Annotated in this window: 192 protein-coding genes, 1 tRNA gene and 6 pseudogenes (2 of these 199 only partly in view); 132 read left to right on the forward strand and 67 right to left on the reverse strand. The window is 34.0% G+C overall.

What is annotated here, in order from left to right; all coding sequences use genetic code 11:
* On the forward strand, nucleotides 1-444 hold the 3' portion of the coding sequence (locus JMUB898_RS00470; RefSeq protein WP_037541770.1) for a thioesterase II family protein. It extends 333 nt beyond the left edge of the window; only the last 444 of its 777 coding nucleotides appear in the window; the start codon falls outside the window, past its left edge; it ends in the stop codon at nucleotides 442-444.
* Nucleotides 434-1,459 carry a methyltransferase gene (locus JMUB898_RS00475; protein WP_002444922.1) on the forward strand — a complete coding sequence of 342 codons (1,026 nt, stop codon included), beginning with the start codon at nucleotides 434-436 and terminating at the stop codon, nucleotides 1,457-1,459. The genes JMUB898_RS00470 and JMUB898_RS00475 overlap by 11 nt, the downstream gene beginning before the upstream one ends.
* Nucleotides 1,460-1,574: 115 nt before the next feature.
* Here JMUB898_RS00475 and JMUB898_RS00480 read toward each other — a convergent pair whose 3' ends face one another.
* Nucleotides 1,575-2,273 carry a response regulator transcription factor gene (locus tag JMUB898_RS00480; RefSeq protein ID WP_002444920.1) on the reverse strand — a complete coding sequence of 233 codons (699 nt, stop codon included), beginning with the start codon at nucleotides 2,271-2,273 and terminating at the stop codon, nucleotides 1,575-1,577.
* Nucleotides 2,274-2,277: 4 nt separating this feature from the next.
* On the reverse strand, nucleotides 2,278-4,923 hold the full coding sequence (locus JMUB898_RS00485) for a sensor histidine kinase (RefSeq protein WP_126501871.1): 2,646 nt from the start codon (nucleotides 4,921-4,923) through the stop codon (nucleotides 2,278-2,280).
* 165 nt (nucleotides 4,924-5,088) lie between these two features.
* On the opposite strand from JMUB898_RS00485, the gene JMUB898_RS00490 reads away from it, so the two are divergent.
* The 12 genes from JMUB898_RS00490 to JMUB898_RS00545 all read left to right on the forward strand — a co-directional run bounded on the left by JMUB898_RS00490 (nucleotide 5,089) and on the right by JMUB898_RS00545 (nucleotide 16,793).
* Nucleotides 5,089-5,169: a potassium-transporting ATPase subunit F gene (locus tag JMUB898_RS00490; RefSeq protein WP_037541769.1), complete on the forward strand. Its 81-nt coding sequence runs from the start codon at nucleotides 5,089-5,091 to the stop codon at nucleotides 5,167-5,169.
* 20 nt (nucleotides 5,170-5,189) lie between these two features.
* A complete protein-coding gene (kdpA, locus tag JMUB898_RS00495; RefSeq protein WP_002444916.1) occupies nucleotides 5,190-6,866 on the forward strand; it encodes a potassium-transporting ATPase subunit KdpA in 1,677 nt (558 codons plus the stop codon).
* Nucleotides 6,867-6,884: 18 nt separating this feature from the next.
* Nucleotides 6,885-8,906 carry a K(+)-transporting ATPase subunit B gene (locus JMUB898_RS00500; protein WP_002444914.1) on the forward strand — a complete coding sequence of 674 codons (2,022 nt, stop codon included), beginning with the start codon at nucleotides 6,885-6,887 and terminating at the stop codon, nucleotides 8,904-8,906.
* 18 nt (nucleotides 8,907-8,924) lie between these two features.
* Entirely contained in the window at nucleotides 8,925-9,485 is a 561-nt protein-coding gene (gene kdpC, locus JMUB898_RS00505) for a potassium-transporting ATPase subunit KdpC (protein ID WP_037541827.1), read from the forward strand.
* Nucleotides 9,486-9,645: 160 nt separating this feature from the next.
* A complete protein-coding gene (locus JMUB898_RS00510) occupies nucleotides 9,646-10,338 on the forward strand; it encodes a class I SAM-dependent methyltransferase (RefSeq protein WP_002444910.1) in 693 nt (230 codons plus the stop codon).
* Nucleotides 10,335-11,888 carry an ABC transporter substrate-binding protein gene (locus JMUB898_RS00515; RefSeq protein ID WP_002444908.1) on the forward strand — a complete coding sequence of 518 codons (1,554 nt, stop codon included), beginning with the start codon at nucleotides 10,335-10,337 and terminating at the stop codon, nucleotides 11,886-11,888. The genes JMUB898_RS00510 and JMUB898_RS00515 overlap by 4 nt, the downstream gene beginning before the upstream one ends.
* A 2-nt stretch (nucleotides 11,889-11,890) precedes the next feature.
* Nucleotides 11,891-12,841 carry an ABC transporter permease gene (locus JMUB898_RS00520; RefSeq protein ID WP_037541826.1) on the forward strand — a complete coding sequence of 317 codons (951 nt, stop codon included), beginning with the start codon at nucleotides 11,891-11,893 and terminating at the stop codon, nucleotides 12,839-12,841.
* Between the two features lies 1 nt (nucleotide 12,842).
* Nucleotides 12,843-13,613, forward strand: a complete 771-nt coding sequence (locus JMUB898_RS00525; RefSeq protein ID WP_002444903.1) for an ABC transporter permease — start codon at nucleotides 12,843-12,845, stop codon at nucleotides 13,611-13,613.
* Entirely contained in the window at nucleotides 13,580-14,347 is a 768-nt protein-coding gene (locus tag JMUB898_RS00530) for an ATP-binding cassette domain-containing protein (protein WP_050755037.1), read from the forward strand. The genes JMUB898_RS00525 and JMUB898_RS00530 overlap by 34 nt, the downstream gene beginning before the upstream one ends.
* Complete coding sequence (locus tag JMUB898_RS00535; protein WP_037541768.1) at nucleotides 14,340-14,969, forward strand: ATP-binding cassette domain-containing protein; 630 nt, start codon at nucleotides 14,340-14,342, stop codon at nucleotides 14,967-14,969. Before JMUB898_RS00530 ends, JMUB898_RS00535 begins: the two co-directional genes overlap by 8 nt.
* Nucleotides 14,970-15,177: 208 nt before the next feature.
* Nucleotides 15,178-15,870, forward strand: a complete 693-nt coding sequence (locus tag JMUB898_RS00540; protein WP_002444896.1) for an ABC-2 transporter permease — start codon at nucleotides 15,178-15,180, stop codon at nucleotides 15,868-15,870.
* Entirely contained in the window at nucleotides 15,870-16,793 is a 924-nt protein-coding gene (locus tag JMUB898_RS00545) for an ABC transporter ATP-binding protein (protein ID WP_002444893.1), read from the forward strand. The genes JMUB898_RS00540 and JMUB898_RS00545 overlap by 1 nt, the downstream gene beginning before the upstream one ends.
* A 603-nt stretch (nucleotides 16,794-17,396) precedes the next feature.
* Here the strand turns inward: JMUB898_RS00545 and JMUB898_RS00555 are convergent.
* On the reverse strand, nucleotides 17,397-17,963 hold the full coding sequence (locus JMUB898_RS00555) for a DUF5067 domain-containing protein (RefSeq protein WP_002444888.1): 567 nt from the start codon (nucleotides 17,961-17,963) through the stop codon (nucleotides 17,397-17,399).
* A 514-nt stretch (nucleotides 17,964-18,477) separates the two neighbouring features.
* Between JMUB898_RS00555 and cntK the strand changes: the two genes are divergently transcribed.
* The 10 genes from cntK (at nucleotide 18,478) to JMUB898_RS00605 (ending at nucleotide 29,214) form a co-directional block, all read left to right on the forward strand.
* The gene (cntK, locus tag JMUB898_RS00560; protein WP_002444887.1) at nucleotides 18,478-19,320 is read left to right on the forward strand and encodes a histidine racemase CntK; all 843 of its coding nucleotides are present in this window, start codon (nucleotides 18,478-18,480) and stop codon (nucleotides 19,318-19,320) included.
* Nucleotides 19,317-20,132 (forward strand): staphylopine biosynthesis enzyme CntL, encoded by an 816-nt coding sequence (cntL, locus tag JMUB898_RS00565; protein ID WP_002444886.1) that lies wholly within the window; start codon nucleotides 19,317-19,319, stop codon nucleotides 20,130-20,132. Before cntK ends, cntL begins: the two co-directional genes overlap by 4 nt.
* A complete protein-coding gene (cntM, locus tag JMUB898_RS00570) occupies nucleotides 20,125-21,420 on the forward strand; it encodes a staphylopine biosynthesis dehydrogenase (protein WP_002444885.1) in 1,296 nt (431 codons plus the stop codon). Before cntL ends, cntM begins: the two co-directional genes overlap by 8 nt.
* Nucleotides 21,421-21,505: 85 nt before the next feature.
* Nucleotides 21,506-23,104 carry a staphylopine-dependent metal ABC transporter substrate-binding lipoprotein CntA gene (cntA, locus tag JMUB898_RS00575; protein ID WP_002444884.1) on the forward strand — a complete coding sequence of 533 codons (1,599 nt, stop codon included), beginning with the start codon at nucleotides 21,506-21,508 and terminating at the stop codon, nucleotides 23,102-23,104.
* A gap of 12 nt (nucleotides 23,105-23,116) precedes the next feature.
* A complete protein-coding gene (gene opp1B / locus JMUB898_RS00580) occupies nucleotides 23,117-24,052 on the forward strand; it encodes a nickel/cobalt ABC transporter permease (protein ID WP_002444883.1) in 936 nt (311 codons plus the stop codon).
* Nucleotides 24,049-24,918, forward strand: a complete 870-nt coding sequence (gene cntC, locus JMUB898_RS00585; protein ID WP_002444882.1) for a staphylopine uptake ABC transporter permease subunit CntC — start codon at nucleotides 24,049-24,051, stop codon at nucleotides 24,916-24,918. The genes opp1B and cntC overlap by 4 nt, the downstream gene beginning before the upstream one ends.
* The gene (gene cntD / locus JMUB898_RS00590; RefSeq protein WP_002444881.1) at nucleotides 24,915-25,745 is read left to right on the forward strand and encodes a staphylopine uptake ABC transporter ATP-binding protein CntD; all 831 of its coding nucleotides are present in this window, start codon (nucleotides 24,915-24,917) and stop codon (nucleotides 25,743-25,745) included. The genes cntC and cntD overlap by 4 nt, the downstream gene beginning before the upstream one ends.
* Nucleotides 25,723-26,472 (forward strand): ABC transporter ATP-binding protein, encoded by a 750-nt coding sequence (locus tag JMUB898_RS00595; protein ID WP_002444879.1) that lies wholly within the window; start codon nucleotides 25,723-25,725, stop codon nucleotides 26,470-26,472. Before cntD ends, JMUB898_RS00595 begins: the two co-directional genes overlap by 23 nt.
* An 11-nt stretch (nucleotides 26,473-26,483) precedes the next feature.
* Nucleotides 26,484-27,668, forward strand: coding sequence for a staphylopine family metallophore export MFS transporter CntE (cntE, locus tag JMUB898_RS00600; protein ID WP_095323455.1), 1,185 nt, complete (start codon nucleotides 26,484-26,486; stop codon nucleotides 27,666-27,668).
* A 439-nt stretch (nucleotides 27,669-28,107) separates the two neighbouring features.
* Nucleotides 28,108-29,214: an NAD(P)-dependent alcohol dehydrogenase gene (locus JMUB898_RS00605; protein ID WP_002444876.1), complete on the forward strand. Its 1,107-nt coding sequence runs from the start codon at nucleotides 28,108-28,110 to the stop codon at nucleotides 29,212-29,214.
* A 74-nt stretch (nucleotides 29,215-29,288) separates the two neighbouring features.
* Here the strand turns inward: JMUB898_RS00605 and JMUB898_RS00610 are convergent, their stop codons facing one another.
* Nucleotides 29,289-29,843, reverse strand: coding sequence for a DUF4334 domain-containing protein (locus JMUB898_RS00610; protein ID WP_121909996.1), 555 nt, complete (start codon nucleotides 29,841-29,843; stop codon nucleotides 29,289-29,291).
* A 210-nt stretch (nucleotides 29,844-30,053) separates the two neighbouring features.
* Nucleotides 30,054-31,091, reverse strand: coding sequence for a PTS sugar transporter subunit IIC (locus tag JMUB898_RS00615; RefSeq protein WP_002444872.1), 1,038 nt, complete (start codon nucleotides 31,089-31,091; stop codon nucleotides 30,054-30,056).
* A gap of 259 nt (nucleotides 31,092-31,350) precedes the next feature.
* On the opposite strand from JMUB898_RS00615, the gene brnQ reads away from it, so the two are divergent.
* Nucleotides 31,351-32,712, forward strand: coding sequence for a branched-chain amino acid transport system II carrier protein (gene brnQ / locus JMUB898_RS00620; protein ID WP_002444871.1), 1,362 nt, complete (start codon nucleotides 31,351-31,353; stop codon nucleotides 32,710-32,712).
* Between the two features lie 148 nt (nucleotides 32,713-32,860).
* Nucleotides 32,861-33,724, forward strand: a complete 864-nt coding sequence (locus JMUB898_RS00625; RefSeq protein ID WP_037541766.1) for a patatin-like phospholipase family protein — start codon at nucleotides 32,861-32,863, stop codon at nucleotides 33,722-33,724.
* Nucleotides 33,725-33,829: 105 nt separating this feature from the next.
* On the opposite strand, the gene JMUB898_RS00630 is transcribed toward JMUB898_RS00625, so the two are convergent.
* The 3 genes from JMUB898_RS00630 to argF (JMUB898_RS00640) form a co-directional block, all read right to left on the reverse strand.
* Nucleotides 33,830-35,395 carry a YfcC family protein gene (locus tag JMUB898_RS00630; RefSeq protein WP_002444866.1) on the reverse strand — a complete coding sequence of 522 codons (1,566 nt, stop codon included), beginning with the start codon at nucleotides 35,393-35,395 and terminating at the stop codon, nucleotides 33,830-33,832.
* Nucleotides 35,396-35,586: 191 nt separating this feature from the next.
* A complete protein-coding gene (gene arcC, locus JMUB898_RS00635) occupies nucleotides 35,587-36,525 on the reverse strand; it encodes a carbamate kinase (RefSeq protein ID WP_002444864.1) in 939 nt (312 codons plus the stop codon).
* A gap of 21 nt (nucleotides 36,526-36,546) precedes the next feature.
* On the reverse strand, nucleotides 36,547-37,548 hold the full coding sequence (gene argF / locus JMUB898_RS00640; RefSeq protein WP_002444862.1) for an ornithine carbamoyltransferase: 1,002 nt from the start codon (nucleotides 37,546-37,548) through the stop codon (nucleotides 36,547-36,549).
* 501 nt (nucleotides 37,549-38,049) lie between these two features.
* Between argF (JMUB898_RS00640) and JMUB898_RS00645 the strand changes: the two genes are divergently transcribed.
* The 3 genes from JMUB898_RS00645 to fosB all read left to right on the forward strand — a co-directional run bounded on the left by JMUB898_RS00645 (nucleotide 38,050) and on the right by fosB (nucleotide 39,725).
* Nucleotides 38,050-38,274 carry a 30S ribosomal protein S17e gene (locus JMUB898_RS00645; RefSeq protein ID WP_002444860.1) on the forward strand — a complete coding sequence of 75 codons (225 nt, stop codon included), beginning with the start codon at nucleotides 38,050-38,052 and terminating at the stop codon, nucleotides 38,272-38,274.
* 23 nt (nucleotides 38,275-38,297) lie between these two features.
* The gene (locus JMUB898_RS00650) at nucleotides 38,298-38,969 is read left to right on the forward strand and encodes an MBL fold metallo-hydrolase (RefSeq protein ID WP_002444858.1); all 672 of its coding nucleotides are present in this window, start codon (nucleotides 38,298-38,300) and stop codon (nucleotides 38,967-38,969) included.
* 318 nt (nucleotides 38,970-39,287) lie between these two features.
* Nucleotides 39,288-39,725 (forward strand): FosB/FosD family fosfomycin resistance bacillithiol transferase, encoded by a 438-nt coding sequence (gene fosB / locus JMUB898_RS00655; protein WP_002444857.1) that lies wholly within the window; start codon nucleotides 39,288-39,290, stop codon nucleotides 39,723-39,725.
* A 630-nt stretch (nucleotides 39,726-40,355) separates the two neighbouring features.
* On the opposite strand, the gene JMUB898_RS00665 is transcribed toward fosB, so the two are convergent.
* Nucleotides 40,356-40,901 carry a hypothetical protein gene (locus JMUB898_RS00665; RefSeq protein ID WP_095323452.1) on the reverse strand — a complete coding sequence of 182 codons (546 nt, stop codon included), beginning with the start codon at nucleotides 40,899-40,901 and terminating at the stop codon, nucleotides 40,356-40,358.
* Nucleotides 40,902-41,090: 189 nt separating this feature from the next.
* Here JMUB898_RS00665 and JMUB898_RS00670 point away from each other — a divergent pair, with 189 nt between their 5' ends.
* The 5 genes from JMUB898_RS00670 to JMUB898_RS00690 all read left to right on the forward strand — a co-directional run bounded on the left by JMUB898_RS00670 (nucleotide 41,091) and on the right by JMUB898_RS00690 (nucleotide 54,352).
* A complete protein-coding gene (locus tag JMUB898_RS00670) occupies nucleotides 41,091-41,447 on the forward strand; it encodes a LysR family transcriptional regulator substrate-binding protein (RefSeq protein WP_002444849.1) in 357 nt (118 codons plus the stop codon).
* A 126-nt stretch (nucleotides 41,448-41,573) separates the two neighbouring features.
* A complete protein-coding gene (locus JMUB898_RS00675) occupies nucleotides 41,574-42,455 on the forward strand; it encodes a 5'-nucleotidase, lipoprotein e(P4) family (RefSeq protein ID WP_002444847.1) in 882 nt (293 codons plus the stop codon).
* A 187-nt stretch (nucleotides 42,456-42,642) separates the two neighbouring features.
* Entirely contained in the window at nucleotides 42,643-43,608 is a 966-nt protein-coding gene (gene bioB, locus JMUB898_RS00680) for a biotin synthase BioB (protein WP_002444845.1), read from the forward strand.
* 380 nt (nucleotides 43,609-43,988) lie between these two features.
* A complete protein-coding gene (locus tag JMUB898_RS00685; protein WP_126514774.1) occupies nucleotides 43,989-52,478 on the forward strand; it encodes a putative Ig domain-containing protein in 8,490 nt (2,829 codons plus the stop codon).
* Between the two features lie 287 nt (nucleotides 52,479-52,765).
* Nucleotides 52,766-54,352 carry a YSIRK-type signal peptide-containing protein gene (locus JMUB898_RS00690; RefSeq protein WP_095323498.1) on the forward strand — a complete coding sequence of 529 codons (1,587 nt, stop codon included), beginning with the start codon at nucleotides 52,766-52,768 and terminating at the stop codon, nucleotides 54,350-54,352.
* A 239-nt stretch (nucleotides 54,353-54,591) separates the two neighbouring features.
* Here JMUB898_RS00690 and JMUB898_RS00695 read toward each other — a convergent pair whose 3' ends face one another.
* Both JMUB898_RS00695 and JMUB898_RS00700 read right to left on the reverse strand, forming a co-directional pair.
* Nucleotides 54,592-55,194, reverse strand: a complete 603-nt coding sequence (locus JMUB898_RS00695) for an NDxxF motif lipoprotein (protein ID WP_002444837.1) — start codon at nucleotides 55,192-55,194, stop codon at nucleotides 54,592-54,594.
* Nucleotides 55,195-55,344: 150 nt separating this feature from the next.
* Entirely contained in the window at nucleotides 55,345-56,535 is a 1,191-nt protein-coding gene (locus JMUB898_RS00700) for an MFS transporter (protein WP_037541763.1), read from the reverse strand.
* A gap of 143 nt (nucleotides 56,536-56,678) precedes the next feature.
* Between JMUB898_RS00700 and JMUB898_RS00705 the strand changes: the two genes are divergently transcribed.
* The 3 genes from JMUB898_RS00705 (at nucleotide 56,679) to JMUB898_RS00715 (ending at nucleotide 58,902) form a co-directional block, all read left to right on the forward strand.
* The gene (locus JMUB898_RS00705; protein WP_044466675.1) at nucleotides 56,679-57,575 is read left to right on the forward strand and encodes a LysR family transcriptional regulator; all 897 of its coding nucleotides are present in this window, start codon (nucleotides 56,679-56,681) and stop codon (nucleotides 57,573-57,575) included.
* A gap of 78 nt (nucleotides 57,576-57,653) precedes the next feature.
* Entirely contained in the window at nucleotides 57,654-57,908 is a 255-nt protein-coding gene (locus JMUB898_RS00710) for a hypothetical protein (protein WP_002444831.1), read from the forward strand.
* Nucleotides 57,909-58,029: 121 nt separating this feature from the next.
* The gene (locus JMUB898_RS00715; RefSeq protein WP_002444820.1) at nucleotides 58,030-58,902 is read left to right on the forward strand and encodes a hypothetical protein; all 873 of its coding nucleotides are present in this window, start codon (nucleotides 58,030-58,032) and stop codon (nucleotides 58,900-58,902) included.
* A 325-nt stretch (nucleotides 58,903-59,227) separates the two neighbouring features.
* Here the strand turns inward: JMUB898_RS00715 and JMUB898_RS00720 are convergent, their stop codons facing one another.
* Nucleotides 59,228-59,440: a hypothetical protein gene (locus JMUB898_RS00720; protein ID WP_002444818.1), complete on the reverse strand. Its 213-nt coding sequence runs from the start codon at nucleotides 59,438-59,440 to the stop codon at nucleotides 59,228-59,230.
* Between the two features lie 383 nt (nucleotides 59,441-59,823).
* On the opposite strand from JMUB898_RS00720, the gene JMUB898_RS00725 reads away from it, so the two are divergent.
* The 6 genes and pseudogenes from JMUB898_RS00725 (at nucleotide 59,824) to JMUB898_RS00750 (ending at nucleotide 74,925) form a co-directional block, all read left to right on the forward strand.
* The gene (locus tag JMUB898_RS00725; protein ID WP_002444816.1) at nucleotides 59,824-61,077 is read left to right on the forward strand and encodes an MDR family MFS transporter; all 1,254 of its coding nucleotides are present in this window, start codon (nucleotides 59,824-59,826) and stop codon (nucleotides 61,075-61,077) included.
* Nucleotides 61,078-61,271: 194 nt separating this feature from the next.
* Nucleotides 61,272-68,432 carry an aureusimine non-ribosomal peptide synthetase AusA gene (gene ausA / locus JMUB898_RS00730; RefSeq protein ID WP_126514775.1) on the forward strand — a complete coding sequence of 2,387 codons (7,161 nt, stop codon included), beginning with the start codon at nucleotides 61,272-61,274 and terminating at the stop codon, nucleotides 68,430-68,432.
* The gene (gene ausB / locus JMUB898_RS00735) at nucleotides 68,429-69,058 is read left to right on the forward strand and encodes an aureusimine biosynthesis 4'-phosphopantetheinyl transferase AusB (protein WP_002444813.1); all 630 of its coding nucleotides are present in this window, start codon (nucleotides 68,429-68,431) and stop codon (nucleotides 69,056-69,058) included. The genes ausA and ausB overlap by 4 nt, the downstream gene beginning before the upstream one ends.
* Nucleotides 69,059-69,327: 269 nt before the next feature.
* Nucleotides 69,328-71,511, forward strand: a pseudogene (gene lip / locus JMUB898_RS00740) (YSIRK-targeted triacylglycerol lipase).
* Between the two features lie 198 nt (nucleotides 71,512-71,709).
* Nucleotides 71,710-73,050, forward strand: coding sequence for a glucose transporter GlcP (gene glcP, locus JMUB898_RS00745; RefSeq protein ID WP_002444810.1), 1,341 nt, complete (start codon nucleotides 71,710-71,712; stop codon nucleotides 73,048-73,050).
* Nucleotides 73,051-73,218: 168 nt separating this feature from the next.
* Nucleotides 73,219-74,925, forward strand: coding sequence for an ABC-ATPase domain-containing protein (locus JMUB898_RS00750; RefSeq protein WP_002444808.1), 1,707 nt, complete (start codon nucleotides 73,219-73,221; stop codon nucleotides 74,923-74,925).
* A gap of 84 nt (nucleotides 74,926-75,009) precedes the next feature.
* On the opposite strand, the gene JMUB898_RS00755 is transcribed toward JMUB898_RS00750, so the two are convergent.
* Entirely contained in the window at nucleotides 75,010-75,420 is a 411-nt protein-coding gene (locus tag JMUB898_RS00755) for a hypothetical protein (protein ID WP_002444806.1), read from the reverse strand.
* 143 nt (nucleotides 75,421-75,563) lie between these two features.
* Nucleotides 75,564-77,222: an FAD-binding dehydrogenase gene (locus tag JMUB898_RS00760; RefSeq protein WP_002444804.1), complete on the reverse strand. Its 1,659-nt coding sequence runs from the start codon at nucleotides 77,220-77,222 to the stop codon at nucleotides 75,564-75,566.
* A 227-nt stretch (nucleotides 77,223-77,449) separates the two neighbouring features.
* Between JMUB898_RS00760 and JMUB898_RS00765 the strand changes: the two genes are divergently transcribed.
* From JMUB898_RS00765 to JMUB898_RS00775, 3 genes are all read left to right on the forward strand, one after another.
* Nucleotides 77,450-77,872: a MarR family winged helix-turn-helix transcriptional regulator gene (locus JMUB898_RS00765; protein ID WP_002444802.1), complete on the forward strand. Its 423-nt coding sequence runs from the start codon at nucleotides 77,450-77,452 to the stop codon at nucleotides 77,870-77,872.
* Nucleotides 77,873-77,941: 69 nt separating this feature from the next.
* Nucleotides 77,942-79,324, forward strand: a complete 1,383-nt coding sequence (locus JMUB898_RS00770) for an NAD-dependent succinate-semialdehyde dehydrogenase (RefSeq protein ID WP_002444800.1) — start codon at nucleotides 77,942-77,944, stop codon at nucleotides 79,322-79,324.
* A 35-nt stretch (nucleotides 79,325-79,359) separates the two neighbouring features.
* Nucleotides 79,360-79,869 carry a YfiT family bacillithiol transferase gene (locus JMUB898_RS00775; RefSeq protein ID WP_037541761.1) on the forward strand — a complete coding sequence of 170 codons (510 nt, stop codon included), beginning with the start codon at nucleotides 79,360-79,362 and terminating at the stop codon, nucleotides 79,867-79,869.
* A gap of 142 nt (nucleotides 79,870-80,011) precedes the next feature.
* Here the strand turns inward: JMUB898_RS00775 and JMUB898_RS00780 are convergent, their stop codons facing one another.
* Complete coding sequence (locus JMUB898_RS00780) at nucleotides 80,012-80,869, reverse strand: SDR family oxidoreductase (RefSeq protein WP_002444797.1); 858 nt, start codon at nucleotides 80,867-80,869, stop codon at nucleotides 80,012-80,014.
* A gap of 154 nt (nucleotides 80,870-81,023) precedes the next feature.
* Complete coding sequence (locus tag JMUB898_RS00785; protein ID WP_002444795.1) at nucleotides 81,024-82,037, reverse strand: HoxN/HupN/NixA family nickel/cobalt transporter; 1,014 nt, start codon at nucleotides 82,035-82,037, stop codon at nucleotides 81,024-81,026.
* 179 nt (nucleotides 82,038-82,216) lie between these two features.
* Here JMUB898_RS00785 and JMUB898_RS00790 point away from each other — a divergent pair, with 179 nt between their 5' ends.
* Together JMUB898_RS00790 and rarD are read left to right on the forward strand one after the other, a co-directional pair.
* The gene (locus JMUB898_RS00790) at nucleotides 82,217-82,426 is read left to right on the forward strand and encodes a zinc ribbon domain-containing protein (RefSeq protein WP_002444793.1); all 210 of its coding nucleotides are present in this window, start codon (nucleotides 82,217-82,219) and stop codon (nucleotides 82,424-82,426) included.
* A 180-nt stretch (nucleotides 82,427-82,606) separates the two neighbouring features.
* Nucleotides 82,607-83,509 carry an EamA family transporter RarD gene (gene rarD / locus JMUB898_RS00795; RefSeq protein WP_002444791.1) on the forward strand — a complete coding sequence of 301 codons (903 nt, stop codon included), beginning with the start codon at nucleotides 82,607-82,609 and terminating at the stop codon, nucleotides 83,507-83,509.
* A gap of 230 nt (nucleotides 83,510-83,739) precedes the next feature.
* On the opposite strand, the gene JMUB898_RS00800 is transcribed toward rarD, so the two are convergent.
* A complete protein-coding gene (locus JMUB898_RS00800) occupies nucleotides 83,740-86,217 on the reverse strand; it encodes an MMPL family transporter (RefSeq protein ID WP_126501873.1) in 2,478 nt (825 codons plus the stop codon).
* Nucleotides 86,218-86,229: 12 nt separating this feature from the next.
* Nucleotides 86,230-87,309: an amidohydrolase family protein gene (locus tag JMUB898_RS00805; protein ID WP_002444785.1), complete on the reverse strand. Its 1,080-nt coding sequence runs from the start codon at nucleotides 87,307-87,309 to the stop codon at nucleotides 86,230-86,232.
* A 203-nt stretch (nucleotides 87,310-87,512) separates the two neighbouring features.
* Here JMUB898_RS00805 and JMUB898_RS00810 point away from each other — a divergent pair, with 203 nt between their 5' ends.
* A complete protein-coding gene (locus tag JMUB898_RS00810; RefSeq protein WP_002444784.1) occupies nucleotides 87,513-88,103 on the forward strand; it encodes a TetR/AcrR family transcriptional regulator in 591 nt (196 codons plus the stop codon).
* 32 nt (nucleotides 88,104-88,135) lie between these two features.
* On the opposite strand, the gene JMUB898_RS00815 is transcribed toward JMUB898_RS00810, so the two are convergent.
* Both JMUB898_RS00815 and JMUB898_RS00820 read right to left on the reverse strand, forming a co-directional pair.
* Nucleotides 88,136-89,554 carry an anion permease gene (locus JMUB898_RS00815; RefSeq protein ID WP_002444782.1) on the reverse strand — a complete coding sequence of 473 codons (1,419 nt, stop codon included), beginning with the start codon at nucleotides 89,552-89,554 and terminating at the stop codon, nucleotides 88,136-88,138.
* Between the two features lie 179 nt (nucleotides 89,555-89,733).
* The gene (locus tag JMUB898_RS00820) at nucleotides 89,734-90,198 is read right to left on the reverse strand and encodes a DinB family protein (RefSeq protein ID WP_002444781.1); all 465 of its coding nucleotides are present in this window, start codon (nucleotides 90,196-90,198) and stop codon (nucleotides 89,734-89,736) included.
* Nucleotides 90,199-90,355: 157 nt separating this feature from the next.
* Between JMUB898_RS00820 and JMUB898_RS00825 the strand changes: the two genes are divergently transcribed.
* Both JMUB898_RS00825 and JMUB898_RS00830 read left to right on the forward strand, forming a co-directional pair.
* Nucleotides 90,356-90,925: a tubby C-terminal domain-like protein gene (locus JMUB898_RS00825; protein ID WP_126501874.1), complete on the forward strand. Its 570-nt coding sequence runs from the start codon at nucleotides 90,356-90,358 to the stop codon at nucleotides 90,923-90,925.
* Nucleotides 90,926-91,011: 86 nt separating this feature from the next.
* The gene (locus JMUB898_RS00830) at nucleotides 91,012-92,001 is read left to right on the forward strand and encodes a ketoacyl-ACP synthase III (RefSeq protein ID WP_095323437.1); all 990 of its coding nucleotides are present in this window, start codon (nucleotides 91,012-91,014) and stop codon (nucleotides 91,999-92,001) included.
* A gap of 80 nt (nucleotides 92,002-92,081) precedes the next feature.
* On the opposite strand, the gene pcp is transcribed toward JMUB898_RS00830, so the two are convergent.
* The 4 genes from pcp to trhO all read right to left on the reverse strand — a co-directional run bounded on the left by pcp (nucleotide 92,082) and on the right by trhO (nucleotide 95,683).
* The gene (gene pcp / locus JMUB898_RS00835) at nucleotides 92,082-92,720 is read right to left on the reverse strand and encodes a pyroglutamyl-peptidase I (RefSeq protein WP_002444775.1); all 639 of its coding nucleotides are present in this window, start codon (nucleotides 92,718-92,720) and stop codon (nucleotides 92,082-92,084) included.
* 22 nt (nucleotides 92,721-92,742) lie between these two features.
* Nucleotides 92,743-93,669 carry a DUF979 domain-containing protein gene (locus JMUB898_RS00840; protein WP_002444773.1) on the reverse strand — a complete coding sequence of 309 codons (927 nt, stop codon included), beginning with the start codon at nucleotides 93,667-93,669 and terminating at the stop codon, nucleotides 92,743-92,745.
* On the reverse strand, nucleotides 93,662-94,366 hold the full coding sequence (locus JMUB898_RS00845; protein WP_002444771.1) for a DUF969 domain-containing protein: 705 nt from the start codon (nucleotides 94,364-94,366) through the stop codon (nucleotides 93,662-93,664). The genes JMUB898_RS00840 and JMUB898_RS00845 overlap by 8 nt, the downstream gene beginning before the upstream one ends.
* 354 nt (nucleotides 94,367-94,720) lie before the next feature.
* Nucleotides 94,721-95,683, reverse strand: a complete 963-nt coding sequence (gene trhO / locus JMUB898_RS00850) for an oxygen-dependent tRNA uridine(34) hydroxylase TrhO (protein ID WP_002444769.1) — start codon at nucleotides 95,681-95,683, stop codon at nucleotides 94,721-94,723.
* Nucleotides 95,684-95,998: 315 nt separating this feature from the next.
* On the opposite strand from trhO, the gene JMUB898_RS00855 reads away from it, so the two are divergent.
* Together JMUB898_RS00855 and JMUB898_RS12730 are read left to right on the forward strand one after the other, a co-directional pair.
* Nucleotides 95,999-96,976, forward strand: coding sequence for an SMP-30/gluconolactonase/LRE family protein (locus JMUB898_RS00855; protein ID WP_002444767.1), 978 nt, complete (start codon nucleotides 95,999-96,001; stop codon nucleotides 96,974-96,976).
* A 62-nt stretch (nucleotides 96,977-97,038) separates the two neighbouring features.
* On the forward strand, nucleotides 97,039-97,095 hold the full coding sequence (locus JMUB898_RS12730; RefSeq protein ID WP_259336301.1) for a type I toxin-antitoxin system Fst family toxin: 57 nt from the start codon (nucleotides 97,039-97,041) through the stop codon (nucleotides 97,093-97,095).
* A 148-nt stretch (nucleotides 97,096-97,243) separates the two neighbouring features.
* Here the strand turns inward: JMUB898_RS12730 and JMUB898_RS00865 are convergent, their stop codons facing one another.
* Nucleotides 97,244-97,759 carry a YceI family protein gene (locus tag JMUB898_RS00865; RefSeq protein WP_037541759.1) on the reverse strand — a complete coding sequence of 172 codons (516 nt, stop codon included), beginning with the start codon at nucleotides 97,757-97,759 and terminating at the stop codon, nucleotides 97,244-97,246.
* A 261-nt stretch (nucleotides 97,760-98,020) separates the two neighbouring features.
* On the opposite strand from JMUB898_RS00865, the gene JMUB898_RS00870 reads away from it, so the two are divergent.
* Nucleotides 98,021-98,545, forward strand: a complete 525-nt coding sequence (locus tag JMUB898_RS00870) for a VOC family protein (RefSeq protein WP_037541758.1) — start codon at nucleotides 98,021-98,023, stop codon at nucleotides 98,543-98,545.
* 987 nt (nucleotides 98,546-99,532) lie between these two features.
* Here JMUB898_RS00870 and lqo read toward each other — a convergent pair.
* Nucleotides 99,533-101,026: an L-lactate dehydrogenase (quinone) gene (gene lqo / locus JMUB898_RS00875; protein ID WP_002444761.1), complete on the reverse strand. Its 1,494-nt coding sequence runs from the start codon at nucleotides 101,024-101,026 to the stop codon at nucleotides 99,533-99,535.
* A 192-nt stretch (nucleotides 101,027-101,218) separates the two neighbouring features.
* Entirely contained in the window at nucleotides 101,219-101,713 is a 495-nt protein-coding gene (locus JMUB898_RS00880) for a tubby C-terminal domain-like protein (RefSeq protein ID WP_232019002.1), read from the reverse strand.
* 312 nt (nucleotides 101,714-102,025) lie between these two features.
* Here JMUB898_RS00880 and pbp4 point away from each other — a divergent pair, with 312 nt between their 5' ends.
* The 3 genes from pbp4 (at nucleotide 102,026) to JMUB898_RS00895 (ending at nucleotide 104,799) form a co-directional block, all read left to right on the forward strand.
* Entirely contained in the window at nucleotides 102,026-103,204 is a 1,179-nt protein-coding gene (gene pbp4, locus JMUB898_RS00885) for a penicillin-binding protein PBP4 (protein ID WP_037541757.1), read from the forward strand.
* Nucleotides 103,205-103,339: 135 nt separating this feature from the next.
* Nucleotides 103,340-104,533, forward strand: a complete 1,194-nt coding sequence (gene fmdA, locus JMUB898_RS00890; protein WP_126501875.1) for a formamidase — start codon at nucleotides 103,340-103,342, stop codon at nucleotides 104,531-104,533.
* Nucleotides 104,533-104,799, forward strand: a complete 267-nt coding sequence (locus tag JMUB898_RS00895) for an FmdB family zinc ribbon protein (RefSeq protein WP_002444755.1) — start codon at nucleotides 104,533-104,535, stop codon at nucleotides 104,797-104,799. The genes fmdA and JMUB898_RS00895 overlap by 1 nt, the downstream gene beginning before the upstream one ends.
* 85 nt (nucleotides 104,800-104,884) lie before the next feature.
* Here JMUB898_RS00895 and JMUB898_RS00900 read toward each other — a convergent pair whose 3' ends face one another.
* Together JMUB898_RS00900 and JMUB898_RS00905 are read right to left on the reverse strand one after the other, a co-directional pair.
* Entirely contained in the window at nucleotides 104,885-105,472 is a 588-nt protein-coding gene (locus JMUB898_RS00900) for a TetR/AcrR family transcriptional regulator (protein ID WP_002444754.1), read from the reverse strand.
* Nucleotides 105,473-105,684: 212 nt separating this feature from the next.
* On the reverse strand, nucleotides 105,685-106,269 hold the full coding sequence (locus JMUB898_RS00905) for a TetR/AcrR family transcriptional regulator (protein ID WP_037541756.1): 585 nt from the start codon (nucleotides 106,267-106,269) through the stop codon (nucleotides 105,685-105,687).
* A gap of 660 nt (nucleotides 106,270-106,929) precedes the next feature.
* Between JMUB898_RS00905 and JMUB898_RS00910 the strand changes: the two genes are divergently transcribed.
* The 8 genes and pseudogenes from JMUB898_RS00910 to hisF all read left to right on the forward strand — a co-directional run bounded on the left by JMUB898_RS00910 (nucleotide 106,930) and on the right by hisF (nucleotide 113,852).
* A complete protein-coding gene (locus JMUB898_RS00910; protein WP_002444752.1) occupies nucleotides 106,930-107,745 on the forward strand; it encodes an ATP phosphoribosyltransferase regulatory subunit in 816 nt (271 codons plus the stop codon).
* Between the two features lie 28 nt (nucleotides 107,746-107,773).
* Nucleotides 107,774-108,388, forward strand: coding sequence for an ATP phosphoribosyltransferase (hisG, locus tag JMUB898_RS00915; protein WP_002444751.1), 615 nt, complete (start codon nucleotides 107,774-107,776; stop codon nucleotides 108,386-108,388).
* Nucleotides 108,381-109,625 carry a histidinol dehydrogenase gene (hisD, locus tag JMUB898_RS00920; RefSeq protein WP_095323436.1) on the forward strand — a complete coding sequence of 415 codons (1,245 nt, stop codon included), beginning with the start codon at nucleotides 108,381-108,383 and terminating at the stop codon, nucleotides 109,623-109,625. The genes hisG and hisD overlap by 8 nt, the downstream gene beginning before the upstream one ends.
* A 13-nt stretch (nucleotides 109,626-109,638) precedes the next feature.
* Nucleotides 109,639-110,643 carry a pyridoxal phosphate-dependent aminotransferase gene (locus tag JMUB898_RS00925; RefSeq protein WP_037541755.1) on the forward strand — a complete coding sequence of 335 codons (1,005 nt, stop codon included), beginning with the start codon at nucleotides 109,639-109,641 and terminating at the stop codon, nucleotides 110,641-110,643.
* Nucleotides 110,621-111,199, forward strand: a complete 579-nt coding sequence (gene hisB / locus JMUB898_RS00930) for an imidazoleglycerol-phosphate dehydratase HisB (protein ID WP_002444744.1) — start codon at nucleotides 110,621-110,623, stop codon at nucleotides 111,197-111,199. Before JMUB898_RS00925 ends, hisB begins: the two co-directional genes overlap by 23 nt.
* Nucleotides 111,196-111,774: an imidazole glycerol phosphate synthase subunit HisH gene (gene hisH, locus JMUB898_RS00935; RefSeq protein WP_002444742.1), complete on the forward strand. Its 579-nt coding sequence runs from the start codon at nucleotides 111,196-111,198 to the stop codon at nucleotides 111,772-111,774. Before hisB ends, hisH begins: the two co-directional genes overlap by 4 nt.
* Nucleotides 111,767-112,471 (forward strand): 1-(5-phosphoribosyl)-5-((5-phosphoribosylamino)methylideneamino)imidazole-4-carboxamide isomerase, encoded by a 705-nt coding sequence (gene hisA / locus JMUB898_RS00940; protein WP_002444740.1) that lies wholly within the window; start codon nucleotides 111,767-111,769, stop codon nucleotides 112,469-112,471. Before hisH ends, hisA begins: the two co-directional genes overlap by 8 nt.
* A pseudogene (hisF, locus tag JMUB898_RS12735) lies at nucleotides 112,468-113,852 on the forward strand (imidazole glycerol phosphate synthase subunit HisF). The gene hisA and the pseudogene hisF overlap by 4 nt, the downstream one beginning before the upstream one ends.
* Before the next feature lie 91 nt (nucleotides 113,853-113,943).
* On the opposite strand, the gene JMUB898_RS00955 reads toward hisF, so the two are convergent.
* Both JMUB898_RS00955 and JMUB898_RS00960 read right to left on the reverse strand, forming a co-directional pair.
* Nucleotides 113,944-116,202 (reverse strand): ATP-binding cassette domain-containing protein, encoded by a 2,259-nt coding sequence (locus JMUB898_RS00955; RefSeq protein ID WP_002444735.1) that lies wholly within the window; start codon nucleotides 116,200-116,202, stop codon nucleotides 113,944-113,946.
* A 49-nt stretch (nucleotides 116,203-116,251) separates the two neighbouring features.
* Complete coding sequence (locus JMUB898_RS00960) at nucleotides 116,252-117,037, reverse strand: arylamine N-acetyltransferase family protein (protein ID WP_172594628.1); 786 nt, start codon at nucleotides 117,035-117,037, stop codon at nucleotides 116,252-116,254.
* 404 nt (nucleotides 117,038-117,441) lie between these two features.
* On the opposite strand from JMUB898_RS00960, the gene lip (JMUB898_RS00965) reads away from it, so the two are divergent.
* A complete protein-coding gene (lip, locus tag JMUB898_RS00965; protein ID WP_002444731.1) occupies nucleotides 117,442-119,664 on the forward strand; it encodes a YSIRK-targeted triacylglycerol lipase in 2,223 nt (740 codons plus the stop codon).
* Nucleotides 119,665-119,868: 204 nt separating this feature from the next.
* Here lip (JMUB898_RS00965) and icaC read toward each other — a convergent pair whose 3' ends face one another.
* Genes icaC through icaA form a run of 4 tightly spaced genes read right to left on the reverse strand, consistent with a single transcriptional unit; the run spans nucleotide 119,869 to nucleotide 123,299 of the window.
* Nucleotides 119,869-120,942: a polysaccharide intercellular adhesin biosynthesis/export protein IcaC gene (gene icaC, locus JMUB898_RS00970; protein WP_002444727.1), complete on the reverse strand. Its 1,074-nt coding sequence runs from the start codon at nucleotides 120,940-120,942 to the stop codon at nucleotides 119,869-119,871.
* The gene (icaB, locus tag JMUB898_RS00975) at nucleotides 120,929-121,798 is read right to left on the reverse strand and encodes an intercellular adhesin biosynthesis polysaccharide N-deacetylase (RefSeq protein ID WP_002444725.1); all 870 of its coding nucleotides are present in this window, start codon (nucleotides 121,796-121,798) and stop codon (nucleotides 120,929-120,931) included. Before icaB ends, icaC begins: the two co-directional genes overlap by 14 nt.
* On the reverse strand, nucleotides 121,795-122,100 hold the full coding sequence (gene icaD, locus JMUB898_RS00980) for an intracellular adhesion protein IcaD (protein ID WP_037541753.1): 306 nt from the start codon (nucleotides 122,098-122,100) through the stop codon (nucleotides 121,795-121,797). The genes icaB and icaD overlap by 4 nt, the downstream gene beginning before the upstream one ends.
* Entirely contained in the window at nucleotides 122,064-123,299 is a 1,236-nt protein-coding gene (gene icaA / locus JMUB898_RS00985; RefSeq protein WP_037541752.1) for a poly-beta-1,6 N-acetyl-D-glucosamine synthase IcaA, read from the reverse strand. The genes icaD and icaA overlap by 37 nt, the downstream gene beginning before the upstream one ends.
* A gap of 165 nt (nucleotides 123,300-123,464) precedes the next feature.
* Between icaA and JMUB898_RS00990 the strand changes: the two genes are divergently transcribed.
* A complete protein-coding gene (locus JMUB898_RS00990; RefSeq protein ID WP_002444719.1) occupies nucleotides 123,465-124,037 on the forward strand; it encodes a TetR/AcrR family transcriptional regulator in 573 nt (190 codons plus the stop codon).
* Nucleotides 124,038-124,559: 522 nt separating this feature from the next.
* Nucleotides 124,560-125,204, forward strand: coding sequence for a hypothetical protein (locus JMUB898_RS00995; RefSeq protein WP_002444715.1), 645 nt, complete (start codon nucleotides 124,560-124,562; stop codon nucleotides 125,202-125,204).
* A gap of 257 nt (nucleotides 125,205-125,461) precedes the next feature.
* Here JMUB898_RS00995 and JMUB898_RS01000 read toward each other — a convergent pair.
* A tRNA-Thr gene (locus JMUB898_RS01000) sits at nucleotides 125,462-125,550 on the reverse strand.
* A 598-nt stretch (nucleotides 125,551-126,148) separates the two neighbouring features.
* Here JMUB898_RS01000 and JMUB898_RS01005 point away from each other — a divergent pair.
* The 4 genes and pseudogenes from JMUB898_RS01005 to JMUB898_RS01025 all read left to right on the forward strand — a co-directional run.
* Nucleotides 126,149-126,985, forward strand: a pseudogene (locus JMUB898_RS01005) (MFS transporter); the annotation flags it as partial.
* Nucleotides 126,986-127,086: 101 nt separating this feature from the next.
* Nucleotides 127,087-128,259, forward strand: a complete 1,173-nt coding sequence (locus JMUB898_RS01015) for an IS256-like element IS256 family transposase (RefSeq protein ID WP_000195429.1) — start codon at nucleotides 127,087-127,089, stop codon at nucleotides 128,257-128,259.
* A gap of 44 nt (nucleotides 128,260-128,303) precedes the next feature.
* Nucleotides 128,304-128,708: a GNAT family N-acetyltransferase gene (locus tag JMUB898_RS01020; protein WP_000134308.1), complete on the forward strand. Its 405-nt coding sequence runs from the start codon at nucleotides 128,304-128,306 to the stop codon at nucleotides 128,706-128,708.
* Nucleotides 128,709-130,148 carry a bifunctional aminoglycoside N-acetyltransferase AAC(6')-Ie/aminoglycoside O-phosphotransferase APH(2'')-Ia gene (locus JMUB898_RS01025; RefSeq protein WP_001028144.1) on the forward strand — a complete coding sequence of 480 codons (1,440 nt, stop codon included), beginning with the start codon at nucleotides 128,709-128,711 and terminating at the stop codon, nucleotides 130,146-130,148. It begins immediately after the preceding gene.
* 129 nt (nucleotides 130,149-130,277) lie between these two features.
* On the opposite strand, the gene JMUB898_RS01030 is transcribed toward JMUB898_RS01025, so the two are convergent.
* Nucleotides 130,278-131,450, reverse strand: coding sequence for an IS256-like element IS256 family transposase (locus JMUB898_RS01030; RefSeq protein WP_000195429.1), 1,173 nt, complete (start codon nucleotides 131,448-131,450; stop codon nucleotides 130,278-130,280).
* Nucleotides 131,451-131,544: 94 nt separating this feature from the next.
* On the opposite strand from JMUB898_RS01030, the pseudogene JMUB898_RS01040 reads away from it, so the two are divergent.
* Nucleotides 131,545-131,892 (forward strand): annotated as a pseudogene (locus JMUB898_RS01040) (MFS transporter); the annotation flags it as partial.
* A 174-nt stretch (nucleotides 131,893-132,066) separates the two neighbouring features.
* On the opposite strand, the gene JMUB898_RS01045 reads toward JMUB898_RS01040, so the two are convergent.
* The 3 genes from JMUB898_RS01045 to JMUB898_RS01055 all read right to left on the reverse strand — a co-directional run bounded on the left by JMUB898_RS01045 (nucleotide 132,067) and on the right by JMUB898_RS01055 (nucleotide 135,616).
* The gene (locus JMUB898_RS01045; RefSeq protein WP_002444709.1) at nucleotides 132,067-132,444 is read right to left on the reverse strand and encodes an iron chaperone; all 378 of its coding nucleotides are present in this window, start codon (nucleotides 132,442-132,444) and stop codon (nucleotides 132,067-132,069) included.
* A gap of 10 nt (nucleotides 132,445-132,454) precedes the next feature.
* Nucleotides 132,455-133,990 (reverse strand): bifunctional metallophosphatase/5'-nucleotidase, encoded by a 1,536-nt coding sequence (locus JMUB898_RS01050; RefSeq protein ID WP_037541751.1) that lies wholly within the window; start codon nucleotides 133,988-133,990, stop codon nucleotides 132,455-132,457.
* Nucleotides 133,991-134,062: 72 nt separating this feature from the next.
* Nucleotides 134,063-135,616 carry a Gldg family protein gene (locus JMUB898_RS01055; protein WP_037541750.1) on the reverse strand — a complete coding sequence of 518 codons (1,554 nt, stop codon included), beginning with the start codon at nucleotides 135,614-135,616 and terminating at the stop codon, nucleotides 134,063-134,065.
* A gap of 233 nt (nucleotides 135,617-135,849) precedes the next feature.
* Here JMUB898_RS01055 and JMUB898_RS01060 point away from each other — a divergent pair, with 233 nt between their 5' ends.
* The 10 genes and pseudogenes from JMUB898_RS01060 (at nucleotide 135,850) to JMUB898_RS01110 (ending at nucleotide 145,373) form a co-directional block, all read left to right on the forward strand.
* Nucleotides 135,850-136,803 (forward strand): phosphate/phosphite/phosphonate ABC transporter substrate-binding protein, encoded by a 954-nt coding sequence (locus JMUB898_RS01060; protein ID WP_037541749.1) that lies wholly within the window; start codon nucleotides 135,850-135,852, stop codon nucleotides 136,801-136,803.
* A gap of 121 nt (nucleotides 136,804-136,924) precedes the next feature.
* On the forward strand, nucleotides 136,925-137,698 hold the full coding sequence (phnC, locus tag JMUB898_RS01065; RefSeq protein WP_002444702.1) for a phosphonate ABC transporter ATP-binding protein: 774 nt from the start codon (nucleotides 136,925-136,927) through the stop codon (nucleotides 137,696-137,698).
* 1 nt (nucleotide 137,699) lies between these two features.
* Nucleotides 137,700-138,506 (forward strand): phosphonate ABC transporter, permease protein PhnE, encoded by an 807-nt coding sequence (gene phnE, locus JMUB898_RS01070; RefSeq protein WP_002444699.1) that lies wholly within the window; start codon nucleotides 137,700-137,702, stop codon nucleotides 138,504-138,506.
* On the forward strand, nucleotides 138,503-139,312 hold the full coding sequence (phnE, locus tag JMUB898_RS01075; protein ID WP_002444697.1) for a phosphonate ABC transporter, permease protein PhnE: 810 nt from the start codon (nucleotides 138,503-138,505) through the stop codon (nucleotides 139,310-139,312). Before phnE (JMUB898_RS01070) ends, phnE (JMUB898_RS01075) begins: the two co-directional genes overlap by 4 nt.
* Nucleotides 139,313-139,578: 266 nt before the next feature.
* Nucleotides 139,579-140,055: pseudogene (locus JMUB898_RS01080) on the forward strand (NAD(P)H-binding protein); the annotation flags it as partial.
* Nucleotides 140,056-140,889: 834 nt separating this feature from the next.
* Nucleotides 140,890-141,804: a hypothetical protein gene (locus tag JMUB898_RS12740; protein ID WP_232019003.1), complete on the forward strand. Its 915-nt coding sequence runs from the start codon at nucleotides 140,890-140,892 to the stop codon at nucleotides 141,802-141,804.
* Between the two features lie 78 nt (nucleotides 141,805-141,882).
* A pseudogene (locus JMUB898_RS01095) lies at nucleotides 141,883-142,014 on the forward strand (hypothetical protein); the annotation flags it as partial.
* Nucleotides 142,015-142,089: 75 nt separating this feature from the next.
* Nucleotides 142,090-143,598 carry an accessory Sec system glycosyltransferase GtfA gene (gene gtfA, locus JMUB898_RS01100; protein ID WP_002444691.1) on the forward strand — a complete coding sequence of 503 codons (1,509 nt, stop codon included), beginning with the start codon at nucleotides 142,090-142,092 and terminating at the stop codon, nucleotides 143,596-143,598.
* A complete protein-coding gene (gtfB, locus tag JMUB898_RS01105) occupies nucleotides 143,591-144,928 on the forward strand; it encodes an accessory Sec system glycosylation chaperone GtfB (protein ID WP_002444689.1) in 1,338 nt (445 codons plus the stop codon). Before gtfA ends, gtfB begins: the two co-directional genes overlap by 8 nt.
* Before the next feature lie 97 nt (nucleotides 144,929-145,025).
* Nucleotides 145,026-145,373 (forward strand): membrane protein, encoded by a 348-nt coding sequence (locus JMUB898_RS01110; protein ID WP_037541747.1) that lies wholly within the window; start codon nucleotides 145,026-145,028, stop codon nucleotides 145,371-145,373.
* A gap of 145 nt (nucleotides 145,374-145,518) precedes the next feature.
* On the opposite strand, the gene JMUB898_RS01115 is transcribed toward JMUB898_RS01110, so the two are convergent.
* Nucleotides 145,519-145,893, reverse strand: a complete 375-nt coding sequence (locus tag JMUB898_RS01115; RefSeq protein ID WP_037541746.1) for an LPXTG cell wall anchor domain-containing protein — start codon at nucleotides 145,891-145,893, stop codon at nucleotides 145,519-145,521.
* 317 nt (nucleotides 145,894-146,210) lie between these two features.
* Between JMUB898_RS01115 and JMUB898_RS01120 the strand changes: the two genes are divergently transcribed.
* On the forward strand, nucleotides 146,211-146,690 hold the full coding sequence (locus JMUB898_RS01120; protein WP_095323434.1) for a peptide-methionine (S)-S-oxide reductase: 480 nt from the start codon (nucleotides 146,211-146,213) through the stop codon (nucleotides 146,688-146,690).
* A gap of 128 nt (nucleotides 146,691-146,818) precedes the next feature.
* Here the strand turns inward: JMUB898_RS01120 and JMUB898_RS01125 are convergent, their stop codons facing one another.
* Nucleotides 146,819-147,175, reverse strand: a complete 357-nt coding sequence (locus tag JMUB898_RS01125) for a hypothetical protein (RefSeq protein ID WP_002444682.1) — start codon at nucleotides 147,173-147,175, stop codon at nucleotides 146,819-146,821.
* A gap of 13 nt (nucleotides 147,176-147,188) precedes the next feature.
* Entirely contained in the window at nucleotides 147,189-148,241 is a 1,053-nt protein-coding gene (locus JMUB898_RS01130; protein ID WP_002444680.1) for an LLM class flavin-dependent oxidoreductase, read from the reverse strand.
* 407 nt (nucleotides 148,242-148,648) lie between these two features.
* On the opposite strand from JMUB898_RS01130, the gene JMUB898_RS01135 reads away from it, so the two are divergent.
* Together JMUB898_RS01135 and JMUB898_RS01140 are read left to right on the forward strand one after the other, a co-directional pair.
* Nucleotides 148,649-149,650, forward strand: coding sequence for an NADP-dependent oxidoreductase (locus tag JMUB898_RS01135; protein ID WP_172594639.1), 1,002 nt, complete (start codon nucleotides 148,649-148,651; stop codon nucleotides 149,648-149,650).
* Between the two features lie 17 nt (nucleotides 149,651-149,667).
* Nucleotides 149,668-150,351, forward strand: a complete 684-nt coding sequence (locus tag JMUB898_RS01140; protein WP_002444674.1) for a type 1 glutamine amidotransferase domain-containing protein — start codon at nucleotides 149,668-149,670, stop codon at nucleotides 150,349-150,351.
* Nucleotides 150,352-150,422: 71 nt separating this feature from the next.
* Here the strand turns inward: JMUB898_RS01140 and JMUB898_RS01145 are convergent, their stop codons facing one another.
* The 4 genes from JMUB898_RS01145 to JMUB898_RS12625 all read right to left on the reverse strand — a co-directional run bounded on the left by JMUB898_RS01145 (nucleotide 150,423) and on the right by JMUB898_RS12625 (nucleotide 155,398).
* Nucleotides 150,423-150,998 carry a TetR/AcrR family transcriptional regulator gene (locus JMUB898_RS01145; RefSeq protein ID WP_126501878.1) on the reverse strand — a complete coding sequence of 192 codons (576 nt, stop codon included), beginning with the start codon at nucleotides 150,996-150,998 and terminating at the stop codon, nucleotides 150,423-150,425.
* A gap of 289 nt (nucleotides 150,999-151,287) precedes the next feature.
* Nucleotides 151,288-152,226, reverse strand: a complete 939-nt coding sequence (locus JMUB898_RS01150; RefSeq protein WP_002444670.1) for a glycine betaine ABC transporter substrate-binding protein — start codon at nucleotides 152,224-152,226, stop codon at nucleotides 151,288-151,290.
* A 23-nt stretch (nucleotides 152,227-152,249) separates the two neighbouring features.
* The gene (locus JMUB898_RS01155) at nucleotides 152,250-155,006 is read right to left on the reverse strand and encodes an MMPL family transporter (protein WP_095323432.1); all 2,757 of its coding nucleotides are present in this window, start codon (nucleotides 155,004-155,006) and stop codon (nucleotides 152,250-152,252) included.
* A gap of 215 nt (nucleotides 155,007-155,221) precedes the next feature.
* On the reverse strand, nucleotides 155,222-155,398 hold the full coding sequence (locus JMUB898_RS12625; protein WP_002444666.1) for a hypothetical protein: 177 nt from the start codon (nucleotides 155,396-155,398) through the stop codon (nucleotides 155,222-155,224).
* A 372-nt stretch (nucleotides 155,399-155,770) separates the two neighbouring features.
* Here JMUB898_RS12625 and JMUB898_RS01160 point away from each other — a divergent pair, with 372 nt between their 5' ends.
* The gene (locus JMUB898_RS01160) at nucleotides 155,771-156,568 is read left to right on the forward strand and encodes a hypothetical protein (RefSeq protein WP_002444664.1); all 798 of its coding nucleotides are present in this window, start codon (nucleotides 155,771-155,773) and stop codon (nucleotides 156,566-156,568) included.
* Between the two features lie 187 nt (nucleotides 156,569-156,755).
* Here the strand turns inward: JMUB898_RS01160 and JMUB898_RS01165 are convergent, their stop codons facing one another.
* A complete protein-coding gene (locus JMUB898_RS01165) occupies nucleotides 156,756-157,649 on the reverse strand; it encodes a LysR family transcriptional regulator (RefSeq protein ID WP_095323431.1) in 894 nt (297 codons plus the stop codon).
* Between the two features lie 138 nt (nucleotides 157,650-157,787).
* Between JMUB898_RS01165 and JMUB898_RS01170 the strand changes: the two genes are divergently transcribed.
* The 4 genes from JMUB898_RS01170 to JMUB898_RS01185 are packed head-to-tail and all read left to right on the forward strand — an operon-like array spanning nucleotide 157,788 to nucleotide 162,180.
* On the forward strand, nucleotides 157,788-158,852 hold the full coding sequence (locus tag JMUB898_RS01170) for an ABC transporter ATP-binding protein (RefSeq protein WP_002444660.1): 1,065 nt from the start codon (nucleotides 157,788-157,790) through the stop codon (nucleotides 158,850-158,852).
* Nucleotides 158,836-159,876 carry an extracellular solute-binding protein gene (locus JMUB898_RS01175; RefSeq protein WP_070833299.1) on the forward strand — a complete coding sequence of 347 codons (1,041 nt, stop codon included), beginning with the start codon at nucleotides 158,836-158,838 and terminating at the stop codon, nucleotides 159,874-159,876. Before JMUB898_RS01170 ends, JMUB898_RS01175 begins: the two co-directional genes overlap by 17 nt.
* A 1-nt stretch (nucleotide 159,877) precedes the next feature.
* Nucleotides 159,878-161,527 (forward strand): ABC transporter permease, encoded by a 1,650-nt coding sequence (locus tag JMUB898_RS01180; RefSeq protein WP_002444654.1) that lies wholly within the window; start codon nucleotides 159,878-159,880, stop codon nucleotides 161,525-161,527.
* Nucleotides 161,528-161,562: 35 nt separating this feature from the next.
* Nucleotides 161,563-162,180, forward strand: a complete 618-nt coding sequence (locus tag JMUB898_RS01185; protein WP_002444652.1) for a metallophosphoesterase — start codon at nucleotides 161,563-161,565, stop codon at nucleotides 162,178-162,180.
* Nucleotides 162,181-162,309: 129 nt separating this feature from the next.
* Here the strand turns inward: JMUB898_RS01185 and JMUB898_RS01190 are convergent, their stop codons facing one another.
* Together JMUB898_RS01190 and JMUB898_RS01195 are read right to left on the reverse strand one after the other, a co-directional pair.
* Nucleotides 162,310-162,411, reverse strand: coding sequence for a type I toxin-antitoxin system Fst family toxin (locus tag JMUB898_RS01190; RefSeq protein ID WP_115177447.1), 102 nt, complete (start codon nucleotides 162,409-162,411; stop codon nucleotides 162,310-162,312).
* 239 nt (nucleotides 162,412-162,650) lie between these two features.
* Entirely contained in the window at nucleotides 162,651-163,079 is a 429-nt protein-coding gene (locus tag JMUB898_RS01195) for an organic hydroperoxide resistance protein (RefSeq protein WP_037541743.1), read from the reverse strand.
* Between the two features lie 257 nt (nucleotides 163,080-163,336).
* Between JMUB898_RS01195 and JMUB898_RS01200 the strand changes: the two genes are divergently transcribed.
* The 3 genes from JMUB898_RS01200 (at nucleotide 163,337) to JMUB898_RS01210 (ending at nucleotide 166,645) form a co-directional block, all read left to right on the forward strand.
* Nucleotides 163,337-165,343 (forward strand): hypothetical protein, encoded by a 2,007-nt coding sequence (locus tag JMUB898_RS01200; RefSeq protein ID WP_037541742.1) that lies wholly within the window; start codon nucleotides 163,337-163,339, stop codon nucleotides 165,341-165,343.
* A gap of 141 nt (nucleotides 165,344-165,484) precedes the next feature.
* A complete protein-coding gene (locus tag JMUB898_RS01205; RefSeq protein ID WP_037541741.1) occupies nucleotides 165,485-166,045 on the forward strand; it encodes a cysteine hydrolase family protein in 561 nt (186 codons plus the stop codon).
* Between the two features lie 168 nt (nucleotides 166,046-166,213).
* The gene (locus JMUB898_RS01210; protein WP_037541740.1) at nucleotides 166,214-166,645 is read left to right on the forward strand and encodes a GNAT family N-acetyltransferase; all 432 of its coding nucleotides are present in this window, start codon (nucleotides 166,214-166,216) and stop codon (nucleotides 166,643-166,645) included.
* 236 nt (nucleotides 166,646-166,881) lie between these two features.
* Here the strand turns inward: JMUB898_RS01210 and JMUB898_RS01220 are convergent, their stop codons facing one another.
* The 3 genes from JMUB898_RS01220 to JMUB898_RS01230 all read right to left on the reverse strand — a co-directional run bounded on the left by JMUB898_RS01220 (nucleotide 166,882) and on the right by JMUB898_RS01230 (nucleotide 170,057).
* Entirely contained in the window at nucleotides 166,882-167,301 is a 420-nt protein-coding gene (locus JMUB898_RS01220) for a hypothetical protein (RefSeq protein WP_002444647.1), read from the reverse strand.
* Nucleotides 167,302-167,439: 138 nt separating this feature from the next.
* Nucleotides 167,440-167,868, reverse strand: coding sequence for a GNAT family N-acetyltransferase (locus JMUB898_RS01225; RefSeq protein WP_002444646.1), 429 nt, complete (start codon nucleotides 167,866-167,868; stop codon nucleotides 167,440-167,442).
* Nucleotides 167,869-168,005: 137 nt separating this feature from the next.
* Complete coding sequence (locus JMUB898_RS01230) at nucleotides 168,006-170,057, reverse strand: amidase domain-containing protein (RefSeq protein ID WP_037541738.1); 2,052 nt, start codon at nucleotides 170,055-170,057, stop codon at nucleotides 168,006-168,008.
* 306 nt (nucleotides 170,058-170,363) lie between these two features.
* Between JMUB898_RS01230 and JMUB898_RS01235 the strand changes: the two genes are divergently transcribed.
* Nucleotides 170,364-173,219, forward strand: a complete 2,856-nt coding sequence (locus JMUB898_RS01235; RefSeq protein ID WP_002444644.1) for a YhgE/Pip domain-containing protein — start codon at nucleotides 170,364-170,366, stop codon at nucleotides 173,217-173,219.
* Nucleotides 173,220-173,466: 247 nt separating this feature from the next.
* On the opposite strand, the gene manA is transcribed toward JMUB898_RS01235, so the two are convergent.
* From manA to JMUB898_RS01250, 3 genes are all read right to left on the reverse strand, one after another.
* Nucleotides 173,467-174,402 carry a mannose-6-phosphate isomerase, class I gene (manA, locus tag JMUB898_RS01240; RefSeq protein WP_002444643.1) on the reverse strand — a complete coding sequence of 312 codons (936 nt, stop codon included), beginning with the start codon at nucleotides 174,400-174,402 and terminating at the stop codon, nucleotides 173,467-173,469.
* A 13-nt stretch (nucleotides 174,403-174,415) separates the two neighbouring features.
* Nucleotides 174,416-176,395, reverse strand: coding sequence for a PTS fructose transporter subunit IIABC (locus JMUB898_RS01245; RefSeq protein ID WP_095323429.1), 1,980 nt, complete (start codon nucleotides 176,393-176,395; stop codon nucleotides 174,416-174,418).
* A 78-nt stretch (nucleotides 176,396-176,473) separates the two neighbouring features.
* On the reverse strand, nucleotides 176,474-178,351 hold the full coding sequence (locus JMUB898_RS01250; RefSeq protein WP_002444641.1) for a BglG family transcription antiterminator: 1,878 nt from the start codon (nucleotides 178,349-178,351) through the stop codon (nucleotides 176,474-176,476).
* 437 nt (nucleotides 178,352-178,788) lie between these two features.
* Between JMUB898_RS01250 and JMUB898_RS01255 the strand changes: the two genes are divergently transcribed.
* The 4 genes from JMUB898_RS01255 (at nucleotide 178,789) to JMUB898_RS01270 (ending at nucleotide 185,875) form a co-directional block, all read left to right on the forward strand.
* Complete coding sequence (locus JMUB898_RS01255) at nucleotides 178,789-179,706, forward strand: trypsin-like serine peptidase (protein ID WP_002444640.1); 918 nt, start codon at nucleotides 178,789-178,791, stop codon at nucleotides 179,704-179,706.
* 386 nt (nucleotides 179,707-180,092) lie between these two features.
* Nucleotides 180,093-182,885 (forward strand): type I restriction endonuclease subunit R, encoded by a 2,793-nt coding sequence (locus tag JMUB898_RS01260; RefSeq protein ID WP_002444639.1) that lies wholly within the window; start codon nucleotides 180,093-180,095, stop codon nucleotides 182,883-182,885.
* Nucleotides 182,886-183,072: 187 nt separating this feature from the next.
* Nucleotides 183,073-184,629, forward strand: a complete 1,557-nt coding sequence (locus tag JMUB898_RS01265; protein ID WP_002444638.1) for a type I restriction-modification system subunit M — start codon at nucleotides 183,073-183,075, stop codon at nucleotides 184,627-184,629.
* Nucleotides 184,622-185,875 carry a restriction endonuclease subunit S gene (locus tag JMUB898_RS01270; protein ID WP_002444637.1) on the forward strand — a complete coding sequence of 418 codons (1,254 nt, stop codon included), beginning with the start codon at nucleotides 184,622-184,624 and terminating at the stop codon, nucleotides 185,873-185,875. Before JMUB898_RS01265 ends, JMUB898_RS01270 begins: the two co-directional genes overlap by 8 nt.
* 95 nt (nucleotides 185,876-185,970) lie before the next feature.
* Here JMUB898_RS01270 and JMUB898_RS01275 read toward each other — a convergent pair whose 3' ends face one another.
* Nucleotides 185,971-186,270 (reverse strand): DUF3139 domain-containing protein, encoded by a 300-nt coding sequence (locus JMUB898_RS01275; protein ID WP_002444636.1) that lies wholly within the window; start codon nucleotides 186,268-186,270, stop codon nucleotides 185,971-185,973.
* Between the two features lie 177 nt (nucleotides 186,271-186,447).
* On the opposite strand from JMUB898_RS01275, the gene JMUB898_RS01280 reads away from it, so the two are divergent.
* A complete protein-coding gene (locus tag JMUB898_RS01280; protein WP_002444635.1) occupies nucleotides 186,448-186,630 on the forward strand; it encodes a hypothetical protein in 183 nt (60 codons plus the stop codon).
* A 125-nt stretch (nucleotides 186,631-186,755) separates the two neighbouring features.
* Here the strand turns inward: JMUB898_RS01280 and JMUB898_RS01285 are convergent, their stop codons facing one another.
* Complete coding sequence (locus JMUB898_RS01285; protein WP_002444634.1) at nucleotides 186,756-187,115, reverse strand: hypothetical protein; 360 nt, start codon at nucleotides 187,113-187,115, stop codon at nucleotides 186,756-186,758.
* A 112-nt stretch (nucleotides 187,116-187,227) separates the two neighbouring features.
* Between JMUB898_RS01285 and JMUB898_RS01290 the strand changes: the two genes are divergently transcribed.
* Together JMUB898_RS01290 and JMUB898_RS01295 are read left to right on the forward strand one after the other, a co-directional pair.
* Nucleotides 187,228-188,013: a tandem-type lipoprotein gene (locus tag JMUB898_RS01290; protein ID WP_037541819.1), complete on the forward strand. Its 786-nt coding sequence runs from the start codon at nucleotides 187,228-187,230 to the stop codon at nucleotides 188,011-188,013.
* A gap of 170 nt (nucleotides 188,014-188,183) precedes the next feature.
* A complete protein-coding gene (locus JMUB898_RS01295) occupies nucleotides 188,184-188,963 on the forward strand; it encodes a (S)-acetoin forming diacetyl reductase (RefSeq protein ID WP_044466588.1) in 780 nt (259 codons plus the stop codon).
* A 112-nt stretch (nucleotides 188,964-189,075) separates the two neighbouring features.
* Here JMUB898_RS01295 and JMUB898_RS01300 read toward each other — a convergent pair whose 3' ends face one another.
* Nucleotides 189,076-189,987, reverse strand: coding sequence for a DUF1672 domain-containing protein (locus tag JMUB898_RS01300; RefSeq protein WP_172594855.1), 912 nt, complete (start codon nucleotides 189,985-189,987; stop codon nucleotides 189,076-189,078).
* Nucleotides 189,988-190,272: 285 nt separating this feature from the next.
* Between JMUB898_RS01300 and JMUB898_RS01305 the strand changes: the two genes are divergently transcribed.
* Nucleotides 190,273-191,043 carry a tandem-type lipoprotein gene (locus JMUB898_RS01305; RefSeq protein WP_037541736.1) on the forward strand — a complete coding sequence of 257 codons (771 nt, stop codon included), beginning with the start codon at nucleotides 190,273-190,275 and terminating at the stop codon, nucleotides 191,041-191,043.
* 127 nt (nucleotides 191,044-191,170) lie between these two features.
* A complete protein-coding gene (locus tag JMUB898_RS01310) occupies nucleotides 191,171-191,941 on the forward strand; it encodes a tandem-type lipoprotein (RefSeq protein WP_002444630.1) in 771 nt (256 codons plus the stop codon).
* A gap of 269 nt (nucleotides 191,942-192,210) precedes the next feature.
* Here JMUB898_RS01310 and JMUB898_RS01315 read toward each other — a convergent pair whose 3' ends face one another.
* A complete protein-coding gene (locus JMUB898_RS01315) occupies nucleotides 192,211-193,128 on the reverse strand; it encodes a DUF1672 domain-containing protein (RefSeq protein ID WP_126514777.1) in 918 nt (305 codons plus the stop codon).
* 290 nt (nucleotides 193,129-193,418) lie between these two features.
* On the opposite strand from JMUB898_RS01315, the gene JMUB898_RS01320 reads away from it, so the two are divergent.
* Nucleotides 193,419-194,195, forward strand: coding sequence for a tandem-type lipoprotein (locus JMUB898_RS01320; RefSeq protein ID WP_002444625.1), 777 nt, complete (start codon nucleotides 193,419-193,421; stop codon nucleotides 194,193-194,195).
* Nucleotides 194,196-194,264: 69 nt separating this feature from the next.
* Here the strand turns inward: JMUB898_RS01320 and JMUB898_RS01325 are convergent, their stop codons facing one another.
* Entirely contained in the window at nucleotides 194,265-194,789 is a 525-nt protein-coding gene (locus JMUB898_RS01325) for a hypothetical protein (RefSeq protein WP_095323333.1), read from the reverse strand.
* 269 nt (nucleotides 194,790-195,058) lie between these two features.
* On the opposite strand from JMUB898_RS01325, the gene isaB (JMUB898_RS01330) reads away from it, so the two are divergent.
* The 14 genes from isaB (JMUB898_RS01330) (at nucleotide 195,059) to JMUB898_RS01395 (ending at nucleotide 213,322) form a co-directional block, all read left to right on the forward strand.
* A complete protein-coding gene (gene isaB, locus JMUB898_RS01330; protein WP_002444623.1) occupies nucleotides 195,059-195,583 on the forward strand; it encodes an immunodominant staphylococcal antigen IsaB family protein in 525 nt (174 codons plus the stop codon).
* A gap of 94 nt (nucleotides 195,584-195,677) precedes the next feature.
* Nucleotides 195,678-196,199, forward strand: coding sequence for an immunodominant staphylococcal antigen IsaB family protein (gene isaB / locus JMUB898_RS01335; protein WP_002444622.1), 522 nt, complete (start codon nucleotides 195,678-195,680; stop codon nucleotides 196,197-196,199).
* 423 nt (nucleotides 196,200-196,622) lie between these two features.
* Nucleotides 196,623-197,861 carry an ArgE/DapE family deacylase gene (locus JMUB898_RS01340; RefSeq protein WP_002444620.1) on the forward strand — a complete coding sequence of 413 codons (1,239 nt, stop codon included), beginning with the start codon at nucleotides 196,623-196,625 and terminating at the stop codon, nucleotides 197,859-197,861.
* A 396-nt stretch (nucleotides 197,862-198,257) separates the two neighbouring features.
* A complete protein-coding gene (isaB, locus tag JMUB898_RS01345; RefSeq protein WP_037541731.1) occupies nucleotides 198,258-198,818 on the forward strand; it encodes an immunodominant staphylococcal antigen IsaB family protein in 561 nt (186 codons plus the stop codon).
* A gap of 127 nt (nucleotides 198,819-198,945) precedes the next feature.
* On the forward strand, nucleotides 198,946-199,782 hold the full coding sequence (locus JMUB898_RS01350) for a M23 family metallopeptidase (protein WP_037541730.1): 837 nt from the start codon (nucleotides 198,946-198,948) through the stop codon (nucleotides 199,780-199,782).
* Between the two features lie 334 nt (nucleotides 199,783-200,116).
* Complete coding sequence (locus JMUB898_RS01355; protein ID WP_002444617.1) at nucleotides 200,117-201,637, forward strand: M4 family metallopeptidase; 1,521 nt, start codon at nucleotides 200,117-200,119, stop codon at nucleotides 201,635-201,637.
* 488 nt (nucleotides 201,638-202,125) lie between these two features.
* On the forward strand, nucleotides 202,126-202,587 hold the full coding sequence (locus JMUB898_RS01360; RefSeq protein WP_002444616.1) for an arginine repressor: 462 nt from the start codon (nucleotides 202,126-202,128) through the stop codon (nucleotides 202,585-202,587).
* A gap of 338 nt (nucleotides 202,588-202,925) precedes the next feature.
* Entirely contained in the window at nucleotides 202,926-204,161 is a 1,236-nt protein-coding gene (arcA, locus tag JMUB898_RS01365) for an arginine deiminase (RefSeq protein ID WP_037541728.1), read from the forward strand.
* Nucleotides 204,162-204,278: 117 nt separating this feature from the next.
* Nucleotides 204,279-205,286, forward strand: coding sequence for an ornithine carbamoyltransferase (gene argF / locus JMUB898_RS01370; protein WP_037541727.1), 1,008 nt, complete (start codon nucleotides 204,279-204,281; stop codon nucleotides 205,284-205,286).
* A 122-nt stretch (nucleotides 205,287-205,408) separates the two neighbouring features.
* Nucleotides 205,409-206,839: an arginine-ornithine antiporter gene (arcD, locus tag JMUB898_RS01375; protein WP_037541725.1), complete on the forward strand. Its 1,431-nt coding sequence runs from the start codon at nucleotides 205,409-205,411 to the stop codon at nucleotides 206,837-206,839.
* A gap of 18 nt (nucleotides 206,840-206,857) precedes the next feature.
* Nucleotides 206,858-207,802, forward strand: coding sequence for a carbamate kinase (gene arcC / locus JMUB898_RS01380; RefSeq protein ID WP_002444612.1), 945 nt, complete (start codon nucleotides 206,858-206,860; stop codon nucleotides 207,800-207,802).
* Nucleotides 207,803-207,969: 167 nt separating this feature from the next.
* A complete protein-coding gene (locus JMUB898_RS01385; protein WP_002444611.1) occupies nucleotides 207,970-208,656 on the forward strand; it encodes a Crp/Fnr family transcriptional regulator in 687 nt (228 codons plus the stop codon).
* A gap of 373 nt (nucleotides 208,657-209,029) precedes the next feature.
* Entirely contained in the window at nucleotides 209,030-212,464 is a 3,435-nt protein-coding gene (locus JMUB898_RS01390) for a fibrinogen-binding adhesin SdrG C-terminal domain-containing protein (RefSeq protein WP_232019010.1), read from the forward strand.
* 99 nt (nucleotides 212,465-212,563) lie between these two features.
* Entirely contained in the window at nucleotides 212,564-213,322 is a 759-nt protein-coding gene (locus JMUB898_RS01395; RefSeq protein ID WP_002444608.1) for an alpha/beta hydrolase, read from the forward strand.
* An 81-nt stretch (nucleotides 213,323-213,403) separates the two neighbouring features.
* Here the strand turns inward: JMUB898_RS01395 and JMUB898_RS01400 are convergent, their stop codons facing one another.
* Nucleotides 213,404-213,715, reverse strand: a complete 312-nt coding sequence (locus JMUB898_RS01400; RefSeq protein ID WP_002444606.1) for an SdpI family protein — start codon at nucleotides 213,713-213,715, stop codon at nucleotides 213,404-213,406.
* A gap of 237 nt (nucleotides 213,716-213,952) precedes the next feature.
* Here JMUB898_RS01400 and JMUB898_RS01405 point away from each other — a divergent pair, with 237 nt between their 5' ends.
* Nucleotides 213,953-215,092, forward strand: coding sequence for a CapA family protein (locus JMUB898_RS01405; RefSeq protein ID WP_095323335.1), 1,140 nt, complete (start codon nucleotides 213,953-213,955; stop codon nucleotides 215,090-215,092).
* Between the two features lie 50 nt (nucleotides 215,093-215,142).
* On the opposite strand, the gene JMUB898_RS01410 is transcribed toward JMUB898_RS01405, so the two are convergent.
* From JMUB898_RS01410 to JMUB898_RS01420, 3 genes are all read right to left on the reverse strand, one after another.
* Complete coding sequence (locus tag JMUB898_RS01410; RefSeq protein WP_037541723.1) at nucleotides 215,143-215,508, reverse strand: DUF4870 domain-containing protein; 366 nt, start codon at nucleotides 215,506-215,508, stop codon at nucleotides 215,143-215,145.
* A 144-nt stretch (nucleotides 215,509-215,652) separates the two neighbouring features.
* Nucleotides 215,653-215,922 (reverse strand): Txe/YoeB family addiction module toxin, encoded by a 270-nt coding sequence (locus JMUB898_RS01415; protein ID WP_037541722.1) that lies wholly within the window; start codon nucleotides 215,920-215,922, stop codon nucleotides 215,653-215,655.
* The gene (locus JMUB898_RS01420; protein ID WP_037541721.1) at nucleotides 215,915-216,172 is read right to left on the reverse strand and encodes a type II toxin-antitoxin system Phd/YefM family antitoxin; all 258 of its coding nucleotides are present in this window, start codon (nucleotides 216,170-216,172) and stop codon (nucleotides 215,915-215,917) included. Before JMUB898_RS01420 ends, JMUB898_RS01415 begins: the two co-directional genes overlap by 8 nt.
* 189 nt (nucleotides 216,173-216,361) lie before the next feature.
* Between JMUB898_RS01420 and JMUB898_RS01425 the strand changes: the two genes are divergently transcribed.
* Nucleotides 216,362-217,219 (forward strand): ABC transporter substrate-binding protein, encoded by an 858-nt coding sequence (locus JMUB898_RS01425; RefSeq protein ID WP_002444596.1) that lies wholly within the window; start codon nucleotides 216,362-216,364, stop codon nucleotides 217,217-217,219.
* A gap of 113 nt (nucleotides 217,220-217,332) precedes the next feature.
* On the opposite strand, the gene JMUB898_RS01430 is transcribed toward JMUB898_RS01425, so the two are convergent.
* Nucleotides 217,333-218,973: an alpha-keto acid decarboxylase family protein gene (locus JMUB898_RS01430; RefSeq protein ID WP_126501885.1), complete on the reverse strand. Its 1,641-nt coding sequence runs from the start codon at nucleotides 218,971-218,973 to the stop codon at nucleotides 217,333-217,335.
* Between the two features lie 171 nt (nucleotides 218,974-219,144).
* Here JMUB898_RS01430 and JMUB898_RS01435 point away from each other — a divergent pair, with 171 nt between their 5' ends.
* From JMUB898_RS01435 to JMUB898_RS01445, 3 genes are all read left to right on the forward strand, one after another.
* Nucleotides 219,145-219,591 (forward strand): MarR family winged helix-turn-helix transcriptional regulator, encoded by a 447-nt coding sequence (locus JMUB898_RS01435; RefSeq protein ID WP_002444594.1) that lies wholly within the window; start codon nucleotides 219,145-219,147, stop codon nucleotides 219,589-219,591.
* A 444-nt stretch (nucleotides 219,592-220,035) separates the two neighbouring features.
* Nucleotides 220,036-221,610, forward strand: a complete 1,575-nt coding sequence (locus JMUB898_RS01440) for a poly-gamma-glutamate hydrolase family protein (protein WP_002444593.1) — start codon at nucleotides 220,036-220,038, stop codon at nucleotides 221,608-221,610.
* A 191-nt stretch (nucleotides 221,611-221,801) separates the two neighbouring features.
* Entirely contained in the window at nucleotides 221,802-222,683 is an 882-nt protein-coding gene (locus tag JMUB898_RS01445) for a poly-gamma-glutamate hydrolase family protein (RefSeq protein ID WP_232019004.1), read from the forward strand.
* Nucleotides 222,684-222,757: 74 nt separating this feature from the next.
* Here the strand turns inward: JMUB898_RS01445 and JMUB898_RS01450 are convergent, their stop codons facing one another.
* Nucleotides 222,758-223,384 (reverse strand): FMN-dependent NADH-azoreductase, encoded by a 627-nt coding sequence (locus JMUB898_RS01450; RefSeq protein ID WP_095323336.1) that lies wholly within the window; start codon nucleotides 223,382-223,384, stop codon nucleotides 222,758-222,760.
* Nucleotides 223,385-223,655: 271 nt separating this feature from the next.
* On the opposite strand from JMUB898_RS01450, the gene JMUB898_RS01455 reads away from it, so the two are divergent.
* The 8 genes from JMUB898_RS01455 to wzx form a co-directional block, all read left to right on the forward strand.
* Nucleotides 223,656-223,757: an SE2200 family small protein gene (locus JMUB898_RS01455; protein WP_002444590.1), complete on the forward strand. Its 102-nt coding sequence runs from the start codon at nucleotides 223,656-223,658 to the stop codon at nucleotides 223,755-223,757.
* 160 nt (nucleotides 223,758-223,917) lie between these two features.
* Nucleotides 223,918-224,043, forward strand: a complete 126-nt coding sequence (locus tag JMUB898_RS12825) for a hypothetical protein (RefSeq protein ID WP_002444589.1) — start codon at nucleotides 223,918-223,920, stop codon at nucleotides 224,041-224,043.
* 387 nt (nucleotides 224,044-224,430) lie between these two features.
* Nucleotides 224,431-225,093: a Wzz/FepE/Etk N-terminal domain-containing protein gene (locus JMUB898_RS01465; RefSeq protein WP_002444587.1), complete on the forward strand. Its 663-nt coding sequence runs from the start codon at nucleotides 224,431-224,433 to the stop codon at nucleotides 225,091-225,093.
* A gap of 8 nt (nucleotides 225,094-225,101) precedes the next feature.
* Complete coding sequence (locus JMUB898_RS01470) at nucleotides 225,102-225,797, forward strand: polysaccharide biosynthesis tyrosine autokinase (RefSeq protein WP_002444585.1); 696 nt, start codon at nucleotides 225,102-225,104, stop codon at nucleotides 225,795-225,797.
* A 2-nt stretch (nucleotides 225,798-225,799) separates the two neighbouring features.
* Nucleotides 225,800-226,567, forward strand: coding sequence for a tyrosine-protein phosphatase (locus JMUB898_RS01475; RefSeq protein ID WP_002444583.1), 768 nt, complete (start codon nucleotides 225,800-225,802; stop codon nucleotides 226,565-226,567).
* 30 nt (nucleotides 226,568-226,597) lie between these two features.
* The gene (locus JMUB898_RS01480; RefSeq protein ID WP_095323337.1) at nucleotides 226,598-228,409 is read left to right on the forward strand and encodes a polysaccharide biosynthesis protein; all 1,812 of its coding nucleotides are present in this window, start codon (nucleotides 226,598-226,600) and stop codon (nucleotides 228,407-228,409) included.
* 1 nt (nucleotide 228,410) lies between these two features.
* On the forward strand, nucleotides 228,411-229,784 hold the full coding sequence (locus tag JMUB898_RS01485) for a hypothetical protein (protein ID WP_002444580.1): 1,374 nt from the start codon (nucleotides 228,411-228,413) through the stop codon (nucleotides 229,782-229,784).
* Nucleotides 229,785-229,787: 3 nt separating this feature from the next.
* Nucleotides 229,788-230,686, forward strand: partial view of an O-unit flippase-like protein gene (wzx, locus tag JMUB898_RS01490; RefSeq protein ID WP_002444578.1) — the 5' portion only. Its footprint extends 469 nt past the window's final position; only the first 899 of its 1,368 coding nucleotides appear in the window; its start codon is at nucleotides 229,788-229,790; its stop codon lies beyond the right edge, outside the window.

The following is a 230,686-nucleotide window of genomic DNA, read 5'->3' on the forward strand; positions in this document are numbered from 1 at the left end:
TATGGTATTGAGATTGCAAAATTGATTGTGGCAGCTCGGCAAAGTGTTAATGTAGATAAAAAAGAATCTTACAATACAACTATGGGAGATGAAGAGTTAATAAAAGAATTGGAAGAATACGGAGGCACTCCAGAACTATTTTGGCAATCTAGAGAGTTACAAAAAATATATTTACCTATAATTAAAAGTGATTATAAATTAAATGAGCAACATGTTTATCATGATGAACACATAAATGCGAGTATATTAGCACATATTGGTAATCAAGATAGAGATATAACAATAGCAGATATTAAGTGCTGGAATGATGTTACAAAAGGAAATTTTGAATACGAAGTATTTGAAGGTAATCATTTTTTCCCTTTTAAAACTTCTTCATCGTACTATTTGTCATTAGAAACTAAATTATATAGTGCGGAAGGAGGTACGAAGGGTGAACACTAATCAAATAACTATTATGAAAATGATACAGGGCTTTTCTTTGTCAGCTTTATTATATAATGCATGTAAACTTCATCTATTTGATGAAATAAACCTTAAACGGCATACTAGAAGTACATTAGCAAAGCAATTAAATATTAGTAAGAATAGGATTAATTTGATTCTAATACCACTTATTGCCAAGCATTTTATAGTTGAAAAGAAAGAAATTTTAATGTTGACACCTTTAGGTGAGGAGCTAATTGGTAATGATAAAAAGAACACGCTTTATTCTTATATTATGTTCTCTGGACAAATTTCGATGCCCACATGGTTAGAATTAAGTGAAGGATTACAAAAAGATATACCTCCATTTGAATTGAAAAATGATAGTAAGTTTTTTGAAAAGATAGAAGAAGAACATCACTTACAAATGTTATTTAGAACAATGATGGGGAATTACACTAATTCTTATAATATACAAAATTGGTTAGAAAAATTTGATTATGAATTTCCTTATAACTTCGTCGATATTGGCGGTGGTACGGGTGAATTCTCAAATAAATTACTAAGCTATTTCGTAAGTTCTAAAAGTTTAATTCTAGATTTGAATAGTGTAAATAATAATTTAAATTTGAGGAAAAGCAAAAGTTTCTATGACAGGATAAACTTCAAAGTTCAAAATTTCTTTGAGCCCTATAAGGTAAGAGGAGATATATTTATATTGGCAAAGGTTTTGCATGATTGGAATGATAAGCAAGCAATAAAAATTTTAAATAATGTCATTTCTAATATGTCTATTTCAAGCCATATTTGGATAATAGAAACAATCTTACCAAATGGTTCCATTGAAGATAATTATGATGAATACATGAACGCTTTGAACATATGGGCATTATGTGGAGGGAAGGAAAGAAATTATAACGAATTTGAAGAGCTTCTAAGTCAATTGAATCTTCAGATTGTTGAACTTTATCATATTCAAAATAACGAGTATTTGATTGATGTTACTCTGAATGTGACTGAAGGTGAAATATAAAGTGATAGTAAAAGCTTATCGATAAAGTAAAATTAATTCATTGACAGATTTTGCTTTCAATACATTAAAAATACCGGACTTATAAGAATTATTCTTTTAAGTCCGGTTTTTAATATCACCCTAAATGTTGCATTTGATATCCGATTCTCGGATGGGTGATGATCAGTTTCTTATCCATACCATCAATGTTTTCACTATAATTTAATTTCTTACGTAACGACGCCATGTGCACACGTAATGAAGCCATTTCGCACTTATTGACGTATCCGAACAATGATTTTAATAAAATCTGATATGTTAACACTTTCCCAACGTGACGACTTAAGATTTCCAACAATTGAAATTCATTAGGGGTCAAATGAATAGACTGTCCCATGATATAAACAGACTTGCCGTTGAAATCAATCGTCAACGGACCATTTTCAAAGTTATTCTGCTCTGTATCAATCTTTCTCGAGACGCGTAGCGCAACTCTAATACGTGCTTGTAATTCATCAATATTAAAGGGCTTAGTCATATAATCATTTGCACCACAATCTAATGCTTTCACAATGGTTTCTTCTTCTGTGCGTGCACTAATGACAATAATAGGCGTATCAACGCATTCTCTAAGCTGCTGAATTAAGGATAATCCATCGATGTCAGGTAAGCCGAGATCAAGTAAAATAATATCTGGATGCTCTGTTCTGATGCGGAATTCCGCTTCTCTGCCATTTTTAGCTTTAATGACTTTATAATAATTCATTGTTAATGCAACATCGATTAAATGTAAAATCGCTTCATCATCTTCAACGACTAAAAGTGTAGATTTCATAACCTCACCCTTCCATTTCTATTTTCTCTATATCTAAATAAAAATAAAATATACTACCCTGCGGATGATTCGGTCGGTATTCCAATTGACTGTGATGTTGTTTCAATATTAATTGTACTAAGTATAATCCTAACCCTAAACTGTCTTTTTTATTATCTTTAAAATAATCTCCTGAATAATAAGGATTAAAGATTAAACGTCGTTCTTCTTCGGGAACACCCTTTCCACAATCAACCATTTCAAATCGTACTTTCGAACGTTGTTCATGTACACGTAGCGTAATGTCTGAACGTGATTCAGCATGCTTTAAAGCATTATCGACCAAGTTAAATAATACTTGTAGAATCAATTTACTGTCGATATGGACCAACGCCAAAGTACCGTCATCTTCAATATTTACTTTTTGGTTTTGATGTCTACGCACAAGTCCTTCCTTAAATTCTTCTAATAATTCTTCTATCAAATAGGAAGTACGTTTGATTTGAATATCTGAGCGCTCTAACTTAGTTAAAGATAAGATGTTAGTGACGAGTGTATACAGATATTGGGCTTCCTCGTAAGAAGCGGTTAACAAATGTGCGTGTTCTTTTTTATCTAAGCCTTCTCCATGATATTTCAATACATCTAAATTTCCGATAATAGATGTTAAAGGTGTTCTAATATCATGCGAAATAGAATGTAAGAAGTTAGAACGTGTGGCCTCCCTTTCCGCTAATAGCATTGATTGTCTTGTTTGTTTCAGTAGGTCTACATTTTCCACAGCGAGCGTAATATCATTCAACATTGAATCTAAGATAGAACTGTCGTACGTATCGATGAAATCTTCATCCGTAAACTGAATTGAAATGATGCCCTTAACCGGCTTGGTACCAATTGGAATACATAGATATTTACTACCGGGGAAGGTATCGGTAAGTCTTCCCGCACGGCTTTCATTCTCAATGACCCAACTTAATGTCTCAGCATCATCAGTCCCATGGTTATTCGAGATGGTTCTATTGCCAAATGAAGAGGATTTAATCACCTTCTTAGACTCCACGAGGAAGACGGTAACATCTTGATTTAACAGTTGATGAATCTGTTCACCGGCAATTGTCAGTAACCTCATGATAGAATAAGATTCCTTAATCGACTGGTTGAATTGCAACATAATATCCGTACGATATAACTGCCGTTCCGTTAATGAATGTTGATATTTTAAATTTTTCAATATGGCACTCGTGAAAATGCTGGCAAAAATACTTGTCACAAACGTAATTGGATATTCGAAACGATACATTTCAAGCGTAAACCTTGGCACAGTAAAGAAATAGTTAAAGACAAAGACATTCAGAATCGACGCAAAGAATCCGATGAGATACGATTGCGTCCAAATAGATAGCACAATAATGCCGATAAAGAATATGAGTAAGATAATCGCACTCGATTCGTTCTTATCCATTTTATAAATCCAGATTCCAAGGAGTACACATAAAGATTGAATAATTAACATTTTGACAATATCTACAGATAACGTAAGTTGATAAGGTCGTTTATCCATCTTTTGCTTACGGTCTTGTTTGTCTGAATAGATTTTATGGATCGGAACAATCTCTAATTTGAAATGGTGCGGGGTATGATTGATTTGTTCGATAAGCGACTTCTTAAAATACTCTTTCCATCGTGGCCGTTCTGACTGCCCGAGTACTAACTTGGTAACAAAAGCCTTGTCACACCAATGGATTAAGGTTTTCGCGATATCCTGTGCATACAGTACTTTGATTTCAGCACCTAGTGATTTTGCGAGCATGAGATTTTTATGGACATAGTGGTCTTGAAGTCTACTCTCAGAACGTGTTTCAAATGTGTCGATATACACCGCTGTAAATTTCGCATGTTCTTTATAAGCTGAACGTCTTGCTTCACGAATCACACGTTCATTATAAATGCTACCACTCACTGCTACTGCAATATGAGGCGTGATATCCGTATGTTTCGTTTTATACTGTTGCTCTTTTTGACTCATGATATCCGCCACAGTTCTTAGCGTAAGTTCACGTAACTCAGTCAGATTCTCATATGTGAAAAAGTTGGAAAAAGCAGTATCTAAACGTTCCTTTTTATAAACTTTTCCGGCTTTCAACCGTTGAATCAACATATTCGGTGAAATATCCACGACTTCGTACGCATCTGCAGACATAATAAATTGATCTGGTACACGCTCTGTGACTTGAATACCTGTCATTAAAGCAATTTGGCCACTTAAACTTTCAATATGTTGAATATTAAGCGTTGTCCAAACATCAATGCCATGAGATAAAATTTCTTCAATATCCATATAACGCTTCAAATGACGTTTCTTAGAAATGTTGGTATGTGCCAATTCATCAATAAGGACGACATCAGGATGTACTTCTACAATCTGCTCAACATCTATATAGTGAAATTGATGACTGCCAAATCTTCGACTAGATGGCTCAATTTCTGGCAATTGTTTCGCAAGTGCATCTGTCTCGGGACGTTGATGGGGTTCAATATACCCAATCTTAATATCTGCCCCTTCTTTATAAAGATCAATGCCGTTCGACAACATTTCATATGTCTTACCGACCCCGGGGCTATAGCCTAAATAAATGGTGAGTTTGCCTCTTTTTTTATATGAACTTTCCATCTGCCAACACCTCTTAACTACATCTTAATTAAGATTATTATAATTATCCATTTTTATTTTAATTTTATACCTCATCTTTATATTTTCTTAATAACTTTGTTCAAATGTTAATACTTTGATTATATCGCTCTTGCTAAGATGACCATGAAAGTGAGGAGGAGCACAATGATTACATTATTAGCCTTCGTGGTCATCGGATTAATTCTATTCCTATTTTATGCATTACTTTGGAGTGAAAAATTCTAATAGCGAAAGAGGGAAGCATCATGAGTATTGTTCTATTCTTAATTACATTTATCGTTCTTGCATATTTTGTGAGTCGATATTTATATACAGTAGCGCTCACTGTTCCGACGAAGATAGATATCTTATTTCATCCTATTGAAAAGTTAATTTACAAATTGATCGGTACACAATTAGAGCATATGTCAGGTAAAACATATTTGAAACACTTTTTATGGTTTAACGGTTTAACGGGCGTATTTGCCTTCATCTTACTACTCACACAGCAATGGCTATGGTTGAACCCGAACCACAACTTAAATCAGTCGGTGTCGCTAGCGTTTAATACGGTAGCGTCATTTCTAACGAATACCAATTTACAACATTATGCGGGAGAAACAGGTTTAACCTATTTCACACAAATGGGCGTGATTACATGTTTAATGTTCACCTCAGCTGCTTCAGGTTACGCAGTATGTATCGCAATGTTGAGAAGATTAACTGGCGTGACAGACGTCATTGGAAATTTCTATCAAGACATGACGCGCTTTATTGTGCGTGTCTTAATTCCATTTGCGTTTATTATTAGTTTATTTCTAATTAGCCAAGGCACACCACAAACATTGAAAGGTAACTTAGTTGTAGAAACGATGTCAGGCGTTAAACAAACTATTGCTTACGGACCGATTGCGTCACTTGAAGCAATTAAACATCTTGGAACCAATGGTGGAGGTTTCCTAGGTGCGAACTCATCTACACCTTTTGAGAATCCAACATACTGGTCTAATTTCGCAGAGGCTTTAAGTATGATGCTTATTCCGGGTTCATTAGTATTCTTGTTCGGTAGAATGCTGAAAACGAAAAAACAAATTCATCCGCATGCACTGATGATATTTATAGCCATGTTCACATTATTTATTGCGTTTTTACTCGTTTGCCTACACTTTGAATTTGCAGGTAATCCCGTATTACATCATTTAGGTATCGACGGTGGCAATATGGAAGGTAAAGAAACACGCTTTGGCATTGGTCAGTCGGCACTATTTACAACAATTACGACAGCTTTCACAACAGGAACGGTCAATAATATGCACGACAGTCTAACGCCGTTAGGTGGCATGGTGCCAATGATATTAATGATGTTAAACGCAGTCTTCGGCGGTGAAGGCGTAGGCCTGATGAACATGTTGATTTATGTCATGTTAACCGTCTTTATATGCAGTTTAATGATTGGTAAGACCCCAAGTTATTTAGGGATGAAGATTGAAGCTAAAGAGATGAAATGGATTGCTTTGACATTTTTAGTACATCCATTATTGATTTTAATATTTTCAGCATTGGCATTTATCGTTCCTGGTGCTAAAGAGGCGATAACGAATCCACAATTCCACGGTATATCGCAAGTGTTATATGAATTTACTTCTTCATCTGCTAACAATGGTTCAGGCTTTGAAGGGTTAAAAGATAATACGGTATTCTGGAATATTTCAACTGGTGTCGTCATGTTAATCGCACGGTATGTGCCAATCGTTTTACAATTATTGATTGTCTCAAGTCTGGTCAACAAGAAAACGTATCAACATCACACCCAAGATGTACCTATTAATAATGTATTCTTTAGCACTGTATTAATCATCTTCATCATTTTGCTCAGTGGCTTAACCTTCTTACCAGATTTAATGCTTGGACCTATAGGAGAACAGCTATTGATGCATTCTTGATGAAAGGAGTATTTGAAAATGATGGAAACCACAAAAATATTTGAATCCAGCTTGGTTAAACAAGCATTAAAAGAAAGTATTCTAAAATTAAATCCTAAATATATGGTTAAAAACCCGATTATGTTTGTTGTAGAAGTAGGTATGCTACTTTCATTGGTTTTAACATTCTTTCCCAATTTATTTATTCAAGAAAATGTATCACGCACGTATGTGTTAAGTATCTTTATCATACTATTATTAACTTTAATCTTTGCAAATTTCTCAGAAGCGTTGGCAGAAGGTCGCGGGAAAGCTCAAGCCAATGCTTTACGTCAAACACAAACAGAAATGACAGCACGGCTGATTAAAGATGACGGTAGTTATGAAATCATCGATGCCAGTAAATTGAAAAAAGGCGACATCGTCCGTGTTGAAACAGGTGAACAAATTCCAAATGATGGTCAAGTCATTAAAGGATTAGCAACAGTAGATGAGTCCGCAATTACAGGTGAATCGGCACCTGTGATTAAAGAGAGTGGTGGAGATTTCAATAATGTCATTGGTGGTACATCTATCGCATCTGACTGGCTAGAAATAGAAATTACATCTGAACCAGGACAATCATTTCTTGATAAAATGATTCATCTCGTTGAAGGCGCGACAAGAAAGAAAACACCAAATGAAATTGCGCTTTTCACACTTCTAATGACATTAACTATTATCTTTTTAGTCGTGATTTTAACCATGTATCCGTTAGCCAAGTTTCTACACTTTGATTTATCCATCGTGATGTTGATTGCTTTAACCGTGTGTTTGATACCTACAACCATTGGTGGTTTGCTTTCAGCTATTGGTATCGCTGGGATGGATCGTGTGACTCAGTTTAATATTTTAGCTAAAAGTGGTCGTTCAGTAGAAACATGTGGCGATGTGAATGTATTAATTTTAGATAAAACTGGAACAATTACGTATGGAAATCGTATGGCAAACGCATTTATACCTGTTGCATCTTCAACATATGAAAGATTAGTTAAAGCCGCATATGAAAGTTCTGTAGAAGATGACACGCCCGAGGGTAGCAGTATTGTCGAACTCGCTAAAGGACAGAATATTGATTTACCGCATGAAACAGGTGAATATTATCCATTTACTGCTGAAACACGTATGAGTGGCGTGAAGTTTGCCAACCGTGAAGTCTATAAAGGGGCGCCTAACAGTATGGTTAAACGTGTGAAAGAAGCGGGCGGACACATACCTGAAGATTTAGACGTCCAGGTCACCGAGGTGTCTAAAAAAGGTGGCACACCGCTTGTCGTGATTGAAGATAATGAAATCTTAGGTGTGATTTATTTAAAAGATGTGATTAAAGACGGACTCGTTGAACGATTTCAAGAATTACGTGAGATGGGCATCGAAACCGTTATGTGCACAGGCGATAACGCACTTACCGCTGCAACAATAGCTAAAGAAGCGGGGGTAGATCGATTTATAGCCGAATGTAAACCTGAAGATAAAATTAAGGTCATTAGAGAAGAACAAGCAAAAGGGCACATTGTTGCAATGACAGGTGATGGTACGAATGACGCTCCTGCTTTAGCTGAAGCCAATGTAGGATTAGCTATGAACTCAGGTACTACGAGCGCCAAAGAGGCTGCCAATTTAATCGATTTAGATTCTAATCCTACGAAATTAATGGAGGTTGTCTTAATAGGCAAACAATTATTGATGACACGAGGATCTTTAACCACATTTAGTATTGCCAACGATATTGCGAAATACTTTGCGATATTACCAGCCATGTTCATGTCTGCTATGCCAGCAATGAATCATCTAAACATTATGCACCTTTATTCACCCGAATCTGCAGTGCTCTCAGCATTAATATTCAATGCCTTGATTATTGTGTTGTTGATTCCAATTGCGATGAAAGGTGTACAATTTAAAGGCGCTTCAACACAAACGATATTAATGAAAAATATGATCGTCTATGGACTAGGTGGCATGATTGTTCCATTTATCGGTATCAAATTGATTGATTTAGTGATTCGATACGTCGTTTAGAGGAGGAGGAGAAAAATGATACAAACGATACGAAAAAGTGCTGGCCTTATGATTGTCATGTTTGTGTTATGTGGATTGTTATTTCCACTCACAGTGACAGCGATAGGCCAAATCACATTTCCCCACCAAGCGAATGGGAGTTTAATCAAACAAGACGGTAAAGTAATCGGTTCAGAATTGATTGGTCAACAATGGCATAGTCCTAAATATTTTCATGGTCGTATAAGTGCAGTGAATTATAATATGGATGCACAACAAGTTAAAGATAACGGAGGACCTGCATCAGGAGGCTCAAACCTTGCCAATTCTAATCCTCAACTTAAACAACGCGTTGAAGAGACGATTCACAAAGAGGGGAATTATCTTACTAACGATGCCGTTAGTGCTTCAGGTTCGGGATTAGATCCAGATATCACTGTGACTAACGCTAAAGCTCAAGTGAAAAGAATTGCTAAAGCACGAGGTATCAATCAAGTCACAATTGAGCGAATCATCCAACACAACAAGCAAACCTCACCCATGACCGAAGACTACGTGAATGTGTTAAAAATGAATATTGAATTAGATAAAGTAAAATAGATATATTTTTAGGAATCCCCTTGCTCAATGAATAGCGAGGGGATTTTTGTTGTATCTCAATTTCTAGTTCTACGCTCAAATTCTTATTGTGTAATCTTAAATACTGTAGTATGATGTTAAAACGTAATAATTACGATTTATAAACATTAAGGAGAATGAAATGACTAAGAGTTATGAAGTTTGGTGGCAAAAAGAGCAAGAAACTGATGATGATATGGCTCGTGACCACCAAGAAGCATGGGAAAGAACGATACAAATGTTAGATATAACTGATATTAAGAATAAAACGATTTTAGATTTTGGGTGTAATCAAGGAGGATTTTTGCGGAAATTATACGATGCAACACCTTTTAAAGAGGGCGTTGGTATCGATTTAGCACGTCTTTCACTTGAAAAGGCTGAAGCGTATAAAGGCAATAGACCAATTACATATTTTTTAACTGATCGGCCACAAGAAACTGGTAAAACCTATGATACTGCTATCAGTACATCCGTACTTTATTTAATAGAAGATGTTCCTCAACATGCTAGAGATTTAAAAGCAGTACTGAAACCCAATGGGGTATATTATGCAACGTTTGCAGATTTAACGAACAATCCAAGTCGCCAATATATGGATGACACGATTAATCAATATGGTGCCACGCCTTCTCAAAATCATTCGCTCAAGTACATTGTTGATAGTTTTATTGAAGCGGGATTTGAAGTTGCTGTAATGAAAGAAGCTGTGCCTGATGTGATTGATTTAACGCATTACAGCGACTTTTTCTTAACACCTAATGATTATTTACGCACGCTTTATGAGGAATCATTTTTAATCAAAGCGACTTTGAAAGAAGGCATTAATGAATGAAAAAGAGACTATTAATGACATTAACTGCAAGTGCAACATTGTTATTAGCAGGTTGTGGGCATTCATCAAAAGACGGGAAACAAGTGACGGTCTCATTACCTACAGAAGCAAAGGCAGATCAATTAGACGCACAAGGTTATGATGCTGCCATGCCAGTGTATAGTGCAGTTTACGAACCATTAGTCAAATATGATAAGCATAAAGGAGTTAAAGCAGGATTAGCCGAGAAGTGGTCTGTTGATCATTCCGGTAAAGTGTATGAATTCCATTTGAAGAAAAATATTAAATTCTCTGACGGGTCGCCACTCAATGCCAAAGCAGTGAAATTCTCAATTGATCGCGCAAAGGCGATGAACAAGAATACGACTGTTGAAACTTTACAAAAATTAGACAAAGTAGTAGTAAAAAATGACAACGTTGTTCAAATCAAATTAAAATCTCCATCTAATCAAGTTCTCAATGAATTAACACAAGTGCGACCTTTACGTATTATGAGTCCACATTCTGTTGAAGGGAATAAAGTCACTGGCAAGTTTAAAAAAGCGATTGGCACAGGAGCGTTTGTCGTCGATCATAGTGGCAAGGAAAAAACGACATTAAAGCCTAATCAACATTTCGATCAAAATCATCCTGTCCATTATAAATTAGCATTTCAAACTATTGAAGACGGGGACTCAAGGAATTCAGCGATTCAAAGTGGCTCAGTAGACATATCCGGTGGTGCATTAGGTATGCTCTCAGAACAACAGATTCAACAAGATAAGAAGAATAAGAATTTAAAAGTAGAAGAGGCTTCAAGTACTGTGAGTCATTTCATGGCTTTCAATCCTAATAACCCGGTATTAAAGAAACGTGCGATTCGTGAAGCAATCAGTAAAAGTATTGACACTAAGCATTTGTCTGATAAGCAAATGAAAGGCATTTTCCAGAATAGCGTGCAATACGTGAATAAAGATAATCAAGAAGACCACGTATACAATGTACAAGAAGCTAAGAAGTTACTTCAGAGTAAAGGTTATAAGAAGAATAAAGATGGTTATTTTGAGAAGGATGGAAAAACACTCAAGTTGAACTTAGCTATTCAAACAGCAGAATTTCCAAATTGGAAAGACCAAGCAGAGAAAGTACAGCGTCATTTGAAACAAGCTGGAATTCAATTGAATATTAAAACGTTAGATGCTCAAACCTATTACGATACATTATGGACTAAGAAAGATTATGACCTTATCTTTTATAGAACATACTCAGATGCTTTAATGCCATATAATTTCATGAATTCAGTCTTTAAGAATGCCGGCGGGAAACCAGGTGTTCTGGCTAATGACTCAACGTTAACGAAACAACTAGATAATTTTCCAACTCAAACATCTAAAGCTGCGCAACAACGTGCCTTTAATGATATATTCAAACACTTTAATCAACAATATTATGGTGTTCCCATTGCTTATCCAAACGAGACATTTGTGGTGAGTGATAAAGTGAAATCATTTAAATTTTCAGGTCTAACAGACGCACCTATAGACTATAAGACGTTGAAAGTTAATGAATAATGATGCTTAAACGCACATTTAGATTACTACTTTATTTGGTAGTAAGTTCTTTCATTATCTTTGTCTTAGTTGAAAAGACCTCTGGCAATCCAGCAATTCTCTATTTACAACGACATGGTTACACATCTATTACTGAAGAAAATATTGAATTAGCTCAACGTCATCTTGGACTCGGTCATCATATGTTGTTGAGATACCTCGATTGGCTGGGCCATGCACTTACCGGTAATTTAGGCTACAGTTTTAGTACACATGAACCAGTGACTTCTATGATATTGGAGTCTTTAGCACCAACGCTAACGTTAATTATGGTTTCTGCAAGTATTCTTCTGCCATTTGGATTTTTGATTGGATATTACATTGGTATACATCCACTTAGTCGGTTGTCACGTGTAGTACGAGGCTTTGCTCAGGTGATGACATCCATGCCTGAATATTGGATTGCGATACTTTTAATTTATTATTTAGGTGTTCAATGGCACCTTGTACCTTTTGTAGGAAGTGATTCATGGCGACATTTTCTACTTCCAATTATTACGATTGTCATGATAGACGGATGTCATATTCTTCTAATGACGTCACATCTTATCGAAGAAACGTTGGATAAGGATGCATATCAACTTGCACTATTAAGAAGATTTAAGTTAAAAGCACGTATGTTCATACAAATTAAAGACATATTTGCACCATTGATGACCATTTCAATTAATAGTGTTTTACATTTATTTGGTAAAGCAGTGATTTTAGAAGTCATTTTCAGTATGTCTGGAATAGGTAAATTATTAATAACTGCGATAAACCAGCGTGATTATCCCGTCATTCAAGGCATAGTTGTTATCGTCATCGTTACCATAATGATGACGAATTATATCGGGGACCTAATTATTTTTCACAATGAACCCAGACTTCAAAAACGGCAAAATGACCATAGAAAGATAGGAAGAGGCGCGTAGTATGACACAGCACTTAAAAAGATATTTAGCAATGACTTTAATAGGATGTGTCATGGTAAGTTTATGCATAATTGTGAATACAGAAGGGACAGATAGCACTCATGCATTACAGGCGCCTAATCTTAAACACGTATTAGGTACAGATCAACTTGGGAGAGACCTTCTTACAAGATTGCTTATTGGTAGTGGCGTGACGCTAGGTTTAACAGCTATCGTTATGGTTCTAAGTATTTTAATCGGTTTAACATTAGGACTTGTAGCTGGTATTGAAAGGAAATGGATAGATAAAGGATGTATGTTTATTGCTGATATGTTACTAGCCATTCCTTCTTTCATCATCGCCTTAGTTATACTCAGTTTAATGAGTAATTCAATGATGGGACTGATCTTTGCGCTGACCTTAGGCTGGGTCGGCCGATATTTACGTTATTTTAGAAATTTAACTCGTGATATTCAGAAAAGACCGTTTATTACTTATGCAGTATTAAGTGGAAATTCCATATTTAAAACAACGATGACACATACAATTCCGCATTTAGTCAGTAATATATTGGCTTTAGTCACTGCCGATTTTGGAAAAATTATGTTAAGTATTTCAGGACTTGCCTTTTTAGGTCTCGGCATTCAACCACCTACACCTGAATTAGGTACAATTTTGTTTGATGGCAAAAGCTATTTCAATGGTGCCCCGTGGCTCTTTTTCTTTCCTGGCTTACTTTTAGGAGGTTATGCCTTATTATTCCAAATCATCAACAAAAAGATAATGAAATAATTCATATATTAAAAGTTAAAGAATTAAATATTTATCATCGCGAACAACCTTTGATTAAATCAGTAGCTTTAGATGTAGGCCGTGGTGATTTTCACTGTATTATTGGAGAAAGTGGGAGCGGTAAATCTTTATTAACACGTACCATTCTTGGTATGGAAAAGGCGTCTTTAACATACGAAGGACATGTCGAAATTAATTTAGATAAAACAGATGCCATGTTTCAAGATGTACATAGTAATTTGTTTCAAAACATGACATTGGAGAAGCATTTTCAATATTTATATGAAGCAACACAATCTAATTTATCACAACAACAACGCAACGCTGAAGTCGTACAGATGCTACAAATGCTTGGGTTCGACAATGGCGAGGAATTACTGAACTATTATCCGTTTGAATTAAGTGGGGGTATGGCGCAAAGAGTTGCCTTCATCATGTCATTAATAAGACAACCCGAGTGCTTAGTGGTGGACGAACCAACGAGTGCATTAGATAAGGAGAACAGCGATAAATTTATGCGTTATTTAATTGATGCTGTTAATCGCTACAATATGACCATCATTTTTGTGACACATGATTTAAACTTAGTTCGCACGTATGCCACGCATATCAGTATAATGCAACACGGTGAAATCATTGAATCTGGAAAAGCTACCACAATTTTAGAAAATCCGAAGCATGATTATACTAAAAAATTAATTTCTATTGCGCAACGGAGACGAAATGATGCTTAAAGTTAACCAATTATCCAAATATATTAATCATAAAGTAATTTTAGAATGTATTTCTTTTAATATGACAGGGCAGTATTTATTAATTTGTGGAAAATGCGGAAGCGGTAAATCTACATTGGCAAAAATAATTGCTGGGTTAGACTCAGATTATTCTGGATACATGTCTTTTAATGGAACAGCTAAAGAGGATTTTACAGATAAAGCATGGATGAAAGACATACAGTATGTCCCTCAATATCAACGTGATACGTTAAATGGGCGAAAGACCGTAGAATACACATTAAAAGAGCCATTAATCAATTACAAATTTGATAAAGCAAGTTATCAAGATCGAATCGCTACAGTTATTGAAAAGTGCATGTTACCTAAAGAGATTTTAAAGCAACGTATTGAAACATTAAGCGGGGGACAATTTCAAAGAGTTTGGATAGCTAAAGCACTTATCGTTGAACCTCAAGTATTGATTCTAGATGAAGCAACAACTAATTTAGATGTGATAAGTGAAGAGATGATATTAGACATGTTAAAGTCACTCAACAATACAAAGTTAATCATCATCTCACATGATTCCTATGTGTTAAATACCTTTAAAGGCGACATGTTAGAACTAGATAAAACATGATTCATGAGTATTCAAATAGGTTGGATGTAGATTAGTGTGCTGGCTTTGAAAGGTAAACAAAATTTTAGAACAGGAAGATGAAATCCTTCATTAAGGATAGGATATCTGTCCTGTTCTTTTTTTGAACTTTTAATCAATAATGATAATATATAAATACAATTGAAAAGTAATTGATTTTTAAAAACTTTTAGTTTTTGGAGGAAAATGTATGCTTTCTATAGCAAGAAAAGAGTTTGTTGCTCTATTTAAAAGTATAAAGTCTATCTTAATCATTTTGATTATGATTGCTATCAGTTTAGGCATAGCAAAATTATTAAGTCTGTTTGGAAGTCAAATTAATAGTGTGACAGGATTAGAGAAAACACCATTCCAATTAGCATTATTGCTAACTGTGTTGCTCACAAGTCCTTTATTTGTTTTTACACTTTCTCATAACATTATAAATGAGGAAGTCAAAAGTAGAACGATCCGATTTATCGCTACTAAAATAAATAGAAGCCATATCTTATTAGGTAAGTTTATTGGCGCTTTACTATTTTGGTTAACTTGTCTATTTATTACAACGCTCTTATTAATTTTTTACTCTCATGAATTTTATTTATTAGAGTTATTACAATGTCTCGTGTTTGTGAGTTATTTCTTAGCGTTGGCGACACTGTTGTCAGTTCTCATTGATAATACGATATTAACTAACTTTTTAGGTATAGCACTTTCGTTGATCATGACTATATTAGGTTTATGGAGTATGAATTCTGATAAAATTTGGTTGAAATTATTCAGCTATATCACGCCTTACTTTTATTACCTTAAAGATAACCCTGCGATGCCTTTTATTGTAGTTATCTTTCCAGTAGTCTTTCTGATAATAAGTGTATATGTATTTAGAAAGAGGGATTTATAATGAATGCAATTCAAACCAATAATTTAACAAAAATTTATGAAGATAGAGAAGTTGTGAATCATATCAATTTAAATGTTAGTGAAGGAACGATATTTGGTTTTTTAGGTCATAATGGCGCCGGTAAATCAACTTTTATAAATATGTTAACAGGATTATGCCAGCCCTCTGACGGCACATTCACTTTAAATGTTGATAGTAAACGCGAGATTGGCGTATTACCAGACTATTCTTCTTTTTACAATCATATGACTGGAAAAGAACATATAAAATACTTTTGTAATATATTAAAGTATGATGTTTCTCAAAGCGAAATAGAAGATCTTTTCAAATCAATTGGCTTAGAAAATGGTTTGAATTTAAAGGTTAAAAAGTACTCTTTTGGGATGAAAAAGAAACTAGGGATTATACAAGCTGTAGTTAATAAACCTAAATTACTTTTCCTAGATGAGCCTACATCAGGCGTCGATGCGAATTCAATTTTATCAATACATCAATTGATTAAGAATATTGCTCAGTCTGGGACAACTATTTTCTTAACTTCACATAATTTAGATGAAATTCAAAAGTTATGTGATGAAATGGCTATTATGAGCCAAGGTAATATTGAAGTACAGGGGAATTTAGCACAACTAAGAGAAACTTATGAAGAAAGTCTGTCTTTAAAAATTGAGCATATGGCTTTAAATGAAGATCAAATGAATTTATTAAAAGAAAGATTGAATCATTTAAATCAAGAGATTAAAGATATAGACATCAATAGCGGTTTTACCAACCTTAAAATTAAAGAGAAAAACACGATCCCATCAATAGTGAAATTATATGTTACTTTGGATATAGATATCTTCAAAGTTGATTTAGAAGAATTGTCATTAGAAGATATATTCTTAAGAAGTAGCAAGCATGAAAAGAAAGATCAAAACTAATCGAAGTAGATATTATTAATAGAGGCAGATTTGGGAGAGCATTAAAAAGATTGAAGTAAGCCTTCGGTTTGTCTGCAGTAACTATTCGAGCAGTCTAAATGCTTATAGATTTAAAAGAAAAGCATTATTCTTAAAATATAAACGAAGTATTGAATATAAAAGTAGCAGTAAGAAGATTCTAACTAAAATCCTCCTACTGCTATTATTTTTGGTAAATGGTGTCCCGAACTGTTTTGGACTAAGAACAATGTCTTATTTTATAGTTAATGATTTTTTCGTTTGCCTAATCTATAAAATCCATAAGCGATAACCATCGCTATTGTGAATAAATCGAAAGAATGAACAAGTGCACTTTTAAAAGTCATTTGTAGCCAAAAATACCGAATAATAAACAGTATTATAGATTGAACTATAGGAGCTATTACCACAATTGAAAATGACTTATTAAATATAATACTATACATGATTAAAAAAACCGTTAATAGAGTAATAACCAACATCAAAATATTAGGTAACAATAAAATAGCCTCCGTTTAACTTATATTCTAATCTAGGATATTATTATATTTTTTAAACGGTATATCTTTCTATCGCTATAGTGAATTATTTAAGTTTAATTTCTTTTTCGCCTAATTTTTTATGAAGTCCGTCTGGATCTTTAACCTCAAGTGTGACTGGTGTTTTAGTATCTTTTAATTTATACATTTTAACGCCTTTTACTGTACCACCTTTGTTAATTTCATTATCTTGATTTTCTCTATATTTTTCATATAATTCACTGTCGTAAGCGTCGCCTGAATATAAATGTCTTTTAACATTTTTAGAATCTTGATACCCTTCGAAGCTTTCTAAAAATGCTCCGTTTGCTGTAATATCTTTTTTACCAGTTTTGTTTTTCACTTCATATACTACAGCTAAGTTTGGCTTTTCATCGTCCGAATATTTTGATGCTTTAAGAATTTTTGCATCTTTCAATTCAACATCATAGTTTTTAGTAGTTAATTTATCATTTTTGAATTTTGAGTCAGTTTTTTCTGAATCATCACTTTTATCAACGGAAACACTATCGGAAGATTTATTGCTTGAATCACTTTCAGATGAATCTTTGTGACCTCCACAAGCCCCTAGAATAAGTGTTGACGCAAATAAGAGTCCTAATAATTTCTTCATAATCAATATCCTCCTGTATGTATTTAATGGAATGAGTATGTAAAATAAAAATATCCAACTATTAATTTTAAAAATATATTAAAACAATGAATATTTTCATTAATAAGTATATCATTTGTGTTGCATAATAGTAATGCTTTTATTTAAATTTAAAATTCGAAAAAAACGCAAATAAGTAGGTTTAACTATAATTATTAATTAGTAATATTAAGTTATAACATTTAGTATGTCTGCATTTATATAGTATTAAAATACGCCAACCACTCTCATTTTCCTTCTAGTATAAGTCTTCTCATAACTCCTCAATTCTCGTTCAATCCACATTCCTCTCTTCACTAATTGAAATTTATTATCAATTATATTGACAATATGGTCCTACTCGTATACTATAATCTTCAAATCGTAACAATTACGATTTATTTTGTACAACTATTTTAAAGTTACTGATAGTTATAGGTACAACTATTTGTGACAGTAGCTTTAAAAGAGAATCCACAACACAAAGGAGTGTCATATGCATCGTCAGGTGATTGAATTTTCAAAGTATAATCCGTCGGGGAATATGACTATTCTTGTTCACTCAAAACATCATCCAAATGAATACGCAACAATTGCTAATCAATTAATGGCAACGACACATGTTTGTTGTGAACAAGTTGGTTTTATAGAATCTACGAATCACAATAATTGGGAAACATATCATTTAGTGATGAGTGGGAATGAATTTTGCGGGAATGCTACGATGTCATACATTCATTATTTGCAAGAACATCAACTGTTACAACATTCGCAATGTCAGTTGAAAGTATCCGGATATTCTCAGCTCGTACCTTGTAAGGTTCATAACCACCGATGTTACGAAGTGGGAATGCCTCAAGTACAACAAATCACACCAAGACAATTAGTCATTGCTGGGCAACTATATCACGTACTTGAACTAACTTATGAATCTTACATACATTTTGTCGTTCCAACGCAAGATATTTCGGTGTCTTTTAAAAAACAAGTAGAACAATTTGTGAGGACACAACGTTGGAACGTTAATTATAAAACCATTGGTGTCATGTTATTTGACACGCAGCAGCAGTTTTTACAACCACTCATTTATATACCTGAGGTGCAAAGTTTAATTTGGGAAAATAGCTGTGGCTCAGGGGCAGCTTCGATTGGTGTGTTTCAACAGTATCGAACAAATCAAGCGAGCAATGATTTCAAGGTGAACCAACCTGGTGGAAGCATTCTAGTTTCATCAACATTTAATGAACAAATGGGTTATTTAACATCTATTAAAGGTCAAGTTTCAACTGTCGCAACAGGACAAGCATATATAGAACAGGAGACGAAGACATACTTATGAACTTAAAGCATGATATACAGCATCGATTACAAACATACTTAAGCCAATTTGAAACATTATATAAACAAGTGCGAAAAGATGAGCAATACATTGATGATCTAGAAACATTGGTTGATCGATATAGTCAATTGATATTAAGCCCAATTGCGCAACATCAATTCGATTCATGGAACGATAAGGAAGCGAAAGTAAGATTAACGCAACAACTTCAAGATATTACTGCACAGTGCGTCAAACAAGTAGAAGTGATACGCGCTAAGCGATTGTTAGACGGAAGGGCGTCTACCTCTGGTTATTTCGATAATATTGAGCATTGTATTAACGAGGAATTTGGGCAATGTCGTATTAAGAAAGAAGATAAATTATTGCTTATAGGTTCAGGCGCTTATCCAATGACGCTCATCCAAGTAGCTAAAGAAACAGGAGCGTCAGTGATTGGAATCGATATCGATCCTCAAGCTTTAGATTTAGGACAACGTATCGTGAAGGTGCTTGCGCCAAATGAAGATATTGAAATCACGCATCAAACGGTCGATCAATTGGAAGATACACATGATATTACGCACATTATTTTCAGCTCAACCATTCCGATTAAATATGACATCTTAGACCAATTATATGAATTGACGAATGACAATGTTGTAGTCGCCATGCGTTATGGAAATGGAATCAAATCATTATTTAATTATCCATCTCAGAAAACGGATGACAAACATTGGTATTGTGTCTCTCAACAAACAAGACCTGATCAAATATTTGATATTGCCCTCTATCGCAAAGCTTCTGTTAAAGAGGGGGCTGCAAATGTCTAATACATTAATTGTAGGGAGTGGCCCTGTAGCCATTCAACTTGCACAAATATGCCATCAAGTGACGGATGGCAACATTGATATTGTGAGTCGCGCAAAGACGTCTATTAAGTCGCAACGTGTGTATGATGCGTATCAAAGCGATGGATATTTCCAAGTTTCCACTCAAAATGACGCGCATCATCAACTTTCAGGGCAATTTAAAGTTCATCAATTTTTTAAAGATATTAAAGATGTGGACCAAGAATACAATACGTTAATCATGGCGTGTACTGCAGATGCGTATCGTTCAATACTTGAACAACTCGCAACGTCTACATTACAAAGGGTGAAACACATCATCTTGGTCTCTCCAACTTTGGGATCGCACATGTTGATTGAACAAATCATATTAGAAGTGAACCCAGACGTAGAGGTGATTTCATTTTCAACATATTTAGGAGATACACGAATAATAGACGCCGAACAACCGCATAAGGTGCTTACGACAGGGGTCAAATCCAAGCTGTATGTAGGTTCTAATCACGCACACTCTAATTTGATTGAGCGCATTAAAACGTGCTTTGAACAATTAAAAATTCAACTCACAGTAATGGACACACCATTACAAGCTGAGATACATAATAGCTCACTCTATGTGCACCCCGCACTGTTTATGAATGACTTTTCATTACATGCAATATTTGAAGGCACCTCAGTACCTGTATATGTTTATAAACTATTTCCTGAAGGGCCAATTACGATGACATTAATCCGTGAAATGCGTCAAATGTGGCAGGAAATGATGACCATTTTAGACAAATTAAGTGTGCCGTCAGTCAATCTTTTGAAATTTATGGTGAAGGAAAATTATCCAGTACGAGCGGAAACAATGACTGAATGGGAGATTGACCATTTTGAACAGTTACCCTCTATACATCAAGAATATCTATTATACGTTCGCTATACCGCCATTTTAATTGATCCATTTTCGCAACCTGATGAAAAGGGGAACTATTTTGATTTTTCAGCGGTTCCATATAAACAAATTGAGGTTGATGAACGAGATACGATGCATATTCCAAGAATGCCAAGTGAAGACAGCTACCGAACATCGATCATTCAGGCAATCGGAAGGACGCTCGGTGTACAAACACCAATGATTGATCAATTCTTAGCTCGATATCGTGCATATTGCGAAAGTTATCAAACACAACATCCACATCAACGTGTATCGGCACAATTTGATCCACATGCGTATGACAAAGATATTGCCTTAGTGAATCAATTTTTAAAGGAAAAGCATTCTTAAATATAAAGTCATACGCCTTATTGATACTACAAAGACACACGATACGTCATACGTAAACATCTTCAACATAGAAAGAGGAAATGATATGAACAAAATAACAAGAATGAGTACAGTTTTACTGATATCAGGGTTGATATTAACAGGTTGTGGTGGCAATAAAGAACTAGAAGAAAAGAAAGAACATAAGACGTTGTCATATACCACAGTGAAAGATATTGGCGATATGAATCCACATGTCTATGGTGGTTCAATGTCAGCAGAGAGTATGATTTATGAACCACTCGTAAGAAATACAAAGGAAGGTATCAAACCACTACTAGCTAAGAAATGGGATATTTCGGATGATGGTCAAACGTATACATTCCATTTAAGAAATGATGTGACGTTTCATGATGGTACAAAATTTGATGCTGAAGCAGTAAAGAAAAATATAGATGCTGTTCAACAAAATAAGAAGTTACATTCATGGCTGAAGATATCAACGCTCATCGACAACGTTAAAGTGAAAGACAAATATACGGTGCAACTTCATTTGAAGGAAGCGTATCAACCAGCATTAGCAGAACTTGCGATGCCTCGTCCATATGTCTTTGTATCTCCTAAAGATTTTAAACATGGAACAACGAAAGACGGTGTGAAATCATTCGATGGTACAGGACCATTTAAAATGGGACAGCACAAAAAGGATGAGTACGCAGAATTTAATAAAAACAAAGAATATTGGGGTGAAAAATCTAAATTAAATAAAGTCGAAGCAAAAGTTAAGCCTGCCGGGGAGACTGCCTTCTTATCAATGAAGAAAGGTGAAACGAACTTTACGTTCACTGATGATAGAGGAACAGACAGTTTAGACAAAGACGGCTTAAATCAATTGAAAGAAACAGGACAATACCAAGTTAAACGAAGTCAGCCGATGAACACGAAAATGATTGTGGCCAATTCAGGTAAAAAAGACAGTGCTGTAAGTGATAAAACAGTACGCCAAGCATTAGGCCATATGGTAAATCGAAATAAAATTTCTAAAGACATCTTGGACGGCCAAGAAAAGCCAGCAACGCAATTATTCGCGAAAAATGTGACAGACATTAACTTCAATATGCCAACACGCGAATATGATACGAAAAAAGCTGAGAAGCTACTGGATCAAGCGGATTGGAAATTGTCTAAAGATAACAATGTACGACAAAAGGATGGAAAAGCACTCACGCTCTCAATGTATTACGATAAAGGTTCTTCTGAACAAAAAGAGCAGGCAGAATTTTTACAAGCTGAATTTAAAAAGTTAGGCATCAAGTTAAACATTAATGGAGAAACATCTGATAAAGTCGCAGAAAGACGAACATCAGGAGATTACGATTTAATGTTTAATCAAACGTGGGGATTACTCTATGATCCGCAAAGTACACTTGCAGCATTTAAAACTAAAACAGGTTATGAAAGTGCGACATCAGGCATTAAGAATAAAGCAGATTTATATAAAGATATCGATGAAGCTTTCAAAATACAAAATGCTAAAGAACGTTCTAAAGCGTACCAAAAAATCTTAAAACGTATCGATGATGAGGGCGTCTTTATTCCTGTTTCTTATGGCAGAATGACGGTGGTTGCGCCAAAAGATTTAGATCATGTGTCATTTACTCAGTCGCAATACGAACTCCCATTTAATGAGATGCAGTATAAATAAGGGAGCATCTAGATGGCCAAGTTAATAATCAAACGTCTTGTCCTCATGCTCCCGCTATTGATTGTAGTGAGTTTTATGACATTTATGATGACGTATCTAACTAAAGGAGATCCAGCTGTCACGATTTTACATGCACAAGGAACGCCTAACATTACGCCACAGTTAATTGCTGAAACTAATGAAAAGTATGGCTTAAACGCACCGATATTCATTCAATATAAAAATTGGCTTATTCAAGCGATACAATTTAAATTTGGTACGAGCTATATTACAGGAGATCCAGTATCAGAACGTATAGGGCCTGCCTTTTTCAATACTTTAAAACTCACACTGATTTCAAGTATTTCAGTTATTATTACATCTATTGTATTAGGAGTTATCAGTGCTTTAACAAGAGGAAAGTTGACTGATCGTGTGATACGTTCAGTCGCGTTCTTCTTAACTGCACTACCTTCTTATTGGATAGCATCGATGCTCATTATCTATATATCAGTAAAGTTAAATCTCTTACCTACGTCTGGTTTAACAGGGCCTGAAAGCTATATCTTACCTGTCTTTGTAATTACGATGACGTATGCAGGTATTTATTTCAGAAATGTGAGACGCTCGATGATTGAACAACTGAATGAAGATTATGTGTTGTATTTAAATGCCAGTGGTGTACATACAATAACATTGCTCTTACACGTTTTACGTAATGCACTACAAGTTGCCGTCTCGCTCTTCTGTATGTCAGTACCTATGATTATGGGCGGGCTTGTCGTTATTGAAAATGTCTTCGCATGGCCTGGGTTAGGACAATTAAGTCTCAAAGCTATTGTCGAACATGATTTACCAGTTATTCAGGCCTATGTACTCATTGTCGCTGTATTATTCATTGTGTTTAACACGATAGCAGATATGATTAACGCAATGTTAAATCCTAAATTAAGGGAGGCGACAAGATGATCATTTTAAAGCGTTTAATGCAAGATAGAGGTGCAGTGATTGCGATGAGCATCATTTTACTGTATGTCGTGCTCGGTTTATTCGCGCCTATCGTTACATATTATGAACCTAATCACATTAACACCTCAGATAAATTTGCTGGCATCAGTTGGTCGCATTGGTTAGGCACTGATCACTTAGGACGTGATGTGTTAACGCGAATGATTTACGGCATCAGACCGAGTTTATTATATGTGTTTATCGCGTTATTTGTGTCCGTAGTGATTGGCGCAATTCTCGGATTGATAGCTGGATATTTCCGAGGTTATATTGATGCTTTAATAATGCGTTGTTGTGATGTCATGTTGGCATTTCCAAGTTATGTTGTGACCTTAGCATTGATTACAGTATTTGGTATGGGTGTAGAGAATATTATTTTGGCATTTATACTCACGCGTTGGGCATGGTTTTGTCGTATTATTCGTACGAGCGTAATGCAATATACTGAAGCGGATCATGTGAAATTTGCTAGAACGATTGGTATGAGCCATTCATCTATTATTCTAAAGCATATCTTGCCTTTAACACTCGCTGATATCGCTATTATTTCGAGTAGTTCAATGTGTTCAATGATATTGCAAATGTCTGGGTTTTCATTTTTAGGGTTAGGCGTAAAAGCCCCGACAGCTGAATGGGGAATGATGTTAAATGAAGCACGCAAAGTGATGTTCACACATCCTGAAATGATGTTAACTACAGGAATAGCCATCGTCATTATTGTTATGGCCTTTAACTTCCTATCGGATGCCTTACAAATTGCGATTGATCCACGAATTACTTCTAAGGAAAAGCGACGTGCTATGAAGAAGGGTGTGATGTCTATATGACATTATTATCTGTCGAGAACTTGCGAATTATGGATGTTTGGACTCATACCACACTTGTAGAAGAAGTGAACTTTAAAGTAACACAAGGCGAGACGCTCGGGATGATTGGAGAGAGCGGTAGCGGTAAATCTATTACGTGTAAAGCTTTACTAGGTTTAAATCCTGAACGATTTCGTGTGTCAGGGGATATTTATTTTGAAAATGAAAATTTAATGCATTTATCTCAAAAGGACTTACGTAGTCAACGAGGTAAGCATATTGCAATGGTGATGCAACACGGGGCACGTGCATTTGACCCATCGGCAAAAGTAGGTAAGCAAATGATGGAAACAATGCGAGCGCATACGACATTAACGAAGACGGAAGTGAAACAAACGCTTGTGAAATATATGACGTATATCAATTTAAAACAACCTGAAATCATCTTGGATGCATATCCTCATATGTTGTCAGGTGGGATGTTGCAACGACTGATGATTGCGTTGGCTTTAGCATTGAAACCGAAGCTTATTATCGCGGATGAACCCACGACAGCATTAGATACGATTACGCAGTACGATGTGCTTGAAGCATTTCAAGATATTAAACGACACTTTGATTGTGCCATGATTTTTATATCACATGATTTGACTGTAATTAATCAACTTGCAGATCGTGTCATTGTAATGAAAGAAGGTCGCCTCGTTGAGAGTGGTCCTACAGAAGACGTCTTACATCATCCACGTCATGCTTATACGAAATATTTATTATCCACTAAAAAGAAAGTGAGCGATCATTTTCAAAGGGTGATGAGAGGTGAAGTCAATGCTCAAAATCACACATGTTGAGAAGTCATACGGTAAAAAATCATGGTTCCATCCTGCGCCTCACTGCATCGTCAAAGATGTAACATTTGAATGTCCAGTCGGGGAAAGTATCGCTATTATAGGAGAAAGTGGAAGCGGGAAGTCTACCCTCAGTCGAATGATTCTTGGTATTGAAAGGCCTGATAAAGGAAGCGTTACGCTTAATGATCAACCGATGTATCGCGCGAAAGTAAGGCGTCATCAAATCAGTGCAGTCTTTCAAGATTACACGTCATCGCTACATCCATTTCAAACGGTTAGAAATATCATGTTCGAAGTGATGTGTCGATGTGACAAGAAACATCAAGAAGAGATGGAAATCGATGCGATTAAATTATTGGAAGAAGTAGGACTAACGAAAGCGTATTTAGATAAATATCCCAACATGTTATCCGGTGGTGAAGCGCAACGTGTGGCCATTGCTCGTGCTATATGCATGAATCCTCAATATATTTTATTTGATGAGGCGATTAGTTCATTAGATATGTCTATTCAGACGCAAATATTAGACTTGTTAAAGAAATTAAGACAAACGCGACAACTAAGCTATATTTTTATTACACACGACATTCAAGCAGCTACCTATTTGTGTGATCAGTTAATCATTTTTAAAAATGGTCAAATTGAGGAGCACATAGAAACATGCGATTTACATTCAAGTCGTAATCCTTATACAACAGCATTGATTAATAAACAACTAACATTTTAAGGAGTGAGGCAATGAAAGGAGCCATGGCTTGGCCATTTCTAAGATTATACATATTAACCTTAATGTTTTTTAGCGCAAACGCAATTTTAAATGTATTTATTCCTTTAAGAGGGCATAGTTTAGGTGCAACAAACTCTGTTATCGGTATTGTCATGGGTGCCTATATGCTCACAGCGATGGTATTTCGCCCATGGGCAGGTCAAATTATTGCACGTGTGGGCCCAATTAAAGTATTACGTATCATTCTTTTTATCAATGCTTGTGCGTTGATATTGTACGGCTTCACAGGATTAGAAGGTTATTTTGTGGCACGTGTCATGCAAGGTGTGTGTACAGCTTTCTTCTCCATGTCACTTCAACTTGGCATCATTGATGCGTTGCCAGAAGAACATCGTTCAGAAGGGGTATCTTTGTATTCGTTATTTTCTACCATACCTAATTTAATTGGACCACTTGTAGCAGTTGGAATATGGAATTACGGACATATCTCTGTGTTCGCCATGGTCATGATTGGTATTGCTACGATAACGACGTTCTTTGGATACCGTGTGACATTTGCTGAACAAGAACCCGACACTCGTAATAAGATTGAGCCATTACAATTTAACGCCATCACAGTGTTTGCCCAATTTTTTAAAAATAAGGAACTCTTCAATAGCGGATGTATTATGATTATTGTATCTATCGTCTTCGGTGCAGTGAGTACGTTTGTACCATTATATACAGTGAAGTATGAATTCGCGAATGCAGGTATATTCCTAACTATTCAGGCGATAGCAGTCGTATTGGCACGTATATATTTACGTAAACATATCCCATCAGACGGATTATGGCATCCATTATATATGGTCAATATGCTGATGCTACTTACTATGGCTTCGATGCTAGTAGCTATAGGACCACATCTTCATGTCGTCATCTTTTACGTGAGTGCGATGATGATCGGTATCACGCAAGCATTAGTCTATCCAACATTAACGTCATATTTAAGCTTCGCATTGCCTAAATCGGGACGGAATATGCTACTAGGATTATTTATCGCTTGTGCAGATTTAGGTGTTTCATTAGGTGGCAGTTTGATGGGACCGATTTCGGATTTAATCGGCTATAGCTGGATGTATCTAGTATGTGGTTTACTCGTAATATGCGCGATAATGATGAGCTTGATAAAAAAACAAAATGTCAGCCGAGGATGAGAGAATAAAATATTTTGAGTTAGTTTGGAGGGAGTGGGACATCATTAATTGTCTCAGCCTTCTTTCCTACGATTAATCAAGTACTTATCTTATTTAAAAAGTCATAATGAAATAAACCGTTCAATTTCAAATTTTTGAATAAGGTGTTAAAATAAACTTGATTATATGATTGGCTAATGTGGGGACATTTAATAATCAAATTATCGATGATTCATTATTAAATAGTGAATCGTTTTTAATAGTCGATTGATACAAGCGACTACAGCGGTCTTATGAGCTTTCTCATGAGGCTGCTCTTTTTTTATGACAATCATTATTTATAGTTAGGTATTGATCCTACTAAAAATGTTTAGAAAATTTCGAAGATATTGATGAAAGTTTAATAAAAAAGGGTAAATTTACAGTAAGGCGTTAAATATATATTTAGGAGGTTTTGCAAATGAAAACAAATGCTTTTGTCACTACTGAAGAGAACCCTTTTAGTTACCAAACGATTGTATTAGACGAACCAAATGCGGATGAAGTGTTAGTCAAAGTTATCGCAACAGGTGTTTGTCATACAGATTCTGCAGTCATCGGAAATGTTATGCCGACGCCTAAACCTGCTGTATTAGGGCATGAAGGTGCAGGTATTGTTGAAAAAGTGGGCGAACATGTGACACATGTTAAAGAAGGAGATCACGTTGTTTTAGGGTTTACTTATTGTGGTGAATGCAAAAATTGTTTAGATGGCAATGCTGGAGCTTGTGAAAATTTTGTAGCATTAAACTTACTTGGTAGAAATCAAAAGAACGAAACACCACTGCATACTGAAGATGGCGAAGATATTTCTCAATTCTTTGGACAATCTTCATTCAGTAATTATGTTACTGCAAATGAAAAGAATATTGTCAAAGTAGATGACAAGGTAGATTTAAGATATCTAGGCCCTCTAGGTTGTGGATTTATGACAGGGAGTGGTGCAGTTTTCAACTCACTTCAACCTAAACCAGGTTCAAGTTTTATTGTATTTGGTGTAGGGACAGTTGGATTGAGTGCGATTATGGCTGCGAAACTTTCTAATTGTTATCCTATTATCGCCGTAGATATCTTTGATAGTCGTTTAGATTTAGCAATGGAGTTAGGCGCTACGCATACCATTAATAGTAAAGAACATGATGTAGTAGAGAAAGTACATGAAATAAACGGTGCCGGTGTAAATTATGCATTTGAAACGACTGGAGTTCCAGATGTAATCTTATCAGCTTTAAGAAGCTTAGCTGTTAAAGGAGAATGTGCCACAGTAGCCGTCAATGATAAAGAAGTATCATTAAATGTTACAAATGATATTATGAGAAATGCGTTAACACTCAAAGGTGTGCTTGAAGGTGATGCAATGCCACAGTTATTAATTCCAGAATTAGTTAAATTCTTTAAACGTGGACAATACCCAATGGATAAAATGGTTAAATTCTATCAACCTGATGAAATCGGACAAGCTTTTGAAGATTCTAGAACCGGAAATACTATTAAGCCAATTGTTGTTTTTGATGCGTCATTTCAATAAGTAAATATAAAATAGATCATCCAAGCTTATATTTAATATGCATTAAGCTTGGATGATATTTTAATACAAATCATTTATTGAATTTCTTGTTTCTGAACTCTTTTAAGATAGAAGAAATAAGATTTTTCAGATGGGAAATTTTTAATATCCATTACGCCTAACATAGTATCTTCATCTATTTTACGGAAGATATCTATAATAGGTTTTTGGTCATATATCATAGAGGCACTTGCTTTACCTCTATAATCCACAAGACGTAATCGCGCTCTACTTTTTTTAGTAATAATGAATGGGCGTGCCAGTTTCATAAATAAAGATACATACGTTTTTGGTAATTTAGAAAGTATTGGGTCAAGTGATACACGACCAGGATTGCCTGCGAATAAAAAGCCATCTTCTTTCTGGAATACTAATGGATGCACATGTTCATTATCGATAAATTTTTTACCGTACCAGGAAGAAGCAGTGAGTAAACCTTCCATAGGATGACCTGTTTTGAGCTCTTCACCTTTCCATAATCCATAAGTGTCTTCTAAATTTACAGTGTCTAGTGAATCAAAGAATTCGAACGCTTCCTCTTGAGAAATGCGTTTTTTAGCCAATTCTTTTAATTTATCTAATTGAGCCATTGATTTCATCTCCATCATTTTTATTATTTAATTTATATTGATGATGATAGGTCACATATTTGAATTTACCCGTAAAAGTTAAATACGACACTTTAAAGTCGATATTCTACTCAAACCATTGGAAAATTTATGATTACTTCTAAATTTGTAATAAAAAACATCTACCCTGGTTGCGTTATCATCTGGCAACGGGTAGATGTTTCTTCTATATTATGAATGACTTTTACCTTTATTCCATGGCATTGGAATATGCAAGTGTAATAAGTCGAATTTTTTAATTAATGAGCCAATAATAAATGCTAAGATAGTTCCTGTCACTGCAACAGCTGCAATCGTAATAATTGATTTAATAGGACTATTGAAACCGAATAATACAATCGCACCTGCCATTGGTGTGGCCATGCCAGTAACACCAATTTTTAGACCGCTGAACGCGATAATACATGCGTTGACCATACCTATAATCGCATTTGTACCATATAAGACGGGTGCGTATTTCACGATTAAATCGATTTGTGTGAGTGGTTCGATAAATACGGCAAATCGATTTGGTTTTTGACCAATTTTTAAAAGGTTAAATAATGTAAAGTTAACAAATGATGCACCTGTACATACGATTGCACCGATCGCCATAGGTAAGCCAGTAAGTCCTAAGATACTTGCAAGGACCATTGAACTTAATGGTGTCATACTTGTTACTGGAATGATGAGTCCTAGAATAATCGCGAGTGCGTATGGACTGCTATCTCCAACTGAATTAACGGCATTCGCAATTTGATTTAATACTGCTGTGACGCCTGGGTTAATCAATGTTGCTAATCCATAGACAAGCGCTGGTGCGATAAGGATAACGACGATTAAGTCTAAGCCTTCTGGAACTTTCTTTTCAATAAATTTAATCACAAATGCAGTTATATATGCTGCTATAAATGCAGGTAATAAACTAAAGTCTTTTAATACTAATCCTACAATCACTGCAAAGACTGGTGAAACACCTAAGTTGATGCATGCGAGAATTCCGACCGCAATGCCACCAAGACTCCCTGCAAGGTCACCAATCTCTTGTAGGAATTTAATATGGAAAATGCCACCAATAGCATAACTTAAGAAGGCCTGTGGTAGAAATGTTGCACAAGCTGCCCCTGATAGCGCTTGTAGACCTTCTTTACCATATGGCGCAAATTTTAAGAACAATGTCATAATAACTAATACTATGACTAATGTCCCAACTCCTAATATGATATTCATCTCTTATAACCCCTTTAGTGTAAATCTATATGTTTCCCAAAACATTTCTCAATTGTAACACAATTAATTGGAGGAAATTTAATTGTGTTTTGAGTGTTAATGCGAATTTAATATTTTTGAAAATTCAAAAGTGCAACAATTCTATAAAAATTAACGATATTAAAGTAAAAAAATGACACACTTTTTTCTGAAAACTTGAATTAATTTGTAGCGAATTTAATGTATAATAGCTAATAACATAGACATAGGAGATACATTAATGATAAAAAACAAACTTACAATTAAAGAAAATATTTTTATTGGATCGATGTTGTTTGGTCTCTTCTTTGGCGCAGGAAACTTAATTTTCCCAATACATCTTGGTCAAACAGCTGGTTCTAACGTATTTACAGCTAATTTAGGTTTCTTAATCACAGCTATTGGTTTACCATTTTTAGGAATTATTGCCATTGGTGTGTCGAAGACAAATGGTATTTTTGAAATTTCTTCAAGAGTGAGTAAAATCTATGCGTATTTATTTACTATTGGATTATATCTTGTGATTGGGCCATTTTTCGCATTACCGAGATTGGCAACGACGTCATATGAAATTGCGTTTTCGCCATTTATTTCACCAGGCCAAGGAAAAATTGTGTTACCGATATTTAGTATTCTATTTTTCCTAGCAGCTTGGTTCTTTGCTAGAAAGCCATCAAAAATCTTAGATTATATAGGTAAATTTTTAAATCCTGTATTTTTAATTTTACTTGGTATCGTAGTTTTACTTGCATTTATTCATCCGATGGGTGGCGTGAGCCATGCGCCGGTGAGTCCACAATACAAAGATGGTGCGTTGCTCAAAGGATTTATCGATGGTTATAACACTTTAGATGCACTGGCATCTTTAGCATTCGGTATCATTATCGTGACGACGATTAAGAAATTGGGTGTGACGAACCCGAATACGATTGCTAAAGAAACATTCAAATCAGGAACAATTAGTATCGTCGGTATGGGGCTCATTTATAGCTTACTTGCAATCATGGGTACGATGAGTTTAGGTAATTTTAAAGTCAGTGAAAATGGGGGCATCGCACTCGCGCAAATAGCTCAACATTACCTTGGAGATTACGGCATCATCGTGCTGTCACTCATTATCATTGTGGCATGTTTAAAAACAGCAATCGGATTAATTACAGCATTTTCAGAGACATTTACAGAGCTCTTTCCTAAACAAAAATATCTTATGTTTGCGACAGTGGTAAGTGTGTTGGCGTGTATCTTCGCCAATGTGGGTTTAACAAAAATTATTATGTACTCAACGCCAGTATTAATGTTTATCTATCCACTCGCAATTACGTTAATTCTCTTAACTTTAGCAAGTCCATTATTCAATCATTCTAAAGTAGTGTATCGATTTACAACATTCTTTACTATGATTGCTGCATTTATCGATGGTGTGAAAGCAAGTCCTGAATTCTTCGCCAAAACGAGTTTCGCCCGTTTCATTATTTCTTTAGGTGAAAAGTATTTACCATTCTTTACTATAGGAATGGGTTGGATAATACCAGCGTTAGTTGGGTTCATTATCGGATTCGTTGTATATAAAATACGAGGAAACAAACAACCTCAAACATATTAATGTAATTAAAAAATTTTAAAAAGCTATGTATACCGTGAGTGATAAGGTATGCATAGCTTATTTTTTGGATTAAAGTTTTAAAATTTGATTCTATGAAAAGGGTAATTATGATAATGAAGAGTCATCACTCATTAAAGGTGGAATGAAAATGGTAAATCATAAAGAGAATTTAAACCATGCTCTAGTATTAGGCGGAGGCGGTTCGCTTGCCATTGGTTGGCAATTAGGATATATTTCAGCTCTTGATCAAGCTGGAATAGATGTTAGACATTCAGATTTAGTCATCGGTACGTCTGGTGGGGCACAAGCGGCAACGGGTATTACCTCAAATAAAAGTTGGGAAGATATTTTCGAAGAACAAATTGCCCTTAAATCCAACGAAGAACCGCCAAGCCAGGACATGTCTGGGGTGTTCGCCCGTTATAATGAAATAGAGAAAAACGCTAACACGCCAAAAGAATGGATTGAAAATTATAGTGAATATGCGCTAGAGGATAACAAATTTGATGAAAATGAACACATCAATAGATTAAAACACAGAATTAAAATGGATGAATGGCCTCAAAATTTAATGATTACAGCTGTTAACGCGCAAAAAGCAGAGCGAGTCGCATTCACATCCGAATCTGAAGTGGATTTATATCGCGCGATGGCTTCAAGTGGCTCACTACCCGGTGTATGGCCTGCTACAACAGTTAATGGTCAGAAACATTTTGATGGTGGTTGCCATTCGATGGAAAATGCAGATTTAGCAAAAGGTGCTAAAAAAGTATTGATTCTATCAACAAACCTTCCTATTTCTACACCTTATCGATTAGATGACGCTATTAAAGAACTAGAAGATAACAGTGCAGAGGTTAAATTAGTTACACCAAGTCAAGATGTATTCAATAAGTTAAATGAATTGGGTGGTAATACAGTGGATCCATCCATTCGACCAGAGATCGCAAAACTAGGCGAAGCACAAGGTCGCAAAGATGCAGAAATGATTAAGCAATTTTGGAATGAATAAAGATAAAATTTAGCGAGGTTAGGATTTCGACCTAACCTCGCTTTTATATGGCATCTTATAAAATCTGTGCTATCTCGGAACTTCATTTTCCGAAATTAAATATATCTAAGAATAAATCAATACTTGCGCGATGAGTAAACCGCCACCGAAGACGAGTACAAAGGCGACGACCGGCCAGACGAATCTCAACCAGTGGGAGTAGCGCATGTTGAGCATCTGTAAGGTTGCCATGACGAGTCCTGTTGGTGCAAGGAATAACATCGCATATTGACCAAATTGATAAGTTGTGACGATGACGAATCGAGGTATCCCAACTGTATCAGCTAATGGCGCAAAGATAGGCATAGATAACACTGCCAATCCAGATGATGATGGTACGATAAAACCTAAGAAGAAGAAAATCACTAATAAGACTATGATAAATAAAGGACCACTCATATGTTGCACGATGGAAGATGAGAAGTGCAAGATTGTGTCTGAAATTAATCCTTTATTTAATACTAAGTTGATACCACGCGCCAAACCAATAATTAATGATACGCCGACAAGGCTTGATGCACCATTCACAAATGCATCGACTGTGTCTTTTTCGCCAAGACCATATTTACCCATTCCTGCTATAAACATAATGATAATCGTAAATATAAGGAATGCTGATGCCATAATTGGGAACCACCAGCCTTGTGTCATTACGCCCCAAACCATGATAGGGAATGGCAATACGAATAAGGTAAGTATGATTTTTTTACGTAAAGTGAATGTTGAAGAGCTATTCTGATCCATTACTGACCATTGCTTTTCAAATTCTGTTTTATCTTCATAAGCATAAGAAGCTTTTGGTTCTTTTTTAATTTTTTTGCAGTACCAATAAAGGTAACTTACTACAAATATAGCTCCGACGATACATGCTCCAATTCTCCAGTACAATCCATCTGTAAAGGTTGTTCCTGCAGCGTTAGAGGCGATGACCACTGAGAACGGATTAATCGTTGAAAATGTACTACCGATGGAACTCGCTAAAAAGATGGCGCCGACAGAAACGATGGAATCATATCCCAATGCGATGAATATTGGGACGAGTACTGGATAAAAGGCGACGGCCTCTTCTTCAATACCGCATAATGTTCCGCCAAGTACCATTAAAATTGCTACAAAAGCGATGAGCATAAACTCGTGGCCTTTTGTCTTCTGAGTTAAGGCCAGTAGACCTGACTCGAATGAGCCACTCGCCTGAACGACACCTATGAGTCCACCTAGAACGAGGATGAAGACCATGATATCGACAGCTTCAATGGTACCCTTTACCATGCTGCTTGTAATTTGATCTAGACCAGCAGGATGTTGTTTAAGTCGTTCATAAGTATTTGGTATCGATACGGGTTTATTAATAGCTCCCGATTTGAATTGTTCAATTTTAATTTTAACACCCATTTTATCAAGTTCTTTTTGTGTTCCTGGAACTTTTTTAACTTGATTATGAGGGTTTACGATTTTTAATTCTTGTGAAGCGGGTTCATATGATAATTTAGAATAAGCACCAGCGGGTATTAGCCATGTTGCTATTACGGCAACCACTGTGAGTAAGAATAAAATCATGAATGCACCGGGCATCCGTAATTTAAATCGCTTCTTCTTTTTATTTGAATCGATAGCATGTTCCAATATTTTCATCTCCTTTTTATCTATATCATTCGAGAATCATGAAATTCATGCATATCTATAAATATTTTTGTATTTTTTCAATATAGAAGTGCACCCTGTATAGTTTTGGAGTAGATGGAAGAACAGGGTGCACAACTATGTCAGTATGAATAAAATGATTTGCAATTGATAGCACTCAATGTTCGTTCAATTAAAAGTCATTAAAATGATTTTTTAATTAAAGTACCAACTTTACCTTCGAGTGCGTTGTCTAATTGGTCTAAGGAAGTGATTAATACACTACCTTCAGGATTGTTCTCAATAAATGAGATTGCTGATTCTATTTTTGGAAGCATACTACCTTTAGCAAATTGATCTTCTTTAACGTATGCATCTAATTCTTCAGGTGTGACAGTTTTAAGTGCTTTTTGATTTTCAGTGTTGTAATTAACGTACACGTAATCAATGGCTGTTAAGATAATAAGTTGATCACATTGAATATCTGCACCTAGTAATGCACTTGTTTTATCTTTGTCGATAACTGCATCAACACCTTTAAAGCTATCGTGTTGTTCGCGGATAACTGGGACGCCACCGCCACCAGCTGCAATCACAAGCACATCATTTTCAATTAAAGTTTTGATACTTGCGAGTTCGACAATTGATTTCGGCTGAGGTGAAGGAACAACACGACGATAGCCACGTCCTGCATCTTCAACAAAGCTATAGTTTTTCTCTTTTTCAATGCTTTCAGCTGTTTCTTTATCATAGAAGAGACCAATAGGTTTAGAAGGATGACTAAACGCTGTATCATCGGGATCTACTTCAACTTGAGTTACTAATGTGACAACTTGTTTGTCTATACCAAGTGCGTGTAATTCATTTTGTAAGCTTTCTTGTAGTTGATAACCAATATACGCTTGGCTCATTGCACCACATTCAGCGAATGGAAAGGCAGGGCCTTGACCGTGTTCTGCAGCATAATTCAAACCTAAATTAATGCTACCTACTTGAGGGCCATTACCATGACTAATTACAATTTCGTGTCCTTTTGTAATTAGCCCCACAAGTGATTTAGCTGTATTCTTAACGAGTTCTAGTTGTTCTTGAGGTGATTTACCTAATGCGTTACCACCTAATGCCACTACGATTTTTGCCACTTGAATTACCTCCTGTCTGTACTAGAATTCACCTAAAGTAGCCACCATGACTGCTTTAATAGTATGCATTCTGTTTTCTGCTTCTTGGAATACTACTGAAGCGTCACTTTCGAATACTTCATCAGTGACTTCCATTTCAGTTACGCCATATTTTTCATAAATTTCTTTACCGATTTTAGTGTCAGTGTTATGGAATGATGGTAAGCAATGTTCAAATATTACATTTGGATTGCCTGTTTTTTCCATTAATTCTTTATTAACACGGTAAGGTTCTAATAATTTAAGACGTTCTTGCCATACTTCGTCAGGTTCACCCATTGATACCCATACATCTGTATAGATTACGTCAGAGTCTTTAACACCTTTATCGATATCGTCTGTGATAAGGATGTTGCCTCCATTTTCAGAAGCAATGCGTTCACAGCGGCTAAGCAATTCGTCAGTAGGATTTAATTCTTTAGGACAAACGAGGTGGAAATTCATGCCCATGATAGCGGCACCTTGCATTAATGCGTTAGCAACATTATTACGGCCATCACCAACATATGTGAAGTTAATTTCGGAGTAATCTTTCTTCAATACTTCTTTAGCAGTTAAGAAATCTGCGAGTACTTGTGTAGGATGATCTTCATCAGTTAAGCCATTCCATACTGGCACCCCTGAAAATTCAGCCAACGTTTCAACTGTACGTTGAGAGAAACCACGATATTCAATGCCGTCATACATACCACCTAAAACTCTTGCAGTATCTTTAGCAGTTTCTTTTTTACCCATTTGTGAGCCTGTAGGACCTAAGTACGTTACATTTGCACCTTGGTCATGTGCAGCGACTTCAAATGAACAACGAGTTCTTGTAGAGTCTTTTTCAAAAAGAAGAGCAATATTTTTATTTTTAAGCATAGGCTTTTCAGTGCCTATGTATTTAGCACGTTTTAAATCTTCAGAGAGATTTAATAAAAATTCTACCTCTTTCTGTGAAAAATCTAATAAAGTTAGAAAACTTCTATTGCGTAAATTCTTCATTCTTTACAACTCCTTAAATTTGATTTCAAGGTCATTGTAAGCGTTAACTTATAATAATCAATAAAATTAAAAAGTTGTCATTTTTTATTAATAAATAATTGAAAACTTTTTTAAGATTTTAAGGAAATTGTGAAAAATTCACAAAAAAGGAGTATGGTGAAATTATATGTAATTTTAAAGTTGTGTATAATTGTATGAAATATTGTGTTAATTTCAGCGATTAGAAGGGTTTAAATCGCTGAAAAGTTTTAACGGTGAAATGATTAAAATATAAGTAATAAAATAGGAAAATTAAATATGATATTTATGAGACAAGCATAGAACATGTCATTATAACGATACGTTCAAGCTTGTCTCTTTTCTTCTATTAGAAATAACGTATGACGTATTTATGTGGGAATGGGACGTTTGATTTTTCGAAAAGAAGGGGATAATAAAATATTGACAGGACTATATTTAACACGAAAATGGGCATTTAAAATATAAAAGGCGGGGGTTCATATGAAGATTTTCAGATTAGACTATCAACACAATAAAGACATTGTTGACGAAAATATTTTAACTGTTTTTGTAGTGGCAAAAAACAAGGGGGAAGTTGACGCTTTCGCAAAAAAGTTAGGATATTCAATTGAAAAGATTACAAAATTAACGCATAAAGAATTTGATGAAGAAAAATCTAAAATCGAACACTATAGACTAGAACATGCTGATCAATATTTAGACTAATGTCTTAAAGGTGGGGGGGGTATATGGCTAAAAATGAAAACAATTTCGAAACATTAGATAAAGTAGCAAATGGTCTGTATGCAACGCCAACAACAGAACTACCATTTGATAAACGCTTTCGTTTCAAATCTTTCGTTCTTGAACGTTCAGAAGGGAATATTGTGATTTTCCATTCTGGTAGAATTGACGAAGCAGCAGATGATATTCGAGCACTAGGTGGCGCAGATCGCGTACTTATGAATCATGAACATGAATCGTTAGGTGGTCAAATGCATTTCGATGCACCTTATTATATTCACCAAGATGATAAAGAAGCTGTGACTGATACGCTTCAAATTGCTGGAACGTTTAAAGACCGTGAACAATTATATGACGATTTAGAGGTGATTCCTGCGCCGGGGCATACGCCTGGAACAACATTATATTTATGGGATAACGGCGAACATCGTTATTTATTTACAGGTGATTTCCTCTGTTATGAAGGAGATGAGTGGCGCACAGTCGTCCTACCTTCAAGTGATAGAGAACAATCCATAAAGAGTCTTGAAATGATTCGAGATCTTGATTTTGATGCACTCGTACCGTGGGTTTCAATTGAAGGCGAATCACCGGTCTTCTTTATTAATGATGAGGATGATAAACAACAACGTGTACAGAAAATCATAGATCGTGTTCGAAATGGAGAAAATACTTAAACCATAATATCAATCGTTAAGGTATATCCGGCTTAATGTTGGGTATACCTTTTTTAAATGAATCTCTAAAGATAAAATAACAATGTTTCATGCCCTTTCTATAGAGATATACATATGTTGAGGTGAAGCATCTTGCAAAATTCTAACCATCAAAATCGTAAAGTAAACTGGGGATTTTTAATATTAAACGTTTTTACATAGATAATATAAATAAATCAGGTACTTATGCTATCAATAATAGAATTGAAGTTATAGTCGACAAAGTAATGGAGCATGTCAGATAAATGAATCAGTATATACAAATCGGATGGTGTTTTTATGGAAATTAAAGGTATTAATCATGTTTGCTTTTCTGTTAGTAATTTAGTTGTTTCAATAGAGTTTTATAAAAATGTTTTGAAAGGTGATTTATTAGTTAGTGGTAAGTCTACTGCGTATTTCAATATTGGTGGTTTATGGGTTGCTTTAAATGAAGAAGTTAATGTACCTAGAACAGAAATTAAATATTCTTATACACATATGGCATTTTCAATTAATGATAATGAATTTGAAGAATGGTACAAATGGCTCCAAAAACATAATGTGAATATCCTAGAAGGACGAGAACGTCATATTAAAGACAAAAAGTCTATTTATTTTACTGACCCAGATGGGCATAAATTAGAATTACATACGGGAAATCTAAATGATAGGTTAACTTATTATAAAGATGAAAAACCACATATGACTTTTTATAATGATGTATTAATTAACTAAATATGGATTTTTTAAATTTAAAAAAAGAAGCAGCAACGTATAGGAGTCACTGCCTCAAGACACACTTTGTATATATGTGTACTAAATAACCTTTCAATTATGAAGTATTAGGATAAGCGTTAAATGTCCTAATATAAATAAAGTAATCACAATAAATATCCAGCTAATAATTGTTATAAATATTTTTCTTTCTTTACTAAAATCAGGGATTTTATAAAGAGAAAAATAGAAAAATAAAAGAATACCAACAAACATGCCAAATATCGATAATAAGAAATTCCAAGTTATAGACATTTCTCCGATTATCATCAAAAAATAAGTAATTAGGATAACGAAAAATACTAATATTTCATATATTATAATTATCATTTGTATACCTCCAAGAGGAAAATCTATATTTATATTATTCCCTCTCAAAAGCCAATATAGATTTTGTTCGATATTACGAAATTTGTTAGTTTTTCTTGTCAGAGGTTAAAACAAAAGCCACAAAGAAAAATAAAGGAACTAGAGCAAATAACCGTATTGGTAAAGTATTTTGATTAAAAATTACAGGTAAAAAAATGTAGATAATAAAAGTTACTATTAAGCATATTAAATAAAATTTCTTTTGGTTTTTCATCATTAAACCTAGAGCAATAGAGCAATAAGTGCTCTTGCAACTACGTATCCTACGTTTTTATTTAAACCGGTATATTTATTTAATGTCTTAGCAATAGCATCACTTAAATTACCTTCGAAGCCTGTTAAAATATCACAAAATTTATTAATACCTTGATAGTGAAGCATAACTAACTTTCTACCAGACATACTTTCTATTTTTTTTACATATTTATTCCAAGCTTTTTCACCAATTCTATGTACAGTAGCTCTAAGTGCTTTAGCACCTGCTTTAGCAGCTATAGTTGCTTTTCCTCGATTAGCTACTCCGTTTTTATAATTTGTAACTTGACCTTTTAATTGAGCAGTAGCTTTAGGGTCGTTTATGTCCCCTTTAGTCTCTTCAATAGCTTTTAATAAGTCATTACCAAGTTTTTTACGCTGTTGCGTCTCTTTATCAACTTCTTGCATAGTTTCAGCATTAGCTTTATGGGACTCTAAAGTAAAATATACAGGACCAGAAACGATGGCTGTGGCTACGGTAGCAGTAACTAACTTTTGCAAATGTTTTTTCATTTTAAAAATCTCCTTATAAATTTATTTCCCAATGAAAAACATTCCCAGCGAATAGGATATCATAATAAAAAATAATTTCTATAATATCATTGTAAAAATTTGATTAATTTTTCATTTTAAAAAATCAGTAACTACAATAAAACTACAATGATAATGAATAAAAATTAGAGACTAATACAAAAGAATGATATGATCCTTAAAAAAAGACAATTAAATAATGAGAACTTTATTTTGTTGAAAGGTAATATGACGTTACGCACAATTACGGATAAGTTTTTTAATGACTTTAATATAGTACCGAAACCAGTGATGGAAACAATTAATATAGATAATGCACTCTATTTAACAAACGCGGGTATTGGCCTTACGATTGTACCCGAAAGTGTGAAGAATAAGGCCGCTCATAAAAATATACAATATTTCAAACTTGATGAAACGCAATATAAAAATAATGTGGTGATTGCTTACAATAAAAATCGCGATATTTCAAAAGCAGCGAGTGTTTTTTTAAATCTCGCGAAGATGCGATTTAAAGAGCATATTTAAGATGTTTTATATACTTTTAGCTTAGCTAAAATATATCTAATATTAATATTCTGATGTTTCTAATTTAATTGTAAATACTATATACTTTAATTAGTATTTTTTATTAATTTTCAATGAGGTGAATATATGAATAAACTATCAAAGTATATAGCGACGGCGACGTTAGCAACAGCGTTTACAATTTCTGCACCACTTAATACATATGCGAGTGATTCACATGCAAAACAAGATGAGAATTATCAAACCACACAACAACAACAAAAGAATCCTAATCTTGGTTCGGAAAATATTATGGCCGTGTCTTGGTATCAAAATTCAGCAGAAGCGAAAGCACTATATTTACAAGGCTATAATAGTGCGAAAGTTCAACTAGACAAAGAGATTAAAAAGAATAAAGGTAAGAAAAAGCTCGCTATTGCACTCGATTTAGATGAAACAGTTTTAGATAATTCGCCATATCAGGGCTATGCAGCGCTTAATGATGCACCCCATCCACAAGGCTGGCATGAATGGGTCGCAGCAGCGAAGGCGAAACCAGTATATGGTGCGAAATCTTTCTTAAATTATGCTAATAAAAAAGGTATAGATATTTATTACATTTCTGATCGAGATAAAGAGAAAGATTTTAAAGGTACGAAACAGAATTTAAAAAATATAGGGTTACCTCAAGCTACAGACAGTCATATTTTATTAAAAGGTAAAAGTGACAAAAGCAAGGAAACACGTCGTGAGAAAGTTCGAAAACATCATAAATTAGTCATGTTATTTGGTGATAACTTATTAGACTTCGCTGATCCTAAACAACCTACTGCTCAATCTCGCGATGAATTAATTCAAAAACATAAAGATGATTTTGGTAAAAAATACATTATTTTCCCAAATCCTATGTATGGTAGTTGGGAATCAACCATTTATAACAACAATTATCAAATAAGTAAACTGCAAAAAGACCAATTGAGAAAGCAGTCTATTAAACAATTTAATCCTAAAACAGGCGACGTTAAATAACTTTTATAGTTTAAATAGGAATTTTATAGCTATGTCGGTGAATGATCTCATCGGCGTAGCTTTTTATTTTTGAAAGTGAGGTTTCAATCATGAAAGTATTAATGTAAACTTAACTATATAAAAAGTTTACATTAAAAAGAGCGTACATGTTGAACTTTAATTTTTCAGAAGTAAGGGGTTAAAAAGAATGAGTTTAAACTTAGCAGAACGCGTGCTTTATCACGATGGGTTATCTCAAGATGAATGTTTGAAAATATATGAAGATCCCAATATTGATACCTTTGAATTACTCAATGAAGCTTACATTGTTAGAAAGCATTATTATGGTAAAAAAGTAAAATTAAACATGATTCTCAATGCGAAAAGTGGTATTTGTTCTGAGGATTGCGGGTACTGTGGACAATCTGTAAAGATGAAACAGAAGCAACGTTATGCATTAGTTGACCAAGATCAGATTAAAGCAGGGGCACAAGTGGCTACAAATAATCAAATAGGGACATACTGCATTGTTATGAGTGGTCGCGGCCCAACAAATAAAGAAGTGAATCATATTTGCGAAACAGTAGAAGATATTAAGAAAATGCATCCACAATTGAAAATTTGTGCATGTTTAGGTCTAACGAAAGAAGAACAAGCAGAAAAACTTAAAGAAGCGGGTGTAGACCGATATAATCATAATTTAAATACGAGTGAACGTTATCATGATGAAGTAGTAACGACACATACATATGAAGACCGTGTACATACTGTTGAAATGATGAAGGCCAATAATATTTCTCCGTGTTCAGGTGTCATCTGTGGAATGGGTGAAACGAACGAAGATGTGATTAACATGGCATTTGCATTGAAAGAAATTAATGCGGATAGTATCCCAATCAACTTTTTACATCCGATTAAGGGAACAAAATTCGGTGGATTAGATTTACTGTCACCAATGAAATGTTTGCGAATTATAGCAATGTTTCGTTTAATTAATCCAACGAAAGAAATTCGAATAGCAGGTGGTCGTGAAGTCAATCTTCGGTCACTTCAAGCCATTGCTTTAAAAGCAGCTAACTCAATTTTTGTTGGAGATTATTTAATTACCGGAGGCCAACCTAACGAAGAAGATTATCGTATGATTGAAGATTTAGGATTTGAAATCGATAGTTAAGAAATTAATATAGATATTATCTTACCTAGGGCATGTTAACCATGTCCTATTTTTTATTGAAAATAAAGTAAATTTGATGCCTATACACTGAATAGTAATTTATTTGAGTCTCTAGCTTTATCTCAATTTTTAAAATTACTCATGTTTAAACTTAAAAATTCAAATCATAATCAAGTGCGTGGCCAAATATAAAAAATATATTTATTACTAATACCAATTATGATTGAGGACAAAATGTAATTACAAAGGAATAAATATTTTTTCAATATAAAACATATAAATATGTAGTTGCTAGATATTTGTAAAGTTATAATAAATTCATTATAATACTTGAATACATCATTAGTATTGTATGAAATGTTTTTAGGGGTGGTTTTGAAATGAAAAATAAACAAGGATTTTTGCCCAATGTACTTAACAAGTATGCAATTAGAAAGTTCACTGTTGGTACAGCTTCCTTATTAATCGGCGCAACATTAGTATTTGGTGTTGGCGGCGTAGCAAGAGCAGATGAGATAGACAATGCAACCTCTCAAAATGGAAATAGTACCAAAGACAAGAGTGAGCCAGTCGATGTAGAAGAATTAAGTAATAGTGATAATACGACGAATCAATCAGTGAAAGAGACATCAGATCAAACAACAAATCAAGTAAATGAAAATCAATCTTTAGATCAAGAAACGAACACAACAGAATCGAAGACGAATGAAACACAAAGTAGCGAATCAGTCACTAATGAAAATGCATCAGAAGAAAGTAAATCAGATGTAAGTGATAACAAAACAACAACAAATGATAACAATAAAGCAAATGACACAGTAAAAGGTAGTCAACAACAACCTAAAGAAGAAACAAACGAAAGTACAAAAGCAACTGAAAATAATAAAGATACGACTGAAAGAAAAGATAACATATCAGAAGAATCGGTGAATACTGATTCAACTAAAGAGAGCACCTCAGAGAAATCCATAGTTAATAACAAAAGTTCAAATCAAACAACAGAACAATCTAAAGACACAGATTCAACTTCTTCTAGTAAAACCACAGATAAATCTACAGATACAGATATTACTTCTAGTAAAACTTCAGAACAGAATTCAAACATAGACTCAACTTCAAGTAAATCAAATACTTCAAATGAAACAACAGAAACAAATACAGTAGGAAGTAGCACAAATGCCACAACCCCTATCGAAGATACGACTAAAATTGAAAGTAAAAAAGAAAGTTCAATTCCACTGAGTGATAATAAAACAAGCTTAACGAATCAAGTCACTGCAACGACAACGACAAGAAATAATAATAAAAGATTTAGAGTACTTGTAGCCACTAAAGACACAAAGGCTAAAACATATACGAAACCATCAAATCCCAATTATGCATACTTACTTAACGATTTAGGATATGATGCAACAACTATTAAAGATAACAGTGGATTACGTTATGCAGGAGTTTCTCAACTTCAAAATGACACTGGCAATGTGATTAAACTCAATTTAACGAATTGGATAGAAAATAATGATTTGATAGACGGAGGAAAAGTAAATTTTTCTTTTTCACAAAGTGATTTTTATAGTCAAATCCAAAACATAACAATTAATGGCGTTTACATGACTACTACTAATAATGGTCAAAACTGGACTGCACCAATCAATGGTAAAACGGTGGAGGGAACGGAAGGAATAGTAACAAATAATGAGGTTTTAATTACTTTAAAGAATTCTCAAACAATAGCAAGCTTAGGGTATTCTAATAGTAAACCCGTATATTTGACACATACGTGGACTACAAATACTGGAGCTATTGCGGGAGAAAGTGTTCAAGTTACTACGATTGCACCAAATATTTATAGTAAAGCGCCTCAAACGACTCAGTCTTCTGGGTTTACCTCAGGTAAAGTTGTAAACAGAATTAGATATGATAGCTCAGATAACTCAATCAAATCTATTCATGCATTTAAGCCAGATGAAAACTTTTTACAAACTGACTATAATTGGGTGTTATATATTAAAGAACAAGTTAATAAAGACTTAATACCGTATATAGATCCTAGTTCTGTAAAAATTTACGTTTCTGATGTAAAGGGTGACCCGATTAGTTCAAGTAGGTTTGTAAATGGTACTTTAAGTAGCGATGGTATGTTTGATAGTAGTACAATTGATGAAATATCTATTAAAAACACAAATACACTTATGCATCTTAATGATGCTAGAGGAAGTTTAGATAGAAATATATTCTATGGAGCATTAGGCCAATCAAGAAATTATACAATTCAATATAAATTGAAGAGTGGTTATACTTTGGAAAGTATTGCCTCACAAATAAGTGATAGAGAAACATTTCAATCATGGATAGAAACGGATTATTTAGATACAGCTGATAATGGATCAGCTAATAAACGTTTATTGGGGTCTTATGCAACTTCTTACATAGATATGATAGACAGAATTGCCCCCGTAGCGCCTAAAGCTAGTAATATTACTACTCAAGACACTGCGATTAAGGGTACAGCTGAGGCTAATACAACAATTACATTAAACTTTAGTGACGGTAGAACGTTATCTGGTACGGCAGATAGTACTGGGAATTTCTCAGTGTCTGTACCTAGTGGTTTTGTTTTAACAGGAAAAGAAACTATATCAATAACTTCAACCGATAAAGGGTCAAATGTATCACCAGCAATAACAATTACAGTTACAGATACAACACCTCCAACGGTTACTGCAATTAATGACAAAACACAAGAAGTCAACTCAGTACTGAATAACATTAATATTAATGCATCAGACAATAGTGGAGACACAGTAATTAATACTGTTAGTGGATTACCGAGCGGAGTAACATTCAACGCTTCAACAAATACAATTAGTGGCACACCAACGAAAGTGGGAAGCTATCCAATTACGGTGACTTCTAAAGATACGAACGGTAATACAACAACTACTACATTTACTATCAAAGTAGTAGATACAACGCCACCTGTAGTTAAAACAATTGTAGATCAAACAAAAGAAGTAAATACATCAATTGATTCAATCAAGATTGAAGCGACAGACAATAGTGGATTGGCAGTGGGCAATACTGTTAGTGGGTTACCAAACGGAGTAAGTTTCGACAGTAATACAAACACAATTAGCGGGACGCCAACAAAAGTAGGCAGCTACCCAATCACAGTGACGACCACAGATGCATCAGGAAATGGAACGACAACGAGCTTCACGATTAAAGTTGTGGATACAACAAAACCGACGGTTACATCAATTAAAGATCAAACCAAAGAAGTGAATACAGCTATCGATTCAATCAAGATTGAAGCAACAGATAATAGTGGCCAAGCTGTGACAAACAAAGTAAGTGGCTTACCAGAAGGCGTAAGTTTCGACAGTGCCACAAATACCATCAGTGGTATGCCAACAAAAGTAGGAAGTTATCCAATCACAGTAACCACAACAGATGCATCAGGAAATAAAACAGAAACGAAATTTACAATCGAAGTTGTAGATAAAACAGCGCCGACGGTTACAGCTATCGAAAATCAAACCAAAGAGGTCAACACAGCTATCGATTCAATCAAAATCGAAGCGACAGACAACAGTGGCCAAGCTGTGACAAATAAAGTAAGCGGTCTACCGGAAGGCGTAAGTTTTGATAGTGAGACGAACACAATTAGCGGAACACCAACAAAAGTAGGTAGCTATCCAATTGTGGTAACAACAACAGACGCATCAGGTAATAAAACGGAAACGAAATTTACAATCGAAGTTGTGGATGAGACAGCCCCAACGGTTACAGCTATCAAAGGTCAAAGCAAAGAAGTAAATACACCAATCGATAAGATAACGATTGAAGCAACAGATAATAGTGGCCAAGCCGTGACAAACAAGGTAAATGGTCTGCCGTCTGGCGTCACATTTGATAGTGAGACGAACACAATTAGCGGAACTCCGACGAAGGTCGGCAGCTATCCGATCACAGTGACAACAACAGACGCATCAGGCAATGAAACGACAACAAACTTTACAATTAAAGTCGTGGACACAACATTACCTGTAGTAACTTCTATTACGAACCAAAGCAAAGAAGTAAATACACCAATCGATAAGATAGCGATTGAAGCAACAGACAATAGTGGTCAGTCAGTGATAAATAAAGTCAGTGGCTTACCGACTGGCGTCACATTTGATAGTGAGACAAATACGATTAGCGGTACGCCGACGAAAGTAGGAAGCTACCCAATTGTGGTAACAACAACAGACGCATCAGGAAATAAAACAGAAACGAAATTTACAATCGAAGTTGTAGATAAAACAGCGCCGACGGTGACAGCTATCGAAAATCAAAGCAAAGAAGTAAATACACCAATTGATAAGATAGCGATTGAAGCAACAGACAATAGTGGTCAGGTTGTAACCAACAAAGTAAGTGGTCTACCTGACGGAGTAAGTTTCAATAGTGATACAAACACAATTAGTGGAACGCCAACGAAAGTGGGCAACTATCCAATCACAGTAACGACGACTGACGCATCAGGGAATAAGACAGAAACAAAATTCACAATCGAAGTTGTAGATAAAACAGCGCCGACGGTGACAGCTATCAAAGATCAAATCCAAGAAGTGAATACGCCGATTGATTCAATAACAGTTGAAGCAACAGATAATAGTGGCCAAGCTGTGACAAACAAAGTAAGTGGTCTACCTGACGGAGTAAGTTTCGATAGTGAGACAAATACGATTAGTGGTACACCAACAAAAGTAGGTAGCTATCCAATTACGGTAACAACAACAGATGCAGAAGGTAACGTAACAACAACGAACTTCACAATTAAAGTTGTAGACACGACAAAACCAATGGTGACATCAATTAAAGATCAAACAAAAGAAGTGAATACGGCTATCGATTCAATAACAATTGAAGCAACAGATAATAGTGGTCAAGCCGTAACCAACAAAGTAAGCGGACTACCAGAAGGTGTAAGTTTCGATAGTGAGACAAATACGATTAGTGGAACGCCAACAAAAGTAGGCAACTATCCAATCACAGTAACGACGACAGACGCATCAGGGAATAAGACAGAAACAAAATTCACAATCAAAGTTGTAGACGAGATTGCCCCAACGGTTAAAGCTATCGCAAACCAAACAAAAGAGGTTAATACATCAATTGACACAATCAAGATCGAAGCATCGGATAACAGTGGCCAACCTGTAACCAACAAAGTAAGTGGTTTACCGACTGGCGTCACATTTGATAGTGAGACAAATACGATTAGTGGCACGCCAACGAAGTTCGGAAGTTATCCAATCACGGTAACCACAACAGATGCATCAGGAAATGAAACGGAAACGAAATTTACAATTAAAGTTGTAGACACAACAAAACCAATGGTTACTTCTATCGCAAACCAAACAAAAGAGGTTAATACATCAATTGACTCAATCAAGATCGAAGCCTCAGACAATAGTGGTCAAGTCGTAACCAACAAAGTAAGTGGCTTACCAGATGGAGTAAGTTTTGATAATGAGACAAATACTATTAGTGGTACACCAACGAAAGTCGGAAGTTACCCAATTACAGTGACAACAACGGATGCATCAGGAAATGAAACAACAACAAGCTTCACAATTCAAGTGGTAGATAAAACAGCACCGATGGTGACAGCTATCAATAATCAAAGCAAAGAAGTAAATACACCAATCGATAAGATAACGATTGAAGCGACAGACAATAATGGTCAGGCTGTAACCAACAAAGTGAGTGGCTTACCGACTGGCGTCACATTTGATAGTGCCACAAACACAATTACTGGTACGCCAACAAAAGTGGGAAGTTACCCAATTACAGTGACAACAACAGACGCCGAGGGTAACGCAACGACAACGAACTTTACGATTAAAGTCGTGGATACGACAAAACCAACGGTGACAGCAATCAAAGACCAAACCAAAGAGATTAACACAGCTATTGATTCAATCAAGATTGAAGCGAGAGATAATAGTGGTCAAGCCGTGACCAACAAAGTAAGCGGACTACCAGAAGGCGTAAGTTTCGATAGTGCCACAAATACGATCAGTGGAACACCAACGAAGGTAGGAAGTTACCTAATCACAGTGACGACAACAGATGCGGAAGGTAACGCAACGACAACGAACTTTACGATTAAAGTCGTGGATACGACACCACCAGTAGTGAAATCAATAGCGAATCAAACTATAGAAGTGAATACAGCTATGGATACAATTACGATTGAGGCTTCTGATAATAGCGGCCAAGCTGTAACGAACAAAGTAAGTGGTTTACCTGATGGTGTTATTTATAATAGCCAAACAAACGCGATTAGTTTTGCACCTAGAATGCATAGCAGTAACCTTGTTAAAATGAAAGCAATGTCTATTGCTAATAATAAAACAGGCACAATAAGCGGCATACCGACTAAAATCGGTACCTATCCAATTACTGTAACGACGACAGATGCTGAAGGTAATGAAACAATTACGCAATTTATTATTAAAGTCGTAGATACAACAGCGCCAGTAGTAACACCTATCAAAAATCAAACAAAAGAAATTAATACAATTTTAGATCCAATTAAAGTTGAAGCAACAGATAACAGTGGACAGTCTGTAACAAATAAAATAAGTGGACTACCGGACGGAGTAAGTTTCGATAGTGCCACAAACACAATTACTGGAACGCCAACAAAAGTTGGAAGTTACCCAATTACCGTGACAACAACGGATGCATCAGGCAATGAAACGACATCGAACTTTACGATTAAAATCGTGGATACAACAAAACCAACGGTTACTTCTATCGCAAACCAAACAAAAGAAGTGAATACACCGATTGATTCAATCAAGATAGAAGCGAAAGATAATAGCGGTCAGAAGGTAACAAATAAAGTAAGTGGACTACCGGAAGGCGTAAGTTTTGATAGTGAGACAAACACAATTAGTGGAACGCCAACAAAAGTAGGCAGCTACCCAATTACGGTAACAACAACAGATGCGGAAGGTAACGAAACCACAACAAAATTCACAGTTGAAGTTGTGGATACAACAAAACCGACGGTTACCTCTATCGCAAACCAAACAAAAGAAGTGAATACACCGATTGATTCAATCAAGATAGAAGCGAAAGATAATAGCGGTCAGAAGGTAACAAATAAAGTAAGTGGACTACCGGAAGGCGTAAGTTTTGATAGTGAGACAAACACAATTAGTGGAACGCCAACAAAAGTAGGCAGCTTCCCAATTACGGTAACAACAACAGATGCGGAAGGTAACGAAACCACAACAAAATTCACAGTTGAAGTTGTGGATACAACAAAACCGACGGTTACCTCTATCGCAAACCAAACAAAAGAGGTCAACACAGCTATTAATTCAATCAAGATAGAAGCGACAGACAATAGCGGTCAGAAGGTAACAAATAAAGTAAGTGGACTACCGGAAGGCGTAAGTTTTGATAGTGAGACAAACACAATTAGTGGAACGCCAACAAAAGTAGGCAACTACCCAATCACAGTGATAACAACAGATGCGGAAGGTAACGAAACCACAACAAACTTTATAATTAAAGTTGTAGACACAACAGCGCCACCAGCACCAGCGATTAATCCAATTAAAGAAGGTGCGAAAGAAATCAGTGGCAAAGCAGAACCGGGTTCAACAGTAGTCATCACATTCCCAGATGGCCAAACAGCAGAGGGGAAAGCAGACACCGATGGCAACTATCATATCGAAGTGCCAACCGATGAACACCTAAAAGGTGGAGATCACATCAGTGTGACGTCAACAGATACATCAGGTAACACATCTAAAGCAACAATAATTACCGTGATAGACACAACAGCGCCACCAGCACCAACGATTAATCCAATTAAAGAAGGTGCGAAAGAAATCAGTGGCAAAGCAGAACCGGGTTCAACAGTAGTCATCACATTCCCAGACGGCCAAACAGCAGAGGGACAGGTAGATTCAGATGGCAACTATCATATTGTAGTCCCAACAAATGAACACCTAAAAGGTGGAGATCACATCAGTGTGACGTCAACAGATACATCAGGTAACACATCTAAAGCAACAATAATTACCGTGATAGACACAACAGCGCCACCAGCACCAACGATTAATCCAATTAAAGAAGGTGCGAAAGAAATCAGTGGCAAAGCAGAACCGGGTTCAACAGTAGTCATCACATTCCCAGATGGTCAAACAGCAGAGGGGAAAGCAGACTCAGATGGCAACTATCACATCGAAGTGCCAACCGATGAACATCTAAAAGGTGGAGATCACATCAGCGTGACAGCAACGGACACATCAGGTAACATATCAAAACCATCTGATGCCATAGTTGAAGGTATTCATAAACATGGAAAAGGCGATAAACCTGATGATTCAAATCATCACAACGGCAATAATGCTAAACCTGATAATCCAAACCATCATGATGGAGTGAATCCAGAACCAAACAAGCATAACAATTCTAAAGGTTCAAACAATCATCATGTAGAGAAACCTAGTCATAATGAGCATGTAAATCATCCAGATAAATCACAGTCAAACAATGATGATAATCAAACAAACGGAAATCAATCCAAACCTAGTTATACTCATCACAATGAACATCAAAAGATAAACGGTGCTACAAATACTTCTAACAACCAAGAAGAACAACCTATTCAATCGCAACGTGATCATAGTAAAGCAAACTATGGTAAAAACAATAGTGAAACGGATTTACCAGAAACTGGTGAAGAGAAAGGAAGTAAAGGGATTCTATTTGGTTCTCTATTTGCAGGTCTAGGTGCATTATTACTACTATTTAAACGTCGTAGAAAAGATGAAGACAACAATGAAAAAGAGTAATTTACTCAAAATGCTTTTAAAACTGAATAGGTAAAAATAGGAGGGTGAAACGATCTTGTTTCATCCTCTTTATTTATCTTATCTATTACATCGCATGCAAATTTAATTACATAGCAAATCAAATTCTTATAATCGTGACCTTGAAGTTCTGGAGATTAATTTTCAAGTGAATAAAAGATAAATATTTCCAGTTACTTAAAAATTATATTGAATATACATGTAACGTAAAGTAATATTAAATAAACGGAAATTTATACTGTAAATTTATTATATAATTGGAGACTAACATGATAAAACAACACAAATTTAGTATTAGAAAATTTGCAGTGGGGGCAAGTTCAATCGTTATCGGAGGCATTATCTTTTTAAGTGGGCATGAGGATGTTTCCGCAGCAGAGCAACATTCTCAAACTGAAGGGGTACACGCGACTACGTCATCGGGCAATGATGAAACACAAGTGTCAGATAAAGAATCAGAAATCAACTCGATTAACGGGAAAGATGTTTCAACGGTATCGACAAAGAAACCTCCTAAACTTTCGTCGCAACGAAGTTCATCGAAACTAGCAACAACGGTACCACATTCACTAAATCAAAGTGAGCCAAATCAAGGTTCATCTGATCATGATACTATAGCACCACAAATTATAGATGTAGATATAGATAAGCATACATATGCGCCAGGTGAGACAGTGAAAGCACGTGTAACAATTAAAGAAGCAGGTCAACTCAGTGACGTATCAATCGGATTTTCCAACGACACACGTGTGGGAACGTCTTCAATCAATGAAATTGCAAAGCCTGAAAATATGCATAAAGGTCAAGATGGACTATGGACTGTAGATATAAATCTTAAGATTCCTGATAAAATTGGAGATACATCATTTAGTTTTGCAGCAGTTGTCGCTGATGATGCAAGTGGCAATGGAGATACTGTGGCGCCAGGTTTAGCTCCATCATCAATGAATACAGATCATCTTAAATTTAACATTAAGAATAAAGAAGCAGTGGATACAGAAGCACCACAAATTCTTGGCGTAACGGTTGATAAGAAGCAATATTACCCAGGTAATACAATACATGCACGTGTTCACATTAAAGATGCGAGTCAACTTAAAGAAGTTTCATTAGGATTCGTTAATGCACCTTACATAGGTTTAGATGGTATTAATAAATTTGCATATGCTAAAGATATGACACGTTTACCAGATGGTACGTGGATGGCCGATATTGCACTACAGATTCCTAAGAATATTGCTGCATCGACTTACAAATTTTCACATGTTAGTGCAGAAGATGAGTATGGTAATATTACTGCAGTCGTTGATGAATTGTCAGAACCTACAAATTACACTAATTTATCATTTAAAATTCTTCCTATGAATGAGTCTACTCAAGATCATCTTTCATCGACTCAACCCAATTTAGGCGCTTCTTCTGAAAATGATTATTCAAACACTGACATTAATAATAAAGATGATAGGAAAATTGAAAGTTCAAAACATGAAAGTAAAGATGACAGTACTTCAAATGAACTAGAATATCAACCATTAAAGAGTAATAAAAACTCAGAGTCATTTAAGGGAGTTAAATTAGCGACAACAACTAGAGAAAATCCTCAAGTGAATAAAAAAGTGAGAGATGATTCAGAAACACCGCAATCACATCAAGACGACACCAAAACGTCAATTTCGGCACCCCATGAAAAAGCTAAATATGAATACAAAGAAGAGAGTAAAACTGAAAAACAAGATCAAAACCTACCACAAGCAGGTAAAACTACTAAAAGTATCATTAGCTTTATTGCAGCTATACTATTAATCATAGGTAGCATATTTATATTAAGAAGAGAAAAACGACGTACAATAAAATAACCTAAGATAAAGTCATTAAACATGCATTTATTGAAGTTTATCAAACAAATAAACTACATAAGAAAGCCAATAAAATAGTTGAGGCAATACTCGCTTCCCTATAAATTGATAATACTGATGAATCATCGATGTATTTTACATATATGTTTCACGTAAAACAATAATAAGAATAAAAAAGCGCTCAAAGTAACAGGATTCTGTCTTTGAGCGCCTTTAAATAGTATCAACAATCAACTCATTTATTTATCATAAGCAATGGTTTTTATATTTTCCTCTTTTAAGAAATCTTCAATCTGTTTCTGCTCTTTACCATTAACATTTTTATCTGTATCAGCTAACTTACTTGCTTTTTTAACACTGCTCCCTTCCTTCGCAATGTTCAGTTCTTTTTTATAAAGTTGATCAACATGAGCTGTATAATCATTTATTTTTTTAGTATATAGTTCATATTTATGATTAGGTAATGAATTATTATTAATATATTCATCAAATCTATGATTATTTTTGTGTTGTAAATCGACAATATGTTTAAATTTATTCAATTGTTTCTTCGATAACTTTTTCTCAGAGCTTATTTTATCTTGATATGGTTCTAAAGCATCGGTTAGTTTTCTATCACTATCCAAATAAAGTTTAATATCTTTTTTCATCGTTGGCTTAGAAATGTCTTTATCTTTATCAGTTTTGCTAAATATCTTTTTTGGAATTTTAGTATTATGTATTGAGTGATGTTTATTATCAGAGTGATGCTTTGATTTGTGACTATCACTTGATTGATCTGAGCAGCCGACAAGACCTAATGAAATAATGGCTATTGCTAATAGAATAGTTATCTTTTTCATAACAAAACTCCTTTATATCATTTTTAATATTATTATCTATATTTCATTTAACCTATTTTTCAGATACTAATCGTAAATTATTTTATAAAAAAACGGCTAACAATTTCATGACGAAACTGCTAACCGTATTATTTTCAAAAAACAAAGTGGCTATTCATTTTCTCTAGTTTTAAATGGTTTTGTGTGATGTCTACCATGAACAAAGAAGTAAATGATAATAGCAATAATAACTACGACTCCCATTAGAATATATAGGTTTCTGTAACCTAAGAATGGAATAATCATTCCAAGAATAAATGGTCCCATGCCTGCACCGAAGTCTGTAAAAATATAGAAAGTAGATGTAGCAAGTCCCATTTTATTAGGCGGTGATTGTTGAATCGCAATAGCTTGAGCAGTTGGCACGATGGTACCGTAACCGAAACCAATAAATGCTGCCGCAATTAATAATACTAAGCTAGAATGTGTGCAACCTAAGATAACGAGTCCTATCATAAAACTGAATAATACAGGGTACATGACTTTGTTTTCACCATAATTGTCATAAATTTTACCTGTAAACGGACGTGTAACAAATGTGACTATTGCAAAAACAACGAAAAAGAAACTTGATGCAGTAACTAAATTGATTTTTTCAGCATAAATAGATAAGAATGAAAGGACGCTGGCATATGCGACACCAACGAGTACAATTACCATAGAAATAGGTAAAGCTTCTTTTTGTAAATAGGCATGAATACCTTTAGGTCGTTCTTCGTTTTCTGTTGTATTACCTAAGACAGGCAATTTTTTAATAAAGAACGTTAATATAAGTGCAACAACGATACTGATTAAACTAATTCCGAAGATAGATTCGAAACCTAAATTCTTATTGAAAACTAAACCTAAAAACGGACCAATTGCAGATGCTAATGTGACACTTAAACCATAATAGCCGATACCTTCGCCTTTACGATCTTCAGGAACAATTCGAGAAGAAATCGTACCTGTTGCAGTTGATGAAAATCCGAAAGCAATACCGTGAATTAAACGAATAAGCATCAATACCCATAAACTATTGATTGTGAAATAAAGTGCTACTGCAATTACAGAGAAAATCGTACCTGAAAGTAATACTAATTTAGGTTGCAGATTATCAATAATTCTACCTGAACCAAGACGTCCCGCTAACATCCCTATGATGAATATACCAGCGGCTAAACCACCAACACTTTCAGATGCATGATACTCGTCTATTGTATATTCAGTTATCGTGACGATTAACATGTAGTGAATTAAATACATAAAGAAATTCACGAACGTCACGGATAAAAAGTCCTTAGTCCAAAGACGTGTTTCCATTATTTCCCTCCTAAAATAATTGAATTTTCCCGTACATATAATTGTATTACCCATATATTATAATAATTAATATTACTAATGTATAATTAGAATTAATGAAGTATTTATAAGCATTACTAATATAAAAGTGGGGGAGTGAACACATGAATTTTGAACAACTTGCTTATGTAAAGACAGTTTATGAAATGGAATCGATGATACATGCTAGTGAGAAAATGCATATTAGCCAATCTGCGATGAGTCAATCAATTGCGAATCTTGAGAAAGAAATAGGTTATAAATTGTTTGAACGTTCTCGTAAAGGAACATTTTTAACTGAAGAAGGGCAACGACTTATACCATATATATTAGAAATATTAGAATCTCAAAATGATTTATTAGTAGAAGTTCAAAATATGAAAACAGATATTGCAGGTACATTGAAAATTGCGACGATACCCACACTTTTCCATAAAATTGTACCTAAAGCACTATCACATTTTAAAAATGATTATCCTCAAGTAGATGTCGAAGTTAAAGAAGCAGATCGTGAAGATATTGTAGATATGGTGGATAAAGGAGATATTGATATTGGTTTAATCGGAAAGCCAGAAACTGAAGAAAACACACTTCCAGTCAGAGAAATATCATTGAATCTCACAACAAAATTTAAGTTACTCGTTCCTAAAAAGTCTAAATTAACATTCAGGGACTACGTCAATTTAGAGGAAATACAAGACTATCCATTTATTCTATATGATCGTGGCTTTTATCATCATCAGCTAAAAGAATTTGAAAAAACGCATGGACCACTCAAAATCGTATTCAAAACTACAAATCCGATTGTATTGATGAGAACAGTTGCAGAGGGACTTGGGATAGGTATTGTCTCCAACTTAATGGTAGAAAATGAACACTTCTTTAATGATGAAATGATTGAAGCGGTCTCACTCGGAAAACCTTTCGATGCAGCTATATCATTTTTAGCAGTAGTTAAAGATGGAAAACATAATGAGAAAACAATACAAGAATTTATTAATTATTTAAAGAATAATGAATAAATGTCATTATTACGTTAAGATAGAAAAGTAATTAAATGAAAAGATAACTATTTTAAATATTGGAGGATATTTTAAGTTATGGAACAATTACATGGATTTTTGCCAATAATATATTTTGTGCTTACCATGGCAGTTCATTATTTTTTATCTAGAACAGGTATTAAATTATTAGGATTTGTTGTCCCAGTCATCGTTACTATAGGATTTATCTACACATATAAAACTGGATTATTACACTTAAATTTAATAGGAACAATAATTTTGATAGCTGTAACATTACTAATACTTGCAGTTGAATGGGAAAATGCCCAAAAAGATAAAAAGAAGGAATAAATTTTGTTAGTTAACTTACAAAATGAGTTCGCATTCATTAAATAATTTCATTATAATAAAATATATTTATAAATAAAGAAATTCACTACACCATGAAATAACATCGAGAGGATTCAAATGAATGAAGAAATTATTCGCCATAACAACAGCTTTGACACTATTTCTAGTCGCATGTAACTCAGACAACTCATCAGAACAGAAAAAGAATCAAAACAAAACAGAAACTAAATCCAAAAAGGAAAAATCATCCAACAAAACGAATTCAGAAGACAATACACAGACAAATCTTAAAGCTAAAGACAAAGTAGAGAATCTACCTGATAAAACAAAATTAGCGCTCATTTTTTGTGCTGATGATAAAGGCCAATATACACTTACTAAAAACAACATCTTAACCGGAGCATATAAAAATGACAAAGACGATCCCCGTATAATTAATCAATTTGTTTTAGTCAATTATCCTAAATTTTCAAATGCACCTAAAGGTATGAAGTTTTATTCAGTATATCCAAGTAATCATAGTTTCCAATCAATCGTTGGCATTAGTAACGATAAGATTATACTTGGTGGCTCGCAAATCCGTCTTCAAGATTATAAACAGTTGCTCAAACAGGGAAAGGAATATAGTACACAAGAAGTCTATGATAAAGTCAAAAAGAATAAAGCTTTACCAGAATTAGCTAATAAGATGCATGTAAGTAACCAATTACCAATAGCTAATGATGAATGGAAATATAACGGTTTATCTTATAGAGAAATGAAAGAAAAGGGTGTTATCATGGCTCACGGTAGTAGCCAAGTGTATCAATTTATTAATAATTTAGAAGGTCATCCATTAGATACTGATAAATATCTGTGGGACGTTGTGAATTGGCAAAAAGATGGTAATTGGAAAGTCAATTGTCGTAATAAAGACGGTGAGATTGTAGCCACTTACACGACTGTTGATGGTAAAGTTGCTAAATTTGATGAAAATGGTAAACGAGTTAAATAGTTCTATCTAATATTACGTAATTTCATAAAGGAATAAATCTAATAGTCTGGTTCTCATACAGTGAGGGCCAGTTTTTCTTTTCTTAGACGACAGTTAGGTACTTAAGCATGCCTTTTAAGAATAGTCATCCCCACATTACTCGATCATCTGATACGTTATTCAATGAATTGTTTTATCAAGGTAATTACATAGCTTCGTTGCAAAGTTATACACGACAGCTTATCTTATTATGTCTAATGTAAAATCAATATGTAAATTCAACAACTAACTCAACAAAATAAGATGGTCATTTCCTGGGGAATAGGTAAACGACCATCTTTCAATTTTAAGCATCTTTCTGACGTGCACGTTCTTTTCTGAAATTTTGACGTCTTTGTTCTTCTTTAGAAAGATAATTTGGATATTTTTCGGGATGTTGGTAGCCATCAATGGCGCCTTTAATCATACCTTTAATCAGACTTGCTATACCCTTTCCAATTCCAAAAACAAATCGAATCAAACCATAAATTGCAAATATCCATAAAAAGATATAACCCATATTGAAACTCCTTTTTTCTTTTACAATAACATACTTCGATAAACAGAAAAGACAACTTTAGTGATGATTTTATCGATAAAATCGTATGAACAAATCGATTTGTAATAAAATTTTAAAGGTAAATAGCTTTTCGCTCATTAAGGAAGACTAACGGTATAGTGACATTAGACTACTAGACCACTTATAAAACGAAGAATTCACGGAGTTTTTCCTTAATTTTTAGTAAATGTCTTAAATCCAATTGCATAGTTATTGAATAAATTACTATTTATGACATATTTTGAGAAATTAATATAACCAAAATTGTGACAGGGCAGGCTATAATTATTCATGGTGATTTCACCGCCCGATAAAACAAATAAAAATATAAAGGGGGCAATGAAATGAAGAAAATGAGCATCACCTTAAAAGTGAGATTGATATGTAGTTTTTTTGAGAACTTAATAACAATGGCATTTTTACCTTTTATGGCGCTATATTTATCTGATATGGTAAACCAAACTTTTTCGGGTGTGTTTCTCTTTATGTTAGTGTTACTTAACTTTCCGATTTCAATGATTTCAGGGCATATCATTGAACGGTTTCCTAAGAAACGTACCTTACTCATTTACCAAGTCATTTTATGTATAAGTTTACTCACGATGGCAGTAACAATTTCAAATCAACTTATATTTATTATTTTATTCTGCATCGCGTATTCAATATTTAGCATTTCATCCGGCATGGCACAGCCATTAATAGACACAATTATAATGGACGCGATTACACCAGAAGTTGAACATTACATTTATAAAGTGAGTTATTGGCTAACAAATGTGGCTGTGGCTTGTGGCGCATTTATCGGGGGAACAATGTATAGTTTGAATAAGTCGGCACTCTTTTTCATAGCTTTTGTTATTTTCACGCTTGTACTTTTCGCATTATACATTTGGATTCCTAATGATCAAAGTCATGTTTCAAACGCTGAAGAGAAAGAGACGCCTTTAAACCATAAGCGTAGTTTGAAAGGCTTTTTACATCAATACCAGATAGTATTAAAAGACAAAATTTATATGTACTTAATTATAGGATCAAGCATTCTTATTATGGGTGAGTTATCTACTTCGTCTTATATTTCTATAAGATTAAAACAGGAATTTGAGACGATTTCTCTATTTCATATCCATATCGATGGGGTGAGAATGTACTCTATTTTAATTATGACGAATACGATTGTAGTTATAGCACTCACGTATTTTATTTCTAAGTACATCTTGAAAATGAACAATGAAAAAGCACTTCTCATTGGTCTTATCCTTTATGTTATCGGATATTCAGGCATTACATATTTAAATGAATTGAGTTTACTCATCATATTTATGATTATTGCAACATTTGGCGAAATGATTTATTCTCCTATTTTTGGAGAACAACGATATAAAGTGATACCCGCTGACAAAAGAGGAACGTATTCAGCGGTAAATGCGTTAAGCTTTCATTTTGCTAATTTACTTGCAAGATTTGGCATTATTCTAGGTGTATTTCTGAATTCCGTAGGTATGACGATTTATATGTTTGTACTTCTTATGGTAGGCAGTTTCCTATTATATGGAGGAGTTCGTCAATTTAATGGAAAAGCTTTAATCAAACAAAAATGATGTAAAACACATTCGATAACTTACTGAATTGCTCGTGATTAAACGCAAAAATTATTTATTAAGTTTTTGTAAAAATATCATTCAAGCAATTGTTTTAATGTGTTTAAATGTACTAATATATAGCGTATCTAAAGAAATATGTAAGTTATATGTTAGTGAGTATTATAAAGTATGAGTATAAAGGAAGGACTTGAATGACAATAGACACACTGCATTTTCAACAATATTTTTATAATAAATATTTACAAACATCTTCAACTACTAAAAGGGTGACATATTGGGTTCAATTAGATAATGACATTGAACGTCACAGATTAATGTACGCGCTACTAGACGTTGTACAACATCAACCAATGTTAAGATCTACATTTCAAATGAATAATGAACAACTAAGAATCGATGTACGAGAATTTTTCCCGTTTATTCAAATTAAGGATATCAATCAAAAGGCGAAAAATCTCGATATCGAGGCTTACTTCAGACAAGAACTAAATTCCTACTATTTCAATCAATTACCTCTATTTAATTTTACTATTTATCAATTTTTGGATGACACTTTCTTACTTTTAGATTTTCACTCTATGATTTTTAATGACAGTCAATTGGGCGACTTCTTCAGACAACTTAATATTGCTTATAATTATGGTTTATTCCACGAACATATGGTTTCTGATTTCTATAATATGATTAAAGACATGAACGAAGATATTGCACATGTTAAGGACAATACTCAATTAGAGCATTTTAAAGTATTGAGTGCTGATAGTGAGTACGAGTCATATATGCCAATTAAAAACAATACAGAGCACAAAGAAGTTGAACATCTTCACGCTCAACTTGAGTCGTTTGATATGAATCGACTCGTTATAAGTACATATTTGGCAAATTACTTTATGAGTCAGTCTAATCATGTGGCATTGGGAATTCAACTTCCACTCAATTATGACAAGACAGACGATATGATGCTTATCAACACTCATGTAGCACCATTAAGTTTAAATATCGAAGGGTCTCATTCAGTTGAAACAATCATGAATGAATGGGAATCGGTCATTTCAGAAATGATGCAAAATGGAACATCTTTCATGGCAGATCCTAAGTCGAGTGATATTGAATTTGAAACTTTAGTGCACGCTTCAACAATCATCAAGCGTTTTGAATTGAATCATACTACGCATAAAGTACATCGATTATATAGTGATACGTCATTGTTAGCTGATTTAGAAATTTATCCATGTGCACAGGACGGGTTTGATTTAGTATATAATGCGAATGCTTACGACAATTTAACTATTAAGACATTGATGCGTTTAATAAAAGATATTTATATGCAATTAACACGAAATCCATCAATGTTAATAAAAGATATACAACTTTGTAATGAAGAGGATCAACATCTTTATCAAGAAATCAATCGTCATTCATCAAGCGCTAATAATTATCAAACAGTGATTGAGCGTTTCGAATATCAGGTAGCACACCATCCAGACAAAATAGCGTTAAAATTTGAACAACATGCTATGACATATGCTGAATTAAATCATCGCGTGAATCATTTAGCATATCACTTACGAAAAGAATATGAGATTCAAGCTAATGATATTGTTGGACTCTTAGCAGAGCGTAGTTTGGATATGATTGTAGGAATGTTAGGTATTCTGAAATCTGGTGCAGGTTATTTACCTATTGATCCAGATTATCCTGATGATAGAACGGCTTATATTATTGAAGATGCACAGCCTAAAGCTGTCGTTACATACCAAACAACACTGCATTCAGACATACCTCAAATTCAACTTGAGAAGATCGATTGGTATGCTGTTAACCATTTGGAAAATCCGAGCCATATCAACACTGCTGAAGATACGGCATACATTATTTATACATCGGGTACAACAGGTAAGCCTAAGGGTACCGTAATACCGCACAAAGGTATTGATCGTTTAGTACATCAACCAAATTATGTTGAATTAAACCATGAAACAGTCATTTTACTCTCAGGAACTGTGGCCTTTGATGCAGCAACGTTTGAAATTTATGGTGCATTGTTAAATGGTGGACGTTTAATCATTACTTCCAAGGATACATTGCTAAACCCAACTCAATTAGGTCAAACCATTGCTGTCAATCAAATCAATACGATGTGGCTGACGTCATCTCTTTTCAATCAAATTGCAAGTGAACGCATTGAAGTATTAGAGCCGTTAACTTATCTATTGATTGGAGGCGAAGTGCTCAATGCCAAATGGGTGAATCTATTAAATTCTCGTCAGCGTCATCCAGAAATCATTAATGGTTATGGACCTACTGAGAATACAACATTTACTACAACGTATGCGATACCTGAAGAAATGCCAGCTCGTATTCCAATTGGTCAACCAATTAATGGCACGACAGTTTATGTCATGCAAGGGGACCGTTTATGTGGCGTAGGTATTCCGGGTGAATTATGTATAGGTGGCGTTGGTTTAGCGAAAGGCTATTTAAATCAACCTGAGCTCACGGCTGAGAGATTTGTTACTTCACCTTTTGAAAATGAAAGACTCTATCGCAGCGGTGACTTAGTACGTCTTCAAGAAGATGGGCATATCGATTACATCAGTCGTATCGATAAGCAAGTAAAAATTCGTGGATTTAGAATCGAGCTTTCAGAAATTGAGAAAGCGATAGAAGCAATCAGAGATATTAATAAAGCTGTCGTCATTGTACGTGAACATGAACAAGATAAACAGATTGTGGCATATTATGAAGCTTCACAACCACAATCGACAAGTCACTTAAAAGAAGTGTTGAGCGAAACATTGCCTGATTATATGATTCCGATTCATTTTAAGAAAATAGATCAAATACCAATTACAATAAATGGAAAATTAGATAAACGTGCCTTACCGGATATTGAGATGGTAGATCTATCAAATTATGTCGCACCACGTAATGATGGTGAACGTGTGATTTGTCGTATCTTTGAAGAGATACTACATGTGGACCAAGTAGGGATTAAAGATAACTTCTTTGAACTTGGAGGACATTCATTACGCGCAACGTTAGTAGTAAACCGTATTGAAGCTCAACTTAAAAAGCGTCTTAAAGTCGGAGATATCATGAAGTTACCGACTGTAGAACAGTTAAGCCAGCATATTATGGAAATGAAGAATGAGGACTTTGAGATTATACCGAAAGCACAGTCCGCATATCAATATGAATTGAGTGCTGTTCAAAAGAGTATGTATCTATTGTGGAGCGTCAATCCAGAAGATACAGTCTATAATATTCCGTTCTTGTGGGGATTGACATCAGAGTTGAATGTGGCGCAATTGAAACGTGCACTCAATCAACTCATCGCACGACATGAAATTTTAAGAACGCAATATGTGATTGATGAAAATGAAGTAAAACAACGTATTGCAAACGATGTCGAGGCTGATTTTAAAGAAGTAACAACAAGATATACAGATGAACAACAAATTATACGAGCATATACAGAGCCATTTAACCTTGAACAACCGAGTCAAATGCGCGTGAGATATATACATGCACCTCACGAAGACTATTTATTTATCGATACGCATCACAGTATTAACGACGGCATGAGTAATACCATTCTATTGGCTGATTTAAATGCATTGTATCAAGAAAAAGAATTGCCTGAATTGGCACTGCAATATAAAGATTACAGCGAATGGATGGCAAATCGAGACTTAAGTAAACAACGTCGTTACTGGTTACAACAGTTTGAAGATGATGTTCCTGTATTAAATATGCCGACAGATTATCCTAGACCAAGTATTAAAACGACAAATGGAAATATGATGACATTCCATTTTGATGAAGCACTTAAGACACAATTACAATCTTACGTTGAGCAACATCAAATGACAGATTTCATGTTCTTTGCAAGTGCGATTATGGTGTTACTTCACAAGTATTCACGCCAAGATGACATTGTTATCGGTAGTGTGATTAGTGCGCGTACACATCGTGACACTGAAAATATGCTCGGTATGTTTGCGAATACACTGGTTTATCGTGGCCATCCGACAGATGATAAGACGTGGGAACAATTGATGTCTGAAATTAAAGAGACTAGCCTTGGCGCTTATGAACATCAAGAATATCCATTTGAAAGTCTTGTTAACGATCTTATAGATGAACGAGATGCTTCTCGTAATCCATTGTTTGACGTTATGCTTGTACTGCAAAACAATGAAACGAATCATGCAAACTTTGGTCATAGTCAATTGACGCACATACCTCCTCAATCAACAACAGCGAAGTTCGACCTATCATTCATTATTGAGGAAGATCAAGATGATTATGTAGTTAATATTGAATATAATACTGATTTATATGCTGACGACACGATTCGTCATATGGCTGAACAACTTGAAAACATTATCAGCCATGTCATATCTACTCAAGAATTGAAGATTCAAGATATTGAAGAGAATCAACAAATGTTGGAATGGGTTGAGACACATGTGAATCGTCATTCATTAGATTTCCCGGAAAATAAATCTCTTCAACAACAATTTAACGACATCGTGAATCGTAAAGGTGATGACGTGGCGCTTAAACTTAGCGGTCACTCTATGACTTATCGTGAATTGGACACATACGCAAATCGTATAGCAAACGCACTAATCCAACGCGGAGTCAAAGCTAGTGAACGTGTTGCATTATTAACAGAGCGAAGTTTTGAAATGATTGCATGTATGGTGGCTTCTTGGAAAGTAGGGGCTTCATATGTACCAATTGACGTGACAAATCCTGAAAAACGTATTGAACATATCCTTGAAGATGCGGAAGTGTCAGCAATACTGACGTATGGTGTCACTTATGATTCAAATGTATTAACGATTCCAATTGAATCCATTGATACAGAGACTCCTATTGAAAAATCATTTTCAGAATATGCGGGCAGTCTAGAAGATGAAATGTATAGTATTTATACGTCTGGAACTACAGGTATGCCTAAAGGTGTATCAGTGAGACAACGCAACATCTTAAATTTAGTGAATGCATGGACCGATAGACTAGCATTATCAGAAGAAGAGACATTCATGCAATATCACAACTATGTCTTTGATGCGTCAGCTATGGAAATTTATTGTACGCTGTTAAATGGTTATAAACTTGTGATTGCGAATGACAATGAACGGACAGACACGGAACAATTAGAACAACTCATTGCGAGAGAGCACATCACTGCTGCATCTATACCGCTACAAGTTTGTAATGTGATGAAAGACTTTTATATTTCTAAACTATTTACAGGAGGCGCAACAAGTACACCAGCATTTGTCCGACACATTTCTCAACATTGTGATACGTACTTCAATGCATATGGACCATCTGAATCAACAGTTATTGCTACGAATTGGTCTTACTCTAAAGGAGAACCTATTCCATCAATGATACCTATTGGCCAACCTTTAGCTAACATACAAGTGTATATTCTTTCTGGAACTAAATTATGTGGCGTGGGTATATCAGGTGAGCTGTGTATTGCAGGTAAAAGTCTAACAGCTGGATACTTAAATAGACCTGAACTGACAGCAGAATCATTTATAGACAATCCATTTGGAGAAGGTAAATTATATCGAAGTGGTGACCTAGCAAGATATACGCATGAGGGTCAAATAGAATTTATGGGACGCATTGATAAACAGGTCAAAGTAAATGGATATCGAATAGAACTCGGAGAAATTGAGAATGTTATTAATTCTGTTGAAGATATCTCTGATAGTGTGGTAATTGTTGATAAACAAAATGACCACGAAATACTCCATGCCTACTTTGTAGGAAGTGATCAAAAGGAACCAGAGGTGGCGAGACAGTTAAATCATTATTTACCGAAATATATGATTCCTAAAACATTAACAGCAATTGATGAGATTCCTTTAACACGGAATGACAAAGTTGATGAATCGAAGTTACCTCGACCTCGTATTCAACGAAATACCTTTGTCCAACCACGAAATAACATGGAACAAACCTTTGTATCAATATTTGCTGAAGTTTTAGAAGTCCCTATGATTGGTATTGATGATGACTTTTTCGAAATTGGCGGAACGTCCCTTGACGCCATGGTTGCAGTGTCGAAACTTAAATCACAAGATATTCACATTACAATGCAAGATGTGTACCAATATAAAACGGTGCGCCATTTAGCAGAACAATTTGAGAGGGATAATGAGTTGGTAGCGGTCAATGTGCCGGATCACTTACCTCAGTTACAAGCTTTAGTTGAACGCCGATATCGAAAAGATATCACTGCGCCTACTCAAAATGCATTGGGTCACGTATTACTCACTGGTGCGACAGGGTTCCTAGGTGCATATCTCATTAATGAGTTGCAAGGTTATGCAGATAAAGTGACATGTATTGTGAGAGGTCATGACATGGCTGAGGCACGATACAAATTACAAGAGAATTTGACTTGTTATTTTGACGCCTCACATGTAACTGACTTAATGAAAAATGTAGACATCGTATTGGGCGATTTAACAAACTTAGGTTCTTTAGGCATTAATGAAACAATTGATACCGTTATACATGCAGGCGCACGTACAGATCATTTTGGTGATGATGAGGCGTTTATTGATGTAAATGTTCAAGGTACTGAGGATTTATTAAACATCGCTCAACAGCATCATGCGAAGTTTATATATATTTCTACAATTAGCGTCGGAGCTGTCTTTGAAGCCCACGTTGAGGATAGAACTTTTTCAGAAAAAGATGTTTATAAACAACAATTATTTACGTCACCTTACACCAAAAGTAAATTCTATAGTGAAATCAAAGTGCTAGAAGCGGTCAATGATGGATTAGACGCACAAATTATGAGATTAGGTAATTTAACAAGTGCATATTCTGGCGCATTAAATATGAAAAATCTTACAACAAATCGATTCTCAATCATGATGCATGAGTTATTAAAAACATCATCTATAGGAGAATATTTCGGTAAAACATGTCTAGATTTCTCATTTATTGATGTAACTGCACGTCATATTGTGAAACTTGCTGCATCACAAGCACAGCCAATTATTTATCATATTTATTCACCTCATACAAAAACGATGCAAAGTGTATTAGAGGGTGCCAATCATACACAGATGAATATCATTAGTGATGAAGCGTTTGAACAAATGTTAATTAATGAAGGTATGCATGAGGTAATTGGCCTAAGTAGTGGTAATGCATCACAAGTGCCGGCAGAGATTAATTCTGATATGACGCAACATGTGATCGCGCAATTAGGTGATGGATGGCCTGTAGTAACTTCTGAATGGTTACGCGCTTGGAGAGATTTACTCTTTGACAAATTCAAGAAAACAGAGAATAACGAATGACAGTATTTCTAACAAAAATAAACGCTGACATCGACATGATTGCGCAAAGATTATTAACATCAAGGCGGCAAGCGAAGAAACCTAGACGTATACAGTACCGTTTTCAAAAAGACCGTGTCATGCATACGTTAGGTGACTTCCTTATTCAATATTGTATTGAGCAATGGGGCGAGTTAAGTCCTAATCAATGGGAGTATCAGATTGCGAAAAATGGGAAAGTGGACATTCAAAGTGCACATTCTATCGGCTTATATGTGAATCTTTCATACAGTTTTCCATATATTGCTTGTGCAATCGATAATCAACCAGTGGGACTTGATATTGAATTGATGAAAGAAATTGATTACATGAGTTTGGCGCATCAATTTTCGGAAAATGAATTTAAACAAGTGCAAATATTAAAAGACTTCTATGAAATTTGGACGAAAAAAGAGAGCTATACGAAATTGATAGGTGAAGGATTAGTACGTGGCATAGATGTTTATGATGTGACGCAACCTTTATTCTATAAAAATAAAGAAGTATCATTTCAACCATTCGTTGAATATAACATGATGATTCAATTATGTACGGTAAGAACCAAGCAACACGAATTAGTTGAAATACCCATACAAAATCTATACTAATTTAACAGGGAGCTGAGATATTTAATGATGTCTCAGCTCCCTTTTTTCGTCTTTAGAAAGATGTAAAGGTAAATTCATATAGGCTTAATATTGTTTTTATATGATGAAGTTGCCTTTAGGTGTTTGTATTTTATTTTCAACAGAGAGGAGCATGAAGATGATAAAAGCATGGTTGAGTAAAATCTTTGAGTTAATCCCACGTGCTATTGTAAATATTTTCATTTAAGACCGAATTCAAAATTAAAAAATGATGTAGAGGTGCTAAAAACATGAAAAACAGAAAGAACTCGTACAGTATTCGTAAATTAAGTATTGGTGCGTCTTCAATCATCGTCGCATCAATGTTATTTATTGGGGGCCAAACTGCACATGCCGCAGAACAAGACGCTCAAGGGAATTCTGAAAACCACATAGCACAATCTATTGGGGCTGAAAATGATAAAAATAGTGAGAAGCAATCGAATGTTGAAAATGATAATAAAAGTTCACTAGAAACTAAAAATAATGCGCCATCATCTATACATAATGAAGATGCTCAACAACAAGCGCAAACAAACACGGAAAATAATGACAAAGTAACTGAAACTAAAGAAAATGCAACTCAAGACAAACAGAATCAAGACAATGTTAAAACAAATAAATCAGAAACTCAGCAACCGCAAATCCAACAATCACAAAGTTCACAAACTAAAAATGACCATGTGTCGTCACAAGCTCAAGAGAATCAGCAAAATCCAAATGAACAATCACAGCAAACTAAACAAGCAAGCGCAGAAAAAGTTTCTGAACGTAAAGCAGAACCGCAAAGTGAAGATACTCAGAAACCATCAACTTCGAACACAAATGTGACAAAGTCATCTGAAAAAGGAAACAATGATGCAACAAAACCTTTAGAAAAACAAGACAATGATAGTGTGACTCAAGCACAACCTCAAAAGAAATCACATCCAGCCTCGACTCAAAATAATGACTCGAATCACACACAATCACCAAAACAACAAGTGACTGCAAAAGATACTCAAAATGCGAAAAAAGAAGCCCCAGTGGAAGCATTAAACAAGCATCCACAAACGAAAGCACCACAAAAGCAGACAACTCAAAAGCTAACAAATCAAAAAGACCTTAAAGTAAAAGACTTAGACAGCGACGGTATGACAAATACACATGCCCCTGGTAAAAAAGATGATCAATCTAAAAAAGGCTTAAATACTTTAACACGAAATGCTGTTGCTACACCTAAAAATAAATCCGCTCAACAAACTGATAAACAGGTTAAAAAACAAGCAAATAAATCATTCCCTCAAATTCAATATAAAAATCATGATCCTATCATTTTAGTGCATGGTTTCAACGGTTATACTGCAGATAATGGACCTGCCCTTGCTGGAAATTATTGGGGTGGCGACCGAATTAAATTGACACAAGAATTAAGAGCTAAAGGTTATAACGTCAGTGAAGCCAGCGTAAGCGCATTTGGTAGTAATTATGATCGAGCAGTCGAATTATATTACTATATTAAAGGCGGAAAAGTCGATTACGGCGCTGCCCATGCAGCTAAATATGGCCATGATAGATATGGTAAAACATACGCCGGTGCATACCGTGAATGGCAACCAGGTCAAAAAATTCATTTAATTGGTCATAGTATGGGTGGTCAAACTGTACGTTTATTAGAAGAAATGCTACGTAATGGCAATCCAGAAGAGGTTGATTATCAAAAGCAACACGGCGGAAGCATATCACCTTTATTTAAAGGCGGACAGGATAATATGATTTCTTCAATTACCACTCTAGCTGCGCCACATAATGGTACGCATGCTGCTGATGTAGGGAATGAACCATTTATCCGTCAACTTGCTTATGACTATGCAAGATTTCAAGGGCATAAGCTTTCAAGAGTTGATTTAGGTTTAAAACAATGGGGCCTTGCTCAAAGAGACGGTGAAACGCACGCGCAATATGTGAAACGCGTTAACAACACAAGTAAGATTTGAAAAACGAAAGATAATGCATTTTACGATTTAAGTCGCGAAGGTACGAGTAAGTTAAATCAACATACATCACTTAATCCAAATATTGTGTATAAAACATACACAGGAGAATCAACGCGTCCGACATTAGATGGTAGACAAAAGGCAGATATTAATATCAAATTCTCTTATCTTGTAACAGCAAATGTGATTGGTAAAGCGCCAGAAAAAGAATGGAGAGTCAACGATGGATTGGTGTCTGTCATTTCAGCACAACATCCATTTAACCAAGCCTTTGTACCTGCAACAAAAGAGATTAAAAAGGGTGTATGGCAAGTTATGCCGGTTAAACACGGTTGGGACCACGGTGATTTTGTAGGTTCAGATAGTTCAGAAGTGCGTATTTCAGTAGACGATTTAAGAGACTTCTGGGATAGCATGATGAAAGAAATAGTTCAAAACGAGAAAGTAACAGATAAATAAAATGTAGACACGTCGAGAATTGAATCATATTTCAATACTCGGCGTGTTATTTTTGTTACTTACATACAAATGGAAAATGATTAACCAAAAAATAAGTGCAAAAAGTAACATGTAATTCGATTTTAATAAAATAGAAATTGAAACGCTTTCATTTTAGGCGTATAATTGTTTTAGTTTTTAAAAAAGGGAATGATTTACATGAAGGTAAATAAATATTTGATTTTTATATTGGGAGCATTAGGAGGCTTACTCTACGGTTATGACAATGGTGTAATCTCCGGTGCATTATTATTTATACATAAAGACATACCACTTAACAGTACAACGGAAGGTATTGTTGTATCTTCTATGTTAATTGGTGCAATTATTGGGGCGGGAAGCAGTGGACCGTTAGCTGATAAACTTGGACGTCGCCGTCTTGTCATGTTAATCGCTGTCGTATTCATTATTGGCGCATTAACACTTGCCTTCTCGACTAACCTTGCATTATTGATTATTGGTCGATTAATTATTGGACTAGCTGTCGGTGGTTCAATGTCTACCGTGCCTGTATATCTATCTGAAATGGCACCTACGGAATACCGTGGCTCTCTAGGCTCATTAAACCAATTAATGATTACAATTGGTATCTTAGCGGCATACCTTGTTAACTATGGTTTTGCGAGTATCGAAGGTTGGCGTTGGATGTTAGGTCTTGCAGTAGTACCATCAGTTATTCTATTGATTGGTATATACTTCATGCCTGAAAGTCCAAGATGGCTCCTTGAAAATAGAAGCGAAGAAGCGGCGCGTAAAGTAATGAAAATTACATACGACGATAGTGAAATCGAAAAAGAAATTAAAGAAATGAGAGAAATCTCAGCAATTGCTGAATCTACATGGACAGTCATTAAGTCACCATGGTTAGGTCGAACATTAATCGTTGGTTGTATCTTTGCGATATTCCAACAATTTATTGGTATCAATGCAGTGATATTCTATTCATCAACTATTTTCGCTAAAGCAGGTTTAGGCGAAGCAGCATCTATCTTAGGTTCAGTAGGTATTGGTGTGGTCAATGTACTTGTTACCATAGTTGCACTATTTGTAGTGGATAGAGTCGATCGTAAGAAGTTATTAGTTATGGGTAATATTGGGATGATTGCTTCTTTAATCATCATGGCTGTATTAATTTGGACAATTGGTATTGCATCTTCAGCTTGGATTATTATCTTATGCTTATCATTATTTATTGTCTTCTTTGGTATTTCATGGGGTCCTGTATTATGGGTTATGTTACCAGAGTTATTCCCAATGCGTGCACGTGGTGCGGCAACAGGTATCTCTGCGTTAGTACTTAATATTGGTACATTGATTGTGTCATTATTATTCCCAATTTTAAGTGATGCATTAAGTACAGAATGGGTATTCTTAATCTTTGCTGTGATTGGTGTACTTGCCATGTTATTTGTTATTAAATTCTTACCTGAAACACGTGGACGTAGTCTTGAAGAAATTGAATATGACTTACGTGAACGTACAGGTGCTAAAACTGAATAATATATAAATTTCGCACTCCGGTTTTCAATATAATGTTGAGAACTAGGAGTGTTTTTTATTTTTAAGTGTGCGCGCATAATTATTTTTAAGCGAATCGCATACGTTTAATGGGTTTCATTTTCAGGGTAAAAATGTAAGTTACGAAAATTAAGAACGGAGGTGTATGACATGAAAAGTGCTCAAGCACTTGAACACACATTAAAATCATTAGACGGTCAAAAGTACGGTGCATACAAACGTACAAAAGGAATGTACGAATTTGACCAATTTAGACTCGCAATCGACCATGTACAAGTTGATCCGTTTGCGCCGCCTTCTAAAATGAGAGTCATTATGGATAGAAATACGACGGGGATACCAGATGGTTTATTGAATGATAAATATAAGCGACTTGCAGTCAGTGACTTCTTAACAAGATCTATGCATCAACATATTCAAGTAGCAACGCAAAAGTCTAAAAAGTCAGGGAAACTATTTATCGATCGTTGTGGACAAGAGATGTTAGAACGTACATCTGTAGTCATCAATGATAAAGATATTGAAGCTCGAATTGAAGTGGGACTACCTGCAGCTGGTCGGAAAATTCTTGGTAAAGCTGCAGCACACACACTTATCGATATACTACCTGAAATTGTGAACCAAGCACTACGTTATGAGCATCTTGATCAAACAAAACTTCACAATCAAGTTAAATTGATGATAGACCAAATGTTTATACGAAATGAATTATTTCAAAGAGGCCTAGTGTCATTTGTTGCGAATGATGCCATTTTACCTCGACAAAGTGGTGTATCTGACCGTCCTATGACACATGCCATTAAGTTCCAAAGCCCTGAAAAGTTTGAAATCCAATTAGACTTACCAAGTGGAAAATCCATCAAAGGTATGGGAATTCCCCAAGGTATTACTTTAATTGTAGGTGGCGGTTACCATGGTAAATCAACATTGCTTGAGGCATTAGAGCGCGGTGTTTATAATCATATTGCTGGAGATGGAAGAGAGTATGTGATTACGCAACATGACGCAATGAAGATTCGAGCCGAAGACGGTAGAAGTATTGAGAAGGTTAATATTCAACCGTTTATCGATCATCTGCCTGGTAAGAAAGACACGACTGAATTTTCAACGGAAAATGCGAGTGGTAGTACGTCTCAAGCAGCGAATGTAATGGAAGCTTTAGAAGCACAAACATCGCTCTTACTGATTGATGAAGATACGTCTGCGACAAACTTTATGATTCGTGATGGCCGCATGCAAAGATTGATTGCGCCTGAGAAAGAACCGATTACACCATTTTCAAATAGAGTGAAACCATTATATGAGCATCATGACGTATCTACAATCCTTATTGTTGGGGGTTCTGGAGACTACTTTGATGTGGCAGACCAAGTGTTAATGATGGATGAATATCATTTAAAAGATGTCACAACTGAAGCGAAGGACATTGCACAATCTGCAGGTTATGAGAGAATCGATCAATCACATGCAGACTTTGGTAGCATTCCGTCTAGAGTCCCTCTTAAATCTAGCTTCAATAAGAAAGGGAAAGATGACCGTTTCAAAGCTAAAGGGCTTCAAACAGTGACATATGGGAAAGTCCCTATTCAAATTTCTGGTTTAGAGCAACTTGTGGATGATAGCCAGACGAACAGTTTAGCGATGATGTTAGATTATCTTAAAAATGAAATACTCAACAATGACGTTACGCTTGCTCAAGCAACAGATCGCTTATATCAACGTATTGAACAAGAAGGACTAGAAGTGATTTCACATCATCAAGGTCATCCAGGTAATTTAGCTTTACCGCGCAAACAAGAATTAATTGGTACAATAAATAGATATCGAGGACTACACATTCGTAGTGAACGTTCTTAAAACATTACGATAAAAGTTAAATAGTTATAAAAATAAGCGTATTGTGAGCTCACTCATCAATAAGTGAGGGTAACAATACGCTTTCTATGGTTCTTTTAAGAAGAATTCTACGGTAAGTTCTTCATCGAAATATTTCTCTTCATGGTCAAGTATCTCTTCATGATTTCCTTTAATAATAGTGAAACCGCTCCGTTTTTGTAATCCATATTCTTGAATAAAGCCATGCATACCTTTTTTAACATAAGGCACAATTTTAGCTTTAAACTTTACACGCTGATTTATGATACGCCTTCTTTTATTGTAGTATCTTTGAGGGACTTTGAGCCAAATATGGTCAATGGGTTGTCCTTCAATCATTAAATCTCTAAGTAACATTCTTGTATTATTGTGAAAAGGGTATCTGCCGTAGCGACCTCCATGATGCATAAGTACGACTTGACCAGAAACAGTCACGAGGCGATTACGAAATGGCTTTAAAGAATCTCTTGGCATCATTTACACTCCATTCTTCAATTATTATAAAAATAATATCATAAAATAAATATAAAGTAGTGTATAAATACGAAGAATCCTTTTCAACCTTCAAAAATGTGGCTACTCATATCAAAAATATGAGTAACCACTCTATAAGAAATGACTTATTGATTATATTTATCTATACCTTCTGCAACTCGAATACCACTAAAGATACAGCCACCTAAAAACGTACCTTCAAGTGCGCGATATCCATGAAGACCGCCACCACCAAAGCCTGAAGCTTCTCCAGCAGCATATAAACCTTGAATAGGTTCACTCTGTTGATTCATGGCACGACCATCTAAATCAGTTTGAATACCACCAAGTGTTTTACGACTGATGATATTGAGTTTCACAGCAATCAATTTACCACTCTTATTACTTAAGAATGGTTGAGGTTTAGCCGTTCTTACGATCTTATCTCCTAAAAATTGTCTTGCATTATGAATAAAGGCAATCTGAGGATCTTTGCTAAATGCATTTTTAATTTGTAAGTCACGAGATTTAATTTCTGCTTTAATCTCTTCGTAATTTAGTAAATGATCGTTAACAAGTGCATTCATTTTCTTAACTAAAGTGCCTAAATCATCAGCGACGACAAAGTCTTCACCCTTTTCTACAAATGCGTTGACTGGAGAGGTAGCTTGTTTACTTAAACGTTCTTTAATTAATAATTGAATGTCTTTATTCGTTAAATCTGGGTTTTGTTCAGAACCTGATAATACAAACTCTTTCTTAATGATGTCTTCTGTTAAGATAAACCAAGAATAATCATATCCTGTTTTCATAATTGTTTCTAATGTGTGTAAGGTATCGAATCCAGGATAATCAGGCGCCTTCATACGATGACCTTCAGCATCAAACCACATTGAAGAAGGGCCTGGAATAATACGTATACCATGTTCCTTCCATATAGGGCTATAGTTCTTAACGCCTTCCGTATAATGCCACATGCGGTCTTTATTTACAATATTGACACCGGCATTTTCAGAAATACCGATTAAACGTCCATCAGTTGAATCCGGCACACCTTGAATCATATGTTGAGGCGCGTTGCCAAGACGTTTCGGCCAATACTTCTTAATCAGTTCTATATTAGCTCCGATACCACCTGATGTGATAACAAGATTCTCTACATCATATGAGAATGTATCAATGACTTTGCGAGAAGAGGGTGCGCCACGTTCTACATCGCTTTCTTCTAGAATGTTTCCTGAGATATGTCGCACTTGATTATCTTCAATGTCGATAGCTGTGACTTGATGTCTTGGTAAATATGATACGCGACCAGCCTGTTCTTGTTGTAAAACATAATTCGTAAATGGTTCGACAAGTCCTGGGCCTGTACCCCATGTAATATGGAAACGAGGTACTGAATTACCATGACCTGATGCAGAGGATCCACCACGTTCCGCCCATCCAAGAATCGGTGTCAGTTTGATCCCCATACGATGTAAGTAATCTTCCTTTTCATAAGTGGCAAATTTGACGTAGGCCTTTGCCCATTGTTCTGCCCAATAATCCTCTCCATCGAGGCGGTCAAATTGTGCAGATCCCATCCAGTCATTAAGTGCTAAATCATATGAATCTTTAACACCATATCGACGTTGTACCTTCGAATTAACTAAGAATAGACCTCCAAACGACCAGTAAGCCTGTCCTCCAATCGCTTGTCTAGGTTCTTGATCAATTAAAGTAACGTGGAACCCTTTCTTAAGCAGTTCCGTAGCCGCTACAAGACCACTTAAACCTGCACCGATAATATGCACTGTTTTATTCATGAATATACTCCCTTTTTATTTCGCTAAATTTTTATATGTAAAATGCTAACAAACCGCTATATATTTTATCATTAACTTCAGTTCAACGCATGAGTCATTTTATGATATTAAATAAACATAATCTCACAATTCATTTTCAAAAATAGAAATAAATGCTGTATATTTCTACAAAACGAGCATCAATGTATAATAATAAGTGAGAATAAGTCAGCTGAGGAGGTGCAAGAATGACACAACAGAATGGTATAGATGAATGGATTGAGGTTACAGAATATTTCAGATATATAGAAGATATGATTGAACGTAATTTTAAACAGAACTATGGCATAAGTTTAAGAGAATTCTATGTGCTTTATGAGTTATATAAGGCGAAAGATAAGAAATATAAAATTAATGACTTAATTAAAGAAGTGAAATTGAGTCAGAGTGCTATGTCTCGTCTTATAGACCGACTGAGATCTCCAAAGAAAGCATTCATTTGTAAGGATATGAGTAAAGAAGATCAACGTGCGACATATATTTATTTAACGGAAAAGGGTAACAATATCATACAAACGTTAATGAGTGATTATAGAAAGTTAATTGGTAAAGTAAATATTGAAGACATCGAAATGCTTGTACGAAAGGTGAAGGATGCCAATCCATCTTAAAAGTTAGCGAATGAAGATAGAGTGGTATACAATCGGAAGTGTAAAATATTACCAAAGGGGTGGATTTAAATGACAAAATTAGATGTTTTGAATCCAGCAACAAATGAAGTGATTAAGATTTTAGAATATACTGACGAACAAACCGCACATCGTCAAATTGAACGCGCACATGAAGCATTTCAATCATGGAAACAAGTGGATGCACATGAACGTTCAGCAAAGTTATTTGAATGGGCACGTTTAGTTGATGAACATAAAAATGAATTAGCAAAATTGATTACACAAGAAGGTGGCAAACCTTATAAAGAAGCACAAGGTGAGGTCGATTATGCTAATTCTTATATTAAATGGTATGCAGAAGAAGCAAAACGTATCTATGGTCGCACAATTCCTGCCAATTCATCATCTAAAAAGATTATTGTACAGAAATTCCCAGTAGGTGTTGTAGGTGCAATTACACCTTGGAATTTCCCAGCAGCAATGATTACACGTAAAATGGCGCCCGCTTTAGCCGCAGGTTGCACGATTGTTTGTAAACCAGCAACGCAAACACCTCTAACAACAATTCGATTAGTTGAGTTAGCACATGAAGCGGGTATTCCAGAAGATGCGATTCAATATGTGATTTTATCCGGTAAAGATGCTGGAGAAATCTTTAATGAGAGTCCAATCATTCAAAAAGTTACATTTACTGGTTCAACTCAAGTTGGTAAAAAATTAATTGAGCAGGCATCTCAATCTGTTAAAAATGTGACGATGGAATTAGGCGGTTTAGCACCTCTAATTGTACATGAAGATGCGAATGTGGATTTAGCGGTTGATCAAACGATTGCTACTAAATTCCGTAACGCAGGACAAACTTGTATTTGCGCGAATAGAATTTATGTTCACGAATCAATTGAACAAGAGTATATTGAAAAGTTAACGGAAAAAGTTCATGCATTGAAAGTAGGTAACGGCATGGATGAGGATGTCGTTGTTGGTCCGCTTATTAACCAAGAAGGAGTTAATAAAGTGATTGATCAGATTAAAGACGCAGAAGATAAGGGTGGCCAATTATCGCGTTCATTATCAGACATTCAAGAACTAGGCGGTAATTTCTTAAAACCTGTAGTTATTTCAAATGCGAATCAAGAGATGAAAGCAATGCATGAAGAAACATTTGGCCCTATTGCACCAGTCATGACATATTCAGATTTAGAAGATGCGATTCAAATGGCGAATGACACTGAATTTGGACTCGCAGCCTATTTCTTCACTAACGATTATCATACAGGTTTCCACTTATACGAATCTTTAGACTATGGCGTTATTGGTTGGAATGATGGAGGACCATCAGCTGCACACGCACCATTTGGTGGCATGAAACAAAGTGGTTACGGTCGAGAAGGTGGCATCGAAGGTATAGAACCATACCTTGAAACAAAATATTTATCAATTGGGGATATGTAGATTACGTTTCTAAATAAAATGTGGGGGTGGATAAAATGGATGTAAGATTTCCTATAGGAGAATTGGAATTACCTAACCAAGTGAGTTTAGTCGACGTGAAACGATGGATGAGTGAGGTAGAAAGATATATTGACCAACTCAAAAACGTAGTTAATGGAATTTCAGAGGAAGAGTTGAAGAAAAGATATCGTGAGGGTAGTTGGACGGTGAGACAACTTGTCCATCATATTGCAGATTCTCAGTTACAGTTATTCAGCCGTTTGAAATTAGCGTTAACTGAAGAAAATCCGTCAGCACCTGAGTTTGATCAAAATCAATGGGTAGATTTGGCAGATTCGGAATTACCAATTGAAGTATCTATTCAATTGCTTGAGGGGTTAAACAAACGTGTAGTAGCAATTGGAGAAAATGTCACAGAAGAACAACTTGATAGACAAGTTAATTTAGTAGGAACAGGTGAGCTCACAGTTGGATTCTTATTAGCTAAATTATCTTGGCATGAACGTCATCATCTTGAACATATTAAAATTGCGCTATTTCAATAAATAAGAGGGTAGGCAGTCTAAAATTGAAGAACTTGATTTAAGCATTGGTAAATTTTCATCTTTATCAATGCTTTTTCATTTTGAACGAAATATCCCCACTACTTAATCGATTTATATTTTCGATAAGTCAGTGGGGATGTGTTTATTCTCCTAATAATTTAGCAACACGTTGTTGTTGGATCTTACCTGTGGGATCAGCTTTGGTTTTTAACTCTGTAAATGTTTCAGACCATGGAGAGGTACGTGTTCGAATAGATGGTTCTTCATTTTCTATTGTATCAAGGATGACTTGTGCGACTTCATTTGATGTTTGAGACGAACCGGGGCCATAATTTTTCTTAAGACCGTTTAAATAAGTATTAAGAATAGGTTTATATTCATCGCTTTGAATGCCTCCCGTTGAATCGAGTTGAGCCATAACGTTATTTGTGAATTCAGATTGAATGCCTCCTGGTTCAATCACTGAAAATTTAACGTTGAACTTAGGTTGTACATAGCTTGAGAGTGCTTCAGTATAACCTTCGACACCGAATTTAGTTGCGCAATATATTTCATTGAAAGGTTGACCTACCAAACCACCTACAGATGAAATATTAATAATATGACCTTCTCTACGTGCTCTCATTGAAGGTAAGACTGCTTTCGTCATACGAATCACACCCATCAAATTTAAATTCAATTGCCACATGATTTCGTCATCACTCGCGTGTTCTGTTGTCTTAACAAATCCAGCTCCTGCATTATTAATTAATATATCTATTTTTTCTTCATTCTTTAAGATTCTTTTAACAGTAGTTTGAATACTCTCTATATCAGTTACATCAAGTTGTTGAATGATTATATCTAAATTATTTTCTTGTGCTATTTGTAATAGTGTATCTTGTTTATTTAAGTTACGCATTGTCGCATAAACTTTATACCCTTGCTTTGCCAGTAAGATGGCAGTTTCATAACCTAACCCAGTTGATGCTCCGGTAATGAGCACGATCTTTTTATTCATTACATATTCTCCTTTGTTTAATGTTGGTTAAGTATTTACTATTCAAATATTAAAGTCAATTGATAAGATTAATGACGGTAGCTTTAGTTGTTTTCAGGAAAATGAAAAACCGCCCAGACATCTTATGAACTAAAAGACGTCTGGACGGCTTTGTTTATGACCAATGTTGTTCTACTTTTCCAAATTTCCAAATTAGCGTAGAAATCAGCCATGTTACCAAAAATAATGCGACTAGAATGTAACCTAAATAATCAAATTGAATGGATTGAATAAAATCCCAAAAACGCCCTTTAAAGTCAAACTTATCAGCTATAATTTGAAGTAATTCAATGACACCAATCACTAAGGCTGCAATCACGGAAATAGCTGTGATTGTGATATTGTAATAAATCTTACGAATAGGATTGAAGAATGCCCAGTTGTAAGCTGATTTCATCACAATACCATCTAATGTATCTAATAAACTCATACCTGAAGCGAATAAAATAGGTAAAGACAAAATGCCGATAAATGAAATAGCTTGTTGAGAAGCACCTGATGATAATGCGAGTAAAGCAATTTCGCTTGCGGTATCAAAGCCTAAACCAAATAAAAATCCTAAAGGTAATACATGCCAACTACGACTAATCACCTTGAAGTATGGACCTACAAAACGTGATACAAAACCGCGTGCTTCTAATAACGCATCAACTTCCTCTTCATTAACACGTTGATGACGCAATTTGGCAAATAATTTTATGAGAGAAACTAATATAATTAAATTCAATATACCAATTAACACGAGGAAGAAACCTGAAACCAGTGTACCAATGGTTCCACCAATGTCTTGAAAATGAGGTAGTTCGCTTTTAGCCCATTTAACAGAGATTCCAAGCAATACTGCCATTAAAAAGACAACAGTCGAATGTCCAATCGAAAAATAAAAACCTACGCCGACAGGGTCACGGCGCTGTTGTAATAATTTACGAACGGTGTTATCAATAGCAGCGATATGATCCGCATCAAACGCATGTCGCAAACCGAGTGTATAGGCAAGAATGCCCATTCCAAAGAGAATATGATGATCTTTTCCAGCAATCCATAAGAAACTAAACCCGATGATATGTAAAAAGATAACGATAGTGATATAGGGGAGCCAACTTAATTTACGGTGATTTATCTTACTCACTGAATAACCTACTTTCCATATGTGATGCAATTATTTTACGCTTTAATCATAGAAATGCCTATAATTTGTAAGAAAAAGTGACAACACTGTTATACCTAATTGTGTTTCATTCAGTATCCAATGTGTAATAGTTGAGTGTGTAATCAATGAAAAGAAGGTAATTGTAAGGAGGAAAATATATGTCTGAAGAAAAAGGTTGCGTAAAGTGCGGTCACACTGAAATCGAGGAAGGAACACTTTCGGCGACTGGATCAGGTTTATCGAAAATGTTCGACATTCAACATAATAATTTTAAAACAATTACATGTACAAATTGTGGTTATACTGAGTTTTATAAAGAAAGTGCAAACCGTACAAGTGACTTTATAGATTTATTCTTTGGAGGATAAAACTTCATCGTTGAAATAATCGTATTCATTCATGGCGAGTAAAAATTTAATCACTCAGTCTGTACTCACAAACAGATTTGTATCATTCATTGAGTAGAATTAGTAAACTAAATAAGCATACTATCAAATGAGCTGAAATAATGCTCATTTTTTATTTTACATAGAGTGAGGGGGCTTATCATGGCATCTGAGTATAAAAAGGGAATATTTTTTGCATTAGGCGCGTATGTATTATGGGGAATTCTTCCTATGTACTGGGAGCTCATCAATCATATTGGCGCTTTCGAAATACTTGCTTTTAGAATCATTTTCTCAATGATTTTTATGATTCTTGTACTCATCGTAGGACGCAATCAACGACAAGCGTTCATCAGAGATGTGAATCAGTTATTTTCACATCCTATACAACTCATCGCAATTATTGTGGCTGGATATGTGATTACAATTAATTGGGGAACCTTTATTTGGGCTGTAACGAATGGTCATGTACTTCAATCAAGTCTAGGTTATTATATTAATCCTCTAGTCAGTATTGTGCTTGCACTTATTTTCTTAAAAGAGAGATTCAACAAATTTGAATGGCTAGCAATCATCTTTGCATTAATCGGTGTACTCTATATGACAATCAAAATTGGAGAATTTCCATTCGTATCTATCATGCTTGCACTATCGTTTGGCGTCTATGGTCTCCTTAAGAAGGTTGTTCACATTGATGCGATTAGTAGTATAGCTATCGAATGCATTGTAACTGCGCCAGCGGGTATTATATATGTCATTTATTTATGGCAACAACATCACATGACATTTGGTTTCAACATGTCATCATTTTGGCTTATCTTTTCAGGGGCAGTCACAGCGATTCCATTAATACTGTTCTCTGCAGGAGCGAAACGTATACCTTTATCACTGACAGGATTTATTCAATATGTAGGGCCAACGATTATGTTTATACTTGGTATCTTTGTATTTAAAGAAAAATTCGATATCAATCAACTTATTACATTTATCTTTATCTGGATTGGTATTATTTTATACAGCATTTCTCAATATATGAATATTAAAAGAAATCCAATTGCAAAATAATTATTTCATTATATTTTCTCAGTAAAAGGCACATATATTAAAAAAATGGGAGAGGGACAGAAATATAATTTAGCAAAATTATTTTCGTTGTCCCACCCCGGCAAGGATGGCTAGGATTGAAAGAAGCTTGATATAAGTGAACTTTCAATTCAGACATCTACTGCCAATATGTTAAAGAAGGCTGAAACATTTAATTATGTCTCAGCCTCATTTCTATATCTAGCGATCATTTATTTTTCTTTGTTATTCATCTTAAATGGCCACCAATTTCCTTTACCAAATGTAGCCACCATAGACGGAATGAATAAAGGTAAGATGAGTAAGTTATAGATGAGCAATCCAATAATTAATACGGTAGCGATTTGCATTAATGTGAGCGCACCAGATGTATAAAGTGCTGCCACCGTTCCGATAATAATGATACATGCTGTAATAATAACTGTACCCATTTTCTTCATAGCAGTAATCAGTGCAGTATGAATATCATCGTTTTGAACCTCTTCGTTAAATCGATTGAGTAAGAAAATAGCATAATCGATACCCAGTGAGAAGAGAATAACTAAACTAAAGAATGGTACGACAAGTAATACACCATTACCACCGAATGCATGATCGAATATGAGATTAGCAATACTCATTGATACATAGTATGTGAGGAGTATTGAGAACATCATATATAGTGGCATAATAATTGAGCGTTTAAATATAACGAGTACGATAAATGTGATTAATGACATGAGTATAATCACTTTTTGCATATCTGAATTAATAGTGTCATTTAAATCAGAGTTTTGTGACGTAATCCCACCATATTCAATTTTACTGTGATCAAAGCTTGTATCATTCGTTTGATTTGAAACTGTATCCTTAATGTCATTTAATGTTTTAAACGCAGACTTAGAATAAGGATTTTTATCAAGCTCTACGTTGAGCAGTACCACTTTTCCATTATCGTCACTGTACTGATGAATGGCTTGTTTCATATCTTTGTTTTTCATCATGTCATCAGAGATATACATACCAGATTGGTTCACGCTCTTATCGTTGGCCATACCGTCTAAGTAAGATTGAATCTCTTTTTGACCGTTCATTACTTTTTGGTTACCTTGTTGGGCTTGTTGTAAGCCTTGAGATAATTGACCAGCTTGTTGCGTGATACTTTGTGATGCAGCTTGTGGATTTTGAGAGCCTTGTTGCATTTGTTGTTGAACCTTTTCAGAGTTAGTATAAGGCTCAACTTTACTTTGCATATCTCCTAAGCCACTATTCACTTGTCCTAAACCATTATTGGCTTTATTTAATTTCTTCTGAATCGTATCGAGTTGATTTGTTGCTGATAGTTGTTTGATTGGTGTACCTGTAGGACGAGTGACTGTGTTTACACCTTTCACACCATCTATTTTATTAATACTTTTAGAAAGTGATTCGAGATCTCCTAATCCCTTGCTCGTTGTTAATTTATGGTCATCTTTAATGGCAATAGTGACTGGGAAGGCTTCACCAAGTTCAAATTTATCTTTAATGATGTTGATGGCTTTAACTGAGTGATAGCTGTCACTAATTTCATTTGTGTTATCGTAAGTGATTTTATTAGGTGTAAAGTAAATTAATGGGATAAACACTGCGAGTATCACTAAGATTGTGAGGAATGCATTTTTAATTGAAAATGAACCCAACTTACCCCAGAACTTGTTATCTTTGTGGCTTGTAGATTTCTTACTAGGCCAAAAGATTTTTTCACCTAACAATGACATAATCAATGGTAATAATGTGTAAATAACGAGCATTAAACAAATAACACCAATACCAATGCCAATGGCAGATTTAAATAAGTCGAATTTAGCAAATAAAATGACTAAGAAACTTACGAAAATTGTAAGTCCACATAATAAGATAGTTTTACCACCACTTACAAACGTGTTATAAACAGCAGTTGATTTATCATTTTTACCTAGTTCTTCTTTGAAGCGGTTGAGTAATAAAATACAATAATCTGTGCCAATACCGAATAGTAAAGCTACGAGGAACGGCTGAATATACACGGACACTGGGAAATCAAAGTATTTTACTAATATCGCTACAATTGCAGAACTAAATACATATGAAATACCCACAATAAATAATGGGATGAATGGTGTGACTACTGAGCGGAACACCGCAAATAAAATAATTAAAATGAGAATGACCGTAACAATTTCAGTTTTTTGTAAGCCTGCATCAGCACTTTTATTAATATCTTTGGTCATTAAATCATTATTTGTTAAATACACACCTTTGAAATGTTGATCTATTTTGTTGATATTGTTTGCGACCTTTTCAGAGTTACTAGATTTTAACTCTATCGGAAGCATGACCGTTTTCTTATCTTTAGAAACGACTTTATTGAATGTATCTTTATTTGTATATGGTGAGATGACGTTATCAACGTTATCTACTTTTTTAATTTTTTTAATATAAGATTCTAATTGGTCGTTTCCATAACTGTTAATCGGTTTCTTCAAGTCGATGACAGCGACCATAGAATTAGAGTTTGCACCGACATCTTTTAACATTTGTTCATATTTTTGTGATGTAGTATCACTCGGAGGCTTAATTTCACCTTTCTCTTTTGCAAGTTGAGATAAATTAGGTGAGAAAATAAGGGATAGAGCGATAACAATAATCACTAATATGGATATCGGCCATTTAAATTTTAATAAAGCCTTCATCATTTTTTCCTCCTATTTCAAAATTTGAGCAGTATTTCCTTGGAAAATATTTTGTTTATCATTTTCATTAAAATACCTAGATTCTTCAATATTTTTCTCCATTTTGGCAATCCAATCATTTGGGGCATAATGTGCATCTGAACCAAATAAAATATGTGATTTGTCCGTTACTTCATTTAAACTGGCGAATGCCGATTCACCTGTTGATAGTGCTGTATCATAATAAAATTGACGCATATAATCTTCAGCAGATTGTGATAAAGTGCTCCAACGATCCAACCCTTTTTTATATGTTTTGAACATTTGAGCGTATCGAATTGGATGTTTGGCAACTTCTTTAGCTAAATCTGATTTTTTACCAGTAATAAATGATTTAAGTCTATTTTTAGGATCTTCCATTACATATTTTTGAGTATTTAACGTTTCATTAATACGCCATTTCAAATACGGCAAGGTTCCACCAGCATGTGCTAAGATAAATTTAATATTTGAATAGCGCTCCATCGTTCCACTGAAAATTAAATTCGAAGCAGCGCGCGTTGTGTTAAAAGTAAATTCTTCAATAAAGTCAGCAAATACAAATTGAGGTGCTTTAAACCGAGATGATGCAGAACTAGGATGGACGAATACAATGGCATCACGTTGATTCAAGTTAGCCATCACATTATCAAATTCATCGTCACCTAAATAAGATTGATCATAGTTTGAAAGCAAACCTACACCATCTAGTTTTAAAACATCTAAAGCATATTCGATTTCTTTAATCGTTTCTTTAACGTGAGGCATAGGAAGTAATGCTAAACATTTAAATCTTCCTGGATAGGTGCGCTTAAGTTCAGCTTGATACTCATTAACTTCACGTGCGACTTTCGCTGCTTGTTTTCTTTTAAAAGGTAATGTCGCTGGTTCTGAGATAGATGTGACACCAACTTGAATGTTCAATGCATCCATCATTTGAATACTATCTTGAGGTTCCCAATCTTTGATAGGGTAGCCACCCGCAGTGGTCACGCCAATTTTCTTTAATGCATCTTTATAAATTTTGGGAATAATATGGTGATGAATATCTATAATCTCACGTTTATTATTCATAATAAGAACCTCCCTTTATTAATTACCATTGATTTCTGATACAATATAATCAAACTTAATAGACGGTGTGTCTATTAGATAAAATAGCACAGAAGAATAAGAATGTCCTCCTTAAAATTTTGCGGAAAACGACTTAATAAACAAATTAGGATGAAATGTTAATTAAATTAGATTTAATAGACTTAAGTTAGGAGTTGTCTAGAATGGATAAACGTCAAATTAGAACAAATAAGTATTTGAAAAAGGGATTAACACAACTAATGAATGAGGAAAGTTATTCAAAAATTACGATTCAGCAACTTGCGAATGCAGCAAATATCAACAGAAGTACTTTTTATTTACATTATAAAAGTAAAGATGACTTCCTTAATTCAATTATTGAAGAAACCATCAATGAAATGATTGAATATGTGAAAAGTAATCCAATGAATGAAGATGCGATTTTCAATATAGATTTTGAAATTTCATTTTATAGACTACTAGAATTTATTGAACTTAACTTTGAATTTATCAAAGTGCTAATTATGAATATGAATAATACGTATTTCAGGGCTTTACTTGTTCAAAAAGTAAGAGAGGAAATCTATTATCCTTTACTGGAGAAAAACGATGTGAACATTGACTTTAAAAAGGATATTATATTGAACCATACCATATATGGACATTTAGGGGTTATTGAGCGCTGGATGAATAGTGAAGTGGAATATGGATCACATTATATAGCTAAAGTTCTCGTGGAAATTTCAAACCATCCCGTCCACCAAATGTTAGGAATAGAAGCCGAGTGTAATTAAAAAAGAATCGCCCTAAAAAGAGCGATTCAACTCTACATAATACCAATTAATTTCATCCATAGTGAACCTAATCCAATCCAAATGATAAAGTACATGATACCGAGTACGAGGTTCATCAGCCACCAACGTTTCTGAGACACATAACCTGATGCATAAAGGATTGGTGCCGGACCACTACTATAATGCGTTGTTGAAGCAAGTAAGTTACCGAAGAAACCTAACATTAATGCACTAAATAATGGTGGTGCTCCAGCTGCTACGGCTACGCCTAGGAGTGCGGCATACATTGCACTGACGTGGGCCGTTGCACTTGCGAATAAATAGTGTGAATAGAAGAAGAATAAGATAAGTAAAATAAGTACGATTGGCCAACTAAATCCACCTAAACTATGTGCGATGATTTTACTTAACCAAGGAATAAATCCTAGTTTATTTAACTGATCAGCCATAAGTACAAGAACTGAGAACCATACAAGTGTATTCCACGCCCCAGATTCATTTAAAATATCTTTCCAATTTAATACACCAGTAAGTAATAGCAGTGATAACGCAATAAATGCTGTGAGCGTTGCGTCAACATTGATAAAGCTTCCTGTTACCCATAGTGCCAATGCGATGATAAAAATCGCAATCATAAATTTCTCTGCTAAAGATATTTTGCCCATTTCGTCTAATTGTTCGTTTGCCCATTTTCTAGCGTTAGGCGTTTCTTTAACAGTTGGAGGGTACATCTTATAAATAATGAATGGAACAACAATAAGTGAAATAAGACCAGGCACGATAGCTGCAATAAACCAATTCATCCATGTGATGTGAACATGTGCAGTCTTCTCTGCTAAACTTTGAGCAATAGGGTTACCAGCCATTGCCGTTAAGAACATGGCCGCAGTAATTAAGTTACCTTGGAATTCTGTGAAAATTAAAAAGGCACCCATCTTTCTTTCAGTACCATCTTTAGGTGTTGAACCAAATGATTCTGAAAGAGATTTGATAATAGGGAACATAATTCCGCCTGCACGTGCTGTGTTACTAGGTGTTGCTGGTGCTAAAATTAAATCTACACCAACAAGTGAATATGCTAGTCCTAACGTTTTCTTACCGAATAATTTAACGAATTGGAGTGCAATCCGTCGACCAAGACCAGTTTTAACAAACCCTCTTGAAATGAAAAAGGCCATAGCAATCAGCCAGATACTACTATTACCAAATCCTTGAACAGCCGATTTAGTATCCATAATGCCAACGAGTACCATAATCGTAAAGCCAATGATAGATACAGCACCGATGGTCATAGGTTGTGTGATACATGCGATAATCGTAGCAACAAAGATCGCGAACATGTACCAAGCTTGATCATTTAAGGCATCAGGTTTAAAAGGGGTAAGCGCCCAAATAAACAAACCTACGACAATTGGTAGGATGAATTTACGATATTTTACCGTATTCTCCATAATAACTTTCCTTCTTTCTTTTAATGTTCTTTTTTACATTTCAATCATAGTCTTCTGAAAATGATATGTACAGACCTAAAAGAATTTTAATGAGAAAGATTATCAATAAAGGTGCTACACTTTTGAAAACATAAAAATTCCGACAGCTTAATCATAAGCCATCGGAATAATCAAACGGTTTATTGCGCAGATTTTAACACACGTGTCATTTCTTCGATTTTGCCCGCATGTAATGGGATGTGTAATGCGTTCAGTACAAGAAATTCTTCTAAAGTTTTACATCCTGCGACAGGTTGATCTACTTCTTTTTCAAGGTCCTTATCAGTTAAATGTCTCGCACGTTCAGGTAATGTTTTAATATCATTTAAAATACTTTCAATGGAAGGAACATCTTCATTTCCCCAGTCAGCAGGCTTTGTGCCAGTACCAAATAATCGACCATACTTTTCAACATCTACAACTTCTTGGTTACCCATAGATAACGCTTCTTCGAACACAGTTAACACATGTCCATATTGCCAATGCAATGTATTTGGAAATACGCTATCATCTTTATCTAATACTTCCACCACATCCCAGTCGTCATAAACACTTCTGATATAATTCACACCGAAATCTATAACATCATAAACTGTTTTAGTCATTCTCTATAACACCCTTTCAAGTGATTACTTAATCATTCTTACAGGACTTGTCTACCCGCTTTGGAAAATGACTACTCATATAGGATAGAAACGATTTGAATTCATTATAAAGGTTTGTTTATCATAAAAGTAAGACATATTGAATATAGGTGAAAGCATGTATAAATACTTTAAGCGAAATCGATTTTCTACAAAATCTTCCGACATTAAAGGGAATTCAGAAAAACATATTGGTACGATACAGAAAAAATATAGTAATATTTTCCAACGTATCATTAGCTTCTTCACTATGGGCTTTATATTTAATCAATTCACGATTTATGATAACCATCAACATTTGATAGCGCATGTTAAAGTAAAGACCCAAATGACACAAAAGCATTTCGAGGTAACCTACTATTCGAATAGTGGGGAATCTCAAATTCTATTTGATAAACAAAGTAATGGTCGTGAAGAAACATACGGAATAATGAAATATAATGGAATCATTTACAATATTCATTCAGATGAAAATAGATATACGGTAATTAAAGATACGAAAAGAGAAAATGAAATAGCAAGTTGGAAACAGATTGGTGACTATGCACACGTGGAAGGGAAACATGAAGTATTTGATGAGAACCAATTGTTATTTATACTGATTTTACATTCCTTCGCAAACGTTCATGTGACACGAAGTGTATGGAATCCATTTAGTCCAGACACCACAGGCCCACCAATTATTTAAAAGGAATCTAATAATTAGTACCTGGTGTTAAAATCTTTGGTGTGATACGCTCTAATTATTCATAATATTAATTAGGGGAGTTAGAGATGAATTCAATCGCAAGAATTACGGCTCAAGGTGCATACGTACCTAATAAAGTATTAGATAACTTTGAACTTGAAAAAATGGTTGAAACAAATGATGAATGGATAGTTCAAAGAACAGGTATTAAAGAAAGACGAATCGCTGATAAACATGAGCAAACAAGTGATCTAGCTTACAATGCTGTAAAAAACTTAGAAGATAGATATAAAGTCGATATCAGTGATGTGGACTTCATCATAGTCGCTACGCTTACTCCTGATTTTAAAACGCCTAGTGTTGCGTCTTATATTCAGTATAAATTAGGAATTGAACATGCCGGTGCTATCGATCTCAATGCTGCTTGTGCCGGTTTTACATATGGGTTACAATTAGCCACTTCATTAATTAGTTCAGGGATGCACCGTAAAATTTTAGTTATTGGTGCAGAGACACTTTCTAAAATTACCGATTATACAGATCGCTCAACATGCATTCTATTCGGAGATGGGGCAGGAGCATTTCTCGTGGAACGTGACGAAGAACAATCTAGTTTTATGGCATACACGAACGGTTCAAATGGGGGTAAAGGAAAAAATCTTTATGCTACAAATACGGGATTAAAGTTTGATAATGAAGAATTAAATTGTAATGGACTTATTATGCAAAATGGTCGTGAAGTATATAAATGGGCTGTTTCTACCGTTCCTAAAGAAGTTAATCAATTATTAGCTAAAGCAAATATGAATGTGGAAAATATCGACTGGTTTGTACCACATAGTGCTAACCAAAGAATGTTAGAATCAATTGCGCATAAACTTAACTTACCAAAAGAAAAATTATTAACAAGCATTCAATACTATGGAAATACATCTTCAGCTTCAATTCCTTTGGCTATAGACTCAGCTATTAAAGAACATAAAATTAAAAATGAAGATAAACTCGTATTATTTGGCTTTGGTGGGGGGTTAGCTTATTCGGGATTAGTTATTGATTGGAACATACCTACAAATTAAATATACGCTCGCATTTAAGAAGCGATGAATGTCATAAATAAAGTATGCATTCATCGCTTGTTTTGTTGTTGAAAATATAATTAATGTGTTTCTCCTAATGCGACTTTTTTATCTTCAAGGGTATCAATTGCTTTGATTGCAGCTGTTAATCCTTTAACAATTGTATGAATAGACATTGAAGGTTTGTCCGGTTTATTAATCGTTTGTTCTGGAATAAATGGTACATGAATGAAACCAAATCGCAAACCTGGATATGATTTGTCAGCTAAATAACCTAATTGATATAGAACATGATTACATACAAATGTTCCAGCAGTATTTGATAATCTACCTGGTACACCGGCATTTTGAATTGCTTCTGTCATCTTTTTTACAGGTAAATTTGAGAAGTAAGCTGGTGGGCCATCTTTTTGAATGACTTCATCAATAGGTTGATTTTCTTTATTATCTGCAATACGTGCATCATCAATGTTAATACCAATACGTTCAGGTGTGATTTCAAATCGACCTCCCGCTTGACCAATTGCTAAGACGACATCGAAATCATTTTCAGCTAAGGCTTTAGAAATGACCTCTTTCGATTCATGAAAGACTGTCGGGATTTCTAACTTTGTGATGCTATGATCGCCGATAGTATCATCTAATTGTTTGACTGCTTCTAAAGCTGGATTCATCTTTTCTCCTCCGAAAGGATCAAATGCTGTAACTAGAATTTTCATAATTTGTGACCTCCTTTAATATTTAAAATGCCCAAAAATACATCAATGCAATATGAATAACAATTAATACGAGTGCGATAGGGGCTTGTGCTTTAATGACACCAAACTCTTGTTTCATCTCTAATAACGCAACGGGTAAGGTGTTAAAATTTGCGGCCATAGGTGTGAGTAGTGTTCCACAGAAACCAGCTGTCATTGCGAGTGCACCAGCAACAATAGGATCTCCGCCTTGTGATATAACGAATGGAATGCCGATACTTGCGGTAATCACTGTAAAGGCAGCAAAGGCATTACCCATCAACATTGTAAAGAGTACCATACCTAGAATATAGGCTATGGCACCGATAAGATGATTGCCTTCAGGTAAGAATGAGGAAATCCCTTTTGAAATTACTTGTCCCACACCGCTTGCAGTAAAGAGCACGCCAAGTGCCGCTAAGAACTGAGGTAGGATGCCAGTTGTACCAACTTGTTGTGTTAAACGGTCACTATCATATAATGTGAATGATAGCTTGGGTTTAATAATCAATAGCGCTGTAATCAATCCAACTACAGATGACACGCCAAGACCAATGGCTCCACCTAGAGGCGTCCAGTTCGAGACGATGACTGCTACCACTGCTAAGACAACTGCAGGAATAAAGAGTTTATTGCCATACTTGGCAGATCCCTTTTCTGCTTCCTTATCCGTGACGTCGATAATATTTTTAATTTTTACTTGCTTGAAAAGGGTCAACACGCCCATAGATAGAACGAGCATACCGTTAATCACGTTTGGAATATAAGGACCACCTATGAAAAGTATAGCCAGTATCGTCCAGAATGCCGCAGTACCTAAACTTTTAGATTTATCAGTTGAGCGTAAAGAACGATAAGCAGTATATAAAAATTGCAGCCCGATAAGGATGTAGAAGATTTCTAAAATATGATTTAAGGTTGTTTCACTCATGATCTTTTACCTCTTTATGTCCATATTTTTTATTGAAATAGCGATCGAGTAGAATATTTTTAATCCACACGAGAACCAAAGTGATAATAGCAATTGGAATTGACGCGAGTACTAAACTCAACGCGTTGACTTTGATGTTGAGCGTTTGGAATGTGCCAACCATAAGTAAGACACCAGCAGCTCCCACGAATAAGTTTTGTCCGAAGAAGTTACCATAGTTCTCCATTGCCGAAGCTTCAGCTTTTAACTTTTCAATGTCTTTATTATCAACGTCTTTGTCGGATAGGTTGTAACGCGTACGAAGGGCACCTTGAACCATTGGGTTAATTAAAGGTCTAACGAATTGAGGATGACCTCCGACACGAATTGAAGCAACACCAGCAATTTCACGAATAATTAAATATAAAGTAAGAAGTCGCCCGGTGGTAATTTTCTTGACGTTACTAATGAGTTTTGATGCTTGTTGTTTTAATCCAAAACGCTCAATCAAACCAACCATCGGGAGAGTAAGCATAAATAGCGTTACGAGACGTTGATCGACAAAGGCTTTGCCAAGTGTAGATAGCACTTCGACTATATCCATACCAGCAACAAGACCTGTTGTTACAGCTGCAATCAAAATAATTGCGATGGTGTCGAACTTAAGGATAAAGCCAATAATAATGATTAAAATACCAATCAATTTAATCCATTCCATAAAAACGCTCCTTTGTTACGATAATCTCTTTCCATTTTTATACATTGTTTAAAACAATAGCTACGGAAAGAAATTAATAAATAAGTTTTAATTTTCTTAATATTAGCATAGCTATATTTATTGAAAAAGAGAAGATAAAACAAATTAGAAAAAGTGTAATAATTTGTGACAAATTAAAGTAATAAAACTTTCAAATTATAAATAACAAGAGGGAGAAATATCGAATTCTTGGATCAATGTAAAAAATTTATGACGAAATGTTTAATTATAAATAGCGCATCGGAATATGGATATAAAATAAGCCCTTAAAATGAATTCTAGTCAACTCATTTTAAGGGCTAAAGTAATTATCACTTAAGCATGTGCATGTTCTGGAACATCTTTAAAGTTTTCTAAACGACGGTTCCATTCTTCATCACTAATATCATGTTTTGCAACATAACGATTACGTTCATGTTTTGCGCAGTCATATGAGCATGCGCCTAAGTATTTTTCCTCGTTTTCTTCTGAAACAAGAATTTGTTTATTACATTCTGGGTTTGCACAGTTAATATAACGTTCACAAGGTGTGCCATCGAAGTGTTCTTTACCGATAACAGTTTTTTCAACTTGGTTCACATCAACACTAATACGTTCATCGAAAACGTACATTTTTCCATCCCAGTATTCACCTTTAGTCTCAGGGTCTTTACCGTAAGTTGCAATACCGCCATGTAATTGTCCTACATTTTCGAAACCTTCCTTAACTAACCAACCTGAGAATTTTTCGCAACGGATACCGCCAGTGCAATATGTCACAATATTTTTACCATCTAATTGATCTTTATTATTACGAATCCATTCAGGTAAGTCGCGGAAACGTGTGATGTCAGGACGAACTGCGCCACGGAAATGGCCTAAATCGAATTCATAGTCATTACGTGCATCTAAGATAATTGTATCTTCATCTTCTAAAGCTTCTTTAAATTCTTTAGGTGAATAGTATTTACCTGTTGTTACGCGAGGGTCTACATCATCTTCTAAACCTAAAGCAACGATTTCTGTTCTTGGTCGAACGTGCATTTTTTTGAATGCATGACCTTCAGCTTCGTCAATTTTGAAGGTTAAGTCAGCGAAACGTTCATCTGCATGCATATGTTCAATATATTTATCTGTATCTTCTTTTGTACCAGATAAAGTACCGTTAATGCCTTCTGTAGAAACTAAGATTCTACCTTTTAAATTATTTTCTTTGCAGAATTCTAAATGTTCTGCAGCAAATGTTTCGGGGTCATCGATTGTTACGTATTTATAGTATAAAAGTACTCTATAATCCATTCTTACATTCTCCTCTTTCAATTCTTCTCTATATAGGGACGATAATTTATATAAATGTCATAAGCTTATAAATATTGATGCTGTTTACATTTTTACCATTATAATATTGTACCAAAATGATAAAGAGTTTCAATATACTAGCACATAAATCATTCTTAAAGATGATATTTTTTGAAAATGTAAGCCTATATTGCACGTCATTTTCAGAGAGAAAATATTTAAATGTAAGCGATATCATGTCGTTGTAATGACAATTAGCATAAGTTCTTATAAAATAGTAACAAAGTGTTAAAAAGAGAAAGAGGGGTTTGAATAATGAATAATCAAGACTTGCCTACATTAAAATATATTGGGAAATCTGCAAGTGTTGCGCCAATTGTATCTGAAAATGAGTTGCAAACCGTTACAGCAGAGCCTTGGGTGAAAATTTCAGATAGAGGGTTGCAGTTAGAGGGGTTAAACTTTAATCGTGAAGGCCATTTATTTTTATTAGATGTCTTTGAAGGAAATATTTTTAAGGTAGATCCTTCTACGAAAGAGGTTTCACGTTCATTTGTATCTGAAAAAACAAATCCTGCAGCAATCAAATTTCATAAAGACGGGCGTTTATTTGTATGTTATTTAGGCGATTTTAAAACTACTGGGGGCATCTTTGCGACTAATGAGGAAGGAGAACAATTTGAGGAAATCGTTTCTGAATTGAATACAGAATATTGTATTGATGATATGGTCTTCGATAGTAAAGGCGGCTTTTATTTCACTGACTTCAGAGGATACTCTACGAAGCCTCTTGGGGGCGTATATTATGTCTCTCCGGACTTTAAGTCAATCACACCAGTGATTCAAAATATCTCCGTAGCAAATGGTGTAGCGCTAAGTACTGATGAACGCGTACTATGGGTTACTGAAACAACTACCAATCGTCTACATCGTATTGAATTAGAAGAAGATGGAGTGACTATCGCACCGTTTGGAGCGACGATTCCATATTATTTCACAGGACATGAAGGTCCAGATTCATGCTGTATCGATAGTGATGACAACCTTTATGTAGCAATGTATGGTCAAGGACGTGTCTTAGTCTTTAATAAAAAAGGTTACCCGATTGGTCAAATTCTAATGCCAGGCCGTGATGAGGGTAAAATGCTACGTTCAACACATCCACAATTTATTCCTGGTACGAATCAATTGTTAATTTGTACGAATGATATTGAGAATGGTTCTGAAGGTGGTTCAATGATTTACACAGTAAATGGATTTGCCAAAGGACATCAGAGTTATCAATTTCAATAACCCTAAGTTTGTTTTTGGAAGAAAAAAGTAAATTAAAAAAGGCGTAAATTAAAAATTGGGCTATAGGATGCATTGTTACGATATTTAAGTTTTGGCTAGACAATCGTAATAAAAAATAAGCGACGCTATAGCCCACCATTAAATAACCCCTCACTATAAGCGACGGTAGTGAGGGGTTTGGTGTTGCTAATGGAACTAATTTATAAATGTATTATACCACCATGTGTAACATATTGCAATGTAAAATGATAGTGATGTTGCATTCTATTAATCTTCTAAACTGAATTCAGCAGATGCTTCGAATTTTACGTCTTTACCTAACATTACGCCACCAGTTTCTAAAGCTTGGTTGAAGCTGATGCCATATTTTTCACGATCGATTGTACCAGTAACGATGAATCCTGTTACTTGCGCACCATTCATAGGATTTTTGCTTACGCCATTAAATTCAACGTCAAATGTTTCTTCATGTGTTTCACCTTTAATAGTTAAATCGCCAGTTACTTTATTTTCTGATATTTCTTTAGTTTCAAATGTCCATTTATCATTTTCATCTGTAGCGAAGAAGTCTCCAGATTTTAAGTGATTGTCTCTATCTTCATTTTGAGTATCGATTGAGCTTGGAATGATAGTTGCAGTTGCTTTTAGTGAACTTAAGTCATTAATGTCTCCATCTAATTGAACATCGAATTGTGTGAATGTACCTTTTACTTTAGAAACCATTAAGTGTTTGATTTGGAATTGAATATCGCTGTGTACTGGATCAAATGTAAATTGTGTCATAAAATAATTGCCCCTTTTTTTATTATGTTTAGGTATAATTTTTATACCTGATATAAATATTATAATACTAGGGTGGTCAAGTTGCAATAGATAAGTATGATGTTGGATAAATTTTTTTAACGCCTTCTATTTATTAATTATCCTTTTTGGATATAAATTATCAATTGTGTTCAAATGTAACTATGTGTGGGGATGATTGATGTAGGGAATAATCGTTGTGATAAATGATTTCTAAATTGAACTATAGAGAGGTGAATGGGTATGAAAGATATTTCAAGAGGTATCAATCATATTGGTTTAACAGTACCTGATATAGAAGAGGCTACGGAATTTTTCAAAAAAGGTTTAGATGGGAAAATTGCATATGATAGTCAAAGAAAAGACGAAGAACCGCGGGGAGGTAAGCATGTCGAACACATCCTTGGCATAGGTAAAGGTGTTCAAATTGTTCACAAACGGATGATGGTATTTGGGAATGGGCCTAATATAGAAATGTTTGAATTTGAAAATGCAAAACAACGAGGGCCTGAATCGTTACAAGATGTGGGTTATACTCATATTTCATTTTATGTGGATGATTTCGAAGCGGCTGTCGCAAAAGTAAGATCGGCAGGCGGGGAGCCTATATCTGAGTCACATAGCAATACAAGATATGAAGATACTGATGGAAACCAAACAGTTTATGTTAAAACGCCTTGGGGAAGTCTTATCGAATTACAAACTGTTCCTAATGGATTTTATTATCCTCCAGATAGTGAGGCGGAAGTGTTTACGCCAGAGGAATAAGAGATTTAAACAGAAATGACATTTTAAAGACCAAACAAGTTTTTAATTGACTTTAAAGATAAGAGGAAGTAATATAATTTTAAATCGTAATTATTACGATTTTAGAACGATAGATAATGAGTGGTTTGCACATAGATAAATGTACATATTCGTCCATGGACATTTATTCTTTATGCATTCAAAGACTATTCTTCATTACCTCAGACATAAAAGCAACTTTCCACTTTTATCTTATCGTTCTTTTTTATAATTTAATTCTCCTGAAATTTCCAATTTATTCACTCGTCATACGATGAGTGAATTTTTTGTCTTAAGATTAGTTTTATTTCATTCATTAAAATGATACGTTCTTAATAAGTGGAGGTGTGTTTCAATGATATCGATTAAACGTGGCATATGGATCATCTTAAGTTTAATACCGATTGAATTCATTGGCATGATTGTAGATTATAAGACGTATACAATGTGGGGTTACATACCATTTATTATTATTTTGATTATTTTGGGTTGTTTTTCATTCGACCTGAAGAGCTATTTCATCATTTTAATAAGTAGACTTTTAGGGATTTTAATATCGTGGAAATGTAGTGACTATTTTATAAATTGGAAAGAGGCAGTAAACTATTTTAAGCCTTTTGATAACCTTTCATTTATTGTATTTTTAGGAATAATAGGTTTTGGGCTTCTTCATATTGTGATGCTTGTCTTTTATACATTAAGACGCAGTTAAAATGAGACTGAAATCAACACGTCGTTAAAATAAGCGACCCTCTTACTTAATTTTACTTTGTTGCCAAGTTTATATAAAATAATCCCTTTCGAAGTTGGCTCTCTCCGAAAGGGATATAGGGAATAAGGTTAAATTAATTTCAACTTTTGTTAGTTTAAAAGTTACTTCAAAATTTTACAATATTTATTAAAGGTTTTGGGTTAAGGGGGGATAACCCGTTATAGAATCTTAATATTTTGTAGGGAAATGGTTAATTATTAAGATTCATAATAATTTAATTCTAAATCTTTTGATGTTTGTTTACGTGTTTCTCTCATTAATTGAATATCATTGATAAGAGATTGACCATATGATGGAATCATTTTTTGTATTTTAGGTTTCCATTCATTTTCATAATCAGCGAAGTTTCTTTCTAAAACTTCTAACGCTACTGAAACTGAAGTTGAAGCTCCTGGTGATTCACCTAATAATGCAATGACAGAGTGATCTTCAGAGTTAACAACTTCTGTACCAAATTGAATGAATCCTTTACCGTGCTCAGGCGTATCTTTAATAACTTGAACACGTTTACCTGCAGTGTATAATTGCCAATCTTCGTCACGTGCTTCAGGGTAGAACGTGCGTAGATGGTTCATACAACCTTCTTTAGTCATCAATACTTGATCGATTGAATACTTAATTAAAGGTAAATTTTTAGCAGCAGCTGCAAGTAAAGTTGTGATGTTGTATGGTTTAACAGATTTAAATAGATCTAAGTTAGAACCATTTTTTAAGAATTTAGGCCCAACGTTCGCAAAAGGCCCAAATAATAATGTTCTTTCACCATCAATATAACGTGTATCGAGATGAGGTACAGTCATTGGCGGTGTGCCAGGTGGTTCTTTACCGTAAACTTTAACGTCATGTTCATTAATAACTGCAGGGTTGGTACATATTAAGAACTGACCGCTAATAGGGAACCCGCCTAAGTGCTTACTTTCAGGGATACCAGTTTTTTGTAATAGTGGAATAGCGCCACCACCAGCACCAATAAAGACGTAATCCGCTAATACAGTTTCTTCAGAACCGTTGTTGCGATTTCTTACTTTCACTTCCCATGTACCATCTTGACGTCGGTTAAAATCAATGACCTCATGATTATATTGAACTTCTGCATTAGGGTGCTGTTCAATACTTTTAGCCATCTTACGTGTTAACTCACCGTAATTCACATCTGTACCTTCATCAATTTTACTGGCTGCCATAATCTCATTGCCTGTACGACCTTTCATCATTAATGGCATCCATTTTTTCATTTCTTCAATATCTTCTGTATATTCAATATTGTCGAACATTGGGAAGTTACGCATTGCTTCGTAACGATTTTTCAAGAATTGTACGTTATTCTTACCTCTTACGAAACTAATGTGAGGAAGGGGATTAATAAATTCTCTAGGATTATCAATGTTGCCACTTTTCACGAGGTGTCCCCAGAATTGCTTAGAAATTTCAAATTGTTCATTGATTTCTTTCGCTTTTTCGATATCAATTGAACCATCAGGTTGTTGAACTGTATAGTTCAGCTCACATAACGCAGCATGTCCTGTACCGGCATTGTTTCTTTCATTAGAACTCTCGATACCTGGACGATCTAAACGTTCAAAGAGTTTGATGTTCCAATTAGGTTCTAATTCTTTAATCATAGAACCAAATGTCGTACTTAAGACACCAGCGCCAATAATCACTATGTTTTTTGACTTGTTGCTAGGCATTTTTGCTCACCTTTCTAAAAAGATTTCGTGCAAAAATAATTAAATTATTGCGCTGACTCTTATTATAAGTGCTGTATTTCTATAACAAAAATACATATTTTCAATAACACCTATTCCATTTTGTAATAATTTGGACACAATATGACCATTGATTAGACAAAAAATAGTCTGTGCGTTCAGATAATGAATCGTCTAAATTTTATTCATCAATGTGTGTGACAGAATTAATAATAATTCTTCAATTGGTTTGCTACGCTCATCTAAGATATGAAAACTCACTTGTCCCTCATTTTTAGCCCAATGTGATAATTGTTCATTTTCATAATTTGTAATGATACAAGTTTCTGGGCTCATTTTTTTAATAAAATAGTCTTCATTATCATAAGTGAACTTAACCGGTTTATTAACCAACGTAAACTCTTTCATATCAATTTTTGTGTTTCTATAATTACAATGAATTTCTCTGAAATTTCTAAAGTTTGGTATACATTTAGAAGTGAAAATAATATTTTTCTCCAAATCTCTAACAACATAAGACGTATAGATGCCTGCTTGAGGAATAATAATGTCTAAACCTTTGATAAATGGATTCGGATAAGCTTTTCTTATGTACAAATAAGGATCTCCATCGTTGTACATTGTCTTCCATCTTGTATCAAAGTAATTGCTGAGTGTGTAATTAATCATTCGTCATCAACCTTCGATTTTTAGAATTATCAATAAATGTATATTCCCTATTCTCATGGAAAATAAAACAACTAGCGAAAAGTTTAAAATTGATTTTATTTAAGAGAAAACAAAACACCCTGGGAATTAGACGAGCACGTGCTTCCACTTCGCAAAGTATCTTAAATTAAATACAAACATATAATAATGTTTCTGAACATATGCAATAGTGCATTCAGTATTTTTTGAAAAGTTGCGTTAAACTTGATATAAGTATTATATGCAAGGTACATACATAATTGGGAAATTTATAAAATAAAATCAGGTGATATGATGTTTCAAAGAATACTAAGCGTGACAGGCGTGTTATGCGTGGTCACATTATTATCAGCTTCTCCAAGTTTTGCAGTGGAAAAACCAACCTCTTTATTAAAGAACAAAGATAATACGAAAATTTCAAGCACATACGAACCTCAATCTTTAACACTCTCAACAGAACAAGGTCAAATACTATATAGTTATCATGAAAATAAAAAAGTAGACCCTGCTTCTTTAACTAAAATGATGACAATGTATTTGACACTAGATGCTGTAAAATCTGGAAAACTACATATGAACGATAAAGTAAAAATTACTAACCAACAGGCGCAATTATCTCGAAAATCTAACCTATCCTCAGTTCCCTTAAAAGCTGGTCAAATCTATACAGTTAAAGAAATTTTAAGTCAAACTGCTTTAGCATCTAGTAATGCTGCTGCTTTAATTCTAGGAGAAAAGGTATCGAAATCGACGTCTACTTTTACAGATCAAATGAATCAACAAGCAAAGCAATTTCATATGAATCATACCCACTATACAAGTCCTACAGGGGCAGATACTCATTTATTAGGACCTAGTGCCCCTGAAAAGTATAAAAACCAAGGTAAGACGCAAAGTACATCCAAAGATATGAATATAATGATGTATGAAATGTTAAAAAATCATCCGGAAATACTGAAAATTACTAAAAAAACGTCAGAAACTCAAAAAGGACAAACGTTTAAATCTACAAACTTATCTTTAAAAGGGCAGCCTAAGTATTATAAAGGGACTGATGGTTTGAAAACAGGAACAAGTGATTCAGGATATAGTTTAGCTTTGACGAATAAACAACATCGTTTAAGGCTGAATGAAACGATTCTAGATGTGTCGCCTTATCCAAGTGAAACAGCTAAACTTACACGTAATGAAATTGCGAATGATATGATGAAGTATTATCGTAAACAATACGAGTATAAAAAGGTTTTATCCAAAGGAGAGCACAAGATTGATGGTACAACATATGATGTGAAGAAAGATTTATATGACGTTGTTCCTAAACATCAAAAATGGTATATCGCCATTAATAGTAAAGGTAACGCATATGTTCACTATAAACGAAATTATCTCGAGGGCGCTTCATATCCTTCAGTCAAAGCTGATAAAAAAAGTAAAGGTATATTAAGTTGGTTATCGCATCTGTTTTTGCGATAACCTATTATTTTGAAGTTTAATGTAAGCGTTTTACCATATTTGTACTAATACTTACATGTAATATGTTAATATTCAATTGACAGAATGTTCCGACATCATCAAGCGTTATAACTTTCATACAAGGGGGTTAGGCCCATGCCTAAAAAGTTATTTAGTATTGATTTAAACAAGACAATGGATCAACAAGCGCATCCAGGACATAACAGATGGCATCCAGATATTCCGGCAGCATTTTCAGTAGAACCTGGAGAATCATTTAGAATGGAATGTTTAGACTGGACTGATGGACAAGTAGGAAATAATGATGACGCGAATGAAATTAAATATGTCAATTTGAATCGTGTCCATGTATTAAGTGGTCCTGTGTATGTGAATGGTGTCGAACCAGGAGATTTACTTGTCGTTGATATTCTAGACATCGGAACTTTTCCTGAACATGAATGGGGATTTAACGGTATCTTTGATAAAACGAATGAAGGCAGTTTCTTAGTTGACCATTATCCTAATGCAGCCAAGTCTATTTGGGATTTCAATGGAATCTATGCTACTAGTCGACATGTTCCAGGAGTCGAATTTGCAGGGGTTATCCATCCGGGGTTAATCGGAGTGGCACCTTCTCAAGAAATGTTAGACGAATGGAATCGTCGTGAACGTGCGCTTGTCGATACAGATCCGGACCGTGAACCTGTGTTAGCGAATTTACCTACTGAGGATGCGGCAGTATTAGGTACGCTTAAAGGAAGAGATTTTAATCGTGTAGCTAAAGAAGGCGCACGTACAGTTCCGCCTCGTGAAAATGGGGGCAACTGTGACATCAAAGATTTATCAAAAGGGTCTCGAATTTACTTCCCAGTTCATGTTAAAGGTGCCAAATTATCTGTAGGTGATTTACATTTTTCTCAAGGTGATGGAGAAATTACATTCTGTGGTGGTATTGAAATGCCAGGATGGATTGAATTACGCGTGAATGTCATTAAAAATGGGATGGAAAAATACCATATTAAGAAAAACCCAACATTCAAACCAGGTTCACTTCTACCGAATTATAATGATTATATTGTCTTCGAAGGTATTTCTGTAAATGAATTTACAGGTGAACAAAAATATAATGATGCGACCACTGCATACAGAAATGCAGTGCTTAATGCGATTGAATTCTTAAAAACACGAGGATTCACTGGAGAACAAGCTTATATGCTACTAGGTACAGCGCCAGTGCAAGGCACAGTTGCCGGTATCGTAGATGTTCCGAATGCCTGCTGTACGATTGCGATTCCGAGAGAGATATTTAAAGACGATATTGTACCGAGTTTGGAGCCTGATGAATAATGCCAAAATATACTTATGATTGTTCAACGTGTGGGCCATTTACAATGAGACAATCCATGAATGAACAACATGAATATGCATATTGTCCACATTGTGGCGACACATCTACACGAGTATTTAACGCTTTTCAAACTTATAAAATGGATGGGAAATTAAAGCAACGTATTGAAAAAGGTCAACAACCTCGTGTTGTTACTAAAGATAAGTTGCCGACAAATAAACGTAAAAAAGCCACACAAGGAAGACCTTGGATGGCAGGACACTAAGCGCTAAAATAAGAACCTTCGCTAAATAATGACACTATTGGGGGTCATATCACTATCTAGCGAGGGTTTTCATCTATAATAGTTATTAAAATTTTTTAATGTGTGTTTCTCTAATGCCATTTATAATTTTGACGACTTCTCGTGTTAAATCTTCGACTGAACGCTTTTGTCCCTCTTTTAACCAAGCATAAATAATGCGCAAGATACCACCAGCCATGAATTCCATGTAAACCTCTAAATCAATATTAAATCGAATGCCATGACGGATGTCGAAATTAACCTGTCTTTCAACACCCTTATAAAGCTGGTTATATACGATGCGGGTAATTTCGTCATAATAGGCAATAGTAAAGACGCTTTGGATAGTATCTCTATTTTCTATTAAAAAATAAAGTGTCTCCCTAACTATATTTTCGAAATATGTTTTCGGTTCTTTCACCAATAAATTATCTAAATGAGATTCATGCAAACTGTTGAAAAAGTTAGCTAGAACTTGGTTTAATAAATCATATTTATCACTGTAATGACGATAGAAAGTTGAGCGACGTACCATAGCTCGATCACACAAATCTTGAACAGTAATCTGACTAAAATTCTTCGTCTTAAGTAGTTCTAAGAATGAATCCATAAGCGCGCGTTGTGTCTTCTTAACACGTAAATCATTGTTATTCATTTTTTATTCACCTCATTAATCCGACACTTCAAAATCTGTGTGATTGATGCATATATTGTTTGATAGTTGCTCTGTAAAATAATTTCTGAGCGTTGCAAATTAATAATTAACAGCATTTACTATAGTACTTCACTTATAGCACGAACACAATTGCATTGTACTACTTTTATCGTTGAAAATGGTGTTGAGGTGTATGGTCGAGATAGTACTTTTTAAAATTTAGCATGATAATTATGTACACCATTCAGAATAGTAACCACTTCTTTTGTTAAATCATCTATTGAACGTTCTTGGCCGTCTTGAATCCAAGCATACATTGTACGTAATATGCCTCCTGCAATAAAGTCAGCAAGAATATCTATATCAACATTAAATTCAACCCCATGACGTATTTCAAACTGTATTTGAGCTTTCATACCTTCATACAATTGCTCATATATAATATCAGTGACTTCATCATAGAGTGCCATAGTTAGTACATTTTGAACAATAGGTTTATGTTCATATAAATAATCCAATGATTCACGAATCACTTTCTCGAAGTGGGGTCTAGGATCATCTGGATTTAAAGTTGTAGAATGTTTCTCTCTCACTCTAAAAATCAACTTTTGTATCAATAATTTAAGTAAATCATACTTATCGTCGAAACGTCTATAAAATGTTGAACGTCTGACTAAAGCTTTGTCACATAAATCTTGGACGGTAATTTGACCAAAATCTTTCGTTCTTAGCGTTTCAAATAAAGCATTTAATAATGCTTGTTCAGTTTTTTCTACACGCAGATCTTTATTTTTCATTATACACCTCTTAATAATGAGACATTTATTAAAATATGTCACATAAGTATCAGATGGCTTAATTTGCATTCACATTCTTTGATTTAAAATTGATATAATCCTAATTGTGATTACAATTGAATAAATCTTTTGAGTGGGCAATGATATTACTATATAAGCCATACTAACTCATTAAATTGGGCTTTATGGGTTAGTATGTTTTGTGTGGTAATTAGAGTATACTGTTAATTTTTTCTCAAAATCACTTACGCAGCTTCATGCTGCATCCCTAAATTTTTGTGTATTAATGTAGTCATAGTATCTCTAGTTATTGCGTGTGTTGAGCAAAATGCTAATCGTTATCGATTGGTATTTTGCTTTTTTTGTGGAGAATTTTAAAAATATGTGCAAGCAACAGAGTTTTAAATTTAAAATTGCTTAAAGATAATATGTATAACTACATTTTAGAATAATATATCTATTAGAGTTAAACAAGGTGTATATGAGATTAAAAGAAGATGATGGGTGGATGAGTTAAAAATGCAAAGGAAAAAGTATATTTATAATTGAAAGAATTTTCAGAAAAATACTTGTAATATTAATTTCGTCATGGTAGTTTAATACTACATTTTCACTTTAGTACAATATAGCGTTAAAGTGTTTGGGTCGAGGTGACATCTTGTGAGTAAATTAGACATAATTTCGATTAAGGAAAAGGAATTAGCATTTCTAAAGTATTTCAAACAACAAGGTTATCAACTTGTTGATTTTAATTTAATAGAAAAGTTGAACTGGGGAAATCTTACGCATGAAGATTTACAACAAATGGAAGAACGTCATTTTTGGCAACATCATAAACACTTATATGCCTTAAGAAACGATTTTACTGATCAATTATTTAGATATTACTCAGCTTATCCTTCAAATCACCAACAAGTTGCGTATGCTGGCGACATTATTAGAAATAATAAAGTGATTAAACAAATAGGAATCGAAAATTATCATCCTTCACGTGAAGTGATTAAAAACAGTTTTATACATTTTCACAAATTCATTAAAAGCGATCTTCATGATCGTATACAATTTGTGATTCTTGGACACTATCAATTGATCGATGCACTTCTAGACCAACAGTTTCAAACACCCGACGTAGTAGAAATGATTGAAGAAAGAAATATATCAGGTTTGGTTAACAAATTGGGTGTGCATCATCCGCTTATTCGAATATTAAAAGAGAACACATTAAATCAACTCCAGTTGCTTCCCAATTACCTCAGCGCTAACCATCCTGCGCTTCAAACATTGCAATTGTGGGAAGGATGGCTAAAATCATGGGGATTGAAAGATATTCATCTCGATATTACTGCACAGCCACCAAGGTCTTATTACAAGGGTGTATTTATCAAATGTCATTTAGAACACTCGCACGAAAGCGTGTTGACAGGTGGGTACTACCATGGTGAGTTAGAAGGATTTGGCTTAGGTTTGACGCTGTAATTTTATAAAAGGGGAAGGAGCGAATGTCATGTTACGTGTAGCATTAGCAAAAGGACGATTATTAGACAGTTTCATAGACTATTTACAGCGAGTAAAACAGAAAGACATGTCTGAGGCGTTATTATCGAGAAAAAGGTTATTACTGCTTACTGTAGATAGCATTGAATTTATTCTAGTTAAAGGAAGCGATGTACCTACATATGTTGAACAAGGTATTGCGGATGTTGGGATAGTCGGGAGCGATGTGTTAAACGAACATAAATTTAATATTAATAACTTATTAGATTTGCCATTTGGGAAATGTCACTTTGCTTTAGCTTCTAAACCTCAAACGACGGCGTACAAAAAAGTAGCGACGAGCTATGTTCATACGGCCACACAGTACTTTGCCAACCAAGGAATGGATGTTGAACTCATTTATTTAAATGGTTCAGTCGAACTTTCATGTCTTGTTGATATGGTTGACGGGATTGTAGACATCGTACAAACAGGTACAACACTAAAGGCGAATGGTCTTGTTGAGAAGAGACATATTGGAGATATCAATGCCAAGTTAATTACGAATAAAGAGGCATATTTCAAGAAATCTACTGAAATAGAAAGGTTAATTAAGCAATTGGGGGTGTCTATTGACTATGCTTAAAGCACAACAATTTATAGAACAATTTGCTCAGAATGAAACATTAGACGAATCACTGTATCCGTTAGTACGAGATATATGTGAGGAAGTGAAGTTAAAAGGGGACCGTGCACTAAAAAATTATAATTTAACATTTGACCATGTGAAAACAGATCAATTAGAAGTGGCTCAATCTAAACTCAAAGAAGCTTATGATAATTTAGATGAAACAACACGACATGCCCTTGAACAAAGTTATAAACGAATTAAAGCCTATCAAGAAAAGATTAAGACAAACATGACCCAACTTAAAAGCGAGGAATGCTACGAAATCTATCATCCTATTGAGCGCGTAGGGATTTATGTTCCAGGAGGTAAAGCGAGTTATCCTTCTACGGTACTAATGACGGCAACGCTTGCACAAGTAGCAGGGGTAAAGCATATTACCGTCGTCACACCACCTCAACCGGACGGGATTTGTAAAGAAGTATTAGCAGTTTGTTTCATTACTGGTGTGAACCATGTTTATCAGGTCGGTGGAGCTCAAAGTATTGCTGCATTAACGTATGGAACAGACGCTATTAAGAAGGTCGATAAAATTGTAGGACCAGGCAATCAATTTGTGGCCTATGCTAAAAAGTATGTCTTCGGGCAGGTAGGTATCGACCAAATTGCTGGACCTACAGAGATTGCGTTGATTATAGACGACACTGCAGACTTAGATGCGATTACCTACGATGTCTTCGCACAGGCAGAACATGATGAAATGGCACGTACTTATGTAATTAGTGAAGATGAGAACGTATTAAACCAACTAAAAACTAAAATAACTAAAGCGCTCGCAGATGCGAAACGTAAAGATATTATTTCAAAAAGTATCGCTCAACATCATTATTTAATTTTAGCTTCAAATCATGACGAAGCATGCCAAGTTATGAACACGATTGCCCCAGAACACGCATCTATTCAAACAAAAGCACCGAAAACATACGTTGAAAAGATTAAATATGTAGGTGCGTTATTTTTAGGACATTATTCTCCTGAAGTGATCGGTGACTATGTAGCTGGACCTAGTCATGTCCTTCCAACAAACCAAACTGCTAGATTTTCAAATGGGTTAACAGTAAATGATTTTATGACGCGCAATTCAGTGATTCAGTTAACGCAACAAACCTTTAAAGAGGTCGCGCATTCAGCAGAACACATTGCACATATTGAATCTTTATATAACCATGAAAAGTCTATTCAAATACGCAATTAAGGAGGGACACATATTGATACGTATAGATAAGAATGAAAGTCCCATTGCACCTTTATCACAGGTTCAACTTAATGAAATTTTGAAAGACATGCAATATAACTTATATCCTGACGAAGAATATCAACGATTTAGAGAAGCTTATGCTTCATTTTATAAGTTAAAGCCAAATCAAGTGATTGCGACAAATGGTTCAGATGAATTAATTCAAAAACTGATGTTGATTATGCCAGAAGGGCCTGTGCTCACGTTAAATCCTGACTTCTTCATGTATCAAGCGTATGCAGCACAAGTACAACGTCCTATTGAATTTGTAGAATCTGATCAAGATTTACAATTTAATTTGCAACACATTTTAGATCGTATTGAAGCGGTTCGCCCATCATTTTTCATTATGAGTAATCCACATAATCCGACTGGAAAGCAATTTGATATGACTTTCATTAACTCAATAAGTGAGAAATTGAATAAGATAGGTAGTTACTTTGTTATAGATGAAGCATATCTTGATTACGGTCAACCTTACGAGGTTCCGAATACCCCTCATGTTATTCGCATGCGTACATTTTCGAAAGCTTTTGGTATAGCAGGGTTACGCCTTGGTGTCATCATCGGTCACGAAGCAACGATTCGTTTGATTCAACGTATAGAACATCCTTATCCACTTAATAGTTTTACATTGAAAGTGGCTACGTCACTTTTTATTTCTGAAAATGACACAACAGCATTTTTAAAGAGACAGCGTGCACTAGCGACACGATTGAAAGCGATTTTCACCAAGCATGTTGCAGACGTTATCAAAGTGTATCCTTCCTATACAAACTTTGTCTTAACTAAAGGCAAACTCGCGCATGATTTAGGGGAATTTATTTTCAAAAATGGGTTTAAACCACGAATTTATGAAGAAGAAAATATGAAGGATTATGTCCGTTATTCTATAGCCACTGAGGAACAGCTTGAGCAATTAGAAGGCATTGTTAAAGAATGGAGAGAGCGTTATGACTTATCGAAAAATACGTAACACCAATGAAACACAATTAAATATTGAACTTGCTAATAATGGTCAACCATCTCATATCGATACGGGCGTAGGTTTCTTAGACCATATGCTGACACTTTTTACGTTTCACAGTGGTTTAACTCTAAATATTGTAGCGAACGGTGATACATATGTAGATGATCATCATGTTACTGAAGATATTGGTATTGTCATAGGTCAATTGTTACAAGAACTAACACGTGACCAAAGAAGCTTCACTCGGTATGGAAGTGCCTATATACCAATGGATGAAACGCTCGCACGTACGATTGTAGATATTAGCGGTCGACCCTATCTTTCTTTTAATGCCAAACTCAGTAAGGAAAAGGTAGGCACATTTGATACTGAGCTAGTTGAAGAATTCTTTCGAGCGTTAGTGATTAATGCACGTTTAACCGTTCATATTGATTTAATTCGAGGTGGCAATACGCATCATGAAATTGAAGCGATATTTAAATCATTTGCAAGAGCGTTAAAGGTAGCGCTTATGCCTTCTAAAGATGGTCTTATTCCTTCATCTAAAGGTGTGATTGAATGATTGCAGTTATAGATTACGGTTTAGGAAACATCAGTAACGTAACTAGAGCTATTAAACATTTAGGGTATGAAGTCGTTTTGACGTGTGAAGAAGCAGAAATGATGTCTGCTGATGCTATCGTTTTGCCAGGTGTAGGTCATTTCAAAGATGCAATGGTATCCATTCACTCTAAAGGGTTAGATCAAATCTTAAAAAAGATTGATGGCACACCGATTATTGGAATATGTCTAGGTATGCAGTTGTTATTTGAGCATAGTGCTGAAGGAGACGTCGATGGTTTAGGACTTGTCCCGGGAAATATTGTGCCGATTCAAACTTCGTATCCAGTACCTCATTTAGGATGGAATCAGTTACACAGTCAACATCCTTTATTACAAACCGATGTTTATTTTGTTCATTCGTATCAAGCAGAAATGTCTGAGCATGTTGTGGCGTATGCTAATTATGGTACACAAGTTCCAGGCGTTATCCAATATCGTCATTACATTGGGATTCAATTTCACCCTGAGAAAAGCGGTGAACATGGCTTAGCCATTTTAAAGCAGGCATTGAAAGGCGGTTTTATTGATGATTGAATTATGGCCAGCAATCGATCTCATAAATTCAACAAGTGTTAGATTAACAGAAGGTAAATATGAGTCCGAAGAAAAGATGGAAAGATCTGTTGAAGACAGTATCGAATTTTATAGTCAGTTCGAGAGTGTGAAACGTATACATATCGTCGATTTAATCGGTGCGAAAGCTAAAGAAACGAGAGAACTGGATTATATTAAAACATTGAGAGGCCTTACAAATAAGCCAATTGAAGTAGGAGGCGGCATCAGAACATTGTCGACAATTGAAGACTATTTTAATGCTGGCATTGATTACTGCATCGTTGGCACGAAAGGTATTCAACATCTTCAATGGTTAAGTGAAATTGCCAATCATTTTCCAGGAAAAATTTATCTATCAGTGGATGCGTATCAAGAAGATATCAAGATCAATGGTTGGGAAGAAGATGCACAACTCAATTTGTTTGAATTCGTATCGCAAATAGAAGGATTACCGCTTGGTGGGATTATTTATACAGATATTTCAAAGGACGGAAAGTTATCAGGGCCAAATTTTGAGATCACAGGTCGACTAGCTGAGTTTACAAATTTACCTATCATTGCGTCTGGTGGCATAAGACATCAACATGATTTGAAACGTTTAGAGCAACTTAATGTACATGCGGCCATCGTTGGTAAAGCTGCACATCATGCATCATTTTGGGAGGGATTATCTTGATTAAGAAGAGAATTATTCCTTGTTTAGATGTGAAGGATGGTCGTGTAGTGAAAGGGGTTCAATTTAAAGGATTGAGAGATATTGGAAACCCTGTTGATTTAGCTTTGTATTATAACGATGCAGGTGCAGATGAACTTGTCTTTTTAGATATTTCAAGAACTGAGGAAGGACATGATTTAATGCTTGAAGTGATAGAGGAAACGGCTAATCAACTCTTTATCCCTCTTACAATTGGAGGTGGCATTCAAACATTGGATGATATCACACAATTACTTCATCACGGGGCGGATAAAGTGTCATTGAATTCAAGCGCTCTAAAAAATCCTGAACTCATACGACAGGCGAGTGAAAAGTTTGGAAGACAATGTATATGTATCGCAATAGATAGTTATTACGATGAGAATAGACACGATTATTTCTGTACGACGCATGGCGGTAAAAAATTAACAGATGTCCGTGTCTATGACTGGGTTCAACAAGTAGAACATTTAGGCGCAGGAGAACTTCTCGTTACAAGTATGCGTCATGATGGGATGAAACAAGGATTTGATATTGAACATTTGTCCGAGATTAAGTCCTTAGTTAATATCCCAATAATAGCTTCAGGAGGCGGAGGAAACGCTCAGCATTTTGTAGAATTATTCCGAAAAACAGATGTATCTGCAGGTTTAGCAGCAAGTATTTTACATGATAAAGAGACATCGGTTGATCAGATTAAAGAAACATTGCGCCAAGGAGGTATACCTGTAAGATGAGAAAAGATGTAGATTTTTCAAAAGGATTAGTGCCAGCCATTCTACAAGATGCAATGACAAATCAAGTATTAATGCTTGGTTACATGAACGAAGAAGCTTATCAAAAAACTGTAGATGAAGGTATAGTCACTTTCTACTCAAGGTCTAAAGAACGATTATGGACGAAAGGTGAGTCTTCAGGACATACGCAAAGCGTTGTAGATATTCATATAGACTGTGATAATGATACATTACTTATAAAGGTCAATCCTAATGGGCCTACATGTCATACGGGAAGCCAAAGTTGTTTTAATACTGAAGTTCCTTTTGTGGTTCAATCGCTCCAACAAACAGTGCGTGAAAGTGCTAAATCGAATAAAAGCAAGTCTTATACCCAATACTTACTTAAAGAAGGGATAGAGAAAATTTCTAAAAAGTTTGGGGAAGAAGCTTTTGAGGTGGTCATTGGTGCAATGAAACACAATCAACAAGAAGTGGTTAATGAAACAGCTGATGTCATGTATCATTTATTCGTGTTATTACATGCATTAGACATTCCGTTTTCAGAAGTGGAAAAAGTGTTAGCACAACGACATCAGAAAAGTAATAACTTTAAAGGTGAGAGAAAAGATATCCAACATTGGTAAATGAATCATCTATAGAAGAAAAGCCTCTAAATTGAAATGATTTAAAATTTCAGTTTAGAGGCTTTTATAATAGTATCAATGTTTATATAGATTATTTGTGAATATAACGATTTAAATGCTTTGCGGTAACTGAATTTTTTATTTTTAGTAGTCCGGCAGGCTGACCGCTATATAATAATTGGCCACCTTTATCTCCAGCATAAGGTCCAATATCAATAAACCAATCGGCTTGAGTCATCATCGTTAAATTATGTTCAATAAGAATAACGGTATTACCTTGTTCAATCAAATGGTTAAAGCAATCGATAAGGACAGGTAAATCATCTTCATGAAGTCCAGTCGTTGGTTCATCGAAAATAAAGATTTGATCGTGTACATCTTCAGTGAGATATCGGCTTAATTTAACACGTTGAATTTCTCCACCAGACAAAGTATCTAAAGATTGACCTAAAGTCATATAGTTAAGCCCAGTGTTCGCTAATGCTTGAAGCGGACGAGTGATACTTTCTTGTCCGTCAAACTGCGCAATGGCTTCACTGACAGTGAGTGCTAAGATATCCGCGATAGAGTTACCATCTACTGTTGCTTCTAGTACTTCAGGGCGGTATCTTGTGCCATTGCACATCTCACAAATTTGGGAAAAGTCTGGCATAAATGCAAGTTCAGTTTTAATAACACCTTTACCATGACATTCAGGGCATGCACCTTCAGAATTATAACTAAACATGCTTTTTTTCATGCCCGTGTGTTGACTAAAGAAACTTCGTACATCATCAAAGATATTTAAATACGTCAGTAAGTTAGATCTATTAGACGCATGAGGTGGTTTCTGATCGATAAAAATAGCACAATCATCGTGTTCAAATGCTGCTGAAATAAGCGAACTCTTTCCAGAACCAGCCACACCTGTCACCACGGTCATAGCTTGTTTAGGTAATTGCGTTGAAATATGATTTAAATTATTTCGTGAGATATCTTTGATATGAAACATCTCTGAAGTAGTTCTAGGATTCTCTTTGAGATTATGCCTTTTGTTTAAAGCTTTACCCGTGCTCGTTTGAGATTGAAGTAAGCCATCATATGTTCCCTCGAACATAATCTCTCCGCCATCTTTCCCTGCATTAGGTCCAATATCAATCACATGATCGGCTGTTTGTATTACATCGGGGTCGTGTTCGACCACAAGCACTGTGTTTCCTTTCTCTTTAAGCGACTGAATCATATCATTAATTCTTTGAATATCTTCAGGATGTAGTCCAACGCTTGGCTCATCAATAATATAAACTAAATCACTTAGTGGACTATTTAAATGTCTGATCAGTTTAATACGTTGGGATTCGCCACCTGACAGTGAAGTTGTCTCTCGTGATAAAGTTAAATAATTCAAACCGATATAACTCAATGCCTGTAGTTGTTGCTTTAATGGTTCAATAATCACTTTGGCTGTATTTGAATTGATATTTTCTAGAAAATGAACGGCATCATCTATAGGTAAATCGGTGAAATCAGCGATATTCACACCATTGATTTTACAACTTAAAACTTTATCATTGAGTCTTTTACCATGACATGATGGGCATTCATGTTTTGATACAACACGATCAATATCAGCTTTGAAACGTTTCTTTTCAAAATTATCATTAAGCAAGAAAGAACGTCTAAAGCGATGAATTAAACCTTCAAATTTTGCTGTTCTTGGCCAATTTGATGGAGGATTTTTTAATTTTGTAGGTTCGGTATATAAAAATGTATCCATTTCTTCTTTAGTATAGTCTTTTAATTTCTTATCATTATCAAATAACCCGGTATAGAGGTAACGTTTACCACGCCAACTGTCAGGTCTAAAGGAAGGGAATTTAATTGCATCTTCATTTAGTGATTTGTCGAAATCGAGTAATTCGTTTAAATCAATATCCTCTACATAACCGAGACCTGAACATGTATCACACATTCCTTTAGGATTATTAAAAGAGAAAATATCTGAATATCCTACAAAGGGTTCTCCAATTCTAGACCACAACAGCCTTACAGAAGCATAAATGTCTGAAATAGTACCTACAGTGGAACGTGAATTTCCACCAAGACGTTTTTGATTTATAATCATGGCGACAGGCAAATGATTGATTTGATCGACATTTGGTTTTTCGTATTGAGTTAATTGGTGTTGGACATAACTTGAATATGTTTCATTTAATAGTCGTTCTGACTCAGCGGCTATCGTATTAAAGACTAATGAAGACTTACCTGAGCCCGACCTCCCTGTAAATACAGTTAATTGATGTTTAGGGATGCTGACATCAATATTTTTAAGATTATTTTGTTTAGCTCCTAATATTTCAATGTTTGACATTCTTTTCACCTCATTATTCAACAATACCCTTGGTTGTCTAAAGTAATGATTAGTCTTCAAGTCTATCAATCGTTTCGTTTAGATTAAAATATTTTTTTAGAAAATGTTTGTAATTGTGAGCTGTAACATCATATTTTTCTTTAGTATCTCCATAGCTTAACGTGAGTGTGCGATGTGTCATTGTAGCCCGACCAAATGTTTGTGGCTGTGTGACAAGTAATTGTTTTACAAAAATAGAGTTTGGATTACTTTGGTTATAAACAATCTTATCATCAAAATCATGAATGAATTGAGGTTTTAATAGTGCATGGTACAACGTAACCCATTCGTTGTTTTTAAGTTTTTGAACATGATAGTAGTCTTCTGTGTCTAAAATTGCACGAAATTCTCCATTAATATCAGAGATAACAGTAGGTTGGGAAACATGAGTAATTGGAATTGCATGTAACGGTAAATCACCAAAACCTACATCCGTAACGTAATATATACCGTCTATTTTCGTATATAAAGACATATGTGAACCTTCTAGAGAACGGCCACCATCAGGGGTATGAATGGTAGCTGAAGCACGATGAACATCAAACCCTTTCTCCTCTAAGTATGTTCCAAATAGATGATTCATTTCATAACAGAATCCACCTCGATGGTTTAGGACGATTTTTCTAAAGAGGTCTTCAATGTTAACAGAAATAGGAACTTGATTTTGAACACTAATATTTTCAAAGGGAACAGTCAGCATATAACGTTCTATCATATGATTAAGTGTTTCCACATTAAGGTTTTGATATTGAGATGTATTAATATTTAAATAGTTTTCAAATTGCAAACAATCCATAATTTTCATCCTCTTTATATAGTGATATTTAGCTATATTCATTTTAAAATATATCTTCTAGCTTGTAATTCCATGAGAATTCTTTTATATAATTGGTCAATTTAATTGCATGTAATTATTGACAATTTTTCAATATTACAGTATGATATGTTTTAAATTTAATCGAAAAAGATAAGTGTTTTATATTTTATATGCAACTCAATAGTATTGTATATACAAAAATTTTTTATATTAAATGTAAGCGTTTTCTTTTCGATAGAAAGGATGGTCATTATGGAAGCTATTAAAGCGATTTTTAGTAAGCTATTCGAGTTACTACCACGCGCAATTATTAATTTATTTATTTAATCATTTATAATTGCGAAGTTCATTTTTAAAAAATTAAATAAATAGAGGTGCTACTAATGGAGACAAGAAAAAACAAGTATAGTATTCGCAAGTTTAGTGTGGGGACATCATCAATCTTGATAGCAGCATTATTATTTATCGGGGGTAATTCAGCTCAGGCTGCCGAGGAAAATCACAATCAGGGAACTTCGGACAATGAGATATCACAATCTATTGGGACAAATAATGAAAATGTGAATGAGCATCAGACAACGAAAAATGAGGAAACTCAATCAACGTCTGAACAACCGAATGTTAAAAATGATACGAATGATAAGACGAATCAACAAAATAGCTTACATAATGAGAATAACCAAAAAGACGTACATCAAAACACTGACAATGAAGAAAGTGCAACATCTCAAAACCAAGCACAAGAACAGTCAACAGGAAATCAAGGTCATCAACAAAGTGATTCAAAAGAAGATGTAAAACAACCTTCAACAACAGATGATGCACGTAAAACAGATCAAACATCAACTGAAAATACTAAAGAAAAGGCACAGAACCAAAATGCTAAAACAGAAGCTGAAGATGCAGCACCAATGGAAAAAGCAGAGCATCACGAATCAGCTGACAATCAAACTCAAATACCATCAAAAACTGAAAACAAATCAGACAATCAAGGTAACCAAGTGAGTGAGTCTGAAACACAAGATAAACAACAGACAAAAGAAAACGCACAAAATAGTAAAGATGAAGATGCGCAAACACTTACAAAAGAAAACACTGATGAAACAAAATCATCAAAAGATACAGACGACACAACAGCGACAGTGAAATCGCCTAAAGCGACATCGCAAAAAGATAATCAACCAGAGGCAGATAACCATCAAAAGGTGACAGCTCAAGATGACGCAACTTCAGAAGCTACACTAGCTACAACAAAGGATAGCGACGAATCCAAATCTTTAACTGTTGGCGATAATGCAAACCCAACTTCGAACAAAGATGATTCTTCTGATAAAGATAAAGACTCTAAAGACGGTTTAGGCACACTGAAGAATAATGCCGTTGCTACAACTAATAAAAAATCCAAACAGCAAACAACACAACAAAATAAAGATCAAACAAATAAAAAGGCGAAACATAGCCAATATAAAAATCATGATCCAATTATCTTAGTTCACGGTTTCAATGGATTTACTGACGATATCAACCCTACGGTGCTATCACATTACTGGGGTGGCGATAAGATGAATATCCGTCAAGATTTGGAAGAGAATGGTTATGAAGCATATGAAGCAAGCATTAGTGCATTTAGCAGTAACTATGACCGTGCTGTAGAACTTTATTATTATATTAAAGGCGGAAGAGTAGACTATGGTGCAGCACATGCCGCAAGATATGGTCACAAACGTTACGGTAAAACATACGAAGGTGTCTACAAAGACTGGAAACCAGGTCAGAAAGTACATCTTGTAGGACATAGTATGGGCGGACAAACAATTCGCCAACTAGAAGAATTGTTAAGACATGGTAACCCTGAAGAAGTAGAATACCAAAAAGAACATGGGGGTACGATTTCACCTTTATATAAAGGGAACAACGACAATATGGTATCTTCCATCACGACGTTAGCTTCACCGCATAATGGTACACACGCTTCAGATGAACTAGGTAACGAAGCCTTAGTACGCCAAGTGGTATTCGATGTAGGTAAGGCATTCGGTAGAAAAAATTCACGTGTAGACTTTGGCTTAGCGCAATGGGGTCTTAAACAAAAACCAAATGAATCATACATCGATTACGCGAAAAGAGTTCAAAATTCTAAATTATGGAAATCTCAAGATAATGGTTTCTATGATCTTACACGTGATGGTGCCACAGATCTGAATCGTAAAACATCATTAAATCCTAATATCGTGTATAAAACATATACAGGTGAATCAACGCATGCATCATTATTCGGTAGACAAAAAGCAGATTACAATCTATTCTTCCCATTCACGATAACTGCCAATGTAATTGGTAAAGCGACTGAAAAAGAGTGGAGAGAAAACGACGGTCTAGTATCGGTGATTTCAGCACAACATCCATTCAATCAAAAATATGTAAAAGCAACAGATAAAAATCAAAAAGGTGTATGGCAAGTCACACCAGTCAAACATGATTGGGACCATGTCGACTTTGTCGGACAAGACAGTTCAGATACAGTACGCACAAGAGAAGAACTACAACAATTTTGGCACAACCTCGCAGATGATTTAGTTCAAAGTGAACAATTAACTTCAAATTAATAAATAAGTCATTGAGAGTTGATAAGTAAAATCTATAAAGTGAAAGGGGTGAAATCCAATGTCAGGTACATTATTCCAATTAATCGGTTCATTCTTTAGAGTATTGAAAGTATTATTCTCATAAAAAAGTAATCCACCACAAACCCAAAGCGCCACCCGCAGAGATCCGTCAATTTTATCTCTGCGGGTGGCGCTTTTCCAACATTAGTGTGATTTCCAACTAGGTTGATAATGATTAAACTGTAGCTTATACGGCTGTTTGCCAATAACGAACCTAAAAATATAAAATTCTCTCAATATCATACCAACACCAATGCAGATGCCGAGAATCATCAGCAAGGAAACGGCTAAGAAGACAACTGTGTTATCCTCAAAGATATTGGTATACGCAAATAGCGAATCCAAAATAATTGGATGTAGCAAATAAATAAAGAATGAAAATGCACTAATCATCTGAACCGTGTTAAGTAACATGGTTTTAAAGTGTGCGCAAATACCTACAAGTACAAAGAACATTACACTGTTATAAAGCGTGAGTGAATAAGTAAAACTGGTAACATTCCAATAATCGTCCCCAGATATAGCAATAAATAGTACATATGAACCCAATGCTAACATAATCATGATGACGAGATATTTTTCTAAGAATGATAGTACACGTTCATAGTTGTACCCGATATAGCCACCTAAAAAGAAATAGAAAATCCATCCAAGTATCATCGTATTCTCACTTAATGGATAATAATGTTTTACAAATCCATGAAAAGCATCGCTATGATTAAAATAATATAAAAATGCTTGTTGTATGACAAAGGCTAGCAATAATAAAAGCTTACTATTAAAAAGTTTATAATTAATCTTATAAATCACGTACGATAAAATGAAGAATTGCATGATAATAATGATGAAATAACCATACCATTGTCCCAAAATCACATTTTCAATAAATTGCTTTTTAAAAGACGAAGCGGTTAACAATGATTCACTATAACTATAAAATAGTCCCACTAATATATAAGGAATAAAGATATACTTAAAGCGAGAAAACAAATATTGCACGCTAACAGATTTATAATTTAATGTAGTTAACAACTGTGATAAAACGATAAAACTAGGTGTCCCAAATATGACTATATTTCTTATATAAAATTGCAGAATAAGCGAACTTCCTGAAAGATGTTCATGTTCTAAAGTGATTTGTGTTAATAAATGCGTGACAATAATAATGATACATATAAAAGTACGTAAGTATACTAATTCAAGTCTATTTTTCTTCATTGAAACCGTCCCATTTCTTAATTAAAGTTTCGAATGCATCGTTACTTACTAGAATACGAGGTATTTTGTAATTATTTACATTTGGAGTGACAGCTTTTTCACTTAATGTAAATCCGTATTTCATACCTGCATCTTTAGAAGCTTGAATTTTACTATTGTTGATTAGACCATAAGGGTAAGCGATGGCATGTTGATTTTTGCCAAATTTAGAATTTAACACATCTTCACTATCTTCAATATCCTTAGTAGCAGCAGGATTAGATGCTTCTAGAAACTTTGACTTATTTCCTTTCTTTAACGAATGTAGATTATTCGTGTGTGTTTCGAAATCCCAAAGGCCTGTACGATACATTTCTGATAATTGAGACTGAGTCATCATATCTAAATTATGGAAGTTTTGTTGACCAATATGTCCAGTAATCACAAATCCAGTTGCTGGAATTTTATATTTTTTTAATATTGGGAATGCATTTTGATAAATAGTTTGATCCATATCATCGAAATTAATCCACACACTACGTTTTGGGAACTTACCTTTCTTTTTATACTTCAGAAACTCTTTTAAAGTAAGGAACTTTGCATCATGTTCCTTCAGCCATTTGATTTGTGACTCAAATTCTTTATCCGTCACACTATAATTCTTAATTTCCTTACTACTTGAAAATAAAGTTATAAAATCATTCAAGGGGTCATTTTTTCTAACTCTGTGATAGTTTAACGCTAAAGCGCTATTCTTGTGATACTTTAACTTCTTGTTGTCTTCATCAGCTTTTGCATTATGATGAAAGATTGGTGTTACATTCGTCATTACTAACATCATAATTAAGCTAATCAAGATAAATTTGAAAGGCTTCATGCTTCACGACCTTTCTTAATTTTTTGAAAAATCATACTAAAAGTAAAGAATATGAAAATAATGATTGAGAAAATCAGCATCAATTCAAATATCTTATAAATTTCTACGTTCTCCACATTGAGTGCAATACGTATCGTAATCACACTTTCAACTTGTGAATTGATAAGCGTCCCTATATATACAATCATGACAACGACACAATAAATCCAAAATGCGCAAGATATCGCGATGAATAAGCTCTCCCTAACTAAATTCAAAGACGATTTTACCGTTGGATATTTCCTCTGTCTGGGCTTGACCATGTAGCATAGCCACCTTTCTTTCTTTTTAATGCTTTAGGAAATGCGAAAATGACAACGGCGGCGTTGATAATCCAATAAACTGTTGGGTACCAACTCACAAAAATTAAACCAACTATATTTTTCTTTTCGTAGCGACTGTCTATAAATAAAGCAACTGTAAACTGAATGATGTTGATAAATGTCATCGTAAATGATGAAAGGAAAAAAATTGAAAAGCTATATTTCAAATATGTGTAATCTAAGAAGTTAGCAGTCATCAACAAAAATGCTAGGTATAGCAGAATGATATAAACCCAAGTGATAGAGATGATTTGTTCAAACATGAGGATATAAAGTGATAATTTCTTAGATCTCATCGTTGCCCAAAAATCTCTAAGAAGTACTTCATGTCCACCTTGAGCCCATCTCACACGTTGTTTCCATAGACCACCAACTGTTTCAGGCACAAGCATCCAACATAATGCGCGTGGTTCATATAAGATATGAAACCCCGCTAGGTGTAATTTCCACGATACTGCTATATCTTCGGTAATCATATCAGTATCCCAATAGCCGACTTCTTTCAGTGCGCTTTTCTTAAATAATGTAAACACACCTGAAATGGTGTTAATCGCGCCAGCCAGTGATTGACTGCGTTTAATACATCCGATTAAGCTCGCATATTCTATCGTTTGTATCTTTCCTAAAATAGAACTCTTGTTGCGAATACGTGGGTTACCTGTGACAGCACCTAGTTTAGGATTTTTCTTGAAGTTGTTCATCATATAATACGGAGCATCTTGATCCACAATCGTATCTGCATCTAAGCACATCACGTAGTCATATGAAGCTTGCTTCACACCTTCGTTTAAAGCATTTGCTTTACCTCTATTAACTTGTAAATCCACAAACTTAAAGTCGTGATGTTTCTTCATATCATAAATAATGTCAGCAGTATTATCAGAACTGCCATCATTGATGATAATAATTTCCTTTTTTGCGTAATTAAGTGACAGGACATTCGATAGCGTATCTCTTACAGTTTCACTTTCGTTGTAACATGCTAATAAGAAAGTGATGCCTTCAATTTGTTCATTGTTGTTGACTATATCTCGCTTATTAAAGGGCGATTCTTTAGTGAAAAAGTAATAAATTGAACCTACTATCCAGTAAATTGACATGAAAATAGGGTAAAAAAGCAAAAAGTTAAAAAATTGCATTTTATTTACCTACCTTTCGTTAGTTAGGTTGCATCGAATATATTAATCGAAAGTATTTCAATTTGCAATAGAATGTTGTTATACTTGAAAAGTAATATTTGTAATTTTAACTTAATTTTTCTGTAATATAACGATTAAAAATTAAATAAGGGGGAGATTTTAGAATTGAAGAATAAGATTATTGATAATGCAATAACCTTATTTTCTGAAAAGGGATATTACGGTACTACACTTGATGATATTGCTAAAAGTGTAAACATCAAAAAAGCAAGTTTATATTATCATTACAGCAATAAAGAAGAGATTTATCGTAAAAGTGTAGAAAACTGTTTTAACTACTTTAAAACGTTTATACTCGAAAACAACAGTGATTCTAACTACTCAATTGATGGGCTTTACCAGTTTTTATTTGAATTTATATTTGATATCGATGAAAGGTATATCAGGTTATATGTCCAATTATCCAGTGCACCAGACGAGTTAACACCAGAGATTCACAATCATCTCAAAGAAGTCAATGAAGTGCTAGATAGTGAAATTATAAGATATTATGATCCCTCCGAAATGTCTATGGGTAAAGAAGATTTTCAAAATTTGATACTCCTTTTTTTAGAGAGTTGGTATTTGCGAGCATCCTTTTCACAGAAATTCGGGGTTATTGAAGAAAATAAGAATTGCTATAAAGACCAAGTATATTCTTTATTAAATGTGTTTGTAAAAAATAATTTTGGTAACTAGTGTGTAATAAATTTCTTGTTTTTACATGAAATTGCATTGCATATTTTTTTGAAATCAAAAAATAGTTGACAACATTTATGAAAATTGAGATTCTTAAAGTATAGTTTATAAAATTTGAATTTTATGCAATTTCTTAGAAAAGTGAATAATTCAAATGTAATAAGAATTATTCATAAAAATGATTTACTTATGTATATAATTTTTGGCAGATGCTAAAATTTACAATAATAAAAAATGATAGCTTGATCATAATTGTTAAATTCACTTATACAATTGTTGATAGCCTTTCAACATGAGAGATAGTTACTAATTAAATAGATATATATAATATTTTTAGCACCTACAGTGTAGTCGTTGTAGGTGCTTTTTATTATATTATGGAAAAATTATATTTAATAAGTGTTATTTAATTTAAAGAATGTAAAATGACAGTAAAAATTCTGTAATATAAATGAAATAATTAAAAGTTTATGATAACGTAGAAATTGTAAGATTTAAACTTTTGAAAGGGGTTACAGTAAAATGAAGAAAGTCACTTTATTAAGTAGTGCAGTATTAGCAGGTACGATTGCTTTATCAGGCTTAACAGGAGTCGCTAATGCAAGTGAATATCATCACGGCAATACAGCTACGTATAAAGAAAAAGTTGAATCATTAACAAAATTAAAAAAAGATGGGATTATCAGTAATAAAGAATTTAACACTAAAATGGGATATTTAAAAGAATTTGATAAACACGGACGTACGGATATGGGAGCAAGACCATATGCAGGTATAGCGCCAAGAGGTATGACTTCAAAGCAATATTCTGAATTAGAATATAATGTAGGTAATGCTAACGAAATGCCTGATTCAGTATTCAACAAAAGAGTAGATAAAGAAACACAAAAAATCGCAAATAAATATGGTAATACAATCTACGCACCACAAAAAACATATAAACCAAAATCAACTCAAACTCATCAAGGAAATCGTCCATATGCAGGTATACCACCAAAAGGAATGACAGAAGCACAATACGCTGAATTAGAGAAAAATGTCGGGGACACATCTAAAATGTCTAAAAAAGCATTTGAGAAAAAAGTAGATAAAGAAACACAAAAAATTGCAGACAAATATAATACTACAATTTATGCACCACAAAAAACGTTCAAACCACATAAATAATTGGAAGTAAAAGCATTCAATAAATAAAACTTAATTTAGTTAGCGTAACCATAGCGTATGATATTCAAGAAGTATTCCTTTACGTTGCTTCTTAATAAGATACGTTATGGTTTTTTGATATTTATAAAATTGAAAAATAAAAGGTCAAAATTACTTATATATAATAGAAGAAATGCGTTCAATTTACCTTTTCAAAAATAGAATTGAACACAAAAAAGGCAAGTTCTCGTAATAAGAACTTGCCTTAAAATAATTAGCGGAGGGAGAAGGATTTGAACCAACGCGAGCAAAAGCTCCTACCAATCACGAATGATTGGCCTCTTAAGCCAGACTTGAGTATCCCTCCAAAATCAGAACATTAATTATTATAGAACGCACAAAGCATTTTGTAAAGAGAAAGTATCATTTTCTTTAAATTTATGTAAATTCCATTCTCATACACCTATTAAATCCAATGTTTAATCAATCTAACCACACCGATGATACTATAATATATAACATCAAAAATAATATCCCAAATATACCAAAGCCAACAATTTTTGCGTTTTTTCTGTTCTTTTTTATTCTCAGAACGCATCCTAAGCCTCCAATGATTACAATTCTATAAATAAATATAACAATTGATCAAAGTCTTTTCAAAAACTTACGTTAAATTTCATTATGTTAGGGAAGAGAAAATAAAATGCCATCTTAGTTATCAAAGTGGCACATTTTTATGATTATACATATTTCTGTTCAAATCCTGATAATTTTAAAATGACCTTTATATTGCGTCATCAAAAATTGTCTTAATATTATTATTATGAAAATAAAATGAAAGCTTACGCTCACTACTTTTAAATACTACAATAAATTTCAATTTACCTCTTCACAAGCGTTATGATTTTTTATAATATATCACTCATGTTGATTTTTTAAAAATTAGAAAAAGGGAGTGAGCAATAATGAGAGAAAACAAAATGATGTTCATCGTATTTATGTTAGGAACATTTACTGTTGGTATGGCAGAATATGTAGTCACAGGTTTGCTAACACAAATAGCTAGTGATATGAAAGTTTCTATTTCAAGCGCTGGTTTATTAATTAGTGTTTATGCAATTAGTGTCGCTGTCATAGGACCATTTATGAGAATATTTACTTTAAAAGTACATGGTCATCGATTATTACCTATTTTAGTAGCCATATTCATTATAAGTAATTTAGTAGGAATGTTAGCACCTAATTTCAACGTATTATTATTATCAAGATTAATGTCAGCAGCAATGCACGCACCATTCTTTGGCGTATGTATGAGCGTAGCAGCTGCAGTTGCTCCTCCCGCAAAGAAACCACAAGCGATTGCATTAGTACAAGCTGGTCTAACCATTGCTGTCATGATAGGTGTGCCATTCGGATCATTCCTTGGTGGATTTGCCAATTGGAGAACTGTATTTGGTGTCATGATTGGTTTAGCTGTGATTACTATGCTTGGAATGATTAAATTTGTTCCAAAAGTTTCATTAAGCGCTGAAGCTAATATTGCTAATGAATTAAAAGTATTTAAAAATCCACATATTCTTATCGTTATTTCTATTATTGTATTTGGATATTCAGGCGTGTTCACTACGTATACATTTATGGAACCGATGATTCGAGATTTTTCACCATATAAAGTGGTAGGTCTTACAGTATGTCTATTTATGTTCGGATTAGGTGGGGTAATTGGAAATTTAGTCACAGGAAGTATTCCAGAACAAAAATTAACAAAGAATCTTTATCTCACATTTTTACTTTTATTCGTTGATAAAGTCCGTATAATTGTGTAAAAGTAAAAAGGCCATATAACAGTCCTTTTACGGTACAATGTTTTTAACGACAAAAACATACCCAGGAGGACTTTTACATGACCCAAGTACATTTTACACTGAAAAGCGAAGAGATTCAAAGCATTATTGAATATTCTGTAAAGGATGACGTTTCTAAAAATATTTTAACAACGGTATTTAATCAACTAATGGAAAATCAACGAACAGAATATATTCAAGCAAAAGAATATGAACGAACAGAAAACCGACAAAGTCAACGAAATGGCTATTATGAGCGCAGCTTTACGACACGTGTAGGCACGCTAGAATTAAAAGTACCCAGAACACGTGATGGCCATTTTTCACCCACAGTGTTTGAACGTTATCAACGAAACGAAAAAGCCCTCATGGCTTCAATGTTGGAAATGTATGTATCAGGCGTTTCAACTCGTAAAGTATCAAAAATTGTGGAAGAACTTTGTGGTAAATCCGTCTCTAAGTCCTTCGTTTCTAGCTTAACAGAACAGCTAGAACCTATGGTTAACGAGTGGCAGAATCGTTTATTATCAGAAAAAAATTATCCTTACTTAATGACCGATGTACTCTATATAAAAGTACGAGAAGAAAATCGAGTACTCTCAAAAAGCTGTCATATAGCGATTGGAATAACCAAAGATGGCGACCGTGAAATTATCGGCTTCATGATTCAAAGTGGCGAAAGCGAAGAGACCTGGACAACATTTTTTGAATACCTAAAAGAACGCGGTTTACAAGGTACGGAACTCGTTATTTCTGATGCGCACAAAGGATTAGTCTCTGCCATTAGAAAATCCTTCACCAACGTAAGTTGGCAAAGATGCCAAGTTCACTTCCTAAGAAATATCTTTACCACCATTCCTAAAAAAAATTCAAAATCTTTCAGAGAAGCTGTTAAAGGAATTTTTAAGTTCACAGATATTAACTTAGCGCGTGAGGCTAAAAATCGATTGATTCATGATTATATCGATCAACCAAAATATTCAAAAGCTTGCGCATCATTGGATGATGGATTCGAAGACGCCTTTCAATATACCGTACAAGGAAATTCCCACAATCGACTAAAGAGTACCAATCTAATTGAACGACTGAATCAAGAAGTACGCAGAAGAGAAAAGATTATTCGCATCTTCCCCAATCAAACATCAGCCAATCGCTTAATTGGAGCCGTTCTTATGGACCTACATGATGAATGGATTTATTCTTCAAGAAAATACATCAATTTTGATAAGTAGAAATGGTAAAAACATTGTATAGCATTTTACACAGGAGTCTGGACTTGACTGAGTTTATGGAAGAAGTTTTAATTGATGATAATATGGTTTTTGATATTGATAATTTAAAAGGATTTCTTAATGATACCAGTTCATTTGGGTTTATAGCTAAAGAAAATAATAAAATTATAGGATTTGCATATTGCTATACACTTTTAAGACCTGATGGAAAAACAATGTTTTATTTACACTCAATAGGAATGTTACCTAACTATCAAGACAAAGGTTATGGTTCAAAATTATTATCTTTTATTAAGGAATATTCTAAAGAGATTGGTTGTTCTGAAATGTTTTTAATAACTGATAAAGGTAATCCTAGAGCTTGCCATGTATATGAAAAATTAGGTGGTAAAAATGATTATAAAGATGAAATAGTATATGTATATGATTATGAAAAAGGTGATAAATAAATGAATATAGTTGAAAATGAAATATGTATAAGAACTTTAATAGATGATGATTTTCCTTTGATGTTAAAATGGTTAACTGATGAAAGAGTATTAGAATTTTATGGTGGTAGAGATAAAAAATATACATTAGAATCATTAAAAAAACATTATACAGAGCCTTGGGAAGATGAAGTTTTTAGAGTAATTATTGAATATAACAATGTTCCTATTGGATATGGACAAATATATAAAATGTATGATGAGTTATATACTGATTATCATTATCCAAAAACTGATGAGATAGTCTATGGTATGGATCAATTTATAGGAGAGCCAAATTATTGGAGTAAAGGAATTGGTACAAGATATATTAAATTGATTTTTGAATTTTTGAAAAAAGAAAGAAATGCTAATGCAGTTATTTTAGACCCTCATAAAAATAATCCAAGAGCAATAAGGGCATACCAAAAATCTGGTTTTAGAATTATTGAAGATTTGCCAGAACATGAATTACACGAGGGCAAAAAAGAAGATTGTTATTTAATGGAATATAGATATGATGATAATGCCACAAATGTTAAGGCAATGAAATATTTAATTGAGCATTACTTTGATAATTTCAAAGTAGATAGTATTGAAATAATCGGTAGTGGTTATGATAGTGTGGCATATTTAGTTAATAATGAATACATTTTTAAAACAAAATTTAGTACTAATAAGAAAAAAGGTTATGCAAAAGAAAAAGCAATATATAATTTTTTAAATACAAATTTAGAAACTAATGTAAAAATTCCTAATATTGAATATTCGTATATTAGTGATGAATTATCTATACTAGGTTATAAAGAAATTAAAGGAACTTTTTTAACACCAGAAATTTATTCTACTATGTCAGAAGAAGAACAAAATTTGTTAAAACGAGATATTGCCAGTTTTTTAAGACAAATGCACGGTTTAGATTATACAGATATTAGTGAATGTACTATTGATAATAAACAAAATGTATTAGAAGAGTATATATTGTTGCGTGAAACTATTTATAATGATTTAACTGATATAGAAAAAGATTATATAGAAAGTTTTATGGAAAGACTAAATGCAACAACAGTTTTTGAGGGTAAAAAGTGTTTATGCCATAATGATTTTAGTTGTAATCATCTATTGTTAGATGGCAATAATAGATTAACTGGAATAATTGATTTTGGAGATTCTGGAATTATAGATGAATATTGTGATTTTATATACTTACTTGAAGATAGTGAAGAAGAAATAGGAACAAATTTTGGAGAAGATATATTAAGAATGTATGGAAATATAGATATTGAGAAAGCAAAAGAATATCAAGATATAGTTGAAGAATATTATCCTATTGAAACTATTGTTTATGGAATTAAAAATATTAAACAGGAATTTATCGAAAATGGTAGAAAAGAAATTTATAAAAGGACTTATAAAGATTGATTATATAATATATGAAAAGCTATTATAAAAGACATTAGTATTAAATAGTTTAAAAAAATGAAAAATAATAAAGGAAGTGAGTCAAGTCCAGACTCCTGTGTAAAATGCTATACAATGTTTTTACCATTTCTACTTATCAAAATTGATGTATTTTCTTGAAGAATAAATCCATTCATCATGTAGGTCCATAAGAACGGCTCCAATTAAGCGATTGGCTGATGTTTGATTGGGGAAGATGCGAATAATCTTTTCTCTTCTGCGTACTTCTTGATTCAGTCGTTCAATTAGATTGGTACTCTTTAGTCGATTGTGGGAATTTCCTTGTACGGTATATTGAAAGGCGTCTTCGAATCCATCATCCAATGATGCGCAAGCTTTTGAATATTTTGGTTGATCGATATAATCATGAATCAATCGATTTTTAGCCTCACGCGCTAAGTTAATATCTGTGAACTTAAAAATTCCTTTAACAGCTTCTCTGAAAGATTTTGAATTTTTTTTAGGAATGGTGGTAAAGATATTTCTTAGGAAGTGAACTTGGCATCTTTGCCAACTTACGTTGGTGAAGGATTTTCTAATGGCAGAGACTAATCCTTTGTGCGCATCAGAAATAACGAGTTCCGTACCTTGTAAACCGCGTTCTTTTAGGTATTCAAAAAATGTTGTCCAGGTCTCTTCGCTTTCGCCACTTTGAATCATGAAGCCGATAATTTCACGGTCGCCATCTTTGGTTATTCCAATCGCTATATGACAGCTTTTTGAGAGTACTCGATTTTCTTCTCGTACTTTTATATAGAGTACATCGGTCATTAAGTAAGGATAATTTTTTTCTGATAATAAACGATTCTGCCACTCGTTAACCATAGGTTCTAGCTGTTCTGTTAAGCTAGAAACGAAGGACTTAGAGACGGATTTACCACAAAGTTCTTCCACAATTTTTGATACTTTACGAGTTGAAACGCCTGATACATACATTTCCAACATTGAAGCCATGAGGGCTTTTTCGTTTCGTTGATAACGTTCAAACACTGTGGGTGAAAAATGGCCATCACGTGTTCTGGGTACTTTTAATTCTAGCGTGCCTACACGTGTCGTAAAGCTGCGCTCATAATAGCCATTTCGTTGACTTTGTCGGTTTTCTGTTCGTTCATATTCTTTTGCTTGAATATATTCTGTTCGTTGATTTTCCATTAGTTGATTAAATACCGTTGTTAAAATATTTTTAGAAACGTCATCCTTTACAGAATATTCAATAATGCTTTGAATCTCTTCGCTTTTCAGTGTAAAATGTACTTGGGTCATGTAAAAGTCCTCCTGGGTATGTTTTTGTCGTTAAAAACATTGTACCGTAAAAGGACTGTTATATGGCCTTTTTACTTTTACACAATTATACGGACTTTATCTATTCGTTACAATTATTCTGTTTGTAACAGTTGTTCATTACGCGGTTTTAGCATTAATCATATGTTTTATGTTCGGTTTCGGAACATTTGGCACAACGCCATTGCTCAACAGCAAGATTATACTAAGTGCACACGAAGCACCTTTACTTGCCAGTACTTTAGCGGCGTCAGTGTTTAACGTGGCAAACTTCTTAGGTGCCATGATTGGTTCTATACTGCTATCTATTGGCTTACCTTATATTCAAATTACATTTATTTCTGGCGGGATTATCATATTAGGTATCATTCTTAACTTTGTTAATCATCTTTATGAAAGAAAGCACATCACATTTAGTAATTAAATAAATCATCATTCTGAAATAAGAATGTTTCTGTGAAAATGTAAGTTCAAAGCTAAAAATAGCATTAATAAAAAATGAGCTCCTTAAATGAAAGTTTTTAAAACAATCATTTTAGGAGCTCTTATAGTATGATTCACGTTCAAATATAAATATTTTGAACCATGTATATAACAATTATTTATGATCTCTCCAGAACTTTGAATAATTTTCTTTTTCCTTCATATTCAATGTAATCATTTCTTCAATTAGAGGATAATCAATTTCTTGATCCCATTTAATTCTTAATAAATTATCTGTTTGTGTATAACCAGCATCAGCGACACGTTGTTTAAAATGTTTTAAACAAGCAGCCTCTGGCATAATAGAAAAATGATGTTTCGCTTTACTAAATGCGATAATAAATGTGTCATTGTAAGTATACATAGGTTGATTCCATTTAACCACACGCTTCAATTCGGGAAAACGTGAATCAATCCACTCAAATAAGCCTTCCATTTTTTCACGATGGTCTGCAACTTCAATATCTTTTAAAAATGCTGTGAATTCTGACATGATATCTCCTTTATTTTACGACTTCAAAATTAACAACTTGAGGAATGTGACTTAAGTCATTATTAGATAAATAGTTGATTAATAACTGAGCCCCATCAATTTGAATATCTTTAACTACTGTTTTATCTGCATACATATCATAATTACCCCCACCAACCGCACGATAATTATTCACACAAATTGTATATGTTTTATTTTCATCCAAGGGTTGTCCATTTATACTCAATTCGCTCACACGTTCTCCATAAGGGCGACTCACATTAATTGTATAATGAACTCCTGCAAATATATCATAATTGAAATGCTGAGGTTTAGGCTCAAGGAAGTCTGCGCTCACACTTATTTTATTATCATGTAAATCAAAATAAGAGGCTGAACGTTCAATAGCTCGTTTAATATCATTACCACTCAGTTCAAGTACTTTGAATGTATTTGGAAAAGGATAGTTATTGATGATATCTCTCATAGTGATATCTGTATCAAATCCCTTAGCAGAATCAAATAGGGCAGTACATGCGATATCAGCCCCGCTACTTTCAAGTAAAATGTAGTTTAGTAAATTGATGAACGGATGAGGCTTAACTCTAGCTTCAAAAGCATTCTCAACACGCATCGAAGTAGGCAAAGTCGCCACTTTTTCATCTAACCAATTTTCTAAATGTGTACGTAGTTTTAAATCTTGGGGTTCAATTTCAAAGTTAGAATCATCTTCAACATTTAATAACGTACATGATTCAACTTGCATATCATTTTGACTTTCAATATTTAAAACAATTTTTCCGACTTTAGTGCCTCGTGTACCAGGTTGTATTACTGCTGTTTGGTTTTGAATCATAGCGATGTCACGGTGTTGGTGGCCTGTGATTAATACATCAATGTCGCTACTAAATAAACGTAAAATTTCTGAGGCTTCATTTTCACCAGTTTGAGCTTCAGTCGGTTCTTCAGTTTCTAAATCTCGTTCGAACCCACCATGGTAACTTACAACAACGATATCACTATGCTTTCGTAATTCTGGTAAATGCTTTTTTAAGGTTTCAACAGCACTTTCAAACGTTAAAGATTTAATGTATTCAGGCTGTTCCCAGTGAGGGATAAATTGTGTTGTTAAACCAATGACGCCAATGGTTACATCATTTTGATGTAAATAGGTAATTCCTTGGCCTGTAAAAGGTTTTCCATTTTCAAAAATGTTAGCACATAAAATGGGATAATCAAGCCGTTGAATCGTATCTTTTAAATAACTTAAGCCATAATTAAATTCATGGTTACCAATTGTTCCGAAACTAAATCCTAATCGGTTATAAATATCAGTTAATGGACGACTCGATTTTAGTTCCGAAACTAAATAATTGCACAGAGGGGAGCCTTGTAAAAAATCTCCATTATCAACTTTTATCGTGCCATCATAGTGCGTGCTGTCTTGTTCAATGAGATGATTCGCTTTTAATAAACCCATAGGTAACTCATTATGTCGATCTGAAAAATCAGTTGGAAAGATAAATCCGTGTACATCACTTACTACATAAAATGCTAATTGAGACATCTGCCTAAACCTCCATAAAAAAGACATTGATACACACATATTGTACCAATGCCCCTTAAAATATTACATATATTAATTAATACCACTTGTCTTTAATACTTTCTTTCCTTGTTTGATTCTAATATGTGCATCTTTAATATCTTCTGAGACTTTAGCGGTTAATGTCAATGTAGCTTCACCATGATGATCAGTCTTCACAGATTGTTTCTCACTATAACCTGGACTACTAAATTCTGAATCATTAGTAGAGAAGCTACCTATTTGTTTACCACCATCTTTATAAATTCCAACTGATAAGTCATCAACCGTACTATTTGAAGGATAACCTTTAAGTTTTATCTTAACTTGGAACGGATGATTAGGTTCAATGTCCTTTGGCAAAAGAAACTGAGCATCGCCCACCTTTTCATTATCAGATCCATGATGGTTATTACCGTTATCATTGTTATCAGAACCACTTTGTGTGCTACCATAACTGCCCGGCTTAAATGTTGAACGGTCGTACCATTTGTAACCTTTCTCAGGTTGAGACCAAGGTTCTTTTTGAGGTTCTGTAGAATTTTCTGGCTTTTCAAAGTTTAATAAAGGTGTTTTACTATCAAGTTTAACACCTGTCTCTTTCATAGATGAATGACTATCAGTTTTACCCATCCATGTCGTTAAATTTTTTAAAAGTGTGCCATTATCTTGTTCTTCAAAACCATCATATGTCTTTTTCGATTTACCATTATCTTCACGTTGATACTTAGGTGAACTATCTTCTACAAGTGATGTATCACCGATAAATGCTGCTTTCCCTTTACCTATTTTTGAAATAGCTACATACGGACCTTCTTTTATACCTCCGCCATTATAGATACCTTGATCAACAGCATGGGACCATTTCTGGTTATTAGACAAGTTATCAGGAAGATAGACAATGCCTTTAGCTTTATCTGGATCGGTAATTGCTAGAGTTGAACCTGAATGCATAGAAACGGAATGAACGTTTTCTGTAATACCAAAGCTATCTTTATTAGATACAATGTTTTTTGTATTCAAATCACCTAATGCGTTGTATCTAAAGCGTACGCCGAAGTTGTCAGATAGCCAGTCAGAACTTTTAACCCCTTGCATCGCTTTAGAGTTTTTCTCACCGTTATCCATATCTTTTGTCATATCTTGATAAGCACCACGACGATACCCATTCATCGATTCAGAAGAATCAATACGATTTAAATTTCTATCAGCATTGTAATGGTCTGAGATGAAAATGACACTACCTCCACGTTTAACAAAATTGACGATGGCTTGTTGTTCTTTTTCTTTAAATGGATTATTCGCTTCCGGAATAACTAAAATATGAGTATTTTTAAGCGTGCTATCATTAATATTTGCTTCACCATCTAATTCTTTTACATTATAGCCTTGTTGTTTCATTGAATCAGCATAATCTGAGAATGCGCCATCAATGACCCAATCAGCTGCACCAGCTGTTTGTTCATGAGAATTATCAAATAGTACATTTTGATTACTTTGATTTGAAGTTGAAGAAGAGGATTGTGTCGTTGCTTGTGCTGAGTGAATCGATGTTACTGAAATGGCAGTTGCTAATACAGTAGAACCTAGTATTTTAAATATTTTCATCTCTATCATTGACTCCTCACTATAATTTATACTTTTTAAAATTATAGTATATAAACTTAAAGTGCTGAATGAACTTAACGATTTCTTTACAAACTCTTATTGTTTATTATAAAAAATTTATAAATTTAATTGAAATTAAATACTCATTACTTATTAGATATGCTAATCTATAATTATAGGTTCAAAAATATACATATTACACCATTATAAATGTGAAGGGGACAGTTATTATAATGAAGAATTTGAAATTTTTAGTAGTACTTGTTTTATCGGTAGTTATTTTCGCGGCAGCCTGTGGGAACTCTAGCTCGTTAGACAATAATAAGAAAAGTTCAGATAGTAAATCTAGTTCAGACGGTTATAAACCAAAGGAATTAACAGTTCAATTCGTACCATCTCAAAATGCGGATAAATTAGAAGCAAAGGCGAAACCATTAGAAAAGTTATTATCTGACAAATTAGGTATTCCAGTAAAAGTATCAGTTTCAACAAACTACAATACAATTGTAGAAGCAATGAAATCTAAAAAAGTTGACGTAGGTTTCTTACCACCAACTGCTTATACATTAGCGCATGACCAAAAAGCAGCAGACTTATTACTTCAAGCACAACGTTTTGGTGTAAATAATGACGGTTCACCAAATAAAAAATTAGTCGATGATTATAAATCTGAAATCTTAGTTAAGAAAGATTCAAAAATTAAGAGCTTAAAAGATTTAAAAGGTAAAAAAATCGCACTTCAAGATGTAACTTCTACAGCAGGATACACATTCCCATTAGCTACACTTAAAAAAGAGACAGGTATCAATGCAACTAAAGATATGAAAATTGTAAACGTGAAAGGACACGATCAAGCAGTTATATCTCTATTAAACGGAGACGTTGATGCAGCAGCAGTATTCCAAGATGCACGTACGATAGTTAAAAAAGACCAACCAAACGTGTTCAAAGATACTAAAATTTTAAAACTTACTGAACCAATTCCAAACGATACAATTTCAGTACGTCCTGATATGGATAAGAAATTCCAAGAAAAACTTAAAAAAGCTTTCAAAGAAATCGCTAAATCTAAAAAAGGTCACAAAATCATCAGTGAAGTGTATTCACATGAAGGATATACAGATACAAAGGATTCTAACTTCGATATCGTAAGAAAATATGAAAAAGAAGTTCAAGACATGAAATAAAACAATTAAACGATAGGATGAATTGAATCAAAAACAGAAAAGCTAGGAGACTGAATGTAAAGATTGATTAATCGATTGTTCAGACTTCTTAGCTTTTCTTTTTAAAAGAAGGGTGTATGTTATGAGTCAAATTGAATTCAAGAATGTGAGCAAGGTATATCCAAATGGACATGTGGGATTAAAAGATATCAATTTAAATATTGAAAAGGGTGACTTCGCAGTAATTGTTGGGTTGTCAGGTGCAGGTAAATCAACATTATTGAGATCAGTCAATCGTTTGCATGATATTACTTCTGGTGACATTACGATTGAAGGGCAATCGATTACGAAAGCGCGTGGTAAAAAGTTATTAGAAATGCGACGTAATATTGGGATGATTTTTCAGCATTTCAATCTTGTTAAACGTTCTACCGTCTTAAGAAATGTATTAAGTGGAAGAGTAGGTTATCATCCGACATGGAAAATGGTTCTCGGTCTATTTCCTAAAGAAGATAAAATTAAAGCCATGAATGCATTAGAACGTGTAAATATTCTAGATAAATACGACCAACGTTCAGATCAACTTTCTGGTGGGCAACAACAACGTATTTCTATAGCACGTGCATTATGCCAAGAATCAGAAATTATCTTGGCCGATGAACCAGTGGCTTCATTAGATCCATTGACAACGAAACAAGTTATGGATGATTTAAAGAAAATTAATGAAGAATTAGGCATTACAATCTTAATTAATTTACACTTTGTAGATTTAGCACGAGAATATGGATCTAGAATTATCGGTTTAAGAGCCGGTGAACTCGTTTACGATGGACCAGCATATGAAGCGGATGAAGAAGTGTTCAATCATATTTACGGTCGTGCAATTAATGACGATGAAAAGTTAGGAGTGGAGTAATATGGCTACACCTACATCACCTACAAATAAATATGATCAATATTTAAATAAAAAGATGTCCCTTAAAACAAGCTTTTCAATTATATTAATTATTGCTTTGATTATCTGGAGTTTTATTTATACGGGGTTTAGTATAGGTGACTTAATGGTAGGTATTCCGCAAATTGGTTCATTCTTTGGCCAAATGGTGCCACCAGACTGGAGTTATCTTGACCAGATTACTAAACCGATGTTAGATACGATTCGAATGGCAATTGTAGGGACGTTTCTTGGGAGTATTGTATCTATACCAGTAGCGTTGTTATGTGCGAGTAATATTGTTCAAACAAAGTGGATTGCTATTCCAGCTCGTTTTATTCTGAATATCGTCCGTACAATACCAGACCTTCTCTTAGCAGCAGTATTCGTTGCTGTATTTGGTATTGGACAAATTCCAGGGGTATTAGCATTATTTATTCTCACTATCTGCATTATTGGAAAGCTATTATATGAATCTCTAGAAACAATCGACCCAGGTCCAATGGAGGCGATGACAGCTGTTGGTGCCAACAAAATAAAATGGATTGTATTTGGCGTTGTTCCTCAAGCAATTTCTTCATTTATGTCATATGTTTTATTTGCCTTTGAAATTAACATTCGTGCATCAGCTGTTTTAGGTTTAGTTGGTGCTGGAGGTATCGGATTATTCTATGATCAAACTTTAGGATTATTCCAATATAAGAAAACAGCAATGATTATTTTATTCACACTTGTCATCGTTGTCATTATCGACTTTGTGAGTTCGAAAGTGAGGGAGAAATTAGCATGAATGAACAAAAGTTTGAATTGAATTCAAAACGACATCGTCAAAAAATGATAAAGAATTGGATGATTGCTGTTGTAGTTGCGATTATCATTATTTGGGCCTTTGCGGGTATGCCTGCACTCGAACTAAAAAGTAAATCCATTGAAATACTAAAGTCAATTTTTTATGGTCTGTTTCACCCAGATTTAGGTTATATATACATACCTGCAGGTGAGGACTTATTAAGAGGTTTATTAGAAACATTTGCTATAGCTGTCATCGGTACTTTTATTGCTTCTATTATATGTATTCCATTTGCATTTTTAGGAGCAAGAAATATGGTTAAATTAAGACCAGTTACCGGGACAAGCAAATTTATCTTAAGTATTATCAGAGTTTTCCCAGAAATTGTGATGGCACTTATTTTTATTAAAGCTGTTGGACCAGGTTCTTTTTCAGGTGTATTAGCACTAGGGATTCATTCAGTAGGAATGTTAGGAAAATTATTTGTAGAAGATATTGAAAGTTTAGATTTTAGTGCCGTAGAATCATTAAAAGCAAGTGGTGCTAATAAAACTAAAACATTGATATTTGCTGTGATTCCACAAATTCTTCCGTCGTTTATATCATTGATTCTTTATCGTTTTGAGTTAAATTTACGTTCTGCCTCTATCTTAGGTTTAATTGGTGCTGGAGGTATAGGAACGCCACTAATCTTCGCGTTACAAACACGTTCATGGGATCGTGTAGGCATTATTCTAATAGGATTAGTGCTTATGGTGGCAATTGTTGACCTTATTTCCGGGGCAATACGTAAACGTATCGTGTGATTATCTATTTTAATGAGTATACTTACCGTCTTAAATGTTTCAAATTAGAGTTTTTAAATAGAGAGACTCACTTTTAAGACGCCCGGTATACTCTTTTTTTTATTTTCAGGAAAACAACACACCTATAAGGTATATAAGCATATGAGTTGAGTTGCATTGATTTAAGCGTTAATATGCATGTGCATACAAAATAAGGAAGGGGTTATATCAATGAACGTTTTAGTTATCGGCTCTAATGGAGCAGTTGGTAGAAAAGTGATTTCTCAAATGCATTTGAAGGCGTAGATAGCGTCATCTTTACAGCAGGCTCAGGTGGTAGCACTGGCGCAGATAAAACGTTGCTAGTTGATTTATTGGGTGCTAAAAAAGCCGTAGATTTCGCATTAAATCATAATGTGAAAAAGTTTGTTCAATTAAGTGCAACAGACAGTATTGAACCTGAAAAAGAATCAGATGTGATGAGACCTTATGCAGTTGCAAAACATTTTTCAGATCTTTACATTGAAAATTCAGGATTAAATTACACAATCGTTCATCCAGGCCCACTTCAAGATGATGAAGGAACTGGCAAAATTGAAGCTGAATTAAAAATTAACGGAGACCCAAATAGTTATACAATTCCACGTGAAGATGTTGCAACGGTATTAATTGAATCACTTCAAGAACCTTCAGTAGAAGGAAAAGACATTTTTATTCAATCAGGTCAAACTGAGATAAAAGATGCTTTGAAAAATATTGAATAAATGATATGCAGTTCAGAGGCTGAGACATAATTAAATGTTTCAGCCTTCTTTAACATATTGGCAGTAGATGTCTGAATTGAAAGTTCACTTATATCAAGCTTCTTTCAATCCTAGCCATCCTTGCCGGCGGGGCCCCAACACAGAGAATTTCTTTTTAAGAAATTCTACAAACAATGAAAGTTGGGAGAGGGACAACGAAAATAATTTTGCTAAATTATATTTCTGTCCCTCTCCCTGCTTTTTTATAGAAAATGGCTGGAATTGCTAAAAATATATGTGCCACAAACATTTCATGCTATAATTACAAAACATAATAAACTAATAAAATAACAATAGAAATAAATAGGTGAGTAGGCATAGTAGGCTTATCATTTCACACCTCAAGCGAGTCTTTCTAAAGACGCAGTAGAATTAACAGCAAGATGATTTGGAGAAGTATAAATGAAACAATTTTTGAAAATGAACAAACAGACCATCAGAGAAAATACACTAATTAGTCTCATTTTCATAATGAGTATATGCAATAAATGGACGCTCTTTTTAGCAATATTATTATCACTCATACTACTCAAAAGAGGCGTAATCGGCGTAATTCAACTTATATATCTATATATGATAAGAACTTTAATGAATTCGACTTTTGATCTTGGAGAAAGTACTGTTTTTATCACATATATGCAATACATTTTAATATATGTGATAGGAATATTTTTCCTTATTAGATATATTAAGAAATGGACGCGAAGTTATATTATGTTTAACTTTGCTTTTTCGTCAATGAATTTAATGTTGATTTATATTTTGATAAGTCTTGTTGTCTCGGACTATCCAATGATGTCTGTAATTAAAATTATTAATTACTTTATTCCTTTAACGATTATCGTACTATTAATATGTTTAATTAAAGATATTGAAGAACTTGTAATATGGACTGCACAACAAGTAAAGTTGCTAATTATCTTTTCCTTGTTACCCATCGTGTTGAAGCCAACAAATTATTTCATTAAGGGTGAGTCATTTCATGGCTTTTTGAGTGATTACAAAACCTTTGCGGTAGTTCTTTTAATGGGATTATTGATTCTTATCCTCTATATCCTGCGGGAATATGAAATAAATTTATTAAATTTATTTGTTGTATTAATTGCAATAATTGAACTTTATTTAACAGATTCTAAACTAGCATGGGTAACGCTAATGATAAGTCTCTTAATTATTTTATTACTTTTAAATTTAAAAAAGCGCTATAAATACCCGATGATTTTGGGAATTCTAATGCTAGCTATAACAAGTATTTTTCATCCTTTAGTTCACTCCTTAATGGTAAACTTCATTTTTAAAGGGAATTCAATAGAAAATGTACTTATGCCTAAAGATAATCAAATCAAAAATATTCAATATGCTTTTGAAACTCATCCATTTTTAGGTAGTGGATTCGGAATACCTATGCATCATGCGAATGGTTATCTAAAAAATTTAAACATTGAAGCGGGAAATATCATTTTTGAAGTTATTATTTTTACAGGTATGATTGGATTGACTTGCTATGTAATTTACATATTGAAAGTGATTCTTTTAGCTAGAAAACCTTTTAGAGTGACGATTGTATTGTTTATAGCAACGTTACTTGTTAATTGTGTAGAAATAATCATGTTCAAGTCTTTAAATGCCGGAGCCTTATGCTACATTCTGTGGGGGATTTATTTGAAAGATGGAATTCAAGATGAGAAGTATAACTTCAAGACGATATAAATAAGAAAATATTAAGAATGAAAATACATACACAACAGCTGGGAAGCACTTATCCGATTTTTAATGAAATAGTTTAAACAACAACTCAAAGCAAGCGTCAATAATCGACAAAATGGTCAGAGAAACGTCATATTTGAATATCATAAAGTGGCTTTAGAAACATATGTATTGATGACGAAGGACGTTAAAAGAAAAATGATTAGAAATTGATGCTTAAGTATTCTAACATTTGATAAATTTGATGATATGGTCATCCATTTTCCATAAATAAAGAGGTGTAAAGGCATGACAATTTATAACATTAACTTTGGCATTGGTTGGGCAAGTAGTGGCGTAGAATATGCACAAGCCTATCGAGCTAAATTGCTTCGCCAACTTCATTATCCAATAAAATTTGTGTTTCTAGACTTTATTCAATCTGAAAACATCCAAACACTAACGAGCAATATGGGTTTTAAAGATGAAGAAGTGATTTGGTTATATCAATATTTTACAGACATAAAAATTGCACCAACCACTTATACTGTTGATGATTTGATTTCAGAATTAGGTAATGATGTTTCGCGTCACGAGAGGAAAGGAAAAGTTTTAAGGCTTTATTTAAACAATGACCAAACTTTTGTGACATGTTATTTAAAAAATCCAGAAGAAAACTATGTCGATCGTGCTGAATTTGTCGTTAATGGCATGTTGATTCGTAAAGATTTTTATAGCTACGTTCGTACATTTTCAGAATACTATGCCCCTTTTGAGAAGAGAGCTAAACTTTATATGCGCCAGTTTTATAATGAAGATGGCTCGATTGTATATAACGAATATATCGACGATGATGCGCATGTATATGTGTTTGACGATGCACGTTTATATAGTAAAGAAGAATTCATCGCATATTTTATTCGAAAACTTCATTTATCTCATAACGATATTGTGATTATTGATCGTTCAACAGATGTTGGTCAGGCTATTTTGCAAAATAAGGGCAACAGTAAGGTAGGGATTGTGGTTCATGCCGAACACTACAGTGAAAATTCCACCGACAACTCCCATATTTTATGGAATAACTATTATGAGTATCAATTTGAAAACGCGAGACATATTGATTTCTTCATCACAGCTACAGATTTACAGAATAAAATTTTAACTCAACAGTTTAGAACGTACACACATGATGTTCCTCGCATTAGAACTATACCAGTGGGCAGTCTGCATACCTTAATGTATCCACAACATCCTAGATGTCCTTATTCAATCATGACTGCTTCACGGTTGGCGAGTGAAAAGCATGTGGATTGGATTGCAAAGGCAGTGATTAGGGCGAAATCACGTGTACCACATCTTCGTTTTGATATTTATGGTGAAGGTTCGGAAAGAAACAAAATTGAAAAGATGATCGAAGAATATGAAGCGCAGGATTATATACGTTTGAAAGGTCATACAAATCTGCAAGAGATCTACCATCAGTATGAATTATTCGTTTCAGCATCACAAAGTGAAGGGTTTGGGCTTACATTAATGGAAGCGGTTGGCTCAGGACTTGGGATGATTGGCTTTGATGTGAATTATGGAAGTCCTACGTTTATTCGACATAATGAGAACGGCTATCTCATACCGATCGATTTAGACTATGAAACAATCGATGAAGTCATCAATCGAATGGCTGATAAGATTGTTCAATTTTTTGAAAATGGCCCAAAACAGCCACACGAGATTTCATATAACATTGCAGAACCTTTCAAGACATCACATATTGTAGAACATTGGAGACAATTGATAGAAGAGGTGCTACATGATTAATTTATTTGAAAACTATGATAACAAGACACGTGAATTACATGACTCTCTTAAACTTGCAGGATATAATCACTTTACAATTGTGATGAATGACGATGGCTTTTTACCTGATGAAGTCACATCACCGTATCAATATTTTGCGACGTATCAAGTATATGAAGATGACAAGCCCGCTTTCTTCAATGACGTTGTCACGCCTGATTTCTGGGAAATTAAAGGTGACGGCACAATGGCCAAAATTATCGATATGGGTGAGTTAAGAGGAAAGATTTTCTATAGAAAGAACTTCAAAACGCGTGTGGTCAGCTTCGTTGAATGGTTAGATAAAAAACAACGTTTGCGTTCAGTCGATCATTATAATAAAGAAGGTTTTAAATTTGCAGAAACTGTCTATGATTTAGCTGGAACACCGATTTTTAAAAAATATATGAACCGAGAAGGTAAAGAAGTGATTTATGAAAACTTCGTTACCAAAGATTTTGTCGTGGATTATCAAGGAAAATCCTATTTCTTCGCATCTAAAAGGGAGTTCATCAAATTTTATCTTCAAGAGATTCATATTGATTTAGACCAAGTCATATTTAATAGTTTATCTACACCATTTTTAGCACTCTATGATTTACCAACGAAGGGTAAAGGTATTTTATTCTGGCAAGAACATTCTAAGAATCATGTCCCAGGAAATATGAGATTAATATTTAACAATAATACCGAAAGACAGTTCAATGTTATTATTCCTGAAAAGGATGAATATGAACATATCATAGACCATTTAAGTGAGGAAGAACGTAGATATGTTCATGCTTCGGGATACTTGTATCATAAGGAAAAAGATAATCAATATTCTAACAATATACTTACGCTGACGAATTCTGATCAAATCCCGCATTTAGAATATTTAGTAACCAAACATACGGATTATCAGTTCCATATTGCTGCAATTACTGAAATGTCTTCACGACTAATGGATTTAGGTGACTGCCCAAATGTCAAACTTTATCCTGCAATTAAACAAAATATGGTAAATCAGTTGTATGAATACTGTGATATTTATTTAGACATCAATGAAGGTGGAGAAATTTTAAATGCTGTTAGAAAAGCATTTGATCATCATATGTTAATTCTTGGGTATACTGAGACGGCGCATCATTTTAATGTAACGTCTCCTGACAATCAATGTTCGGTACAAGACGTTGAACAATTAAGTCAAATGCTTAAAGAAATAGATGAAAATAAAGACAGATTTAGCGAAAGATTAAATTCACAGCAAGTGCATGCGAATGAAATTTCTAAAGTAAACTTCAAATCAGTATTAGAAGAAGCGTTAAATTAAGTGATTTTATGCTGCGTATCTTACAATGTTGTAATTATGAGTGATATAACTTAAATTGAGCACAATGATGTGTTTAGATATAACTGAGGTGAAAAAAATGGAAAACTTTGATGAAAGATATAACGAAAAAGCAAATAATATTTTAGGAGCTTTAAGTTATTTAAGCGTCTTTTTTGCACCGGTGTTATTTCCACTTATCGTCTGGATTGTAGCTAAACGTCCTGCTTCAACATATTCAAGAAATGCATTGTTCAACCATATATTTACATGGGTTTTTACTGCGATAGGCTTTTTCAGTATAATGGTTGTCCCTACATTATTTGACGATGCACATGCTGGTCTAGGTATCACGATTGGTCTCATAGCTGCAGCGATTTTCTTTATTTGGGCTATTGTGCTGTTCTTAACAAATATTGTCAAAGGAATTAAGTTATTGATTATATAATGATTTAAGAGAGTTGGAGCTTTTGTTCTAACTCTCTTTTTTATAGAAATTAACAAGAAATGTGGCTAAAGAAACGAGCTTTTGGGACGCCGTTAATCGGTTTTCCAGAGCATAAAATACAAAGTTCCCAACCTCTTAATCATTTCTATTGTTTATTCGTAGAAGTCTTTTTATAAATGAATATAATTAAACCAAGGATAAGAGCGATAATTCCAGCCATAAAAGGAGAGTGAGACACGCTTTTACCTGTATCAGGAAGTGTCATCATTGATGCCGGTTGAGTCACATGCGTTGTTCTAGACTTAGAAGAATTTAAGTTATGTTCACTATTATGATTAACCGTAGAAACATTTACAGCACGATGTATGGATTCATCATTCAATGATGTTTGATTAAAATGACCCACCACTTGGTCATGATTTCTAGTTGAAGCCAATACTGAATGATTATACATAAAAAATATAGATGCCATCATTATCGCCATCGTACTAATAAAGAATTTGAAAAATTTATGAGTCAAACCCATCTCTCCTTAACATGAAAATCTGAACATCAGAGAAATATATTAAAAGTCTCCCAAGAAGTATTACTTTTAAAGCAAAACTTACAAACAATCAATATCCTCTATGCATAAGTTGAAGATACCATATACTATAAATAAACTCCTGTGTATGAGATATCAAATCCATGACAATGTTGTCACTTGTTAATTCATACATACAACAAAGCATATAATATGACATGATAGTATTAAATAGATAGTGAATCATATGATTGAAAACGTTTGTTATTTGATTCTAGCTCTAGGTGTTACAATATTCTAAAGAGGTGATAACGTTGGAAATTGTTTATCTTGCAGGCGGTTGTTTGTGGGGGACGCAAGCATTTTTCAAAACGATACCTGGCGTTGTGATGACGGAAGCAGGTAGAGCGAATGGTACTACAAATCATTTGGAAGAACCGTATGATGGATATGCTGAATGTGTGAAAGTAGAATTCAATCCACAACAAGTTACTATAAAAGATTTGATGGGGTACTTATTCGAAATCATTGATCCATATAGTTTGAATCGTCAAGGACCAGATATAGGAGAAAAGTATCGAACTGGATTATATAGTAAGGATCAATCGCATCTCGACGAAGCACAAGCATTTATCAATGATAGAAACGATGCGGACCGTATTATGGTAGAAGTAAAGCCATTAACGAATTATGTTAAAAGTGCTGAAGAACATCAAGATCATCTTTATAAATACCCTGAAGATCAGCATCTTTGTCATGTTCCTAAATCACTTTTAAATAAATATAAAAAGTAAATTTAACCCTCGTTGCAGTTTCGAGATGATTTAAAATACACAAATAGACATGAAAATTTCTTTAAATCACAAGTTTAAAATATAAAATAAGACTCCTCGCATGAGCGGGGAGTCTTATGTTTCAATTCTTATCTTTTAGATGAGAAAGTATCTAGTAAGCTTAAAGTAGCTAAGCCTAATAAGTCAAGTGCGTGTTGTGCACCTTTTTTGCCGTGACCAGCTTCAAAGTGTTTGTAAGCTGCAACACTTAATACTGAAATTGTAGCAAGTGAACCTAGGCGAGAGATGTTTTTATTTAAGAAACTTGCAGCGAATAATGCAGCTGCAGTTGCTTCAACACCACCTGCTAATTTAACTGAACTAGCTGGTAAACCAAATGTGTTTGTGAAAGTATCCACCATACCTTGGTCACCTTGTAATTTAGGTTTGCTTGCATTGTATAATTCTTTAGCAAGTTTTAAATTTGTAGCATAACGTAAAATCATAAAATATTTCCTCCTATTTATCTTCAAAATATTTATCTACTATAGGTTTAACTTTTTCCCCAAAAAGACGAATTGAATGCATCACACACTCATGAGGCATAGAACCTACCGGAGTATGAATCATAAAGCGGTTAATACCTAGAGTTTCGATGGTATCAATAATTTTTTGTGCCACTGTTTCAGGGCTTCCCAAGTAGATAGCACCATGACTGCCTATTTCTCTTTCGAAATAGTTTTCATCGAAAGATGGCCAACCTCGTTCTTTACCTAGTACATCTTGATGTGCCTTAAGTGAAGGGAAAAACTCACGTTTCGCTTGTTCATCTGTTTCTGCAACATAACCCCAAGAATGCACCCCAATAGGTAATTGCTCAGGATTATGTCCGTAAGATAATGCAACAGATTTATATATTTCAATATTACGTGCAAATCGTCTAGGATTTCCACCAATAATGGCATACGTAATTGGCAAGCCAAACGCGCCGGCTCTGAGTGATGATTCAGGTGTACCACCTGTGGCAATCCAAATTGGTAGTTCGCCATTTTCCACTCGTGGGTAAATGCCAGTCTCTTCTAAACTAGGTCTTAATTTACCTTCCCAACTTATGATTTCATGTTTGTTAATTTTAAGCAACATTTGAAGTTTTTCATTAAATAGCTCTTCATAGTCATTTAAATTATAACCGAATAACGGGAAAGATTCGATAAATGAACCTCGACCAATCATAATTTCAGCTCTACCATTAGATACAGCATCCAAAGTTGAGAATCTTTCATATACTCTGACCGGATCGTCTGAAGATAAGACGGTAACTGCAGAAGATAATTTGATATGTTGTGTTCTTGAAGCAGCTGCACCTAACACAGTGACAGGATCAGAAACTGCATAATCTTCACGGTGATGTTCACCTAAGCCATATACATCTAATCCAAGTTGATCTGCAAGTTCAATCTCTTCTACTATATCTCTTATACGTTGAGCATGACTTATTGATTCGTGTTTACCATCTGGCATGTAAATGGCACTATTTTCAGCAAATGATGTTAAACCCAATTCTACTTTCATCACTCACACCTCCTAGTATATTTTTTATACTAGGTATATATTAATCTTGCCCCACAATTTTGTCAATATAAAAGATTTAAACCATACAGAAACGAATGAATAGCACAGTAACGCTATCAATTACTTTAACAACATTGGTTTTGTTTAAACCGTTGACGATAAAATTTCAATTTTCATGTGGAGTCATCTTTGTGTTTAAATACTATGACAATGACTCGATTATTCATAGCTATCACTTATAGTAAAAGCACTTTTTTATAAACAAAAGCTATAAGTAAACCGCTTTTCTTGTACAGAATACTTATTAGCCTTACACTTGATGAAAATTCAAAATATCAAGTATGCAATCATTTTCAATATTAAATGTAATAATCAAGTAAAGAGAGGCGAAAAAGATGAAAACGGATATGCAAGCGATGGTTATTCATCATTATGGGAAAGGTCCTGTGTCATTAGAAAGAATGCCATTACCAAGTATGAACCCGAATGAAGTACGAGTGAAAATTAAAGCAGCAAGTATTAATCCAATCGATTTCAAAATTCGCGATGGTAGTTTAAAAATGTTACTGTCTTATCAATTTCCATTAATATTAGGAAATGACTTTGCAGGAGAGATTTCCGAAGTAGGGGAAAATGTTACAGACTTCAAGGTAGGCGACAAAGTGTATGGACGTCCACGTAAATCGAAAATTGGAACATTTGCCGACTATATTTCAATCAACGCAGAAGAAATTGCTCCAATGCCTCAAGGACTTTCTTACGAAGAGGCGGCAAGTATACCTTTAGTAGGCTTAACATCTTATCAAGCGCTAAACGAAGTAATTAAAGCTAAGCCAGGAGATAAAGTGCTCATCCAAGCTGGATCAGGTGGCGTAGGAAGTTTTGCCATTCAATACGCAAAAGCAATGGGGATTTATGTTGCAACAACTGGAAGTGACAGAGGCGAAAATCTTATCAAATCATTAAATCCAGATGAATTTATTAATTATAAAGAACAAGATTTCTCGAAAGTGTTAAAAGATTTTGATGGTGTATTCGATACACTTGGTGGAGATAATTTAGAAAAATCATTCCAAATCCTTAAACCACACGGTGTTATTGCTTCGATTTCTGGATTACCAACAGAACGCAATGCTAAAAAATTAGAAAAAAGTATTTTCAAGCAAGGTTTATTAAAAGCAGCATCATTGAAATACCAACGTTTAGCAAAAAAATTTAACGTTAACTATGAATTTTTATTTATGCATCCAAGTGGTAAGCAATTAAGAGAAATCACAGAACTCATTGAAGCTGGAAAAATTAGACCAATTATTGATAAGGTGTTCGACTTTAAAGAAACTCAAAAAGCCATTGAATACTCTGAAAGTGGAAGAGCAAAAGGCAAAATTGTAGTAAAAATGGAAGATTAATTAAAGAGGTGAGATAAATGGCAAAAATTATGATAGTCAATACAAGTACAGATTACTTTGGAAATACAGAAGAACCTACAGGACTATGGCTAAGTGAACTGGTACATTTTTATGATGCATTTAAACATACAAATGTAGACATTGATATGTTTAATATTACTGGTGGAAATACACCGATCGATCCCGTGAGCCTTAATCCACTTATGTTTGATAATACAACGAAAGCTTATTATAAAAATGAAAGTTTCATGGATTTACTAAGATATTCTCAACCTATTAGAGAAGCGCAACCTGAGAAATACGATGCCATTTATTTTACTGGTGGTCATGGTGTGATGTATGATTTCCCAGAAAATAAATACATCCAAAGTGCAGTGAATAAGATTTATGAAAATGGAGGAATCGTAGCAGCGGTTTGTCATGGCATTGCAGCGCTACTCAATGTCAAAGATGCTGGCGGTACGTATTTAATTCAAAATAAAAAGATAACTGGATTCTCAAATATTGAAGAGGTCCTAGCTCAACGTGATACCATCGTACCTTTCCATTTACAAAACGAAATTAAAAAACGTGGTGCCATTTATCGCTATGGTCGAGTTCCGTTTACTTCAACACTAGTTGTAGACGGTCGAGTGATTACAGGTCAAAATCCGCAATCCCCGTCTCAAGTTGGCGAAGCGGTAAGGAAACAACTATTATAATAAAAAGTAAAAGCACGCATCTTTATCAACTGTTTAAAAAGATAAGGACGCGTGCTTTTGTATGCCTCGTTTTAATTGGTTTTACAGTTTTGAAGTGAAGCTTCTAATGTATTGTTTAGTGTTTCGAAAATTTCATCTACCGAGTAATTGTAATCATTTTCAACCCAACGTCTTAAAACTTCAATGACACCACTGCTATAAAAATCAGCTAAAATTTCTGGGTGCTTACTTTCACGTATCTTCAATGCAAGGGGATTATCATGATTATTCTTTACGCCATATAACATCATTTCACGGCTTGCACGTGTTAAACTTCTGAAAACATCAACTTGTCTGGAAGATACAAGCAAATGCTTAAATACCTTCTTATGTTGTTCTATATAATAGATAAAAGCCTTAAAAGATTCAGAAGTTTTAATTTGTGGCGCTTCATTTGAATCTGTCATAATTTCGCCAGTCATATATTGAGGTAGGGAATAGAGTAAATCATATTTATCTTGGAAATAACGATAAAAGGTACTACGATTAATCTCGGCAACTTCACAAATTTTTTGAACAGTCATTTCATCAAAATGATAGTCATATAAAAGTTCGAAAACTGTCTGGTTAATATGTCGAATCATACGTTTTTGAGTTGATGTGGGCATATACATTTCTCCTTTTATTATTCTCTCTTAAAGGATACTTCACGACACAGAATATACGTTAATTTATCATAGTTGAATTGCTTTTACCAAATATAAATGTCATTGAATATCTTCATTTAACACATTCATTATAAAATAAGCTCTAAGAAAATTTCTTTAGTGTGCTGTACCTCTCAAAGTTAGATTGTAGTCCAACCTATAGTGGTGCACATCCTCATTAGAAATCATCTTAGAGCTATACTTTTGGATTAATATTCTAGTCTCAATACATTGACTTTATACTACATACTTAATGATCAATACCTTTTAACCATTTATCAACTTTTGTTTCATGGTCATCGACATAATCTTTGGCAACATCTTCAGGATTTTTATTATCTTTAAAGATTTTCTTCGCTAATTGTTCTTCATCATCTTTACTCCAATTGTCAGAGATGCGTGTAGCAATCGTATACGCCGCAGGATGATTTTTTTGGAAGCCTTTATTGAACACTAAGTTAATATGTTCATCATCTTTACCATAAATTTTTTCAGGATCTTTTAACATTTTGATATCGAGCTCTTTGGAGAACCAGCTTGGTTCCATAGCCGTGAAGACGATAGGCTTTTGTTGTTTATAAGCTTTTTGAATCGCTTTAAATTGATCTTGGTCAGATGACTTATGCAAACGATATTGATCTAATTGACCATCGTCTAGTTCACTTTTAGTTTGTTTCATCACGCCATTTCTATCGTCTGTACCTTGAATCGTCCAATCTACAGATTTACCAAAACTTTTACTACTATTTAAATCTGAAATTGAATCAATATTTCTTTCATATTTAGGGACAGCTAAACCAACTTTTACATTATCTACTAAGTTCTTTTTATCATAAACTGTTAATTGACTTTTGAATTTGTTGTAAAAGCTTTTGTCTGTTGATGGAAAGATACCTGAAGCGTGGAATGAATCCGAATCTTGAGACACAGATGCGTATAGTGGTCCACTCGCTTGAACAGGTGTCGTTGTCACATCGTATCCAGCTTTCTTAAGTACTTCCGCAATCACTAGAGAACGTGGCGTAGAATTGTCGCTTGCGATATAAGGAATAGTGACTTCTTTTTTACCTAGAGATGTATTCCCATCATCCGATGATCCGCTACCACCATTACCACACGCGCTTAGCACAATAGCTAAGGCGAGAGTGGCAAGTAGTCCTAATACTTTGAAACTACTTTTCTTGAACATTCGGCGTTTCCTCCTTCTTAGTTTTAGTCTCTGTCATTGTCTCTACCTTTATCGACATGTTCGTCATATCTTTCATTAGAGCGATGTTGATAGTCGTTATAAATAGTTTTGTTATTTTCTCGAGCGTATAACATTAATGCATTAAATAACATATCTTGGTCATTTGATTCATTAGATAATTGTTTAAATAAATCAGTCGTGCGAGATTCCCTATCTGAATGATGCGGTTTCTCTTGGTTACGACGATATGCTTCATCATGTTGAGGTTGACGGTCATATCTTTCATGCGTATCTTCTCGACGATAATGGTGATTGTCTTGAGTATACATAGACTCATAATCTACTTGATTTCGATGGTTGCGTGATTGATTATTGATGTTTGAATCTCCATACTCTGATCTACGATATTGCGAATCATTTTCCGGAAAATGATCTTCACGATAGCTACGACGACCATCATCCAGGCGGACATATCGAGGATAGTCTTCACTCTCATTATGAAAGTCTGTATGGTTGTCACTGTGACGATAATCATAACGTTTATCATCATTGTAGCGATGAGCGTCATGTCTATAACTTTCCCCATGATGATCACCATATTGCGTGTCTTCAGCAGTACCCTTCGTATTTGAATGATCTTGATCTAAAGCTTTACCTTCAATATCAATCTTAGGTAAGACGCTACCTAACCATTTAGGAATGTACCAAGAGCCTTTACCGAATAATTTAGTAAGTGCAGGAATCAATGTCATACGTACGATAAATGCATCGAAGAGGACACCGAACGCGAGTGAAATACCCATTGATTTAATTGCTGAATCTTCTTGGAAGACGAAAGCAATAAATACGCTGAACATAATTAACGCTGCAGCAACGATAACTGGGCCACTTTCTTTGATACCTACGCGAATGGAGTGATCATTATCACCTGTTTTACTATATTCTTCGTGGACGCGTGTCATCAAGAATAGCTCGTAGTCAATTGCTAGACCGAAGAGAAGGCCAATAGTGATAACTGGTAGGAATGCTAATAACGGACCAGTATTTTCAACGCCGAACAAGCCTCCTAAGAAGCCATCTTGCATGACGAGTGTTGTAAATCCGAGTGTCGCTAATAGGGATAAGACGAACCCGAGTACAGCTTTCAATGGTACTAAGATTGAACGGAATACAAAGACAAGTAGTACAAATGCTAAGAGTACGATAACACCTGCGAATACTGGAATCGCTTCGTTAAGCTTTTCAGACATATCAATGTTGATTACACTTTGTCCTGAAATTTCTGTATTGAAGTCATATTTTTCTTTGGCCGTTTTATTATAGTCACGTAAATCGTAAACTAAATGATTTGTAGATTGTGCATTTGGACCATCTTCAGGAATCACAGAAATTAACGCATAGTGTTGATTATCATTAAGTTGCGGAGTCGCCACTTTGTCTACATTGTCCATATCTTTAATATCATCTTTGATATTATTTAAGTCTTGTTGAATATCCTTTTTACTGCCGCCATCTTTCGTATTTACGAGCATTACAATTTGACCATTATAGCCCGCACCGAAGTTGTCTGTGATTAAGTTATATGCTTTATGTGCTGACGTATTATTAGCTTTAAGGCTGTCGTCTGGAATACCTAAACGCATTCCACTTATAGGAAGTGCTGCAGCAATTAGAATAAGTAAACTGATAACAATTGCAATTACAGGCTTACCTACAACGAACTTAGCCCATGGATGATCTTTTGGATCTTTACTTTTTTCAGGTTTATCTTTAATCTTGATGCGCTTATGGAACACACTGATTAGTGCAGGTAAGAGTGTCAATGCAGCTAATACGGCAAATAACACACTAATCGCAGAAGCGAATCCCATAATTGCTAGGAAGTCAATGCCTACGAGTGATAGACCACATACTGCAATCATCACTGTTACCCCTGCGAAAATAACGGCACTGCCTGCAGTACCAACGGCTGTAGCAATAGCCTCAATAGGTTCTAAACCACGTTTACGAACTTCCTTATATCTAAACAGTATAAATAAGGAGTAGTCGATACCAACAGCGAGTCCAATCATGACTGCTAACGTGAGTGTAAAGTTTGGAATGTCGAATACGAATGTAAGTAAAGAAATAATTCCAACACTTGAACTCAAACCAATAATTGCACTCACAATCGGCATACCTGCAGCGATAAGCGAACCGAATGTGATTAGTAAGATGATAAATGCAGTGACAATACCTACAATTTCAGATGTGCCACCGACTTCAGAGTTCATTGAGCCACCTTGAGTTTGCTCAATTTGAAGGTTATGATCTGCTTTGACATCATCTAATTCTTTATCAATCGTTTTTTTAGAAGAATCTTGCAAGGCTGTTTGGTTAACTACATAGTTAACGGTTGCAATTGCAGTATCTTTATCATCGTTAATTTGATGAGATTCATAAGGATTGCTTACGTTTTGTACGTAATCGTCATCCTGTTTGATATGATCAAGCGCTTTTTCAATATCTTTTTTCGTATCTTTATCTGTGATGCCATTCTTCTTATCGGAATGGAACACAATTTTCATCGAGGCTTTTTGACTATCCTGATGAAATTCTTTAGAAATTTTATCATTTGTGTCTAATGATTTTAGGCCATTCATTGTAATGTCATTATCAAATTTAGGTGAGTTAATCATGAGTGGTGTAATGATTACGCCTAGAACAATTAGCCACGCCACAATACTGACCCATTTGTTCTTAGCAATAAATTTGCCTAATTTGTATAAAACTTTTGCCAAGACATTTCCTCCTATTTGTGAATAATTTTTGCAACAGAGTGTGAAATTCTAAAATATTTTAACGCAATTTGAGTGCGAAAAATGAAGATGTTTGAAAGTTACATATACTAATTTAACAATTTTGCAAAGCCCTAAACACCACTATTTAGTGCAAGGTGTGGAAAAATGCAACAGATAGTCAGAATTGTTGTGAATTTTTTGGGAAAATAATGATTTTATAGCGAAGAATTAACGAAATGACCAATCAAACAAAGAAATCCTATTAATAAAAGACATAAACCAGGTAAATAGATTTTCTCTCTTAAATCGAGTGAATCAGATTTTGAGACAATGAGACTAACTAATATGAGCGATAAACCAAGAACAGTTAAAATGATAGAAATAACCAACATAGGTAAACCTCCTAGAGTGATTCGTAGATGAGTGGTTGAATAAAATATAGATAATATCTTTTGAAGATTAGACTGACTGATATGCCAATACTTCTCTTTGATTAACGAGGGTTTGCTTACTTCTTTGCTTCAACAATTTTACTTTGTCGATGAGTTTCATATTTTACGATTTCATTTGCTTATTCCCGCTTTAAACACGAATATTTAAGTAAAGGGGGCGATATTTCAAACAATGTGTGACATATCGTTGTAGAAATATAAATTCTATAAAAGTACGTATTTAAAAAATTTATAAAAGTTTAATATCTATTCACTTTATTCATATATTTACTACAAAAAAATAAGCTAAGTTGAATGTAGAGGTGATAATAAATGAAACATTCATTAATTAAAGTAGGAATGATAACGACTTCTATTTTACTTAGTTGTGGCATTACTAAAAATGTTCAAGCAGCAACGAATCAACCTGACCAATATGAAGTGAAGGTTTATGCAGATAGTCATAAAGTGGTAAAAGACAATCGTCATATTAAACATAGTGTGTTAGAAGCATTAGGTTCTAGTGATAAAGATGAAGATTTTAATGTACAATATTTAGATGATTCAAACCGCACTAACTATCAAAATAATGTGACATATCGTTTGCGTAAATCTGAAGATGACAATGACCACGAGTTGCAATACAAAAAACGCTATCCGATTTCTAATCATGATGTCTCTCGTGCGATACAACAAGCTAAATCCGAAGGGTATAACGGCGACGAATATGAGGTTGAATTCGGTGAAAATAAAGAAACACTTAGTGTAACTAATGAGGCAAAAGAAAATTTGAATTTAGAAAAAAATGCTATGCCGAATGCACAGGATAGTTTGAAAATATTAAAAGCTCATGCAGAAAAGCCGTATAGTGAAACATTAAATAAGATGAATCAACCAAGCTTAATTGGTCCAGTTCATTTTGAACGTCATAAAGGAAATATTGATGGTAATAAAGTAAAAATTGAAAATTGGGATATTAAAAATCAAAATATAGTAGAAATTTCAGCGAAGGTAAACAATGAGGAGGATGCAAAACGCGTACAAAGTGCAATTGTTAAGAAATTAGACCAGCTCGGCATTCATGAGAAGAAAGATCAACTCAAAACAAATCTTATTTTTGATAATTACTAGACTTGTGAAAGGCGCTTTACTCCTAAATATAAGTCACATTTAGAACAATCATTCGATTCTAGACGAGCGAACTGCATAACTATAATAAAAGCCCTTAAAATGTTTGTTTAAACAAATCTATTTTAAGGGCTCGTATATGAGACTACCAATCATATATACGTTTCTTTATATTTTGGGACTAGCTCATTTAATTTTGCATCGTTTCCTCAAAATTCACATTGTATATTAATGAAATAAAGTTTTGAATTACGGGAGTTAAATATAAATCATCACGATAAACAATGGAGATATATCTTGGTGTTGGTCCATTGGGGACCTTTTTACAAATAATGTCATTACGATGCTGAATCGCACTATGACTTATTAAACTCAAGTATTTAGAATGTTTAATCGTTTCTAGAATACTACTCAAACTATTTGATTGCATACGCGCACGTAGCGAGACTAAATTATCACGTCGCCACTCATCGATACTTTCTCTAGTAGAGCCGCCACTATGTATAACAAAATCATATTGCTCTAAATCCTTCATAGTTAACTCTTGTTGGTGAGCAAGGGGATGATCTTTATACATGGCCACCATCAATTCATTCTCCATAAAACGCTTAACTTTTAAATCATTTTCATAAAAACCATTTTCAGAGATTACTGCAATTTCAATCTCCCTATTTCTTAATTTCTGAATAATATTCGGAGCTGTATCAACAGTTAAATCAATTTGAATATTTGGATGATGATGCATATAGTTTTTGAACGCTTCAGGTAAAATATGATAAACAGGTGCATGACTTGCGCCAATTTTTAAAGTTCCACGCTTCGAGGCTTTAAAATCTGCCATGACCTCGTTCGTTTCTTGCATTAAGTTTAAGAGTTTAGTTGTATTGCGATATAACAACTCGCCTGCTTCCGTTAATTTAAAATGTTTACCTTTTTTATAATACAAAGGAATGCCATAGTTTTTATTCAAATTTTTCAAATGGAAAGTGACAGTAGGTTGTGTAATATTCATAGATTCAGCCACGGCATTTTCATTTTGAAATTCTACAAATTGCTTAAAAATCATCAACTGCTTCGTATTCAACTTTGCTTCAACCCCCAAATATAAATTTTCTCTATACATTTATACATATTACATATACTTTTTTGAGTTAGCGTTAACATTTCATTTAATAATTATTAACAATCTTTTTCTATAGTAATAATTGAAAGAGGTGAGGATGTGGTTTTAGAACTCCAAAATATTAAAAAATCATTCGGTTCGAAAACAGTGATTCATGATATTGATTTGACAATTGAAAGTGGCAAATTTGTTTCTTTATTGGGCGCTTCGGGTTGTGGCAAGACAACATTGCTAAGACTGATAGCTGGTTTGGAAACACCAGATTCTGGAAGTATTGTCCATAATCATTGCACATATTATGATTCACGCCAGCATACATATGTTCCACCGGCACAAAGAGATTTAGGGATGGTCTTTCAAGATTTCGCATTGTGGCCACATATGTCAGTCTTTCAAAATGTAGCGTATCCATTGAAAGTTAAGAAAGATACTAAAAATTTGAAAACGCGGGTCATGCAAGCATTAAAAGAAGTTCATTTAGAAGAGCATTATGACAAAGCCATTCATCAACTTTCGGGAGGACAACAACAACGTGTTTCATTAGCAAGAGCGATTATTTCACAGTCTCAACTCATATTAATGGATGAGCCTTTATCAGCGCTAGATGCAAGTTTGAGGGAAGATATGCAGATATTAATTCAAAAATTGATAAAAACATATCACATGACCGCTATTTTTGTAACGCATGATCAATATGAGGCCATGAGTATGTCAGATGATGTGGCAGTGATGTCGAATGGACAGATTGTGCAATATGGCACGCCAGAAGAATTATATCACCATCCTAAGAATAAAGAAGTAGCGACCTTCATAGGAAAGGGAACCTATTTAGAAGGTATAATCCACAATCAAGTATTAAGCACAAATGAGGGTTTTCAACTTAATCATTCTATCCAAGATCAAGAAGGGAAATATGGTGTATTAATCCGCCCAGAACATGTTCATATTCAAGAGCATGACCATTCAGAGGCTACACCTGCAACCATTCAAACAGTCAGCTTCACTGGTGAACGTTACCAATACACGGCTACGTCGAATGGTGTGGATATCATGTTTTACGATAGTAAGTATTTTCAAGAGAATGAGACGATTCATTTAACTTTCGATATTCCTGAAAATTATTTCATAAAAATGGGGGACACTAAACATGAAGAAGTTCACTAAATACATTTTAATTTTAATTGCGACTGTAGTTGTATTAGCAGCATGTCAAAATAAACCAGAAAATGGCGACAAAGGGAGTAAAGATTCAAAATCGAGTTCAAATGACGGAAACAATAAAGACAAACTCGTTTTATACGCAGCAGGTCCTGACAATTTAGTTAATGATATGGTGAAGCAATTTGAGAAGCAAACCGGTAAAAAAGTTCAAGTTTTCCAAGGTACGACAGGTGAAATTCTAGGACGTTTAGAAGCTGAAAAAGATAATCCTAAAGCTGACGTTGTACAACTTGCATCACTACCAGCAGCTTTAGATTATAAGAAAAAGGGATTAATTGAACCGTATAAAGTTAAAAATCATAAAAAGTTATATAAAGATTGGATAGACAAAGATGGTTACTACTACGGTTTTAGTGGAAGTGCTTTAGGTCTATCTTATAATACTAAAAATGTAAAACATCCACCTGAAGACGATAAAGATTTAACGAAAGCAACATATAAAGATAAAATTGCGGTTCCAGATCCTTCAGAATCAGGGACAGCTTTAGATTTATTATCAATCAAAGTTAATAATGAAGGTAATAAAGCTTGGGATGAATATAAAGATTTGAAAAAGAATGGCATGAAATTAGCAGGCGCGAATAAACCAGCATTAGAGTCTGTTATCAAAGGAGAAAATGACGTCGTTTATGGCGGAGTAGATTATATGGTGTACGCCGCTAAAGCAAAAGGAGAACCGGTAGATATTAAATATCCTAAGTCAGGTACAGCTATTTCACCACGCCCTGCATTTATTTTAAAATCTTCAAAACATAAAGATTTAGCTAAAAAATACATGGATTATGTCACAAGTTCAAAAGGTCAAAAACAAGTCGATGATCATTACCTTATTCCAGCAGACCAATCAGCTGAAAAGAAAAAAGGTAAAGCAAAACGTAAAGATATTAAGGAATATAAATACGATTGGAATAATTTAAGCGATAAAAGTGAAAAAGTATTGAAAAAATTCACGGAATTGATGAGATAATATGCGAAAAGCAGCGACAATCAAACGTTTAAACCAAGTGTTAGCACTGATTGTACTTTTCCTGCTCATCATCTTACCTTTATGTTTAATACTTTTTAAAGGGTTTGCGCCAGGAGAAAGTGGCACATTTGGTGAACACATACAACAACTAGGAGAACAGTATCATCTTAAAATACTTTGGAATTCAATTATTTTAGGTGTTTCAGTCGTTATTTTATGTACGGTTATAGCTCTACCGCTCAGTTACATCATGACTAAAACGTCACTCGCAAAATATCAATGGTTAGATTTAATCATTATGATTCCATTTATGACGCCACCCTATATTGGATCAATGGGGTGGATGCTGACCATGCAGAGAAATGGGCTGTTAGACCAACTCAGCCCCATTTTCTCCCATATCACGCCGTATTTCTTTAGTTTCTTTGGGATGGTCTTAATCATGAGTTGCCACCTGACACCATTTTTATATGTTATCTTGAAAAATGCACTTATGAATATCCATCAGTCACAAGAAGAGGTAGCCGAAATATATGGTGGTACGTTCTTTTACCGATTCAGAAAAATCATCGCACCACTTTTTGCTTCAGGTTATAGCATGGGCGCGCTCCTTATTTTTGTAAAAACAATAGGAGAATTTGGTACACCAGTCACAATGGGTAACAAAATTGGCTTTCAAGTACTTACATCTGAAATTCATCATAGTGCTTCGATATGGCCGATTGATTTTCAAAGGGCAGCATTGTTATCAACACTATTATTAGCAGTCAGCATGACAGTGTGGGCGTTACAACAATGGTTCCAATCACGTAATAATATAAGTTCTAATTCAGGAAAAGGGCATAAAGTAAAGGTGCATCAACGTAGTAAATGGGACATACTTTGTTATGTCTTCGTAGCATGTGAAGTGGTTGTTACAATTATTCTACCTTACGCGAGTATCTTCATGAGTGCGTTTATGAAACAACTTTCATCAGGATTTCATCTAAATAATTTCACTCTTGATAATTTTATTCTTGTCATTTCAGGTAATGGTGGCATTGCTTTATTCAACAGCATCATGTTGGCTACAATTTCTGCTACGCTTGCAAGTGTCATTGGATTGTGGGTCGTTCTAATTACTCGAAAGCGTCATCGTTTAGGACGTTTAATTGACTTTTCAAGTTTACTACCAAATACTGTGCCTGGCATTATAGTGGTGATTGGTCTTATACTATTCTGGAATAATAAATTTAATCCATTGCCAATCTATAATACAATCTCTATATTAGTGGTTGCTTATACAGTACTCTATATTCCTTATGCAGTTCAGAATATAAGGACGGTTGATCAACAATTAAGTAAAAATCTTATTGAAGCGGCTGAAATTTCAGGAAGTAAAGGTTGGACATTGTTTAGAACAATTACATTACCTTTATTAAGACCAGGCATCTTTTCAGGATGGATACTCATCTTTTGTATATCAATGCGAGAACTTGTAGCTTCACTCATGTTAAGACCACCGAACACGGATACATCTTCAACTTTTATTTACAGACAGTTCGAACAAGGTGATTCCGCACAGGGTATGGCTATGGCATTGTTATCTATAGGTATAACTTCAATTATTTTAATCATATTAGAGACATATCAAAGGAAGAAAAAGATTTAAAGCGAAAGTAGTAGTGAGAGGAGCGTGAAAAAGACATGTCTAAAAGATTATTAGTAGCATCAGATATTCATGGACATGGTAAATCTTTATCGCATTTGCTTAAAGCAGCTCACTATGATGACAGTAAAGATCAACTTGTTCTTATCGGAGATTATGTAAATAATGGACCAGATTCTATAGGCACATTGAAATTAATTAAACAACTAGTGAAGAATGGTGCTATTGCATTAGTGGGCAATCATGAGTTGAGATGGCTAGAACGTACAGATAAACGGGCTACTGAATGGCATCACTTTATCAATCAACTCCCATATTATAAAGTGATAGATCAATACATCTTCGTACATGCGGGTATTGATACAAGTAAATCGATGCGCAAACAATCAAGAGCAGTGGTAACAGGCCATACTCCAGGAAATTTAAATCAATATTTACCAAGAAACAAAGTTGTGATTCATGGTCATATTCCTAATTATCGGTTAGGTTATAAAAAGGATCATATCCATATTGAACACAACATCATAGATATAGACACTGGTGCAGGTCATAATCAATACTTAACATTACTAGATTTAACGTCTCAAAGACAATATTCTGTTAAGGTATCTGATAAGGATGCTATAATCCAAGAGCGTCGGATTAAATTGAAATAGGATGCCTAGATATTATTGCAAAATGAAATGTTAAGTGTTATAATACATTTATAAAATATCTAGCATATAGGTTAAACACCGAATCCCCTTACTATCATCAGTAGTAAGGGGATTTTTAATGGTGTGGTTTTATCGTCTTTTCTTATTGCGATTACGTAGCCAATGTGTAAACATCGCAACGAAACAACCACTTATAATTGTAGTTGTGATATTAATTAAAATATCTAGCATCGGCTAGACACCTCCCTTCAACGTCAATTGACGTCTAAGGTAGACGACACAACTATTATACTGTGGTGATAAGACGTTTGTATATAATTTTAATAATATAAAATAAATTATTTATCTATATCTAATAAAATGCATGGATAATTGCTGAATTTCTGAAAAAGCGTAAGCTACATTGTAATGTGTATGGTTCTTGCACATACGCGATAATGAATGTAACTTACGCTTTATTTATATCTAAATTATTGTGCTGTTACTTCTAATTGAACGTCGATATTACCACGTGTTGCTTTAGAGTAAGGGCAGAATTGATGTGCTTGTTCTACGTATTTTTCAGCATCTTCTTGTGAAATGTTTTCAAGTGTCACTTTAATATCTGCAGCAAGTTTGAAACCATTATCAGTTTCATCTTTAATCAATTCAATTGTAATTTCTACTTCAGGATTCGCATCGTTTACTTTGTTTTGAGATAAAATCAATGATAAAGCACTGTTGAAGCAAGCACTATATCCGGCCGCAAATAATTGTTCAGGGTTCGTATCATTGCCGCCTTGACCGCCCATTTCTTTAGGTGTTGCAAGGTTTTGAACAAACGTATTGTCTGGGCTAAATACTCGACCGTCACGGCCACCATTTGAAATCATTGTAGTAGTATAGAGAGGTTTTGTCATTTTGAAAAACTCCTTAATCACTTTAGATTACACTTGATTAGATATAAACGTTAACTAATCAAGGTTACATCGAAGTATAATAGTTATTAACTTCTAATTACAAGTAATATGTATTTATATTTAATTATTTTTTTAAATAATATACAAAAATCAAAAAGAGTTTATTAAAAATGAGAAGTGTATCTTTCTGTGAAATGTTATATAATGGCATTGAATTTAAAATTGGGAAATCTAATAGAAAAGGAGAGCGGAAGAGAATGAAACAGACACGAAAGCATCAATTTGGCGTGTATGTAAAAATGTCATGTTCCGTATTACTTATGAGTGGAACATTGATTGGCTATGGGCTTACAAAAGATACTCAAGCAGATTCAACCGAAACGCCAACGCATCATTATCAATCCCCAAATGAGTCACTTAGTCATCGTATTGAACAAGCGAAAAAAGACCTTAATCAATTAAAATCATTGACTAAAGAAGACTTAGACAATTATCAAACACGTATAGACAAAGCTAAAGATAAGTCAAATATTGATGAAATTATTGAAGATGCTAAACAACGTAATAATCAATTAGAAAGTTCAAATCCATCTGCTACTGATGATAAAAATACTGATTCAGAAACAACTAAGGAGTTAGATCAATTTCTAACAGAATTAAATGATATATCTGATAAAGTTGATAACCCTCAACAAAATAGTGTTGCAGATACCCATAAAAATGAAGAAGATGGTCGTTCAAATCATTCAGAAAATGCTAATGATAGTATTGCTGATGACGGAGACTTATCAGAAAAGACACAAAAAAATACAGATGACAATGCTGATGATCAAACTATTTTCAGTAAATTAGATAAGATTAAAGAAGATGTCAATTCAGCTGACTCAGAGGATCAATCGACATCAAAGAATACAGAACATAAACCATCTAATGATTCTAAAAATGTGTCAACAGAGGATAAAGATCACTTAGAAAAGGCACATTCTGATATCGATAACTTAAAGTCTTCAATCAACGATGAAACCCCTAACGTTGATGAAAAGATTGGTACAATTACTGAGCATTTAAAAGGTAGTGATAAAATTACACATGCACTTGCAAAAGCTCAGGCACAACATAACGATATAAATAACTATCTAAATCAAAAGCAAACGAATTTAAACGCACTTAAGAAAAAAGTGGATGAAAATCAAAAACTACCTGAAAGAAATAAAGAAAAACTCAATAATGAAATTAAAAAAGCACAGCAAAAACTAAATGGACAACAAAATATCATATTGGATCAGCTTAAAAATTCAAAAGATAAAGCACAAGCTACGAAAAATATACTCAATAGTGTCATGAGTAAAAATGAAGCTGATAATGCCATGAAGCAAATTAAAACTAGTAAGCAATCAGATAAACAAATTGCTAACCAAATCGCAAAACAAATGGATTCATTAGCGACAACCTCAAGTGATGATATTTTGAAATCGATGTTAGATCAATCTAAAGATAAAGAAAAATTAATCAAACAACTGATGTCAACAAGACTAGGTCAAAATGAAGCATCTAAGATTGCGAAAAAATTAGCACATAGTCACCTAAGCAATGCTCAAATTGTTAACCAACTTAAGCGTGACTTTGATAAAAAAGGCAATGCAACATCAGATGATATTCTAAATGGAGTATTAAATAACGCTAAAAATAAAAAAGAAGCTATTGAAACAATATTAGCCACACGCTTGAATCAAGAGAAAGCTAAAATGTTAGCAGAAGTCATTTCACGTATACAAAATGATAAGTCAGATGCTTTGAAACTGATTCAATCTGCACTTAATGGTAAAGTGAACGACTTATTACAACTTCAGAAACAAGTTCATAAAGCGAAGAATGATTTGGATTATATCTTATCACCAATAAAAGACAGACCATCATTACTAGATAGAATTCATGGAAACAAACACCATAATGGTCAACTCGCTGATTTATTAAATCAAATATCTGATTTGACTAAAGGCCCAAGTCTATTCGATAGATTAAATTCTAAAGGTTCTCTATTAGATGGTGTAAATAACATTGATACCCCAACACCTGAGAATGGTTTATCTTTGGGTTCAGGAGATAGTTTGTTAAGTGGTCTATTTAATGATGATGGTAATATTTCTTTACCAGCTACAGGAAAAATAGTTAAACGAAGTGCCTTACCAATAGCAATTGTTGCTCTAATAGTAGGAATAATGTTTATTTGGAAGAGCCGTCGTAAGCACAAACATACGAAATAGTTTATAAATAAGTCACCCGGACGTCTTAATTTTTATTAAACGGTCAGGTGACTTTTTAATTAAGTAAATAATTGGAGAAATATAATGGAATAACGTTATAATATTTAAACTGTTCATGAAAATAATTAAAGGAGTATGACTATGACGAATCAAACAGCACTTTTAGTAATGGATATGCAAAAAGGTATTGCGCATAATGTACCACAAATCAATAGTTTAATTAAGGCTAACCAACGTGCCATTGCTGCTGCTCGTGAACATCATATACCAGTGGTCTTCATGCGTGTTGCTTTAGAGAAAAATTTCGCAGATGTTTCCCCAAACAATCGCGTATTCTCAAGTTTTAAACAACGTGGCATCAATATGACAGAGAACGATGAATTCGCACAAATCATTGACGAATTAGAACCTGATGAAGACGAACCGATATTAACGAAACGTCGCTTTAGTGCTTTTACAGGTAGTGGTTTAGAAGTGTTCTTGCAAGCGAATCGTATTAATCATCTTGTATTGACTGGTATTTCAACAAGTGGTGTTGTTTTAAGTACAGCGCTTGAGGCAGCGGATAAAGATTTCCAAATAACGGTACTTGAAGATGCAATTGGAGATCGTTCAAAAGATAAACATGATTTTATTATAGAACAAATTTTAACACGTTCTTGCGAAATAGAATCCGTAGAATCGTGGAGAAATCATCTATAAATTTACAATCAATCTAAAGATAAGTATGTTCTTTATATGATTTAGAGAACGTGCTTATGTTTTATTTCCCAGAAAATAAAGCGGATTTACTCACCTTTGTGAGGTTGAGACAATGAATTCTACCGCCCTCACGTTTTGTATATTTTATAAATGAAAGGGAGAGGATGTATGACCTTATCTAAAATTAAACTTCAAGAAAAACACTATCCCAAAGCATTAGACATTTGGGAACGCTCAGTCATTGCTACACATGATTTTTTAAAAGAGAATGATAGATTACAACTTCAAACTGAAATACCTACTTATTTTCAATACGTTGAAGGTCACTTATGGTTTGAAGGTGAAGAAGCGGTTGGGTTTTCCGGAATTAATGAGTCTAACTTAGAAATGCTATTTCTAGATCCGCAATATTTTAGAAAAGGTTACGGAACGGAAATACTTCAAACTTTAATCAGTGAACATAAAATTCAATATGTAGATGTGAATAAAGATAATCCTAATGCTGTAGCATTTTATATTAAAAATGGGTTTAAAAAGTATGGAGAATCTCCAAAAGATGCACAAGGAAAAAATTATCCTATTTTACATCTTAAACTGTAGTGAAAATGGGACGGCATAGTCAATACCAAAAAGAACCCCCAATTTATGCCAAAAGATGGGGGTTTCGGTGTGTCAAAAACACTATTATTTGTTAATTTTTTAATATCTTTTATGTTGTATTTTGTGAATTTTATATTCGCACTAGTAAACTCAAAGTTAGACATAAAATCTAACTCTATCAGAGATATATTATTTTAATGAAGTAATTAAAATCTAAAATAGCAACATTTTAAATGTCATTGATCTAGAACTTTTTTCATGGAGTCTTTATATTTATTGAAAACATCTTCTTTAATTTCGCCATTCATTTGTATTAATATATTGTCTTTAGCATACGTATGAGAGTAGAATGCTGCGCTTGATTTTCCTAATTCATCGTAGTATTTTTTTGTATCTTTTAATTCATCTTCATTTTTAAACTTCATAATTCTAGCATTTTTATCATCTTTAACAGTAAACATTTTAGCTTCTTCAGCTTTCATTGGTGCTACACCAAAATCTTCTCGTGACATCTTATGTAAATTCTGAACTTTTAATCCATCTTTCTTAAATTGATCAGTGACATCGCTAACACTGTATTCCTTGCCGCATGCACCTAGAATTAACAAAGAACTAAAAAATATTAACAAAATTCTTTTCAATTTTTTCACCACCATATTATTGATATTAAAAATATACCATAAAAGGATGTGCGTAATATATTATTTTATAAATTTTATAATTAAATATATAAAATGGAGAGTGGAGAATGTTCTTTTAAGCATTTTGATAGTAATAAGCATAATTTCAATTACTTATTTTTTCCATTCCATTAATAGCTCTGTATGATTTGTTTTATCAATACTTGAATCAATAGTTACAAAGTCTAACCGTTTATAGAAACGAAGAGCTCTTGTATTTTGAGCAAATACTTTTAATGTAAGTTCATTGTATTCAGACTGCAAATGTTTCATGAGAGCATGTCCGATTCCTTTGTCTCTATATTCTTCTTTAACAAATAATCCAGCGATATAATTATTTCGTAATCCACAAAATGCGACAATTTGATTATTATTCTTATACACATATATATCTGAGTCTTTTAAATAAGTGAGGACGTTACTATAGTTGTCTATCCAATAAAAACTATCAATGAAGGTATGTGTATCTAAATTAGCATTAAGCCAAATATTTCCTAAGGTTTTTAGTGTTTTTCTATTTTTCTTTTTTAAATGTTCTATCATTGATTTTACCCACTTTACTCAATTGATTTTGTTTACCTTTAACTAATGAAAAAGGCAATTTCTATAATCATTCAATAGAAATTGCCTTTTTGTACTAACTCGAGAGCTTAATGTCCCAATCCAACCTTTCTCATACATTATTTCCCTTGAATATAATCTAAATCTGAAGCGTCAGCAGCATCTATAGTTCTGTAAGAAATGACACCTAGACCTTTAACATTAGATTCTGAAATAACGATAGAACCGTCATCGTTTACCTTTTCAACGAAAGCGACATGACCATATTGAGTGTCTGCGCCAAGTTGACCGGCTTCGAAGACAACAGCGGTATGATTTTTAGGTGAATGTGTAACAGAATAGCCTTCGCTTTCAGCCCGATTATTCCAATTGTGCGCATCACCTAAATTGCCATCAAGTGAAGCATCATATTGTTCCATACGATTGTAAACATACCAAGTACATTGTCCTTGAGGATAAGGGGAAGCCTTACTACTCTCTACGAAAGGTTTGAAGTCACTTCCAGACGTATCCGTACCAATTGACTTAGTATATTTCTTAAGATTTGGCATACGTTTTTTATCAAATTCAGTTAAATTGTAATGCTTAATGATACTATTTAACTTCTTAGCATAATCAGGATCGGTTGCATAAGAATGTGATAAATGTGAAGTCGCATCCTTATATGTTAATGCTTCATCTTTCCATGTTGGCTTATAAATGTCTGGATTACCATCAATACCATGCTTAATTAAATCAGCATAATCTTGAAGTGAAGATTTCAAATTAGGGTATTTACGGAATCCTGCATTTATATTAAACATCTGATTATCAGTACCAGCTTCTAATGTATTAAAGTTAACCGATTGTCCATTATAATTCCCTTTAACACCGAATAAATTAAAGTTTGGTGATTGTGCTAAAGTACTTTTACCAGAGTCAGATTCTAAAATCGCTTGTGCCATCATAACTGAAGCATAGATATTTTCTTTTTGACCAATTTTATGCGCATGTTTAGCTATAGATTTAATAAATTGACGTGTATCTTGACTGTCTACCACATTGAAATTGTCTTCCTCAACTTGACCATCTTCTAATTGAGGAATTTGTTGGAATAAACTTGTAGAACGCGTGTTATTTTGTTTTACATTGTCCTCAAATGATTGAACAGGCTTAGATTTGTGTTTTAACTCATCATTTGTAGGTAATTGCGGATTCTCATTATGAGACGACTTAGAGTTTGTCGATGCTTTATGACTTGCATCTTTATTTTGTTTATAGTTTGACTGAGTTTTCTTTGCATCTTCACTATATTCGTCTAGAATAGCATCCAATGCTGAGTCGGACATACTTGAACCCTTGTTCTGTCCTTCAGAGTGAGATGGTTGAGTTTGTTTTGAATTTTGATGTTGCGACTGAGTTGGTGATTCCTGTGATGTATCTTTATTTGAATGTCTTTGTTGAGAAGAAGTGTCCTTTTTACCATCTTCTTTTTCCCATTGTGATAATGCATCGCTCACTTTTGAATCATCTGATTCTACATTTGAGGCTGAATTGCTATTATGTTGCGACTGAGTTTTAGATTGTGATGATGACTTGTCTTCAGTCTTTCCGTTAGATGTTGTATTTTGTTTCGGTGCTGATGTGTCGTTAGAAGTAGAGGAAGCATTGCTATTGGAATCGTTTTGCGACGTTGTGGTTGAATGATTTGATTGTGTGTCCGGTTGTTCATAATTTGAAATATCAGAGTCAAAGTTAAATAGATTTTGGATTAACGTTGTTAAACTAAAGCTTTGATCATATTTATCACTTTTCAAAAGGTTCGACATTTTAGATTGGCTTTGTGAAATATTATTATAAAATGCATCCACTAAATTTGTATGGTCACGTTTATTTTTATCAGTCACTGCCGTTGTAGTTTGATGTGATTGAGAAGATGTTGAAGGTTTATCATTTTTAGAATTATCTTTTTTATCTTGTTTCTTTGAAGAGGAGGTATTACGCTTATCGTCTTGTTGGGTCTTAGCCGTGTCAGTTGTTTTATCTTCATTTGACTGTGTATGATGTTGCGTCACATTTGACTTTGAACGTGTGGCATCTGAGTCATCTTTTGCAATGGCTGTCTGCGTTGTAAATGTGGGCATAATCAGGGTTGTGGACAGTAAATAAATTAATAATTTGTTTTTAGACATCTCATTCTTTCTCCCTCTAAAATTTTTGATTTAGGTGTGATAATAATTGAGAATTTGGTATAATCTAACTTATGACTTATATTGTTGACATGTATCAACGAAACGTAATGCGCCTTAATACATTTATTATACAAACCTTCCTTATAAAAATAAATTAATTTCTCAAAGATGTTATAAAATAATGTTAGTGTGATGTTAATTATCTAATGTAATAGGGCATTTTTAAGAGAATAGAACATAAGCCTTACGAAAATAATCAATATAGAAACAATCAATATAAAAGATCTTCTTAATAGGAGAGTGACTATGAAGAACGCACTAAAACTCTTTATCACAGATTTGAAAAGGGTAGCAAAAACACCAGGAGTATGGATTATCTTGATAGGTTTAGCTATTCTTCCTTCATTCTACGCGTGGTTCAACTTATGGGCGATGTGGGACCCATATGGCAATACCGGACATATCAAAGTAGCGGTAGTCAATGAGGACAGTGGGGATAAAATCAGAGGTAAAAAAATTAATGTTGGCGATTCAATGGTGAAATCGTTAAAGAAAAATGACAGCTTTGATTGGCAATTCGTCAGTCGAGAGAAAGCGGATCATGAAATTAAAATGGGTAAATACTATGCTGGAATATACATACCAAGCAAATTCACACATGAAATCACTGGCACACTAAGAAAGCATCCTCAAAAAGCAGACGTCAACTTCAAAGTGAACCAAAAAATAAATGCCGTAGCAGCTAAACTTACCGATACGGGATCATCACTTGTTGTTGAAAAGGCCAATGAACAATTTAACAAAACTGTGACGCAAGCCCTGTTAAGTGAAGCAAATAAAGTTGGACTGACATTAGAAGATAACGTTCCGACTATAAATAAGATTAAAAATGCAGTCTATCAAGCCAACAATGCTCTACCAAAAATTAACGAATTTGCAGATAAAGTAATCTATCTTAATAATCATCAAGACGAGTTAGATAATTATGCCAATAAATTTAGAGATTTAGGTAAGTATAAAGACAATATTACTGATGCACAAGATAAATTAAATGCAGTGAATGCAGCAGTGCCAGCGCTCAATGAAAGAGCGAAATTAATCTTAGCGCTAAATGATTACATGCCAAATATCGAACGCCTTCTCAATGTAGCAGCTAATGACGTTCCTAATCAATTTCCTAAGATAAATAAAGGTGTTAATATTGCGAGCCAAGGCATTGATGTGGCAAATGACCAATTGACAGATGCCCAAGGTTACCTCACTCAAGCGAAGCAGCGTGTTAAAGACTATCAAGATGCTGCCGGCAGAGCACAAGACGTGAATGGAGCAGTAAACAATGATTTAAGAAATCAACAATCTACAGCGCAACAAAGTGCCAATCAGACACATAAAGACGCAGGTAGAAGTTACTCAAATATGCATACAAGCCAAGTGAGTACAAACGGAGATGCTTCGCCTAAAGGTGACACTGTACTATCGGACAATGACGTTAAATCTATGAACACAGCACTCACAGAATCTCTATTATCGTTATCAAATCAGACTGATAAACAAGCTCAGGCCACACAACAGGATATTAAAGCATTAAAGAATATATCCTATGGTATTATCGCGTCAGATAAACCGACACAGTTTAAAGAACCATTGGATAATGTTAAATCTCGTTTGGAAAATGCCACAAAATATAATCAACAAATGATAGATATCCTTTCAGAATTAGAAAAAAGTGAGCATGTAGATTTATCAAAAGAAATTAAACAAATTAAGCAAGCGAATAATCAAATTAATGATAGCCTGCGCAAAACAAATCAACTGATTGACGCACTATCAAATGGAAGTTCAGGTCAATCAGAAGCGGTCAAAGTGTTACGTAGTTTACCGAAATTAAATAGCAATCTCGATGCGTTCCGCTCATATATTAAAAAGGAACTCAACCAAAAGTTATTATCTGTGTCCAACGAAATTACAGACCAATTGAATAAAGGTCAAAATACGTTATCAACTATCCAATCAAAACTTAATACAATTAACCAAGTTATCAATGCAGGTCAAGACATCTTAAGTAAAGGGAAAGAACGAATTGACACGATTCAAAGTGCGTTACCAGGCATCGAACAAACATATATTAACGCAATGCGAACAGCTCAAGATTACTTCCCCACAGTGAAGAAAGATGTCGCACAAGCCGCTGATTTCGTTCGTAATGATTTACCACAATTAGAACAAGAATTGGCGAATGTGACGCAATCTGTGAACCAAAACTTACCAGCGTTATTCAACCGTTATGACAACGCCGTTAATTTATTAAATGAGAATCAACCTCGTGCAAAAGAAGGTTTAGCTTCTCTAGCAAACTTCGCGGAGAATAAACTGCCCGATGTTGAAAAGGACTTGAAAAAAGCAGATAAAGTATTCAAGAAGCTAGATAAAGATGACGCAGTAGATAAATTAATCGATACGTTGAAGAATGACTTAAAAAAACAAGCCGATACCATCGCTAACCCTATCAATAAGAAAACAACAGATGTCTTCCCAGTTAAAGACTACGGTTCAGGTATGACACCGTTCTATACAGCATTGTCAATCTGGGTAGGCGGATTATTGATGGTAAGCTTACTAAGTGTCGACAACAAGCATGAACATTTACGACCTATATTGACGAAGAGACAAATATATCTCGGTAAAGCAGGATTCTTCTTCATGTTAGGTGTGATTCAAGCACTGATTGTATCAATTGGTGACTTAGTCATTTTAAAAGCAGCAGTAGAATCGCCAGTATTATTCGTATCCATTGCTGTGTTTAGTTCACTAGTATTTAACTCGATTATATATACATGTGTATCAATGTTAGGAAATCCGGGTAAAGCCGTTGCAATTATCTTGTTAGTGTTACAAATTGCAGGCGGGGGAGGAACATTCCCAATTCAAACAGCACCTCAATTCTTCCAAACGATTTCACCATATTTACCGTTCACCTATGCGATTGATGCATTACGTGAAACAGTTGGTGGCATAGTACCAGAAATTTTAATTACTAAAGTTGTGGTATTAACGTTATTTGGTTTAGGATTTATTATCTTTGGTGTTTGTATGAAACCTGTGATGGATCCGCTTATGCGTAAAATTGCTAAACGAGCAGCAGAAAGTAAAGTAACTGAATAAGACATGCGAAATCCCCTCGAATTGTACCGTTCAATTCGAGGGGATTTTTTAATAATTACTTTTATTTTTATCAATACTTCACTTCGTATTGATTAGCTCCCTTGCCACGGGCATGGCTTGAGCCTGTAGTCTCAAGACGCATGCTATTCCTGCAGGCGTGTCGCCATCAATAATTTGTTTGTTCACTAAAATTCAGTCTTTATCTATAGTTCTCCCAATTATAACTGTAGCTGAGGGGAAGCATACTTTAAGGATGGCTGATGATGAGTTCGATGTTTCCTTCAAATGTGATTGTTTGATCTTCTGAAGTAAGAATGAAATGCATGCCTTTTTTAATGTCGTAAGGTTTATCATCGATTAAGATTTTACCTTCGCCATCAATCACCGAAACTAAGCAATAGGCATGTGGTTTATCCCATTGCATTTTATGATTAATCGTCCACTTTTCAACAGTGAAGAATTCATTCGCAACAAATTGCGTGTACGTGTTACCATCTATCTCTTTGGTAAGAGGAGACGTGTTAGGTTGTCGATTTGAAATATCAATAACATCTTTACTCTGTTCCAAATGTAATTCACGCGTATGTCCATGACTATCCTTTCTATCATAATCATAAATACGATAGGTTGTATCTGAGGATTGTTGCGTTTCTAAAATAAGAATGCCTGAACCGATGGCATGAACAGTACCAGCAGGAACATAATAGAATTCACCAGGATGAACAGGTACATGTTTAAATAAATGATCAAAGTCTTTGTTATCAATCAATTGATGAAGCTCTGCTTGTGAATCAGCATCTACACCATAAATAATTTCAGCTCCAGGTTCTGCATCTAAAATGTACCAACATTCTGTTTTACCGTATTCGCCTTCATGTTGAAGGGCATAGTCATCGTTAGGATGCACTTGGACAGAAAGTTGATCATGTGCATCTAAAATTTTAGTTAGAAGCGGGAAGTGTGTGCTAGAATCATTCCCAAATAACGCTCTATCATCATCCCATACTTGGTCTAGTGTTTTACCTTGATGTTTGCCGTTTAGAATGACGTTAGGACCATTTTTATGAGCTGAAATAGCCCAACATTCTCCTGTTGAATTACTTGGAATATCATATCCGAACTGTGTTAAAGCTGAGCCACCCCAAATTCTTTCTTGAAATACAGGTTCGAGAAATAATACCATGTCTTACACTCCTTTATATCCCTTTTAAAATATTGTAGATTTCACTTTTATCTTGAGCGTGTACGAGTCTGTCTCTTGTATCGTCATGCATGAGTGATTTTGATAAACGTTGTAATAGTCTTAAATGTGTATCGTTACTGTCATTTGGAACAGCGATAAGGAATACCAATTGTGGTAATGAACCATCAAGACTTTCCCATTGAATGCCTTTTCTATTACTCATAACTGCTACTACAGGTTGTTTCACCGCATTTGATTTCGCGTGAGGAATTGCTACGTTCATTCCGATAGCTGTTGTTGACTCTGCTTCTCGTTTAAGAATCGCGTCTTTGACTGTTTCTACGTCAGAGATATAATGATGTTCATTTAATTTTGAAAGAAGTGTATCTATTGCCTCATCTCGAGTGAGTTCAGATTTTGAAATATCGATAATGTCTTCGCTAAATACATGATCTTCAGTATGCTTCGCTGTTGATGCCTCTTGTTGCGCTGAAGTAGCTACACTATTTTGTGAAGAAGTATCGTTTGCTGTTGGTTCTTCATTTTCCAAGCCAGTGTCAGTCGCTAACGTATTCACGTCATTTGCAGGTGAATGTCTCTTGAAAATTAAAACCGCTAACGTTGTGACTAAACTACCAATAATGACAGCAATAAAGAACCACAGCACCTTATCAATACCGCCAAGTACTGCCACAACAGGGCCACCGTGAGCAACTCTATCGCCTACGCCACCGAGTGCCGCAATAACAGAAGCCACCATCGCACCAATCATATTAGCCGGAATTGTTCTAAGTGGGTCTTGAGCAGCGAAAGGTATGGCACCTTCAGTAATTCCAAAGAGTCCCATTGTAAATGAGGCTTTACCCATTTCTCGTTCAGACTTATTGAACTTACGCTTTTGGATAAATGTTGCTAAACCTAAACCAATTGGAGGCGTACATACTGCAACAGCAACCATTCCCATCACTGCATAATTTCCTTCAGCAATGAGTGCAGAACCAAATAGAAAGGCTACTTTATTAATAGGACCACCCATATCGAAGGCAATCATTGCACCAATAATTAAAGCAAGAATAATAATGTTGGCACCTTGCATCCCTTTTAACCATGTCGTCAGAGCAGCGAAAATACTTGAAATCGGTGCACCAATAACAAAGATGAATATTAAACCTACAATTAACGAGGAAATAATAGGGATAATAATAATCGGCATAATTGGCGCCATCGCTTTCGGAACTTTAATTTGTTTAATCCATTTAGCGATATAACCAGCAAGGAAACCAGCGACAATACCACCTAAGAAGCCAGCGCCTGCAGTACTACCGTATAAACTACCGTCAGCCGCAATTGCACCACCAATCATACCTGGAACAAGGCCGGGTTTATCGGCGATACTAACGGCAATGTAACCAGCTAGAATAGGTACCATGAATTTAAAAGATAAACTACCGATACTTTCAATAGATTTCCAGAATGAATGTTCTGGAATGACTAAACCTTTTGGACTTGTTTCACCGCCAATAGTTAAGGCGATAGCCATGAGTAATCCACCAACAACAATGAATGGAACCATGAAAGACACACCATTCATTAAGTGTTGATAAATCATTTGCATGCCGCTTTTATGTTCGTCATCCTCAGCATCATTTGACTGAGCATACGCGTCTGAGTCAGATCCATGATAGATACGTGCATCTTGATCGATGATACGTTGAATTAATTCTTTAGGGCGATGGATACCTTCGCGAACATTTTCATTGATTAAACGTTTTCCTTTAAATCGAGATAAATCGACTTGTCGATCCGCTGCGATGATAATGCCGTCTGCTTCTTTAATTTCTTTAGCAGTTAAAATGTTTTCCGCACCTACACCGCCTTGTGTTTCGACTTTGATGTCTACGCCCATTTCTTTAGCAGCTTGTTCTAATTTCTCTTGAGCCATATATGTATGGGCGATGCCATTCGGGCATGATGTTATAGCAAGTATTTTCATAGCTTTCACTCTCCTTTATTAAAGTGTAAGCGTATTCAATGCTATATAAAAAAGAATAATTGCCGTTATTAGTGGCAATTATTCTCTAATTCGTGCGATTAACTTATTCTTCAAAGCAACCTCATCTAACACACACCATTGATCGACCGTATGTTCATCAAGCTGAGCAATCGATTGAATGATTTTCTTCATCATCTGTGCATCCTTTTTCGCAATCGCCAGAAAGAAGACTAACTTCACATTATGTTGCTTCCATGGGATAGGATCGATCGTTTTAAATATAATAACATGTGACTTTAGAACCTTTTCCGGATTACCGTGTGGGATAGCGATTGCGTTTCCAATATAAGTTGAAGATTGTCTTTCGCGTTCCATCGCGGATTCAATATAGCCATCTAAAGTCGCTTGATGTTCATCCAAGATTGTTTGCGCTCTTTTAAAGATAGATAACGCAACGGTGGAACCAGTATGTTCAATGTCAGATTCAACCACAAATTGTATCGGCGATAAGGCGTCTCTTTGTAATGTAGGATTTCTATAGGATTGAATGAGATGTTCCACTGTTCTTTCATCATCTTTTGAAAATAACGGCGAAACTTTAACAACTTTCGGCAAAGAATTTAATTCATTATTCGACAAGTCGATATCATGCGTTGTAATGAGCACATCAATTTGACTGAAATCATAGTGTTCTACATCTTCAAGTTTGAGCGTATCGACGATAGAAATCGACTGACTCAACTTCTTGATTCTTTCAGCTAATAGGGTTGAGACACCTAAGCCATAGTAACATACGATGACGACGTTCATTGTAGATTGCATTTGCCGTTCAATAGAAGATTGAAAATGAATCGTCAAAAAGGCAATTTCATCTTCACTGAGTTGTATATCAGTATCTTTCGATAATTGAGCAATCGCATTATAAAGCGTATTAAAAATAAATGGATACAACTGTTTAATCTCGGATGTCAGCGGATTATTTAAATAAACATTACGCATTAACCGAATATACGTACGACTAAAATGCATATAAATATTTTCTTTTAAAATGGAATCTTTAGAAAATGGAATATCTACAGTATCTTCCATCAATTGGATTAATCTTTGAATATATCCTTGAATAAAAAGTCGTTGAAAACTCAAGTCAAACTGATTGAAATGGTAGCTAATGAAAAATGAAAATAAATGACTTGTTTCATCAGTGAGTTGATATCCAAGTTGTTGATTAATATCAGCAATACATCGTCGAGCAATATCTAAAGAGTCGGGATGAGCTTCCCATTCTACTTCTTCGGATGCCGACCTTTTAATAATTAAGATTAAATGCACAAGTAACTGACGCACTTGATTATCTGAAGTTTGTAAATCGGCTTCTTGGATATGTTGTTTAATAATATGATGAATACGTTGAATATGTGCATGGGGCAATTCTTGTAAGATTAAATCTTCCACTTTAATTTCGTTAGAGGTGAGTTGATTAAGATGAAGAATGGCATTACTTAAGTTTGAAGCACTCGCGTCAATCATAATGCCTTGTTTCCTTTTAATGACCATCGTGACATCGAATTTCTCACACCAATGCTGTAAACGTGTCACACAATCGAGCACATCATTCTTAGATAAATGAAACTGTGCCGCCAGTTCGTTCAGTGTATACGTATGGTCGTCCATCAATAATTTATAAGCTATCGTAATTAACAACTTTCTCTCTTTGAAAATCCAATCATTCAGTTGATCCTCAATATAAGAAACGGAGTACTGATCTAGATTTAAATGATATCCCCTCGACTTAACACTCACAATGACTTCATCAATAAAGGTAGCATTAATCACTTTAATATCATTTCTCACAGTCCGATTGGAAACATTTAAATAATTGGAGACTTCATTCCCGCTAATAAATGTTTGAGCGTTGTTCAATAAGAGTTGAATTAGTTTTATATGTCTATTTATCATTGTTCATCTCACTTCTCCAAAAGTTTAATAGGAAAACGCTTACTTTACTAATAAAGTGTACTCCCTAACATCAGGATAGGCAAGCGCACATTTGGTGAATAGAAAAATGAGTAAGATATTTAGAGAAGAGAAATAGTAAACTTTCGAATGATAAAAAAATAATAATATTTAACTTAATCTCATTGAGAAAAATATAAAAAAGCGAGCCACTGGAAACATAAGTGAATAAATATTTATCCATCATTTTAACTATTGTTATATTAACAATAAACCAAAAATTCAGATAAATATAATATAGGTTTTTCAACAGTTAGGCAATTTTTCCAACGTTTAGGCAATATTACACAAAAATGCACATTGTTGAGTTATAAATAAATTGTAACCTATAAATATATTAAAAATTTATCACGTGATAAAAAACTATTGGAGGTTTTAAAATGAGAAAAATTTTTTTATCTATAGGTTTTATAACAATTGCAATTTTAGCAACCACGGTCTTATTAAATATCTCTCAGGCAAGCGAAAAAAGTACTCCACAAGCTGATTCAATGCATCAAGCAAGTCACAAAAAGGTTACAAACGAAAATGGTAAAGCCAATAAGAAAGTTAAGCCTCTCGGATCCCGAAAATTTCCAAGTGTTATCCTCCCAAACAACAATCGACATCAAATCTCAAATACGCAAGAAGGACATTATGCCCCAGTTTCATTTGTGAAAATTTATAATGACAATGGTGACCTCGTTGCCTCAGGTTCTGGTATTGTCGTTGGTGAAAACGAAATTTTAACAAATAAACATATTGTTGATGCCGCACATAATAACCCAGATAATCTCGGTGTTGCCCCATCTTCTAAAAGTGAAAGTGAGATGCCTAACGGTGAATTCAAAGGACAAGAAATTAAAAAATACCCAGGAAATGGCGATTTATCAATTTTAAAAGTACAACCAAATGAAGATAATAAAAAAATTGGAGACGTTGTAACTCCAGCTAAAATAAGTAGTAACTCAAATACTCAAACTGACCAAGATATCACAGTGACTGGATATCCAGGAGATAAACCTTTAGCAACAATGTGGGAAAGTAAAGGTAAAATCTTATCAATTAACGGTAACCAAATGACATATGATTTAAGTACTTATGGAGGAAATTCAGGTTCTCCAGTATTTAATGAAAACAACGAAGTGATTGGTATACATTATGGTGGTGTAGAACACAAACATAATAGTGCAGTATTCATCAATGAAGATGTTCAAAACTTCTTAAAACAAAATATACCAAGCATACAAATAAATGAAAAAAATACAAACCTTGAAAAATCTCATGATGGTAACAACAATTATAAAAAAGCAGCATAATCTAGTTAATAGTAAAGACGAGATTTTTTGAACTACTCGCAAGTTACTTAACTATAAAATGGAAACGACGTATAATAGCTTGTTGTTATAAAGACAACGAATCACACTTTAACGACCAACAAAATCTATACTACAAATACGAACAATAGAGAATTACAAGACAAAAGGAAGGGGGAGACCCCTTCTTTTTAATGCCTTAAATATAAAAATATTGTTAGAACAGATGATTCAACAACCACTCCTATCAATCATTAATTCAAATTAATATGCACATGTAAAAGCTATTGTATTAATAACTTTTGCGTGCGCATTTTTTATTTTCCGCTATATATTGATGTCAATAAATATGATATATTTTAATTAAATTATTTTTATTGGGTGATGGTATGGGGTATCAAAGCGAATATGCCTTAGAAGAAGATGTAATTCAACAATTATTAAGCCAAGGATATGAAAGAGTTCAACTGCGAGATCACGCACAACTCGTAGATAATTTCCGCGCAATACTTAACGAACGTAACAAAGACAAACTTAATGGCGAACCATTAACAGATGCGGAATTTCGCAGAATTATGATAGACATTAGCGATAAAAGTGTCTTTGAAAGTGCAATGATATTAAGGGATAAGTATGTCCTTGAACGCGATGATGAAACGAAAGTCTATCTTAGCTTCATGGATACGCACAAGTGGTGTAAGAATAAATTCCAAGTGACGAACCAAGTCACTGTTGAAGATCAATATAAGAGTCGATACGACGTAACCATTCTTATCAACGGTCTGCCACTCGTTCAAATCGAATTGAAGCGAAGCGGTATCGCAATCTCTCAAGCATTCAACCAAATCGAACGTTACCGTAAGCAGAATTACAGAGGTCTGTTTAGATTCATTCAGCTCTTCGTTATTAGTAATAAGATGGAAACACGCTACTACGCGAACAGCGATCAAAAGATTTTCAAGAGCTTTATGTTCTATTGGAGCGATAAGAACAATCAACGTATCAATGTGCTCAAGGACTTCATCCAAGACTTCCTCAGTCCATGCAAAGTAGCGAAGATGATTAGTCGTTACATGATTATCAATGAAACAGACAAGATTCTTATGGCACTGAGACCGTATCAAGTGTACGCGGTTGAAGCGCTCATCAAACGTGCGACCGAAACGAATAACAATGGATATATTTGGCATACTACCGGAAGCGGTAAGACGTTAACGTCATTCAAGACTAGTCAAATCCTCTCTAGAGAGCCTAATATCAACAAAGTCATCTTCCTAGTCGACCGTAAGGACCTTGATAGTCAAACGCTCGCCGAATTTAATAAATTTGAAAATGACTCCGTCGACCTTACCGACAATACGCGTAAATTACTACAACAATTAGAAGACCCTACTCAGAATCTTATCGTTACGACAATACAAAAGATGGCGAATGCGATCAAAACAGGACATAAAACCATCCAACGTTATAAAGAAGATAAAGTAGTCTTCATTATAGACGAATGTCATCGTACACAATTTGGTGAAATGCATCGTGTCATTAAACAAAACTTCAAGAATGCGCAATACTTTGGTTTCACGGGTACACCACGTTTCGAAGAGAATGCGAGTCAAGACGGACGTGCGACGGCAGATATCTTTGGTAAATGTCTCCATACTTACCTAATTAAAGATGCGATACGTGATGGCAACGTACTCGGGTTCTCTGTCGAATATCTCAATACGTTCGACACATTAAAGGACAATATTGATGAAGAATATGTGACTAAGATAGACGAGAATGAGATCTGGATGGCTGACGACCGTCTTAAGAAAGTAGCCCAACATCTTGTGGTGAACCATCATAAGAAGACGCGTAATCAGAAATACACGTCTATCTTTACTGTTCAAAGCATACCAATGGCGATCAAATATTATAAAGTCTTTAAAGAGATGAGAGAAGCGGGTCTCCATAATCTTAATGTCTCTACCATCTTTACTTATAACCCTAATGAAGATATTCATAAAAATGAAAATCTCAAGCATTCACGTGAAGAGTTAGAAACAGTTATCGAAGATTATAACGAGATGTTTAATAAGAACTATTCTACAGACACGTTTGATGGATTCTTTAACGATGTGTCTCAACGTGTAAAGAATGGCATACCAAGTGAACGATTAGATATCTTAATCGTCGTTGATATGTTCTTAACAGGTTTCGATAGTAAAAAGTTAAATACCTTATACGTCGATAGAAATCTACAATATCATACGTTGATTCAGGCATATTCACGTACGAATCGTGTGGAAGAAGATACGAAACCTTATGGTAATATCGTATGTTACCGTAATTTGAAAGAAAATACGGATAAAGCAATTGAGTTATTCTCTCAAACAAATGATATCGATACAGTGCTAAGTGCATCATTTGATGAATATTTGATTGAATTTAGGAAGCGATTAATAGATTTATACAAAATTGCAGACACACCTGAGAAAGTAGACCGACTAGAGCGTGAAGATGATATTAAAGCGTTCGTATTAATCTTCCGTGATTTAGCACGTTTAATGCAAATGCTTAAAACGTTTGATGAATTTAAATTTGATAAAGAAAAGATAGGTATTGCAGGACAAACATTTGAAGATTTCAAAGGTAAATATCTCAATTTATATGATGAAGTTCGTAAGAAAGATAAAAGAGCGATAGAGAAAGTATCAGTTCTAGATGATATTGATTTCGAGGTCGAGATATTAAGAAACGATTTGATTAACGTTCAATATATTTTAGATTTATTGAACCAAATTGATTTAACCGATAAAGAACAAACTGAGAAAGCACGTCATCAAATTCGTAAATTACTCGAACAAGCAGACGATGATAAATTAAGACTGAAGGCAGACTTAATTCGTGAATTCTTGGATAGTGTGATTCCACATCTTGAAGAAGGTACAGCAATTGACGATGCGTATTATGAATTTGAAGAGGAAGTTAAAGAGGGCGAATTACAAGATTTCGCGAAAGACCAAACATATCCAATTGACTTATTGAAGAAACTTGTCAATGAATATGAGTATAGCGGACAGCTAGATAATAATTTAGTTGAAGAAGGCGTGTCTGGTGGATTGCTTGTACGTACTAAGAAGATTGATAATGTTAAATCATTCGTTCAAGAAACCGTTGAAAAGTATGGAGCCGTAAATTAACTACTATAAAGATACTTTAGATATTATAGGTTTAAACTACTTTTATAAAATATTCTATAAATACTGTAAGTTAGGTGGGTGTTCCCACTTAACTTATTTTATTTTGTGCTATAAAATTATAAATAAAAGACAAAATAAGTGGGTAGCTATATATTAATGATTCAGTACTAAATGGAGGGAATGTGCATTGACTACATCAGAGAAGCAACGTCAACAACAAGCAGAACTACAAAAGAAATTATGGTCCATTGCGAACGATTTACGCGGGAATATGGACGCCAATGAATTTAAGAATTACATACTTGGACTTATCTTTTACCGTTTCTTAAGTGAAAAGGTTGAAGAGACATCTGGAAGACTTTTATCAGAAGATAATATTTCTTATCAAGAAGCGATGAATAACGACGACTACCGTCCTATCGTTGAGAAAGAGCTCATTCAACGTATTGGTTTCGTCATCGAACCAGAAAATTTATTCAGTAATTTAAAAGCCAAAATTGAAAATCAAACGTTCGAGATTGAAGACCTAAGTAACGCCATCAAAAACGTTGAAAATTCGACACGAGGTCATGAAAGTGAAGACGACTTTATCCATTTATTCGATGATATGGATTTAAACTCAAGTCGTTTGGGGAATACCAACGCAGCCCGTACGAAGTTAATTGCGAAAGTTATGATGAATATTTCAACATTACCTTTTGTCCATAGTGATTTAGAAATCGATATGTTAGGCGATGCGTATGAGTACTTGATCGGTCAATTTGCGGCCAGTGCAGGTAAAAAAGCAGGCGAATTCTATACACCTCAACAAGTATCGACGATACTCGCAAAGATTGTTACAGATGGCAAAGAAGACTTAAGAAGTGTGTATGACCCCACATGTGGTTCAGGCTCATTACTCTTACGTGTGGGTCGAGAAGCTAAAGTACGTAATTACTATGGTCAAGAATATAATAGTACAACCTATAACCTAGCACGCATGAATATGTTACTTCACGATGTGAATTTTAAAGCCTTCCAAATTGAAAATGGTGACACATTAGAAGATCCAGCTCATAAAGGTGAACAATTTGATGCGGTAGTCGCAAATCCTCCATACAGTGCCAATTGGAGTGCAGACCCCTCATTCTTAAAAGATGAACGCTTTAGCGACTACGGGAAACTCGCACCGAAATCGAAAGCAGACTTTGCCTTTATTCAACATATGATTTATCACTTAGATGACGAAGGCACAATGGCTGTTGTACTTCCACATGGTGTGTTATTCCGTGGCGCAGCCGAAGGCACGATTCGTAAATATTTAATCGAAGAGAAGAACTATTTAGACGCCGTGATAGGCTTACCTGCGAACTTGTTCTTTGGCACAAGTATTCCAACGTGCGTTCTAGTCTTTAAGAAATGTCGCCAACAAGACGATGATGTGGTATTTATTGATGCCTCTCAATCCTTTGAAAAAGGAAAAAATCAAAACCATCTCACAGACGAAGATGTAGATAAAATCGTCAAAACATACAGTCAAAGAGAAACGATAGATAAATACAGCTATGTCGCAACTTTAGACGAAATCAAAGAAAACGACTACAACCTCAACATTCCAAGATATGTCGATACATTCGAAGAAGAAGAACCAATCGACCTAGAACAAGTGCAACAACAACTCAAAGATATCGATAAAGACATCGCCAACGTAGAATCTGAAATCAACGAATACCTTAAAGAACTAGGAGTGTTGAACAATGACTGAACAACAAACAACTCCAGAACTAAGATTTTCAGAGTTTAAAGAGGAATGGAAATTAGAGAATTTAGGTAATTTAGCGGATATAGTGCGCGGCGCTTCTCCGCGGCCTATTAAAGATTCTAAATGGTTTGATGATAATAGCGACATTGGTTGGTTGCGAATTTCAGATGTTACTCAACAAAATGGAAAAATTAAATTTTTACAACAACATTTATCTAATGAAGGACAAAAGAAAACTCGTGTTCTTTATGAACCCCATTTACTTTTAAGTATTGCTGCTTCAGTAGGAAAACCAGTTATTAATTATGTGAAAACCGGAGTACACGATGGTTTTTTAATATTCATGAGACCTAAGTTTAATTTATATTTTATGTTTAATTGGTTAGAAAACTTTCAATTGAAATGGAATAAGTATGGTCAACCTGGTAGTCAAGTAAATTTAAACTCTGATTTGGTAAAATCACAAAACATCTATATACCTAAATCATATGAAGAACAGGAGAAAATGGGTATTTTCTTTAACAAACTCGACCAACACATTGAGTTAGAAGAACAGAAACTTGCACTCTTCGAACAACAGAAAAAAGGTTATATGCAAAAAATTTTCTCACAAGAGTTGTGTTTTACAAAACTAAGTAGTAGTAATACTCAAAAATGTCTTAAAATCAAAGATTTATTTAATATTATAGATGGAGATCGAGGTAAAAATTATCCCAATGAAAAAGATTTTTACAATCAAGGATATACATTATTTTTAGATACAGGAAATGTTACAAAAAAAGGATTCTCATTTACCAAAAATAGATTCATTAATAAAGAAAAAGATGATTTGCTACGTAATGGAAAGTTAGAATTAAATGATTTTGTTATAACCTCAAGAGGAACTTTAGGTAATATAGGATTCTATAGCCAAGATATTCATCTTCAGTACTCTAATATGAGAATAAACTCAGCAATGTTAATATTGCGACCAATAGATAAAATGTTTGACTATTCATACTTATATTTTTTATTAAGAGATGATGCAATAAACACATTTATGAAACACTATCGTGTGGGGTCGGCACAGCCACATATAACAAAAAAAGATTTTGGAAATATGAAAATTAATGTGACAACTGATATTAATGAACAAAAAAAGATAGCGAATTTTCTAGAACGTATTGATAGATTAGTGATAAATCAAGGTAATAAAGTAGAAACACTTAAACGTCGAAAACAAGGTTTATTACAGAAAATGTTTGTTTGATTTTGATAAACTCCTATTATGTTAACTCAAAACAGAGAGTTTGGGACATAATTCCCAAACTCTCTTAAACTACCTACACAGTCTTCAATTCTTTCTTATTTTAAATCATATTTTTCCTCAAAGTGATGTCGCTTTCTATATTCTTTATATTTGTTTTTATTAAGATCGTATCTTTGATATTTCTCTTTTAAAACAGCGTCTCCAGTTACTTTACCATCATCATCAAGATCATAATAATATTGATATGTATTATATGGCTCGTCTTTATAAGTGACTTCTAAATAGTTATCTCCAGTATTAAACGTGAAAATGGGTTCTTCTGTTTTAATTTTATTTTCCCATCCTTTTTGCTTAAGCACACGGTGAACTTTTGTTTTGGTTTTAGCTTCTTCCATTTTTTATAATTAGTGTAATGGGACACTGTAAGAAGGATTAATACTGAAATAATAATTAAAATGATAACAATAATTCCTAATATTTTATATGTCTTTTTCATATTAAGCTCCTTAAATAAGTATCATTTTTTATTAATTGTTTTTAATGAAACACGTTCAAGTCATAGGAGGAAAGCAATGAAAAAGTTCATAACTAGTTTATTATGTACCACAATATGTGGCACAGTTCTAACTACAGGAAGTGTAAATGCGCAAGCTAACAGCTCAACTAACTCTAATTCGTTGAAAGAACTTCAAGATGAAGACATTGTGCCTAAATCCATTACTGAAGAACAAAGACGTGTCTCCTATCCTATATAGGATTAAATAGTTTACTAAACAAAAATAAAACTTTTAAAGTTCAGTACAATGTGTATTAAACGTTTTTTAATGATTAAAATAGAAGGATTGAAATTTGTTAAATCATCATTTAATTCTTTTTGTATCTATTTATCCAGTTTTATTGATTTTATGTTTGGTTTTTCTGGGAGGAATCCATGTTTAATTTGAATAGTTAATGTAGCGGATTTACCATTAATATCAATAGGGTAGTATCCTACATGTCCACTACCTTGATTATTAGCTTTTCCCTCAATTGAAATTTTATCTTGTTTCCATAAAAATTGATAAGTTTTATTATCTTTTGATATTTGACTTAGTTTCTTAGTATCATCATTTTTAATATAAGTATTTAATTGTTTCTCGCATGAATAGAAAGCCCATTTATCAAAGAATAAAAAGTTTACTATAGTATAAATAATCGTTATGACAATGATGATTGCGATGATATAAAGCACTTTTTTCATAAATAATCACCTTTTTAAAAATATTATTAAATTATGATAACTTATAAGTGTATACTTTTCTATGAATGAGATAAAAAGTTTGCCGTGTTTTTTAGAAAAAGGACGTGAAGTGATGAAGCATTCCAAAAAAGTAAAGCTAGGTGTAGGTTTTTTAATACTAGTTATATTTATTGGTGGCTGCGTAATAATGAAAAAAGAAATTAGTCGAAACGCTCAAATTAAAGAGGCATTCAATAAGACATTAAGTTTATATCCGACCAAGAATCTAGAAGACTTTTACGATAAAGAAGGCTTTCGAGATCAAGAATTTGATAAAGGGGATAAAGGCACTTGGATTATTAACTCTGGAATGAACATTCAATTAAAAGGAGAAAGCTTGAAATCAAGAGAGATGGTTCTATACATAAATCGCAATACCAGAACTACAAAAGGTTATTTCTTAATAAGCGAGATAACAGAGGACAAATATGGATATACGCATAATAAAGAAAAAAAATATCCTGTCAAAATGGAAAATAATAAAATTATTCCAACAAAGCCAATATCAAATGATAAGTTAAAAAAAGAAATTGAAAATTTTAAGTTTTTTGTACAATATGGCAACTTTAAAGATTTTAAAGATTATAAAAATGGTGATATTTCCTACAATCCTAATGTACCAAGTTATTCCGCAAGGTATCAATTGAGTAACAATGATTATAATGTACAACAATTAAGAAAGAGATATGATATACCAACCAAAAAAGCTCCTGAATTAAAATTAAAAGGTGATGGAGATTTAAAAGGATCATCTGTAGGTACTAAAGATTTTGAATTTAACTTTATAGGAAATAAAGAAGAAAACGTTTATTTTTCTGATAGTATTAATTTTAAACCGACTGAGCCTGATGAACAATGACTCATTCATTATCAAATGGACAGTAGCTTTTATTAAGAATTGCTGTCTTTTTATATGAGGTTAGATATTAAGATATAAAGTTTGATTAATAATTCACAAACTATACATAGTATTATTATGCTCTGGTGATAAGATAATAATTGAATATATTATCGACTGGAGTGATATGAATGAGTAATTCTAAAAAAGTAGCAGTTGTTACTGGAGCGGCTCAAGGTATTGGTTTAAAAATAGCTGAACGTTTATTTAAAGATGGCTATCATTTAGCAATAGTTGATTATAATGAAGAAGGTGCTAAACAGGCTGCTGAAAAGCTTACATCAAAAGAACAAGAGGTCATTGCCTTTAAAGCTGATGTTTCAAATCGTGATGAAGTCTTTTCAGTATTAAGAAAAGTTGTTGAGCATTTTGGAGAGTTAAATGTACTAGTGAATAATGCAGGATTAGGACCTATGACACCAATTGAAACAGTTACGCCTGAACAATTTGACCAAGTTATTGGCGTAAATATTGGTGGCGTATTCTGGGGCATTCAAGCTGCATTAGAGCAATTTGATAAGCTAGGCCATGGCGGTAAAATAATCAATGCAACTTCTCAAGCAGGTGTAGAAGGTAATGCGGGATTGTCTTTATATAGTAGTACCAAATTTGCTGTGAGAGGTTTAACTCAAGTAGCTGCTCGAGATTTAGCTGAAAAAGGTATTACCGTAAACGCATACGCTCCTGGCATCGTTGAAACTCCTATGATGGAAGGTATCGCAATTAAATTAGCGAAAGAGAACAACAAACCTGAAGAGTGGGGATGGAAACAATTTACTGATCAAATCACTTTAAAACGATTATCAAAACCAGAAGACGTGGCTAACGTAGTGAGTTTCTTAGCTAGCAGTGATTCAGATTATATTACAGGCCAAACTATCATTGTTGACGGTGGAATGAGATTCCATTAAAAAAATATATGAGAACAACGTTTATGCACTTTCATGACTGCATAAACGTTTTTTTATGCGCAAATTGTTAACTAACAGAAATAAATTAAAATTATTGAATGATCAAATAATTTTATTCATCATCAAACGCTCCAAACTCTACAAATTTAGTATGGTGAAATTTAGGAGTAGCAGTGAAAATTTTATTTTCTCCTAATTGATTGATAATTGTTGTATGGGTGGGCATGTTTGGTTCTTTTTCAATTTTTTTAGACATGTCGTAAACGCTTTTGATGCATTTTTTTCTTGAAGGAGTTTTAAGCGTACTAAATAATGTTGTTATTACTTCTCTTTTAGCTTTATAATTTGTATTTTTATAAGCTTCTCTCATATCATTTTTGAATTCTACATCAGACTTTTTAATTAAAGGCTCATAGTATTTTCTATAATTCTTTAATGATGTTATATCTCCTACAATATAATAGTATTCATTTTGATAACCTGCATCTTGAGTTTTATTTATGGCTTCTTGTGTATATCCTATATAGTCATATTTACTTTTATTATTTTTATAAAATCTAGTTAAATTATCATATTTCTCTTTTTGAGCTCTATATTCGAATCCACTTAATACAGTTCCTACCATATTACTCATGTCATCGCCATTGTCATGGCTTCGCATGGATCCTTTTTCATGAATGGATTCTTTATCGAAAGGGATACTTGCGTTGAATACAATATCGTGGTCGTCGCAATGGACGTAAACTTCCACACCATCGCCACTGCCGACAACATTGGTCGTTTTAACGTTTAAACTAAAGTTATCTTTAAAGAATTGTTCTCCGAGTTTTTCGTATGCTTTGCGGTGTTTCTTCGCATATTCAATAGCACTTTTTTCAGCTTTAGGTTGGAATCCTTGTCCTACATATTTACTGGCTGGCATTTCTTCAGGCACTGATTGAGAATTTTTATTTGAATCATGGCTTATCGTTGAACATCCTCCTAACAATGATAAGACTATAATGGAGTAGACGATTTTTTTCACGGGACACCTCAAAAATATATTAGTTAGTATCATTCTAACTTAATCATTAAATTATATAAATCTATTTTATAAATATGTTGTATAAATAGGAAGTCTCAAATATTTAAGTTATACTTATTTATAAAAATCAATAAACTTATGGATATAATAGAAGAATTTCTTCATATATTTAAAGCAATCTTTAAGAGATATTTGAGTTTAATATTATGATTTTTAATTGAAAGTCAAAAAATTATATTAATGTATCTTTGTGAACAATTAATTTTAATGGAAAGATGTGAATCGATGAATATATCAAAAATGTGGATATTAGTAATAGCTGTACCATTAATGCTGATAATAGTAATAGGAGGATGTTGGTATATGATAATAGGTAAAAAAGAGATTAAAGATAGTTTCTCAAAGACATTAAATATGTATCCAATTAAAAATCTAGAAGATTTATACGAGAAAGAGGGCTATAGAGATAATGAATTCGAAAAAGAGGATAAAGGAACATGGATTTTAGATTCAGAGATGGCAGTAAAAAATGATGGTGAAGATATGGTAGCTGAAGGTATGGTATTAGAATTGAATAGAAACAAGAGAGAAGCAAAAGGATATTATTTTATAAATAAATATAGTAACAATGTACATAAATATGATTATGGAGAAAAAGAAACAAAATATCCTGTTGAAATGAAAGATAACAAATTCTATTTGACGAAAAAAGTTAAAGATAAAAATTTAGAAAATAAAATAAAAACCTTTAAATTTTTCTCTCAATACGGCAATTTTAAAGAAATGGATTCATATAAAAATGGGAATCTTTCATATAATCCTGAAGTACCTAGTTATTCAGCTGAAAACCAATTAAGTAATAAAGACGTGAATGTAAAGAAATTAAGAAAAACATATAACATACCTACTAAAAAGGCTCCTAAACTCACTATGAGTGGTAATGAGAAATTAAGTGGTAATTCTGTGGGAAGGGAAAAAATTGAGTATTTATTTGTAAGAAATAAGAAGGAAATAATTAAGTTTACTGACAGTATTAATTATAGACCGTCATTTTAAAATATTTCATAAATGATGGATATTAAACTGAAATATTAGTCGGTCATTTAATAAAATATAGCGATGCAACATTTAAAGGTGATTTATTATAAATTGATTTTTAATAGAAAGTTGTGAATTGGTGAATATGTCTAAAAAGTGGTTATTGGTAATATTTGTACCATTAGCAATCATTTTACTTATAGCTGGTGCGTGGTATGGTTTAAAGCTAAATAAAGAAAAAGAGGTTAAAGATAGTTTCGCAAAGACATTAGATATGTATCCAATTAAAAATTTGGAAGATTTATACGACAAAGAAGGATACAGAGATGAAAATTTTGATAAAAATGATAAAGGAACATGGGTTCTTTATTCAGAGATGGCGATAAAAAAAGATGGTGGCGATTTGGTTGTTGAAGGCATGGTACTAAATATAAATCGCAATAATAGAGAAACTAAAGGTTATTATTTTAAAAATTACTATAATAGCGATATTGATAAATATGAAAATGGTAAAAAAATGAATAAGTACCCAGTCAAAATGAAAGATAATCATTTTTATTTAACTAAAAATATTAAGGACAAAAAACTAGAAAATAAAATCAAGAATTTCAAGTTTTTCTCACAATATGCTAACTTCAAAAATTTAGATAAATATAAAAATGGAAATGTTTCTTATAATCCCGAAGTACCTAGCTACTCAGCAGAATATCAGTTAAATAATAATGATATTAATGTAAAACAGTTAAGAGAAAAATATGATATATACACTAATAAAGCTCCTAAATTAACCATGAGTGGTGATAGCAGTCTAAATGGAGATTCTGCGGGAAGTAAAGAGCTTGAGTACATATTTGTTAGAAACAAGAAAAATATAGTTAAATTTTCAGATAGCATTGATTATAAACCATCATCTTGAACTAAAAATATATGATGTGCACTTAAAGTGAATGAAAAATATAAAATTGTGTTTATAACTCTGTAGGCATGTTTTAATTACTTTGATAGATAATTACCTTATTAAATTCTAAAGGTTAATACCTTGATATTATGCCCTCAAGAACCCTCTCAGAGTTAGTATTACTCCTAATACTATAATTTTGAGCACTATAGTATTGATAGTTTCAACTATTCCTTGAGAATTGGTACTTCTGTTAATATTAATCGGATTTTTATCAATATTTTTTCTTATTTATATTCATCGAAAACACCAAAATTTGTGACATCTTTTTTACTATAAAGAGGATTTACTGTGTTGATATTTTCATCTGTAAACTGTAAATCCATATCAATATTAATAGGCATGCCTTTACTGTTCTCTATATCTTTCGCTAGTTTGAACACATTATTTGTATTTTTCTTTTTAGAATAGCTATTCATTGTACTAAATAGTGTTGTCACAACGTCAATTTTAGCTTCGTAATTCGTAGATTTGTATGCATTTTTGACTCCTTCTTTAAATTCTTTATCATTCTTTTTGATAAGTGGTTCAAAATATATTCTATAATTTTTTAACGAAGTTAAATCAGCCGATATATAATAAAACTCATTTTGGTATCCTGTATTTTGAGTTTTATATATTGCATCTTTTGTATAACCAGTATATTGATATTTAGATTGATTCTCTTTCAACGTTCTTGTTAAATTATCATATTTCTCTTTTTGAGCTCGATATTCAAATCCACTTAATACGGTTCCCACCATAGTACTCATGTTATCACCGTTATCATGGCTTCGCATGGAGCCTTTTTCATGAATGGATTCTTTATCGAAAGGGATACTTGCGTTAAATACAATATCGTGGTCATCACAATGCACGAATACTTCAACACCATCACCACTGCCAACAACGTTGGTCGCTTTAACGTTTAAACTAAAGTTATCTTTAAAGAATTGTTCTCCGAGTTTTTCATATTCTTTTCGATGTTTCTTCGCATATTCAATAGCGCTTTTTTCAGCTTTAGGTTGAAAACCTTGTCCTACATATTTACTAGCCGGCATTTCTTCGGGCACTGACTGTGACTCTTTATTTGAATCATTACTCATCGTTGAACATCCTCCTAATAATAATGATGAAACTAAAATGGAGCAGACTATTTTTTTCATGGCGCACCTCAAAAATATATTAGTTAGTATCATTCTAACTTAATTATTAAATTATATAAATAGTTTTTATAAATATATTGCATAAATAGAGTGATTTAAATATTTAAGTCTTATTTATTTACAAAAAATTAATAAACTAGAGAAAATAAAAGAGAATTTGATTAATACGATTAATTCAATGATTTATGAGAGGATTGAAGAAAATTATTAAAACTTTAAATGAAAAACATAGGAATTTATATTAAAGTTGCGTTATGGATGATTATTTAAAATAGAAATGATGTGAAATAATGAATATATCAAAAATGTGGATATTAGTCATAGCTATACCATTAGCAATTGTAGTTATCGTTGTTGGTGGATGGTATGGTTTAAAGCTAAACAAAGAAAAAGAGATTAAAAATAGTTTCTCAAAGACATTGAATATGTATCCAATTAAAAATTTAGAAGATTTATACGACAAAGAAGGCTTTAGAGATGATAACTTTGATAAAGATGATAAAGGGACATGGATTTTAAATTCTGATATGGCTATTCAAGAAAATCGTGGTGATTTGATTGGTGAAGGTATGTTGTTGAAATTAAATCGTAACACAAGAGAAGCAAAAGGTTTTTATTATATAAATAAATATAGTGATGATATAGATAAATATGATGATGGAGTAAAAGAAACAAGATACCCTGTTGAAATGAAGAACAATAAAATATCTTTAACTAAAAAAGTTAAAGATAAAAATTTAGAAAATAAAATAAAAAGCTTTAAATTTTTCTCTCAATACGGCAATTTTAAAGATATTGATTCATATAAAAATGGTAATATTTCCTACAACCCAGAAGTACCTAGCTATTCAGCTGAATATCAATTAAATAATGAAGACGTGAATGTAAAGAAATTAAGAAAAACATATAACATTCCTACTAATAAGGCTCCAAAATTAACTCTTGATGGCACAGGTAAATTAAGCGGAAGTTCTACTGGGAATAAGGATATTGAGTATTTGTTTTTAAGGGATAAGAATAGCGTTGTGAAATTTACAGATAGCATTAGTTTTAAACCCACGAATTAATACCGTCAATATCTCCCCAATAAGAAAGAAGCGACGAATTTTTCGTCGCTTCTTTTCGGTCTAAATGTATTAATTATGTTTGTTTTGTGCGTTATTGTTTTGTTGGTTATTGTTCTGACTTCCTGAGTTTTGTGGGCTCGATTGTTGGTTGTTTGGTTTCTCAGATGTTGATGGGCGTGTCGTATTTTGTTGTGAATGGTTATTATTTTGATTGCTTGGTGCTGAACCTTGGCCACTTTGATTAGATGATGCATTGTTATTTGTATTGCTTTGATGAGTATTGTTCTGATATTGATTGTTGTTAGGTTGTTTCGTAGTGTTATTAGAACTGTTAGTTGATTGATCTCCGTTATAACTTCCGGAATTTGCAGGTTCTGATTGTGCATTTTCTTGACTATTAGTCATATTGCTATTTTCATTATTTTGTTGATTATTGTCGTTCGATTTGTCTTTCTTTTTATGTTTTTCTTCTGTTTTTTGGCTATCTTTATCAGATTGGGAAGAGTTGCTTTTATGATTAACTGCTGCATATATTGAAAAGCTTAACGCAATAACAAGAAGGATTACCACGATGCTTGCTAGTATCTTTTTCAAAAGATTGTCCTCCGTTCAAATTAAATATTTCTGTATTCTATTATAATCATTTTTTAGGCGTAAGTAGAACTATTTTGTGATAAAAACTGACTCAAAGCATAAACTCATTTATTTAATATATCAAAAAACTTTAAGGTGTAAATAAAAAGTTTAAATAAAAATTTGCACTTTCTGTAATAATGTTGTAATATTGTAATCGAATCGTAACATTCCTTCTTTGTTCTACATAAATAAGCGATTCTAAATAAAAAAAGAGGAGAGATCCATTTATGAACAGAACTACCAAAGTAATCGTGTCGTCAATCTTAGCAGCCGGAACAGTATTTGGAATTGGAGTTTCAGCAGAAATGCCACAAGTCAAAGAAGCTCACGCAGCAGTTACGCCTTATTACACATATCAAGGTTATGCTGGAAATAACGCCTCATTTGTTTTAAATCAACAATTTATTACTTCGCTTAAGTATGACAATTTTACAATGAATGGAATTAAAATCCCGTACACAACTGGAAAGACAAGTGTGAATAAGTATAAAGGTACGGTTAAGAAGTATGATCAAAGTTTTAGCGGCGTAAACACTAAGAAAACGAGAGCAGGTAAAGTAGACTTTAATGTTTCAAGTTATGTATCTGTGAAACAGTTAAAACAAGCTTATGGTAAAAGTTTAAGAAAATTACCTAGTGCGAACAATGGAACTAAAATGTATGCTTATAGCCCGAATAATAAACATTACGGTATTGCATTCACAACTAAAAACAATAAAGTCACACATATTACTATTGGAACATTAGGATAATTGGGAAATCATCTAATGAGAAAATAGTTATAGGTTAATATGTAATTATTGAGTTAAAATAAAAATATAAACTATAGAAAAGAGATAACTTATCATGAAGAAAGCAACTAAATTATTATTAGCTTCTACTATTACTTTGGGAGCATTAATGGGAGCAAGCGTTTCTACAGACTCACCAGTAAATGGATCAGCTCACGCAGCAACGTCACATTATTATACTTACAGCGGTTATGTTGGACGCGATGCATCATTTTTATTGAATCAACAATTTATCAACGCTGTGAAGTCTGATAATGTGAAATTTAATGGGATTAAATTAGCAAAGACTTCTGGGACTAAGAAAGTTAATCTTTATGACCAAACGTTTAAAGGTGTAACTAAAACAGGTCATAGTGCTAATCAAATGCAAATTATAGTCAAAGGAAATTTATCATTAGCTCAAATTAAAAAAGCGTATGGTAAAGATTTAAAAGAAAAATCACATTGCACGCAAAAAGATGGAGGCATATTCTATTACAAGCCTACTAAAAAAAGTTTAGAAGTATGGTTTGTTGTAGATAACAACCATGTGGTCGAGGCGTCTATTGGTCACGTACCACTTACAACAAGTAAATAGTAATATTTTAAGGTGTCCGTCATTTTAATGGCGGGCATTTTTTATTCAAGGCCTCTGACAGCTCGCACGATGCAAGTGACCATTAAAATTAAACTTAGTAAATCTAATACTTTACAACCGATTCCATTAGAATATAGCCATTCAATATGGCAGAATTCCGAAATAGGTATAACTATGAATATTTTCAATAATAATAGGCTGAAAATTGCTATAATTAATTTGGGTTGAGGTTTGAACATATAGAATGACTCCTTGCCAGTATATGCTTTAAGGTTAACATAGACTCGTACATTTCTTAACTTTCTATCTATCTCAAATCAGTTGAGAGGGTAAATAATAACGTTGTGATAAAGTATTTGCACTACGGGGAAATTAATTTTAAAAAAGAAAGGGTATAGAGTCTTGGAAAGGTGGTATTCATTGATGAGTGCATTATCAAATGAAGAAAGAATTAAAATTCTATCAGATATTGTCGCAATTAAAACGGTAAACGATAATGAATTGGAAGTAGCGAAATATTTACAAACATGGTTCGACAAATATGGTATTGAATCTGAATTAGACGAAGTATCAGAAGGACGTGCCAACCTCATCGCTACAATTGGTTCAGGCAAACCAGTGATTGGCATCTCAGGTCACATGGATGTGGTCGCTGAAGGGAACCATGACGATTGGACATATGACCCGTTCCAATTAACTGAAGATAATGGCAACTTATATGGTCGTGGTGCTGCCGATATGAAATCAGGATTAGCGGCATTAGCGATTGCATTAATCGAAATTAAAGAAAGTAATCAGTTAAACAAAGGCACAATTAAATTTATGGCAACAGTCGGTGAGGAGATGGAACAAGCTGGTTCTGCTCAATTATATGAGAAAGGCTATGCCGACGATTTAGATGCGTTGCTTATTGCTGAACCTTCTTATCCTAGCTTAGTATACGCGCATAAAGGTTCAATGGACTTCCGTATTACTTCTAAAGGCAGATCATCACACAGTTCTATGCCTTTCTTAGGGGAAAATGCAATCAAACCACTTCTTGAATTTATCCAAAATATAGATAAAGAATATGCAGAATTAACAAAATCTATTAAAGGCGAGTCTTTAGATTACAGTAATATGGTAAATAAGTTAGCAGATCAATTACCTGAAAATGTTACTAAAGAACAAGCCAAAGATTTAATTGAAGGCCTAGTAATGACAAATAGTATCTTTAATGGGGGTTCACAAGTTAACTCAGTACCTGACAGTGCTACTGCAGAATTTAACGTACGTACCATTCCAGAATATAATAATGACAAAGTTAAAGAATTATTTAATAAATATTTAAAGCAAGCCAATGACAATGGTTCAAGTTTATCTCAAGAAATTTATCTTGATTTAGCACCTGTTGTAACAACTGGTAAAAACCGTTTAGTAGAATTAGGCCATGAGAAAGCAAGAGAACATTTCCCAAATGAAGAAGGTCTCATTATTACTCCAACAGTTGCGGTTACAGATGCTTCAAATCTATTACGCGGTAAAGATGAAAACTTCCCATTCTTAATGTTTGGGCCTGGTACAGGTCCTCATCAAGTAGACGAATGTGTAGATAAACAAAACTACTTAGATTTCGTGGATTATTATGTAGACTTCTTAACTTCATTCGTTGAAGAAGTTTAATGTTATTTTAAATATAGAAGAGATTTAACAATCACCTCGCTAAAATCAGTGAGGTGATTTTCATTTTAAGTGTGAGTATAAATCAATTAGGTATAATATTAAATTTATATTTATGAGTAAAAGTGAGTTGTTTGAATTTGTGAGGTGAATAAACCTCTGACAATTCACTCGAGAGACATTAGACATCAAGGTAACATGGACAATTTAGCCACCACTTATCAAACTAAATTCGATACGATTAAACTATTATGGTATGAATTTTCCTCGAATATTTTTAAATAACTAAAAAAGCACTCTCTTTTGTATATATAAATTAATTGTACGCCATCTGAATAAGGGGTATAATCTATAAGACCGTGCGACATGCCGGCGTTTTTAGAAAGAGAGGTTATTCCCATGAATACAAAGACAAAGAAAATAATTGCTTCCACTTTAGCCTTCGGTACATTACTTGGTATTGGTGCAACTTCGACACCAACTCAAGCACATGCTGCAACTCAAACTCACCAAACTACAAATGCAACTACACAAACTGCATATTATACTTATAACGGTAATGCTGGTTACAATGCTAAATTTGTACTAGATAAACAATTTCGCACAGCCCTTAATAAAGGTAAAGTGACGTTTAATGGCATTAAATTAGCACCTACTAAATCTTCAAAAACTACGACTAAATACGATCAATTATTCCGCGAATATTCTAAAAAAGATAAAACTGCTTCAATTTTAGATATTTCCTTAAAAAATAAATTATCTTTAAAAGATGTTCAAGCTGCTTATGGTAAGAACCTTAAAAAAGTAAGTAATGGAAAAAATAATATGACTGGTATTTATTATGCTAAACCAGGTAAAAATGGCGCAACGATTTGGTTTGATGCTGCTAAAGGTAAAATCGATCGCATAGTTATTGGTTTTGAAAAAACGAGCACAGTCAAAAAAGTAATTAAAAAATAAGTTTTTAATGATAGACTCTCAACAGTGAGGGTCTATTTTTTCTATTTTCAAGAGGCTAAAAAGTGTGATAACTATAAAATTTAGGGAATATATTTAATGAATCATGAGGCATCTGGAGGGGATTATAATGAACTTGAATAGACTTATCAATCTCATTGAGAATAAAAAGCATAATGAGATTTACAAACTATTCTCTAAGAGTATGAAAAAATCTGTCAGTAAGCGGATGTTAAAAGAGACATTAAACCTTTATATGAAATTTGCTAAAAAGCATAAATTGTATGTAGATATTGGTAATGCATCTAGTGGTGAAAAGATTTGGTTAGATGAATATCAAAATTATGGGGTTTTTGTGCTTATAGAGGATGACGTCATTCATAGTCTTATATTAAAACCTCTATATTATTTTAAAGATAAGTGGACTCAACTTACATATAACTTGCCAATTAAAGATGAATGGCTGGTATATTGGGGCGGAGACAATGAATTATTTAATTACCACTATAATTATGAAACGCAACGTTATGCTTATGATTTAGTGAAACTTGTAAATGGAAAGACGATGTTTGATGGGGGACAATTCTGCGCTAATTATTATAGTTTTGGAGCGGATGTAGTCGCTCCGATTTATGGAGAAGTTGTCAGGGTAGTCAATCATGTGAATGATAATACACCAGGTAATACCAATGAAAATGAGCCTTTCGGAAATTACGTTATGATTAAGCATGATCGCAACGAATATAGTGTTTTAGCGCATCTAAAGAGAAATTCAATTACTGTACGTGAGGGAGATATTATTTATTCTCAAGAGGTCGTAGGACAATGCGGGAATTCAGGAAATTCGTCAGAACCACATTTACATTTCCAAGTTATTAATGCTCCAGATTTGGAAAAGGGACAATCATTAAAAATTAAATTCGAAAATGCAACACAACCAATTAAAGGAGAAATTTTAAAAAATTAGCATAAAAGAATCACTTAATAAATGATTAGGTGATTTTTTGTGCTTTTAAAAACCTTTATTCCCAATGGATTAAACGCAATCGTCTGACGCTAAACTATATCAAGTATAATTTAATTATTAATTTTATTACATCTTAATTAATAAAAATAACTTATATTAATACATCAAAGTTAAAATTTTAACATAAGTGGTGAGAATAATGAACAAATTATTTATACAAATAATTTATAAGTGAAGACTGTGTGAAATTAATGAAAATTTCATTTACTTTTCAAAAAAATATAATTACGATGACACTGTAAGTTGCTTTTAAAATTTTTAAGGAGGTTACGAGATGAAGAATTTTTCGAAATTTGCACTTACAAGTATCGCAGCACTTACAGTAGCAAGCCCCTTAGTCAATACGGATGCCAATGCGAAAAAGGGATCAGCGACACAGAAAATCAATGCGGAAGTAACGCAACAAACCGATGCACCTAAAGCATTAAAAGCGTTGCCAGATTCGCAAAATGTCAAAAATCATTATAAAGATTACGCTGTTACTGATACCCAAAAAGACAACAAAGGTTTTACCCATTATACCTTACAACCTAAAGTTGGTCATACTTATGCCCCTGATAAAGAGGTAAAAGTTCATGCTAACTCAAAAGGGAAAGTCGTATTAATTAATGGTGACACTGATGCGAAAAAAGTGAAACCAACAAACAAAGTCTCTATCAACAAAGAACAAGCCTTAAGTAAAGCTTTTGAAGCAACGAACATCAACCGTGACAAAGCGAAAAATATGAAAAACGATGTGGTAAAACAAAACAAAGTTGAAATCGACGGCAAAACGAATAAATACGTGTACAACGTCGAACTTATTACTACATCGCCTAAAATTGCGCATTGGAATGTAAAAGTAGATGCGCAAACAGGAAAAGTTGTTGATAAAATGAACATGATTCATGAAGCGGCCACAACTGGTACGGGTAAAGGTGTTCTTGGAGACACGAAGGAAATCAATATTAACAGTATCGATGGTGGCTTTGCATTACAGGATTTAACACATAAAGGACAACTTTCTGCTTATAATTATAGCGATGGTAGCGGTCAATACAGTTTAATAAAAGACAGAGACAAGAATTTCACGGATGATAATCAACGTGCTGGCGTCGATGCCAATTATCACGCTAAAGAAGTATACGATTATTATAAAGATACTTTCGGTCGTGAATCATATGACGATAAAGGAAGTCCAATTGTTTCATTAGCACATGTTAACAATTTCCAAGGCTCAGATAATAGAAATAACGCCGCATGGATTGGCGATAAAATGATATATGGTGATGGAGATGGACGTACATTTATCCCACTCTCAGGTGCTAATGATATCGTCGCTCACGAAATCACTCATGGAGTGACTCAAGAAACTGCTGGTCTAGTTTACCGTGATCAATCAGGAGCATTAAATGAAAGTTTCTCAGATGTTTTCGGTTACTTTGTAGATAATGACGATTTCTTAATGGGTGAAGATGTTTACACACCAGACCGTGACGGAGATGCATTAAGAAGTATGTCTGATCCAGAAGAATACGGTCAACCATCTCACATGGACGACTATGTAAATACAAGTTCAGATAATGGTGGCGTTCACACTAACTCAGGTATTCCAAATAAAGCAGCTTACAATACTATCCGCAGTATTGGTAAAGATAAAGCGCAACAAATTTACTACAGAGCGCTTACAGATTACTTATCTTCTAACTCAGACTTCCAAGATGCCAAAGATGCCTTACATCAATCCGCATTAGACTTATATGACGAAGAAACAGCTAATGAAATTGAAAAAGCATGGGAAGACGTTGGTGTATAATCAATTAGAATTTCAAATGTTTTAACTTAAACAAGAAGCATATGACATATTAACGGAACGAAAATCAAACGCCTTAATAAACAAGAATTAATGTTAAACACTTACAATGCTACTCGCCTCAATATAGACATTGTTGACCTCACTGGCTCCTTGCTCTTGATTAGAGCAGGGGGCTTTTTAATTTCTAAAGGGGAGACTGCGGGTTGTCTGACTGTAGTGACCCTTCCCTCCTGGAAAGTTGGTCTAATCACGTTCATATATTGTGTCTTTCACAACTTTTTATCTTAAGACGAACATGTTATAAAGAAATTAAAAGAAATGATGCTTAAGGTGTTAATCAATAGAAGATCCTAATTTCTAATTTGTCACAAAATTTTACATACTTTCTCATAATCTTTTAACAATAGAATGATAAATTATTATTAAATAAAAAGAATTTTTAATATATAACTCAATTTAAATTAGATGTAAAGAGGAGTTTATCATTAATGAAAAAAAGCAAACGACAAGATTTAGTGACCATGATTGTTAAACAAAATCACATCTATAAAAAAGCAGATATCGTCGATTATATCGATGATCACTTCGGCATACGCTACAGCATGACGACCATCGCCAGAGACCTTAGAGAACTCAATATCTTCCGCCTCCCAGCCGATGCAAAACAATTTGAATACAAAATCCTTAATAATCAATCACAAATTGACGCCAAAATAAAACTAGATGATTATCTCGAAACAGAAATCATTAACACTGTGATTAAAGAATCATATATACTAATTAAGACGTCACCAGGATTTGCACAAAGCATCAATTATTACATTGATCAATTACAACTTAAAGAAATCATAGGTACCATCAGTGGTAATGATACAATTATGATACTTACACATTCTAAGGCACTGGCAGAGTACGTGTATTACAAAATATTTAATCATAATTATTCATAAAACTTCATAATTAAATAATTTAAATCTTAAACCTGGTAAACGCTTTAATTACGTTTGCTAGGTTTTTTGTTTTACAAAAAGATTGACTTCACATAATGACTAACTATTCATTTAAGTGAATAAAAAACTTTTTATCGAAACATTCATTATTTCATATTAATTGAATATTCATTTTCCATACGGAATAACAGTATAAAAATGTATATTCAAACACATAAGTGTATTGAATAACCAAATTGTACAAAACTTTCCACATCGAACTTGTGAATATAATCACATAAACCATCGCAAATTCGCTATACACTCAAGCTGTAGTTATAGAAAAGGAGGAAATGAATATGGCAAATGGACCCATTCAAGTAAACAGTGAAATTGGTAAACTTAAAACCGTTTTGCTTAAACGTCCTGGTAAAGAGTTGGAAAATTTAGTTCCTGACTATTTAGATGGACTATTGTTTGACGATATTCCTTATTTAAAGGTGGCGCAACAAGAGCATGACCGGTTCGCCAAAGTGTTACAAGATGAAGGAGTAGAAGTACTTTACTTAGAGCAATTAGCTGCAGAGAGCATTGAAGATTCAAATATTAGAGAACAATTTATCAATGATGTTCTAGCAGAATCTCGTAAAACAATTCTTGGTCATGAAAAAGAAATTAAAAAATTATTCTCTACATTGTCAAACCAAGAATTAATTAACAAAGTCATGGCTGGTGTGCGAAAAGAAGAAATTAAATTAGAATCTACACACTTAGTTGAGTACATGGATGACAAATATCCATTCTACTTAGACCCAATGCCAAACTTATACTTCACACGTGACCCACAAGCATCAGTAGGACGAGGCATGACAGTGAATCGTATGTTTTGGAGAGCAAGACGTCGAGAATCCATCTTCATTTCATATATTTTAAAATATCATCCTCGCTTTAAAGATGCAGATGTACCTGTATGGTTAGACCGTGACTGTCCTTTCAATATAGAAGGGGGAGACGAACTCGTACTTTCTAAAGATGTCCTTGCAATCGGAATTTCAGAACGTACGTCAGCTCAAGCCATCGAACGTTTGGCACGACGTATTTTCCAAGATCCATTATCAACTTTCAAAAAAGTCGTAGCGATAGAAATTCCAACAAGTCGTACATTCATGCATTTAGATACAGTATGTACTATGATTGACTATGATAAGTTCACTACGCACTCAGCGATTCTTAAAGCAGAAGGTAATATGAATATCTTCGTTATTGAATACGATGAATCTGGAAATGATATCAAAATTTCACACTCAAGTCATCTTAAACAAACGTTAGAAGAGGTGCTTGGTGTCGACAATATCGAATTAATCCCTACAGGTAATGGCGATGTCATTGATGGCGCGCGTGAACAATGGAATGACGGTTCTAACACATTGTGTATCCGTCCTGGAGTTGTAGTCACATATGATCGTAACTATGTATCTAATGAATTGTTAAGAAAACACGGCATCAAAGTAATTGAAATACCTGGAAGCGAGCTTGTTCGCGGACGTGGGGGCCCAAGATGTATGAGCCAACCACTATTTAGAGAAGATTTATAGTATAGTTATATTGTAATTGTAAACGTTTTCGAAAGCGCATAAATAAACATATCATTGCACCTATTGAAGACGATGATCAATTTTATAGCGACTCATTAAATGAAAGGAGCGTATATTATGGAGAAAATCCGGAAACCATTCGACTTAAAAGGTAGATCACTACTTAAGGAAAGTGATTTTACCAAGGAAGAATTTGAAGGTTTAATCGATTTTGCCATGACGTTAAAAACGTATAAACAACAAGGCACAAAGCATCATTATTTAGAAGGTAAAAACATCGCATTACTATTCGAGAAAACGTCAACTCGTACGCGTGCTGCATTCACAGTCGCATCTATCGATTTAGGTGCACATCCTGAATTTTTAGGTAAAAATGATATTCAATTAGGTAAAAAAGAATCCGTAGAAGATACTGCGAAAGTGCTAGGTAGGATGTTTGATGGTATAGAGTTTAGAGGATTCTCACAAGAGACAGTAGAACAACTTGCTGAATTCTCTGGTGTACCAGTTTGGAACGGATTAACTGATGAATGGCACCCAACTCAAATGTTGGCAGACTTTATGACGATTAAAGAAAATTTCGGACATCTTGAAGGTATTAATTTAACTTACGTTGGAGATGGACGTAATAATATGGCACATTCATTAATGGTGGCAGGCGCAATGCTTGGCGTTAACGTGAGAATCTGTACACCTAAAGCTTTAAGCCCTAAAGAAGCATATGTCGACATTGCCAAAGACCGAGCTTCTAAGTATGGTGGTTCTGTTCTCGTTACTGACAAAATTGATGAAGCGGTTAAAGGCGCAGATGTTATTTATACAGATGTCTGGGTTTCAATGGGCGAAGAAAGTGAATTTGAAGAACGTATTAACTTGTTGAAGGACTATCAGGTCAACAAAGCTATGTTCGATTTAACTGGTAAGGACGATACCATTTTCCTACATTGTTTACCAGCATTCCATGATACACAAACTCAATATGGTCAAGATATATATGAGAAATATGGATTAAGTGAAATGGAAGTTACAGACGAAATCTTTAGAAGTGAGCACTCTAAAGTATTTGACCAAGCTGAGAATCGTATGCATACGATTAAAGCTGTGATGGCTGCGACATTAGGCTAGGTTAAATCAAATTACTATAACAGGGACGATAGATATACGCTAATTTCCCAAACCACTCCCAACGAAACGATGAATTAAATAGCGTACATCTATGTGTCCCTACTTCTAAAGGAGAAATGAATATGAGCGAATCAGGAGAAAATAAGTTAAGTCAATCATCATTGATAGGTCTCGTTATAGGATCAATGATTGGTGGCGGTGCATTCAACCTCATGTCTGATATGGGTGGCCAAGCCGGTGGTCTTGCAATTATTATCGGATGGATTATTACAGCTATAGGCATGATTTCATTAGCTTTTGTATTCCAAAATCTAACGAATGAACGTCCTGATCTCGATGGTGGTATTTATAGTTATGCACAAGCTGGATTTGGTGACTTTATAGGTTTTGCCAGTGCATGGGGATATTGGTTCTCTGCATTTTTAGGCAACGTCGCTTACGCAACACTATTGATGTCTTCAGTAGGGAACTTCTTCCCAATTTTCAAAGGTGGTAACACATTCCCAAGTATACTTGTTGCCTCAATTTTATTATGGGGGGTCCACTTCCTTATACTGAAAGGTGTAGAAACTGCAGCATTTATTAATAGTATTGTAACCGTTGCGAAGTTAATACCTATTCTACTCGTTGTCATTTGTATGTTAGTTGCCTTTAATTTTGATACTTTCAAAGAAGGATTTTTCGGCATGAATGCACACGGTGCGTTACCATTTAGCTTTGGAAACACAATGTCTCAAGTGAAAAGTACAATGCTTGTAACCGTATGGGTATTCATCGGAATAGAAGGTGCTGTCGTCTTCTCAAGTCGTGCTAAACGTAAGAAAGATGTAGGTACTGCTACAGTGATAGGATTAATTTCAGTATTACTCATATATTTCTTATTAACTGTACTTGCCCAAGGTGTCATCATTCAGAACCATATCTCTAAATTGGAAGCACCATCTATGGCACACGTACTTTCATACATTGTCGGCGACTGGGGTTCAACACTTGTTAACATTGGCCTAATTATCTCAGTATTAGGTGCCTGGTTAGGTTGGACATTACTCGCTGGTGAATTGCCATTTATCGTTGCGAAAGATGGGTTATTCCCTAAATGGTTTGCTAAGGAAAATGAAAACGGCGCACCTGTGAATGCGTTATTAATCACGAACATATTAGTTCAAATTTTCTTAATTAGTATGTTGTTCACTGATAGCGCGTACCAATTTGCATTTTCACTAGCATCAAGTGCCATTCTTTATCCGTACATGTTTAGCGCATTTTATCAAGTTAAATATACAATTGAACATAAACAACATGCGACACCAAAACAATGGACAATTGGTATACTCGCATCTGTTTACGCAATATGGTTAGTCTATGCAGCAGGATTTGACTATTTATTATTAACGATGTTGCTTTATATTCCAGGGCTTATCGTTTATTCAATCGTTCAGAAAAACAACCGAAGACGTTTAACACGCGTAGATTATATCTTCTTCGCAATCATCATAGTTCTAGCAATTGTGGGACTAGTTCGACTATGTAGCGGCGCGATTAATGTATTCTAGATAAAGGAGCGATGAGTTATGAATAAAAAAATTGTCATCGCATTAGGCGGTAATGCGATTCAGACATCTGAAGGTTCAGCAGAAGCACAACGACGGGCGATTCACATGACTATGCAATCACTTAAACCTTTATTTCAATCAAATAATGATATCGTGATTTCACATGGTAATGGCCCTCAAATAGGCAATTTACTCATTCAACAATCTAAATCAGATAGCGCACAGACTCCTGCTATGCCACTCGATGTATGTGGGTCTATGACGCAAGGTATGATAGGCTATTGGTTAGAGACCGAAATTAACCGAGCTTTATCAGAAATTGGTAGCGATCGAGCAGTTGGAACAATTATTACTCGTGTAGAAGTTGATAAAGATGATCCTCGATTCAACCGCCCAACAAAACCGATTGGTCCGTTTTATACTGAGGAAGAAATGCACGCTTTAAAAGAAGCACAACCTGAAGCGATTTATAAAGCAGATTCTGCAGGTCGAGGATATAGAAAGGTGGTTGCCTCACCATTACCAATTTCTATTCTAGAACACCAATTAATTAGCACACTTGTCGAACAGAAAAATATTATCATCGCTTGTGGCGGTGGGGGTGTGCCAGTTGTGAAGAGTGAACACACATATGAAGGTGTCGAAGCGGTTATTGATAAAGACTTTGCTAGTGAAAAATTAGCAGCTCTCATTGACGCAGATACGTTGATGATACTAACAAATGTAGAACACGTGTATATTAATTTTAAAGAACCAAATGAAGAAAAGTTAACAGACATTGATATTGAAACTTTAAAACGTTATGCGAAAGAAGGTAAGTTCGCTGAAGGTTCGATGTTACCGAAGATTGAAGCGGCAATTGAATTTGTTGAAAGTGGAAATCATAAAGAAGCAATTATCACTAATTTAGAAAATGCTTATCATGCGTTCGACAAGCAAGCGGGTACACATATTCACAAATAAATGTTGAATAATCAAGCTATTGGAACCATAAGAACGATGGCCCCCTCCCCTTAATCAATAAACATCTATGAAGTGGCGTTTCTTTGACACTTTAACGCCAACTTCATATTTGAAAGATGTATAGCGTTCTCCCTTTCAATAGCTTTAGGTAGTAAGGAGTTTATGTTATGGCTGGAAATCAAATTTTTTGTAGAGAAAATGAACTTGATGAAAGTTTCAAACAACTTGCGTCTTATATTCATATACCTGTTGGCGTTTTACTTCCGTTTAAAAGCCAGTGTTTTGTTAGGCATTATAGTAAAGGACAAGTGATTTACTTTTCATCAGACGAAACGACACACGTTTATTTATTATTACAAGGAAATATCATGAGAGAGAATTTTAATTTAAATGGCGACATGTATCGTTATTTAAATAGAGAAAAAGTGCTGTTCCCGTTGAATAATTTATTTCAAGATAAAGTGCCAAATGAAATGTGTACCGCTTTGACGGATTGTGAAGTCATAGGCATTCCTCGTGATTTAATTGAATACCTTTGCAAAACGCATGAAGATATCTTCGTAAGGTTATTTGAATTACTGAGTGAAACCCAATGTCAGCACATTGAATATAATATGGCGTTAACCAGCAAGCTTGCGAAAGAACGCGTGACTAAGATTTTACGTTATCTATGCCACACTGTCGGATACGATAATGAAGAATTCTACGAAATAAAACAATTTATGACAATACAACTGTTAAGTGATATGGCAGGCATATCTCGAGAAACAACAGGACATATTATTAATGAGCTTCGAGAAGATAAAGTTCTATTTAAAAGTAATAAAAATTGGTTGATCAGCAAAGAATTATAAAGATGAATTTTAAATTTGAAATTTCGATTTGAAGAAATTCTTATTTTGCCATTCTAGTTAAAACACACTCTAAATTAAATATATATTCTATTAAAGCATTAGTTGAATTACTTTCTAGCGAAATAATTCTGACTAGTGCTTTTATATTTTAAAAGAAATTAATGCCGATTTAATAATATATGTATACACTACATAAATTAAATTATAATTAAATATTAAAACATACAACCAAAAACAATTGCATTTCATATAAAGATTATCATTAATTTTTAAATTAACTCTTTTATATAATCGAGAAATGTAGTATTCTTTATCTTGTGATTAAATTAAAATCACAAATTTTTTTAGGAAGTGATGTATTTTGAGAAAAAGGATGGATTTCGTGCCTAACAGGCATAACAAGTATTCCATTAGAAGATTTACAGTAGGAACGGCATCAATTTTAGTTGGTGCAACAATAATTTTTGGAGTTGATCATGAAGCAAAAGCGGCTGAGCATTCTACCGACACTGCTTCACTCACTTCAAACAATGAGGAAGCTTCGAATAGTAGCCCAGTTGGACAGCTAGGAGATACTCAAAAAAAGACTCATACCACACAAAACAACCATAACGTCCAACAACTAGATAATCAGTCAGATGAAGTTGGCACATCATTAAAAGCCCAAAACAATGATGTCCAATCAGCAGAGAAAACTTCGACTGAAACGTCTAAAGAAGTAATGCAAAATCACACACGCAATGCTAAAGATTTATCAGGTGACGCCCAATCAACTGATAACACAACAGAAAAGCAACAAGAAGTAGAAAATAATAATTCAAATCAAGAAACATTAACAACAAACAATCAAACAACAAAAAATACTCATAAAGTTTCTCGAGATGAAGATGTAGAACAATTGAATAAACAATCAACAAATCATAACGTGAAAGAAACTGAGCAAACAGTTCAAACAACTAAAGCCCAAAACCCTGAACTGCAAGCATCAGCAAAACAAAATTCACAGTCACAAACATCGCAAACTTCAAAACGTGTTTCACCTCAAGAACAGGTTACAGAAACTTATAGCCCTCAAGATAGTGCTTCAACTCGTAACCAATCAACTCAAAAGTCAGTTAATAAAGTTAATGGATTAAACAATTCTAATACTCGACATCATTCGTTATCCAACTCACCGATAGATGATCAAGCGAATGAAAAGAATGCAATACAAGTTCAAGCTACACCTAGAACAGTTTCAAGATTTGCACAGCCTGTAAGTAGAGCTGCAACAAATGAAGCGAATTCAGAACAACAAGGTTCTAATGTTAACGATAAAATAAATGTTGATAGTTTTAATGTGTCGAAAAAGTCTTTTGACCCTAACCATAGTGGCTATTCAGATTTAAATGCATCATTTAGCGTGAATGGAAAGATTAAAGAAGGCGATTATTTTACTGTTAAATATCCACAACGTGTTACTGTTAATGGTGATGTAAATTATGAGAAACTTAATAATCAAATGAAGGTTAAGCCATTAACAAATGCCAATGGAGATGTGGTAGCTAATGGTATTTATGATGTAAATAGTAAGACGGTAAAATATACTTTTACGAATTTCGTTAATGACAGAAATAATATTAAAGGGAACTTCAAGTTGCCAATTTTCACAGATAGAAAGAATACGCCTCATAGTGGTAGCTATAGTAGTACATTTAATATAGCTGATAAGAATTACACTGAGACTTTAAATATTAGTTATGATTCGCCGTACCAAGGTATAAAAGACGCTTATGGACCAAATATTAGTTCGTTTATAACAGATATCGATTTGCATTCAGGCAGTGAAGACTTTAAGCAAAAGATTTATGTTAATCCTATGGAAAATACATTATATAATTCAAATGTGCGTATTCAGGGTTATCAAACTGATCAAAGTAAATCAAGTACAATTATTGATAAAAATACAAAATTCAAAATTTACCAAGTGAAAGACGCAAGTCAATTGAGTGAGAGTTATTATAACGATACTAATAGTTCAAACTTAGTAGATGTCACAAATAATTTTAATGGATGGATTACTTACAATAGTGATAACTCTGTTAACATTCAATTTGGTCATATTGATGGCGCTTATATTATCGAAGTTGAAGGTAAATATGATAGTAAGAGTGGCCAAAATGTTAAGACTAGAGTTTCAGAAACGAATGATACTGTAAGTGGCGTGAGAAGACAGTTTTACTGGGATAACGAAAATATAGTTAAACCAACAGATGGTTCGGCTGATGGGGATTTAGTGGTTGGTAGTGATTCAGACTCAGACAGCGATTCCGATTCAGACAGCGACTCAGACTCAGATAGTGACTCAGATTCAGACAGCGATTCCGATTCAGACAGCGACTCAGACTCAGATAGTGACTCAGATTCAGATAGCGATTCCGATTCAGACAGCGACTCAGACTCTGATAGCGATTCCGATTCAGACAGCGACTCAGACTCAGATAGTGACTCAGATTCAGACAGTGACTCAGATTCAGACAGTGACTCAGATTCAGACAGTGATTCCGATTCAGACAGCGGTTCTGACTCAGACAGTGACTCCGACTCTGATAGTGACTCGGATTCAGACAGTGACTCGGATTCAGATAGTGATTCTGATTCAGACAGCGACTCGGATTCAGATAGTGACTCAGATTCAGATAGCGACTCCGATTCGGATAGTGGCTCAGACTCAGACTGTGGCTCAGACTCAGACTGTGATTCAGATTCCGACTGTGGTTCAGACTCAGATTGTGGCTCCGACTCCGATTGTGGTTCAGACTCAGATTGTGGCTCCGACTCAGACTGTGATTCAGATTCCGACTGCGGTTCAGACTCAGATTGTGGCTCCGACTCAGATTGTGATTCAGATTCAGACAGTGATTCCGACTCAGATAGTGATTCCGACTCAGATTGTGGCTCAGACTCAGATTGTGATTCAGATTCAGACAGTGATTCCGACTCAGATAGTGATTCCGACTCAGATAGTGATTCCGACTCAGACAGCGATTCTGATTCCGACAGTGACTCTGATTCAGATAGTGATTCCGACTCAGATAGTGACTCAGATTCAGACAGCGATTCCGATTCAGATAGCGATTCCGACTCAGACTCAGACAGCGACTCAGATTCAGATAGCGACTCAGATTCAGATAGCGATTCAGACTCAGATAGCGACTCAGACTCAGACAGCGACTCAGATTCAGATAGCGATTCAGACTCAGATAGCGACTCAGACTCAGACAGCGACTCGGACTCAGATAGTGACTCAGATTCAGATAGCGATTCCGACTCAGACTCAGACAGCGACTCGGACTCAGATAGTGACTCAGATTCAGATAGCGATTCCGACTCAGATAGCGACTCTGATTCAGATAGCGACTCCGATTCAGACAGCGATTCTGATTCAGATAGCGACTCCGACTCAGATAGCGACTCAGATTCAGATAGCGATTCCGACTCAGATAGTGATTCCGACTCAGACAGTGACTCTGATTCAGACAGTGATTCCGATTCAGATAGTGACTCTGATTCAGACAGCGATTCCGATTCAGACAGTGATTCCGACTCTCACCATGAGACACCAGGTACACCATCTCATCAAGATTACTCAACACCAACACATCATGAAACAAATCATCACAGCCATCATGCTAAAGAGAAAGGTTTACCAGATACTGGTAATGATGATAGTACACATAACGTTACATTATTTGGAGGATTGTTAGCCTTATTAGGTTCTTTATTCTTCTTCGGAAACAAACGTAGAAATCGAAAAGATGAACACTAAATATTTGATTTAGACCCGGGCCTTAGTGCTCGGGTTTTTCTGTGAAATAAAGAAAAGTAAGGTAAAATAAAGAAGAATATGAATTAAGGAGTGAAGCATATGGCTTTAATAACATTAAATTATAGTTCACCGACAATAGGAATGCATCAAAATTTAACAGTCATCTTACCGGAGGACACAACATACTTTGATAGCTCCAATTCTCCTAAACTACTTAAAACACTTATACTTTTACATGGTTTGTCGAGTGATGAAACGACGTATATTAGATATACGAGTATTGAAAGATATGCCAATGAACATCAACTCGCTATTATTATGCCGAATGTAGATCACAGTGCATACGCTAATATGGTATACGGCCATAGTTATTATGATTATATTTTAGAAATATACGACTACGTGCATCAGATTTTACCACTTTCAAAGAAACGTGAAGATAACTTTATTGCAGGTCATTCTATGGGAGGGTACGGTACAATTAAGTTCGCGCTGACTCAACCTCATAAGTTTTCCAAAGCAGCACCATTATCTGCAGTATTTCAAGCACAACATCTTATTGATATAGATTGGATAGACTTTTCCGCCAAATCTATCACAGGAGAGAATACCGATATTACAGGAACAGAATTAGATACATATTACCTCCTCAATCGAGCTATAGCGTCGAATGCTGATATTCCTGAATTGCTTATTATGTGTGGAACTGAAGATTTCTTATATCAGGATAATTTAGAGTTTATTCATTATTTAGATGAAAAGGGAATTCCATATACATTTGAAGAAAGTCCTGGCGAACATAATTACGCATATTGGGACAAAGCGATCAAAACAGCGATAGAGTGGTTCGTAAATTAGTGGAAGTTTAAACCTAAAGATAGCATCTAAAATATATTCAATACCCCCATGTCTTTGAACTAACGACACGGGGGATTAAATTTAGATATTTCTATTTACCTTGAAAACTAACCAATACAACAGAATTGAAACAACAATGGTTTCTACAATGATTGAAATAATCAGCCAATATTCTAAATGACTTAAATTGATAATTAAGTAAATATCAAGAATGGTCCAAGGTAACGCAATGAGTATCACTTTCTTATAAATTTGGAAACTATATAGGGTGAATAATTTTTGAGCTTTTGCCCAACTTTCATCATTACGTAAAGCTTTTCTAGTTCGAAATCCATACGTTTTGTTACGTTGTGTCGGGGGAGTTAATTTGAATAAATAGGTCACTGCTAACATGATTATGCTTTTGAAAAGTAGAACTATTTTAATCACTCCTTTTAAGTTAATTTAATCTATAACTATTTTATCAAATAAAGCGTTTTATGTTTTTCGATATATTAATTTAATGTAAAAATAGATAGAAAAGTTAAAATACACTATATTATATTGTTTTCAAATCTAGCAAAGTATAAAATAAAAGTGCTAAGTTTATTAATTTTAAGTATAAAATCTTTTCAATAGGAGCGATAACTATTGTTGAAATATTATATATCTACAATTATATTCTTTCTGGCATTTTTATTCGTAAGTGGATTAGCACTTGCGACTGATTTAGATACCGAGGCTTCTGTCGTTGCGGTAGGAGATAACTTAATACATCCCGAAGTGTATAATGATGCTAAAACAGGGCAAGATAGTTTTAACTTTAAACCTATGTATGAACCTGTAAAAAAAGATATTCAAGATGCAGATATAGCATATGTAAACCAAGAATCCCCTTTAGGTGGGGACGATCGGCCATATCATGGTTTTAAACGTTTTAATACGCCTAGTAGTATCGCTAAAGATCTAGTCGATACAGGTTTTAACTTTGTAAATGGCTCTAACAACCATGCTATTGATCAAGGAGAATCGGGCGTAAATAATAATATACATACTTGGAAGAAATTTAAAGATAAAGTATTATTTACTGGCATTTTTAACTCTCAAGAGGCACATGATAACATTCCGACGAAGACAGTTAATGGAATAAAAGTTTCAATGTTAAGTTATACGTTTGGTACAAATGGTATTAAACCTCCACATCCGTATACAATCAAAACATTTGATGAGGAACAAATTAAAAAGGATGTTAAAGAGGCTAAAAAACATAGTGATGCAGTGATTGTATCTGCGCACTGGGGTAATGAAGGACAACATAAACAAAACAAAACGCAGGAAAAATATGCTAAAGTCTTCGCTGATGCTGGTGTAGATGTTGTGTTAGGCATGCATCCACATGTGATAGAGCCAGTTAAATGGGTTGAAGGTAAAGATGGAAATAAAACACTTGTCGCTTATTCCCTGGGAAATTTCTTAAATGGTCAAGCTACAGGAAATGAAAGTAATGATTTATTAGGTCGTCTCAATTTTAAATTAGTGAAAAATCCTAAAGGCGTTAAAGTGAAAAACGTAAAATGGAGAAGTATGGTGAATCATTATGAATTAGCCAATTTATATGACAAGAACTCTAAGAAGGATTTCAAAGTATATCCTTTACATGATTACACGAATCAATTAGCCGAAAAACATGGATTACACTATGTGAATGGGGCAAATATGACTAAAGAAAGATTGCAAGAAATAACTAAAGACGTCATTGATAAAGAGTTCTTAGATGATAAAAGTTTATAGATAATAGAGAATCACGCTAGAACGTGCTTACGTTCTAGCGTGATTTTGATTTATTTAATGATTTCTACTGTGAAAGGGACAACATAATCTTGTCCTTTTAAGACAAAGACGATTGCAATAATTGAATAGACAACTATAACTATACTAAGGATGAATAATAATAAGACGCCAATGAGTAGAAAAACTAAAATAGCTGCAATCACTGTATATATGAGATAACTAATTAAGAAATTAAGATAATTTTTACCTTGTTGATCAATAAATGCAGAATCTTCTCTTTTTATTGCCCAAATAATGAGCGGTCCAAGAAAAGAAGTGAAAAATGATAATAACCAAATCACCATAGCGATGGTCGTTTCATTATCAGAAACTTCTTTAAATGCATAAGGATTTTTAGATTGATTAATCAAATTCATATGTATTATAGCCCCTTTATTTTTATTTACTTTAAATATAAACATTTTAATTATTAAAGTAAATGACTATATAGCACTCATGTTTCATTAATATTTATAAATTTGAATATCAATAGCTGACTGTTTCACGCGAAACGATTGCAATTATAGGTAATGAAATCTACAAGACACTATAAAAATAGAATCATTCTTTATTTTGTATACTAACCGATGTTCAATCGTGATTCTCCTACTATAATAACCTTCATAATTGACTTTTAGCGCTTCCGGTTTCCCGATACCCTCGATGCAACCATCTCGTGCGATACTTTTAAGTAAAGTGTTAATTTTTTTAAAATTTCCTAAGTTATGTTGTTGCCAAAATTGATAATCTTTAAATGCTTGAGTTGTAAAAGTCACATTAAGTTTACTCATTATCATCAATCTCAACTGTAATCGTATCGTTTTGGTTTAATTCTTGAATGGATTTGTTCAGGTGAGACACATTAGCCGGATTTGACTGAAGATACATCGTTTCTAGAATTGCATTGTAATCTTTCTCAGCTAGAATGACAGCATTCTTATCTTCTTTCGTTGTAATTGTGTAAGTTACACTGTCTTCGTTTACTTTAGAAATCAGTTCTTTAAAATTTTGACGTGCATTGGAATAATTTATGGATGGCATGTCCTCATCCTCCTTCACCACTATTATTGTACAATAAATTGTACAATAAACCATTTGCGTTGTCATCAATTTTTTTCGTCTTTAAAATTTTTAATGTTTAAATACGTCTAAAACGGACATAAAAAATATGTAACCTTATTTACTAGACATTATAGAATTTATCATTAATTTTTGGGAGGAATGTTAAGCATGGCTAAAGAAATTAAACAAAATGTTGGTACAGTACAAGTCCCTGATACAGTTGAATCTGCAGTAGCTTTAGAATATTCATTTGCCGAAGCATTAGTGAAATTAGATGTTAATGTAACTGGTATTGCAGACGATAATAATAAAGACAATTTAGATGAAGAAACACGTAAAAATGTAGGTAACTATCAATCAGTAGGACATCGTCAAACGCCAAGCGTAGATGACATTAAAAAAGCTGAACCACAAGTCATTTTTGCAGATGTGGATAGACATGAATCCATTTTCAAAGATTTAAATGCAATTGCTCCTACAGTTTTAGTGAAAAGTTTCGATGCAGATTATAAAGAAAGTAAGGAAGCTTTCGATTATATTGCTAAAGTCGTTTCTAAACAAGAAGAAGGTAAAACAATCATCGATAACCACGAAAAAGAAATTAAAGATTTAAGTTCTAAAGTACGTGTAGATAAAGATGTTGCTACAATTGCAGCAGTCGTTACAGATCAAGACTTAGTAATTCATGCTTCTAAATCATATGTAGGTCAATTACTAGAAGATGTTGGTTTCAAAGCTGGCATTTCTAAAGAAAATGAAAATGACTTACCTGAATACATGGGTGCAGATTATCATAAATTACCAATTAGCAAAGTTGCAGATGTAAACCCAGAACGACTCATTGTTATGGTAGATGAAGATAATCAAAAAGATTTCAACAACTTTAAAGAGTCTGATGCATGGAATCAATTAGATGCAGTTAAAAACAATAGAGTTCATGAAGTTAACCGTGAAACATGGGCTAAACATCGTGGATTAATCGCTGCAGAACAAATCTTAGAAGATATCACACAATTTACTGAGTAATTCAGTAGTTTAATAATTTAATAAATCATATAGATAAAATGCCCTCTTATCAAAGAACTGATAGGAGGGCATTGATTTTGCAATCATTCTATAGGTTTTAATTTTCACAAGAGTTATTTATTTTGAGATGCAAACGCTTTGGCAATTTCGCTAAGTTTAGTAGGCGCATCTTCAACAGCCATTTTCACTTCGACATAATGCATACGATCATTATGCGCTTTAATATCTTCAAATGCTTGCATTAATTCTTCTGAATTGTTTACATCATGGACTGCCACATTGTCTCCACCGAATACAGCAGGTAATGCTTTATAATCCCACATCTTAATGTCATTGTATGGTTCTTTCATACCGTGAATCATTCTTTCAACAGTATAACCATCATTGTTGATGACAAAGATAATTGGTTTCAAGTCTTGACGAATCATTGTAGATAGTGATTGTACTGTTAATTGTAGAGAACCATCACCAATAAGTAAGACGTTTCTACGATGTGGATTAGCAATTTGTGTACCTAATGTAGCAGGTAATGTATAACCAATTGAACCCCATAATGGTTGTCCGATGAACGTATTGTCTTTATACAATGCTAAATCATATGCACCAAAGAATGAGGTACCTTGTTCTGCAATTAAGACATCATCCAGTTGTATGAAATCTTGCATCATGTTGAAGTACGTTTCTTGAGTTAACGGTTGATTATTAAGTTCATAATTGTGTGCTTGTGGTCTTTCGTATTGAGGGTAGTCGTTTTCATTTTTAAAATTAAGACCCTTCAATGCATGTACTAAGCTAGGTAATGTGACATCATTTGCAACAGTGTCATTCATCTTGAAGTTCTTGTGATTAATCATTACGACATCATCAATATCGAATTGATAAGAGAAACCAGCTGTTGCTGAGTCTGTTAATTTAGCACCAATATTTAAAATAGCATCACTATTATTTACATATTCTTTAATCTTATCTTCAGCAATTTCGCCATCGAATATTCCTACATAATGAGGGTTTTCTTCATTAAATGCGCCTTTACCTAATGATAATTGAACAACAGGTATATTCGTACGATCTACAATTTCTTCTAATTCTTCATGCAAGTTGAAACTATTAATTTCATGACCTGCAATAATAAGTGGTTGTGATGCTGATTTGAGTTTATCTTCAATCATGTTTACATATTTTTGAACATCTTGTTGTGGTAATGCTTCAGGTTGGAAAGTTTCTGAAACTTCAATTTCAGCTAATGCTACATCTATAGGTAAGTGTAAATGTACTGGGCGACGTTCTTGTATTGCTGCATTAATTAATCTTGGGATTTCAGTAGTAGCATTCTCAGGTGTGATATAACCTTGTGCAGTTGTAATAGGTTCAAACATTTTACGATAATCATCAAATGTACCTTCACCAAGTGAATGGTGGACAAATTTACCTGCTTCTTCTACTGCGCGAGTAGGTGCTCCAGTAATGGCAATGACTGGTACACGTTCTGCGTATGAACCTGCAATGCCGTTAACTGTACTAAGTTCACCAACTCCAAATGTTGTCACCATTGCACCTAATCCGTTAATGCGTGCATAACCATCTGTTGCATAACTTGCATTCAATTCATTTGTATTACCAATCCATTCTATATGATCATGAGAAATGATATCGTCTAAAAAGGCTAGGTTGAAATCTCCCGGCACACCAAAGACTTTGTCAACTCCGGCTGCGTAAACTGCGTCCATTAAATATTGTCCTACGCGTTGTTTCATATTCAATTCCACCTTTGTATTGTATTTTTATTCCACTTAAAACGATAAACCTTTTGTAAAATAACGTCAACTAACTTGACCTATATTTCAAATTAACTCCTTTTATAAATGATGACGTAATATCCAAAATTTATTATAATAACGGTAACGGACGGAAGGGAAAGAGTAAAGATGACGATGAATAAAAATGATTATGAACACATGCTATTTTATTTTGCGTACAAAACTTTTATCACCACAGCAGATGAAATTATTGAAGAATATGGTATGAGTCGTCAACACCATCGTTTTTTATTCTTCATAAATAAGTTACCCGGAATTACCATTAAAGAATTATTAATCACACTAGAAATATCTAAACAAGGGTCGCATGGTACGTTACGCAAATTGAAAGAAGAAGGATTAATTATTGAAGAAACATCTGAAATCGATAGACGAGTGAAGAAATTATATTCTACGGACAAGGGCGATGCATTGATTCGTAAATTAAATAAAGCTCAAGACGACTTGTTCCATCGTACAAAGCAGAAAGTAGGAAATGATTGGTACGCAATTATGGAAGAATTAGCGAATTATCGTGAAGGTTTCAAAACAATTGAACATTTAAAAGAAGACTAGGAAAGCTGAGACTAAATGTGTGATGTGCTCTCTACAAAGTAGACATTTAAGAGAGCATATTAATGAAGCGTCTCAGCTTCTTTTATAATCATTTAATATATAAATGGGTATTAATGAATATGCTTTCTTACAAGATGAATGACTAATGCAATAAGACCGACTGGTATTAAAAGTATAAGTAACAAAATACAGCCTAAACCGCCTGCACTCATATTTAATTCCCTCCTCGTTTACTCATCTGTATCTAGGTTATATAAGTAATAGAAGGGATTCAATTCCTTTAGAGATATCTTTCAATAATGTAAGGAAAGTTGATTAATGTGAAGAATAAAGTATTTTATAGAATGTTTTAAATGCCGATTGCAACCAAATAAAAATTGTTGCTTTTATAAAAAATTAGTATATTATTGTTTTATGTTAATCAATATTTAAGGAGAAATGTAAATGAAAATAATAGGGCTTACACGTGCCTTTTCAATAAAAAAACTGTCACTAGGGGCAGTTACTGCATTATTTGGATTAGGCGCGTTTGGAGCAATGGGAACTCAAGCACACGCAAGTACGCATTCGAGCTATTCACAACCAAATCGTACATCGACAAGTGGGAAAAGTACGACAACTAAAACTACAAAATTAACACCAAAAGTAGTTAAACCTGTTCAATACACAAGTAAAGTTCAAACTACAAAGAAAGTTACACCTACCAAACAAACCACTAAAAATGTTAAACCAGTTGTAACGAAAGCATCTACAAAGCAATCTACAAGCCAAAGAGTGAATACAACTGCTACTAAAGCACCGACGACTTCTACAAGCAGAACGAAATCCTCTAAGTCAGGCACACATACTCAAACATCTACGACAACCAAACGTTCTACTACTACGAAATCATCAAAAACTTCGTCTACAACATCAAAAGCTAAAACTACAACACCAACAAAAGCATCAACTTCTACAACTAAGAAATCAACTTCAACAACGACGAAGAAACCTACGACGACGTCAACTGCAAAGAAAAGTACATCTAAGTCAACTTCAAGTAGTAAGAGCGGAACAACAAGCCATACAAAAGTACCTAGTAAATCAACTACAACACATCCAAGTACAACCGGTACGAGTACAACCAAAAAGCCAACCACATCGACAACAAAGCCATCTACATCAGCATCAACTAAGACTTCAACAACTAAGACTTCAACAACCAAACCCACAACATCAACAACGACGACAAAATCTACAACAAAAACTACGTCAACATCAACACAACCTAAGACATCTACAACTCATACACCATCTACTACAAATACTAAACCAACGACACCGCCGACAACCACAGTTCCAATAGATAGTAAACAAGATGAAATTGGTACAGCACCGGTTGAACGTAAAAAAGATAAATATCAATCTATGACGGAACTTGAAAATCAGACAGTTGAAGGGGTAGATTGGAAAAAAGAAACAAGAGATAATGGAACGAAAGTACTGATTGTAGCACCACATGGTGGAAATATAGAACAGGGTACGACTGAGGTAACGAAGGCATTGGCTAATAAAGGAGATTATGACTATTTCTCATTTGAAGCGATGAGATCTAAAAATAATTCTGATTTACATGTGACTTCTACGCATTATGATGATGCAACGCTCAACCAAATGATAGAAAACCGTACTGCCACTATTTCAATTCACGGTGCAGCTGGTACTGAACAGATTGTATATCTAGGAGGACCAGATTCCGCATTAAGAGATGAGATTGAAGCTCAATTAAAAAGTCGCGGGTTCAAAGTTTTAGTACCACCTGCGTATCTTGGTGGTCAAAATGATAAAAACTTTATTAATAGACAAGATGGAACTACAGGTGTTCAATTAGAGTTGACGACTGCTTTAAGAAAGGCTTTCTTCAATAATGGAGATACAAATACTAAGAATCGTACTAATGAGAACAATTGGACGCCGTTGATGCAGTCATTTGTTGATGCATTATATACAAGTATTCACAATATTTATCCGGAAAAATAAATTTGGTTTGAATAAATTCATTTTTGAAATTTTAACATAACAATCATATAACAATATTGTCATAATAGGGCTAAAGGATGATTTCGTTAGCTCTATTATTTTTTATATTTATAAATGGAAGAAGCGTAATATTCTAATATCAAGAATTTAAACTTTTAGATTTATAAATATATGAAGGGAAATATTTGATTTTGAAAAAGAGAACATCACTGAGTACCTTAAGAAAAAAGAAAATATTAATACTTATTAGCACAATTATTCTAGTTTTAGGATTAACATATGCATGCACCAATAAGCAAGAGACTAATCATTCAACAGCGCATCATTCTAAACTTCATCACATACCACTGATTGCTGGTCATGATGATGAAAAAGGAAGAGAGTCAGTAGTAAATTTAGAACCTTCTGAGCCAGCTCAAGAAGATGTACATCATAAAGATCATTTTAATTCTATGACGCAATTATTTAAACATACGAAAAAAGGTGTGGATTGGAAGAAAGAAGTTAGAAAAGTGGGGAGTAACGTTCTTGTTATAGCGCCTCATGGTGGAAATATAGAAGCGGGAACTACAGAATTAACAAAGTTAATCGCTAATGATAATCACTATGATTATTACTCATTTACAGTTTTGAGAAAAAAACATGCAGAAGATTTACACGTCACATCGGCACATTACAACGATCCAACATTATTAAATATGGTGAAATCTAAAGACTTTACTGTGTCGATTCATGGTGCTAAGGGAAATCAACCTGTCATTTATTTAGGCGGATTAGATACACCATTAAAAGAAGCCATTAAAAAGCAATTAGTTAAACATCATTTTGTCGTAAAAATCGCACCATCCTATTTAGGCGGCGATTTAAAAGAGAATTTTGTTAATGAGAATATAAAGGGTAAAGGTGTTCAACTCGAATTAACAACGGCTTTAAGAAAATCCTTATTTGTGAACGAGAAACTTTCACCAAATTCTAGAAATAAAAGAAGTAACTGGTCACCTGTCATGTATCGCTTTTCAGATGCAATCGATAAAGCAGTACAACAAGTCGATGACTCAGGTGAAGATAGGTAATGAATAGTGATGTTGCTAAAATTAAAAATTCTCAGATACGCATGTGCGCACCTGAGAATTTTTTAATGAATATATTAGAATGTTTTACCTAAGTTCTTAGCTTCTTCAACACCAGCTAATTTGATTTCTTCAGCTTTTTCAGGTTCAGCGTTATGACCTTCAATAATCACTGTTTCATAAGAAGGAACGCCTAAGAATGTCATAATATTTCTTAAATAACGATCTCCAGATTCAACTTCTGCGGTTGGGCCTTCACTATAATAGCCGCCTCTAGATTGAATATGAAGTACTTTTTTATCAGTTAATAGACCTTGAGGGCCTTCAGCAGTGTATTTAAATGTTTTACCTGCCACTGCAATAGCATCGATGTATGCTTTTAAAACAGGTGGGAAGGATAAATTCCACATTGGACTTACGAAAACGTATTTATCTGCTTCTAAGAATTCGTCAAGAATTGCTCCAAGACGAGTTACCTTTTTACTTTCTTCTGAAGTAAGTTCTTCGCCTTTAGCTGCTTTACCCCAACCTGTTAATACATCTTTATCAATATAAGGGATATCTTCAGTGAATAAGTCGATATGTTTAACTTCATCATCTGAGTGATTGTCTTGATAAGATTCGATGAAAGCTTTACCTGCTGCCATTGAGTTTGATACAAGTTCATCTAACGGATGAGCTGTAATGTATAATAATTTTGCCATTTTTTGCTTCTCCTTAAAATGTTGTTTGTTTGATATAATTATTATACTCAGTTCAGATAATTACACAATATAGTAGATGAAAAATCATCCTAATGGACTATAAGAAAGTTGTTATTGACTCAAATGGAGTTGGCTATGAAATATATTCTCATAGAATTAATATCATATGAATTTGAAATTTTTAAAATTAACTTTAAAATGTGTATAATAGTACTAAAGACTTGAACAGCTTACATGTTCATACTATGCAACTAAGAAAGGAGTGTTATTAATGAAAAAATTAGCAGTCATTTTAGCATTAGCTGGCGTAGCATACTACGGTTTCAAAAAATATCAAAATCACGTAAACCAAGCACCAAACATCGAATACTAAAATTAAACCTTAAAGTTAATAACAATATTTAAGAGATGAGGCAAAATCCAACAAGATTTGTCTCATTTTTTTATTTTAGGGTAAATATATGTATATATTAAAGCTGAAATATAGCTTTACAAAATTGACAGAATTTAAGAAAGGATTAGGTGAATAAGTCATGACTAGAAATATTATTATTGGCGTTTCAGTAGTAGTCGCACTAGTAGTTGGAGGATTTGCAGGTTTTAAACTGATTAAGCGCAATCAAATTGAGAAACATAGTATGTCTAATGCAGAATTATAGAAATAGTATAAAACCACTTTATTCTTAGTGTTTAAAAATATTAAATAAATGTGTATAGCAATATACAAAAACTTAACTAATTAATATATAATGTAACCTATAAGCCCAATTAATCAAAAATGGATTAATTGGGCATTTTTTTATCTATAACTTAAATTTAAGTATGGTGCCATGTTTTATTATGTAATTTACATGAAATTTACAATTAATTAAAAGTTCCTTTGAAATTTAAGTATAGTATTAATGAAATAAGGTGATTACGAGAATAAAACATTTTTATAAAGATAATAACTTACATTTGTAATTGCTAGTTTAATTAAATCCCAAATTTTCAGAATAGCGGTTTAATTAAACAAACATTTAAAAGGAAATTGTTTGGAGGTTAATATGGAAAATACTTTAGATTTAATGAGAGTTTGGGAGATTATTAAGAAAAATTGGAAACTTTTAGTGATTATTCCTTTGATTTTTTTAATTTTAAGTGCCATTTTTACATTCTTTTTAGCTAAACCTAAATATGAAGCATCTACTCAAATTTTAGTGAGCCAAAAAGAAAAAGAATCTAAAATGATGGCTCAAGAAGTACAAAGTAACATTCAGTTAGTTAATACATATGCAGAAATTATTAAAAGTCCACGAATATTAGATGATGTTGCCAAAGAAAATAAAGACTACTCAGCGGATAAGTTATCTAAAATGATTGACGTCAATACTGAAGCGGACTCTCAAATACTTAATGTTGGAGTTAGAAGCAAAAGTGAAAAAGAATCTGAAAAAATTGCAAATGATGTGGCTAAAGTGTTTAGTAAAGATGTGCCAGATATCATGAGTGTAGATAATGTTTCTATACTTTCTAAAGCTAATGGTACCGCAGAGAAAGTTTCACCTAGAACAATAATGAACTTATTTGCAGGACTTATTTTAGGTTTAGTTTTAGCAATTATTATAGCAGCCTTAAGAGAAATCTTTGATAAGCGTATTAGAACTGAAGAAGATGTTGAAAAAGAACTTGGTGTTCCTGTACTAGGTTCTATCCAAAAAATTAAATAAGGAGAATAATGATGGCTGAAAAAAGAAAAAAACTTGAACAACCACTTTTTGTTAATGATAAACCCAAATCAATTATTAGTGAAAAATTTAGAGGTATTCGTTCTAATATTATGTTTTCTAGAGCTAAAGATGAAATTGTAAGTATCATCGTTACCTCTGAAAAACCGGCAGCGGGTAAGAGTATTGTCTCAGCTAATATCGCAACGACTTATGCTCAAGCTGGGTATAGGACTTTAATTATTGATGGTGATATGCGTAAACCAACTCAAAATTATATTTTCGAAGAAGCAAATTATGACGGATTATCAAATTTGATTATTGGTAAATCGGATTACGACAAAGCTATCAGATCAACTAGGGTTCCAAATTTAGATTTACTTACATCAGGACCGATACCACCTAATCCTTCAGAATTGATAGATTCTGACAGATTCTATGAAATTTACAATGAATTATTAAGAAGATACGATTTTGTATTAATTGATACACCACCTGTTAATACAGTGACAGATGCGCAAGTGTTTTTACAATATGTTAAAGATGCAATTATTGTTATTGATGCGGAAAAAAACAATAAATATGAAGTGAAAAAGGCTAAATCACTTATTGAGAAAGCAGATGGAAAAATTATCGGTGCAGTTTTAAATAAAACTCCAAGAGACAAATCATCAAGTTATTATTCTTACTATGGAGAAGAGGAATAACAATGATAGATATACACAATCATATTTTAATCGATGTGGATGATGGACCTAAGAACAGAGAAGATGCAATTCAATTATTAAAACAAGCAAAGTCGGAAGGTGTGAACGAGATCATTGCCACACCGCATCACTTAAGTCCGGTTTTTAATAATGAGCGTAAAAAAGTTTTAAATAAAATTGAGGAACTTAGATCCATGGAAGAGGTACAACAATTAGGAATCAAAATCTATCCTGGACAAGAAATTAGAATAACTGATCAAATTCTGCCAGAAATAGAAAAAGGGAATATCTTGAGCTTAAATCATTCTAAGTATTTATTGATTGAACTTCCCTCGAATGGTGTTCCTCATTACACTGAAAGATTATTTTATGAATTGTTATCTGAAGGGTACGTGCCAATTATTGCCCATCCTGAGAGAAATAAAGGGATTGTGCAAGATTTAGACAAACTTTATCAACTTGTTAAAGCAGGCGCATTAAGTCAATTAACTTCATCTTCTTTATCCGGGGGTAATGGTAAAAAATTACAGAAGATTTCTATACAAATGATAGAGAATCATTTAACACATTTTATTGCTTCAGATGCACATCATGAAACTGTACGACCTTTTAAAATGAAAAGTATTTTTGAAAATAAAAAATTAAAAGACTTAGGAATAGATTTAGAAGATTTTATGAAGAATTCAGAATCTGTAGTTAAGAACTTAGATGTATCTAAGAAGCAACCAACTCAGAATTACAAAAATAAAAAGTTTTTCGGTCTATTTTAGTGTTTTTGAGAATGGGAGGGAGATATAGACGTGGATAAATTAAATGCAAGAAAGCGTCTGATTATTTTATTAATTATAGATTCTTTGATAGTTTTCTTTTCAATATTTGTTTGTTATGAAATATTAGAACCTTATTTTAAAAATTATTCACCAGATATTTTGATTATATCTGCAATAGTATTACTACTTTCTCATCATGTTTTTGCATACTTATTTAATTTATATCATAGAGCCTGGGAATACGCGAGTGTCAACGAGCTGTTTCTTATAGTTGAATCAGTAACATGTTCCATACTTACTACTATTTTAATTGTGCCAATCTTTTCAGGTCATCCACCATTTTTAAGATTATATTTAATTACATGGATGATGCATTTAATTCTTATTGGTGGGTCCAGAATCTTTTGGAGAGTAAGTAGAAAATATGTAACTGGTGGGAATAAGCCTAAGAAAAAACCTACTTTAATAGTAGGAGCGGGACGTGGCGGATCACTTTTAATTAGACAAATGCTAAGAAGTGATATGGATCTTGAACCTATTTTAGCAGTTGATGACGACCCTGATAAACGTAAATTAACTATTGCTGATAGTGTAAAGGTACAAGGTACGATTGAAGATATACCTTATTTAACTAATAAATTCAAAATAAAGCGAATTATCATTGCTATACCTACACTCAGCGCTTCAAGATATAAAGAAATTAATGATATTTGTACAAGTACGGGAATTGAATTATTTAAAATGCCGAGCATAGAAGATGTATTATCTGGGGAATTGGAAGTTAATCAACTAAAAAAAGTTGAAGTTGAAGACTTGTTAGGGCGAGACCCAGTAGAGCTAGATATGGCCATGATATCTAAGGAATTGACACATCAAACAATTTTAGTAACTGGGGCTGGGGGATCAATAGGATCAGAAATTTGTCGACAAGTTTGTAAATTCCAACCTGAGAGAATCATTCTATTAGGACACGGTGAGAATAGTATCTATCTAATTAACCAAGAACTTACTAACACATATGGAGATAGTATCGAAATTGTACCAGTTATAGCAGATGTTCAAAACAAAGAACGTATTGAGCAAATTGTAAATGTTTATAAACCATACGCAATATACCATGCTGCTGCACATAAACACGTGCCTTTAATGGAGTATAACCCTGAAGAGGCATTTAACAACAATGTAATAGGTACACGTAATGTAGCAGTGGCGGCAAAAAAAGCACGAGTAAGAAAATTCGTAATGATTTCTACTGATAAAGCTGTTAATCCACCTAATGTAATGGGCGCCTCAAAACGTGTAGCAGAAATGATTATTCAAAGTTTAAATGATAAAAACGGATATACAGATTTTGTTGCTGTAAGATTCGGTAATGTTTTAGGTTCTAGAGGTTCTGTTATTCCTTTATTTAAAAAACAAATCGAAGTAGGCGGACCAGTGACAGTTACACATCCAGATATGACAAGATACTTTATGACTATTCCTGAAGCATCTAGGTTAGTTCTACAAGCCGGAGCTTTAGCCCAAGGTGGAGAAGTATTCGTATTAGATATGGGAGAACCAGTCAAAATTGTTGATTTGGCACGTAACTTAATTAGATTAAGTGGTAAAAGCGAAGATGAAATTGAAATTAAATTCTCTGGTGTAAGACCTGGAGAAAAGTTATATGAAGAATTATTGAATGAAAATGAAGTTCATCCAGAACAGGTATATGAAAAAATTTACCGCGGTAAAACTTCAGTAGCTTCGAAAGAAGAGTTAGATTCTACAATTAAGGAATTAGTTGTTAATAAAGAAAAGATAAGAGATATTTTATTAAAATTAGCTAACAGGAAGTTTTAAAATGACACTTTTTTATAGATTGTTCGTAATTATTTCATCTATTATTACAATCATATTAGATATGGTCACTACACAGCATATACCAAATAATTTAGTACTTTTACCATTTGTATTCGTACTTTTATTTGTAGTGTTTCCTTCATTTAGTAGATATATTTTTAATAACTTAGGAATTACAATTATTAACTTTACTATGCTATTAAGATATGTTGTTTCACCTTTTTTAATGGCTTTATATGGTTCAGATATCCAAATGGGTTCAACTGTATCCATCGATATTCAAAGCAAAGCGGTTTTACTTATGGTATATGAAATGATTGCTATGTTTCTAATTTTTGCGTTATTACACAAGTACTTTTACTCTAACAATTCAAAAATTAGAAATGTTAAATCTCAATCTAATATATTTGGATGGATATTCATAGCTTTTGCGTTGTTAATTATAATTAGTCAACCTTCAGTTTTAGGAAATTATTCATTTATTTGGTCGGCTAGTAAATTAAAGACTGATACTGCTAATGAGAATGTCACTTTATTTGCATTACTGATTCAGCTAGCTCAAATTGTTTTCACTGTAAGTATACTTAATATTATTCACAAATATTATGAAAAGAAAAATAGCATTATTTACTTATTTTTATCATTTATAGTTATTGTAGCTTCTGCCTCATTTATAACTGGGACTAGTAGATCGAGTATAATCATTCCTTTAGTAACAGGATTATTTGCTTTGTTAGTTCTTTATAATAAGTACAGAAAATTAATTATAGGATCGTCTTTGATACTTAGCTTATTAGTTATTTCGGTATCTACATTGTTAAAGCAACAAACAAATGTAACTATAGGATCGAGATCGCTTTATCACTCAGCAGGTCCTTTAGAGAATTTTAACACTGATATTCAATTATATTTTTCTGGCTTAATCAATGTGGGACACTCAATTGAAACAAGTAGTGTCATAAGACCATTTGATTTTAATTTAATTATGAGTGATTTAACTCATTCAGTTGTCTTTATAAACAATTTTTTCCATCAAAGTCAAAGTGCATTAATAGCATTTAATGACATGTTTTATAAAACGACAGGTGTTGCTGACCAAATCGTGCCCATCTTAGGCCAAGGTTATCTTTACTTTGGGACAATCTTAGCTCCTATTTTTTCGGTTATTGGACTTATTGTCGTAATGTTTTTAGATAAGATGGTATTTCGAACTAAGTCAGTATTTACGTTATATATCTTGTCATATTTCTGTCTGAAATTCTCAATGCTATTCATGTCTAACGCTACAATACTTACATCATTCTTTACGAACTTTATATTGATTTTATTATTAATAGCTTATTTAAATAGTAAAATAAGTTATAAAAAGGAGTAATTTATGAATATCGGGAGAAAAGATGTTGCATGGAGCTATTTAAGTTTACTAATGGTTCAGGGTATAAATATTATCCTTCTTCCAGTAATCATTCGTTACTTAAATACGGTTGAGCTAGGGTTATGGTATACATTTACTTCATTATATGGTTTGGCAATGCTAATTGATTTTGGCTTTCAAACCATCATATCTCGTAATGTAAGCTATTTATGGTCAGGCGCTAACAGTGTAAAAAGTGAAGGGTTTGAACTAGCAACAAGTGAAAATTCAACATTAAACATACCGTATTTTTCAAAAGTATTATCAACAGTGAAATTTATTTATACTTCAATGGGAATAATTATATTTATTCTATTTAGCATTTTTGGGACGTGGTACATGTTTAATATCAATAGTGGTCAAATAGATATTAAAACGATGTTAATAGCATGGATTTTTTATATGTTTTCGATTGTTCTTAATATTAGCTTTTCTTATTGGAATTCGATTTTAAAGGGTATTGGAGCAATTAAAACATATAATCAAATCTTAGTAGTAACTAAACTAACTCAACTTATCATTTCAGTTGTGTTGCTTTTTCTAGGCTATGGTTTGATAGGTGTTTCAGTAGCTTATTTCATTTCAGTGATAGTAAATCGTCTGTTACAATCATTCAGTTATTATAATTATTCTCATGAAACGAAAAAAACCAAACATAAAATTAAAGTTAAATACGATAAAGAAATTTTCCAGGCTATCTTACCTAATACGTTAAGAACAGGCTCACTTTCTTTATCAAATTATTTGATTATCAATTTTCCGATTATCTTAAGCTCATATTACTTGTCATTAAAGGTTTCAGGTCAATTTGGATTTATAAATCAAATTGTGACATTAATTATTATGCTTTCTAACTCTTATTA

The organism is Staphylococcus caprae, assembly GCF_003966625.1.
In the GTDB taxonomy this organism is placed as follows: Bacteria; Bacillota; Bacilli; order Staphylococcales; family Staphylococcaceae; genus Staphylococcus; species Staphylococcus caprae.

What these genes read in the sequence shown, in the direction of transcription:
- JMUB898_RS00480 (WP_002444920.1), bottom strand. Translation starts at nt 2,273, where the DNA reads ATGAAATCTACACTTTTAGTCGTTGAAGATGATGAAGCGATTTTACAT.
- JMUB898_RS00485 (WP_126501871.1), bottom strand. Translation starts at nt 4,923, where the DNA reads ATGGAAAGTTCATATAAAAAAAGAGGCAAACTCACCATTTATTTAGGC.
- JMUB898_RS00490 (WP_037541769.1), top strand. Translation starts at nt 5,089, where the DNA reads ATGATTACATTATTAGCCTTCGTGGTCATCGGATTAATTCTATTCCTA.
- kdpA (WP_002444916.1), top strand. Translation starts at nt 5,190, where the DNA reads ATGAGTATTGTTCTATTCTTAATTACATTTATCGTTCTTGCATATTTT.
- JMUB898_RS00500 (WP_002444914.1), top strand. Translation starts at nt 6,885, where the DNA reads ATGATGGAAACCACAAAAATATTTGAATCCAGCTTGGTTAAACAAGCA.
- JMUB898_RS00510 (WP_002444910.1), top strand. Translation starts at nt 9,646, where the DNA reads ATGACTAAGAGTTATGAAGTTTGGTGGCAAAAAGAGCAAGAAACTGAT.
- JMUB898_RS00515 (WP_002444908.1), top strand. Translation starts at nt 10,335, where the DNA reads ATGAAAAAGAGACTATTAATGACATTAACTGCAAGTGCAACATTGTTA.
- JMUB898_RS00520 (WP_037541826.1), top strand. Translation starts at nt 11,891, where the DNA reads ATGCTTAAACGCACATTTAGATTACTACTTTATTTGGTAGTAAGTTCT.
- JMUB898_RS00525 (WP_002444903.1), top strand. Translation starts at nt 12,843, where the DNA reads ATGACACAGCACTTAAAAAGATATTTAGCAATGACTTTAATAGGATGT.
- JMUB898_RS00535 (WP_037541768.1), top strand. Translation starts at nt 14,340, where the DNA reads ATGCTTAAAGTTAACCAATTATCCAAATATATTAATCATAAAGTAATT.
- JMUB898_RS00540 (WP_002444896.1), top strand. Translation starts at nt 15,178, where the DNA reads ATGCTTTCTATAGCAAGAAAAGAGTTTGTTGCTCTATTTAAAAGTATA.
- JMUB898_RS00545 (WP_002444893.1), top strand. Translation starts at nt 15,870, where the DNA reads ATGAATGCAATTCAAACCAATAATTTAACAAAAATTTATGAAGATAGA.
- JMUB898_RS00555 (WP_002444888.1), bottom strand. Translation starts at nt 17,963, where the DNA reads ATGAAGAAATTATTAGGACTCTTATTTGCGTCAACACTTATTCTAGGG.
- cntK (WP_002444887.1), top strand. Translation starts at nt 18,478, where the DNA reads ATGCATCGTCAGGTGATTGAATTTTCAAAGTATAATCCGTCGGGGAAT.
- cntL (WP_002444886.1), top strand. Translation starts at nt 19,317, where the DNA reads ATGAACTTAAAGCATGATATACAGCATCGATTACAAACATACTTAAGC.
- cntM (WP_002444885.1), top strand. Translation starts at nt 20,125, where the DNA reads ATGTCTAATACATTAATTGTAGGGAGTGGCCCTGTAGCCATTCAACTT.
- cntA (WP_002444884.1), top strand. Translation starts at nt 21,506, where the DNA reads ATGAACAAAATAACAAGAATGAGTACAGTTTTACTGATATCAGGGTTG.
- opp1B (WP_002444883.1), top strand. Translation starts at nt 23,117, where the DNA reads ATGGCCAAGTTAATAATCAAACGTCTTGTCCTCATGCTCCCGCTATTG.
- cntC (WP_002444882.1), top strand. Translation starts at nt 24,049, where the DNA reads ATGATCATTTTAAAGCGTTTAATGCAAGATAGAGGTGCAGTGATTGCG.
- cntD (WP_002444881.1), top strand. Translation starts at nt 24,915, where the DNA reads ATGACATTATTATCTGTCGAGAACTTGCGAATTATGGATGTTTGGACT.
- JMUB898_RS00595 (WP_002444879.1), top strand. Translation starts at nt 25,723, where the DNA reads ATGCTCAAAATCACACATGTTGAGAAGTCATACGGTAAAAAATCATGG.
- cntE (WP_095323455.1), top strand. Translation starts at nt 26,484, where the DNA reads ATGAAAGGAGCCATGGCTTGGCCATTTCTAAGATTATACATATTAACC.
- JMUB898_RS00605 (WP_002444876.1), top strand. Translation starts at nt 28,108, where the DNA reads ATGAAAACAAATGCTTTTGTCACTACTGAAGAGAACCCTTTTAGTTAC.
- JMUB898_RS00610 (WP_121909996.1), bottom strand. Translation starts at nt 29,843, where the DNA reads ATGGCTCAATTAGATAAATTAAAAGAATTGGCTAAAAAACGCATTTCT.
- JMUB898_RS00615 (WP_002444872.1), bottom strand. Translation starts at nt 31,091, where the DNA reads ATGAATATCATATTAGGAGTTGGGACATTAGTCATAGTATTAGTTATT.
- brnQ (WP_002444871.1), top strand. Translation starts at nt 31,351, where the DNA reads ATGATAAAAAACAAACTTACAATTAAAGAAAATATTTTTATTGGATCG.
- JMUB898_RS00625 (WP_037541766.1), top strand. Translation starts at nt 32,861, where the DNA reads ATGGTAAATCATAAAGAGAATTTAAACCATGCTCTAGTATTAGGCGGA.
- JMUB898_RS00630 (WP_002444866.1), bottom strand. Translation starts at nt 35,395, where the DNA reads ATGAAAATATTGGAACATGCTATCGATTCAAATAAAAAGAAGAAGCGA.
- argF (WP_002444862.1), bottom strand. Translation starts at nt 37,548, where the DNA reads ATGAAGAATTTACGCAATAGAAGTTTTCTAACTTTATTAGATTTTTCA.
- JMUB898_RS00645 (WP_002444860.1), top strand. Translation starts at nt 38,050, where the DNA reads ATGAAGATTTTCAGATTAGACTATCAACACAATAAAGACATTGTTGAC.
- JMUB898_RS00650 (WP_002444858.1), top strand. Translation starts at nt 38,298, where the DNA reads ATGGCTAAAAATGAAAACAATTTCGAAACATTAGATAAAGTAGCAAAT.
- fosB (WP_002444857.1), top strand. Translation starts at nt 39,288, where the DNA reads ATGGAAATTAAAGGTATTAATCATGTTTGCTTTTCTGTTAGTAATTTA.
- JMUB898_RS00665 (WP_095323452.1), bottom strand. Translation starts at nt 40,901, where the DNA reads ATGAAAAAACATTTGCAAAAGTTAGTTACTGCTACCGTAGCCACAGCC.
- JMUB898_RS00670 (WP_002444849.1), top strand. Translation starts at nt 41,091, where the DNA reads ATGATCCTTAAAAAAAGACAATTAAATAATGAGAACTTTATTTTGTTG.
- JMUB898_RS00675 (WP_002444847.1), top strand. Translation starts at nt 41,574, where the DNA reads ATGAATAAACTATCAAAGTATATAGCGACGGCGACGTTAGCAACAGCG.
- bioB (WP_002444845.1), top strand. Translation starts at nt 42,643, where the DNA reads ATGAGTTTAAACTTAGCAGAACGCGTGCTTTATCACGATGGGTTATCT.
- JMUB898_RS00685 (WP_126514774.1), top strand. Translation starts at nt 43,989, where the DNA reads ATGAAAAATAAACAAGGATTTTTGCCCAATGTACTTAACAAGTATGCA.
- JMUB898_RS00690 (WP_095323498.1), top strand. Translation starts at nt 52,766, where the DNA reads ATGATAAAACAACACAAATTTAGTATTAGAAAATTTGCAGTGGGGGCA.
- JMUB898_RS00695 (WP_002444837.1), bottom strand. Translation starts at nt 55,194, where the DNA reads ATGAAAAAGATAACTATTCTATTAGCAATAGCCATTATTTCATTAGGT.
- JMUB898_RS00700 (WP_037541763.1), bottom strand. Translation starts at nt 56,535, where the DNA reads ATGGAAACACGTCTTTGGACTAAGGACTTTTTATCCGTGACGTTCGTG.
- JMUB898_RS00705 (WP_044466675.1), top strand. Translation starts at nt 56,679, where the DNA reads ATGAATTTTGAACAACTTGCTTATGTAAAGACAGTTTATGAAATGGAA.
- JMUB898_RS00710 (WP_002444831.1), top strand. Translation starts at nt 57,654, where the DNA reads ATGGAACAATTACATGGATTTTTGCCAATAATATATTTTGTGCTTACC.
- JMUB898_RS00715 (WP_002444820.1), top strand. Translation starts at nt 58,030, where the DNA reads ATGAAGAAATTATTCGCCATAACAACAGCTTTGACACTATTTCTAGTC.
- JMUB898_RS00720 (WP_002444818.1), bottom strand. Translation starts at nt 59,440, where the DNA reads ATGGGTTATATCTTTTTATGGATATTTGCAATTTATGGTTTGATTCGA.
- JMUB898_RS00725 (WP_002444816.1), top strand. Translation starts at nt 59,824, where the DNA reads ATGAAGAAAATGAGCATCACCTTAAAAGTGAGATTGATATGTAGTTTT.
- ausA (WP_126514775.1), top strand. Translation starts at nt 61,272, where the DNA reads ATGACAATAGACACACTGCATTTTCAACAATATTTTTATAATAAATAT.
- ausB (WP_002444813.1), top strand. Translation starts at nt 68,429, where the DNA reads ATGACAGTATTTCTAACAAAAATAAACGCTGACATCGACATGATTGCG.
- glcP (WP_002444810.1), top strand. Translation starts at nt 71,710, where the DNA reads ATGAAGGTAAATAAATATTTGATTTTTATATTGGGAGCATTAGGAGGC.
- JMUB898_RS00750 (WP_002444808.1), top strand. Translation starts at nt 73,219, where the DNA reads ATGAAAAGTGCTCAAGCACTTGAACACACATTAAAATCATTAGACGGT.
- JMUB898_RS00755 (WP_002444806.1), bottom strand. Translation starts at nt 75,420, where the DNA reads ATGATGCCAAGAGATTCTTTAAAGCCATTTCGTAATCGCCTCGTGACT.
- JMUB898_RS00760 (WP_002444804.1), bottom strand. Translation starts at nt 77,222, where the DNA reads ATGAATAAAACAGTGCATATTATCGGTGCAGGTTTAAGTGGTCTTGTA.
- JMUB898_RS00765 (WP_002444802.1), top strand. Translation starts at nt 77,450, where the DNA reads ATGACACAACAGAATGGTATAGATGAATGGATTGAGGTTACAGAATAT.
- JMUB898_RS00770 (WP_002444800.1), top strand. Translation starts at nt 77,942, where the DNA reads ATGACAAAATTAGATGTTTTGAATCCAGCAACAAATGAAGTGATTAAG.
- JMUB898_RS00775 (WP_037541761.1), top strand. Translation starts at nt 79,360, where the DNA reads ATGGATGTAAGATTTCCTATAGGAGAATTGGAATTACCTAACCAAGTG.
- JMUB898_RS00780 (WP_002444797.1), bottom strand. Translation starts at nt 80,869, where the DNA reads ATGAATAAAAAGATCGTGCTCATTACCGGAGCATCAACTGGGTTAGGT.
- JMUB898_RS00790 (WP_002444793.1), top strand. Translation starts at nt 82,217, where the DNA reads ATGTCTGAAGAAAAAGGTTGCGTAAAGTGCGGTCACACTGAAATCGAG.
- rarD (WP_002444791.1), top strand. Translation starts at nt 82,607, where the DNA reads ATGGCATCTGAGTATAAAAAGGGAATATTTTTTGCATTAGGCGCGTAT.
- JMUB898_RS00800 (WP_126501873.1), bottom strand. Translation starts at nt 86,217, where the DNA reads ATGAAGGCTTTATTAAAATTTAAATGGCCGATATCCATATTAGTGATT.
- JMUB898_RS00805 (WP_002444785.1), bottom strand. Translation starts at nt 87,309, where the DNA reads ATGAATAATAAACGTGAGATTATAGATATTCATCACCATATTATTCCC.
- JMUB898_RS00810 (WP_002444784.1), top strand. Translation starts at nt 87,513, where the DNA reads ATGGATAAACGTCAAATTAGAACAAATAAGTATTTGAAAAAGGGATTA.
- JMUB898_RS00815 (WP_002444782.1), bottom strand. Translation starts at nt 89,554, where the DNA reads ATGGAGAATACGGTAAAATATCGTAAATTCATCCTACCAATTGTCGTA.
- JMUB898_RS00820 (WP_002444781.1), bottom strand. Translation starts at nt 90,198, where the DNA reads ATGACTAAAACAGTTTATGATGTTATAGATTTCGGTGTGAATTATATC.
- JMUB898_RS00825 (WP_126501874.1), top strand. Translation starts at nt 90,356, where the DNA reads ATGTATAAATACTTTAAGCGAAATCGATTTTCTACAAAATCTTCCGAC.
- JMUB898_RS00830 (WP_095323437.1), top strand. Translation starts at nt 91,012, where the DNA reads ATGAATTCAATCGCAAGAATTACGGCTCAAGGTGCATACGTACCTAAT.
- pcp (WP_002444775.1), bottom strand. Translation starts at nt 92,720, where the DNA reads ATGAAAATTCTAGTTACAGCATTTGATCCTTTCGGAGGAGAAAAGATG.
- JMUB898_RS00840 (WP_002444773.1), bottom strand. Translation starts at nt 93,669, where the DNA reads ATGAGTGAAACAACCTTAAATCATATTTTAGAAATCTTCTACATCCTT.
- JMUB898_RS00845 (WP_002444771.1), bottom strand. Translation starts at nt 94,366, where the DNA reads ATGGAATGGATTAAATTGATTGGTATTTTAATCATTATTATTGGCTTT.
- trhO (WP_002444769.1), bottom strand. Translation starts at nt 95,683, where the DNA reads ATGGATTATAGAGTACTTTTATACTATAAATACGTAACAATCGATGAC.
- JMUB898_RS00855 (WP_002444767.1), top strand. Translation starts at nt 95,999, where the DNA reads ATGAATAATCAAGACTTGCCTACATTAAAATATATTGGGAAATCTGCA.
- JMUB898_RS00865 (WP_037541759.1), bottom strand. Translation starts at nt 97,759, where the DNA reads ATGACACAATTTACATTTGATCCAGTACACAGCGATATTCAATTCCAA.
- JMUB898_RS00870 (WP_037541758.1), top strand. Translation starts at nt 98,021, where the DNA reads ATGAAAGATATTTCAAGAGGTATCAATCATATTGGTTTAACAGTACCT.
- lqo (WP_002444761.1), bottom strand. Translation starts at nt 101,026, where the DNA reads ATGCCTAGCAACAAGTCAAAAAACATAGTGATTATTGGCGCTGGTGTC.
- JMUB898_RS00880 (WP_232019002.1), bottom strand. Translation starts at nt 101,713, where the DNA reads ATGATTAATTACACACTCAGCAATTACTTTGATACAAGATGGAAGACA.
- pbp4 (WP_037541757.1), top strand. Translation starts at nt 102,026, where the DNA reads ATGTTTCAAAGAATACTAAGCGTGACAGGCGTGTTATGCGTGGTCACA.
- fmdA (WP_126501875.1), top strand. Translation starts at nt 103,340, where the DNA reads ATGCCTAAAAAGTTATTTAGTATTGATTTAAACAAGACAATGGATCAA.
- JMUB898_RS00895 (WP_002444755.1), top strand. Translation starts at nt 104,533, where the DNA reads ATGCCAAAATATACTTATGATTGTTCAACGTGTGGGCCATTTACAATG.
- JMUB898_RS00900 (WP_002444754.1), bottom strand. Translation starts at nt 105,472, where the DNA reads ATGAATAACAATGATTTACGTGTTAAGAAGACACAACGCGCGCTTATG.
- JMUB898_RS00905 (WP_037541756.1), bottom strand. Translation starts at nt 106,269, where the DNA reads ATGAAAAATAAAGATCTGCGTGTAGAAAAAACTGAACAAGCATTATTA.
- hisG (WP_002444751.1), top strand. Translation starts at nt 107,774, where the DNA reads ATGTTACGTGTAGCATTAGCAAAAGGACGATTATTAGACAGTTTCATA.
- hisD (WP_095323436.1), top strand. Translation starts at nt 108,381, where the DNA reads ATGCTTAAAGCACAACAATTTATAGAACAATTTGCTCAGAATGAAACA.
- hisB (WP_002444744.1), top strand. Translation starts at nt 110,621, where the DNA reads ATGACTTATCGAAAAATACGTAACACCAATGAAACACAATTAAATATT.
- hisH (WP_002444742.1), top strand. Translation starts at nt 111,196, where the DNA reads ATGATTGCAGTTATAGATTACGGTTTAGGAAACATCAGTAACGTAACT.
- hisA (WP_002444740.1), top strand. Translation starts at nt 111,767, where the DNA reads ATGATTGAATTATGGCCAGCAATCGATCTCATAAATTCAACAAGTGTT.
- JMUB898_RS00955 (WP_002444735.1), bottom strand. Translation starts at nt 116,202, where the DNA reads ATGTCAAACATTGAAATATTAGGAGCTAAACAAAATAATCTTAAAAAT.
- JMUB898_RS00960 (WP_172594628.1), bottom strand. Translation starts at nt 117,037, where the DNA reads ATGGATTGTTTGCAATTTGAAAACTATTTAAATATTAATACATCTCAA.
- lip (WP_002444731.1), top strand. Translation starts at nt 117,442, where the DNA reads ATGGAGACAAGAAAAAACAAGTATAGTATTCGCAAGTTTAGTGTGGGG.
- icaC (WP_002444727.1), bottom strand. Translation starts at nt 120,942, where the DNA reads ATGAAGAAAAATAGACTTGAATTAGTATACTTACGTACTTTTATATGT.
- icaB (WP_002444725.1), bottom strand. Translation starts at nt 121,798, where the DNA reads ATGAAGCCTTTCAAATTTATCTTGATTAGCTTAATTATGATGTTAGTA.
- icaD (WP_037541753.1), bottom strand. Translation starts at nt 122,100, where the DNA reads ATGGTCAAGCCCAGACAGAGGAAATATCCAACGGTAAAATCGTCTTTG.
- icaA (WP_037541752.1), bottom strand. Translation starts at nt 123,299, where the DNA reads ATGCAATTTTTTAACTTTTTGCTTTTTTACCCTATTTTCATGTCAATT.
- JMUB898_RS00995 (WP_002444715.1), top strand. Translation starts at nt 124,560, where the DNA reads ATGAAGAAAGTCACTTTATTAAGTAGTGCAGTATTAGCAGGTACGATT.
- JMUB898_RS01015 (WP_000195429.1), top strand. Translation starts at nt 127,087, where the DNA reads ATGACCCAAGTACATTTTACACTGAAAAGCGAAGAGATTCAAAGCATT.
- JMUB898_RS01025 (WP_001028144.1), top strand. Translation starts at nt 128,709, where the DNA reads ATGAATATAGTTGAAAATGAAATATGTATAAGAACTTTAATAGATGAT.
- JMUB898_RS01030 (WP_000195429.1), bottom strand. Translation starts at nt 131,450, where the DNA reads ATGACCCAAGTACATTTTACACTGAAAAGCGAAGAGATTCAAAGCATT.
- JMUB898_RS01045 (WP_002444709.1), bottom strand. Translation starts at nt 132,444, where the DNA reads ATGTCAGAATTCACAGCATTTTTAAAAGATATTGAAGTTGCAGACCAT.
- JMUB898_RS01050 (WP_037541751.1), bottom strand. Translation starts at nt 133,990, where the DNA reads ATGTCTCAATTAGCATTTTATGTAGTAAGTGATGTACACGGATTTATC.
- JMUB898_RS01055 (WP_037541750.1), bottom strand. Translation starts at nt 135,616, where the DNA reads ATGAAAATATTTAAAATACTAGGTTCTACTGTATTAGCAACTGCCATT.
- JMUB898_RS01060 (WP_037541749.1), top strand. Translation starts at nt 135,850, where the DNA reads ATGAAGAATTTGAAATTTTTAGTAGTACTTGTTTTATCGGTAGTTATT.
- phnC (WP_002444702.1), top strand. Translation starts at nt 136,925, where the DNA reads ATGAGTCAAATTGAATTCAAGAATGTGAGCAAGGTATATCCAAATGGA.
- phnE (WP_002444699.1), top strand. Translation starts at nt 137,700, where the DNA reads ATGGCTACACCTACATCACCTACAAATAAATATGATCAATATTTAAAT.
- phnE (WP_002444697.1), top strand. Translation starts at nt 138,503, where the DNA reads ATGAATGAACAAAAGTTTGAATTGAATTCAAAACGACATCGTCAAAAA.
- JMUB898_RS12740 (WP_232019003.1), top strand. Translation starts at nt 140,890, where the DNA reads ATGTCTGTAATTAAAATTATTAATTACTTTATTCCTTTAACGATTATC.
- gtfA (WP_002444691.1), top strand. Translation starts at nt 142,090, where the DNA reads ATGACAATTTATAACATTAACTTTGGCATTGGTTGGGCAAGTAGTGGC.
- gtfB (WP_002444689.1), top strand. Translation starts at nt 143,591, where the DNA reads ATGATTAATTTATTTGAAAACTATGATAACAAGACACGTGAATTACAT.
- JMUB898_RS01110 (WP_037541747.1), top strand. Translation starts at nt 145,026, where the DNA reads ATGGAAAACTTTGATGAAAGATATAACGAAAAAGCAAATAATATTTTA.
- JMUB898_RS01125 (WP_002444682.1), bottom strand. Translation starts at nt 147,175, where the DNA reads ATGATTTTACGTTATGCTACAAATTTAAAACTTGCTAAAGAATTATAC.
- JMUB898_RS01130 (WP_002444680.1), bottom strand. Translation starts at nt 148,241, where the DNA reads ATGAAAGTAGAATTGGGTTTAACATCATTTGCTGAAAATAGTGCCATT.
- JMUB898_RS01135 (WP_172594639.1), top strand. Translation starts at nt 148,649, where the DNA reads ATGCAAGCGATGGTTATTCATCATTATGGGAAAGGTCCTGTGTCATTA.
- JMUB898_RS01140 (WP_002444674.1), top strand. Translation starts at nt 149,668, where the DNA reads ATGGCAAAAATTATGATAGTCAATACAAGTACAGATTACTTTGGAAAT.
- JMUB898_RS01145 (WP_126501878.1), bottom strand. Translation starts at nt 150,998, where the DNA reads ATGCCCACATCAACTCAAAAACGTATGATTCGACATATTAACCAGACA.
- JMUB898_RS01150 (WP_002444670.1), bottom strand. Translation starts at nt 152,226, where the DNA reads ATGTTCAAGAAAAGTAGTTTCAAAGTATTAGGACTACTTGCCACTCTC.
- JMUB898_RS12625 (WP_002444666.1), bottom strand. Translation starts at nt 155,398, where the DNA reads ATGTTGGTTATTTCTATCATTTTAACTGTTCTTGGTTTATCGCTCATA.
- JMUB898_RS01160 (WP_002444664.1), top strand. Translation starts at nt 155,771, where the DNA reads ATGAAACATTCATTAATTAAAGTAGGAATGATAACGACTTCTATTTTA.
- JMUB898_RS01175 (WP_070833299.1), top strand. Translation starts at nt 158,836, where the DNA reads ATGAAGAAGTTCACTAAATACATTTTAATTTTAATTGCGACTGTAGTT.
- JMUB898_RS01180 (WP_002444654.1), top strand. Translation starts at nt 159,878, where the DNA reads ATGCGAAAAGCAGCGACAATCAAACGTTTAAACCAAGTGTTAGCACTG.
- JMUB898_RS01185 (WP_002444652.1), top strand. Translation starts at nt 161,563, where the DNA reads ATGTCTAAAAGATTATTAGTAGCATCAGATATTCATGGACATGGTAAA.
- JMUB898_RS01190 (WP_115177447.1), bottom strand. Translation starts at nt 162,411, where the DNA reads ATGCTAGATATTTTAATTAATATCACAACTACAATTATAAGTGGTTGT.
- JMUB898_RS01195 (WP_037541743.1), bottom strand. Translation starts at nt 163,079, where the DNA reads ATGACAAAACCTCTCTATACTACTACAATGATTTCAAATGGTGGCCGT.
- JMUB898_RS01200 (WP_037541742.1), top strand. Translation starts at nt 163,337, where the DNA reads ATGAAACAGACACGAAAGCATCAATTTGGCGTGTATGTAAAAATGTCA.
- JMUB898_RS01205 (WP_037541741.1), top strand. Translation starts at nt 165,485, where the DNA reads ATGACGAATCAAACAGCACTTTTAGTAATGGATATGCAAAAAGGTATT.
- JMUB898_RS01210 (WP_037541740.1), top strand. Translation starts at nt 166,214, where the DNA reads ATGACCTTATCTAAAATTAAACTTCAAGAAAAACACTATCCCAAAGCA.
- JMUB898_RS01220 (WP_002444647.1), bottom strand. Translation starts at nt 167,301, where the DNA reads ATGGTGGTGAAAAAATTGAAAAGAATTTTGTTAATATTTTTTAGTTCT.
- JMUB898_RS01225 (WP_002444646.1), bottom strand. Translation starts at nt 167,868, where the DNA reads ATGATAGAACATTTAAAAAAGAAAAATAGAAAAACACTAAAAACCTTA.
- JMUB898_RS01230 (WP_037541738.1), bottom strand. Translation starts at nt 170,057, where the DNA reads ATGTCTAAAAACAAATTATTAATTTATTTACTGTCCACAACCCTGATT.
- JMUB898_RS01235 (WP_002444644.1), top strand. Translation starts at nt 170,364, where the DNA reads ATGAAGAACGCACTAAAACTCTTTATCACAGATTTGAAAAGGGTAGCA.
- manA (WP_002444643.1), bottom strand. Translation starts at nt 174,402, where the DNA reads ATGGTATTATTTCTCGAACCTGTATTTCAAGAAAGAATTTGGGGTGGC.
- JMUB898_RS01245 (WP_095323429.1), bottom strand. Translation starts at nt 176,395, where the DNA reads ATGAAAATACTTGCTATAACATCATGCCCGAATGGCATCGCCCATACA.
- JMUB898_RS01250 (WP_002444641.1), bottom strand. Translation starts at nt 178,351, where the DNA reads ATGATAAATAGACATATAAAACTAATTCAACTCTTATTGAACAACGCT.
- JMUB898_RS01255 (WP_002444640.1), top strand. Translation starts at nt 178,789, where the DNA reads ATGAGAAAAATTTTTTTATCTATAGGTTTTATAACAATTGCAATTTTA.
- JMUB898_RS01260 (WP_002444639.1), top strand. Translation starts at nt 180,093, where the DNA reads ATGGGGTATCAAAGCGAATATGCCTTAGAAGAAGATGTAATTCAACAA.
- JMUB898_RS01270 (WP_002444637.1), top strand. Translation starts at nt 184,622, where the DNA reads ATGACTGAACAACAAACAACTCCAGAACTAAGATTTTCAGAGTTTAAA.
- JMUB898_RS01275 (WP_002444636.1), bottom strand. Translation starts at nt 186,270, where the DNA reads ATGGAAGAAGCTAAAACCAAAACAAAAGTTCACCGTGTGCTTAAGCAA.
- JMUB898_RS01280 (WP_002444635.1), top strand. Translation starts at nt 186,448, where the DNA reads ATGAAAAAGTTCATAACTAGTTTATTATGTACCACAATATGTGGCACA.
- JMUB898_RS01285 (WP_002444634.1), bottom strand. Translation starts at nt 187,115, where the DNA reads ATGAAAAAAGTGCTTTATATCATCGCAATCATCATTGTCATAACGATT.
- JMUB898_RS01290 (WP_037541819.1), top strand. Translation starts at nt 187,228, where the DNA reads ATGAAGCATTCCAAAAAAGTAAAGCTAGGTGTAGGTTTTTTAATACTA.
- JMUB898_RS01295 (WP_044466588.1), top strand. Translation starts at nt 188,184, where the DNA reads ATGAGTAATTCTAAAAAAGTAGCAGTTGTTACTGGAGCGGCTCAAGGT.
- JMUB898_RS01305 (WP_037541736.1), top strand. Translation starts at nt 190,273, where the DNA reads ATGAATATATCAAAAATGTGGATATTAGTAATAGCTGTACCATTAATG.
- JMUB898_RS01310 (WP_002444630.1), top strand. Translation starts at nt 191,171, where the DNA reads ATGTCTAAAAAGTGGTTATTGGTAATATTTGTACCATTAGCAATCATT.
- JMUB898_RS01315 (WP_126514777.1), bottom strand. Translation starts at nt 193,128, where the DNA reads ATGAAAAAAATAGTCTGCTCCATTTTAGTTTCATCATTATTATTAGGA.
- JMUB898_RS01320 (WP_002444625.1), top strand. Translation starts at nt 193,419, where the DNA reads ATGAATATATCAAAAATGTGGATATTAGTCATAGCTATACCATTAGCA.
- isaB (WP_002444623.1), top strand. Translation starts at nt 195,059, where the DNA reads ATGAACAGAACTACCAAAGTAATCGTGTCGTCAATCTTAGCAGCCGGA.
- isaB (WP_002444622.1), top strand. Translation starts at nt 195,678, where the DNA reads ATGAAGAAAGCAACTAAATTATTATTAGCTTCTACTATTACTTTGGGA.
- JMUB898_RS01340 (WP_002444620.1), top strand. Translation starts at nt 196,623, where the DNA reads ATGAGTGCATTATCAAATGAAGAAAGAATTAAAATTCTATCAGATATT.
- isaB (WP_037541731.1), top strand. Translation starts at nt 198,258, where the DNA reads ATGAATACAAAGACAAAGAAAATAATTGCTTCCACTTTAGCCTTCGGT.
- JMUB898_RS01350 (WP_037541730.1), top strand. Translation starts at nt 198,946, where the DNA reads ATGAACTTGAATAGACTTATCAATCTCATTGAGAATAAAAAGCATAAT.
- JMUB898_RS01355 (WP_002444617.1), top strand. Translation starts at nt 200,117, where the DNA reads ATGAAGAATTTTTCGAAATTTGCACTTACAAGTATCGCAGCACTTACA.
- JMUB898_RS01360 (WP_002444616.1), top strand. Translation starts at nt 202,126, where the DNA reads ATGAAAAAAAGCAAACGACAAGATTTAGTGACCATGATTGTTAAACAA.
- arcA (WP_037541728.1), top strand. Translation starts at nt 202,926, where the DNA reads ATGGCAAATGGACCCATTCAAGTAAACAGTGAAATTGGTAAACTTAAA.
- argF (WP_037541727.1), top strand. Translation starts at nt 204,279, where the DNA reads ATGGAGAAAATCCGGAAACCATTCGACTTAAAAGGTAGATCACTACTT.
- arcD (WP_037541725.1), top strand. Translation starts at nt 205,409, where the DNA reads ATGAGCGAATCAGGAGAAAATAAGTTAAGTCAATCATCATTGATAGGT.
- arcC (WP_002444612.1), top strand. Translation starts at nt 206,858, where the DNA reads ATGAATAAAAAAATTGTCATCGCATTAGGCGGTAATGCGATTCAGACA.
- JMUB898_RS01385 (WP_002444611.1), top strand. Translation starts at nt 207,970, where the DNA reads ATGGCTGGAAATCAAATTTTTTGTAGAGAAAATGAACTTGATGAAAGT.
- JMUB898_RS01390 (WP_232019010.1), top strand. Translation starts at nt 209,030, where the DNA reads ATGGATTTCGTGCCTAACAGGCATAACAAGTATTCCATTAGAAGATTT.
- JMUB898_RS01395 (WP_002444608.1), top strand. Translation starts at nt 212,564, where the DNA reads ATGGCTTTAATAACATTAAATTATAGTTCACCGACAATAGGAATGCAT.
- JMUB898_RS01400 (WP_002444606.1), bottom strand. Translation starts at nt 213,715, where the DNA reads ATGTTAGCAGTGACCTATTTATTCAAATTAACTCCCCCGACACAACGT.
- JMUB898_RS01410 (WP_037541723.1), bottom strand. Translation starts at nt 215,508, where the DNA reads ATGAATTTGATTAATCAATCTAAAAATCCTTATGCATTTAAAGAAGTT.
- JMUB898_RS01415 (WP_037541722.1), bottom strand. Translation starts at nt 215,922, where the DNA reads ATGAGTAAACTTAATGTGACTTTTACAACTCAAGCATTTAAAGATTAT.
- JMUB898_RS01420 (WP_037541721.1), bottom strand. Translation starts at nt 216,172, where the DNA reads ATGCCATCCATAAATTATTCCAATGCACGTCAAAATTTTAAAGAACTG.
- JMUB898_RS01425 (WP_002444596.1), top strand. Translation starts at nt 216,362, where the DNA reads ATGGCTAAAGAAATTAAACAAAATGTTGGTACAGTACAAGTCCCTGAT.
- JMUB898_RS01430 (WP_126501885.1), bottom strand. Translation starts at nt 218,973, where the DNA reads ATGAAACAACGCGTAGGACAATATTTAATGGACGCAGTTTACGCAGCC.
- JMUB898_RS01435 (WP_002444594.1), top strand. Translation starts at nt 219,145, where the DNA reads ATGACGATGAATAAAAATGATTATGAACACATGCTATTTTATTTTGCG.
- JMUB898_RS01440 (WP_002444593.1), top strand. Translation starts at nt 220,036, where the DNA reads ATGAAAATAATAGGGCTTACACGTGCCTTTTCAATAAAAAAACTGTCA.
- JMUB898_RS01450 (WP_095323336.1), bottom strand. Translation starts at nt 223,384, where the DNA reads ATGGCAAAATTATTATACATTACAGCTCATCCGTTAGATGAACTTGTA.
- JMUB898_RS01455 (WP_002444590.1), top strand. Translation starts at nt 223,656, where the DNA reads ATGAAAAAATTAGCAGTCATTTTAGCATTAGCTGGCGTAGCATACTAC.
- JMUB898_RS12825 (WP_002444589.1), top strand. Translation starts at nt 223,918, where the DNA reads ATGACTAGAAATATTATTATTGGCGTTTCAGTAGTAGTCGCACTAGTA.
- JMUB898_RS01465 (WP_002444587.1), top strand. Translation starts at nt 224,431, where the DNA reads ATGGAAAATACTTTAGATTTAATGAGAGTTTGGGAGATTATTAAGAAA.
- JMUB898_RS01470 (WP_002444585.1), top strand. Translation starts at nt 225,102, where the DNA reads ATGATGGCTGAAAAAAGAAAAAAACTTGAACAACCACTTTTTGTTAAT.
- JMUB898_RS01475 (WP_002444583.1), top strand. Translation starts at nt 225,800, where the DNA reads ATGATAGATATACACAATCATATTTTAATCGATGTGGATGATGGACCT.
- JMUB898_RS01485 (WP_002444580.1), top strand. Translation starts at nt 228,411, where the DNA reads ATGACACTTTTTTATAGATTGTTCGTAATTATTTCATCTATTATTACA.